At 71.0% G+C, this 191,186-nt stretch carries 170 protein-coding genes, 2 tRNA genes and 2 pseudogenes (1 of these 174 cut by a window edge); 50 read left to right on the top strand and 124 right to left on the bottom strand.

The annotated features are described in order from the left end of the window. Window positions 1-371: 371 nt before the first annotated feature. Window positions 372-2,066, bottom strand: coding sequence for a ParB-like protein (locus tag BMH31_RS04930; protein ID WP_199068314.1), 1,695 nt, complete (start codon window positions 2,064-2,066; stop codon window positions 372-374). 161 nt (window positions 2,067-2,227) lie between these two features. On the opposite strand from BMH31_RS04930, the gene tgt reads away from it, so the two are divergent. Further along, window positions 2,228-3,553, top strand: coding sequence for a tRNA guanosine(34) transglycosylase Tgt (gene tgt, locus BMH31_RS04925; RefSeq protein ID WP_099724191.1), 1,326 nt, complete (start codon window positions 2,228-2,230; stop codon window positions 3,551-3,553). Between the two features lie 7 nt (window positions 3,554-3,560). Here tgt and BMH31_RS04920 read toward each other — a convergent pair whose 3' ends face one another. From BMH31_RS04920 to BMH31_RS04900, 5 genes are read right to left on the bottom strand one after another with little or no spacing between them, the layout of a single operon-like run. Next, window positions 3,561-4,316, bottom strand: coding sequence for a queuosine precursor transporter (locus BMH31_RS04920; protein ID WP_099724192.1), 756 nt, complete (start codon window positions 4,314-4,316; stop codon window positions 3,561-3,563). Beyond that, window positions 4,309-5,310 carry an NAD(P)/FAD-dependent oxidoreductase gene (locus BMH31_RS04915; protein WP_099724193.1) on the bottom strand — a complete coding sequence of 334 codons (1,002 nt, stop codon included), beginning with the start codon at window positions 5,308-5,310 and terminating at the stop codon, window positions 4,309-4,311. The genes BMH31_RS04920 and BMH31_RS04915 overlap by 8 nt, the downstream gene beginning before the upstream one ends. A gap of 7 nt (window positions 5,311-5,317) precedes the next feature. Beyond that, complete coding sequence (gltX, locus tag BMH31_RS04910) at window positions 5,318-6,844, bottom strand: glutamate--tRNA ligase (protein WP_099724194.1); 1,527 nt, start codon at window positions 6,842-6,844, stop codon at window positions 5,318-5,320. Window positions 6,845-6,855: 11 nt separating this feature from the next. Further along, on the bottom strand, window positions 6,856-8,178 hold the full coding sequence (locus tag BMH31_RS04905; RefSeq protein ID WP_241898136.1) for an MFS transporter: 1,323 nt from the start codon (window positions 8,176-8,178) through the stop codon (window positions 6,856-6,858). Next, window positions 8,175-9,125 carry a LysR family transcriptional regulator gene (locus BMH31_RS04900; RefSeq protein ID WP_099724195.1) on the bottom strand — a complete coding sequence of 317 codons (951 nt, stop codon included), beginning with the start codon at window positions 9,123-9,125 and terminating at the stop codon, window positions 8,175-8,177. Before BMH31_RS04900 ends, BMH31_RS04905 begins: the two co-directional genes overlap by 4 nt. A gap of 82 nt (window positions 9,126-9,207) precedes the next feature. Here BMH31_RS04900 and BMH31_RS04895 point away from each other — a divergent pair, with 82 nt between their 5' ends. Further along, window positions 9,208-10,260: an aminotransferase class V-fold PLP-dependent enzyme gene (locus BMH31_RS04895; protein WP_099724196.1), complete on the top strand. Its 1,053-nt coding sequence runs from the start codon at window positions 9,208-9,210 to the stop codon at window positions 10,258-10,260. Window positions 10,261-10,293: 33 nt separating this feature from the next. Here the strand turns inward: BMH31_RS04895 and rlmN are convergent, their stop codons facing one another. The 4 genes from rlmN to BMH31_RS04875 all read right to left on the bottom strand — a co-directional run bounded on the left by rlmN (window position 10,294) and on the right by BMH31_RS04875 (window position 14,689). Further along, complete coding sequence (rlmN, locus tag BMH31_RS04890; protein ID WP_099724197.1) at window positions 10,294-11,598, bottom strand: 23S rRNA (adenine(2503)-C(2))-methyltransferase RlmN; 1,305 nt, start codon at window positions 11,596-11,598, stop codon at window positions 10,294-10,296. A gap of 67 nt (window positions 11,599-11,665) precedes the next feature. Next, on the bottom strand, window positions 11,666-12,460 hold the full coding sequence (locus BMH31_RS04885; protein ID WP_099724198.1) for a fumarylacetoacetate hydrolase family protein: 795 nt from the start codon (window positions 12,458-12,460) through the stop codon (window positions 11,666-11,668). After that, window positions 12,460-13,572, bottom strand: a complete 1,113-nt coding sequence (locus tag BMH31_RS04880; RefSeq protein ID WP_099724199.1) for a branched-chain amino acid aminotransferase — start codon at window positions 13,570-13,572, stop codon at window positions 12,460-12,462. The genes BMH31_RS04885 and BMH31_RS04880 overlap by 1 nt, the downstream gene beginning before the upstream one ends. 46 nt (window positions 13,573-13,618) lie before the next feature. Further along, on the bottom strand, window positions 13,619-14,689 hold the full coding sequence (locus tag BMH31_RS04875) for a 3-isopropylmalate dehydrogenase (RefSeq protein ID WP_099724200.1): 1,071 nt from the start codon (window positions 14,687-14,689) through the stop codon (window positions 13,619-13,621). Between the two features lie 155 nt (window positions 14,690-14,844). Between BMH31_RS04875 and BMH31_RS04870 the strand changes: the two genes are divergently transcribed. Continuing rightward, window positions 14,845-14,929 (top strand) — tRNA-Leu (locus BMH31_RS04870). Window positions 14,930-14,942: 13 nt separating this feature from the next. On the opposite strand, the gene BMH31_RS04865 is transcribed toward BMH31_RS04870, so the two are convergent. After that, a complete protein-coding gene (locus tag BMH31_RS04865; RefSeq protein WP_099724201.1) occupies window positions 14,943-15,407 on the bottom strand; it encodes a DUF523 domain-containing protein in 465 nt (154 codons plus the stop codon). A gap of 87 nt (window positions 15,408-15,494) precedes the next feature. Between BMH31_RS04865 and BMH31_RS04860 the strand changes: the two are divergent. Continuing rightward, window positions 15,495-16,205, top strand: a pseudogene (locus tag BMH31_RS04860) (DUF899 family protein). Here BMH31_RS04860 and BMH31_RS04855 read toward each other — a convergent pair. From BMH31_RS04855 to BMH31_RS04845, 3 genes are all read right to left on the bottom strand, one after another. Then, window positions 16,175-17,524, bottom strand: a complete 1,350-nt coding sequence (locus tag BMH31_RS04855; protein WP_099724202.1) for an MFS transporter — start codon at window positions 17,522-17,524, stop codon at window positions 16,175-16,177. The pseudogene BMH31_RS04860 and the gene BMH31_RS04855 overlap by 31 nt on opposite strands. Window positions 17,525-17,526: 2 nt before the next feature. Beyond that, window positions 17,527-18,138, bottom strand: coding sequence for a helix-turn-helix domain-containing protein (locus BMH31_RS04850; RefSeq protein ID WP_099724203.1), 612 nt, complete (start codon window positions 18,136-18,138; stop codon window positions 17,527-17,529). Window positions 18,139-18,203: 65 nt separating this feature from the next. Beyond that, window positions 18,204-18,794 carry a MarR family transcriptional regulator gene (locus BMH31_RS04845; protein ID WP_099724204.1) on the bottom strand — a complete coding sequence of 197 codons (591 nt, stop codon included), beginning with the start codon at window positions 18,792-18,794 and terminating at the stop codon, window positions 18,204-18,206. Window positions 18,795-18,969: 175 nt separating this feature from the next. Between BMH31_RS04845 and BMH31_RS04840 the strand changes: the two genes are divergently transcribed. Both BMH31_RS04840 and BMH31_RS04835 read left to right on the top strand, forming a co-directional pair. Further along, the gene (locus tag BMH31_RS04840; protein WP_241898140.1) at window positions 18,970-21,102 is read left to right on the top strand and encodes an MMPL family transporter; all 2,133 of its coding nucleotides are present in this window, start codon (window positions 18,970-18,972) and stop codon (window positions 21,100-21,102) included. Beyond that, complete coding sequence (locus BMH31_RS04835) at window positions 21,099-22,007, top strand: TIGR01777 family oxidoreductase (RefSeq protein WP_099724206.1); 909 nt, start codon at window positions 21,099-21,101, stop codon at window positions 22,005-22,007. The genes BMH31_RS04840 and BMH31_RS04835 overlap by 4 nt, the downstream gene beginning before the upstream one ends. A 1-nt stretch (window position 22,008) precedes the next feature. Here BMH31_RS04835 and BMH31_RS04830 read toward each other — a convergent pair whose 3' ends face one another. The 3 genes from BMH31_RS04830 to BMH31_RS04820 are packed head-to-tail and all read right to left on the bottom strand — an operon-like array spanning window position 22,009 to window position 24,570. Beyond that, window positions 22,009-23,340 (bottom strand): deoxyribodipyrimidine photo-lyase, encoded by a 1,332-nt coding sequence (locus BMH31_RS04830; protein WP_099724207.1) that lies wholly within the window; start codon window positions 23,338-23,340, stop codon window positions 22,009-22,011. Between the two features lie 4 nt (window positions 23,341-23,344). After that, window positions 23,345-23,620 carry an excalibur calcium-binding domain-containing protein gene (locus tag BMH31_RS04825; protein ID WP_099724208.1) on the bottom strand — a complete coding sequence of 92 codons (276 nt, stop codon included), beginning with the start codon at window positions 23,618-23,620 and terminating at the stop codon, window positions 23,345-23,347. Next, window positions 23,617-24,570 (bottom strand): EamA family transporter, encoded by a 954-nt coding sequence (locus BMH31_RS04820; protein WP_241898135.1) that lies wholly within the window; start codon window positions 24,568-24,570, stop codon window positions 23,617-23,619. Before BMH31_RS04820 ends, BMH31_RS04825 begins: the two co-directional genes overlap by 4 nt. Before the next feature lie 104 nt (window positions 24,571-24,674). Between BMH31_RS04820 and BMH31_RS04815 the strand changes: the two genes are divergently transcribed. Continuing rightward, window positions 24,675-25,325: a LysE family translocator gene (locus BMH31_RS04815; RefSeq protein WP_099724209.1), complete on the top strand. Its 651-nt coding sequence runs from the start codon at window positions 24,675-24,677 to the stop codon at window positions 25,323-25,325. Window positions 25,326-25,355: 30 nt separating this feature from the next. Here the strand turns inward: BMH31_RS04815 and BMH31_RS04810 are convergent, their stop codons facing one another. From BMH31_RS04810 to rplS, 7 genes are all read right to left on the bottom strand, one after another. Further along, window positions 25,356-28,373: an aminotransferase gene (locus tag BMH31_RS04810; RefSeq protein ID WP_099724210.1), complete on the bottom strand. Its 3,018-nt coding sequence runs from the start codon at window positions 28,371-28,373 to the stop codon at window positions 25,356-25,358. Beyond that, entirely contained in the window at window positions 28,373-28,978 is a 606-nt protein-coding gene (locus BMH31_RS04805; protein WP_099724211.1) for a non-canonical purine NTP pyrophosphatase, read from the bottom strand. The genes BMH31_RS04810 and BMH31_RS04805 overlap by 1 nt, the downstream gene beginning before the upstream one ends. Then, complete coding sequence (gene rph, locus BMH31_RS04800; protein ID WP_099724212.1) at window positions 28,975-29,745, bottom strand: ribonuclease PH; 771 nt, start codon at window positions 29,743-29,745, stop codon at window positions 28,975-28,977. The genes BMH31_RS04805 and rph overlap by 4 nt, the downstream gene beginning before the upstream one ends. Window positions 29,746-29,805: 60 nt before the next feature. Next, a complete protein-coding gene (gene murI / locus BMH31_RS04795) occupies window positions 29,806-30,639 on the bottom strand; it encodes a glutamate racemase (RefSeq protein WP_199068311.1) in 834 nt (277 codons plus the stop codon). 40 nt (window positions 30,640-30,679) lie between these two features. After that, window positions 30,680-31,321, bottom strand: coding sequence for a ribonuclease HII (locus BMH31_RS04790; protein WP_099724213.1), 642 nt, complete (start codon window positions 31,319-31,321; stop codon window positions 30,680-30,682). A gap of 3 nt (window positions 31,322-31,324) precedes the next feature. Then, entirely contained in the window at window positions 31,325-32,062 is a 738-nt protein-coding gene (gene lepB / locus BMH31_RS04785; RefSeq protein WP_099724214.1) for a signal peptidase I, read from the bottom strand. Window positions 32,063-32,199: 137 nt separating this feature from the next. Further along, window positions 32,200-32,547, bottom strand: a complete 348-nt coding sequence (gene rplS / locus BMH31_RS04780; RefSeq protein ID WP_046454561.1) for a 50S ribosomal protein L19 — start codon at window positions 32,545-32,547, stop codon at window positions 32,200-32,202. 267 nt (window positions 32,548-32,814) lie between these two features. Between rplS and BMH31_RS04775 the strand changes: the two genes are divergently transcribed. Further along, window positions 32,815-34,935, top strand: coding sequence for a RecQ family ATP-dependent DNA helicase (locus BMH31_RS04775; RefSeq protein WP_099724215.1), 2,121 nt, complete (start codon window positions 32,815-32,817; stop codon window positions 34,933-34,935). Between the two features lie 9 nt (window positions 34,936-34,944). On the opposite strand, the gene trmD is transcribed toward BMH31_RS04775, so the two are convergent. The 6 genes from trmD to BMH31_RS04745 form a co-directional block, all read right to left on the bottom strand. Then, window positions 34,945-35,658 (bottom strand): tRNA (guanosine(37)-N1)-methyltransferase TrmD, encoded by a 714-nt coding sequence (gene trmD, locus BMH31_RS04770; protein WP_099724216.1) that lies wholly within the window; start codon window positions 35,656-35,658, stop codon window positions 34,945-34,947. After that, window positions 35,655-36,329 (bottom strand): ribosome maturation factor RimM, encoded by a 675-nt coding sequence (gene rimM, locus BMH31_RS04765; protein ID WP_046454539.1) that lies wholly within the window; start codon window positions 36,327-36,329, stop codon window positions 35,655-35,657. The genes trmD and rimM overlap by 4 nt, the downstream gene beginning before the upstream one ends. Further along, window positions 36,326-36,622, bottom strand: a complete 297-nt coding sequence (locus BMH31_RS04760) for an RNA-binding protein (protein WP_046454538.1) — start codon at window positions 36,620-36,622, stop codon at window positions 36,326-36,328. The genes rimM and BMH31_RS04760 overlap by 4 nt, the downstream gene beginning before the upstream one ends. A gap of 2 nt (window positions 36,623-36,624) precedes the next feature. Continuing rightward, a complete protein-coding gene (gene rpsP, locus BMH31_RS04755) occupies window positions 36,625-37,047 on the bottom strand; it encodes a 30S ribosomal protein S16 (protein WP_099724217.1) in 423 nt (140 codons plus the stop codon). 182 nt (window positions 37,048-37,229) lie between these two features. Further along, window positions 37,230-38,723, bottom strand: coding sequence for an aminopeptidase P family protein (locus BMH31_RS04750; protein ID WP_241898134.1), 1,494 nt, complete (start codon window positions 38,721-38,723; stop codon window positions 37,230-37,232). Beyond that, window positions 38,720-40,018, bottom strand: a complete 1,299-nt coding sequence (locus tag BMH31_RS04745; protein ID WP_099747372.1) for an alpha/beta fold hydrolase — start codon at window positions 40,016-40,018, stop codon at window positions 38,720-38,722. Before BMH31_RS04745 ends, BMH31_RS04750 begins: the two co-directional genes overlap by 4 nt. 76 nt (window positions 40,019-40,094) lie before the next feature. Between BMH31_RS04745 and BMH31_RS04740 the strand changes: the two genes are divergently transcribed. Beyond that, complete coding sequence (locus tag BMH31_RS04740) at window positions 40,095-41,246, top strand: glutamate--cysteine ligase (RefSeq protein WP_099724219.1); 1,152 nt, start codon at window positions 40,095-40,097, stop codon at window positions 41,244-41,246. After that, window positions 41,243-42,628 carry an ABC transporter substrate-binding protein gene (locus BMH31_RS04735; RefSeq protein ID WP_099724220.1) on the top strand — a complete coding sequence of 462 codons (1,386 nt, stop codon included), beginning with the start codon at window positions 41,243-41,245 and terminating at the stop codon, window positions 42,626-42,628. The genes BMH31_RS04740 and BMH31_RS04735 overlap by 4 nt, the downstream gene beginning before the upstream one ends. A 6-nt stretch (window positions 42,629-42,634) precedes the next feature. Here BMH31_RS04735 and BMH31_RS04730 read toward each other — a convergent pair whose 3' ends face one another. Then, complete coding sequence (locus BMH31_RS04730) at window positions 42,635-43,768, bottom strand: hypothetical protein (protein ID WP_099724221.1); 1,134 nt, start codon at window positions 43,766-43,768, stop codon at window positions 42,635-42,637. A 42-nt stretch (window positions 43,769-43,810) separates the two neighbouring features. After that, window positions 43,811-45,388 carry a signal recognition particle protein gene (gene ffh, locus BMH31_RS04725; protein ID WP_099724222.1) on the bottom strand — a complete coding sequence of 526 codons (1,578 nt, stop codon included), beginning with the start codon at window positions 45,386-45,388 and terminating at the stop codon, window positions 43,811-43,813. A 44-nt stretch (window positions 45,389-45,432) separates the two neighbouring features. On the opposite strand from ffh, the gene BMH31_RS04720 reads away from it, so the two are divergent. The 3 genes from BMH31_RS04720 (at window position 45,433) to BMH31_RS04710 (ending at window position 48,494) form a co-directional block, all read left to right on the top strand. After that, entirely contained in the window at window positions 45,433-46,086 is a 654-nt protein-coding gene (locus BMH31_RS04720; RefSeq protein ID WP_099724223.1) for a hypothetical protein, read from the top strand. A 174-nt stretch (window positions 46,087-46,260) separates the two neighbouring features. After that, on the top strand, window positions 46,261-47,580 hold the full coding sequence (locus tag BMH31_RS15470; protein WP_158234951.1) for a hypothetical protein: 1,320 nt from the start codon (window positions 46,261-46,263) through the stop codon (window positions 47,578-47,580). Between the two features lie 17 nt (window positions 47,581-47,597). Then, on the top strand, window positions 47,598-48,494 hold the full coding sequence (locus BMH31_RS04710; RefSeq protein ID WP_158234950.1) for a GlcNAc-transferase family protein: 897 nt from the start codon (window positions 47,598-47,600) through the stop codon (window positions 48,492-48,494). Here BMH31_RS04710 and BMH31_RS04705 read toward each other — a convergent pair. From BMH31_RS04705 to BMH31_RS04685, 5 genes are all read right to left on the bottom strand, one after another. Then, entirely contained in the window at window positions 48,485-49,333 is an 849-nt protein-coding gene (locus BMH31_RS04705) for a 3-hydroxyacyl-CoA dehydrogenase (protein WP_099724225.1), read from the bottom strand. The two genes, BMH31_RS04710 and BMH31_RS04705, sit on opposite strands and share 10 nt — an antisense overlap. A gap of 192 nt (window positions 49,334-49,525) precedes the next feature. Further along, complete coding sequence (locus tag BMH31_RS04700; protein ID WP_099724226.1) at window positions 49,526-50,191, bottom strand: hypothetical protein; 666 nt, start codon at window positions 50,189-50,191, stop codon at window positions 49,526-49,528. Window positions 50,192-50,309: 118 nt separating this feature from the next. Beyond that, a complete protein-coding gene (locus BMH31_RS04695; protein ID WP_099724227.1) occupies window positions 50,310-53,573 on the bottom strand; it encodes a tetratricopeptide repeat protein in 3,264 nt (1,087 codons plus the stop codon). 19 nt (window positions 53,574-53,592) lie between these two features. Next, window positions 53,593-54,468, bottom strand: a complete 876-nt coding sequence (ftsY, locus tag BMH31_RS04690) for a signal recognition particle-docking protein FtsY (protein WP_099724228.1) — start codon at window positions 54,466-54,468, stop codon at window positions 53,593-53,595. A gap of 43 nt (window positions 54,469-54,511) precedes the next feature. Then, window positions 54,512-55,435: an Lrp/AsnC family transcriptional regulator gene (locus BMH31_RS04685; RefSeq protein WP_099724229.1), complete on the bottom strand. Its 924-nt coding sequence runs from the start codon at window positions 55,433-55,435 to the stop codon at window positions 54,512-54,514. A gap of 205 nt (window positions 55,436-55,640) precedes the next feature. Here BMH31_RS04685 and BMH31_RS04680 point away from each other — a divergent pair, with 205 nt between their 5' ends. From BMH31_RS04680 to BMH31_RS04670, 3 genes are all read left to right on the top strand, one after another. Then, the gene (locus BMH31_RS04680) at window positions 55,641-56,996 is read left to right on the top strand and encodes an MFS transporter (protein ID WP_099724230.1); all 1,356 of its coding nucleotides are present in this window, start codon (window positions 55,641-55,643) and stop codon (window positions 56,994-56,996) included. Window positions 56,997-57,088: 92 nt separating this feature from the next. Further along, complete coding sequence (locus BMH31_RS04675) at window positions 57,089-58,720, top strand: thiamine pyrophosphate-dependent enzyme (RefSeq protein ID WP_099769556.1); 1,632 nt, start codon at window positions 57,089-57,091, stop codon at window positions 58,718-58,720. 3 nt (window positions 58,721-58,723) lie between these two features. Then, window positions 58,724-59,725, top strand: a complete 1,002-nt coding sequence (locus tag BMH31_RS04670; protein ID WP_099724232.1) for a C-terminal binding protein — start codon at window positions 58,724-58,726, stop codon at window positions 59,723-59,725. 169 nt (window positions 59,726-59,894) lie between these two features. Here the strand turns inward: BMH31_RS04670 and BMH31_RS04665 are convergent, their stop codons facing one another. After that, the gene (locus BMH31_RS04665; RefSeq protein ID WP_099724233.1) at window positions 59,895-60,356 is read right to left on the bottom strand and encodes an Lrp/AsnC family transcriptional regulator; all 462 of its coding nucleotides are present in this window, start codon (window positions 60,354-60,356) and stop codon (window positions 59,895-59,897) included. A gap of 93 nt (window positions 60,357-60,449) precedes the next feature. Between BMH31_RS04665 and BMH31_RS04660 the strand changes: the two genes are divergently transcribed. After that, entirely contained in the window at window positions 60,450-60,893 is a 444-nt protein-coding gene (locus BMH31_RS04660) for a rhodanese-like domain-containing protein (RefSeq protein WP_099724234.1), read from the top strand. A 197-nt stretch (window positions 60,894-61,090) separates the two neighbouring features. On the opposite strand, the gene BMH31_RS04655 is transcribed toward BMH31_RS04660, so the two are convergent. The 3 genes from BMH31_RS04655 to BMH31_RS04645 form a co-directional block, all read right to left on the bottom strand. Further along, on the bottom strand, window positions 61,091-62,611 hold the full coding sequence (locus BMH31_RS04655; protein WP_099724235.1) for an HNH endonuclease signature motif containing protein: 1,521 nt from the start codon (window positions 62,609-62,611) through the stop codon (window positions 61,091-61,093). Window positions 62,612-62,811: 200 nt separating this feature from the next. Next, a complete protein-coding gene (locus BMH31_RS04650) occupies window positions 62,812-66,522 on the bottom strand; it encodes an AAA family ATPase (RefSeq protein ID WP_099724236.1) in 3,711 nt (1,236 codons plus the stop codon). A 135-nt stretch (window positions 66,523-66,657) separates the two neighbouring features. Continuing rightward, the gene (locus tag BMH31_RS04645; RefSeq protein WP_241898133.1) at window positions 66,658-67,302 is read right to left on the bottom strand and encodes a pyridoxamine 5'-phosphate oxidase family protein; all 645 of its coding nucleotides are present in this window, start codon (window positions 67,300-67,302) and stop codon (window positions 66,658-66,660) included. A gap of 142 nt (window positions 67,303-67,444) precedes the next feature. Here BMH31_RS04645 and BMH31_RS04640 point away from each other — a divergent pair, with 142 nt between their 5' ends. Continuing rightward, window positions 67,445-68,971 (top strand): PLP-dependent aminotransferase family protein, encoded by a 1,527-nt coding sequence (locus tag BMH31_RS04640; RefSeq protein ID WP_099724237.1) that lies wholly within the window; start codon window positions 67,445-67,447, stop codon window positions 68,969-68,971. Here BMH31_RS04640 and BMH31_RS04635 read toward each other — a convergent pair. Continuing rightward, window positions 68,919-69,473, bottom strand: a complete 555-nt coding sequence (locus BMH31_RS04635) for a hypothetical protein (protein WP_099724238.1) — start codon at window positions 69,471-69,473, stop codon at window positions 68,919-68,921. The genes BMH31_RS04640 and BMH31_RS04635 overlap by 53 nt on opposite strands. Before the next feature lie 128 nt (window positions 69,474-69,601). On the opposite strand from BMH31_RS04635, the gene BMH31_RS04630 reads away from it, so the two are divergent. From BMH31_RS04630 to BMH31_RS04615, 4 genes are all read left to right on the top strand, one after another. Next, the gene (locus tag BMH31_RS04630) at window positions 69,602-70,234 is read left to right on the top strand and encodes a DJ-1/PfpI family protein (protein ID WP_099724239.1); all 633 of its coding nucleotides are present in this window, start codon (window positions 69,602-69,604) and stop codon (window positions 70,232-70,234) included. After that, window positions 70,215-70,703 (top strand): MarR family transcriptional regulator, encoded by a 489-nt coding sequence (locus BMH31_RS04625; protein WP_099724240.1) that lies wholly within the window; start codon window positions 70,215-70,217, stop codon window positions 70,701-70,703. The genes BMH31_RS04630 and BMH31_RS04625 overlap by 20 nt, the downstream gene beginning before the upstream one ends. Beyond that, a complete protein-coding gene (locus BMH31_RS04620; protein ID WP_099724241.1) occupies window positions 70,696-71,226 on the top strand; it encodes a DUF1648 domain-containing protein in 531 nt (176 codons plus the stop codon). Before BMH31_RS04625 ends, BMH31_RS04620 begins: the two co-directional genes overlap by 8 nt. Window positions 71,227-71,292: 66 nt before the next feature. After that, window positions 71,293-71,922 carry a GyrI-like domain-containing protein gene (locus tag BMH31_RS04615; RefSeq protein ID WP_099747373.1) on the top strand — a complete coding sequence of 210 codons (630 nt, stop codon included), beginning with the start codon at window positions 71,293-71,295 and terminating at the stop codon, window positions 71,920-71,922. Here the strand turns inward: BMH31_RS04615 and BMH31_RS04610 are convergent. The 9 genes from BMH31_RS04610 to BMH31_RS04570 form a co-directional block, all read right to left on the bottom strand. Beyond that, entirely contained in the window at window positions 71,892-72,896 is a 1,005-nt protein-coding gene (locus tag BMH31_RS04610; RefSeq protein WP_099724243.1) for a hypothetical protein, read from the bottom strand. The two genes, BMH31_RS04615 and BMH31_RS04610, sit on opposite strands and share 31 nt — an antisense overlap. A gap of 145 nt (window positions 72,897-73,041) precedes the next feature. Continuing rightward, window positions 73,042-73,611, bottom strand: coding sequence for a cysteine hydrolase family protein (locus BMH31_RS04605; RefSeq protein WP_099724244.1), 570 nt, complete (start codon window positions 73,609-73,611; stop codon window positions 73,042-73,044). A 73-nt stretch (window positions 73,612-73,684) separates the two neighbouring features. Next, window positions 73,685-74,185: a hypothetical protein gene (locus tag BMH31_RS04600; protein WP_099724245.1), complete on the bottom strand. Its 501-nt coding sequence runs from the start codon at window positions 74,183-74,185 to the stop codon at window positions 73,685-73,687. 100 nt (window positions 74,186-74,285) lie between these two features. Then, on the bottom strand, window positions 74,286-75,248 hold the full coding sequence (mutM, locus tag BMH31_RS04595; protein ID WP_099724246.1) for a bifunctional DNA-formamidopyrimidine glycosylase/DNA-(apurinic or apyrimidinic site) lyase: 963 nt from the start codon (window positions 75,246-75,248) through the stop codon (window positions 74,286-74,288). A 14-nt stretch (window positions 75,249-75,262) separates the two neighbouring features. After that, window positions 75,263-75,961, bottom strand: coding sequence for a ribonuclease III (gene rnc / locus BMH31_RS04590; protein ID WP_099724247.1), 699 nt, complete (start codon window positions 75,959-75,961; stop codon window positions 75,263-75,265). 16 nt (window positions 75,962-75,977) lie between these two features. Then, on the bottom strand, window positions 75,978-76,181 hold the full coding sequence (gene rpmF, locus BMH31_RS04585; protein WP_046454512.1) for a 50S ribosomal protein L32: 204 nt from the start codon (window positions 76,179-76,181) through the stop codon (window positions 75,978-75,980). A gap of 11 nt (window positions 76,182-76,192) precedes the next feature. Continuing rightward, complete coding sequence (locus tag BMH31_RS04580; RefSeq protein ID WP_241898132.1) at window positions 76,193-76,747, bottom strand: YceD family protein; 555 nt, start codon at window positions 76,745-76,747, stop codon at window positions 76,193-76,195. 17 nt (window positions 76,748-76,764) lie between these two features. Beyond that, on the bottom strand, window positions 76,765-77,259 hold the full coding sequence (coaD, locus tag BMH31_RS04575) for a pantetheine-phosphate adenylyltransferase (RefSeq protein WP_046454513.1): 495 nt from the start codon (window positions 77,257-77,259) through the stop codon (window positions 76,765-76,767). A 163-nt stretch (window positions 77,260-77,422) separates the two neighbouring features. After that, the gene (locus BMH31_RS04570; protein ID WP_099724248.1) at window positions 77,423-79,609 is read right to left on the bottom strand and encodes an ATP-dependent DNA helicase RecG; all 2,187 of its coding nucleotides are present in this window, start codon (window positions 79,607-79,609) and stop codon (window positions 77,423-77,425) included. 223 nt (window positions 79,610-79,832) lie between these two features. Between BMH31_RS04570 and rsmD the strand changes: the two genes are divergently transcribed. Then, a complete protein-coding gene (gene rsmD, locus BMH31_RS04565; protein WP_099724462.1) occupies window positions 79,833-80,414 on the top strand; it encodes a 16S rRNA (guanine(966)-N(2))-methyltransferase RsmD in 582 nt (193 codons plus the stop codon). A gap of 81 nt (window positions 80,415-80,495) precedes the next feature. On the opposite strand, the gene BMH31_RS04560 is transcribed toward rsmD, so the two are convergent. Together BMH31_RS04560 and gabT are read right to left on the bottom strand one after the other, a co-directional pair. Beyond that, window positions 80,496-81,962 (bottom strand): NAD-dependent succinate-semialdehyde dehydrogenase, encoded by a 1,467-nt coding sequence (locus BMH31_RS04560; protein ID WP_046454516.1) that lies wholly within the window; start codon window positions 81,960-81,962, stop codon window positions 80,496-80,498. A gap of 103 nt (window positions 81,963-82,065) precedes the next feature. After that, window positions 82,066-83,409: a 4-aminobutyrate--2-oxoglutarate transaminase gene (gene gabT, locus BMH31_RS04555; RefSeq protein WP_099724249.1), complete on the bottom strand. Its 1,344-nt coding sequence runs from the start codon at window positions 83,407-83,409 to the stop codon at window positions 82,066-82,068. Window positions 83,410-83,566: 157 nt separating this feature from the next. Here gabT and BMH31_RS04550 point away from each other — a divergent pair, with 157 nt between their 5' ends. After that, window positions 83,567-85,144 (top strand): PucR family transcriptional regulator, encoded by a 1,578-nt coding sequence (locus tag BMH31_RS04550; protein ID WP_099724250.1) that lies wholly within the window; start codon window positions 83,567-83,569, stop codon window positions 85,142-85,144. 11 nt (window positions 85,145-85,155) lie between these two features. On the opposite strand, the gene BMH31_RS04545 is transcribed toward BMH31_RS04550, so the two are convergent. Further along, window positions 85,156-85,800 carry an SIMPL domain-containing protein gene (locus BMH31_RS04545; RefSeq protein ID WP_099724251.1) on the bottom strand — a complete coding sequence of 215 codons (645 nt, stop codon included), beginning with the start codon at window positions 85,798-85,800 and terminating at the stop codon, window positions 85,156-85,158. 86 nt (window positions 85,801-85,886) lie between these two features. After that, complete coding sequence (gene thiL / locus BMH31_RS04540) at window positions 85,887-86,921, bottom strand: thiamine-phosphate kinase (RefSeq protein ID WP_099724252.1); 1,035 nt, start codon at window positions 86,919-86,921, stop codon at window positions 85,887-85,889. A gap of 92 nt (window positions 86,922-87,013) precedes the next feature. On the opposite strand from thiL, the gene BMH31_RS04535 reads away from it, so the two are divergent. Further along, window positions 87,014-87,532: a DUF3515 domain-containing protein gene (locus BMH31_RS04535; RefSeq protein WP_241898131.1), complete on the top strand. Its 519-nt coding sequence runs from the start codon at window positions 87,014-87,016 to the stop codon at window positions 87,530-87,532. Window positions 87,533-87,880: 348 nt separating this feature from the next. Here BMH31_RS04535 and BMH31_RS04530 read toward each other — a convergent pair whose 3' ends face one another. The 8 genes from BMH31_RS04530 to BMH31_RS04495 all read right to left on the bottom strand — a co-directional run bounded on the left by BMH31_RS04530 (window position 87,881) and on the right by BMH31_RS04495 (window position 96,787). Next, the gene (locus BMH31_RS04530; RefSeq protein WP_099724254.1) at window positions 87,881-88,708 is read right to left on the bottom strand and encodes a DUF559 domain-containing protein; all 828 of its coding nucleotides are present in this window, start codon (window positions 88,706-88,708) and stop codon (window positions 87,881-87,883) included. A 285-nt stretch (window positions 88,709-88,993) separates the two neighbouring features. Beyond that, window positions 88,994-90,094 carry a D-alanine--D-alanine ligase family protein gene (locus tag BMH31_RS04525; protein WP_099724255.1) on the bottom strand — a complete coding sequence of 367 codons (1,101 nt, stop codon included), beginning with the start codon at window positions 90,092-90,094 and terminating at the stop codon, window positions 88,994-88,996. Further along, window positions 90,091-91,221 (bottom strand): NAD(P)H-dependent glycerol-3-phosphate dehydrogenase, encoded by a 1,131-nt coding sequence (locus tag BMH31_RS04520; RefSeq protein WP_099724256.1) that lies wholly within the window; start codon window positions 91,219-91,221, stop codon window positions 90,091-90,093. The genes BMH31_RS04525 and BMH31_RS04520 overlap by 4 nt, the downstream gene beginning before the upstream one ends. Then, entirely contained in the window at window positions 91,218-91,985 is a 768-nt protein-coding gene (locus BMH31_RS04515; protein ID WP_199068308.1) for a lysophospholipid acyltransferase family protein, read from the bottom strand. The genes BMH31_RS04520 and BMH31_RS04515 overlap by 4 nt, the downstream gene beginning before the upstream one ends. Window positions 91,986-92,052: 67 nt before the next feature. After that, window positions 92,053-93,423: a UDP-N-acetylglucosamine 1-carboxyvinyltransferase gene (murA, locus tag BMH31_RS04510; protein ID WP_099724464.1), complete on the bottom strand. Its 1,371-nt coding sequence runs from the start codon at window positions 93,421-93,423 to the stop codon at window positions 92,053-92,055. A gap of 38 nt (window positions 93,424-93,461) precedes the next feature. Beyond that, a complete protein-coding gene (gene leuD / locus BMH31_RS04505; protein WP_099724257.1) occupies window positions 93,462-94,064 on the bottom strand; it encodes a 3-isopropylmalate dehydratase small subunit in 603 nt (200 codons plus the stop codon). A gap of 2 nt (window positions 94,065-94,066) precedes the next feature. Then, window positions 94,067-95,542 carry a 3-isopropylmalate dehydratase large subunit gene (gene leuC / locus BMH31_RS04500; RefSeq protein ID WP_099724258.1) on the bottom strand — a complete coding sequence of 492 codons (1,476 nt, stop codon included), beginning with the start codon at window positions 95,540-95,542 and terminating at the stop codon, window positions 94,067-94,069. Between the two features lie 222 nt (window positions 95,543-95,764). Then, complete coding sequence (locus BMH31_RS04495) at window positions 95,765-96,787, bottom strand: TerC/Alx family metal homeostasis membrane protein (protein ID WP_099724259.1); 1,023 nt, start codon at window positions 96,785-96,787, stop codon at window positions 95,765-95,767. 203 nt (window positions 96,788-96,990) lie between these two features. Here BMH31_RS04495 and BMH31_RS04490 point away from each other — a divergent pair, with 203 nt between their 5' ends. Next, complete coding sequence (locus tag BMH31_RS04490) at window positions 96,991-97,821, top strand: TIGR00645 family protein (protein ID WP_099724260.1); 831 nt, start codon at window positions 96,991-96,993, stop codon at window positions 97,819-97,821. Window positions 97,822-98,087: 266 nt separating this feature from the next. Here the strand turns inward: BMH31_RS04490 and BMH31_RS04485 are convergent. Next, window positions 98,088-98,160: transfer RNA gene (locus BMH31_RS04485), tRNA-Glu, on the bottom strand. 223 nt (window positions 98,161-98,383) lie between these two features. Between BMH31_RS04485 and BMH31_RS04480 the strand changes: the two genes are divergently transcribed. Then, the gene (locus BMH31_RS04480; protein ID WP_099724261.1) at window positions 98,384-99,070 is read left to right on the top strand and encodes an MBL fold metallo-hydrolase; all 687 of its coding nucleotides are present in this window, start codon (window positions 98,384-98,386) and stop codon (window positions 99,068-99,070) included. 34 nt (window positions 99,071-99,104) lie between these two features. Here BMH31_RS04480 and BMH31_RS04475 read toward each other — a convergent pair whose 3' ends face one another. From BMH31_RS04475 to BMH31_RS04465, 3 genes are read right to left on the bottom strand one after another with little or no spacing between them, the layout of a single operon-like run. Further along, window positions 99,105-100,637, bottom strand: a complete 1,533-nt coding sequence (locus BMH31_RS04475) for a hypothetical protein (protein WP_099724262.1) — start codon at window positions 100,635-100,637, stop codon at window positions 99,105-99,107. Beyond that, window positions 100,634-101,269, bottom strand: a complete 636-nt coding sequence (locus BMH31_RS04470) for an ABC transporter ATP-binding protein (RefSeq protein ID WP_241898130.1) — start codon at window positions 101,267-101,269, stop codon at window positions 100,634-100,636. Before BMH31_RS04470 ends, BMH31_RS04475 begins: the two co-directional genes overlap by 4 nt. Then, window positions 101,266-101,688 (bottom strand): phage holin family protein, encoded by a 423-nt coding sequence (locus BMH31_RS04465; RefSeq protein WP_099724263.1) that lies wholly within the window; start codon window positions 101,686-101,688, stop codon window positions 101,266-101,268. Before BMH31_RS04465 ends, BMH31_RS04470 begins: the two co-directional genes overlap by 4 nt. Before the next feature lie 268 nt (window positions 101,689-101,956). Between BMH31_RS04465 and BMH31_RS15315 the strand changes: the two genes are divergently transcribed. Continuing rightward, the gene (locus BMH31_RS15315; RefSeq protein ID WP_143469790.1) at window positions 101,957-102,541 is read left to right on the top strand and encodes a hypothetical protein; all 585 of its coding nucleotides are present in this window, start codon (window positions 101,957-101,959) and stop codon (window positions 102,539-102,541) included. Between the two features lie 70 nt (window positions 102,542-102,611). Here the strand turns inward: BMH31_RS15315 and BMH31_RS04460 are convergent, their stop codons facing one another. The 7 genes from BMH31_RS04460 to BMH31_RS04430 form a co-directional block, all read right to left on the bottom strand. Then, window positions 102,612-103,793, bottom strand: a complete 1,182-nt coding sequence (locus BMH31_RS04460) for an AI-2E family transporter (RefSeq protein WP_099724264.1) — start codon at window positions 103,791-103,793, stop codon at window positions 102,612-102,614. Window positions 103,794-103,892: 99 nt separating this feature from the next. Next, window positions 103,893-105,320, bottom strand: coding sequence for a threonine synthase (gene thrC / locus BMH31_RS04455; RefSeq protein WP_099724265.1), 1,428 nt, complete (start codon window positions 105,318-105,320; stop codon window positions 103,893-103,895). A gap of 66 nt (window positions 105,321-105,386) precedes the next feature. After that, window positions 105,387-107,969, bottom strand: a complete 2,583-nt coding sequence (gene pepN, locus BMH31_RS04450; RefSeq protein WP_099724266.1) for an aminopeptidase N — start codon at window positions 107,967-107,969, stop codon at window positions 105,387-105,389. 32 nt (window positions 107,970-108,001) lie between these two features. Continuing rightward, window positions 108,002-109,513, bottom strand: a complete 1,512-nt coding sequence (locus BMH31_RS04445; RefSeq protein ID WP_099724267.1) for a GuaB1 family IMP dehydrogenase-related protein — start codon at window positions 109,511-109,513, stop codon at window positions 108,002-108,004. 48 nt (window positions 109,514-109,561) lie between these two features. Beyond that, a complete protein-coding gene (locus tag BMH31_RS04440; RefSeq protein ID WP_099724268.1) occupies window positions 109,562-110,500 on the bottom strand; it encodes a TAXI family TRAP transporter solute-binding subunit in 939 nt (312 codons plus the stop codon). Then, window positions 110,497-111,864, bottom strand: a complete 1,368-nt coding sequence (locus BMH31_RS04435) for a HAMP domain-containing sensor histidine kinase (protein WP_099724269.1) — start codon at window positions 111,862-111,864, stop codon at window positions 110,497-110,499. Before BMH31_RS04435 ends, BMH31_RS04440 begins: the two co-directional genes overlap by 4 nt. Further along, complete coding sequence (locus BMH31_RS04430; RefSeq protein ID WP_099724270.1) at window positions 111,861-112,514, bottom strand: response regulator transcription factor; 654 nt, start codon at window positions 112,512-112,514, stop codon at window positions 111,861-111,863. The genes BMH31_RS04435 and BMH31_RS04430 overlap by 4 nt, the downstream gene beginning before the upstream one ends. Window positions 112,515-112,704: 190 nt before the next feature. Between BMH31_RS04430 and BMH31_RS04425 the strand changes: the two genes are divergently transcribed. Further along, window positions 112,705-114,075 (top strand): MFS transporter, encoded by a 1,371-nt coding sequence (locus BMH31_RS04425; protein ID WP_099724271.1) that lies wholly within the window; start codon window positions 112,705-112,707, stop codon window positions 114,073-114,075. A gap of 294 nt (window positions 114,076-114,369) precedes the next feature. Here BMH31_RS04425 and BMH31_RS04420 read toward each other — a convergent pair whose 3' ends face one another. The 3 genes from BMH31_RS04420 to BMH31_RS15700 form a co-directional block, all read right to left on the bottom strand. Next, window positions 114,370-115,611 carry a HAMP domain-containing sensor histidine kinase gene (locus BMH31_RS04420; protein ID WP_241898129.1) on the bottom strand — a complete coding sequence of 414 codons (1,242 nt, stop codon included), beginning with the start codon at window positions 115,609-115,611 and terminating at the stop codon, window positions 114,370-114,372. Further along, a complete protein-coding gene (locus tag BMH31_RS04415) occupies window positions 115,611-116,372 on the bottom strand; it encodes a response regulator transcription factor (RefSeq protein WP_099724272.1) in 762 nt (253 codons plus the stop codon). Before BMH31_RS04415 ends, BMH31_RS04420 begins: the two co-directional genes overlap by 1 nt. A 119-nt stretch (window positions 116,373-116,491) precedes the next feature. Further along, the gene (locus BMH31_RS15700; protein ID WP_241898128.1) at window positions 116,492-116,743 is read right to left on the bottom strand and encodes a hypothetical protein; all 252 of its coding nucleotides are present in this window, start codon (window positions 116,741-116,743) and stop codon (window positions 116,492-116,494) included. Between BMH31_RS15700 and BMH31_RS15695 the strand changes: the two genes are divergently transcribed. Then, window positions 116,721-117,023: a DM13 domain-containing protein gene (locus BMH31_RS15695; RefSeq protein WP_241898127.1), complete on the top strand. Its 303-nt coding sequence runs from the start codon at window positions 116,721-116,723 to the stop codon at window positions 117,021-117,023. The genes BMH31_RS15700 and BMH31_RS15695 overlap by 23 nt on opposite strands. Further along, on the top strand, window positions 117,020-117,541 hold the full coding sequence (locus BMH31_RS04405; RefSeq protein WP_099724274.1) for a hypothetical protein: 522 nt from the start codon (window positions 117,020-117,022) through the stop codon (window positions 117,539-117,541). The genes BMH31_RS15695 and BMH31_RS04405 overlap by 4 nt, the downstream gene beginning before the upstream one ends. 50 nt (window positions 117,542-117,591) lie before the next feature. Here BMH31_RS04405 and BMH31_RS04400 read toward each other — a convergent pair whose 3' ends face one another. From BMH31_RS04400 to metG, 9 genes are all read right to left on the bottom strand, one after another. Further along, on the bottom strand, window positions 117,592-118,023 hold the full coding sequence (locus tag BMH31_RS04400; RefSeq protein WP_099724275.1) for a DoxX family protein: 432 nt from the start codon (window positions 118,021-118,023) through the stop codon (window positions 117,592-117,594). Between the two features lie 226 nt (window positions 118,024-118,249). Beyond that, window positions 118,250-118,444 carry a hypothetical protein gene (locus tag BMH31_RS04395; RefSeq protein ID WP_099724276.1) on the bottom strand — a complete coding sequence of 65 codons (195 nt, stop codon included), beginning with the start codon at window positions 118,442-118,444 and terminating at the stop codon, window positions 118,250-118,252. Beyond that, on the bottom strand, window positions 118,441-119,160 hold the full coding sequence (locus BMH31_RS04390; RefSeq protein WP_099724277.1) for a DsbA family oxidoreductase: 720 nt from the start codon (window positions 119,158-119,160) through the stop codon (window positions 118,441-118,443). Before BMH31_RS04390 ends, BMH31_RS04395 begins: the two co-directional genes overlap by 4 nt. A gap of 28 nt (window positions 119,161-119,188) precedes the next feature. Next, window positions 119,189-119,923, bottom strand: coding sequence for a DsbA family oxidoreductase (locus BMH31_RS04385; protein WP_099724278.1), 735 nt, complete (start codon window positions 119,921-119,923; stop codon window positions 119,189-119,191). A gap of 39 nt (window positions 119,924-119,962) precedes the next feature. Continuing rightward, window positions 119,963-121,366 carry a hypothetical protein gene (locus BMH31_RS04380; RefSeq protein WP_099724279.1) on the bottom strand — a complete coding sequence of 468 codons (1,404 nt, stop codon included), beginning with the start codon at window positions 121,364-121,366 and terminating at the stop codon, window positions 119,963-119,965. A gap of 38 nt (window positions 121,367-121,404) precedes the next feature. Beyond that, on the bottom strand, window positions 121,405-122,334 hold the full coding sequence (locus tag BMH31_RS04375) for a 4-(cytidine 5'-diphospho)-2-C-methyl-D-erythritol kinase (RefSeq protein WP_099724280.1): 930 nt from the start codon (window positions 122,332-122,334) through the stop codon (window positions 121,405-121,407). A gap of 9 nt (window positions 122,335-122,343) precedes the next feature. Further along, a complete protein-coding gene (gene rsmA, locus BMH31_RS04370) occupies window positions 122,344-123,255 on the bottom strand; it encodes a 16S rRNA (adenine(1518)-N(6)/adenine(1519)-N(6))-dimethyltransferase RsmA (RefSeq protein WP_099724281.1) in 912 nt (303 codons plus the stop codon). Further along, complete coding sequence (locus tag BMH31_RS04365) at window positions 123,252-124,208, bottom strand: TatD family hydrolase (protein ID WP_099724282.1); 957 nt, start codon at window positions 124,206-124,208, stop codon at window positions 123,252-123,254. Before BMH31_RS04365 ends, rsmA begins: the two co-directional genes overlap by 4 nt. Before the next feature lie 7 nt (window positions 124,209-124,215). After that, on the bottom strand, window positions 124,216-125,796 hold the full coding sequence (metG, locus tag BMH31_RS04360; protein ID WP_099724283.1) for a methionine--tRNA ligase: 1,581 nt from the start codon (window positions 125,794-125,796) through the stop codon (window positions 124,216-124,218). A gap of 69 nt (window positions 125,797-125,865) precedes the next feature. Between metG and BMH31_RS04355 the strand changes: the two genes are divergently transcribed. After that, window positions 125,866-127,170 (top strand): NAD(P)/FAD-dependent oxidoreductase, encoded by a 1,305-nt coding sequence (locus BMH31_RS04355; protein ID WP_099724284.1) that lies wholly within the window; start codon window positions 125,866-125,868, stop codon window positions 127,168-127,170. A gap of 66 nt (window positions 127,171-127,236) precedes the next feature. Beyond that, window positions 127,237-128,757: an APC family permease gene (locus BMH31_RS04350; protein ID WP_099724285.1), complete on the top strand. Its 1,521-nt coding sequence runs from the start codon at window positions 127,237-127,239 to the stop codon at window positions 128,755-128,757. Between the two features lie 9 nt (window positions 128,758-128,766). Here BMH31_RS04350 and BMH31_RS04345 read toward each other — a convergent pair whose 3' ends face one another. From BMH31_RS04345 to BMH31_RS04325, 5 genes are read right to left on the bottom strand one after another with little or no spacing between them, the layout of a single operon-like run. Then, window positions 128,767-130,191 carry a serine hydrolase domain-containing protein gene (locus BMH31_RS04345; RefSeq protein ID WP_099724286.1) on the bottom strand — a complete coding sequence of 475 codons (1,425 nt, stop codon included), beginning with the start codon at window positions 130,189-130,191 and terminating at the stop codon, window positions 128,767-128,769. Continuing rightward, on the bottom strand, window positions 130,188-131,639 hold the full coding sequence (locus BMH31_RS04340; protein WP_099724287.1) for an FGGY-family carbohydrate kinase: 1,452 nt from the start codon (window positions 131,637-131,639) through the stop codon (window positions 130,188-130,190). The genes BMH31_RS04345 and BMH31_RS04340 overlap by 4 nt, the downstream gene beginning before the upstream one ends. A 20-nt stretch (window positions 131,640-131,659) precedes the next feature. Beyond that, entirely contained in the window at window positions 131,660-133,072 is a 1,413-nt protein-coding gene (locus BMH31_RS04335; protein WP_241898126.1) for a glutamate-1-semialdehyde 2,1-aminomutase, read from the bottom strand. A 36-nt stretch (window positions 133,073-133,108) separates the two neighbouring features. Continuing rightward, a complete protein-coding gene (locus tag BMH31_RS04330) occupies window positions 133,109-134,560 on the bottom strand; it encodes a M17 family metallopeptidase (protein ID WP_099724288.1) in 1,452 nt (483 codons plus the stop codon). 3 nt (window positions 134,561-134,563) lie between these two features. Continuing rightward, window positions 134,564-136,207, bottom strand: a complete 1,644-nt coding sequence (locus BMH31_RS04325; protein ID WP_158234949.1) for an ABC transporter substrate-binding protein — start codon at window positions 136,205-136,207, stop codon at window positions 134,564-134,566. A 145-nt stretch (window positions 136,208-136,352) separates the two neighbouring features. Between BMH31_RS04325 and BMH31_RS04320 the strand changes: the two genes are divergently transcribed. From BMH31_RS04320 to BMH31_RS04310, 3 genes are read left to right on the top strand one after another with little or no spacing between them, the layout of a single operon-like run. Beyond that, window positions 136,353-137,315 carry an ABC transporter permease gene (locus BMH31_RS04320; RefSeq protein ID WP_046454603.1) on the top strand — a complete coding sequence of 321 codons (963 nt, stop codon included), beginning with the start codon at window positions 136,353-136,355 and terminating at the stop codon, window positions 137,313-137,315. Window positions 137,316-137,333: 18 nt separating this feature from the next. After that, window positions 137,334-138,356, top strand: a complete 1,023-nt coding sequence (locus BMH31_RS04315) for an ABC transporter permease (RefSeq protein WP_099724290.1) — start codon at window positions 137,334-137,336, stop codon at window positions 138,354-138,356. After that, the gene (locus BMH31_RS04310; RefSeq protein WP_099724291.1) at window positions 138,353-139,975 is read left to right on the top strand and encodes an ABC transporter ATP-binding protein; all 1,623 of its coding nucleotides are present in this window, start codon (window positions 138,353-138,355) and stop codon (window positions 139,973-139,975) included. The genes BMH31_RS04315 and BMH31_RS04310 overlap by 4 nt, the downstream gene beginning before the upstream one ends. Window positions 139,976-140,009: 34 nt before the next feature. Here the strand turns inward: BMH31_RS04310 and BMH31_RS04305 are convergent, their stop codons facing one another. After that, window positions 140,010-140,861 (bottom strand): GntR family transcriptional regulator, encoded by an 852-nt coding sequence (locus tag BMH31_RS04305; RefSeq protein WP_099724292.1) that lies wholly within the window; start codon window positions 140,859-140,861, stop codon window positions 140,010-140,012. Window positions 140,862-140,908: 47 nt separating this feature from the next. Further along, window positions 140,909-141,379, bottom strand: coding sequence for an OsmC family protein (locus BMH31_RS04300; protein WP_099724468.1), 471 nt, complete (start codon window positions 141,377-141,379; stop codon window positions 140,909-140,911). A gap of 73 nt (window positions 141,380-141,452) precedes the next feature. On the opposite strand from BMH31_RS04300, the gene BMH31_RS04295 reads away from it, so the two are divergent. After that, complete coding sequence (locus tag BMH31_RS04295; RefSeq protein WP_099724293.1) at window positions 141,453-142,784, top strand: aminotransferase class III-fold pyridoxal phosphate-dependent enzyme; 1,332 nt, start codon at window positions 141,453-141,455, stop codon at window positions 142,782-142,784. A 162-nt stretch (window positions 142,785-142,946) separates the two neighbouring features. On the opposite strand, the gene BMH31_RS04290 is transcribed toward BMH31_RS04295, so the two are convergent. The 14 genes from BMH31_RS04290 to prmC all read right to left on the bottom strand — a co-directional run bounded on the left by BMH31_RS04290 (window position 142,947) and on the right by prmC (window position 155,186). Continuing rightward, window positions 142,947-143,954, bottom strand: a complete 1,008-nt coding sequence (locus BMH31_RS04290; RefSeq protein ID WP_099724294.1) for a protein phosphatase 2C domain-containing protein — start codon at window positions 143,952-143,954, stop codon at window positions 142,947-142,949. Between the two features lie 29 nt (window positions 143,955-143,983). After that, a complete protein-coding gene (gene yaaA, locus BMH31_RS04285) occupies window positions 143,984-144,790 on the bottom strand; it encodes a peroxide stress protein YaaA (RefSeq protein WP_099724295.1) in 807 nt (268 codons plus the stop codon). A gap of 97 nt (window positions 144,791-144,887) precedes the next feature. Continuing rightward, window positions 144,888-145,151, bottom strand: coding sequence for a F0F1 ATP synthase subunit epsilon (locus BMH31_RS04280; protein ID WP_046454610.1), 264 nt, complete (start codon window positions 145,149-145,151; stop codon window positions 144,888-144,890). 2 nt (window positions 145,152-145,153) lie between these two features. Then, entirely contained in the window at window positions 145,154-146,617 is a 1,464-nt protein-coding gene (gene atpD / locus BMH31_RS04275) for a F0F1 ATP synthase subunit beta (RefSeq protein WP_099724296.1), read from the bottom strand. Between the two features lie 21 nt (window positions 146,618-146,638). Beyond that, window positions 146,639-147,529, bottom strand: coding sequence for a F0F1 ATP synthase subunit gamma (locus tag BMH31_RS04270; protein WP_099724297.1), 891 nt, complete (start codon window positions 147,527-147,529; stop codon window positions 146,639-146,641). Between the two features lie 81 nt (window positions 147,530-147,610). Beyond that, a complete protein-coding gene (gene atpA, locus BMH31_RS04265; protein ID WP_099724298.1) occupies window positions 147,611-149,236 on the bottom strand; it encodes a F0F1 ATP synthase subunit alpha in 1,626 nt (541 codons plus the stop codon). A 54-nt stretch (window positions 149,237-149,290) separates the two neighbouring features. Continuing rightward, a complete protein-coding gene (locus tag BMH31_RS04260) occupies window positions 149,291-150,067 on the bottom strand; it encodes a F0F1 ATP synthase subunit delta (protein ID WP_099724299.1) in 777 nt (258 codons plus the stop codon). Continuing rightward, on the bottom strand, window positions 150,067-150,612 hold the full coding sequence (locus BMH31_RS04255; protein WP_046454615.1) for a F0F1 ATP synthase subunit B: 546 nt from the start codon (window positions 150,610-150,612) through the stop codon (window positions 150,067-150,069). Before BMH31_RS04255 ends, BMH31_RS04260 begins: the two co-directional genes overlap by 1 nt. A 33-nt stretch (window positions 150,613-150,645) precedes the next feature. Beyond that, window positions 150,646-150,873 carry an ATP synthase F0 subunit C gene (gene atpE / locus BMH31_RS04250; RefSeq protein ID WP_046454616.1) on the bottom strand — a complete coding sequence of 76 codons (228 nt, stop codon included), beginning with the start codon at window positions 150,871-150,873 and terminating at the stop codon, window positions 150,646-150,648. Between the two features lie 54 nt (window positions 150,874-150,927). Further along, window positions 150,928-151,734 carry a F0F1 ATP synthase subunit A gene (gene atpB / locus BMH31_RS04245; RefSeq protein ID WP_099724300.1) on the bottom strand — a complete coding sequence of 269 codons (807 nt, stop codon included), beginning with the start codon at window positions 151,732-151,734 and terminating at the stop codon, window positions 150,928-150,930. 190 nt (window positions 151,735-151,924) lie between these two features. After that, on the bottom strand, window positions 151,925-152,395 hold the full coding sequence (locus BMH31_RS04240; protein ID WP_052961293.1) for a hypothetical protein: 471 nt from the start codon (window positions 152,393-152,395) through the stop codon (window positions 151,925-151,927). Beyond that, window positions 152,392-153,558 carry an MraY family glycosyltransferase gene (locus tag BMH31_RS04235; protein ID WP_099724301.1) on the bottom strand — a complete coding sequence of 389 codons (1,167 nt, stop codon included), beginning with the start codon at window positions 153,556-153,558 and terminating at the stop codon, window positions 152,392-152,394. The genes BMH31_RS04240 and BMH31_RS04235 overlap by 4 nt, the downstream gene beginning before the upstream one ends. Before the next feature lies 1 nt (window position 153,559). Further along, window positions 153,560-154,225 (bottom strand): L-threonylcarbamoyladenylate synthase, encoded by a 666-nt coding sequence (locus tag BMH31_RS04230; protein ID WP_099724302.1) that lies wholly within the window; start codon window positions 154,223-154,225, stop codon window positions 153,560-153,562. 55 nt (window positions 154,226-154,280) lie between these two features. After that, entirely contained in the window at window positions 154,281-155,186 is a 906-nt protein-coding gene (prmC, locus tag BMH31_RS04225; RefSeq protein WP_241898125.1) for a peptide chain release factor N(5)-glutamine methyltransferase, read from the bottom strand. 231 nt (window positions 155,187-155,417) lie between these two features. Between prmC and cysK the strand changes: the two genes are divergently transcribed. Then, window positions 155,418-156,353: a cysteine synthase A gene (gene cysK, locus BMH31_RS04220; protein WP_099724303.1), complete on the top strand. Its 936-nt coding sequence runs from the start codon at window positions 155,418-155,420 to the stop codon at window positions 156,351-156,353. Between the two features lie 73 nt (window positions 156,354-156,426). Further along, complete coding sequence (epsC, locus tag BMH31_RS04215) at window positions 156,427-156,993, top strand: serine O-acetyltransferase EpsC (RefSeq protein WP_099724304.1); 567 nt, start codon at window positions 156,427-156,429, stop codon at window positions 156,991-156,993. 77 nt (window positions 156,994-157,070) lie between these two features. Here the strand turns inward: epsC and BMH31_RS04210 are convergent, their stop codons facing one another. Together BMH31_RS04210 and BMH31_RS04205 are read right to left on the bottom strand one after the other, a co-directional pair. Beyond that, the gene (locus tag BMH31_RS04210) at window positions 157,071-158,462 is read right to left on the bottom strand and encodes an MFS transporter (RefSeq protein WP_099724305.1); all 1,392 of its coding nucleotides are present in this window, start codon (window positions 158,460-158,462) and stop codon (window positions 157,071-157,073) included. 81 nt (window positions 158,463-158,543) lie between these two features. Then, a complete protein-coding gene (locus tag BMH31_RS04205; protein WP_099724306.1) occupies window positions 158,544-159,083 on the bottom strand; it encodes a GNAT family protein in 540 nt (179 codons plus the stop codon). A 255-nt stretch (window positions 159,084-159,338) separates the two neighbouring features. Here BMH31_RS04205 and BMH31_RS04200 point away from each other — a divergent pair, with 255 nt between their 5' ends. The 7 genes from BMH31_RS04200 to BMH31_RS04170 all read left to right on the top strand — a co-directional run bounded on the left by BMH31_RS04200 (window position 159,339) and on the right by BMH31_RS04170 (window position 166,457). Beyond that, window positions 159,339-160,367, top strand: a complete 1,029-nt coding sequence (locus BMH31_RS04200; protein WP_099724307.1) for a hypothetical protein — start codon at window positions 159,339-159,341, stop codon at window positions 160,365-160,367. 93 nt (window positions 160,368-160,460) lie between these two features. Next, window positions 160,461-162,008 carry an ABC transporter substrate-binding protein gene (locus BMH31_RS04195; protein ID WP_099724308.1) on the top strand — a complete coding sequence of 516 codons (1,548 nt, stop codon included), beginning with the start codon at window positions 160,461-160,463 and terminating at the stop codon, window positions 162,006-162,008. A gap of 78 nt (window positions 162,009-162,086) precedes the next feature. Next, entirely contained in the window at window positions 162,087-163,007 is a 921-nt protein-coding gene (locus tag BMH31_RS04190; protein ID WP_099724309.1) for an ABC transporter permease, read from the top strand. After that, the gene (locus tag BMH31_RS04185) at window positions 163,004-163,888 is read left to right on the top strand and encodes an ABC transporter permease (RefSeq protein ID WP_099724310.1); all 885 of its coding nucleotides are present in this window, start codon (window positions 163,004-163,006) and stop codon (window positions 163,886-163,888) included. Before BMH31_RS04190 ends, BMH31_RS04185 begins: the two co-directional genes overlap by 4 nt. A 1-nt stretch (window position 163,889) precedes the next feature. Beyond that, window positions 163,890-164,918 (top strand): ABC transporter ATP-binding protein, encoded by a 1,029-nt coding sequence (locus tag BMH31_RS04180; protein WP_099724311.1) that lies wholly within the window; start codon window positions 163,890-163,892, stop codon window positions 164,916-164,918. Then, on the top strand, window positions 164,915-165,694 hold the full coding sequence (locus tag BMH31_RS04175) for an ATP-binding cassette domain-containing protein (RefSeq protein ID WP_099724312.1): 780 nt from the start codon (window positions 164,915-164,917) through the stop codon (window positions 165,692-165,694). The genes BMH31_RS04180 and BMH31_RS04175 overlap by 4 nt, the downstream gene beginning before the upstream one ends. Before the next feature lie 67 nt (window positions 165,695-165,761). Next, complete coding sequence (locus BMH31_RS04170) at window positions 165,762-166,457, top strand: GntR family transcriptional regulator (RefSeq protein ID WP_099724313.1); 696 nt, start codon at window positions 165,762-165,764, stop codon at window positions 166,455-166,457. Between the two features lie 91 nt (window positions 166,458-166,548). Here BMH31_RS04170 and prfA read toward each other — a convergent pair whose 3' ends face one another. The 12 genes and pseudogenes from prfA to BMH31_RS04110 form a co-directional block, all read right to left on the bottom strand. After that, window positions 166,549-167,622, bottom strand: a complete 1,074-nt coding sequence (gene prfA, locus BMH31_RS04165) for a peptide chain release factor 1 (RefSeq protein ID WP_099724314.1) — start codon at window positions 167,620-167,622, stop codon at window positions 166,549-166,551. Between the two features lie 2 nt (window positions 167,623-167,624). Beyond that, entirely contained in the window at window positions 167,625-169,598 is a 1,974-nt protein-coding gene (rho, locus tag BMH31_RS04160; RefSeq protein ID WP_241898124.1) for a transcription termination factor Rho, read from the bottom strand. Between the two features lie 154 nt (window positions 169,599-169,752). Beyond that, window positions 169,753-170,703 (bottom strand): homoserine kinase, encoded by a 951-nt coding sequence (gene thrB / locus BMH31_RS04155; RefSeq protein WP_099724316.1) that lies wholly within the window; start codon window positions 170,701-170,703, stop codon window positions 169,753-169,755. Then, window positions 170,703-172,010: a homoserine dehydrogenase gene (locus BMH31_RS04150; RefSeq protein ID WP_099724317.1), complete on the bottom strand. Its 1,308-nt coding sequence runs from the start codon at window positions 172,008-172,010 to the stop codon at window positions 170,703-170,705. The genes thrB and BMH31_RS04150 overlap by 1 nt, the downstream gene beginning before the upstream one ends. Then, window positions 172,007-173,440: a diaminopimelate decarboxylase gene (gene lysA, locus BMH31_RS04145; RefSeq protein ID WP_099724318.1), complete on the bottom strand. Its 1,434-nt coding sequence runs from the start codon at window positions 173,438-173,440 to the stop codon at window positions 172,007-172,009. Before lysA ends, BMH31_RS04150 begins: the two co-directional genes overlap by 4 nt. 177 nt (window positions 173,441-173,617) lie before the next feature. Further along, window positions 173,618-174,919 (bottom strand): annotated as a pseudogene (locus BMH31_RS04140) (FAD-binding oxidoreductase); the annotation flags it as partial. A gap of 22 nt (window positions 174,920-174,941) precedes the next feature. Continuing rightward, complete coding sequence (locus BMH31_RS04135; protein WP_158234947.1) at window positions 174,942-176,120, bottom strand: serine hydrolase; 1,179 nt, start codon at window positions 176,118-176,120, stop codon at window positions 174,942-174,944. Then, complete coding sequence (locus tag BMH31_RS04130; RefSeq protein ID WP_199068305.1) at window positions 176,113-177,057, bottom strand: LD-carboxypeptidase; 945 nt, start codon at window positions 177,055-177,057, stop codon at window positions 176,113-176,115. Before BMH31_RS04130 ends, BMH31_RS04135 begins: the two co-directional genes overlap by 8 nt. Then, the gene (locus tag BMH31_RS04125) at window positions 177,044-178,849 is read right to left on the bottom strand and encodes an ABC transporter ATP-binding protein (protein ID WP_099724471.1); all 1,806 of its coding nucleotides are present in this window, start codon (window positions 178,847-178,849) and stop codon (window positions 177,044-177,046) included. The genes BMH31_RS04130 and BMH31_RS04125 overlap by 14 nt, the downstream gene beginning before the upstream one ends. Continuing rightward, window positions 178,849-179,766: an ABC transporter permease gene (locus BMH31_RS04120; protein ID WP_099724321.1), complete on the bottom strand. Its 918-nt coding sequence runs from the start codon at window positions 179,764-179,766 to the stop codon at window positions 178,849-178,851. Before BMH31_RS04120 ends, BMH31_RS04125 begins: the two co-directional genes overlap by 1 nt. Next, a complete protein-coding gene (locus BMH31_RS04115; RefSeq protein WP_099724322.1) occupies window positions 179,763-180,824 on the bottom strand; it encodes an ABC transporter permease in 1,062 nt (353 codons plus the stop codon). The genes BMH31_RS04120 and BMH31_RS04115 overlap by 4 nt, the downstream gene beginning before the upstream one ends. A 4-nt stretch (window positions 180,825-180,828) precedes the next feature. After that, a complete protein-coding gene (locus tag BMH31_RS04110) occupies window positions 180,829-182,676 on the bottom strand; it encodes an ABC transporter substrate-binding protein (RefSeq protein ID WP_099724323.1) in 1,848 nt (615 codons plus the stop codon). 263 nt (window positions 182,677-182,939) lie between these two features. Between BMH31_RS04110 and BMH31_RS04105 the strand changes: the two genes are divergently transcribed. The 3 genes from BMH31_RS04105 to BMH31_RS04095 are packed head-to-tail and all read left to right on the top strand — an operon-like array spanning window position 182,940 to window position 186,382. Continuing rightward, window positions 182,940-184,274: a M20/M25/M40 family metallo-hydrolase gene (locus BMH31_RS04105; protein WP_099724324.1), complete on the top strand. Its 1,335-nt coding sequence runs from the start codon at window positions 182,940-182,942 to the stop codon at window positions 184,272-184,274. Continuing rightward, window positions 184,267-185,733, top strand: coding sequence for a serine hydrolase domain-containing protein (locus BMH31_RS04100; RefSeq protein ID WP_099724325.1), 1,467 nt, complete (start codon window positions 184,267-184,269; stop codon window positions 185,731-185,733). Before BMH31_RS04105 ends, BMH31_RS04100 begins: the two co-directional genes overlap by 8 nt. Then, a complete protein-coding gene (locus BMH31_RS04095; protein WP_158234946.1) occupies window positions 185,717-186,382 on the top strand; it encodes an SIS domain-containing protein in 666 nt (221 codons plus the stop codon). Before BMH31_RS04100 ends, BMH31_RS04095 begins: the two co-directional genes overlap by 17 nt. A 1-nt stretch (window position 186,383) precedes the next feature. Here BMH31_RS04095 and BMH31_RS04090 read toward each other — a convergent pair whose 3' ends face one another. Both BMH31_RS04090 and BMH31_RS04085 read right to left on the bottom strand, forming a co-directional pair. After that, window positions 186,384-187,811 (bottom strand): APC family permease, encoded by a 1,428-nt coding sequence (locus BMH31_RS04090; protein WP_099724326.1) that lies wholly within the window; start codon window positions 187,809-187,811, stop codon window positions 186,384-186,386. A gap of 41 nt (window positions 187,812-187,852) precedes the next feature. Next, window positions 187,853-188,956, bottom strand: coding sequence for a Zn-dependent alcohol dehydrogenase (locus BMH31_RS04085; RefSeq protein WP_046455125.1), 1,104 nt, complete (start codon window positions 188,954-188,956; stop codon window positions 187,853-187,855). A 159-nt stretch (window positions 188,957-189,115) separates the two neighbouring features. On the opposite strand from BMH31_RS04085, the gene BMH31_RS04080 reads away from it, so the two are divergent. Then, window positions 189,116-190,552 (top strand): helix-turn-helix domain-containing protein, encoded by a 1,437-nt coding sequence (locus BMH31_RS04080; RefSeq protein WP_099724327.1) that lies wholly within the window; start codon window positions 189,116-189,118, stop codon window positions 190,550-190,552. Between the two features lie 12 nt (window positions 190,553-190,564). Here the strand turns inward: BMH31_RS04080 and BMH31_RS04075 are convergent, their stop codons facing one another. After that, window positions 190,565-191,186: the 3' portion of a DUF2993 domain-containing protein gene (locus tag BMH31_RS04075; protein WP_099724328.1), read on the bottom strand. 155 nt of this gene lie beyond the right edge of the window; 622 of the gene's 777 nt are visible here — the last part of the coding sequence; its start codon lies off the right edge, out of view; the stop codon is at window positions 190,565-190,567.

Here is a 191,186-nt window from a genome sequence, read left to right as displayed (position 1 = left end):
CACCCACACCCCAAAGGGCGCAGATGGACGGGATAATAAATTGGCATTTGACAATCAAGTGCACACTATTGAGTTCTCAAGGACCAGACGCCCCCCGTACTCGCCAAAGCTTTCCGAAAGACAACCTGTCTTGCTTCGCACAGTTTCCTATGCTCGCTGCGCATGAAAAGGAACCGGCCGCTTCTGCGTCCGGCTCCGTCGCGCTGACAAGGGATTACATTACGCGGATGCCGGGGGCCCCGCAACATGGCGCAGGATCCCGGGCGTGTCACATGACCGATCCTGCCGCTCGTCCCCCACGGCCCGAACGCCGAGGGCCCCGGAATCTCGCGGATTCCCGGGCCCTCGGCGCGCACGTCCAGCGATTGAGGTCACCCCGCCCGACGGCTTCGCGCCGAGATCAGCAGCACCAGGCCGCCGAGGAACGCGATCCCGAAAGCACCCGCGACCGCCAGCCCGGTGCCGTCCGCGGCGCCCGTGACGGGAAGCGAACCGCCGGGCTTCGCCGTTCCGGCGCTCGTGCCGTTCGCCGACTGTGCGTTCGCGCCGCTGTGCGAACCGTTCGCCGAGCCGGACGCCTGAGTCGAATCCGACGCGTTCGAGCCGTCAGCCGAGCCGCCAGCGTTCGACCCACCAGCGTTCGCGGACCCTGAGGAGGTCCCATCGGCGGTACCGCTCGCATCGGCGCCCGCGGAAGATCCGGAATCGGCGTCGGCGCTCGCCCCGGTGTCCGGCTTCGCCGGCACCGAGACCGCGTCCGATGCGGGCGAGAGCGGAGAGTCCCCCACCAGGTTGTGCGCGGTCACGGTGGCGGTGTACTCCCCCGCGGGCACATCGGTGAAGCGGTGGCTCGTCGCGGGTGCCGCGACCTCGGCCACGATCGGTGCGGAGGCATCCGCGGCGACCGAGTCCGCGACCGCGGGCCGCACCGGATCCAGCCGGACGGTGTACCCGGTCACCGGGCGATCGCCGGAGGCCGGAACGTTCCAGCTCACGACCGCCTCGCCCGCCGCGGCGGTCACGGTCGGCGCAGCAGGTGCCACCGGCAGATTCGCCGCGCGGTACTCGAGCGCATACGCGATCTTGCCCGGCTTGGCGTCCGAGTAGGGCTTCGCCAGCTTGCTCCACTCGCCCTTGCCCTCGGCCTTGCCGTCGTTCCACTGCCCCAGCTTGCCCAACTGCGCCGCGGTGAAGCCGCTGTCGACGATCGCGCCGTCAGCCAGTCCGGTCTGAGCCGTGGTCAGCGCGCGCACCGTCGCCAGGTAGCTGGTGAAGTCGCCCCGATCCCACCCGGAGAGATCGACGGGCTTCGCGTCGCGCACCCAGGAGCCCCAGTAGAACTCCTGGAACGGCAGCGAACCGGAGGCGTACCCGATGTCGCGCCCGAAGTAGAGCACGCTGCGGTAGTTGTCGTTGCGGAAGTTCGCGAGTCCGACGTTCTTCGGAAGCTGCTCGGGAGTCACCGCGTCGCCCTCGGGGCCGCGCAGCCACGTCCACTTGTTCTCGATCATCTTCGCCCAGAACTGCTGCTCGTTCAGCGAGCTCAGGTTGCCCAGCACTCGGAGCCGCACGTGCAGGTCGAGCCCGCCGTCCGGCGTCTCGGCGAAGGAGGTGAGCGTGTGGTGGCCGTCGGTGAGGTAGAGCGAGCCGCCCGGGCCCACCACCACGGTCTTCATCGGTGCGATCGTATCGGCGGTCTCGGCGCCCAGCGCCACCGTGCAGGTGAAGCTCGTCGGATCGTCGAGTCGCGCACCCGGCTTCGCGCCGGCCACGTCGCCCTGGCCGTTCGCCTCGCACCAGTCGCCGAACTTCTTGTTGATGGCGTCCTTGCCCACTGTGTAACGACCGAGCTTGTAGAAGACCTCGTCGTAGCCGAGCGCCGGTTGGGTCGGCCGCACGTCGCCGATGCGCACGTCGACCAGGTCGCCGGCCTGCGCCCCCGTGTAGTCGGCGGCCTGCGCCGGCTGCGGGGGAACGGTCAGCGTCGCGACCGCTCCCAGTCCGAGCGTTCCGAGCAGCAGCGCGGCCATCAGCGTCCGCGATCGTTGCGGGAGAGTACGGGGCACGGGGTTCCTTCCGGGTCGTCGCGCAGCACAGCGCACTGCAACTCCTCGATCATGGCGAGCGAGCATGACCCCGGGATGACGCGGAGGTGAACGCGCGGGGTCGATCCGGCTCAGAGGAGACGCCGAAGCTTCCTGCGGCGGACCGGTGCTTAGATGGTCGGGTGAACGAACGCCCCGCGCAGACTCCCCCGCCCTCCCCCGCCGACTTCGGCTTCACCGTCGACCATCGGCTCGAGACCGGCGGAGCCTCGGGGTCCGACGGTCGGCCGCTCGGCCGTGCCGGCACCATCAGCACCCCGCACGGCGAGATCCAGACCCCGGCGTTCATCCCGGTCGGCACCAAGGCCACCGTCAAGGCGCTCCTGCCCGCGACCGTGAGCGAGCTCGGCGGACAGGCCGTGCTCGCCAACGCCTACCACCTGTTCCTCCAGCCGGGCAGCGACCTCGTCGACGAGGCCGGCGGGCTCGGCCGGTTCATGAACTGGGACGGACCGACCTTCACCGACTCCGGCGGGTTCCAAGTGATGTCGCTCGGCGTCGGCTTCCGCAAGGTCATCTCGATGGCCGAAGCCGAGCACGCCAGCGCCGAGGTCATCGCCGAGACCAAGGATCGGCTCGCGCACGTCGACGAGGACGGCGTCACCTTCAAGTCGTTCATCAATGGCGATACCCACCGTTTCACTCCCGAGGTGAGCATGCGGATCCAGCACCAGCTCGGCGCCGACATCATCTTCGCCTTCGACGAGTGCACGACGCTGCTGAATACGCGCCCCTACCAGGAGGATTCGGTCGCCCGCACCGAGCGCTGGGCGGTGCGCTGCCTCGACGAGCACGCGCGGCAGACCGCCGATCGCGCCCACCGGCCCTACCAGGCGCTCTTCGGCGTGGTGCAGGGCGCGCAGTACGAGGATCTGCGCCGCCAGGCCGCCGGCGGGCTGGCCCGCCTGACCGGCGCGGAGGCGACCGGGCAGCGCTTCGACGGCTACGGCATCGGCGGCGCGCTCGAGAAGTCGCAGCTCGGCACCATCGTCAGCTGGGTCTCCGACGAGCTGCCCGAGGACAAGCCGCGGCACCTGCTCGGCATCTCGGAGCCCGACGATCTCTTCGCCGGAATCGCGGCCGGCGCAGACACCTTCGACTGCGTCGCCCCCTCCCGGCAGGCGCGCGGCGGCACCATGTACTCGAGCTCGGGCCGGATCAACGCGAAAGCCGCGGCGCAGCGCCGCCGCTTCGAGCCGCTGGATCCCGAGTGCGACTGCTACACGTGCGAGAACTACACGGCCGCGTACCTCCACCACCTCTTCAAGGCGAAGGAGATGCTGGCCTCGACGCTCGCCACGATCCACAACGAGCGCTACATCGTGCGCATGGTGGAGCGGATCCGGCAGAGCATCATCGACGGCGACTTCGCCGAACTGCGCGACGAGACGCTCGGCCGTCTCTACGGGCCGGAGTTCGCCCGCACCGCCGCCGCGGCCTGGAACTGAGCGGCGGCTATTCCGCCGGACGTGCCGCCGCGCGATCCTCCGCGCGGCGCACCCAGCGGATAACCCGGGTGGTGACGGGCAGCAGCACGACCTCCGCGAGGCACTTGACCAGGTAGCCGAGCACCACGTACATCACGAAATCGAGCCCGGTGATGATGCCGGCGAAGGCGATCGTGCAGAAGAGCAGGGTGTCGGCGAACTCGCCGACGAGCGTCGAGACGATGAGCCGGGAGCGCAGGAACCGCCCCTTCGACCGCCGGTGCATGAGGTCCATGACCCAGGCGTTGAGCAACTGCCCGGCGAGGAAACCGGTGAGGCTCGCCAGCACGATGCGCGGCACGAAGCCGAGCACCGCCTCGAACGCCGTCTGGTTCTCCCAACCGGAGGCCGGCGGGGAGACCTGCGTCGCGAGGATCGTCAGCGAGGCGAGCGCCGCGAGGGCGAACGCCGTGAAGATGGTGCGTCGCGTGGCTTTGAGCCCGTAGACCTCGGCGAGCACGTCGCCCAGCACGTAGGCGAGCGGGAACAGGAACACGCCGCCGTCGAAGACCAGCGGTAGGGCGAAGTCGCCGAACGGGATCGCGCCGAAGGCGATGGGCTTCACCGCGACCACGTTCGAGATGAGCAGGATACCCGCGAAGATCGTCGAGATGGTCGCGTAGCGCGCACCCACCGCGGCACCGCGCGCACCCGGCGTCAGATACCGCGAGGAATCCTCGGATCCCGGTGCCCGCTGCTCCACCCGCTGCTCCGTCTCAGTCATCGATCTTCCCTACGCCCAGTGCGCCTCGAATGAGGTCCATGTTCAGTTTCGCAGCCACCTGCGCGCCGTTCCCGGCGGCGATGATCAGTTGTTGGGGCCCCGGCGGCACGATGTCGCCCGCGGCGTACACCCCGCGGATCGAGGTCTCGCCGCGCTCGTCGACCCGGATCAGCCCCCAGTCGTCGCGCTCGATCGCCTGCTCGCCGAGGAACTCGACGGGCGCGTGCCAGCGGGGGCGGACGAACCCGCCCACACGCGGGATCACGGTCCCGTCGGTGAGCCGGACCCCGGTCATCTCGGCCTTCTCGCCCACGATGTCGTCGATCGCGCGGCGCTCGACCCGGATCCCGACGGCGGAGAGCTGCGCCTCCTGCTCGGGCCGCACGGTATCGGCACCGTTGGTGAAGACGATCAGGTCGGAGCTGAAGCGGCTGATAAGCAGGGCCCGCGCGAAGACGTCGCTCGTCTCGCCGATGAGCGCGAGCGGCTTGTCGGTCTTCTCGAAGCCGTCGCACTCGACGCAGCTGTGCAGCGCCGTGCCGTAGTAGGCGCGGATCAGCGGGAGCGCCGGCAGATCTTCGGTGAGCCCGGCCGCGATCAGCACCCGTCGTGCGAGGAACTCGACGTCCGACGCGCCCCGAACCCCGGTGCCGCGCACGCGGAACCCGATCCCGTCGGGGAACCCGGTCGCCCGGGCCTCATCCGGAGCGAGCGGTTGCACCTCGCGGGTCATGACCTGCGCGAAACGGGCCGTCGGGTAGCGCTCGAACTCCTCGCGCCCCAGCCGCCGAAGCTCGAGCGGCGGAGCGCCGTCCCGCGTGAGGAAGCCGTGCGACTCGAGGGTCGCCGAGTGCCGGGGCCGGTTGCTGTCGAGGATCGCGATCCTGCGGTTGGCCCGCACGAGCTGCAGGCCCGCCGACAGACCGGCCGGACCGCCGCCGATGACGGCGACGCCGATCGGAGCCTCGCCCTCGGTGCGATCCGGCGCGGTCATGACTGGGTCACTCCCCCGATGCGAGGCGGTCGGCGAGTCGGCGCAGCCGCGCCAGCGACTCGTCGCGGCCGAGCAGCTCGAACGATTCGAAGAGCGGCGGCGAGATGCGGCGGCCGGAGGCGGCGACGCGGAGCGCACCGAAGGCGATGCGCGGCTTCAGACCGAGCTCGTCGACGAGGGCGGTCTGCAGCGCGGTCTGGATCCGCTCGGTCGCCCACTCGGCCTCGGGGATCGCCTCGAGGGCGGCGAGGCCCGCCGAGAGCACCTGCGGCGCATCGTCCTTGAGCGACTTGAGCGCGTCCTCCTCGTAGACGAGCGCATCGCTGGTGGTGAAGAGGAAACCCATGAGCCCGGTGACCTCGGACAGCACCGTGACGCGGCTCTGCACGAGCGGCACCGCCGCGCGTACGATCTCGAGCTGCGCCGGGCTCGGCTCGACCGGCAGCGCCCCGCCCGCGATGAGGTAGGGCAGGATCCGCTGGCCGAAGTCGTCCTCGGAGAGCAGGCGGATGTGGTCGGCGTTGATCGAGTCGGCCTTCTTCTGGTCGAAGCGGGCGGGGTTCGGGTTGACGTTCTCGACGTCGAACGCCGCCACCATCTCGTCGCGCGAGAAGACATCGCGGTCGGGCGCCAGCGACCAGCCGAGCAGCGACAGGTAGTTGAGCAGGCCCTCGGGGATGAATCCGCGGTCGCGGTGGTGCAGCAGGTTCGACTCGGGATCGCGCTTCGACAGCTTCTTGTTGCCCTCGCCCATGACGTAGGGCAGGTGGCCGAAGCGCGGGATCGCCTTCGCGACGCCGATCTCGACGAGCGCGTGGTAGAGCGCGATCTGGCGCGGCGTCGACGACAGGAGGTCTTCACCGCGCAGCACGTGGGTGATGCCCATGAGCGCGTCGTCGACCGGGTTGACGAGCGTGTAGAGCGGGGCGCCGTTGGGGCGCACGACGACGAAGTCGATGGTGGAACCCGCCGGGAAGGTGATGTCGCCGCGCACCAGGTCGGTGAACGAGAGATCGACCTCGGGGACCCGGAAGCGCAGCGCGGGCTGGCGGCCCTCGGCGCGGAACGCGGCCCGCTGCTCGTCGCTCAGATCGCGATCGAAGTTGTCGTAGCCGAGCTGCTTGGGCCGACCGGCGGCCTCGTTGCGCGCGTCGATCTCCTCTGCCGTCGAGAAGCTCTCGTAGAGGTGCCCGGCCTCGACCAGCTGCGCGATGACGCCCTGGTAGATCTCGCCGCGCTGCGACTGGCGGTAGGGGCCGTCGGGTCCGCCGGCGTCGATGCCCTCGTCCCAGTCGAGCCCGAGCCAGCGCAGGGAATCGATGATCTGGCCGTAGCTCTCCTCGCTGTCGCGAGCGGCGTCGGTGTCTTCGATGCGGAAGACGAAGGTGCCGCCGGTGTGCCGGGCGTACGCCCAGTTGAACAGCGCAGTGCGGACCATGCCCACGTGCGGGGTGCCGGTGGGCGACGGGCAGAAGCGGACGCGGACGTCGGCGCCGGTCGCAGTGGAAAACAGGGGTTCACGGGTCTCAGACATCGTCGCTCAGTCTACCGGGTGCCGCCGGGTTGCGGGGCTCGACCGGGGCCGGCCGTGCCCCGGGATCGCAGTGCCAGCGGGACCGCCGCGATGGCGCCGATCGCCAGCATGAGCGCCGAGACCACCGCGAGGAACGGGAAGTCGCCGACCGCGAAGACGAGCCCCGAGAGCGCCCCGGCGACGGCGCCCGACGCGCTCATGAAGGTGTCGGATCGGCCCTGCCAGCGCGGCCGTTCGGCCCGCGGGGTGAGCTCGGTGAGCAGCGCGGCGCCCGCGACCGTCACGGCGCTCCACCCGAGGCCCAGCAGCACGAGCGCGATCTGCACGAGCACGTGCGAAGCGCCGGCGAAGTAGGCGAGCGCCGCGGAGCCGAGCAGGATCACGAGGCCCGTCGCCACCACCGGAATGCGTCCGATGCGGCTGGCCAGCAGGCCGAACACGGGCGACAGCGCGTACATGCCGGCGATGTGCAGACTCAGCGTGATCCCGACGATCTCAGGGGTGCCCTCGTGGTGCATGAGGTGCAGCGGAGTCATCGCCATGAGCGCGACCATGACCGCCTGGGCGATGGCGATCACCACGATGGTGAGGATCTGGGCGACGCGGTCGCCGCGGGCGGACCCGCCGTCGACGCCGATCGGCCCGGTCGGATCGGCCTGCGGCAGCGCTCGGGCGGTGAGCAGAGGATCGGGGCGCAGCCCGACCGCGTTGACGATCGCCGCGAGCACCTGCGCGATGAACGCGAAGACGAACACCCCGGCGAGCGGCGCGATGCCGAGCGCGGATCCGACCACGGCGCCCGGACCGATGAGGTTCGGGCCAACGACCGCGCCGACGGTGATGGACCACACGACGAGCGACAGATCGCGGGCCCGGTTCTCGGGACGCGCCAGGTCGGCCGCGGCGAATCGCGAGAGCAGCTGCACCGCGCTGGCGACGCCGAGCGCGGCGAGGCCTGCGGCGAGCACCCACCAGACCGAGATCACCGCGCCGAAGATGGCGACCAGCGCACCGAACATGGCGACGATGCTGCCCGTGACGAGCGCACGCCTGCGCCCATGCCGCATCGCGACGCGGGCGAGCGGGATCCCCGCCGCCGCCGCACCCGCGTTGAACACCGCGGATGCGAGTCCCGAGATGGCGTCGTTGCCGCTCACCTGCGCGAGCAGCAGGGCGCCGACGGACAGCGCCGCGCCGACGCCGAGACCGCCGAGCACGGTGCCGGCGGCCAGCACCCAGAGGGTGCGCCGCTGGATCCGTGCGACCGCGCCCGGGTCCAGGATCGCGCCAGCGTCCGGTGCCGCGCTCGAAGTCTGCTGCGTCCCGCCGCTCACGCGACGGACTCCAGCCCCCAGCAGGATCCGTCGACGCCGCCGAGCATGCGCTTCGCGAGGCGGACCTGCGGGCTCTCGTTGGCGGTGTCCATCGACACGAGCCCGATGGTGCGGGTGCGCGGGGGCACGATGGGCAGCGCGCACGCGTCGTCGGGCAGGGTGCGCGCCGCCGCGAGGGCGAGATCGGGCACCATCGCGACGGCTCCGCCGGCCGCGGCCATGGCGAGCATCGCCGGGACGTTATCGGTCTCCTGGATGATGTCCGGTTCGAAGCCGTGCTCGGCCGCCGCGGTGAGCAGGTGACCCCGGCACTTCTCGCAGCCGGCGATCCAGTGCTCCGCGGCGTACTCGCCGAGGTGCGCCTCGTGCTGCTCGCCCGCGCGCTCCTGCGAGACGACGAGCTTCACCTCCTCGCGCCAGAACGGCGTGAAGACGCTGCCGGCGGGGCGCTCCGCAGCGCCCGCGTAGTCGAAGATCAGGGCGCAGTCGACCTCGCCGTCGCGCAGCATCGCGACCGCGGCGGGCGGCTCGGCCTCGCGGTACTGCAGCGAGACGTCGGGGGCCTCGGCAGCGAGTCGGCGCATGACGGCGGGCACGATGGTCGCCGAGGCCGAGGGGAAACCGACGAGCCGCAGCGTTCCGCCGCGCTCCCCGCGCAGGTCGTCGATCGCAGCGAGCGCCGCGTCGATCTCGGCCACCACGGTGCGGCCGTGGTCCGCGAGGATCTGACCGGCGGGGGTGAGCCGGATCCCGCGCCCCTGGCGTTCGATGAGCGGAACCGCGAGACGGGTCTCGACCCGCTTGATGCGCTGGCTCACCGCCGGCTGGCTGAGCCCGAGGCTCGCCGCCGCCGCCGTGAGCGAACCCGTCGTGGCGAGGGCGTGCAGGATTCGGAGTTCGGTCGAGTCGATGGAGCCGAGCGGGTCGCCGGTGCGCTGCGTGGTCATGCCCAAGAGTATAAGCCAACGGAAACAAAAAGATAAGAAGCATTCTCTTTTCTTATGAAGCGGCGGCTCCTAGCCTGGCGGCATGACCGCGACGACCGCCCGAATCCCCGCCGACGCCTTCCCCGAGGTGCGCGGATACCTCTCCGCGTGCACCGGCGGACTGCCGACGCTCGAGACCGCCCGCGCCGTGCACGACACCATCGACGCCTGGTCCGCGGGTCGCCTCGATGCCCGCGCGATCGGCGGCCTCGTCGAGCGCTGCCGCGAGCACTTCGGCCGGATCGCCGGGGTCGACGCCGACCGTGTCGCGGTCGCCGGTCAGGTGTCCCAGCTGGTGTCGGTCGTCGCGACCTCCGTGCCCGACGGGGCCGAGGTGCTGTGCGTCTCGGGCGACTTCTCGTCGCTCACGCACCCCTTCGAGCAGCTCTCCGCCCGCGGCGTGCGAGTGCGGTACGCGCCGCTCGACCGCCTCGCCGACGCGATCCGCCCCGAGACCGCGCTCGTCGCGTTCTCGCTCGTGCAGTCCGCCACGGGCGCGATCGCCGATCACGCCGCCATCGGCGCGGCCGCGGAGGCGGTCGGCGCGCGCACGCTCGTCGACTTGACGCAGTCCCTCGGCTGGCTCCCGGTCGGCGCCGCCGGCTTCGACTTCACCGTCTGCCACGCGTACAAGTGGCTCTGCGCGCCGCGCGGCGTCAGCTTCCTCACCGTGCGGGCCGGACTCGACGACGCGCTCACCCCGATCGCCGCCGGCTGGTGCTCCGCCGACGATGTCTGGGCTTCCTGCTACGCCGGGCACACCCCGCTCGCCGCGGGAGCCGGGCGCTTCGATCTCTCCCCCGCGTGGCAGGCGATCGCGGGCGCCGAGGCCGCACTGCGCTTCTTCGCCGAGCTGGAGCCCGGGATCGCGCAGGCCCACGCAGTCGGACTCGCCGATCGTGCCCGCAGCGTGCTCGGTCTGCCGGAATGCGAATCCGCGATCGTGACCTGGGCGGACCCCGAGGGATCCGACCTCGCCGCGCTCACCGCGGCCGGCATCGTCGCCTCGGGCCGCGCCGGGAACGCTCGCGTCGCGTTCCACCTCTGGAACACCGAGGCGGATGTCGAACTGCTCGCGAGCGCGCTCGGGCGCTGAGCGAGCTACGCGGTCAGCGCCTCCGGGTGGACCTCAGCTCGCGGCGTCGGCGAACGCCGCGGCGTCCGCCTTGTCCTGCTCGGTGGCGACCAGCTGGCCGCAGGCCCCGTCGATCTCCTTGCCGCGGGTATCGCGCAGGGTCGTCGGGATCCCGGCCGCGTTGAGCCGGTCGACGAACTCGCGCGTGACCTCGCGGGTGGACGAGGTCCACACCGAGCCCGGGGTCGGGTTCAGCGGGATCGGGTTGACGTGCACCCAGCCGCGGCCGCGCTCGTTGAGCTTCTGCGCCAGCAGCTCGGCGCGCCAGGCATGGTCGTTCATATCCTTGATGAGCGCGTACTCGATCGAGACGCGCCGACCGGTCTTCTCGTAGTAGCCGCGCGCGGCGTCGAGCACCTCGTCGACCTTCCACCGGCTGTTGACGGGGATCAGCTCGTCGCGCAGCTGGTCGTCGGGCGCGTGCAGCGACAGCGCGAAGGTCACCGGGATGTCCTCGTCGGCGAGCTTCTTGATGGCGGGCGCGAGGCCCACGGTCGAGACCGTGATGCCGCGCGCGCTCATGCCGAGTCCCTCGGGCGACGGCGCGACCATGCGGCGCACCGCGTTCATGACCCGCTTGTAGTTGGCCAGGGGTTCCCCCATGCCCATGAACACGATGTTGTTCACGCGCTCGGGCTCCGCACCGTTGCCCGCCTCGCGCCTGCGGCCGAGGCCGCCCTCGGCGATCACGCGGTTCGCCTGCACGATCTGGTCGAGGATCTCGGCCGTCGACATGTTGCGGGTCAGGCCGGCCTGGCCCGTGGCGCAGAACGGGCAGTTCATGCCGCAGCCGCACTGGCTCGAGACGCAGAGCGTGATGCGGCCCGGGTAGCGCATGAGTACGGATTCGACGAGCGCACCGTCGAACAGGCGCCAGAGGAACTTGATGGTGTCGCCGTCGTCGGTGACGAGGCGCTTCACCTCGGTGAGGAGCGGCGGGAAGAACGCCGCCGCGATCTCCTCGCGGCGGTCCTTCGGCAGGTCGGTCATCTGCTCGGGATCGGTGGTGCGGTGCTCGAAGTAGTGCTTCGAGACCTGCTTCGCACGGAACTTCGGCAGGCCCATCAGGGCGATCTTGGCCTCGCGCTCGGCGAGCGTCATGTCGGCCAGGTGGGTGTCGGGCTGCTTCACGCGAGGCGAGGCGAACTGCAGCGTCGGGCGACCGTCGGGCCCGGTCAGCTGCGTCCAGCCCTCGGTGCGCGGACGCGTCTGCGGGCGCGCCGCATCGCCGTCGGCACGGGGCCGCGTCTTGATCAGGCGGGGCGCGTCGGCGTCGTGGTTCAGCTTGTTGGGATCCATCGCCGTCTATTGTCGCATCCTCCGGGCCCGGTGTTCGCAGACGCGCCACCGAGCCCGGCTCGACGGATCAGCGCACGGTGTTGCGCAGCACCCCGATGCCCTGCACCTCGACCTCGACGGTGTCGCCCGGCTCGAGCCGCCCGACGCCCGCGGGAGTCCCGGTGAGGATCACGTCGCCCGGCAGCAGGGTGAACGCCTGCGAAGCGTGCGCGATGATCTTCGGGATCGAGTGGATGAGGCCCTTCGTCGAGGCGCTCTGCCGCACCTCGCCGTTGACCCGGGTCTCAACCCGCACGTCGGCGAGATCGAGATCGGTCTCGATGACCGGGCCGAGCGGGCAGAACGTGTCGAAGCCCTTGGCCCGCGCCCACTGGCCGTCGCTGATCTGCAGGTCGCGCGCGGTCACGTCGTTCGCGCACGTGAAGCCGTAGGCGTACTTGAGCGCCTCGGACTCGGGGACGTCCTTCGCGATGGCACCGATCACGACGGCGAGTTCGCCCTCGTGCTCGACGCGGTCGGAGATCGACGGGCGCACGATCGCGTCGTCGGGGCCGATCACCGAGGTGTTCGGCTTGAGGAAGAGCAGCGGTTCCTCGGGCGCCGCGCCGCCGATACCGGTGACGCCGGCCATCTCGGCCACGTGGTCCTGGTAGTTCTTGCCGACGCAGACGATCTTCGACCGCGGGATCACGGGGGCGAGCAGCTTCACCTCGTCGAGGCGGAACCGGCGACCCGTGGTCTCGTACCCGGCCACCATGGGATCGGCGACGAGCTCGACGAGCTCCTCGCCGCCGCCGTGCTCGGCCTCGTCGAAGACGCCGAAGGTGATGGCGTCGTCGGTGCGGAAGCGCGCGACCCGCATCAGGCGGCCGCCCCGGCGCTCGCGGGAACCACTTCGGTCACCCAGCCGAAGGGATCCTCGACCGTGCCGAACTGGATCCCGGTGAGCTCCTCGCGCAGCGACATGGTGAGCTCGCCCGGCGCGCCCGCACCGAAGTCGAGCAGGGTGCCCTCCTCGCCGATGAGTGCCTGGATCGGGGTGATCACCGCCGCGGTGCCGCAGGCGAAGGCCTCGGTGATGCTGCCGTCGGCGACGCCCTCGCGCCACTCGCGCACGGTCACGTCGCGCTCCTCGACCCGGTGCCCGCGCGCCTCGGCGAGACGGATCAGGCTCGACCGCGTGATGCCGTCGAGGATGTTACCGTTGGTCCGCGGGGTGATGAGCGTGCCGTCGGCGCGCACGATGAAGAGGTTCATGCCGCCGAGCTCGTCGATCGTGTCCTCGGTGGCTGAGTCGGTGAAGAGCACCTGAGCGCAGCCGTTCGCGGCGGCGATGCGGGTCGGCAGCAGCGAGGAGGCGTAGTTGCCGCCGCACTTCGCCGCCCCCGTGCCGCCGCGGCCGGCACGGGCCAGGTCCTTCGACAGCCAGATCGACACCGGCTTCACGCCACCCGTGAAGTAGGCGCCGGCCGGGCTCGCGATGATGAGGAAGCGCGCCTTCTGGGCGGCGCGCACCCCGAGGAAGCTCTCGTCCGCGATCATGAACGGGCGCAGGTAGAGGCTCTGGTCGGCGCCCGAGGGCACCCAGTCGGCGTCGACGTGCAGCAGCTCGTTCACCGCAGCCACGAACAGCTCCTCGGGGAGCTCGGGCAGGGCGAGCCGATCGGCGCTCGTGTTCAGGCGCCGCGCGTTGGCGTCGGCCCGGAACGTGACGATCGACCCGTCGGGACGGCGGTACGCCTTGAGCCCCTCGAAGATCTCCTGCCCGTAGTGCAGCACCGACGAAGCCGGATCCACCTGCAGCGGCCCGTACGGCAGGACCTCGGCATCGTGCCAGCCCGCGTCGACGCTCCACGAGATCGAGACCATGTGATCGGTGAAGTGGTTGCCGAAGCCGGGGTCGGCGAGGATCGCCTCGCGCTCGGCGTCGGGCAGTCGATCGGCTTCGGTGCGGGTGAATGCGAGAGCGGTCATGTGCGTGCTTTCTCCTGGAACGGGTGCTGAGTCGTAACCGGCGGCGCTAGGCGCGGGCCGGGAGCTGCGCGATCACCGCGTCGCCGACGGCGGTGGTCGAGCGCGGTGCGTCGCCGCGATCGGTGGCGCCGGCCAGATCGGATCGCACCGCTGCGCGGATGCGATCGCCGTCTGCGGCGAGACCGAGGTGGTCGAGCATGAGGGCTGCGGAGAGGATCGCCGCGGTCGGGTCCGCCAGCTGCTTCCCCGCGATGTCGGGAGCAGATCCGTGAACGGGCTCGAACATGCTCGGGAACGTGCCGTCGGGATTGATGTTGCCGCTGGCTGCGAGCCCGATGCCGCCGCCGATGGCGCCGGCCAGGTCCGTGAGGATGTCACCGAACAGGTTATCAGTCACGATCACGTCGAAGCGCGACGGGTTCTGCACCATGTGGATCGTCGCGGCGTCGACGTGCATGTAGTCGACCGCGATGCCCGGGTGCTCGGCCGCGACCGCCTCGACGATGCGCTGCCAGGTCGCGCCGGCGTGCACGAGCACGTTGGTCTTGTGCACCCAGGTGAGCGTCTTGCGCGGACGGCTCTCGGCCACCCGGAACGCGTAGCGGACGACGCGCTCGATGCCGTAGGCCGTGTTGACCGACACCTCGGTCGCGACCTCGGCGGTCGTACCGGGACGCAGGCGTCCGCCGTTGCCCGCGTAGGGGCCCTCGGTGCCCTCGCGCACCACGACGAAGTCGACGTCGCCCGGGTTCGCGAGCGTCGAGATCACGCCCGGCACGAGCGCGCAGGGGCGCACGTTGGCGTAGTGGTCGAAGTCGAAGCGCAGCTTGAGCAGCAGTCCGCGCTCGATGTTCGCAGCCTTCAGACGGGGGTCGCCGGGGACGCCGCCCACGGCGCCGAACAGGATCGCCTCGTGCTCGGCGATGGCCGCCTGCTCGGCCTCGGGGAGCGTGTCGCCCGTCTCGAGGAAGCGCTCGGCGCCCAGCTTGAACTCGGTGCGCTCGAGCACGACGTCGCCGCCGTCGAGCACGGCGTCGAGCACGCGGTTCGCCTGCTCGATCACCTCCGGTCCGATGCCGTCGCCGGGAATCACTGCCAGCTTGATGGTGCGGGTCACTCGGGCTCCTTCGTCTCCCTCGTCGGCGCGCGCCGAAATGCGCGGCTGCAAGTGGCATCCAGCCTACTCCCGGCGGACCCCGGCTCGCGCCGCGCGGGCACTCCAATCCTCACGGGCCGCGCTAGGCTGGGGCGGTGCCGTCCCGCGCGGCACGCGCGCGAGTGGCGGAATTGGCAGACGCGCTGGATTTAGGTTCCAGTGTCTTCGGACGTGAGGGTTCAAGTCCCTTCTTGCGCACCACCGATCGGTCGGGTTACTCCTGGCGGCGCCCGCGAACCGGCTCGATCGAGAGCCCCCGGCGTTTGAGCACGGCGGTCAGCACGCCGTCGCCGTCGACGAGCGCCCCCGAGTGGGTGCCGTCGTAGATGGTGCCGCAGCCGCAGGACGGGCTGCGCCCCTGCAGCAGCGCCCGCTCGATGCCGTGACGCTCGACGATCTCCGCGACCGCCTCGGCGCCCGCGACGAACGGCGCCGTCAGATCCTCGCCGTCGATGCTCACCACCCGTGCCGTACCGCGCAGCACGTCCTCCCCGTCGCCCCCGACGATCTCCGCGGCGGGACGGGGCGTGGGCAGATCCCCCAGCTGCTCGGCGCACGCGGGGATCGCGCGCCCCTCGCGGACCGCCTCGATCACCGCGTCGTCGGGTCGCGCGCGAGCGTCGTAGCGGCAGGGGATGCCCGCCAGGCAGGAGCTCACGAGGATCGGCGCATCGCTCATCCCCTCATGCTAGCCGGGCGGACCGAAGCGTCCCTTGACCTTCCCGCGCACCGGCGGAGAATGGTCGGAGAGCGGAAGGAGACGCCGATGTCACCCGAGACCCCGCCACCGGCCATGCCCTCGGTCGTTGACGACGAGACCTGGCGGCGCGAGCTGGCCGAGCTGCGCCTCCGCGAGAAGGCCGCGACGCGCGAGCTCGACGCCATCGCCGCGCAGCGCCGCAGGCTACCCATGGTCGAACTGCCCGACTACACCCTGCAGGGCGCCGGCGGCCCCGTGCGCCTCGTAGACCTCTTCGACGGGCGTTCCCAGCTCATCACCTACCATCACATGTGGTTCCCGGACTCCGAGTGGCAGTGCGGCGGATGCACGTCCTTCACCTCGCAGTTCACGCGCTTGGAGTTCCTGGAGCCCTAAGACGCGCGTTTCGTGATCGTGACGCAGGGCCCCATCGACGAGGCCCTCGCCTATCGCGACCGGGTCGGGAATCGGATGGAGTGGTATTCGACCGCCGGCAGTCCGTTCGGGGCGGACGTGGATGCCCCGGCGGGCGGCGGTTTCGCACTCAACGTGTTCCTCCGCGACGGCGACACGGTCTACCGGACCTGGTCGACGACGAGCCGCGGCGTCGAGCAGGTCGCCCACACCTTCCCGCTGATCGACGTGCTGCCGCTGGGGCGGCAGGAGGAGTGGCAGGACTCCCCCGCGGGGTGGCCCCAGGGGCCCACCTATGCCGGGTGGCTCGGGTCGGAGGACGTCGCCCGGCTCTACGGGCCGGGGACCGGCTCAGCATCCTGATGATCCCGCGCGGGACCGAGACCCGCGGCTCCCGTCCGATAGCCCCCGCGCTCCCTCCGGTCCCGTCCGAGCGCGGGGAGGTAGCAGAGCGCCCCCAGCAGGCTGAACGCACCGGCGACGACGGTCGCCGTCGCGGCTGAGGTGGACGCGGCGAACCCCGTGAGCACGAGCAGGCCGATGCTGTACGCGCCGCCCGAGATCATCGAGTTGAGCGAGAGCACGGTCGCGCGGGTCGTGCGGCCGGCTTCCCGGTGCAGGAGCGCCGCGTGCACCGGTCCGCCCGAGCCGTGGGCGAGATAGGTGAGACCGTAGGCGATGAGGATGCCGATCACGCCCGCCGAGAGGCCCATCCACACGACGAACGCCCCGTTGAGGAGCCGGCTGAGGATCGCCGTCCAGGCCGGGCCGAAGACCGCGGAGAGGCGCTCGGCGAGGATCGACCCCACCGCGTACAGCCCCCACGCGGCGGCCGATGCCGGGCCGAACACCGCGGCCGCATCCTGCTCGCTTCCGAGCAGCTGTTCCAGTTGCAGCGGGGTCAAGGTCTCGAACGCGATCATCGCGACCGACCAGAAGACTTCGACCAGCAGCAGTCCCGCGAGGACGCGGGATCGGAGTGCGAGCCGAGCACCCTCCGCGATCGTGCGGGGCGTGTCACGCAGAGTGCGCGTCACGGCGGCCAGCGGATGCCTGGGCGTCCGGCCCGCGGTACGCGAGCCGTCATGGCCCGGCCCCGGTGCGTCGCGCACCAGCACCAGCACCAGCACGACGTATGCGGTGTAGCAGAGGATCGCGAGCAGCAGCGGGGGCACGAGCGCTGACCCGGCGGGGATCGGATGCCATGCGATGAGTCCGCCGCCGAGGAGCGCACCGATCGCGATGGCGCCGCCGAGCGCCGCACCCGCCCGACCCAGCGGCCGGGCGAGGTTCGCGTCCGGGTCGTGCGCGTGGGCGGTGTCGACGAACCAGGATTCGAGCGCGCCGGAGTCGAGCGCCCGGAACACGCCCTGCAGCAGTAGCGACAGCGCGAACACGCCCCAGGAGTCCGCGAGCAGGAAGAGCGTGCTCGCGGCGATCGCGAGCACACCCGAGGCCACGAGCACGGGCCGGCGGCCGATCGTATCGGAAAGCGCCCCGGTCGGGAGTTCGAGGGCGAGGACGACGAAACCCTGGATCGCGAGCAGGCCGCCGATCTCGGGGACCGTCAGTCCGCGTTCCAGCGGGAGCAGCACGGTGACGCCCAGCACGAATCCGACCGGCAGCCAGCGCAGCCCGGTGAGCAGGATCAGGCGGCGCTCCGCCGCCGCGACCGGGTTCATGGTCACTCCTCGCTCGCGCTGCCGCCTTCGACGGCGACCGGCGGGCTCGGGTCGATGGGCATCGTCTGTTCGACGAAGTGGAGCCGCCGAGCGCCGGGATCGCCCTCGCCGGCCGCCCGGTACTTCTCGAGGAGCGCGTCGAGCTCCGCGCGGAAGGCGGCGAGCTGCGCGGGGGTGACGACCAGGAGCGAGTCGCCGTGCCCGAGGAGGTCGACCCATTCGGCCGGCCACTCGGGTTCGGCGTCGAGCCACTGTTCGGCGCGCACCGCGAACTGCCGCACGTAGTCGCGCCGCAGCCACCCGAGTGCGGCCTGCGCGTCGTCGTCGCCCGCGAAATCGGAGTTGGTCCAGGAGTGCGACTCGGTGCTCGCCGCCCACAGGCGTCGACGCCCGGCGCCCTCCCCCGTATCGGTGACCAGTCCGACCGTCTCGAGCGCACGCAGGTGGTAGCTCGTGGCGCCCGTGTTGGTGCCGAGCGTCTCGGCGAGCCGAGTCGCCGTCGCGGGCCCGTGCAGGCGGAGTTCGCCCAGCAGTCGGGACCGGAGCGGGTGCGCGAGGACGCGGACGGCGCGCTCGTCGAGGTGCAGGTCGCGATGGGTCTCGGGTTCGGTCATACCCCGATCCTCGCATGCACCCTTTCTATGCACAAGTATTGTGCATAGTGATCACACCTCGCCGATCACTCCCCATCCTCATCGTTCTCCGCCCAGTCCGCTCCGTCGAGCGAGAGCTCCGCCGCCATGTCGTCGAGGAAGCGGATCACCGTTTCACGCTCCTCGCTCGTGAGCCGGGCGGCAGCGTGGAATCGCTTCGACTGCTGACGCCCCACCGTCTGCATGGCCGAGGCCTCGGTCTCGCGCGTCACCTCGATGGCGAAGGCCCGTCGGTCGGCCGGGTGCACGTTGCGCACGATGTGGCCGCCCCGCTCCAGGCGGTTGAGCAGCTTGGTGGTCGAGGCCGCCGAGATGCCGAGGTGCGCGGCGAGCATACCGGGGGTCGCCACTTCGGCCCGGTTCTTGGCGACGATCAGGTAGTGCAGCGCCCGCATGTCCTGCCCGCTGAGCCGCATGTACTTCTGCGAGGCGTCAGACACCCGCTGCTCGACCTCGCGCAGAGCGGACAGCGAGGCCATGAGCCGACCGATCTGACCGATCGCCTCGGGCGGCAGACCGGATCGGTCGACCAGTTCGCTGCGCGGATCGCTCGAGTCGACCTCGTAGAGGCTGGCGGCGATCGGGTCGGACGGGACCTCGTCGCGTTCTTCGGACATGGCGTCATCCTAGTGTTGCGCTGATGAGGACATCAGATTAAATTACACCCAGGGAAACTATCAACCGAGAGATATCGATTTGACGGAGATGATCCAAGTGAAGCAGCAGCACGACCTCCGCACGGCCACCTCGGACCCCTCCGGCTCGGCGCCCCAGCGCCGAGTTCCCACCTGGCTGCGCGTCGTCCTCCCAGCGCTCATCATCCTCGTGTGGTTCGCGGGCGCCGGCATCGGCGGCCCCTACTTCGGCAAGGTGAGCGAGGTCTCCTCCAACGATCAGACGGCCTACCTGCCGTCCTCGGCGGACGCCACGCAGGTGCAGGGCATGCTCGGCGACTTCACCGATTCGAAAGCCATCCCCGCGGTCGTGGTCTTCGCATCGGATTCCGAGATCACCCCCGAGCAGCTCGAGCAGCTGTCGACCTCGGTGCAGGATCTGAGCGGGATCACCGGGGTCGCCGACGGGGTCTCGCCCGTGATCCCGTCGAAGGACGGTCTCGCCGCAGAGGCCTTCGTGCCGGTCGACACCTCGGTGAAGGTGAGCACAGTGGTCGACGAGATCTCCGCGCAGCTCTCGGCGCAGGCGCCCGACGGGATCGTGGCCCACGTGACCGGCCCCGCCGGTTTCACCGCCGACCTCGTCGAAGCGTTCTCGGGCATCGACGGGATCCTGCTCCTCGTCGCGCTCCTCGCGGTGTTCGTGATCCTCATCGTCGTCTACCGCTCGCTCCTCCTCCCCGTCGCGGTGCTCTCGACCAGCCTGTTCGCGCTCACCGTCGCGCTGCTGAGCGTCTGGTGGCTCGCGAAGAGCGGCGTGCTGCTGCTCAGCGGGCAGACCCAGGGCATTCTCTTCATCCTCGTCATCGGCGCCGCGACCGACTACTCACTGCTCTACGTATCGCGCTATCGCGAAGCGCTGCGCGTCGATCAGGACAAGGCGGCGGCGACATTCCGGGCGCTCCGCGGCTCCTGGGAACCCATCGTGGCGTCGGGCGGAACCGTGATCGCGGGCCTGCTCTGCCTCCTCCTCAGCGATCTCAAGTCCAACAGCGCCCTCGGGCCCGTCGCCTCGATCGGCATCGTGTTCGCGATGCTCTCCGCGCTCACGCTGCTCCCGGCGCTCCTCTTCGTGTTCGGCCGCGCCGCGTTCTGGCCGAAGCGGCCGCACTTCGAGCCCGATGTCGTCGCCGCGGAGGGCGGCGTGCCGACCCGGGGTGTCTGGGCGAAGCTCGGCGGGCTCATCCGCCGTAGGCCGCGGACGATCTGGATCGTCACCACCGCGCTCCTGCTGATCGGTGCCGCGGGCGTGACGCAGTTGCAGGCGCAGGGCGTCTCCCAGTCCGATCTCGTACTGACGAGCTCCGGCGCTCGCGACGGGCAGCGCGTGCTCGGCGAGCATTTCCCCGGCGGTTCCGGGAGCCCGGTCTCCGTCGTGGTGCCGACCGCGGAGCTGCGCGGGGCGGCCGACACGATGCTGGAGCAGAGCGGCATCGACGGTGTCACCGTGGTCGCTCGGGACGCCCCGTCCGGCTCCGCGACGGTCACCGGCGACGGCATCGTCGCGCAGGGTCCCCCGGGCACCCCTGCCCCCTCGCCGACCGAGGTCGAGGGGCGCGTGCTCCTGCAGGGCACGCTGACGAGCGCCGCGGATTCCGACGCGGCCGAACGCACGGTCCGGGACCTGCGAGCGGCATTCGCATCGGCGGGCACCCAGGCCCTCGTCGGGGGCGTGACCGCTACGGCGATCGACACGAACGACGCGTCCGTGCACGATCGCACCCTGATCATCCCCGTCGTCCTCGCGGTGATCCTCGTGATCCTCATGCTGCTGCTGCGGTCGATCGTCGCACCGGTGCTGCTCGTCCTCACGACCGTGCTCTCCTTCGGCACCGCCCTCGGCGTCTCGGCCCTGATGTTCAACGGCGTCTTCCGTTTCCCGGGGGCCGACCCCGCGGTGCCGCTCTACGGCTTCGTGTTCCTCGTCGCCCTGGGCATCGACTACAACATCTTCCTCGCCACCCGGGTCCGCGAGGAGTCCCGCATGCACGGCACTCGGGACGGCGTGATCCGAGGCCTGTCGGCCACCGGCGGCGTGATCACCTCTGCCGGGCTCGTGCTCGCCGCCACCTTCGCCGCGCTCTCGGTGATCCCGATCCTGTTCCTCGTGCAGATCGCCTTCATCGTGGCGTTCGGGGTGCTGCTCGACACCTTCCTCGTGCGGGCCTTCCTCGTCCCCGCGCTCCTGTTCGACATCGGGCGCCCGGTATGGTGGCCGTCCCGGCTCGCACGAAAGGACCCCTCGCGATGAACGAACCACGCGTCATCATCTCCGGCGCATCCGGCCTCATCGGCCGGGCGCTCGCCGACTCCTTCGCGACGGACGGCATCCCCGTCGTCCGGCTCGTGCGGCGGCCGGTCCGCTCGGGCGACGAGATCGAGTGGCGGCCCGGGTCCGCCCCCCTCGACCCCGCCGTGCTCGAGGGGGCCCGGGCGGTCGTCTCGCTCAACGGCGCGAGCATCGGACGCCTCCCCTGGACGGCGCGCCGGAAGCAGGAGCTCCTGACCTCCCGGGTCGAGCCGACCCGCACGATCGCGCGCGCAATCCGGCAGCTCGGCCGCGCCGCCCCGCAGTTCGTGTCAGCGTCCGCGGTCGGCATCTACGGTTCGGCTCCCGGGGCGCGTCTGACCGAGCAGAGCCCCACCGGCGGGACGTTCCTGGCGGAGCTCACTGCGCAGTGGGAGCAGACCGCCCTCGAAGCCGGTCCCGATGCGCGCGTCGCCCTGCTCCGCACCGCTCCCCTGCTCCACCCCGCCGGCGTGCTGAAGCCCATGATCGCGCTGACTCGGTTCGGGCTCGGCGGCCCGCTCGGCGGCGGACGGCAGATCTGGCCCTGGATCTCGTTGCAGGACGAGGTTGCGGCGATCCGCCACGTCATCGCGACGGGGCTCACGGGCCCGGTGAACCTCTCAGGCCCCGGGATCGCGAGCGCCAACGACATCGGCCGTGCCCTCGCGTCGGCGATGCACCGCCCGTTCCTGCTGCCCGCGCCCGCGTGGGCGCTCCGGCTCGGGCTCGGACGCGACGCGGCGGACTCCCTCCTGCTCGCGGACGCGGCGGTGCGCCCGGAGGCGCTCGAGCGCTCGGGCTTCGCGTTCGTTCATCGCACCGCGGCCGAGGCGATCGACGCGGCGATCGGCGACCGCGCGCGATGATTCACTTGATCGCGTCGTAGGCGGCGAGCGCGCGGATCCGGCTCTCGCGCAGGTCGACGATCTCGGGGACGATCAGGCTGTCGGGCGCCCACCGGTCGACGTACCGGCCGTCGGAATCGAAGCGCCGCTGCTGGGTCTGCGGATTAAAGATGCGGAAGTACGGCGCCGCGTCGAGCCCGCACCCCGCGACCCACTGCCAGTTGAACGGGTTGCTCGCGGCATCGGCGTCGACGAGCGTGTCCCAGAACCAGCGCTCGCCCTCCCGCCAGTCGATGAGCAGGTTCTTGGTGAGGAACGACGCCGCGGCCATGCGCACACGGTTGTGCATGAAGCCGGTCGTCCAGAGCTCGCGCATGCCGGCGTCGACGAGCGGGAAGCCGGTGCGGCCCCGCTGCCAGGCAGCGAGGTCGTCGGCGGATTCCGCGGACGAGCGCCAGGGGAAGGCGTCGAAGCGCGCGTCGATGCCGCGCTCGTGCATGCCGCCCGCATGGAACAGGGTGTGCCAGGCGAACTCCCGCCAGCCGAGCTCGGAGAGGAAGGTGCCCGCGTCCGCCCCGGACGCGATGGACCGGTGCCAGACCGTGCGCGGGCTGATCTCGCCCCAGCGCAGGTGGGGCGAGAGCTCCGAGGTCGCGGGTCTCGCCGGGTAGTCGCGCCCGTCGGCATAGCCGGCCGCCCGCTCGTCGAGGAATCGCTCGAGCGCGTCATGCGCGGCGCGCTCGCCGGGTTCCCAGCGGGCGGCGAGTCCGCCGGCCCAGTCGGGTTCCGTCGGGCGGAGATTCCAGTCGTCGAGCGCATCGCCCTGCGGCACGTGCGGCCCGGGAATCCAGCGAGCGGGAGGGCCGAGCGGTGCCGCGGGCTCGGGGGCCGCCGCGCAGGCGCGCCAGAAGGCCGAGTAGACGCGATAGGGCCGCCCCTCACCGTTCAGGATGGTGCCGGGCTCGTGCAGCACTCCCCCGACGAAGGATCGCGCGTCGATCCCCGCGCGGCGGAGCGTCGCTTTCAGTTCGGCGTCCGCGTGGCGCTCGTCGCCGTACCTCCGGTTCCAGACGACCCGGGTGATCCCGCACTCGGCCACGATCTCGGGGATCACCGCGGAGGCCGCGCCTCGGCGCAGCACGAGCGGCACGCCGCGGTCGGCGAGCTCGCGCTGCAGCGCCGCGAGCGATCCGTGCAGCCACCAGCGGGCGGCGCCGCCGAGCGGCCGCGATCCGGGGCTCTCCTCGTCGAGCACGAAGAGCGGGATCATGCCCTCCGGGTCCTCCGCCGCTGCCGAGAGCGCCGGGTGATCGGCGATGCGGAGGTCGTCCCGGAACCAGACGAGCGTGGTCACGGGCCTACTTCTTCTCGCAGGATACGCCGTCCTTATCGCCGTCGAGGTGCCGGTTGGCGGTGTAGAGCGCGGTGTCGATCTTGAAGGTCGTGACGGGCTTGGTCTTGCCCCGCACCCGGTCCTTCGCGCCCTTCTTGCCCACACCGTGCTTGTACACCTTGTTGAGCGCGGTGCAGTTCTTGTACCGCGCCGGAGCGGCTTCGGCCGGTGCGGCGGCCAGCGGCGTCAGCGAAACGGCGAGCGCGCCGGCGGCGACCACGGCGAGGAGGCGATGCTTCATGCGTCAACCATATCGGGATCCGTCTTGCGTTCGCGCACGACTTCGCCGATCTTGACCCCGATGACGCCGAGCACGATCAGCGCCGCCCCGAGCCACTGCATGGGCGACGGGATCACTGCGAGCAGCACGATGGTCCAGAAGATACCGAAGAGCGCCTCGGAGTAACCGGTGAAGCTCGCGACCGTCGCGCCGAGCCTGCGGGAGGCGGCGACCCCGAGGATGTACGAGAGCACCGTCGAGATGAGCACCATCCCCGCGACCGCTGCCCAGGGCGGCAGGCCGACCCCGCCGATCACCGCGGGTTCGGAGGTGACCGCGAACGGCAGCAGCCCGACCGAGCTGACGACGATGAGCACGATCGACCCGACCCCGAGCCCCAGACCGACGAACGGCAGGGGCGGGATCCCGTGATCCGCCGACGCCCCGGTCGCGTAGTAGGCGGCGTTGCCGACCGCGGCGATCAGCGCGAACAGGATCCCGAGCGGGTTCAGAGAGCCGCCGGTCACGACGCCCGAGATCGCGACGAGCCCGAGCACCGCGACCCCGGCACCGGCGAGCGTGATCCCGCTCGGTGCCACCCGGGTCCGCGCCCAGCTCCAGAGCATGAGCACCACCGGGCCGAGGAACTCGATCAGCAGCGCGAGGCTCGGCGGGATGAACTGCACCGCCAGGAAGAACGCCAGCTGACAACCGGCCACCGCGAGCAGTCCGAAGAGCAGGAGCGGACGCCACGCGGCGCGCACGAGGCTCCAGCGGCCGCGCAGCACGAACACCGTCGGCACTGCGAGCACGAGCGCGGCGAGCGTGATCCGCGCGGTCACGGCGGCTCCGGCCGACCACCCGGCGGAGAGCAGTGCGCTCGCGAAGATGCCCGAGAGCGCGAAGCTCGCCGCCGACGCGATCGCGAGCAGGAACCCCGCCGCGGGAAGACCCCGTCCCGCACCAGTCACCGCTGCCTCCCGCCGCATCATCGCGCCGGTCGTGCGGCGTCGCCTGCTCCGAGCCTATCGCCGCGAAGGCACGGCACGCGATTCCGGCCTGGCAGGATGGATGGATGCCCGCAACCGCCCTGACCGCAGCCGACTGGCTCGCCCTCGCGGCTGCGTGGATCGCGGCCATCGCGATGCCCGGCCCCGACCTCTTCCTGCTGCTGCGCATCGGCATCCGGGACCGCTCGGCCGCGCTCCGGGCGGCGATCGGGATCATGCTCGGCAATCTCGCCTGGATCCTGGTCTCCGTGCTGGGTCTCTCGGCGCTGCTCCGCGCGATCCCCTGGGCGCTCCCCGCCCTGCAGTTCGCCGGATCGGCGGTGCTGATCTGGATCGGCGCGCAGAGCATCCGCGCCGGCATGCGCAGCCTCCGGGATCCGGCCGCGGCGCAGACGGCGGGCGCCCCGAGCACCCGGCCGCTCCGCCTGGGCCTCATCACCAATCTCTCGAACCCCAAGGCCCTGCTGTTCTTCACCGCCCTGTTCTCGCAGATGCTGCCGCCCGAGGCGAGCTGGTGGGATCGCGGCGCCATCGTCGCACTGCTCGTACTGATCGGGCTCGCCTGGTTCTGCGGGTTCGCCATCGCGGCATCCGCACGGCGCTTCCAGAACTGGTTCCAGCGGGCTTCGCCGTGGATCGACATCGTCGCGGGCACCGTGTTCGTGCTCGTCGCACTCGCGATCCTCACCGAGACGGCGCTGGGGCTGCTGCGCTGACGCGGCGCGGTCGCGCAGCAGCCCCGCCGGCTACCAGCCCTCGGTGAGCACCCGGTCGAGCGCGGCGACGACGAAGTCGGCGCTCTCGGCGGTGAGGCACAGCGGCGGCTTCACCTTGAGCACGTTCGAGCGCTCCGAGGTGGTCAGCACGACCACGCCCAGTTCACGCAGGCGCTCGCAGATCGCGACGGCCTCCTCCTTCGCGGGCTCCAGCGTCTCGCGGTCGCGCACGAGCTCGACGCCCAGGTAGAGGCCGGTGCCGTGCACCGGACCGATCAGCGTGTGACGCGCGGCGAGCGCCTCGAAACCGAGTCGCAGCCGTTCGCCGACCACGGCCGCGTTCTGCTGCAGTCCCTCGTCGCGCATCGCGTCGAGCACGGCGATGCCGACCCGGCACGACAGCGGGTTGCCCCCGGCCGACGAGAAGAACTGCCCCTGCGAGGCCAGCGCATCGGCGATCCGCTGCGAGGTGATGACCCCGCCGATCGGGAACCCGTTGCCCATCGGCTTCGCGATGGTCACGATGTCGGGCACGACGCCCGACTGCTCGAAGCCCCAGAACGTGGATCCCATGCGCCCGAAACCCACCTGCACCTCGTCGGCGATGCAGAGGCCGCCGGCGGCGCGCACGCGCGCGTACGCGTCGGCGAGGTAGCCCTCGGGCAGCCGGACCCCGCCGGCGTTGCCCAGCACCGACTCGCAGATGAACCCGGCGGCGTCGCGACCCTCGGCCGCGAGCGCGGCGAGGTCGGCGCCGAGAGCCGCCGCGTACCTCGGCCCCGTGCCCGGCCCGCGGTACGTGCCGCGGTACTCGTTGGGCACGTCGGCCACGTGCACCCAGTCGGGGCGGGACTCGAGCGCGTGCGGGTTGTCGTACGCCGAGGTCGTCACGGCATCGGACGCCATGGTCCAGCCGTGGTAGGCCTCGCGCAGCGACACGATGGTACGCCGCCCGGTGGCCGCCTGCGCGAGGCGCAGGGCCAGGTCGACCGCCTCGGATCCGCTGTTGACGAGCAGCACGGTGTCGAGCCCGGTGCCCTGGGGCAGCAGTCCGAGCAGCCGCTCGCTGTACTCCGCGAGCTCGCGGTAGAGGAACCGCGAATTGGTGTTGAGGATCCGGATCTGCCGGTTCACCGCGTCGGCGACGCCCGGGTGCCCGTGACCGAGCCCGGTCACGTTGTTGACCATGTCGACGTATGCGCGGCCGGTCGTGTCGATGAGGTGGTGCCGCCAGCCCCGCTCGATCTGCATCGGACGCTCGTAGTAGCGTTCCTGCGCGCTCGCGAAGATGCGCGAGCGGCGGTCCTGCTCGTCGCTCGATTCGTCCCGCTGCCCCAGTTCGGGGAGCGCGAGGAGCCCGGCCGGATCCGGCGCGAGGCGCCGCCACGCGGGCACGCGCTCGGGCGCGATGAGCTGCGCCGAGGCGAAGTGGTCCTCGGTCAGCGGGAGCGCATCGGGCCGGCGCAGGCCGACGGTCACCGTGCGCGGTACCCCGCTGCCGGCGTCGCTCGCCGCGACCGCCCCGATCACGGTCCCCGCGGCCACGGCTTCGCCGCCGACCACGGTCGGCACGATGCCGCTGATCCCGAGCAGCCATCCGTCCGCGAGCGCGAAGAGGAGCGCGTCCGGCCCTACCGCCAGCACGGTGCCCGCGGCGGGTGCGATCGCGCGCTGCGCGTCGCCCGCGGCGATGCGGATCTCGGTGTTCGCGGGCCAGGTGCGCGCCCCGTCGACCGTGTCGATCGCCGTGCGCGTCAGTCGGTAGACGCCGTGCGGCAGCACGGCCGCCGCGGCGCCCGCTCTCAGAGCCGACGCCGCGAGCGAGTCCTCCGCGTCGGCCGCCAACCAGGCCCCGGCGTCGAGCGATTCCGATTCGACCCCGGGGTCGAGGATCGCGACCTCGCCGAGGAGATCGGGCAGCAGCGAACGCAGCGGGAGCGTCCCCGCCGCCGCGGGCGCGGGCGTCGCCAGCAGGCGCAGTTCGGTGCCGTGCGGGGCGCCCAGCAGACCGACCTCGGCGAGCACCAGCTCGGTGGCCTCGACGAGCGGGATCAGGGTCGCGGCGTCGAAGATCGCCTGCTCGCCCGCCACGCGCTCGCGAGCGTACTCGTTGCCGCCGTCGATCTCGAGCTGACGCCAGCCGCTCGCGACGAGCAGCGCGGCGCGCAGCACGACGAGCGGCCACACCGCGCGGGCCTCCGCCGCGGACAGCTCGGCCCCGCGGTGGAACGCCGCGACGGTGCCGAGCACGCGCTCGGGCCTGGCCGGCTCGTGGTGGAGCATGGAGGACGCTGTGACGGCGAGCTCGGCGACCCGCCACCCGAGCGAGAGATCGCCCAGATCCAGCACGGTGCCGGGGTGCACCCGGGCGTCGTCGCCCCGGATCCCCATCACGTTGTCGTCGGTCAGGTCTCCGTGGATCGCCTGCACCGGCAGCGCGTCCGCGACCGCGGCGAGCGCCTCGTGCGCCGCCTGCGCGGCGAGGATCACGCGATCGCGGAGCACGGGATCGGTGATCGCCGGAGCGAGCCGCACGGTCTCGTCGTATGCGACCCGCATGTCCCACATGTGCGGGCGGTCGAGACCCGGGTGGTCGAGAGCCTCCAGCGCACGCACCGACGCCGCGGCGAGCGCGCCGAACTCCTCGAGCACGACGGGTGCGAGGTAGCCGGCGTCGACGAGCGGGACCCCGTCGACGAATTCGCTGCGCCGCACGGCGTAGCCGCCCCAGGTCTGCGTGAGCGCGCCGTCGAGTCCGGCGAGCACCGCGGGCACCCGGACGCCCGCCGCCCGGTAGGCGTCGAGCGCGGCGTGCTGGGCGTCGCGGGCCTCCTGCCCGAAGATCGGATTGTCGATCCGCAGCACGCTGCGGGATCCATCGGGGTGGGTGAGCAGGTAGTTGCGGTCCTGGTTGCTGCCGAGCTCGACAGCCGCGGCCTCGATGCCGTAGAGCTCGCCCGAGATCCGTGCTGCGTCCTCCGCGCTCACCGCGGGGCGCACCAGTCCGCCGGCCTCGTCGCCGACGGGCGTCGTGGGGTCCTGCGTCATCAGTCGGCTCCCGCCACTCGGCTCAGGATCTCGGGCACGAGCGCCGAGAAGGCGCGGGTGCGGTGCGAAGCGGCGTCCTTCTCGGCCGGCGTGAGCTCCGCGGCCGAGCGGGTCTCGCCCTCGGGACGGAACACCGGATCGTAGCCGAAGCCGCCCGCGCCGGCGGGGGCCCGGAGCACGCTCCCGGGCCAGTTGCCGATCTGCACGGCCTCCTCGCCCGAGGGCAGCGCGAGCGCCGCGGCGCAGACGAACGCCGCGGAGCGGTGCTCGTCCGCCAGGTCGTTGAGCTGCCAGAGCAGCAGGTCGACGTTCGCCGTATCGCTGCGGGCGGGACCGCCCCAGCGCGCCGAGAAGATGCCCGGGCACCCGCCGAGCACCTCGACCGAGATGCCCGAGTCGTCGGCGATGGCGGGGAGCCCGGTGTGCGCGGCCGCCGCGCGCGCTTTGATGAGCGCGTTCTCGGCGAAGGTGACCCCGCTCTCGACGGGCTCGGGCCCGTCGTAGCCGATCAGCTCGATGCCCGGAATCAGGGGCTCCATGAGCCGCCGCAGCTCCTGCAGCTTGTGCGCGTTGTGGCTCGCCAGCACGACCTGCGCGGGACTCATGCGCGGCGGCCGATCAGCTCGTCGATCCCGTCGATGTCCGCGAGCGCCGCGCGCTGGATCGCACCCAGCTCGGTGGTCGAGACGAGCGCGAGGTCGAGCAGCGCATCGAGCTCGGCGCGCTTGAACGGCGCGCCCTCGGCGGTGCCCTGCACCTCGACGAAGTCGCCCGAGCCCGTGACGACCACGTTCATGTCGGTCTCGGCCTTCGAATCCTCGACGTAGGCGAGGTCGCTGAGCGGCACCCCGCCCACGATGCCGACCGAGATCGCCGCGACGCTGTCGGTGAGCGGCTTCGCCTTGCGGGCGATGTGGCCCTGCGCGCGGCCCCAGGCGAGCGCCTCGGCCAGCGCGACGTAGGCGCCCGTGATCGACGCGGTGCGCGTGCCTCCGTCGGCCTGCAGCACGTCGCAGTCGATCACGAGGGTGTTCTCGCCGAGGGCTTTCGTATCGACCACGGCACGGAGGCTCCGTCCGATGAGCCGCGAGATCTCGTGCGTGCGCCCGCCGATCTTGCCCTTGACCGATTCGCGCTGCATGCGCTCGTTCGTGGAGCGCGGCAGCATCGCGTACTCGGCCGTGACCCAGCCGGTCCCCTTGCCCATGAGCCAGCGCGGCACGCCGGGGGTGAACGACGCGGTGCACAGCACACGGGTGTCACCGAAGGAGATGAGGGCGCTGCCCTCGGCCTGGGCGCTCCACCCGCGCTCGATGGTCACGGGGCGCGTCTGCGCCGGGGTACGTCCGTCGAACCTGATGGTGTCGGTCATGGTGCTCCTTCGGGTGAGGATTCCGGGGGGCTCCCGGGAAATCTGCGGGGTCTGGGCCGGCTAGGGCAGGCGGATCGCGCCCGTGGGCATGCGGTCGACGGCGTCGATGCCGATCCCGATCATGCGGCGCGCCAGCTCGACGAATCCGGCCGTATCGGCGCCGGTGGCCTCGTAGCGGACGAGCGGTTCGCCGGCGTCCTCAGAGCGGAGCAGACCGCGATCGGTCAGCGTGCGGTAGACCTCCACCGCGGTTTCGACGTCGCTCGACACGAGGGCGACATCGGGCCCCACGACCTGGCGGATCGCACCGCGGAGGAACGGATAGTGCGTGCACCCGAGCACGAGCGTGTCGATCTCGCGATCGAGCAGCGGGGCGAGGTAGCGCTCCGCCACCTCGAGCACCTCGGGCCCGCTCGTGCGTCCGGCCTCGACCAGCGGGACGAACTCGGGGCACGCCTGCCCCGTCAGCTCGATGTCGGGACGCATGCTGAACAGGTCGTCGTACACGCGGGACTGGATGGTGCCCTGCGTTCCGATGAGGCCGACCCGGCCGTTGCGGGTGATGGAGACGGCGCTGCGCACCGTCGGCCCGATCACTTCGACCACCGGGACGTCGTAGCGCTCGTGCGCGTCGCGCAGCATGGCCGCGCTCGCGGTGTTGCAGGCGATCACGAGCATCTTCACCCCCTGCGCGACGAGGTCGTCGAGGATCTCGAGCGAGAACCTGCGCACCTCGGCGATGGGACGCGGGCCGTACGGCGTATTCGCCGTATCGCCCACGTAGATCATCGACTCGTTCGGCAGCTGGTCGCGGATCGCCCGCGCCACGGTGAGCCCGCCGACGCCCGAGTCGAACACGCCGATGGGAGCGTCGTTCTGCAGCACGGAAGTCACGGATCCAGCCTACCGCGCGGGGTGCACGGGATGCTGGGGCTCAGCGCTTGATCCAGCTCGCCCGGTGCAGCTCGGTGAGGCCGTGGGCCGCGATGCCGTCGTAGTGCGCTTTCGCCCCGTAGCCCTTGTTGGAGGCCCAGGCGTAGTGCGGATGCGCCTCGTGCGCCTCCAGCATCAGCGCGTCCCGCGCGACTTTCGCCCGCACGGACGCCGCCGACACCGAGGCGCAGTCCCGATCGGCGCCCACGCGGGTGCGGACGTCGAGCGGCGCGCGCAGCGCCGGGGTGAGCCAGTCGTGCGAGCCGTCGAGCAGGATCACCGCGTCCGTGACATCGATGCCGCTCTCGTGCAGCGCCAGCAGCGCCCGTCGAGCGGCGGCGCCGAGCATCGCCGTGATGCCGTGCTCGTCGATCTCGAGCGCGGTCGAGAAGCCGACGGCGCCGGGGCCGAAGTCGTCGATCCCTGCGGCGATCGCCTCGCGCTTCTTCTGGCTGATGAGTTTGGAGTCCCGGAGCCCCTCGGGAAAGCTCCCGGTACCCACACGGACCGCGTGGACGCCGACCGCGACCGGGCCGGCGATCGCGCCGCGGCCGACCTCGTCGACGCCGATCACGAGCCGCGACCCGGCGGCGAACCACTCGTGCTCGAGCTCGAGGGTCGGTTCCTTCGAGACCCCGGCCATCGGCTACTGCTTCTGCTTCTGGCGCTCGGTCTCGGCGACGACGCCGGCGAAGGTGTCGGGGTAGTCCCCCAGCCAGGTGAAGCGGTTCAGCGGCCAGTTCAGCACGAACGCGCGGCCGACGACCTCGCTCTCCTTCACGAACCCCTTGCCCGGATCATCCTGGTGGTAGCGGGAATCCCGGCTGCCGTAGCGGTTGTCGCCCATCACCCAGATGGATCCCTCGGGCACCGTCACCTTGAAGTCCATGCCGGAGGCGCGGGTGTTGCCGTCGCTCAGGAACACGTAGGGCTCCTTGATCGGCACGCCGTTGATCTTCATGCGGCCGTTCGCGTCGCAGCACTCGACCGTGTCGCCGCCGATGCCGATGACGCGCTTCACCAGGTACTGGTTGCTCGTGTCGGCCGCGAGGCCGACCGTCTGCAGCACCTGCTCGAACGGGGTCGGGTCCTTCGCCCCGGTCGGGGTGAGCCACCCGCCAGGATCCTTGAACACCACCACGTCGCCGCGTTTCAGCGGCACCACGTTCGGCACGAGCTGATTCACGAGCACCCGGTCGTTGACCTCGAGCGTGTGCATCATCGACCCCGAGGGGATGTAGAAGCTGCGCACCAGGAAGGTCTTGAGCAGGAACGAGATGAGGAAGGCGACCAGGAGGATGATCACCAGGTCTCGCAGGAAGCCGAAGAGTCCGCCGCGCCGCTGCTTCGCGGCCGTTGCGTCGTGGGTGGCGGCTTCGCTCATGTCAGGCGGCTCCGGAGGTCGGGGTGGATCGGGATGCGTGCACGGTTCTGGCACAGACACTACAGGCTCCCATCCGTTGCCGGAGGGAGCCTGTGAGCGGGGTGTCGGGCGCGGCGCGCGCCCGACAGAGTCGCGGCTTAGAAGTCGCGCTTCTCCTTGACCTTGGCCTTCTTGCCGGTGAGGCCGCGCAGGTAGTAGAGCTTCGCACGACGGACGTCACCGCGGGTGACGACCTCGATCTTGTCGATCGCGGGCGAGTGCACGGGGAACTTGCGCTCCACGCCCACCTGGAAGCTGATCTTGCGGACGGTGAAGGTCTCGCGGACGCCCTCGCCGTGGCGGGAGATCACGATGCCCTGGAACACCTGGACACGCGAGCGGTTGCCCTCGACGATGTTGACGTGCACCTTGACGGTGTCGCCGGCGCGGAACTCGGGGATGTCGCTCCGGAGCGACGCGGCATCGACGTGATCGAGCTTCTGCATGATGGTCTCTCTCTGCGGCCGCCGCAAGTCGGGGCGCGGATTCTGAAGATTTGAAAAGATGATGAGTGCTGCACGGTGTGTGCGGACCCTTGCGGCAGTACCGCACCGTGGCACGAGGATCTATTATGCCACAGATCCGAGTGCCGTGTCGCCGGTCGCCGGCTTCGGGCCTCTTGCCGGGTTCCCCGACCCGCCCGGGTTCCCGGGTTCGAGCGCGCCTGCGCGCGATCCGGGACCGATGTCGGCGGCGACTGACATGATCGAGGCATGAGCCCCGAACCGCAGAGCACCCCCGCCGCGTCCACGCACGACGACGCCCTCGCGCTGCTCCGGCGGCTCACCGGCCGCCCCGACGCGGTGTTCCACGACGGCCAGTTCGAGGCCATCAGCGCGCTCGTCGACGAGCACCGGCGCGCGCTCGTGGTGCAGCGCACCGGCTGGGGCAAGTCCGCGGTCTACTTCGTCGCCACGGCGCTGCTGCGGGCTCGCGGCGCGGGTCCGACCCTGCTCGTCTCCCCCCTGCTCGCGCTCATGCGCGACCAGGTCTCCGCGGCCGAACGCGCGGGCGTGCGCGCCGCCGCGATCAACTCGGCCACCGCCGACGAGTGGAACGAGATCGAGGCGAAGCTCGCGGCCGACGAGCTCGACGTGCTGCTCGTCTCTCCCGAGCGTCTCAACAACCCGCGGTTCCGAGAGCAGCAACTGCCCGCGCTGCTCGCGCGCATGGGACTGATGGTCATCGACGAGGCGCACTGCATCTCCGACTGGGGGCACGACTTCCGCCCCGATTACCGCCGCATCGCCGCTCTGCTGGCCGAGCTCGATCGCAGCGTCCCCGTGCTCGCCACCACCGCCACCGCCAACGCACGCGTGGTCGCCGACGTCGTCGAGCAGCTCGGCGACGACGTGCTCACGCTGCGCGGATCCCTGGCGCGCGCATCGCTCCGGCTCGGGTGCCTGCGCCTCCCTTCCTCGCGCGAGCGGCTCGCGTGGCTCGTCGCGCACCTCGCCGAGCTGCCGGGCAGCGGCATCGTCTACGCCCTCACCGTCTCGGCCGCCGAAGACACTGCGCAACTGCTGCGCGACGCGGGCCACGCGGTCGCCGCCTACACCGGCCGCACCGACCCCGAGGAACGCGAGCAGCTCGAGGCCGCGCTCAAGCGCAACGAGGTGAAGGCGCTCATCGCCACGAGCGCGCTCGGCATGGGCTTCGACAAGCCGGACCTCGGCTTCGTCGTCCACCTGGGTGCGCCGTCCTCCCCCGTCGCCTACTACCAGCAGGTCGGCCGCGCGGGCCGCGCCACGGACCACGCCGACGTGCTGCTCCTGCCCGGCACCGAGGACGCCGAGATCTGGCGCTACTTCGCCACGGCTTCCATGCCCGACCCGGAACGCGCAGCCGCGGTCATCGCTGCGCTCGGCGACGAACCGCTCTCGACGCCAGCGCTCGAGGCCCGCGTCGACATCCGCCGCACCCAGCTCGAACTGCTCCTCAAGGTGCTCGACGTCGATGGTGCCGTGCGCCGGGTGTCCGGCGGCTGGATCGCGACGGGCGCGCCGTGGCACTACGACGCCGAGCGCTACGCCCGCATCGCGGCCGCGCGCGAGGCCGAGCAGCGTTCGATGCTCGAATACGAGCGCGGCGCGGTCTGCCGCATGGAGCTGCTGCAGCGCGACCTCGACGACCCGAACGCCGCGCAGTGCGGCCGCTGCGATGTCTGCGCCGGCGCCTGGTACCCGAGCGACGTGCCGAGCGCCGCCGCCGAGCAGGCATCCGGTCGACTCGCGCTCGTCGGGGTCCCGGTCGAGCCGCGTGGGCAGTGGCCCACCGGTGCCGACCGTCGTGGGCTGCCGGTGCGCGGACGCATCGCCGTCGAGGAGCGCCCCGAGCCGGGCCGCACCATCGCACGGCTCACCGATCTCGGGTGGGGCGGCGCCCTGCGCGAGATCTTCGCCGCGGGGGCAGCCGACCGCCCGATCGACGAACGCCTGCTGAGCGGCGCGCTCACCGCGCTGCGCGACTGGCCGTGGCAGCAGCGCCCCGTCGGCGTCGTCGCGATGCCGTCGCTGGGGCGACCGCAGCTGGTCTCGAGCACCGCCGCGGCGATCGCCGAACGCGGCCGTCTGCCGAACCTCGGCGCGCTCGACGTCGACCCCTCGATCCCGGTCACGGGCCCGGGCGGCAACAGCGCGTTCCGCCTGGCCTCGGTCTGGAACCGCTTCGACGTCTCCCCCGAACTCGCGCAGACGGTCGCGCAGGCCCCCGGCCCGCTGCTCCTCGTCGACGACCTCATCGACAGTCGCTGGACCATCACGGTCGGCGCCCGACTGCTCCGCGCAGCGGGTGCCCCCGCGGTACTCCCGTTCGCGCTCGCCTCGGTCGGCTGAGAACGGGGACTACGCCTCGCGCAGCTCCTCGGGAAGCAGCTCGGGGCGCACGCGGCGGGTGCGCTCGACGCGCTGCTCTCGACGCCAGCGCTCGACGGCGGCGTGGTTGCCGCTCAGCAGCACGGGCGGCACCTCGCGGCCGCGCCACTCGGCGGGCTTCGTGTAGCTCGGGTACTCGAGCAGGCCGTCCTCCTCGTGGGATTCCTCAACCAGGCTCTCGGGATTGCCCACGACGCCGGGCAGCAGGCGACCGATCGCCTCGATCATCGCGATCGTCGCGACCTCACCGCCGTTCAGCACGTAGTCGCCGATGCTCACGAGGCGCACGCGACCGCGCTCGGCGTACTCGTCGAACACGCGCTGGTCGATGCCCTCGTAGCGGCCGCAGCCAAACACCAGGTGGCGCTCCTCCGCGAGCTCGCGCGCCATGCGCTGGGTGAACACGTCGCCGGCGGGCGACGGGAAGATGATGAGCGGCTCGGTGCCGGAATCCTCATCCGCGAGGATGCCGTCGAGCATCTCGCCCCACGGTTCCGGCTTCATGACCATGCCGGCGCCGCCGCCCGCGGGAGTGTCGTCGACGGTGCGGTGCTTGTCGTGCGCGGCCTCGCGCAGATCGTGCACGCGCAGGTCGATGAGCCCGCGGCTCTTGGCCTTGCCGAGCAGCGAGAGCTCGAGCGCGTCGAAGTAGCCGGGGAAGATCGAGACGACGTCGATCCTCATGCGGTCGGCCCCGACTCCCCCTCGGCGGGCGACTCGTCGGCGTTCGCGGAACCGCCCGAAGCGGGTCCGCCGGCCTCGATCGCGGCGCTCTCGTCGAAGAGTCCGGGCGGCGGGGTCACGATGACGACGCCGGCCTCGGGGTCGACGCTCGGCACGATCGCCTCGACGAACGGGACGAGGACGGTGCCGCCGGGAGTGTGCACCGAAAGCAGGTCCTGCGCCGGGAAGTGCTGCACCTCGGCGACGGTGCCGAGCTCGACGGTGCCAAGCTCGGGATCCTCGCGACGCACCGAGAGGCCGACGAGCTGGTGGTCGTACCAGGCGTTCTCCTCGGCGCCGGCGGCGACGGCGTCCTCGTCGATCCAGAGGATCGCGCGAACGCCGCTCTCGACCGCGGTCCGGTCCGGCAGCTCCTCGAAGAAGGCGACGGGCGTCTCGTTGAACCAGCGGAGCTCGCGCAGCGTGAGCGTGCGGCCGAACCACTGCGAGTCCTCGGGGACCTGCAGTTGGAACACGGCGCCCGGCACGAAGCGCAGCTCGGGGTTGTCGGTGTAGAGCTCGACCTTGACGCCGCCCTTGAGCCCGTGAGGCTTGGTGAGCCGACCAACGCGGAGGCTCCCCGCACCCTGAGCGGGTCGGGGAGCCTTCGCGCGGCCTGATGCTGCGCTCACGCGCGAGCCTCGACGTTCGGGGCGTCCGACGTGTCGGATCCGCCCTCGGCATCGGTGTCGACCACGTCGACGCGAACCCGATGGCCGTCGGCCAGCGAGCCGATCACGGTGCGCAGCGACTGCGCCGTGCGACCACCGCGTCCGATGACGCGGCCCAGGTCGCGCGGGTTCACGCGCACCTCGAGCAGCTCACCCCGCGGAGTCTCGCGCGCATCGACGCGCACCTGCTCGGGGTGATCGACTATCCCCTTGACCAGGTGTTCGAGTGCTTCGGCGAGCGCGGGGGCGGCCATTCTTAGGCCTCTGCCGTCTCAGCCGCGGCCTCGTCGGCAGCGGGAGCCTCGTCGGCTGCGGGTGCAGCGGGCTTCTCGGCCTTGGGACGCAGGACCGGCTTCTTGGCCGAGTCGGCCTCGAAGGCGACCTTGGCCTCGGGAGCGAGGATCTTCGACTCGGTCTCGCCCTCGCCGGTGAACTTGCCCCAATCGCCGCTCAGCTTGAGGATGGCTGCGACCTGCTCGGTCGGCTGCGCGCCGACGCTCAGCCAGTACTGCGCACGATCCGAGTTGACCTCGATGAACGAGGGGTGCTCGGTCGGGTGGTACTTGCCGATCTCCTCGATGACGCGACCGTCGCGCTTGGTGCGCGAGTCGGCGACGACGATGCGGTAGTAGGGGGCCCGGATCTTGCCGAGACGCTTCAGGCGGATCTTGACTGCCATGATGCTCCTTCAGTGATGAGTTCGGGCGCTCGGCCCGATGATGAAAAACGCCGCGACTCGACCAGCGATGCCGGCGCGGCGCGAAGCTGACGCGCGGATCGCGCGAACCCGTCAATCCTGCCACGAACCGACAAGAAATGCAATTTTTGTCAGGATCAGGGATTTTTCGGATCCGCTATGGATCAGGCCGTCTCCGCCATCCAGCGTTCGATCCCCGCGGCGTCGATCGGGAGCCCGTCGCTGAGCACCTCGGTACCGGTCTCGGTGACGATCAGATCGTCCTCGAGTCGGACGCCGATACCCCTCAGCTCGGGCGGGATCGTCTCGTCCCAGGCGTGGAAGTACAGGCCCGGCTCGACCGTGAGCGACATTCCGGGTTCGATCGTGCCGCCGAGGTAGGCCTCGTAGCTCGAGGCGTCGCAGTCGTGCACGTCGAGTCCGAGGTGGTGCCCTACCCCGCACACGATGAACCGGCGGTGCTGCTGCCCGGTCTCCGAGAGCGCCTCGTCGACCGACACTGGGAGCACGCCCCAGTCCGAGAGGCCCTGCGCCAGCACCTCCATCGATGCCGCGTGGAAGTCCGCCCAGGGCTTGCCCGGCTGCACCGCGGCGAGCCCCGCCCGGTGCGAGCGCTCGACGAGGTCGTGCACCTGCCGCTGCACGTCGCTGAACCGTCCGCTCGCCGGTATGGTTCGGGTCACATCGGCCGTGTAGCCGCTTCGGTTCTCCACGCCCATGTCGAGCAGCAGCAGCGCTTCCGGATCGATCTCGCCGTCGGCCCGCACCCAGTGCAGGATCGGCGCGTGCGCGCCGGATCCGACGATCGTCGCGTAGCCGGGCGCCTGCCCCACCGTGCGCGCGTGGCGATCGAAGGTGCCCTGCAGCCAGCGCTCCCCGCCGCGCTCGATCGCGCGCGGGATCTCACGCCGCACCTCGACGAAGCCGTCGATCGTGTTCGCGACCGCGCTGCGCAGTTCGGCGATCTCCCACGCGTCCTTGATCCGACGCAGCTCGGAGAGCACGCGTGCGAGCTCCGCCGAGCGCCGTCGTCCGTCGAGCTGGGCACCGGCGCCGCGCGCGACGACGGCCGCGCCCGCGATCAGCGCGTCGTCGACGACGTCCAGCTCGGCGATCGGACGCACGCGGATCCCGAGCGCGGCCTCGAGCTCGGCGGCGCCGGGCTGCGGTCCGACCCACAGTTCGCCGTGCGCCGCGTCGGCGTGGAACGCCGCGTCGCCGGGACGCGCGGGCGGCGTGATGTAGAGCGTCGCGTCGTGCCCGCCCGCGACGGGCCGCAGCACGAGCACGCCGTCCTCGACGGCGTAGCCGACGAGCCAGAGGAAGTCGCTGTCGGCGCGGAAGTCGAAGAACGTGTCGTTCATGCGCAGCTGCGCGCGCCCGGCGGTGACCACCAGGGTCCGCCCGGGCAGCGCCCCGGACAGCCGACGGCGGTGCGCCTCGGCGGCCGGGATCGCGCCGGACTCCACCCGCGGGGTGCGATCCGCGTCGCCCCACCCCGTCTGGATCCACTCGGTGAACCCGGGCGTGGTCGCGAGCAGCGGCATGCGGGGGTCGCGGCGCTGCGAGCGGGAGTTCGCCGTGCTCGACTCCCAGTCGACGGCGCGGACCGCCGCCCCCAGGCCGTTCAATTCGATTCCGTGATCGTGCGCGCTCATCGCTTCCTCTCGCTGACCGTGCCGCCGAGCCGGTGCTCGAGGGCGGTGAACAGGCGCTCCGCGACTCCGTCATGGTGCACACCGTCGTGCTCGTACTCGTTGGTGACCCAGGCGTTCACGCCCGCGACGCGGGAGGCTGTGTCGAGCGACAGCCCCGAATCGACGTAGAGGTCGTCGAAGTACACGGCGGCCTCGACCGGGACCTCGTTCGCGGCGAGCCGCTCGGGGTCGTACATCTCGATCGGCCAGGCTCGCTCCGCCAGCAGCTCGACGCCGGCGCGGAACCCGCGCAGCGCGCGGATCTCGTCGAACATCCAGGGGAAGACCGTCTCGCCGGTGAACAGCAGCGGGCGCGCGGACTCCGCGAACTCGGGGCGTCGATCGCGCTCGCGCTGGGCGGCCCAGGCCGAGGGGCCGGGGCCGTAGATGGCCTCCTGCAGCGCCATGTAGAGCGGATCCGCGGTGAACGCGGATCCCGCACCGACGGCGTCAACGAAGGTGTCGCTCAGGCGCGTCTCGGCCTCGTCCGCGAACGCCTCGTCGAGCACCCAGTGGACGCGGTCGTAGCCGGGCCCCATGCCGAAGCCCATGCCGAGGGTCTGGAAACGGCGCACCGTGAGGCGATCACCGTCGGCCAGGCGCACGTCCTCCGCTTCGAGGAGGTCGGCGATGCGGGCGACCCGATCCGTGAGGTGCGGGGTGCGCTCGCGGAAGATGCGGTTCTTCTCGACCATGCGCGGGAAGGTGCGCCGGTAGACCTCGTCGGGATCCGGCTCCAGCGCGGCGAGGCCGCCGGTGACGGCGGAGCCGACGATGGCCTCGGGAACGGTCGACAGGTAGTGCATGGTGAGGAACCCGCCGTAGCTCTGCCCCAGGGTCCACCACTGGCGGCCGCCGTAGTGCCGCGCCCGGATCGCCTCGAAGTCCCGGACGATCGAGTCGGCGCGGTGCAGCGAGAGCCGCCGAGCGGCCTCCTCTGCCGGCAGTTCGGCGAACTCGCGGCCCGAGAGCGGCGTCGACCGGCCGGTCCCCCGCTGGTCGGGGATCACGAGACGGAACCGCTTCAGCGCGGCGCCCACCCACGAAGAACGACCGAGCGGGCGCGTGCCCTTGCCGCCGGGACCGCCCTGCAGATGCACCATGAGCGGCAGATCGTCGTTGCGGCGCTCGGCCGCGACGAGTTCGCGCGCGTAGACCCGGATCGTCTCACCCTCCGGGTCGTCCCAGTCGAGCGGCACGGTGGTCCACACGTCCCGCGCGACGATATCGGTCCCGATCAGATAGTCAGCACTCATGTGTGCAATAGTACTGTTCACCGACCGGCCGATCCGACCCGGTAGCATTTTGCTACGCGTCCGGGAGGAGCCCCAGATGACCATCGATTTCGCGCGGTCCCCCCGCTCGACGCTCGGCATCGAGTGGGAGCTCGCCCTCGTCGATCCCGTCAGCCGTTCCCTCGCGAACGTCGCCCCGCCGATCCTCGCCGAGCTCGAACGGCGCTGGCCCCCGAGCCCGGGCGCTCCGCAGGCGACCAGCGAGCTGCTGCAGAACACCGTCGAACTCGTCTCGGCCCCGCACCGTCGCGTGGGCGAAGCCATCGGCGAGCTCCGCCTGCTCGCTTCGGACCTGCTCGACCAGGCGCGCGCCCACGGGGTTCGCGTGATCGGCACCGGCAGCCACCCGTTCTCGCGCTGGGAGGACCAGCTCATCACCCCCGGCGATCGCTACGGGCGGTTCGTCGACCGCACCCAGTGGTGGGGCCGCAACATGCTCATCTGGGGCGTGCACGTGCACGTCGGCATCGACCACCGGGAGCGCGTGATCCCGACCCTGCACACGCTCCTCACCTATCAGCCGGTGTTCCAGGCGCTCTCGGCGTCGAGCCCGTTCTGGGCGGGCGAGGCGACCGGCTACCGCTCCAACCGCACCCTCATGTTCCAGCAGCTGCCCTCGGCCGGACTCCCGGCGCACGTCGAGAGCTGGGAGGACTTCGAGCGGGTCATCGAGGACCTGACCCGCACCGGGGTCATCGCCGAGCCGACCGAGGCCCGCTGGGACGTGCGACCGGCACCCCGCTGGGGCACGATCGAGGTCCGCTTCTGCGACGGCTCGTCGTCGCTCGAAACGCTGGGGGCCCTCGCCGCGCTCACCCAGTGCCTCGTCGAGGACTGCGCCCGGCGGCTCGACCGCGGCGAGACGCTGCCGCTGCTGCCGCCCTGGTTCGCCCGCGAGAACAAGTGGCGCGCGGCGCGCTTCGGCCTCGACGCCGAGGTCATCTACGATGCTGCGGGCTCGCAGGCCCGACTGCGCGACCGCGTGTCGGTGCTGCTCGACCGGCTCGCTCCGGTCGCCGTGGATCTCGGCTGCGTCGACGAGCTCGAACAGGTCGCCCGGATCGCCGAGACCGGCACGAGCGCCGACCGCCAGCTCGAGACCTACTCGCGGCTCGGCGGCACCCGCGACGCGCTCCGCGCCGTCGTCGACTCCGAGGCGGACGCGTTCGAGCGGAGCGTACGCGGATGATCCGGCCCCCTCGCCAGACCCGTCGAGCGCGCCTTCGGCGCATCGGGACGCTGGGCATCGCTGCAGCGCTCGGCCTCGGCGCGCTCGGCCTCGGCGGTTGCGCCTCCGCGGACGCGAACCCATCCGCGGACGCGAACCCCTCCGCGGTCCGGTCCGGCGCGGAAGGCGATGACGAGGCGCTCCCGCGTCTGGACGGCCAGCGCATCACCCTGCTCACCGGGTGGTCGAAGCGGGAGCGGGAGGCCTTCGCCCCGGTCATCGCCCGGTTCGAACAGCGCACCGGGGCCCGGGTGAAGCTGACCGACGCGGATGAGCGGATCACCGCGAAGGTGTACCACGCGGTCGATGCGTCGAACCTGCCCGACGTCGCCCTGATCCGGCAGCCCGGGCTGCTCGGGGAGCTCGTGGCGAACCAAGCGCTGACCCCGCTCGACGACAAGACCCGCGACCGGGTCGCCCGGCACACCGCGCCATCATGGCGCGCACTCGCGACGGTGGACGGCACCGAGTACGGAGTCTGGTTCGCGGGCAGCACCTCCTCGCAGCTCTGGTACCCCGATGCGGGGGGCGCGGCGCCCGGGACCGGCGACTGGTCAGCATTCCTGCGCGCACTCCGCGACCGGCCCGCCTCGGACGCCCCCGCGATATCGGTGGGCGCGAAGTCCGGCTGGCCCGTCGGCGATTGGTTCGAGAACCTCTATCTCGGTGAGGCCGGCGCCGAGCAGTACGAGCGTTTGAGCCGGCACGAGATCCCCTGGACCGACCCGTCGGTCGCCCGCGCGCTCGACCGGCTCGCCGAGCTGCGCCGGACCCCGGGTGCGCTGCAGCCGGACACCGCCGACGAATCGTTCGGGGACTCGCTCGACGCAGTGTTCGGCTCGCCGCGGCTCGCGGAGCGCGTGCTCTCCGGCGGCTCCGCGGTCCCCGAGTCCGCGGCCGCCGCACCGTTCCCCTCCCCCGCGACCGAGCCCGGGGCGTCCATCATCGGCGGCACCGTCGCCGTGCAGCTCAAGCCCTCGGACGGCGGAGCCGTTCTCCTGCGCTATCTCGCGGGAGCCGAGGCGGCGGAGCTCTGGATCGCCGTCGGCGGGATCTCCCCTCACAACGACGCCGATCTTTCGAGCGCCCCGAACGAGGCGGCACGAGCGGCGAACGAGCTGGTGCGCCCCGGACCGGGCGGAACCGGGTCGAACGCCCGCCGGTTCGACCTCTCGGATCTCGCGCCGAGCGGGTTCGGCGCGTACCCCGACAGCGGTGCTCAGCAGATCCTGCGCGAGTTCTTCGCGCACCCCGCTGACGTGCACCTGACGCAGCAGCGTCTCGAGCGCGCCGCGGAAGCGGCTTGGAGCACCGCGCCCCAGCTCGCCCCCAGTGGTCGGTAGCACGCGTCAGTTCAGGTCGAGCAGCCAGTTCAGCACGAGCGGATACCCGAGCCAGACCACGAGCACCGCGAGCCCGATCGCGGTCGCCCAGACCGCGGGGACGCGCCGCAATCGGCGTCCCGGCGGAGCCACCTCGGTCCGGGGCCGGTCGGCGCGAGGATCCGAGTAGGTGCGGGTCTGGTGCGCGAACGCCTCGGCGACCGTCTCCGAGAACCGCAGCAGTGCCGTGGTCTCGTCGCGGTCCGAGCCGCGGCGGAACCGGTTCGAGACCACGATCAGCAGGTCGTCGACGACCTCGATGTCCCAGTGCCGTCCGTAGTCGATGAGCCCGGCCATCACATCGGGGGTGAGGATCTCGAGCGCGTCCCGCTCGTAGCCACCCGGCGCGTGCGCGACGAACCAACGGTCGAAGTCGCCCTCGAGCGAGATCCGCTGCGAACCCGAGAGCGTCCCGCGGATCCTCCCGTTGGAACGGGAATCGAGCAGCAGGTGCGGCAGGGTGCGCGGGAGCCGGAGCTGGAGGAAGCGGAAGGCGATCCGGGGTCCCTTCGGGTCGCTCTTGCCTCCGCGGTAGCGGGCCACCGCGATCTGCAGGTCGGGCTCCCATCCCGAGGTCGCGCGCCAGAGTGCGAACCGCGTGCCGAACAAGCGCGGTCGCGTATCTCCGGCGCCCGTCGGCCTGCCGCGCGCGCCGCTCCGGAGCCGTGCGGTCGCGCGTTGCGTCTCGCTCGGCTCGGCGAAGAACACGCCCCGGGAGACCGGAGCCAGGCCTTCGAGCGAGCAGCTCAGATCCCGTTCGCGCGCGAACCGCCGGAACGCGATCAGCCGTCGGAGTTCGAACGGGCGGGCGAGGGCCACGAGCCCGATCACCGCGAGCGCCATCGTGACCAGGATGAGCAGGAACGCCACGAACGGGAGCGTCCCGTCGAGCGCCTCGGGAATCTGCCAGGACGCCGGGATTCCGACGCTGAGCGCGGAGAACGCCAGCGCACCCGTGAGCGCCGCCAGCAGGAGCAGCGCGGCACCGCCGAGCGCGCGCCGGAATACCCCGGCGTCGGCCTCGCCGACCTCGCGCCAGGTCACGCGTCGCGGCCACTCCGCGCGGAACTGCGCCAGGCGATCGTCGACGGGGACGCTCATAGCGGGTGCTCGGTCGCGGTCAGCGGCACTGCGGATGCGGGATCAGCGGCGCCCGCGCCCGAGCATCTGCTGCAGCTGCTCCATGTCGGCCTCGGTCGGCATCGCTGCGCCTGCACCTGCGCCTGCGCCGCCGCCGAGACCGAAGCCCGATCCGCCGCTCGACTCGGCACGCGCGGCGACGCCCGTCGCCTCCTGCGCGCGCTTGGCTGGGTTGCCCGAGCGCTTCGCGCCCTTGCCCTTGCCCTGCGGCTGCTTCTTCTTGCCGTACCCGCCCATGCCGGGCACCGGGCCCATGCCGGGGATCTGCGGCACGCCGCCCTTGGCGACGGTCCGCATCATCTTGGCGGCCTGCTCGAAGCGCTGCACGAGCTGGTTCACGTCGGTCACGGTCATGCCCGAGCCCTTCGCGATGCGCAGGCGGCGCGAGCCGTTGAGGATCTTGGGATTCTGCCGCTCGGCCTTCGTCATCGACTGGATGATGGCCTCGGTGCGGACGATCTCGCGCTCGTCGAAGTTGTCGAGCTGATCCTTCATCTTGCCCATGCCGGGCAGCATGCCCATCATCTTCTTGATGGATCCGGCGCCGCGCAGCTGCTGCATCTGCTTGAGGAAGTCGTCGAGCGTGAACGAGTCGCTCGCGATCTTCTCGGCGACCTTGCGCGCCTCCTCCTCGTCGAAGGCGCTCTGCGCCTGCTCGATGAGGGTGAGGATGTCGCCGAGGTCGAGGATCCGGCTGGCCATGCGGTCGGGGTGGAAGGGCTCGAACTCGTCGAGGCCCTCGCCCGTGGACGCGAAGAGGATCGGCTTGCCCGTGACCCCGCGGATCGAGAGCGCGGCACCGCCGCGCGCGTCGCCGTCGAGCTTGGTGAGCACGACGCCCGTGAAGTCGACGCCCTCCTGGAAGGCCTTCGCGGTCGCGACCGCGTCCTGGCCGATCATGGCGTCGATGACGAAGAGCACCTCATCGGGATCGACGGCCTTGCGGATGTCGGCGGCCTGCTTCATGAGCTCGGCGTCCACGCCGAGACGACCGGCCGTATCGACGATCACGAAGTCGTGGTAGGTGCGCTTCGCCTCGGCCACGCCGTTCTTGGCGACCTTCACCGGATCGCCGACGCCGTTGCCCGGCTCGGGAGCGTAGATGTCGACGCCGGCCTGCTCGGCGACGACGCCGAGCTGGGTGACGGCGTTGGGGCGCTGGAGGTCGCAGGCGACGAGCATCGGGGTGTGGCCCTGGCCCTTGAGCCACTTGGCCAGCTTGCCCGCGAGCGTGGTCTTGCCCGCGCCCTGGAGGCCGGCGAGCATGATGACGGTCGGCGGGTTCTTCGCGAACTCCAGGCGGCGCTGCTCGCCGCCGAGGATACCGATCAGCTCCTCGTTGACGATCTGCACGACCTGCTGCGCCGGGTTCAGCGCCTTGTTGACCTCGTCGCCGAGGGCGCGCTCGCGCACCTTGCCGGTGAAGTCCTTGACCACGTCGAGCGCGACGTCGGCCTCGAGCAGGGCACGACGGATCTCGCGCACCGTGCCGTCGACGTCGGCCGCCGAGAGCTTGCCCTTCGACCGCAGGTTCTTGAAGGTGTCGGTGAGGCGCGTCGAGAGATTTCCGAAAGTAGCCATAGCAGGCCCATCCTACCCGGCCGCGGGAGGCGTATGGTGAGGGCATGGTCGTGGAGGAGCCGGGAGCGGATGCCCGCGGCTCGGCACAGCTCCCCCGGTGGCCGGGACGGCTCGCACTGGCGGTGGCGATCGCCTCGCTCGTCGAGCTGCTGGCGTTGATCGCCGCGGACGGCTGGCTCCCCGACGGGCTCGTGCTCCTGCTCGTGAACCTCGTCGTGCTCGGCGCGCTCGTCTCGGGCGCGCGGCGCGGGGCTCGGGAACCGGTCCCCGACACCGATCCGGCGCGCGCGCCGATCGGTACCCGATTCGCGACCGCGGTGCTCGGCTGGTGCCTCGGCGCGCTCGTGGTGCTGCTCGCGGCCGCCCCCGACGCGCGTGCCGCGCAGCTCGCGTTCGCGGCGCCGCTGCTCCTGCTCGCGATCCCCGCGCCCTGGGAATTCTGCTTCCCTCGGGCCGGTGCCCGCTGGGGACGGCGGCACTGGATCGCGCTCGGGATCGCGGATGTCTCCGTGCTCGTCGCGGCGGCGCTGGTGCCGCACTCGGACGGCGCCGCGGCTCCGCTCGCGCTCGGACTCGGCGTCGCCGCCACGCTGCCGCTCATCGCGGTCGCGTTCCTCCGCCCCCTTGGCGAGGCGGGATCGGAGCCGGACCCCGAGACGGGGTCCGGCTCCGATCCCGGCCCCACCGCCGGGGCGTGAATCGGGCCCGAAGCGGTTCCGGAGCAGCTGCGAACTCGGATTCGGATCCGGCACCCGGACTGATACTGTTCTCTCCCGGTACCGAAGCCGGACGCGGCCGGGCACCGCCTCCGCTCGCACCCGATGCCGCCCGAGATCAGGCGGCATCGCACGACGAACGAGTGGGGGAAGCTCTTGGCTTCGAAGAAGATCCAGACGACGGCCGCGACCGGAGCGGCGGCGATCGTCGGCGCGCTGCTGCTGCCGACGGGCACGGCGACCGCGACCGCTGCAGGGACCGAGTACACCGCGATCGGGCGCGCGACCTCCGTCTACGGAGCGGAGATGCGGGCGGAGCTCTCGGTGAGCTCCCGCACCGTCACGGCTGCCGGCGAACGGATCGTCTACCGCCTCCGCGTGCCCTTCTCGGAGTTCACCCGGCCGGGGCTCTACCCGCTGACCGCGATGCGCGCGACCGTGGACCTCTCGGCGATCGCCGACGACGTCGCGGACCTCGATTCCGTGTTCGACGATCTCGAGACCTCGCCGCTGCCGGATCTGCTGGTGCGGCGCGACGGCGCCTCCATCGTCTTCGAGGCGGAGCACACCGCGGATGTGCGGGAGTTCGTCGCGACCTTCGCGATCGACTTCGCCCGCGGCGGCGACGGGGACCTCGGCGTCGACGCGACCGTCGCGATGCGCGGCGGCGAGAACCGCTGGGACTACGGCGCGAGCGTCGCGGTCGGCGTTCCCGTGATCGCCGCGCAGCCCGCGCCGATCATCCGCAAGACGGTCGACCGCACGCGCGTGACCACGGCGGACCCGGCGGTGCGCTACACGATCGAGGTGACCCGCCCGAAGGGATCCACCGCGACCACGTTCTCGCTCTCCGACGACCTCGCCGACACGATCGCTGAGGCCGGCGGGGCGATCCCCGCGGACTTCCGCGTCGAGCGCGGGTCGGCGGCCCCCGCGCAGGACGGTCTGCCGGCCGGCGCGTTCACCGTCGAGAACGGCGTGCTGAACGGACGCGGCGCCTACGACTCCGAGGGGCGCTTCGCGCTCTCGTTCTCGACCGTCCATCTCGGGTCGGCCGACGGCGTACTGCGGAACACCGCCTGCGCGGAGGCTCCGGCACGGACCATCGGAGCAGCGGGGACGCCGGACTTCGTCGAGGTTCCGGGCGGCCGGGCGTGCGCCGCCGCGCCCGAGGTGACCATCGACCGGGTCCCGCCGAAGCCTGACCCGAGGCCCGAGCCGGAACCGAAGCCCGACCCGAGGCCCGAACCCGAACCGAAGCCGGACCCGGATCCCCGGCCGAAGCCCGCCCCGCACCCCGCTCCCGACTCCGCGAAGCCTGCGACGCCCGCCGTGGACGGCGCCGGGCGGTCCGAATCCCTCGCGACCACCGGCGGGGCGGCCGCCGGCGCCGCGACCGTCATCGCGGGCGCGCTCGCGCTGACCGGTGCCGGCGCGCTGCTGCTCCGCCGTGCGCGTTCCCGACGCGGCGCCTGAGACGACGAGGGAGCCCCGTGTCCGCGTCGACCATCCTCGTCCGGGTCGTGAGCTATCGCGATCCGGAGCTGCTGCGCACCGTCGCATCGGCCTGGGAGCAGGCCGATCGACCCGAGCGGATTCGCTTCGCGATCGTGCAGCAGTTCGGCCCCGAGACCGCCGAGCAGCTGGAGCCGCTGCGCGGCGACCCGCGTGTGCGGGTGTTCCGCACCGAGTGGTCGAGCGCGCGCGGACTCGGCTGGGCTCGGCGCATGACCGACCGCATGCGCGTCGACGAGTCCTTCGCGCTGCAAATCGACGCGCACACCCGCTTCGCACCCGGCTGGGACACGGCGCTGATCGACCGGTGGGAGTCGCTCGACGATCCGCGCGCGGTGCTGAGCTGCTACCCGGGCGCCTTCACCCCGCTGGACGAGCACCGCGTCGAGCTGCGGGAGGCCGGGCCGCACCTGATCGTTCCCGCCGGAACCGATCAGTACGGTCTGCCGCGGCAGGACGGGGGCCCGGCCGCATCGGCCGGTGCCACCGGACTGCTCGTGTCCGGCGGGTTCCAGTTCTCGGCGGGCGCGCTCTGCAGCGAGCTCGAGCAGGTGCGCGACGTGATGATCGCCGACGAGTATGTGCAGGCCCTGCGTCTGTTCACGCACGGATGGAACGTGCGCGCACCGGGATCGGTGCCGCTGTTCCACCTCTATCGGAGGGATCGCCCGCACGACGCGCACGGCTTCGCCCGGGACTTCGCATCCACGCCCGATACGGCTGCCGCCGCCGAACGCCTGATCGCCCGCAGCCTGGCGACGGCGCGGGCGATCATCTCGGGCGACGGAGCCGGCGCCCTCGGCGCGGTACGTTCCCGCCAGGAGTTCGAGGAGCGGCTCCGCGGGCTGACCGCGAACCCGTCCGATTACTCGTAGTCGTAGAAGCCGTGCCCCGAGCCCTTGCCGAGGCGACCCCGGTCGATGTAGTCCCGCTTGAGGATCTCGGCGAACTCGCGCTTCACCGGATCCGTGCTGTCCTTGCCGAGGTAGTACGGGGTCATCATGCCGACGACGTCGAAGATCTCGAAGGGGCCGGACGGCGAACCGGTCGCGATCTTCCAGGTCTTGTCGATGTCGGCGGGAGTCGCCACGCCCTTCACGAAGAGCGCCGCACCGGCGTCGAGGAACGGGACGAGCAGCGAGTTGAGCACGTAGCCGGGCTGCTCCTTCATGATCCGGATCGGCACCATGCCGATCTCCTCGGCGAACCGCGCCACCTGCTCGAAGACCTCGGAATCGGTGCCCGGGTGCCCCATGACCTCGCCCGTGTTGAACTTCCACACCTCGTTCGCGAAGTGGAGCGCCAGGAACTTCGCCGGCCGGTCGACGAACGGCGCGATGGCGCTCGGCAGCAGGGTAGACGAGTTCGTGGCGAAGATCGTCTTCTCGGGTGCGAGCTCGCTGACCTTCTCCCAGGTCTGCTGCTTGATCTCGAGCGACTCGGGCACCGCCTCGATCACGATGTCGGCGTCGCTCAGCGCGTCCGCCAGGTCGGAGGTCGCCCGGATCCGCGAGACGGCGGCGTCGAGCTTCTCGGCGGTCGCGTCGGGCAGATCCCGGAGGTAGGCGGCCCGCAGGTAGTCCCACCGCTCCGGCAGCTTCGCCAGGATCTCGTCGCTGAGGTCGTAGGCCACGACGTCCTTGCCGGCGTAGGCCGATTGGAAGATGATCTGGGAGCCGAGCACGCCGGTCCCGAGCACGGTGAGGTTCTGCATGGTGCGCCTTTCTCGAACGTCGCCGCGCGGGTGGCGGCGATCCGGTCCGGCGGCCGCTGATCGAGCCGACCGTCAGGCCATGCTTCTGGTCTACTCCTCTTCGGCGAAGCCCACCCTGCGGTTTCGCGATTCGCGATCAGATCGAGAATTCTCCGCAGATTCTGCGGTCAAATATGGATCTTTCGCGGAAAGCTACACCGCACCCATCGGCCAGTAGTTGCCGTACTTCACGAGGACGGCCTCCAGCGTGCGGTGGTCGGGGGTGCGATCCCGCTCGAAGTCGAGCTGGGACCGGCCGTTGTGCACGCGGATGGCGGCTTCGCGCCCCGCGACCCTGCAGTCCGCCCACGCGGCGTCCCACACGAGCGAGCCGTCGGCGGCGAGCACGCGCACGCCCGCGCCGTCGAGCTCGACCCGCGCGATACCGCGACCGCCCGCGGGGAGCGCCATCGGGAACTCGGACTGCTCGTAGGGGGCGAAGTAGGCGACGAATCCGACGCGCGCGTTCGGATAGCCCTCGCGGACCTCGCGGGCCACTCGGGACACCCGGAGCGCGCCCCGCTCGACGGGGAGCTCCTTGCCGCCGGGATCGCCGAGCGGCAGCCCGGGCACCTCCGTCCCGGGAACGAAGCGTTGCTGGAAGATCTCCCACTGGCGCTTGCCCTCGTAGGCGTTCATCGACGAGGTCGCCAGCAGGGGCTGACCCGCGTCCCACTGCACTGCGAGCTCGTAAGACGGCTCGATCGCGCGGTTCTTGCGACGGCTGCTGCGCACGCCGAGCACGACGATGAGCACGAGCACCAGCGCGCCGATGGCGAGGAAGATGAGGATGGGCAGATCTTCTTCTTGTGCGGGCACGAGGGTCCTTCCGGGATCCGGGGCGCAGGGGCTCCGACGCCGGGCCGCGCATTACGCGACAGAGTACCGGAAATTGCCGACGCCGCGAAACCGCTCCGATGCCGCGGCGGCACCCGGATCAGTGCGGCAGATTGAGGATCGCCACGACGATGATCGTGGCGGCCGCCACCACGCCGATGGTGATGCTGACGGGGCGGCTCGCACGCTTCGCGGCGGCGTCGCGGCTCGCGATGGCCCGCTTCACCGGCTTCGCGTTCGCCCCGAGCTCCTTCATCATGCGCGGCAGATTGCGGCGGTAGACGCGCAGCGCTTCCCGATCCTGCCCGGTCGCGATCAGCGCCTCGGCGACGTCGTCGAAGAGGTCGAGCGTGAGCCGGTGCCGCTCCCCGAGCAGCGCCTCGGAGCGCGCAGCGGCGGCACGGTACACCTCGAGGGCGAGCCCGTGCTGCCCGCGCCCAGAGAGCCGTCGGCCCAGCCAGGTCCGGTACTTGATCTCCTGCTCCGGCCGATCGCCCTGGCGCTCGGCGATCGCGATCGCCCGCTCCTGCGGCGGCACCAGCTCGTCCACCCGGTTCAGCTGCGCGAGCGCGAAGCTCTGCTGGTCGAGCGCATCCGCGAGCGCCCAGGGCTCCTGCGGGAGCAGGCGTTCGATCTGCGGCACGAGCCGCGCATAGCTGTCGGCCGCCTCGCGGTAGGCCTGCATCCGGCGGTGGCAATCCGCGATGCCGCGCTCGGCGGCCAGCCAGTCGAGCCCGGGATCCCCCGCGAGCCCGTCGCGGGCGCGGGTGTACTCGACGAGCGCGTCGGCCACGCGATCCATGCTCCGCAGGTGATCCGCGTAGCGGAGCACCCGGACCCCGACCGCGTGCGCGTCGGCGGGATCCGCGTCCGCGGCATCCGCGGCGAGCGCGGCCGTGACCCCCTCGGCCAGTTCGCGACGCTCCGCTGCGAGCGCCTCCGCTCCCGCGGGGCCGTCCGCCGAACGTCCGATCTCCTCGAGCACGCGGTCCAGCTCTCTGATGCGGCCGAGCGTCTCGGGGTGGGCTTCGCCCAGCACCTCGCGCGACTCGGCGACGACGTGTTCCGAGAGCTGCTTCCCGCGGACGAGATCGCCCGAGAGACGGACCGCGCGTGCGAGGTTCGCGAGCGCGCCGAGCGTCTCGGGCGAGCGCGGACCGAGCGCCTCGGTGCGCTGCTCGACGACGCGTTCGAATCGGTGCGCCGATGCGGCGTACCGTCCGAGGTGGAGTTCTTCGAGGGCGCGGTTGTTGAGGGTCTTGAGCGTGTCCCGGTTCAGAGCGCCGAGCACGCGGACCTGCAGCTCGTACAGGCGATCCCACTGGGCGATCGCCTCGGCGTGGCGGTCGAGCTGGCAGACCGCGAGCGCGAGGTTGCCCAGTACGCTGAGCCCGGTAGGGGTCTCGAGCCGCCCCTCCTGCTCCAGGCGGGCGCGCACGGGGTTCAAGAGGGTCTCGACCTCGCGGGGCCGGTCCGCGTTCAGGTAGACGACGGCGAGGTCGATCGCCCGGCGGGGGTCGCCGCTACGTTCGGCGATCTCGCGCAGCTCGGCCGCGGCCTCGTCGAAGCGGTCGAGCTCCTGCAGGGCGAGCGCGTGCAGCGTGCGGAGGTCGTCCAGCGCTCCGGGCGACGCCCCCGCCGCGACGGCCTCGGCGATCCCACTGCGCAGGCGCGGCTCGGCTTCGATCGCGCGTCCCATGCGGCGCAACGCGATCCCCACGTTCTCGAGGGACTGCGCGATCCGCGTGGCGCTGCCCCGGAGCTCGACCTCCCCCGCGGGATCCGGGTCGCCCGCGGCGAGCCGCGCATACTCGTCCTGCTCGAGCCGCAGCGAGCGTTCCGCAGGCGGCAGCGCGTCCGCCGGCCGCTCGATCGAGATGAGCAGGCCGGCCAGCCGGTCGTAGAGGCGGATCGCGTCGACTCGGAACGGGATGCCGAGCGCGTCGATGCGCGCGGCGCCCGCCTCGAAGAGGTCGGCAGCCTCCTGCGAGCCCTCGGGGAACCAGTCGGCTCGGATGATCCAGGCCTCCGCGAGCGCCCGCCCGCGGATCCGCAGCTCATCGCGCGCGGCGGAGCGCTGCACCGCTTCCCGGCAGGCGTCCTCGGCGGCGTCGCAGAGTTCCTCGGCCAGCAGCACCGCGCGGTCCCGGGCCTCGCCGGAGGCGGTGGGCTCGGTTGTCTCGGTGCTCCCGGTGGGCTCGGCTCCGGCTCCGGCACCGGCTCCGTCGAGATGCGTCCGCAGCAGGCGTTGCTCGCGCAGGCCCGCTTCCACGGAGAGTACGGAGGTGCGGCCGAGTGCGCGGACGGCGTCCTCCCGAACCGCGGTCGCGGCGGTCAGCGCGTCCTCCGTCTGGCCGTTCTCGCGCAGCAGCTCGATGATCTCGAAGCGGGTGCGCAGCGGCGTCTCGGCATCCGGCCCGGCGAGCACGGTCTCGCGGCCCAGGATCTCGCGCAGGAGCCCCAGCAGGTGCTCCGCACTGCTCCGCGGGTCGTCGCCGTCGTCCGCGAGCCGCCGCAGGACGCGGACGCGGAACCGCATCGCCTCGAGCGTGTCGTCGGCATCGCGCCCCAGCGCCCGTTCCATCGCCGGGACCAGGCGGTCGAGCTCGTCCGCCGCCTCGACGGCGTCCTCGGACCAGGCCAGGGTCCGGGCCAGCCAGAACCAGGCGTCGAGGGTGTCGGGATCCTCGAGCCCGAGCTCGATGCGGCGGCCCTCGAGCACGCGGCGCCAGAGCTGCGCGGACTCCGCGTCGAAGTCGAGCCGGGACAGCGCCGTCGCCTTGTCGGCGATCGCGCGCAGGTGGAGCAGGGAGCCGTCGCCGTGCGCGAGCGCCCGGGCGATCAGCATGTCGAACGCCTCGAGCCCGTCGGCCCCGTCGAATCGGGCGCGCTGCTGAGCGCGCAGCGACAGCATCCAGAGCGTGAGCGGGTGCGACGGCCCGAGCCGCCGTTCGGCCTGCCCGGCGAGGGTCTCGAGCGCGTCGAGGTCGCGGCTCGCCGTCTCCGCGCTCGCGCCGACCACCGCTGCGAGCCCGTGCGCGCTCAGGTACTCCTCGAACGCGCCCTCGTCGAGCGTCTCGGGATCCCCGCCGACCTCTCGGATCGCGTCGTTGACCAGTTCGCCGAGCGCTTCGAACAGCTCGCGCGAACGCTCGGTCTCGTCGATGCGGTTGAGCCCCGTCGCGAGCGACGAGATCGCCGAACGGTGCGCCTCGCTCGCGGCGCCGAACACCGCGACGACGCGGGGCAGCAGGATGCGGAGCTCGTCGATCGCCCGCTTCGTGCGCTCCAGGTCCCCGCGCTCCGCGCCGGCTTGGGCCTCGGCCAGGTCGTCGGCCAGCCGCTCGCGCTCCTCGTCGCTCATTCCGTCGCCCGGGCCGGGATCAGCCGATGAGCTGCTGGGCGAACACGTGCGGGGTGAAACCGGTGAGGTCGCCGATGCCCTCGCCCTGTCCGACGAGCTTGATGGGCAGACCGGTCTTCTGCTGCACCGATAGGACGAAGCCGCCCTTCGCGGAACCGTCGAGCTTGGTGAGCACCAGGCCGGTCACCCCGGCGTGCTCGATGAACGCCTCCGCCTGCGCGAGCCCGTTCTGCCCGGTCGTCGCGTCCAGCACCAGCAGCACCTCGGCGATGGGCGCCTGCTTCTCGACCACGCGCCGCACCTTCGAGAGCTCGTCCATCAGACCGCCCTTGGTCTGCAGACGACCGGCGGTGTCGATGATCGCGATGTCGAAGTCGTCGTTCTTGGCGCGCTCGACCGTCTGGAACGCGACCGACGCCGGATCCTGCCCCTGCTGCTGCGGACGCACGATGTCGACGCCCGCGCGGTCGGCCCAAGTGGCGAGCTGCTCGACAGCGGCGGCGCGGAACGTGTCTGCCGCGCCGACGACGATCTTCTTGTCGAAGGTCTTGAGGTACCGGGCGAACTTGCCGATGGTGGTGGTCTTGCCGACCCCGTTGACGCCGACCACGAGGATCACCGCGGGGCGTTCCGAGAGGTGGAGCGTCGGGTCGAACGCGGCGAGCCGCTCCTCGATCGATTCGCGCAGCATGCGCCGCAGCTCCTTGACCTCGGTGACCCGGTGCCGATCGACCTGCGCGCGCAGCTCGCCGAGGATCGCCTCGGTGATGTCGGGACCGAAGTCCGCCGAGATGAGTGCGGTCTCGAGATCGTCCCAGGTGTCCTCGGTGATCTGCTCGGCACCGCGGAACATGCTCTGGAAGACGTTCGAGAAGGACCAGGAGCGCTCTGCCATGGCACGAGTCTATCGGCGGCGGACCCGCCGGCGCGTCCCGCGCTCAGGCCCCGCGCAGGCGGGCCAGGCGCTCGATCCCCCACTCGTAGCGCTCGCACCACAGCGCGGCGTGCACCCACGAGTCGGCGAGCACGACCCCGGGGTGTGCGCGCACCGTGCGGATGATCTCGGTGCACTGGGCGATGGTGCGCGCCGCGATGGTCGCGACCATCTCGTAGCGCCCGGTGGTGCGCGCCGCGAACTCGATCGTGGGGATGTCGAGCAGCATCTCCTCGACGGCCTCCTGCGCGCCCTGCTCGCCGACGAGCACGATCCCGATCCCGGCGAGCACCGCGCCCGTCTCGACCCGGCGGCCGCGAACCGCGCCGATGCGCACCATCTGCGCGTCGAGGAGGCGCAGCACGCGCGCGCGGCAGGCCGAGGCTGATCGTCCCGTGTGCCGCGCCAGCTCACCAAACGTCGAGCGCCCGTCGACCTGCAGTCGCGCGAGCAGGGCGATGTCGAAGTCGTCGAACACGATCTCGCCGAGCTCGGGATCCTCACCGAGGCGCAGGCGGCGCAGCACGCGGTCGTAGAGCCCGAACTGCACTTCGACGATCCCGTCGATGGAGCGGATCGCGCGCACCGTGCGTCCGACCTCCTCGTGATCGGGCGCCCAGATCTCGACCACCGCCTGGTACTGGCCGATGGTCTCGGTGAGGAACACCACGCTGCCGTGCTCGAGCAGCTGCTCGAAGACCGGCTGGGTCGGTCCGGCGATCCGGAGCATGAGGTGCACCTGCAGCGGCAGCCCGAGGGCTCGCGGGGGCACCGCCGCGATGATCCGGATCTCGTCGGATTCCAGGAGCTCGTGCACCCGCTGCGCGACGACCGTGCGATGCACCCCGAGCTGCTTGGCCAGGGCCGAGAACGGGGCGCGCCCGTCGAACTGCAGGGCGCGGATGAGGTCCTCGTCGAACGCGTTCATGGTCCGTATTGTGGCAGATCGCTCGCCGTCGATGGCGACAGAAACACCGCCGAAGCCGTGTTTGACGCACCGGTTTCAACCGAAATGGCAGAACAGGCCGACAGATCAGCAATATCGAGTCCCCGAGAGCGTAATTCCGTCTTGCGGCACCGCGGATCGCGATTACGCTCGTACCGAATTCGCTGCCCAGCAAAGGAGCTCGCACGTGTCAGCATCAGCCCCCACAGTCCCCGAGAACACGCACCGTCGTGCGCTGCGGGGCGGCTTCGCCGCCCTCGTCGGCACCTCGATCGAGTGGTACGACTTCTACGTCTACGCCACCGCGGCGGCCATCATCTTCCCGCACGTGTTCTTCCCCGAGGACCTCGATCCCGGGCTCGCCACGCTCGCATCGTTCGGCACCTACGCCGTCGCCTTCTTCATGCGGCCCCTCGGCGGCATCATCTTCGGCCACGTCGGCGACAAGCTGGGCCGCAAGCCCGCGCTCACCATCACCCTCATCCTGATGGGCGTCGCGACCACTCTGGTCGGCGTCCTGCCCGGCTACGCCCAGATCGGCATCTGGGGCCCGATCCTTCTCATCCTGTGCCGCATGGCGCAGGGCCTCGCCGTCGGCGGCGAGTGGGGCGGCGCCAGCCTCATGGCCGTCGAGAGCGCGCCCAGCAAGTGGAAGAACTTCTACGGCGGCTTCACGCAGGTCGGCAACCCCCTCGGCGCGCTCATGGCGACCGGCGCCTTCTGGGCGCTCTCCTCCCTCGGTCAGGACGCGCTCCTGAGCTGGGGCTGGCGCCTGCCGTTCCTCTTCAGCATCGTGCTCATCGCCGTCGGCTTCTGGGTGCGCTTCAAGGTCGAGGAGACCCCGGTCTTCGAGGCGAAGGTCGAGGGCAAGGAGCAGTCCACGCCGCTCCTGTTCGCACTGAAGAACAACTGGTCCCCGATCCTGCTCGGCTTCTGCATCATCGCCATGTCGTCCGGCGGCTACGTGATCGCCACGACCTTCGTGCAGAACTACGCGGACACCCCCGAGATCGGCCTCGACCCGACCATCATCCTGGGCGCCCTCACCATCGCGTCGCTCATCGAGATGCTCGTCACGCTGCCCCTCGCCGCCCTCGGCGACAAGATCGGCCCGAAGGCCGTCATGTACTTCGGCATCCTGGCCTCGTTCGTCGTGATCATCCCGCTCGTGCTCTCGATCCAGTCGAAGAACGTCGCACTCATCTGGATCTTCGTGATCCTGATCCGCGTCACCCTGAGCGGCGCCTGGGCCCCGCTGTCGACGCTCATGGCGCAGATGTTCCGCCCGCAGTCGCGCTACACCTCGATGTCACTCTCGTACGGCATCGGCGCCGCGGTCTGGGGCGGCCTGTCGCCCGCCATCGCGTCGGCGCTGCTCCTCGCCACCGGCGGCAACTTCTGGTCCGTGGTCGCCTTCTTCGGCCTGCTGACCGTCGTCGCCTGGATCGGCGTGCGCTTCGCCCCGCAGCACTCCGACATCGCCCCGGTCACCGGATCCTTCAACGCCCGCACGGACACGACCGCGATCCGCACCGACGGATGACCCGCACCGACGGCTGACCCCGAGCGGGTTCCGCGCGCCGCGCGGAACCTGCTCCCTTCCCCGAACGCACCACCACGAACGCGAGGAAACGCATGGAAACCACCCGCAAGCGCACGACCGGTTGGGTCGTCATGGAGGCCCTCCGGGCCTACGGCATCGACACCGTCTTCGGCATTCCCGGCACGCACAACCTCGAGTTCTACCGCCCGCTCGGAGCGCTCGGGATCCGCCCCGTCACCACCCGGCACGAGCAGGGCGCCGGCTACGGCGCCGACGGCTGGTCGCTGCAGACCGGCAAGCCCGGCGTCGTGATCACGACGAGCGGCCCCGGCCTGCTCAACGCGCTGTCGGCGGCGGGCACCGCCTACTGCGAATCCCGCCCCATGATCCTGCTCTCGCCCGGCCCCGCGATCGGCGCCGAGTTCGCCGACATCGGCACGCTGCACGAGACCAAGGATCAGCTCGGCGCCGCCTCCGCGATCGTCGAGTGGGGCCGCCGCGTGCGCACCGCGGAGGAGGCCGTGCAGGCCGTCCACGACGCCTTCGAGCTCTTCGCGACGACGCGCCCCCGCCCCGTCTACATCGAGGTCCCGCTCGACGTGCTCGAACAGGAGACCGAGCTGTCCGACTCGGCGCTCGCCCCCCGCGAGTTCGCCGCCCCAGCGGCCCCCGACGCGGCGTCCGTGGCCGCCGCCGCCGAACTGCTCGCCGCGGCCCAGTCCCCCGCGATCCTCGCCGGCGGCGGATCCCGCGCCGCCGCCGTGGAGCTGCGCGCCCTCGCCGAGCGCTTCGGCTCCCCCGTCGTGACCACGCTCAACGCCAAGGGCGTGCTCGACGAGTCGCACCCGCTCGCCGCCGGATCCAACCTGCGACTCGCCGCAGGCCGGCGCGTCGCGCAGGACGCGGACGTCCTGCTCGTCGTCGGCTCCAAGCTCGGCGAGGCCGAGCTCTGGGCCCCGAAGCTCAACGCCCGCGGCAGCGTGATCCGCATCGACCTGCTCGAGAGCCAGATCCAGAAGAACCAGCGCACCGACGTCGGCCTCGTGGGCGACGCCTCGGCGGCGCTCACCGCGCTCCTCGAGGCGCTCGGCTCGGGCACGCCCCGCGATGCCGCCGGCGCCGAAGCCCGCGTCGCCGAGACCCTCGCCGCGGTGCGCACCGAATCCGCCGAGCTCTCGGCCGAGAACACCGCGCTCGCCCGGAGCATCGCGGCGGCCCTGCCCGAGAGCGCGATCGTCGCGACCGACTCCTCGCAGATCGCCTACTGGGGCCTGCTGAACACCCTGCGCGTCGCCGAACCGAACTCCACCCCCTACATGGCGACCTACGCGACCCTCGGCTACGGCCTGCCCGCCGCGCTCGGCGCGCGCATCGCGTCGCCGCAGCGGCCCTCCTTCGTCGTCGTCGGCGACGGCGCCCTCATGTTCTCCATGAACGAGTTCATCACCGTCGTCGAGCAGGGCGAGGACGTGACCGTCATCGTCGTCGACAACGGCGGCTACGCGGAGATCAAGCAGAACGAGGTCGACGCTGGCATCGCACCCGTCGCCGTCGACCTCGTGCAGCCCGACTGGGCCGCCGTCGCGACCGCGTTCGGCGGCACCGGCCGCCGCGCCGCGACCGGCGCCGAACTGTCGGAGGCGGTCGCGGCCGCCGTCGCCGCCGGCGGACTCCAGCTGATCCACATCGACCAGGCCGCGTTCGCGGCCGGCCAGGAGGCGTGAGCCATGACCGACGCACCCCGCCCCGTCGCCGTCTACACCGACGTCGACGACACCGACCCCACGCCGGGCATCCGGCTCCTCGAAGAGCACGGTTTCGAGGTGCGCGTGCTCGGCACGCGCGACCCCGAGCGGATCATCGCCGAGGCGCGGGACGCGACCGTGCTGCTGCCCGGCTACGCCGCGATCTCGCGCGAGGTCATCGACGCGCTGCCTAGGCTGCGGCTCATCTCGCTGATGTCGATGGGCTTCGACTACGTCGACATCGACGCAGCGACCGAACGCGGCATCTGGGTCACCAACGTGCCCGGCGCCGCGACCGAAGAGGTCGCGACCCACGCGCTCGCGATCCTCCTGTCGGCCGTGCGCCAGCTCGGCTTCTACCGCGCGTCCGCGACGCCCGAACGCTGGAACGATCGCGCCGCCGAAGCGCCGCCGCGCCTCAGCGAGACGACGCTCGGCATCATCGGCCTCGGCCGCATCGGCCGAGAGCTCGTGCGCCTCGCCGGCCCCCTGTTCGGATCGATCGTCGGATACGACCCCATGCTTCCCGACACCCCCGAGGTGCGCGCCGAACTGGAGCGGCTCGGTGTACGCCGGGCCGACCTCGACGAAGTGCGCGGCGCAGCGGACGTGCTCTCGCTGCACCTACCCCTCACCCCCGAGACCGAGCGGATGGTCGACGCCGAATTCCTCGCGGCGATGCCCGCAGGAGCGGTGCTCGTCAACGTCTCCCGCGGAGCGCTCGTCGACCACGCGGCACTCGCCGCCTCGCTCGATGCCGGACACCTCTCGAGCGCCGCGCTCGACGTGCTCGAGCAGGAACCGCCTACCGCGGACCACCCGATGCTCGGCCGCGACGACGTCGTGCTGACCCCGCACATCGCCTACTTTTCGGCGCGCACCGAGATCGAATACGTGCGGATCCAAGCGCAGAACGCAGTCGCCCTGCACGAGACCGGCGCGCCCGAATCGCCCGTCAACCATCCCGCGGAGCGGCTCGGCTGAGCGGCTCGTCTGAGCTCATCGGCTGAGTGGCTCGGCTGCGCTGGTCGTCAGGGCTGCTCGTGTGAGCGGCTCTTCTGCGCTGCTCGTGCGAGCTGCTCGCCTGAACTGCTGCTCAGAGAGATCACCCGGGCCGGACGAGCCGGCCGCTCGGCCCAGCCCGGCCCGGGGCTCACGACGGCGGGAGCAGGGGGCGCCGCGGCAGCGGCGAGGAATACACGACGCTCGTGGTGACGCTGCCGAGGGTTCCGACCCTCCCGCTGATCTGCTCGAGGTGCTTCATGTTCGTCGCGACGACCTTCATGATGAAGCAGTCGTCTCCGGTGACGTGGTGCGCCTCGACGACCTCCGGGAGCCCGGCGAGCAGGGCATGCAACGGCTCGTAGGTGCTGCTGGGGTAGCGCAGACGCAAATAGGCGAGGATCGCGAACCCCAACCGCTCGGGATCGACCTGAGCGCAGTAGCCGCTGATCACCCCGGCCTCCTCGAGTCGCCGCACGCGCTCGGCGGCGGCGCTGTGACTCATACTGATGCGACGAGCCAGATCGGCGATGCTCAGACGGCCGTTGCTCTGGAGGACGTTCAGGATCGCCGAATCGACCTGATCCGGCTCGAATACACTATTCGCGGCCATGTGCAGATACTGCCACGAAATTGCCGGCAACCCGCACCGAACACCGTGAAGCACGTCTTCAGATCACCGAACGACGCGAATAGCGTTTCAGACATGACGACTCCCCCGCTTTCGCACGAACTCCTCGTATCCCACTTCGCGCAGAAACTCGCGTTCGAAACCGATGCATCCGACGTGCACGCCGACCAGGAACGGGGCACACGGTTCGCGCTGATCGACTCGCGCGGAACCGCGGCGTGGGTGCAGGGCCGCATCTCGGGCGCGATGCACATGCCGACCGCGGAGATCGCCGACCGGGCACCCGCCGAGCTCCCCATCGGCATGCCCATCGTGACCTACTGCTGGGGCCCCGGCTGCAACGGCGCAACCCGCGCCGCCCTCGAATTCGCGCGGCTGGGCTACCAGGTCAGAGAGATGATCGGCGGCTTCGAGTATTGGGCCCGCGAAGGCTATCCCGTCGAGAACGATCACGGCCCGATCGTGCGTGCCAAAGACCCGCTCACCGCGCCGATGGACTCCGTCTCCTGCGCGTGCTGAGGAGGACGAGGCACCGGACGCCGGACGGGCGAGGGGCTTGACTGCAGGAGGAACCACCAGGGCCTGCAGGCCCCCGCAGGCCCCTGCAGGCCCCCGCAGGCAGGCAGGCAGGCAGGCGCGGAGAGTGGCCGTCGCCGTCGGGGACTAACCGAGACCGCCCGGGGACAGCCCGGGACCGCCTCCCCCGAACCGCACCGTCACGCTGCGCGGCGCGGTTCCCCGGGCTCCGAGCGCTGCAGTTCTTCGGCTCGACCCGAGCTCGCAGCGAGGTCGGGCTGAGTCGCACGGCGCATCGCCGAGCGACGATTCCCTTCCGCAGAGCTCGACCCCGAAGCGTCTTCGGGGGATGCTGGCGCAGTGCCGTGAGCTGCCCCTTCGGCCCGCCCCAGCAGCGCAGGAGCCTGCTCCCTGCGCCGACGCCCTAGCCGTGACGTCCACTCGATCTCTCCGTCCGGCCGCTGCACCATTCCGATGCCGGCATGATGCTTCATCATGTGGTGCCGACGGCACAGCACTGAGAGGTTCGCCACCGTGGTCGGTCCGCCGCGGGCCGCGTCGATCGTGTGGTCCTGATCCGCTCGATGCGGGACGATGTTGCACCCGGGAAATCTGCATCGCTGATCCCTCGCACTCAGGAAGCGCCTCATCTCCGCCGACGGACGGTATCGATCGACTCCCAGGACGGCTCCTGTCTGCGGATGGCAGGCGATCCGGTCGAGCCCCGCTGAGAGACCCGCGAGCATCCTCGCAGAGGCGCCGTCGATCGGGCCGTATCCGGCGAGGACCGCTGCGCCGACCAGTCCCGCGGCAGCGACCGGCTCTCTCGCGCTCCCGGATGCCGGGTGCCCAGCGGCGGCGTCTTCCTGAAGCGGGTCGGCGGGTTGCGCGCGCGACGGCAGCAGCGAAAGCACCGGGACGGTCACCTGCACGCGGGCCTTCACCGCGCCCAGCTCGATGGCGCCGCGTTCGTTCGCGGGTGTACCGTTCAGCAGCAGATCGCCCAGCAGGTCGGCGCGGATCTGCCCGAGGAGCCGCCGCTCTTCTGGGTTCTCTTCCCCCTGCACATGGCGGGCCTGCCGGGTGAGCCGATCGAACAGGGCGTGCGCAATCGGCGCGCTGAGGACCGCATGCAATTCGGCGAGACCGTCGTCGAGCTCGGATACCCACACTCGGCGTTCCGCCAGGGCACGTGCGCACCGCCGTTCGAAGCTTCGCTCGGCGTACCGGACTGCGAGCACCTTCGCCTGGCGGCGTGTGCGGTTCGGCGTCTGCTGCTCCGCATACGCGAGCACCGCGGCGGCGTACTCGCCTCTGGCACTCGGATTGACCGCGAGAATCTCCGCATCGATCGCGTGCCCCGCCTCCACGATCGCCGAGGTGTGCGCCAGGGCGATCCGGCCGTCGGCGAGCGCCGCGTGCGCCGCTGGGTACTGTGAGCAGAGGGCGGCCGCGTGCTCGATCAGGCGCTCCGCGGTCCGGTCGGCGATCCCCAGCGCGAAGCCGACCTCCGCCGCGACGGTGCGGTGCGCCATCTCGCCCGCGCCGCCGATGCCGGGCAGCCGTTCCTGCTCGGCCCGGGCGAGGCGATCCGCCTCCGCGAGCAGCTCAGCCTTGCGCGCGTCGAGGGCACGCAGCCGGCCCTCGACCTCTTCCAGTTCGCGCACCACTTCGGACAGCAGCCGGTGCTGCTCGCTGTCCGTCGGGAAGGGAATGCTCATGGGTCAACTCTGGTGCGGACCTCCGACATTTCTGGCCCTGATCCGGCCGTTTCTGTTCCAGAGTTCTGTGCAGATCGTTGTTGAGGAGTCGACAACTCACCGGCCGCACAGGCCAGGCCAGGCCGCACCGGCCAGACCGGCCGCACCGGCCAGGCCGCACCGGCCAGACCGGCCAAACCACCCAGGCCGCTCCCCCGCGGTCAGTCCTCGCGGGCGATGCGCTGGCCGACGACGGCCGAGATGCCGTCCTGCCGCATCGAGACGCCGTAGAGGGCGTCAGCGATCTCCATCGTCCGCTTCTGGTGCGTGATGATGATGAGCTGCGAATTCTCGCGCAGACGCTCGAACACCTGCAGCAGCCGGCCCAGGTTGGCGTCGTCGAGCGCCGCCTCGACCTCGTCGACGATGTAGAACGGGCTCGGTCGGGCCTGGAAGATCGCCATCAGCCACGCGACGGCCGCGAGCGAACGCTCCCCGCCCGAGAGCAGCGATAGCCGCTCGACCTTCTTGCCCGCGGGCTTCACCGTCATCTCGATGCCGGTCGTCAGGAGTTCCTCCGGGTTGCTCAGCACGACCTCGCCCGATCCGCCGGGGAACAGGATCGGGAACACCTCGGCGAACGCGGCCTGCGTGTCGGCGAAGGCGTCGGCGAAGATTCCCTGCATCTTCGCGTCGAGCTCCTCGATGATCTTCAGCAGGTCGGCCCGGGTCTTGGCCAGGTCGGTCAGCTGCTCCGAGAGGAAGCGGTGCCGCTGCTCGAGCGCCGCGAACTCCTCGAGCGCGAGCGGGTTGATCCGGCCGAGCTGGGCCAGCTGCTTCTCGGCCTTCGCGAGTCGGCGCTCCTGCTCGGCGCGCACGAACGGCCGCCCCGCGGGGGCTTCCGCTTCGGCGGTCGCGCGGGGCACGGGCTCCGCCCGCTCACGCTCGCGTTCGCGCTTCTGGCGCAGCTCCGCCTCCAGCTCGCGTTCGAGCGCGGTCATGGGCACGTCCTCGTCAGGATCGTCCTCGGCGTTCGCGTCGTCCCGGTCGCCTGCGGTGCCCCCCGCAGCCCCCGCCCCCGCGGGATCCGGCAGCTCCGGGATCGGCTGGTCCGGCCCGTACTCGGCGATCAGCACGTCCTCGACGAGCCCGAGCTCGGTGCCTGAGCGCTCCAGCAGCGACGACAGCTGGAGCTTCCGTTCGTAGCTCTTCAGTTCGGCTCCGTGCACCCGCTCGGTGAGCGATTGCAGTCGTTGCCGCAGCTCCGACTCCTCGGATCGCAGCAGTGTCAGCTCCTGGCTGTGCCGCGCGCGCTCCTGCTCGGCGGCCTGCTGAGCGAGCCTGGCCTCGGCGAGCGAGCGGTCGCAGGCGTCGATCACGGCGGGCAGCGCCCCGGCGACGCGCTCGGCGCGGGCGACCTGCCGGGCCCGCAGCACGGACCGGCGGGCCGCTTCCGCGGCCGCGCGCTGCTCGGCCGCGTACTGTTCGGCGAGCATGCGCTCCTGCGCGCGCCCGGCGCGGGCGCGCTCGCGCGCGGTCTCGAGGGCGAGCCGCAGTTCCAGTTCGGCGCTGCGGGCCTGCTCGACCTCGGCGAAGGCGCCGTCGCGCGAACTCGCGTCGAGGATGGGGCGGGGTCTCGCCTCGGCGAGTTCGAGCGCGTTCTCGACTTCGGCGACCGCGGCGCCCGCCTCGTGCTCGGATCCTGCGACGGCGGCGAGCGCCTGGCGCGCGCGCTCAGCCTCGGCGGCCCCCGCCTCGGCGCGGGTGGAGAGGCGGTTGCGCTCCTTCGCGGTCTCGGCCAGACGGGCATCGGCGGCGCGCAGCTCGGTATAGGCGAGTTCGGCGTCGCGCTTGGCGCGGGCAGCCCGGTCCCGCAGTTCGGCGAGCTCGACGCTCGCGGAGTCGAGCTCGGTCTGCAGGGCCGTGCGGCGTTCGACGGCCTGGTCGCGGTCGGCTGTCAGCTCGATGCGCGAGGGCGCGAGTCCGGATCCGCCCGCGGTCGTGTACCGGGTGGCGACGTCGCCGGACTCGGTGACGACGGTGGCGCTCTCGGCGGGCCAGTGCTCGGCGAGTTCGAGGGCCGCGGCCGTCGCGGCGACGAGGTCGGGCGCGATGTAGCTGCGGGCGAGCAGGGCGATGACGCCCTCGGGAGCGGACTCGACGGCGTCGAGCGCGCGACTCGCCCCGGTCGGCCGAGGTGCGTCGGTGTCCGGTGCGGGGCGCACGTCCAGTTCCCCCGCGACGACGACGCGCAGGCGTCCGAGGTCGCGCTCGTGGGCTGCGGAGACCGCGGCGCGGGCGGCAGCGGCGTCGCTGGCGAGCACGGCGTCTGCGAAGAGGCCGAGGGCGGCGCCGACCGCCGCTTCGGATCCCTCGCGCACGCGCACGTGGTCGGAGACGCGGCCGAGGATCCCCGCGGGCTGCTGCCCGAGCAGTTCGGCCGACGCGTCCCGCTGGTCGAGGGATCGCGCGAGCGCGCTGATGCGGGCGTCGAGGCCGGCGAGCTCCTGCTCCATGCCGTGCACGCGCTCGCGCGCCTCGTCGCGCCGCTGCTCCGCCGCGGTCCCGGCCTCCTGCGCGGCGCGATAGGCATCATCGAGTCCGCCCTCGGCGGGCTCGGATCCGCCTGACTCGGCCTCGAACTCCGCGAAGCGCTGCGCGGCCTCCTCGGCCCGGGCCTCGGCCTGCTCGACCGCGAGCTCGCGGCGCCGCAGCTCCTGCTCCACCGCGCTGCGCTTCTGCTGCGCCGCGTCGACGCGTCCACGCAGCTGCGACAGCTCCAGATCGTGCTTCGAGACGAGCGCGCTCTGAGCCGCGAGGTGCTCGTCGATCGCGTCGAGGCCGCGCTGGGCTCGGGCCGTTGCGGCGGTCGCGTTCTCCCAGGACGCCTCCGCCTCGGGGATCAGCGATTCGAGGCGGCCTGCCTCGGCGCCGGCCTCCTCCACGCTCGCGCGCGTCAATCTGCCGATCTGCTCGGGATCCTCCGCCTGCGTGGCCAGGAACGTCAGCCGCTGCTGCGCCTGCGCGTAGAGACCGCGCAGGCGCGACTGCGACGATTCGAGGGCGATCGTCACGCGGCGTGCGGCGTCGAGCTCCTCGCTCTGCTGGTCCTGCTCGAGCTTCTGGATCCGCAGCTGCTTCTGCTCGATCTGCTCCTGCAGCACGATCCGCTCCGCATGCCGCTCGGATTCGTCCTTCGCGAGCGCTTCCAGCTCGTTCCGCAGGCGGAACACGTCGTCGGCGAGCAGCCGCGCCTTCGCGTCCCGCACCTCGGCGGCGATGCCCTGCGCCTGGCGGGCCACCTCGGCCTGCCGGCCCAGCGGCTTCAGCTGACGGCGGATCTCTCCGGCGAGATCGTTCAGGCGAGTGAGGTTCGTCTCCATCGCGTCGAGCTTGCGCAGGGTGCGCTCCTTGCGACGGCGGTGCTTCAGGATCCCGGCGGCCTCCTCGATGAAGCCGCGGCGGTCCTCTGGCGTCGCGCGCAGCACCGCGTCGAGCTGCCCCTGGCCGACGATCACGTGCATCTCGCGGCCGAGACCGGAATCGCTCAGCAGCTCCTGCACATCGAGCAGGCGGCAGTTCTCGCCGTTGATCGCGTACTCGCTCGAACCGTTGCGGAACAGGGTGCGGCTGATCGTGACCTCGGAGTATTCGATCGGCAGCGCACCGTCGGAGTTGTCGATGGTGAGCCGCACCTCGGCGCGGCCGAGCGGCCCGCGGGTGGAGGTGCCCGCGAAGATGACGTCCTCCATCTTGCCGCCGCGCAGCGACTTCGCGCCCTGCTCGCCCATGACCCAGGCGAGGGCGTCGACCACGTTCGACTTGCCAGAGCCGTTGGGGCCGACGATCGCGGTGACCCCGGGCTCGAACTGGAAGGTGGTGGGCTGGGCGAACGACTTGAAGCCCTTGAGCGTGAGGCTCTTGAGGTGCATGCGCCCCGTCCTTCCGCTCGTCGCCGCCTGCCGCGCCGCGCAACCCCTCGGGATCGCGCGGACGCACTGGGGAAACGGTACCGGATCGGCGCGGAATCGGCATGATCCCGCGCCGATCCGGACCTCCGGGAGGAGCTAGACGATCCGCTCGGGGTGCGCGAGCAGCTCGTGCACCGACGCGGGCGGCTCGATGCCGTCGCGCAGATCGGGAGCCGCCTCGGCGATCGCACTGGGTGCGCCGAACCGCACGAATCCGGCCCAGGCGTCGCCCGCGATGTCGGACTCCTCGTCCTCGGGCCAATCGGCCGAGACGCGCAGCGACCAACGGTCGATCGGCAGGGCGAGCGCGACCGTCGCCGCGAGCTCTTTCTTGCTCGACGACCGCACCTCGGCGCTGCGGTTCGGGATGAAGCGGTCGGAGAGCGCGTCGAGCACGGCCGGCTTGTCGGCCGGATCGATCGCTTCGAACCGGCCGAAGAGCATGGCGCTGCGGTAGAGCATCGACGATTCGAAGGTGCTGCGCGCGACGACCACGCCGTCCACCTTCGTGACCGTGACGCTGACCTCCTGTTCCGCGATCGCGCGCATCCAGCGGGATCCCGTCGAGCCGTGGATCACCAGCCGGTCGTCGATCACGGCGAAGCCGGTCGGGAACACGACCGCTCGCCCGTCGACGACGAGGCCGACGTGTGCGAGCACGGTCGAGCCGAGCAGCTCGTCGAGCGCCGCGCGTTCCGTCGACATCTTCTCGGGCATGCGTTGCGAGACGAGACTGGGCATTCCGGGATCCTCCTGGGGTCGTTCGGCGTGAGCGCCGGTTCCAGGATCGCCCCGGAAGCGGTCCTCGAAGAAGTCCGATTCGCTACGATTCGAGAGGACCGATCCTGGCAATACGGGATCACGATGCGCCCGGGAGGCCGCCATGCTCGATGCATCGATCTGGATCGCGCTCGACCGCGGGACCGGCGAATCGCTCGCGGCGCAGCTCGTCCGCCGGCTCCGCGACCGGATCCTCTCGGGCGACCTCGCCGAGGGCGAGGCGCTCCCCTCGTCCCGGGCGCTCGCCGAATCGCTCGGCGTCGCCCGGTCGGTCGTCGTGCGCGCCTACGAGCAGCTCGGGGGCGAGGGCTACCTCGACGCCCGGCTCGGATCCGCGACGCGGATCGCCGCCGGCATCGTTCCGGCGGCAGTTCCGGCGGCGGCGGCGGAAATTGCGCCGGCCGGTACGGAAGGGTCACCCGGCGCTCCGGTCGGCAGGGATCCCCGACGCGCAGGCGAGGGATCGCGGCCGGCACCGCCCGATTCCGACGCCCGCGGCCCGATCGACCTCCGCACGGGGCACCCCTACGCTCCGCCGCTCCCTCCCGAGGAGTGGCGGCGTGCCCTCGCCGTCGCGGCCCGCGAGCCGCTGCGCTCGTACGCGCCGCCGCCCCTCGGCGAGCAGCGCCTGCGCGAGCAGATCGCGCTGCACGTCCGACGCTCGCGCGGCGTGCCCTGCGCGACCGAGGACGTGATCGTGACCTCCGGTACCTCCGACGCGCTGCTGCTCGTCTCGCTCGCGCTGGGCGCCGGTGCGCGCATCGCGACCGAGGATCCCGGATACCCCGAGGCGTCCGCCGTGTTCGAGACCGCCGGCCTGCGCGTCGAACCGGTTCCCGTCGGCGACCGCGGCCTGCGGCCGGAACTGCTGAGCGCCGTGCGCCCGCGAGCCGACGCGGTACTCGTCACGCCCAGCCACCAGTTCCCGCTCGGCGGCCGGATGACCGCGGCCGAGCGCACCTCCCTCGTCGCGCACGCCGCGCGCGCCGGGACACTGATCATCGAGGACGACTACGACAGCGAGTTTCGCCACCTCGGCGCCGCGCTGCCCGCGATCGCCGCGCTCGACCCGGGCGGGGTCGTGGTCCACATCGGCAGCCTGAACAAGACGCTGTCCCCGTCACTGCGCTGCGGATACCTCGTCGCCACCGCGGGGAGCCCGATCCACGAGCGGCTGACGCGCACCCGCAGCGCGCTCGGTCCCACCGTGCCGCTCGTCACCCAGTCGGCGCTCGCGGCGTTCTTCGCCTCGGGCGGGCTGCGCCGCTACGTGGCCCGCACCCGCCGCGAATACCGGCACCGCCGCGCGCTGCTGCTCGAACGGTTCGCCGAATACGGCCTGGCCGACCGCCTCTCGGGGCTCGACGGCGGCCTGCACGCGGTGCTCGCCCTGCCCGATGGGATCGGCGGCGCCGAGGCGGCTGCGACACTGGAGTCGCGCGGGGTGCTCGTCGAGACCGTCGCCCAGTTCGCACGGCTTCCCCGGGCCGACGACGCGCTGGCCCTCGGATACGGGGCGGAGACCGCGATCCGGCTCGACCGGGGCCTCCGCACCGTCCTCGAGGTCGTGACCGAGTTCACGAGGACAGGCCGTCCACGACATCGGGGGCGTCGAACGCCCCGCCGATGACGAGAAGCGATACCGCGGCATAGAACAGCGCGGCCACGCCGGCCACCGGCCAGCAGACACGGGATCCCGTCTGCGTGGTGCTCCAGATCGCCAGCGGGAGCGCGACCGCGCAGGCGACGAACGCCGGCGGGCAGTAGACGAGGAACACGGCGCCCCAGCTGTCGAACGCGCTGGCGCCCAGGGCGATGAGGGCGACCACCGCGGCGACCGTGAGCCCGAGCAGGAACCCTTGGGTGATCGCCGAGTATCGACGCAGGCGCGGACCCAGTGCGAAGACGATCACACCGGCGAGCAGTGGAATGAACACGAGGGGATGTGTTGCGGTTCCCGAGAGTCCGGAGAATCCACCCAGCCCTCCATCAGGCCCGAGCAGGAGCAGCAGACCGGCCATGGTCGCGGTGAGCACCCCGAGCCAGGTGCGCCAGGCCATCCCCCAGCGTGAGCGCCGCATCCACGGATGGTCGAGGCGAATGCCGGGCTCGACCGGGTGCAGGTCCACCATGAGGCCAGGCTAGCAGTACGGTTTCACCCCGCGCAGCCCGGGCACGCCGCGCGGATCGCGGTCGCATTCACCGTTGCGCATTTGACAGCATGCTGTCAAAATGAACGCACAAGCCAGAGGAGGCCCCCATGCACCCCGCCAAGATCGCCCTCTACGCGACCGACACCATGGCCGACTGGGAGTACGCGTACCTGACCACGCAGCTCTCCGACGCCGAACAGGTGAAACCGGGCCGGTTCTCGCTCGTCATCGTCGGCGACGGCCTCACCCCCGTCACCTCGATGGGCGGCCTGCCGATCGCGCCGTCCGTCGACCTGGACGACATCGTCGACGACGAATCCCTCGCCGCGCTCGTGATCCCCGGCAGCGACCGCTACGAGTCCGGCCACGAGCGGCTCGCCGAGACCACGCGCGCGCTGCTCGACCGGGAGGTGCCGGTCGCGGCGATCTGCGGCGCCACCTTCCTGCTCGCCCGCACCGGCCTGCTCGACGAACGCGATCACACCTCCAACGCCGCCGAGTACCTGCAGATGACGGGTTACGCCGGCGGCGAGCGCTACCGGGACGCGCCCGTCGTCACCGACGGCGGTATCACCACCGCGAGCGGGATCCGCCCCGTCCCGTTCACCGCGGAGGTGATGCGGCGCGTCGGCCTGTTCCCCGACGACGTGATCGACGCGTGGGAGCAGCTCAACCTGACGGCCGATCCGCGGTACTTCCAGGCCTGGATGGAGGCCGCCGATGCCTGGCAGAAGTCCTGAGGGCGACGCGCTCACCGCGCTCGTCCTACCGGCGTTCGAACTGAACGGCGAGTTCCTGAGCGCGGCCGCGATGATCAGCGCACCGCATCAGCTCACCCCGGCGCAGTGGCAGGTGCTCGGCGCCGTGCTCGAGGAACCGATCCCGGTCGCCGAGATCGCGCGCCGGATCGGCCTCGGCCTCACGCGGCAGAGCGTCCAGCGCGTCGCCAACGACGTGGTGGAGGCCGGCTGGGCGGAGTGGCTCGACAACCCGCAGCACCAGCGCGCCAAGCTGCTGGAACCGACTTCCTCTGGCCGCTCGGCGGTCGCCGCGATGGCGGCCGAGCAGCACGCGTGGGCGGACCACGTCGGCGCCGCGGTCGGCCGCTCCGAGCTGGCCGAGCTGAGCCGCCTGATCCCGCGGGTGATCGCCGCGTCGCGGGAGTACCGCGAGTCCCGCGATTCGGTGTCCGACAGGCACCATGCCTGACGGCGCGGGGCCCGGGCGCGCCGGGAGCCGTTCGCGCCGTGCGTTCGGCGCGCACCGTGCGTTCGGCGCGCTCCGCGTCGCGACCCTGGTCTGGATCGTCGGCGTGACGCTCGCGATCCTGATCGCGTTCCCCGGCCTCCCCGGGACCGTGCCCGTGCATTTCGGGTTGTCGGGTACGGCCGACGATTGCGGGCCGCGGGCGACGGTGTTCGCACCGCTCGCGATCCTCGTGGTGCTCGGCTGCGCGCTGTTCTGGGCTTCGGGAGACCCGAAGCGGGTCCTGAAGCCGGACGAGCGGTCTCCCGAGCGCGCCGAGCGGCGGGCGCGGGTCGCCTGCCAGACGCTCGTTCTGACGAACGCGGGGGTCGCGGTGCTCCTCGGCGGTCTGCTGCTCTCGATGACGTTCGGCTGGACCGCGGCGCCGCTGCTCCTGGCCGGAGCATCCCTGCTCCTCATCGCGGTCGGATCCGGCATCTGGCGCACCCTGCGCGCCTCCATGCCCCATCGAACGGACTCAAATTGACCATTCACGGCACCGAAAGGTCAATTTGAGTCCGTTCGATGTCGGGGGGGGAACTACCATGACGCCATGGCAGAGAAGATCGACTTCAAGCGCACCCTCGCGTCCTACCGCGTCCCGCGCGGCCGGTTCGAGATCGTCGACGTCCCCGAGCGCTGGTACCTCATGATCGACGGCCACGGCGACCCGAATTCCGAGGTCGCCGCCGATGCGATCGCCGCTCTCTATCCTGTGGCCTACGCGATGAAGTTCGCGAGCGCGCGCGAACTCGACCGCGACTACGTCGTACCGCCGCTCGAGGCGCTCTGGTGGGCGGACGACATGGATTCCTTCACTTCGGCCCGCGACAAGTCGCGGTGGGACTGGACCATGATGCTGCTGATACCCGACTGGATCGACGAACAGCGATTCGTCGCGGCGGTCTCAGCGGCGAGCGCCAAGAAGGACGCGGCCGCCCGCATCGGCGACGTCCGGCGCGAGTCCCTCACCGAGGGCCGCTGCGTGCAAACCCTGCACATCGGCTCCTACGACGAGGAGACCGACACGCTCGCAGAGCTGCACGAGCGGTTCATCCCCGGGCAGGGGCTCCGCATGACGGGCCGGCATCATGAGGTCTACCTCGGGGATCCGCGCCGCACGGCCCCCGAGAAGCTGCGCACGATCCTGCGTCAGCCGGTGGCGGACGCCGGCACGGCCTGACGCCGGTAGCGGGTCAGCCCCGACCGGACCTCGCGCGCGCTCGAGACGTCCTCGAGCCCGGCGGCTTCGAGCAGCCGCTTCGTCCGGCGCGGCAGCTCGGGCAGGTTCGGTGCGACCTCCGGCGGCTGCTTCGCGACTCCGACGATGAGGGATCGCTGTTCTCCGCGCGCGCTGAGCTCGATCCGCGCATACTCGGATCCCCGCCGCCAGAGGAGTTCGTCGAGCTGCGCATAGCCGCACTCGAACACGTCGTCTCCGACCTCGAGTCGCAGGCGCCGGTCTCCGAAGAGGATCGAGCAGCGGCGGCTGCGGGCGCGGAACATCGCACTGATGATCGCGTAGAGCGGCAGCCCGATCACCAGCGCGAACGCGATGATCACCACCATCGGGCCCACGTTCATGACCGCCGGGAATGCGAGCATGAGTCCCGCTCCCAGCAGGCTCGCCACGATGACCGTGCCGACGATCACGCCGGTGAGCGCGCCGAACCGCATCGGCGCAGCGGAGAACCGCACGATCGCGCCGTCGCTCTCGGCGGCCTCCCACTCGGGCAGGCGGCGCTCGACCGGCTTGCTGCCGACTTTGACGAGCGCCGTGACCGTGTGGAGCAGTGCGAGCGCCAACCAGGCGACGGTGACGAGCCCGGCCATCTGGAGCGCGAAGAACACGCCCCAGCCCGAATCCGGCAGGATCCCGGTCTGCGCGAGCGGCTTCGTCCAGAGGAACATCGCCCAGATCGTGAGCGCGATCGCGGCGGTCGCGCCGACGTGGAGCATGATCCGGATACGGAACGGCTCGACCCGGTTCAGCCCGTCGAGGATCGCGTTGCCCGCGAACCATCCGCCGAGCAGGGTGAGCAGGAACGGCACGATCCAGTCATCGCTGAGCCCGAAGCTCCCGGTCGCGAAGAGCACGGATGCCGCGGCGATGAGCAGGGCCGCCCAGACGACCGGTTTCCCGAAGATCCTGCGCACCGCTCAGCCCGCTCCACCGTGTTCGCCCATGGTCCGCAAGTCTATTCCGCGATTCGAGTCCGGGTTCTCGAACCGAAGCCCGAGACCCGCGACCCCACCGGCCGCCGGATGGTAGCGAGCGAGGAGACGGCGCGCGTCCCGCCGCTCACTCTGCCGCGGCGATGATCTCGCGGGTGCGCAGCACCGTCGCGAATTCGCCGTGCAGGTTCGTCGCGGTCGTCTCCGACAGCGCGGCCGCGTCGATCAGGTTCCCGTCCGGCGAGCGGCGGTCGAAGGTGTGCGTGGCGTCGATCGCGAAGACCGTGTCGTAGCCGAGGTTGCCGGCCATGCGCGCGGTGGTCTCGCAGCAGTGGTTCGTCGTGATCCCGCAGATCACGAGCTGCGAGATGCGCTCCTGGCGCAGCCAGGCGTCGAGATCGGGGGTTCCATAGAAACTGGAGTTGACCTGCTTCCGCACCAGCAGGTCGGGATCGCCGGTGACGCAGTCCTTGAAGTCGTGGCCGGGCTGACCCGGGCGCAGCGGGGAATCGGGGTTCGCGGAGTCGTGCTGCACGAACACGAGCGGCCACTCCTGCGCCCGCCAGTGCTCGATGAGCGCGGCGATGTTCGCCTCGCACGCGGGGTTGTCGCGTCTCCCCCAGAACGCGTCGTCGTCGAAACCGCGCTGCACGTCGATCACGATGAGGGCGGGTCGTTCCGCGGGGCTCCAGGGCATGCCTGCACGATAGCGCAGCTCCGAGCCGGCGCACGACGATCTCCTCCCGGATCCCGCTCGCACGGCGCGTGCGCTACGGCGCGAAGAGCAGCTGCTCCACCAGAGGGTGAGTGTCGGGAGTCCGGTCGGCCAGCGAACCGAGCAGTTCCCCCAGGTTCGCCGCGACGACCGTTGATTCCTCGAACTCGGGCTCCGACCCGTGGACGATCGCACCGTCGGAGCGCTCCGCCAGATAGGCGTAGTGGTCGCGCACGCTGAGCAGGACCGGGCGGTGCGCTCTCCAGTACTCGGAGATCTCGGCCGCTTCTCGGGCGGTGCCGGCGGCCTCCAGGCTGAGCGTTTCGAAGGCGTTCCAGGCGAACCCGTCCTCCGGCTGCGCCGCATAGTCGTTACGGCTCAGGAACCAGACCGCGTCATCCGAACTCGAGAGGGCGGAGAACGAGGACGCCCAGGCGGTCAGCGCTTCCGAGGCACCCGCGAGCGCGCTCGGCAACTCGGTTCCGGGCGGCGGCGGATCGACCGACCACCCCGCTCGTTCGAGCCTCGCGATCGCGTCGACGGCAGCATTCCCCATGGCATCAGGATAGAGCGGGTGGTGAATCGGGTCGGCTCCACCTCCGTCTCCGCAGCGCACCGAGCGACACGGAATGCATCAGCGCGCCCGAGCGAGCGAGCTACACCCGCTTCCGCTGGCACCGCGGACAGAAGTGCGATCCGCGATTCATGAACGCCATGCGCGTGATCGGGCCGCCGCAGCGCGGGCACGCCTCCCCCGTGCGGCCGTAGGCGTTGAGGGAGTGGGCGAAGTACCCCGCCTGCCCGTTCACGTTGACGTATTGCGCGTCGAAGCTCGTGCCGCCCTCCGCGAGGGCCTTCGCGAACACCTCGCGCACGTGCGCGAGCAGCTCGGCCGCCTTGGCCGCGCCGATGCGCGTGCCCGCGGTCTCGGGGTGGATCCGCGCGCGCCACAGCGCCTCGTCGGCGTAGATGTTGCCGACGCCGCTGATGAGCGCCTGGTCGAGCAGTTGGCGCTTCACCGCGACCGGGCGGGCGCGCAGTCGCGCGATGAACAGCGCGTCGTCGAAGGCCGGATCGAGCGGGTCGCGCGCGATGTGCGCCGCCTGCCCCGGGATCAGCGGCTCCGCCGCACCGCGACCGGCGGCGAAACCGTCGTCGGTCGCCACGAGCCCGTCGATGGCGAGGGATCCGAACAGTCGCTGGTCGGAGAAGTCGAGGCGCAGCTCACCGTGCTCGGGGTGCTCGATCCAGAGCCGCACGCGCACGTGCGCGTCGTCCGGGGCGTCGTGAGCGCGCAGCAGCATCTGTCCGCTCATGCCGAGATGGGCGAGCAGCGCGACCGGAGAGCCGCCGGCGATCGGAACCCACAGGAATTTGCCGCGCCGGGCCGGCGCGGCGAACGAGGCGCCGACGATGCGGCGTTCGAAGTCCGCGGCGCGCGCCGACGTCGCGGCGGCGTCGAGGCTCACGCCCACTCCGCCGACCCCGGCTTCGACCGAGAGCGGCACGTGGCGCTTCAGCGCCCGCGCATCGCGCACCTCGGCGGCGACGACGCTCGCGCCGTTCAACGCGGGCGCGAGGCCCGCGCGAACGACCTCGACTTCGGGAAGCTCGGGCATCGAGAACGCCTCGGCTACTTGCTCTTGCGCAGCTGCGCGACGGCGTCGCGGGCGGCCGCGAGCTCGGCGGCCTTCTTGCTGGTGCCCCGGCCGGTGCCGACGGCACCCGCGAGCTCGACGCGCGCGGTGAAGCGGCGATCGTGGTCGGGTCCCTCGCCGGTGACGTCATACGCGGGATGCGGCAGGCCGCGGGCGGCCGCCTCCTCCTGCAGCGAGGTCTTGGGGTCGAGCGCGACCGTGAAACGGTCGGGATCCTCGAGCAGCGGCGCGACGAGCTGGCGCACGAACTGCGCGGCCGTCTCGGGATCGGTCGACAGATATACGGCCCCGATGGTCGCCTCGACGGTGTCGGCGAGGATCGAGTCCTTATCGCGACCGCCCGTCAGCTCCTCGCCCTTGCCGAGACGCAGCTCGGCGCCGAGGCCGAGACCGCGGGCGACCTCGGCGAGCGCGACCGTCGACACGAGCGCGGCGCGCCGCTTGGCGAGCTCACCCTCCGACAGGTCGGGGTAGTCGCGGTACAGCTTGACCGTGACCGCCTGGCCGAGAATCGAGTCGCCGAGGAACTCGAGACGCTCGTTGTGCGGCGCGCCCCCGTGCTCGTATGCCCAGGAGCGGTGCGTCAGCGCGAGCTGCAGCAGCTCGGGATCGATCGCGACGCCGAACGATGAAAGAAAGCCGCCGGGCTCCCCCGAAGGGGATCCCGGCGGCATCTCAGGTGCCTGCACCTTAAACGTCGGCGACCTTGCGGCCCTTGTACTCGAGGAACAGGGGGGTGCCCTGCGAATCCTCGACCACGCGAGCGCGGTGCGGGAGGCTGTAGACGGTCTTACCGTTCTCGACGGTCTTGACCAGCTTCGGGGCCTCGGCCTTCCACGCCGAACGGCGGTGACGGGTGTTCGAACGCGACAACTTCCGCTTGGGAACAGCCATGATGTTCTCTCCTACTTGCTATCCGGCGCGGGCTGTTCGCCCTCGCCACGGTCTGGGTCGGCCACAAAATCGGCCAGCATCGCCCAACGCGGATCAACATCCACGCTGGACACGGCTGCAGCTCCGGCCTCGCGCAGCTCACCGGACTCGGGATCGAGCCCCGGGCAGTCCGGGCGACACACAGGCTGGAACGGTAGTGCGAGCACTACCGCGTCTCGGAGCGGAGGTTCAAGATCCACGTGATCACCGTGAACCTCATACTCGTCGGCCTCCGAAGGAGTATACGCGAAAAGCTCTTGAAAATCGACTTCGAACGGTTCGGCGAACTGCGTGAGGCAGCGACCGCACTCTGCATGCATGGTCGTGCGGGCGGTTGCGGAGACGAGGATGCCCTCGTGGACCGATTCCAGACGCACCGCGAGGTCGAGCTGCTCGCCCGCCGGAATGCGGGCCAGGGCCTCGCCGAGCTGGTCGGGGACCTCGAGGGTGCGCTCCCGCTCCCGCATCTCGCCGGGGCGATTGATGAGGTCGCGGATGTTCTCCTGATAGACGCGGGGGTGATTCACCGATCCAGGGTACCGGATCAGGCTGGGCGCGTCTTCTCGAGGTAGCGGCCGACGGCGGGAGGCACGTAGGACGCGACGTCGCCGCCGAGCGCGGCGACCTGGCGCACGAGCGAGCTCGACACGTGGGCGTGACCGGGATCCGGCAGCAGGAACACGGTCTCGACGTTCGCGAGACTGCGGTTCATCAGCACCATCGGGGTCTCGTAGGCCACGTCGATCTGCGAGCGGATTCCCTTCACGAGGACCGACGCCCCTACCTCGACGCAGTAGTCGACCAGCAGGCCGACCGACCACGAGGCGACGACCACGTTGCTCGGGATCGTCTCGTCCTCGTCGATGGAGCGCTGCAGCAGGTTGACCCGCTCGGCGATGGGGAGCATGGCGTGCTTGTCGGGGTTGTGCACGACGAGCACGTGGACCTGGTCGAAGATCGCGGCGGCCCGGCGGATCACGTCGAGGTGTCCGAGGGTCACCGGATCGAAGGAACCGGGAACGACGGCGATTCTGGTCATGCGGCCAGCCTAGAGGCTCCGATATCGACGCCACGGCATTTTGCGGCTTCGCGCAGAATTCGTTCAGCGGTTCCGGATCGAGATGCACGATTGCTCGCAGATCCTGCGACGCGACGGCGTGTCGCGCCCGTCCGGAGCACGCCGACGGACCAGCCCCGGCCCGTCAGGACTTCGCGAGGTTGTCGAGGTGGTCCTGATCCCCCGCGATGAGCGCGGCGAGCAGCGGGGCGCCGCGGAGCTCGGGATCCGCGTCGAGCAGCGCGGCGGCGACGTCGCGCGCGTGCGCGATCAGTTCGCCGTGCTCGACCACGCGCAGGAGGCGCAGCGTCGAGCGTCCGCCCGACTGCTCGGTTCCGAGGATGTCGCCCTCGCGCCGCAGTTCGAGGTCGACCTCGGCGAGCACGAAGCCGTCGCGGGTGCCCGCGACCGCGTCGAGGCGCTCGCGCGCCACCGTGCCGTCGGCCGCGGTGGTGAGCAGCAGGCAGAGCCCCGGATGCTCGCCCCGGCCGACGCGGCCGCGCAACTGGTGCAGCTGCGAGATGCCGAAGCGGTCGGCGTCGCGCACGACCATCATCGACGCGTTCGGCACGTTGACCCCGACCTCGATGACGGTGGTGGCGACGAGGAGCTGGATCTCGCCGGCGGAGAAGGCGCGCATGACGGCGTCCTTCTCGTCGGGTTTCATCGCGCCGGTGAGGCCCGCGGTCGTGATCCCGGCGAAGTCGGCGCGCGCCCGGAGCTCCGCCAGCGTGTCCTCGACGTTGGAGATCTGCGGCGCGGCTCCCCCGCCGCCGGCCTCCGGCTCGACCGGCCCCGGATCCTCGACGCCCTCCTCCTTCGCGCCCGCAGCGATCGCGGGGCACACGACGTAGACCTGCCGCCCCGCCGCGACCTCCTCGAGGGACCGGAGCCAGGCGCGGTCGGCCCACTTCGGCCGCTCGAACACGGGGACCACGAAGGTCTCGATGCCCTGACGCCCGGCGGGGAGATCGCGGATCGCGGTCACCTCGAGGTCGCCGAAGGCCGTGAGCGCCACGGTGCGCGGGATCGGGGTCGCGGTCATGGCGAGCACGTGCGGCTCGTCGCCCTTGCGGCGGAGCGTCTCGCGCTGCTCGACCCCGAAGCGGTGCTGCTCGTCGATGACGACGAGGCCGAGATCCGCGAAGGTCACGTTCTCGCTGAGCAGCGCGTGCGTGCCGACGACGATGCGCGCGGAGCCCGCGGCCGTCGACAGCAGCGCGCGCTTGCGCTCGGCGGTCGGCATCTTGCTGGTCAGCAGGACGGGGTTCAGCAGCGGCGCCAGTTCGGGGCCCAATGATTCGACGATCGACCGCAGGTGCTGCGCGGCGAGCACCTCGGTCGGCGCGAGCAGGGCGCTCTGCCCGCCGCCCTCGGCGACCTGCAGCATGGCTCGCAGCGCGACCAGGGTCTTGCCCGAGCCCACCTCGCCCTGCAGCAGGCGGTGCATGGGATGCGGCTGCGAGAGCTCCTCGGTGATCGTGGATCCGGCCGCCCGCTGCCCTGCCGTCAGCTCGAACGGCAGCGCCGCGTCGAAGCGGTCGAGCAGCCCGCCGGCTTTCGGTGGACGCGGGGCGCTCGGAGCGATACCTGCGCGGCGCCTGCGATCGAGCAGCGCCAGTTGGAGTTCGAACGCTTCGCGGAACCGCAGGCTCTGCTGCGCCCGCTGCCAGTCGTTGGTGCGCTGCGGTCGGTGCACGAGCACGAACGCCTCGCGCAGGTCCAGGATCCCCTCGGCGTCGCGGATCGACCGCGGCACCGGATCCTCGAGGGGACCGAGCGCGTCGAGCGCGAGACCCACCGCTCGCTGGATGGTCCAGCTGGGCAGCTGCCCGGTCGCGGGGTAGATGGGGATCGGCGTCTCGGACCAGGCCTTCGCCGCCGCCTCGTCGAGTTCGGCGCCGTTCGTCACCGCGTCGTCGTCGAGCAGCTCGTAGTCGGGATGCTGCAGCTGCAGCTGGCCGCGGTACTCGCTGACCTTGCCCGCGAAGATGGCGCGCTTGCCCGGCAGCAGCTCGTTCGCCCGCCAGGCCTGGTTGAAGAAGGTGAGTGAGAGGAAGCCGGTGCCGTCGGTGATGCGCACCTCGAGCAGCTTGCCGTTGCGGCGTTGCATGCTGCGCTCGCGCACGTCGAGCACCTGCGCGACGACGGTGATCTGCTCGCCCACCGGCAGACCGGTGAGCGCGGTGAGCTCGCCCCGACGGGAGTACCGCCGCGGCACGTGCAGCAGCAGCTCGCCCACCGTGCGCATCTCGAACGCGCGCTGGAGGGCCTGGGCCGTGCGGCCGCCCACGACTCCCTCGAGTCGGGTCTCCAGGCTCGTGTCGTTCACGTCTCCAGGCTATCGGGCACCTCCGACACCGGAGTCGATCTTGATCCGTCCCCCGGGGGCTCCCTGCCTTCCCTGCCTTCCTGCTCTCCCCGCCTCACCGCCTCGGAGATCCGCACTGATTCGGACGTGTCGAGCAGGAGCGATCCGAATCCGTGCAGATATCCGAATGCATGACGGGGAACCGCCCGGGAAGCGATCGAGCCCGACCGGGTACGCTCATCCGGTGACCAGAATCATTGCGGGCAGTGCGGGATCGCTGCGACTCGAAGTCCCCAAGGCGGGCACGCGCCCGACGAGCGACCGGGTGCGCGAGGCGATCTTCTCGGCGCTCGACTCCTGGGGACTCATCGAGGGCGCGCGCGTGCTCGACCTCTACGCGGGATCCGGCGCGCTCGGCCTCGAGGCCATCAGCCGCGGCGCGGCTCGCGCGACCCTGGTCGAGAAGCATCCGCAGGCGGCGCAGGTCGCGGGCCGCAACGCCCGCACCGTGCTCGGCGCATTCCGCACGGCGAGCGCCTCCCCAGAGGTCGACGTCGCGCGGCAGTCGGTGCAGCACTTCCTCGACGAGCAGGCGCCCGTCGCCGCCTGGGACGCGATCCTGCTCGATCCCCCCTACGACCTGGGCGAGGAAGAGCTCGCGGCGAACATCGCGGCGCTCCCGCCCCTGCTGGATCCCGACGGCGTGGTGCTCGTCGAGCGGTCGAGCCGCAGCCCTGAACCGAGCTGGCCCGAGGGCCTCGTCCGGATCCGCGAGAAGCGCTACGGCGAGACCGTGCTGTGGTGGTCGGAGCTCGCCGCGCGCTGAGCCCGCGCTGCCGCAACGCCCCGGAAACGACGAACGGGCGCCGGAACCCGGAGGTTCCGACGCCCGCTGCGCTCCCGGGACTTAGCGCGGGATGAGGGTGTACTTGGTCGAGAGGAACTCGTGGATGCCCTCGGCACCGCCCTCGCGTCCGAGACCCGACTGCTTGACGCCGCCGAACGGAGCCGCCGCGTTCGACACGATGCCCGTGTTGAGGCCCATCATGCCGCTCTCGAGCTTCTCGATCATGCGGTGACCGCGCGCGATGTTCTCGGTGAACACGTAGCTCACGAGACCGTACTCGGTGTTGTTGGCGATCTCGACGGCCTCGTCCTCGGTCGAGAAGCGGATGATGCCGAGCACCGGTCCGAAGATCTCCTCGCGCATGATCGCGGCCTGGGGGCTGAGCTTGTCGATGACCGTGGGCTGGAAGAAGTTGCCCGGGCCGTCGATGATCTCGCCGCCGGTGACGACGGTGGCGCCGTTCTCGACCGCGTCGGCGACGAGTCGAGCGGAGTTGGCCACGGCCTTGTCGTCGATGAGGGCGCCGATCTGCACGTCCTCTTCGGCGCCGCGGCCGATCTTGAACGCCGCGACCTTCTCGGCGACCTTCTTCGCGAACTCGTCGGCGACCGACTCGTGCACGATGATGCGGTTGGCGGCCGTGCAGGCCTGGCCGATGTTGCGGAACTTCGCGAGCATCGCGCCTTCGACGGCCTTATCGAGATCGGCGTCCTCGAAGACGACGAACGGGGCGTTGCCGCCGAGCTCCATCGAGGTGCGGAGCACGTTCTGCGCAGCGGCCTCGAGCAGCTTGACGCCCACGGGGGTCGAGCCGGTGAAGCTGAGCTTGCGCAGGCGGGTGTCGCTGAGCAGCGCGCTGGACTGGGCGCTGGCCTTCGACGTGGGGACCACGTTGACGACGCCCGCGGGCAGGCCGACCTCTTCGAGCAGCTGCACGAAGAAGATGGTGGTCAGCGGGGTGAGCGCCGCGGGCTTGATGACCACGGTGCAGCCGGCCGCGAGCGCGGGGGCGATCTTGCGGGTCGCCATCGCGAGGGGGAAGTTCCACGGGGTGATGAAGTAGCACGGGCCGACGGGCAGGTGCGAGACCATCATGGTGCCGGTGCCCTCGGGGTTCTGACGGTAGTCGCCGTGCACGCGCACTGCTTCCTCCGAGAACCAGCGGAGGAACTCGCCGCCGTAGTTGACCTCGCCGCGGGCCTCGCTGATGGGCTTGCCCATCTCGATGCTCATGAGGAGCGCGAACTCCTCCTTGCGCTCCATGAGGAGGTCGAAGGCGCGGCGCAGGATGTTGGAGCGCTCGCGGGTGGGGGTCGCGGCCCAGGCGTCCTGAGCGGCGACGGCGGCGTCGAGCGCGCGCACGGCGTCCTCGACGCTGGCGTCGGCGATCGACTTGATGACCTCGCCGGTGGCGGGATCCTTGACGTCGAAGGTCGCGTTCGACGAGGAGGGCTGCCAGGTGCCGGCGATGCCGAGGCCCGACTGGACGCGGTCGAGCAGGTCCTGCTCGTTCTGCTTCAGTGCCATGAGGGGTGTCCTTTCGGTGTTCTGAACTGCGGGTCGAGCGGGCGGTGCGGATCCGGGATCGGTGTTCGAGCCCGGATCCGCGCCGCCCGCTCGGTGCGCGTCGTTAGTTGGCGGCCAGCGCGTCGGCGACGATCTGGAGGCCCTCGCGGAGCAGCTCGTCGGAGATCGACAGCGGCGGGAGGAAGCGGATCACGTTGCCGTAGGTGCCGCAGGTGAGGAGGATGACGCCCTGCTCGCCCGCGTACTTGGCGATCGCGCCGGTGAGCGCGGCGGCCGGGGTCTTCGAGCCCGACTCGACGAGCTCGATGGCCTGCATGGCGCCGCGGCCGCGGATGTCGCCGATGCGGTCGTCGGACTTCGCGAGCTCGGTGAAGAACTCCTCGATGATCGCGCCGATCTCGCGGGCGCGCTCGACGAGGTTCTCCTCCTGGTAGGTCTCGATCGTGGCGAGCGCCGCGGCGACCGCGGTCGGGTTGCCGGTGTAGGTGCCGCCGAGGCCGCCCGCGTGCGCCGAGTTCATGATGTCGGTGCGACCGGTGACCGCCGAGAGCGGCATACCGCCGGCGATGCCCTTCGCGGTGGTGACGAGGTCGGGGATGACGCCCTCGTGGTCGGCGGCGAACATGTCGCCGGTGCGCGCGAAGCCGGTCTGCACCTCGTCGAGGATGAAGACGACGCCGTTGGCGGTCGCCCACTCCTGGATCGCGGGGAGGAAGCCCTCGGCGGGGGCGATGAAGCCGCCCTCGCCCTGGATGGGCTCGATGATGACGGCGGCGGTGTTGGCCGCGCCGACCTGCTTCTCGATCTGGAGGATCGCCTGGGCGGCTGCCTCGGCGCCGGTCAGACCGTCGCGGTAGGGGTACGACGCGGGGGCGCGGTAGACCTCGGGGGCGAACGGGCCGAAGCCGTCCTTGTAGGGCATGTTCTTCGCGGTCATGCCCATGGTGAGGTTGGTGCGGCCGTGGTACGCGTGGTCGAACACGACGACCGCGTTGCGCTTGGTGAAGTGGCGAGCGATCTTGATCGCGTTCTCGACGGCCTCGGCGCCCGAGTTGAACAGCGCCGAACGCTTGTCGTGATCGCCGGGGGTCAGCTCGTTGAGCTTCTCGGCGACCTCGACGTAGCCGTCGTAGGGGGTCACGGTGAAGCAGGTGTGGGTGAAGCGCTCGACCTGCGCCTTGACGGCCTCGACGACCTTGGGGGCCGAGTTGCCGACACCGGTCACGGCGATGCCCGAGCCGAGGTCGATCAGCGAGTTGCCGTCGACGTCGACGAGCACGCCGCCGCCCGCGGCGACGGTGAAGACGGGGAGCGCGACGCCGACGCCCGAGGCCACGGCCGCGTTCTTGCGAGCGAGCAGCTCCTGCGACTTCGGACCGGGGATCGCGGTCACGAGCTTGCGCTCCTGCGGGAGCGAGGGTCCGCCGATGATGGTGGCGTCGGTCATTGAGTTCCTCCTTGACTCAGTTGGCGTCGCGACGGATCGTCGCGCGTACTGCAGTCAGCTTAGGACCGGCGACTACGCCACTGGCGTGCCAGAATGGTGAACAGGGCGAGAATCTTTCGCCACTCTGTCGAGACTCGCCGGACGCCAGGAGGAACCCGTGCCGATCCCCGCATCCGCGGTCGCCCAGACGGTCCACGCGACCATCGAACTGGGCGAACTGCTGCGCCAGTATCAGCTCGGTCTCGTGCTCATCGCCGGTACCGCCGACGACGCCGGGGAACGCCCCGTGCAGTGGGTCCACGGCAGCGACCTCGCAGACCCTTCCCCCTTCCTCACGCCGAGGACCGTGCTGCTCACCACCGGGGCGCAATTCCCGGCGCCCCCGACGCAGGCGCAGGCCGACGACTACGTCGACCGCCTCATCGCGGCCGGTGCGACCGCGCTCGGCGTCGCGGCCGGCGTGGTCTGGGAGCGGACGCCCGCGACGCTCGTCGCGGCCTGCGATCGGCGCGGCTTCCCGCTGATCCGCGTCCCCTACGACACCCCGTTCATCGCGATCGTGCAGACCGCGGCCCAGCTGCTCGAGGCGCAGGCCCGCGCCCGCGACGTCTGGGCGCTGGACTCGCAGCGGGCGGTCTCGACCGCAGCCCTCCAGGAGGACGGGCTCGCGGCTGCGATCCGCGAGGCTGCGAGCCGTCTCGGCCGCGGCGTCGCGCTCACCGACCGCTCCGGGCGGATCATCGAGGCGGCGCCCGCTTCGGCCCGCACCCGATTGAGCGCCGAGTGGATCCGGTCCGAGGCGCGCGAGCTCGTGGAGCGTGGAATCCGATCCGGGCGTTCCCGCGACCGGGACGGCGTCGGCGTGCAGCTGCAGACCCTCGGGCGCGCGCAGCGCCTCATGGGCGTGCTGCTGGTCGAGGGTTCCGGCGTGCCCGACACCGCGGAACGCACACTCATCGGGCTCGTGGCCGCGCTCGCGACGGTGCAGCTCGAGCATCGCATCGGCGTCGACGCCGCCGAGACCGCGCTGCGCGGCTCCGTCGTGCGCCTGCTGCTCGCGGGCCGCGGCGAGCTCGCCGCCGAGATCTCGACGGGGATCCTGCCCCGGCTCCCGCGCGGTCAGATCGCGGTGATCCTCACCGACTCGTTCGAGCGGTCCTCGGTGCCCGCCGGCACTCCGATCGACGATCTGAGATCGATCGCCGCCGGACGCGCGGGCGTGCTGACGGCTCCGCACGGCGGCGGCGCGATCGTGATCTGCGAGGCCGCCGAGCTCTCGCCCGTGCTGCGCGTCGTGCGTGAGCACGGCATCGCATCGGGCGTCTCCGAACGCGGCGCGATGGCCGACCTCGACCGCCTCATCGAGCAGGCGGACCAGGCGCTCGAGCGCGCGCGGGTCGCCGACGACGGCCAGACCGTCGAGTACCGCCCGTCGATGCAGGCAGGGGTGCTGCGACTGCTCGACGCCGACCCCGAAGCCCGGCGTGCGGCGGAAGGGCTGCTCGCGCCCGTGCGGCAGCACGACGCCAAGCACGGCGACTCCATCGGTTCGAGCCTGCGGGTGTGGCTCGCCCACCACGGCCAGACGAGCCCCGCCGCCGCCGCGCTCGGCGTGCACCGCCACACGCTGCGCGCGCGAATCCAGACCGCCGAGAGCCTGCTGCAGCGCAGCCTCGACGACCCGGACACCCGAGCCGAGCTCTGGGCCGCCCTGCGCGTGGCCGGTGACGGCTGAGGCCGCGCCGCTCAGGCTGAACGGAAGACGAGCGTGACGCTCGCCGACACCTCCAGCTGCCCCTCCGTCACGACGACCGCGGGCGCCGCCGCACGGGCGAAGCGCGCATCGGCGAAGGCCGCTCCCCCGCTGCCGCCCGCGGATCCCGGCTCGCGCACCTCGAGCACCGCGCCCAGCGTCGTTCCGATCGCCGCCGCATAGTCCTCCGCGCGGGCCCGCGCATCGGCGACGGCCTCGCCGCGCAGCTCGCTCTCGACACTGCGGCGGACCTCGTCGCTCAGCCGCCACTCGACGCTCGGGTCGACCCCGGTCGTCGCGAGCTCCGCGGTGAGTTCGCCCACGAGGTCGAGGCGGAGCAGCAGCGCCCGCACGTTCGCGCCGGCGTAGTGCTCGGTGCGTCGCGACCCGTCCTGCTCCCACGAGCTGCTGGAGGTCGTGAGCGGATCCGCCTCGAAGCGCTCCGCGTCCCCGACTTCGACGAGCGCCTCGGCACGACGCACGAGCGCGGCGTGCAGTTCGGCCGCACGCCGAACGGCGTCCTCGCGGTTCGCGTCGGTCACCGAGACGCGCAGGTGCAGCGTCGCCCGGTCGGCCGCGAGCGTGCGATCCGCGGTCCCGGTGGTGATGATCTCGGTGGTCGTCGGCTCGATGGTCATGGCGCCTCCCGCGAAGATTCGCGCCCGCCGGCGGCGGGCCGCCCGTCCATTGTGCCGCAGTCGGCTCCGCACGAGCCGGCCTAGCGCTAGCCGTCCCCGGGCCAGCGGACCAGGTAGGGATCCCAGCCGCGCGGTTCGTGCGGGCGTCCACCGACCAGCAGTGCCGCCGAACGCGGACGCACCCGACCGATCGCCGAGAACCCGGCCGGCAAACGCACGAGCGCCGGGAACACCGTCAGCAGGCCGTGGTCCTCGCCGCCGCTGAGCATCGCGTCGAGCGGGATCCGTTCGTCGTCCCGCTCCCCGAACGCGGACTCGAGCCGGCGCGGATCCAGGTCGATCGTGACGCCGCTCGCCTCCCCCAGGCGGGCCGCGTCGAGCGCGAGCCCGTCCGAGACGTCCATCATCGCCGTCGCACCGCGCTTCGCGGCCTCGATTCCGAGCCCGATCGGCGGCGACGGCGCCAACTGCGCGGCGAGCGCTTCGGGATGCTCGGCCCACAGCTCGCCCAGCGTGCGGCCGTGCGCCTCGCCCCGGGTGGTCGCGGCCCGGTCGAAGAGCAGGGAGAGCCCGAGACCCGCGAGCCCCAGGTCGCCCGCGTACGCCACCACGTCGCCCGCGTGCGCGCCCGAACGCAGCACCGGACGGCGGCCGCCGAGATCCCCCAGCGCGGTGACGGCGGCGGTGAGCACGGGAGCACGGCCCAGGTCCCCGCCGACCACGCCGCAGCCGGGCGCCAACGTGCGGCACGCCGCGTCGAGGCCCTCGGCGAGCCGTTCCAGGTACGCGACGGGCAGGTCGGCCGGGCAGGCGATCGAGACGGTGAGACCGATGGGTCGCGCCCCCATCGCGGCGACGTCCGACAGGTTGGTGGCCGCGAGCTTCCACCCGAGTTCGAACCCGCTGTGCCAGGCGCGCCGGAAGTCCGGCCCCTCGACCATCGTGTCGCTCGTGACCACGATCTCGCCGCGCGGACGCAGCACCGCCGCATCGTCGCCGGGCCCGACCGTCGCGGTCGCAGCCGGAGACAGCCGCGCGAGGATCCGTGCGAGCAGCCCCGATTCGCCGAGCTCCTCGACCGTGGGGCCGGTCTCGGAGCGGTCGGCTGACGGATTCTGCATGGGATCAATCTATCGGGGCGGTCGTCGGGTTCCGCTGTCCGGTCACCCGGCACGCTCAGGCTCGGTCCCCGCGGGGAGGCTACGCTGGACGGGTGCGATCCTTTTCCTTCCCCGCAGGACCTCGGCGCGCGTTCGCGCTTTCGGCAACGGCCGTCGTGGCGGTGGGGTTGAGCTTCGGGCTCACGGGATGCGCGGGCGAGGTGCCGATGGATCCGGCGAAGGACGCGAACAACCCGCGCTGCGCCGACGTGACCGTGCGCCTTCCCGCCACCATCGGCGATTTCGAGAAGCGCACCACCAACGCCCAGTCGACCGGCGCGTGGGGCGATCCCGCCACCGTGCTGCTGCGCTGCGGGATCGAATCGACGGGACCGACCACGCAGGAGTGCGTCGCGGTCGACGGCGTCGACTGGATCATCGATCGGTCGCGCGCTCCCCTCTATCGTTTCGAGGCGTACGGGCGCAGCCCCGGCCTCGAGGTGATCGTCGACTCCAAGAAGGCCTCGGGCACCGAGGCCGTGCAGGAGCTGGGTGCGGTCGCCAAGCTGCTCCCCCAGACCCGCAAGTGCTCCAGCGTCTCCGACACGCTCGACCTGTCGAAGCTGCAGTAGACGCACCCCGAAGATGAGGCGCCAGGATCGCGCTTCGCCCTGCCCTTTGGCCTGGCCCTTCGCACAGGCATTCCCGCTGCCTGGCTGACTCCTGTTCGGCTCCTCTCGCTGCCCGGCTTCGGCCTCGCCGCCTGATTGAGGTCTCTCTACCTGCTTCCTGCCTCACCGCCCGACTTCGACTCTTCTTGCGTTCCGCCCTGTTCACTCAGCCGGATTTGAACGCTCAGCCGGTTCCTCGGTGCGAATTCGTCCGGCTGAGTGTTCAAATCCGGCTGAGTGCGCAGGGCGGAGCCTCTCAACAGCAGCTCTCCGGCGCCGATCCCGACTCCGGCGCCGCCCCCTCCACCGCTATCGTGCAAGATGCTCGCCCCGTGCGATCGCACCGACGATGAGTTGCTGCACGGCCTCCCACTCGCGCATCACCTGGAAGTAGCTCACTCTGATGACCCGATACCCGCGCAGCGCCAACTGCGCGTCATGGGCGATGTCGGCATCCCGCTGTGCACCGGTGTGATGAGCACCGTCGATCTGCACCACGAGCCGGCTCCCGATCAGCAGGTCGACGCGACGCCCGTGCACCCAGCTCTGCTCGTGGATCGGCACACCCAGCCAGCGCAGTCGGTGTTTGACCTTGGTCTCGAGTCCCGAATCGGAGAAGGGCGTACACGCCTCGAGAACGCTTCGGGCGCGACCGTTGAGCGGTAGCGCAGCCATCGCGGAATGGTCGGTCAAGCCCCGGTTGAGCGCCGATTCCCAGACCACCAGCGCCTCTTCTCGAGGCTGGCAGTGAGCGACCAGGGCGAGCACGTTCTCCACCGAATCTTCGAGAACGAACGCGCGCCTCGGAACGAGCGGCCGGTGCCAGTGCACCACCGGAGACGGACCGCGGATCTTGGCGTTCCGGCGCGGTACCGCCACATGGTGGACCGGATGAGGATCCGTCACCCAGAGTCCCATTCGCTTCGCCTGAGTGACGCAGCTGAGCACGACATGATGCTCGGCGGCGAACAGCAGATCGGTATCCGTCTCGCGGAGCGCGATCCATCCCCGCTGCGGGCGAATGCATCGCCCCGAAGCGAGACGGTCCGCGAGTTCGCGGCGCGAGCAGCCGAGTTCGATCAGGCGACTGATTCGCGCGATTCCGCCGGTGGATCTGAGGAGGTGTTCGAGATGCATCGTCCCAGGCTGCCCGCGGCGCACGATTCATGCCTCGGATCAGTGAGATCTGTGGACGGCTTCCTCGTGTTCCCGCGTTGTGGACGGCGAAAGCTGCTGGCAGGCGCCGAGGCGGCGCGCGCATTCAGCCGGATTTGAACGCTCAGCCGGATCGCGGGAACGAAATCGTCCGGCTGAGTGCTCAAATCCGGCTGAACGCACGGCGGTCGCACAGCCAGAGACGCAGCAACGCCCGGACGCGCGAGCGTCCGGGCGTTGCGTTCTCTCCCGAGGAGCGGGCTCCGCCTACCGGTGCGTCTCGATCGCGAGCTCCACGAGCTCGGTGATGAGGTCCGTATAGCTGAGGCCCGATTCCTCCCACAGCCGGGGATACATCGACACGGGCGTGAAGCCCGGGAGCGTGTTGATCTCGTTCAGCACGGGGCCGTCGGCGGTGAGGAAGAAGTCGATGCGCGAGAGCCCGGCGAGCTGGGCGACCTCGAACGCGCGCACGGCGGCGTCGCGGATCGCCTCGAACTCGGCATCGGTCACCTCTGCGGGCAGCGCGAGCTCGACGCCGGCCGCACCGAGGTACTTCGCCTCGAAGTCGTAGAACTCACGTCCGGTGAAGACGATCTCGCCGATGACGCTGCTGGTGCGCGGGGCCGCACCGCCGCGTCCCTGCAGCACGGCGATCTCGACCTCGCGGCCGACCACGCCGGACTCGATGAGCACCACCGAGTCCTCGGCGAAGGCCAGGTCGAGCGCCGCGGGGATGCCCGCTCGCTCCGACACCTTGCTGACGCCGACCGAGGATCCGGCTCGGGCGGGCTTGACGAACAGGGGGTAGCTGAGGCCATCGTCGAGGCGCTCGGCCAGGTAGGGATCGCGTTCGAGCTCGAACCGGGTCACGGTGCGCCAGGGCGCGACCGCGATGCCCGCGTCGGCGAGCACCGTCTTGGCCACGTGCTTGTCCATGGCCAGCGCAGAACCGAGCACGCCGCTGCCGACGTAGGGCAGGTCGACGAGTTCGAGCATGCCCTGCACGGTGCCGTCCTCGCCGAACGGGCCGTGCATCATCGGGATCACGGCGTCGACGTGACCGAGCGAGCGGAGTCCGCCCTCCTGCTCGATCACCGTGAGACTGCGCGTATCGATCGACGCCGGCCACAGCACCCGGGTGCCGTTGTCGGCGACGGTGGGCAGCGCGCCCGCCTCGAGACGGAACGAGAGCAGCTCCGTCTCGGGGACGAGCACGGTCGCACCGCGCTTCGTGATCCCGACAGGGATCACGTCGAACAGCTCGCGGTCGATCGCGCGCAGCACGCCCGCCGCAGTGACGCAGCTGATCTCGTGCTCGCTCGAACGGCCTCCGAAGAGGAGGACGACGGTACGACGGGCGCTCATGGGCGCTCCCCCTTCACTCGGTCGATGAATCGTTTCCAGGCTCCGCGGCGATCGCCGCCGAGCGACAGTTCGGGCTGCGGCACGCCGTCCTCGGTGGCGAGGTGCGGGCCGAGGTCGCGCGGCGCCATGCGGCCGTCGAGCACCATCTGGACCTGCTCCACGATGGGCATCGAGATCCCGCGCTCGCGCGCGAGTTCGAGCACCGGGCGCACCGAGGTGATGCCCTCGGCAGTCTGCTGCATCTGCTCCTTGGTCTCGGCCTGGCTGTACCCCTGACCGATGAGACGCCCCGCGGTATTGTTACGCGACAGCGGCGACTGGCAGGTGGCGATGAGATCGCCGAGCCCGGCGAGACCGGACATGGTGGTGGGGTCGCCGCCCGAGGCCACCGCGAACTCGGTCATCTCGGCGAGCCCGCGCGTGATGATCGCGGCCTTCGTGTTCTCGCCGTACCCGACACCGTCGACGATTCCGATGGCGAGGGCGATGAGGTTCTTGAGCACCCCGCCGAGCTCGGTCCCGGTGACGTCGGTGTTGACATAGCCGCGGAAGTAGGAGGTCGAGAAGGCCGTGGCGATCTCCTGGGCGACCTCGAGCGAGGCGCAGGAGGCGACCGCACCGGTCGGCTGCTCCTTGGCGATCTCGAGGGCGAGGTTCGGGCCGGAGACGACGGCGATGCGCTCGGGCTCGAGATCGAGCACGTCGGCGATGACCTCGCTCATGCGCATGGTCGTGGTGCGCTCGACGCCCTTGACCAGGCTGACGAGCACGCTGCGCCGCTCGAGGTAGGGCTCCAGGTCCTCGAGGTTCTGGCGCATGGTCTGGCTCGGCACCGCGAGGAACACGAGCGAGGCCCCCGAGAGCGCCTCGGCGAGCGACTCGGTCGCATTGAGCCCCTTGGGCAGGTTGATGCCCGGTAGGTACTGGCTGTTGCGGCGGGCGACCGAGATCTCGTGCACGACCTCGGGGCGGCGCGCCCAGATGGTGACATCGCAGTCGGCGTCCGCGAGCACCTTGGCGAAGGTGGTCCCCCAGCTGCCTGCACCGATGACGGCGACCTTGCGGCCCCGGTTGGGGTTCGGTCGCTTGGATCCGGACCCCGCTGCGGGGGTGGACTTGGTGCTCAAAAACGCCCCGTCTCGCTCTGCTGGTGCTTGCTCGGATCCCAGCGCTCCGGCGGCGCCTGCTCGCCCCGCAGCTCGGCGAGCAGCGCGGTGATGGCCTGCATGAGCACCTCGGTCGCCTCGGTGACGACGCGCTGGTCAATCGGCCCCGTGCGGAACCGGCTCAGGTCGAGCGGCTCACCGACCGAGACCCGGATGGTCTTGCGCGGGAACGGGTGGATGCGCTTCGCGTACCGCGGCATCAGCTCCTGCGTGCCCCAGTGCGCCACGGGGATCAGCGGGATCCCGGTCTCGAGCGCCAGCCGCACGGCCCCGCTCTTGCCGCGCATGGGCCAGAGCTCGGGGTCGCGGGTCAGCGTGCCCTCGGGGTACACGATGACCCCCGCCTCGCGCTGGATCAGTCCGCCGGCGTCGCCCATGGGGTTGTTGCCCCCGCGCGAGGCGCCGGCACGCTCCACCGGGATCTGCCCCGAGGACCGGAGCAGCCAGCCCAGCACCGGCACCTTGAACAGGCTGGCCTTGGCCATGAACCGCGGCAGGCGTCCGAGGTGCCAGACCGCGGCGCCCATGGCGACCGGATCGATCTCGCTGTAGTGGTTCGGCGCGAGGATGAAGGGCCCGGTCTGCGGCAGACGGGACTCCCGAGTGAACCGGTAGCGCACCATCAGGGACCACAGCGGCAGGATCAGGGAAGCGAGCACCCAGAACATGGATGGCCGCCGCTTCTCGGCCGAGGAGCGGCTCCTCAGCTTCACCGTTTCACGCATGCATCAATTATCGCCGATGCCGCATGCCTCCGCTGACAGCGCGCGGAGAACTGTGGATACCGCGGGTTCAGCCCTCGTACACGAAATCCGCACCGAGCAGCCGCAGCTTCTCGATGAAGTTCTCGTATCCGCGCGAGATGATGCCGAGGTTCGTCACCTTGGTCTGCCCCTCGGCGGTGAGGCCCGCGATGAGGTAGCTGAAGCCGCCGCGCAGATCCGGGACCTCGATCTCGGCACCGCTCAGCGGCGACGGACCGGTGATGACGGCGGCCTGCTCGAACTCGCGACGTTTCACGCGTCGGGCGTCGTCGTGGAGGCCGTCCTTGTAGACCTCGATATCGGCGCCCATCTGGTTCAGCGCATCGGTGAACCCGAAGCGGTTCTCGTAGACGGTCTCGTGGATGGTCGAGGTGCCCTCGGCCTGCGTGAGCGCCACGACGAGCGGTTGCTGCCAATCGGTCATGAAGCCGGGATGCACATCGGTCTCGATGGTGACGGGCTTGAGCTCGCCGCCGGGGTGCCAGAAGCGGATCCCGTCGTCGTGCACGTCGAAGTCGCCGCCGACCTTGCGGAAGACGTTCAGGAAGGTCATCATCTCCTCCTGCTTGGCACCCCCGACGAATACGTCGCCGCGGGTCGCCAGCGCGGCCGAAGCCCAGCTCGCGGCTTCGTTGCGGTCGAAGATCGCGCGGTGGTCGTACCCGCGGAGCTCCTCCACGCCCTCGATGAAGATCACGCGGTTCGGCTCGACCGTGATGATCGCGCCCATCTTCTGCAGGATGCAGATGAGGTCGATGATCTCGGGCTCGATGGCCGCGTTGCGCAGCTCGGTCTGCCCCTTGGCGAGCACGCTCGTGAGCAGCACCTGCTCGGTCGCGCCGACCGAGGGGTAGGGCAGCTCGATGTTCGCGCCGTGCAGGCCGTCGGGCGCGCTCAGGCTGATCCCGCTCGGGAGCTTCTCGACGACCGCGCCGAACTTGCGGAGCGCCTCCAGGTGGAAGTCGATCGGACGATCGCCGATGCGGCAGCCGCCGAGATCGGGGATGAACGCCTCGCCGAGGCGGTGCAGCAGCGGACCGCAGAAGAGGATCGGGATCCGCGAGGAGCCCGCGTGCGCGTCGATGTCGGCGTGATGCGCCTGCTCGACGTTCGAGGGATCGAGGTGCCACTCGCCCGGGTCGTCACTGCGCGTGATCTGCACGCCGTGCAGCGCGAGGAGCCCCGCGACGATCCGGATGTCGGAGACGTTGGGCACGTTGCGCAGGACGCTCGGCGTCTTGCCGAGCAGCGCCGCGACCATCGCCTTGGGCGCGAGGTTCTTCGCGCCGCGCACCTCGATGCGCCCCCGGAGCGGACGTCCGCCGTTGATCAGGATCTCGTCGGAGGTGAGTCCGACGCGGGCACCCGCTTTCTGGGCGTCCTGCTTCAGACCGTCGATGGCGTCGGTCGTGCTCTGGGGGGTCTCGGTCTTCTGGCTCACGCGTTCCTCACGGGAAGAGTGGTCGGCATCCACGAGGGACGCTTGGCTTCGAAATCGGTGATGGACTGCTCGTCGCGGAGCGTCAACGAGATATCGTCGAGCCCCTCCAGCAGCCGCCACCGAGTGTAATCATCAATCTCGAACGGGACTGAGATATTCCCGGCAACGACGGTGCGGTTCTCGAGGTCGACCGTGATCTCGGCGCCCGGCTGCTCGTCGAGCACCGCCCAGATGCGCTCCACGTCGGCCTCGGCGACCTGCGCGGCGAGCAGTCCCTGCTTGCCGGAGTTGCCGCGGAAGATGTCGGCGAAGCGCGCCGAGATGACGACCTTGAACCCGAAATCGCGCAGCGCCCAGACGGCGTGCTCGCGCGAGGAGCCGGTGCCGAAGTCGGGGCCGGCCACGAGGATCTGAGCTCCCCGGTACTGCGGCTGGTTGAGCACGAACTCGGGATCCTGGCGCCAGTGATGGAACAGTGCGTCGTCGAAGCCGGTCTTGGTGACGCGCTTGAGGAACACCGCGGGGATGATCTGATCGGTGTCGACGTTGGATCGCTTCAGCGGAGCCGCGATCCCGGTCAGGGTGGTGAACTTGTCCATGATCAGGCCTCCACCTGCTCGTGCGCGATGCCCTTCGCGGCGTCTTCCTGCAGGTCCCACGGGCTCGACAGCGTGCCCCGAATAGCGGTCGCCGCCGCGACGAGCGGCGAGACCAGGTGGGTGCGGCCGCCCTTGCCCTGACGACCCTCGAAGTTGCGGTTCGAGGTCGATGCGCAGCGCTCCCCCGGAGCCAGCTGGTCGGGGTTCATGCCGAGGCACATCGAGCAGCCCGCGAAGCGCCACTCGCCGCCGAACTCCTCGACGATCTTGTCGATCCCCTCGGCCTCGGCCTCGAGGCGCACGCGCGCCGAGCCGGGCACGACCATGAGGCGCACGCCGTCGGCCTTCTTGCGGCCCTTGATGATGCTCGCGAAGTCGCGCAGGTCGTCGAGACGTGCGTTGGTGCAGGAACCCATGAACACCGCGTCGACCGCGATCTCCTTCATCGGGGTCCCTGCTTCGAGATCCATGTACTCGAGGGCTCGCTCGGCGGCGGCACGCTCGTTCGGGTCGGCGATATCGGCGGGCACCGGTACGGTGTCGCTCAGCAGCACGCCCTGGCCGGGGTTGGTGCCCCAGGTGACGAACGGCTCGAGCGCGCTCGCGTCGATGAAGACCTCCCGATCGAAGGTCGCTCCTTCGTCGGTCGGCAGCGACTTCCAGTACTCGACTGCGGCGTCCCAATCGGCGCCCTGCGGGGCGTGGTCGCGGCCCTTGACGTAGGCGAAGGTCGTCTCGTCGGGCGCGACCATGCCGGCACGCGCGCCGGCCTCGATCGACATGTTGCAGATGGTCATGCGCCCGTCCATCGACAGGTTGCGGATCGCCGAACCGCGGTACTCGAGCACGTAGCCCTGTCCGCCGCCTGTGCCGATCTCGGCGATGACGGCCAGGATGATGTCCTTCGCGGTGACGCCGGGACGCAGCTCGCCCTCGACGTTGATCGCCATGGTCTTGAAGGGCTTGAGCGGCAGCGTCTGCGTCGCCATCACGTGCTCGACCTCGCTGGTGCCGATGCCGAAGGCGAGTGCCCCGAAGGCGCCGTGGGTCGACGTGTGGCTGTCGCCGCACACCACCGTGATGCCGGGCATACTCAGGCCGAGCTGCGGGCCGACCACGTGGACGATGCCCTGCTCCTTGTCGCCGAGCGGGTGGGCGCGGACGCCGAACTCCTCGACGTTGCGACGCAGGGTCTCGATCTGCGTACGGCTCGTCGGGTCCTCGATCTGCTTCGAGATGTTGAGCGTCGGGGTGTTGTGATCCTCGGTCGCGATCATCAGGTCGACCCGGCGCAGCGGCCGGTCGGCCATACGCAGACCGTCGAAGGCCTGCGGGCTGGTGACCTCGTGGATCAGGTGCAGGTCGATGTAGATGAGATCCGGGTTGCCGTCTTCGCCCTTGACGACCACGTGGTCGTCCCAGAGCTTCTCGGCCAGGGTACGGGGGCGCCGTGCGGACGGCGTGGACTGCTCGGTCATATGTCTGCTTCTCCGCTTCGATTGCGCTGACATGCGGTGCTGCTGCGCGGGGTTCGGTGTTTCGGCCATGCCAGAACTCCGCGACGGGGATGACCGATGGTTAGGCCCCGTCGCGGCACGGAAGAAGCAGCTGCCGTGAACGCATGCCGGTCAGCTTACCACTCGGGAGCCCGCGCGGTGGTCAGCGCGGGCTCCCGAGAGCCGGGTGCCGTCGCTCGCCGGTTACGGCTTCTCGTGCGGTTCCGCAGCGCCGAGGTGGAGCTTCTCTCCGCCCGCCGCCGCTTCGCGCCGCACCTTGACGACGCTCGCGATCGTCGCGATCGCCATCGCCGCGACGATGAAGCCGAGCGAGGTCCACGTGTCGATGTCGGGCACCGGCACGTGCTCGCCGCCGTTGATGAACGGCAGTTCGTTCTCGTGCAGCGCGTGCAGGATCAGCTTCACGCCGATGAACGCGAGGATCGCGGCGATACCGTACTTGAGGTACTCGAGGCGCTCGAGCAGGCCGCCGAGCAGGAAGTAGAGCTGGCGCAGGCCCATCAGGGCGAACACGTTCGCCGTGAACGCGATGAACGGGCTCTGCGTGATGCCGAAGATCGCGGGGATCGAGTCGAGGGCGAAGAGCAGGTCGGTCGCGCCGAGCGAGATCAGCACCAGCAGGAACGGGGTGAACATGCGCTTGCCGTCGACCGTGGTGCGCAGCTTGCCGCCGTCGTAGTGGTCGCTGAACGGCATCACCTTCTTCACCTGGCGGATGATCCAGCTGTCGCCCTCCTCCTCATGGGCTCCCGGCTTGACCTGCTGCCAGGCCGTCCAGATGAGCCACAGACCGAAGATGAAGAACACCGCGATGAAGCGCTCGATGATCGCCGCGCCCGCGAGGATGAACAGTCCTCGGAAGATGAGCGCGAGCACGATGCCGATCATGAGCGCGCGCTGCTGGTAGGCGTGCGGCACCGCGAAGCGGCCGAGGATCAGCACGAACACGAACAGATTATCGATCGAGAGGCTGTACTCGGTCAGCCAGCCGGCGAGGAACTCGCTGCCGTGCTGGGCGTCGCCCAGCAGGAACAGGGATCCGGCGAACAGCAGCGCCAGCAGCACGTAGACGCCGACCCAGATGCTGGCCTCGCGCATCGAGGGGACGTGCGGGCGCTTGATGATCATCAGGAGGTCGACGAGCAGGATCGCGACGAGGACGACCATGGAGCCGATCTCGAACCAGAGCGGAAGTGCGGTGGTCAATGAATTCCCTTCGGGCGTGCGCGGGTGCGCGGAACGGCCGAAAGTCTCTTCCCGGTGCGACCCTGTCGGATCGCATCGCGCCCGTACCGGCCGGGCGACGGCGCCCGGCGTATTGACGATACGAGCGAAACGGAATACTCCCCTTCGCTGCGCACCAGTGTAGCGGGTCCGCACGCAGGCGGCTCCGATACGATATGCCGCGCATGTCCAGACCCGACGAGAGGATCCCCGTGAGCTCCCGCCCCGTTCAGACCCCGATCGAGCGCTCCGGTGCGCGCGGCCCCGGGGCCGCCTCCCGTACGCTCGCGGGCTTCATCTTCGCGAGCCGCTGGCTCCAGGCTCCGCTCTACCTGGGCCTCATCATCGCCCAGGCGGTGTACGTGGTGCTGTTCTTCGTCGAGCTGTGGCACCTCATCGAGAAGTCGGTGATCAAGGGCAAGTTCACCGAGACCGAGGTCATGCTGAGCGTGCTCGCGCTCATCGACATCGTCATGATCGCGAACCTGCTCATCATGGTGATCATCGGCGGCTACGAGACCTTCGTGTCGAAGATCCGCGTCGACGGCCACCACGATGAGCCCGACTGGCTGTCGCACGTCAACGCGAACCTGCTCAAGGTCAAGCTCGCCATCTCGATCATCTCGATCTCGTCGATCCACCTGCTCAAGACCTTCATCGAGGTCGGACGCATGGACGGTGGTCTCGTGAAGAACGGCAAGAACGTCATCTACTCGAACGACGGCGTGATGTGGGAGGTCATCATCCACCTCGCCTTCATCGTGTCGGCGCTCGCGCTCGCCTGGATCGACAAGATGAGCCACCACGCCGAGCCCGCGAAGGCGCACGCCCCCGCGCACGCGCCCGCGCCGGTCCTCGCATACGCGGTCGCACCCGCGGGACTCGCCGATGCAGCGGCTGCCCCGGCTCCGGCCGGCGCCGCTGTGGCCGCGGACGCAGTCGACGCCGACGGATACGTGACGGTGCGCGTGCCGGCGGGCACCGTGCTGCCCGAGGGCGCGCAGCGCATCGGCTAGCTGCGGGATCGAATCACACCGCAGGGGACGTCCGTTCGGACGTCCCCTGCGGTGTTTCCGGGGGGGGGCTCGGCTTCGGCCTCGGCTTCGAAAGGGGGACGCAACCGAGCACCGCCCGACCGGGGCAGCGCCGCACAGCGGCAGACACCAGGGCCGGGCCCCACAGCAGGGGCAGGCTCAGGCCCCGATGAATGCCGCACCCCCGAACACGAGCACACGCAGAAACAACGAAAGCCTCGCCCGAAGGCGAGGCTTTCGTTTCTCGGTGACCCCAGCGGGATTCGAACCCGCGTTACCGCCGTGAGAGGGCGGCGTACTAGGCCGCTATACGATGGGGCCGAGCTGGTTGCGCTTCCCGGGGCTTCCCCCGTGCCGCGGCAACTCGTATATTCTGACACACGGATTCAAAGCGCCACAAATCGGGCCGTGTTCCACGGCGCGTCGCCCGTGATTCCGCCATTTTTGCGAGCCCGGCCGCGCCCGGTCGTGCCCGGCTGCATGACCCGCCCGAAGCCCGACGGGCCCTTGGCTCACACGCATCCCCCGGGTCTAGGATCACGGCATGCGCGGATTCCGTCTCTCCCATGCCGGCCTGGTGCTCGAGCACGAGGGTCACGCCCTCTTCATCGATCCCGGGTCCTTCACGACCGAGGCCGAGCTCGCTGCGGCGATCGACGCGGTTTCAGCCGAGTCGACCATCGCGGGCGTCGTGATCACCCACGAGCACGGCGATCACTGGTCCGCGCCGAACCTGGCCGCGATCCGTACCGCCGCACCCGGCGCTGGCGTCTTCACGACCCGTGCGACCGCCGAGGCGCTGCGGGCCGCGGGGATCCCCGACGCCGTGGTGGTGCACGAGGGCGATTCGGCAACCGCAGGCCGTTTCGAGCTCGACTTCTACGGGCATCGGCACGAAGTGCTGCACGCGAGCATCCCCGTCATCGACAACATCGGGGTTCGGGTGAACGGCTCGCTCGCCTACGGCGGCGACTCGCTCGCGCGACCGCCCTTCCGCGCGGACGTGCTCGGCGTGCCGATCGGCTCGCCCTGGTCGACGATCGGCGACGTGATGGACTTCGTGCTGGCGAACGCGCCGCGCCGTGTGTTCCTGACCCACGACGGCATGCTGTCCGGCCCCGGCCTGGCCCTGTTCGAGCAGCGGGTGCGCGAGGCGCTCGCGACCACCGGGGGCGAACTCCTGGCGTTCCCCCGGCTCGGTGACGCCGGAGCCGCGCGCCTGGAGCTCTAGCGCCGCCGGCCGGAACCGGCCGGCCGCACCGGGACTAGCGCCCTCGCGCGGTGCGGTACCGGGCCCGGATCCAGAACCCGAGCCCGAGCAGGATCGGGAGCGACACCGGGAGGAGCGCCTGCGGGGCGCCCACCGTCAACGCGGCCAGCAGTGCGCCGATCACGGCCGCGCAGACGGGGCCGTCGAAGGTCCACACGAGCACGTTCAGCGCCGAGAGGTCGCCTGCCGGGGTCGGGATCGGCGCCAGCAGGCGCTGAGGCAGCGGCCCCTTCAGCACCGCGAGGATCCGCAGCTGCTGCCCCATCGCAGCCAGTGCGACGACGGCGAGAAGGATCGGCCCGGCGATGCCGACCGCGCCTTCGGCACCGACCGCACCGCCGGCACCGCTCCAGCCCGCGGCACCGACGATGATCGCACCGAGCACGGGCAGCAGGATCGCGAGCGCGCTCGGAAGGATCGCGTGCGCGGCCAGCAGGCGGCCCGGGGGCAGCGGGAGCAGCCCGGGCCCTCCGATCCCCTCGGCGGCGGCTCCGAGGCCGCGGCAGAGCGGCCCCAGTGCGGCGTAGAGCCCCGCGCCCAGCCCCGCACCGGCGAGCGCCGCCGACTCCGCGTCGGGGACCGCGCCCAGGGGTGCTCCCGGCCCGCCCGTCACGAGCGCGAGTCCGGCGCCCGCGCCGATCAGCGCGACCACCCCGAGAACGCTCCGCGCCGGAGCGCGCAGCGCACCCCGGAGATCGCGGAGCAGGATCGCGGGAACCGCGCGACGCGGAACCCGCCAGCGCCAGCGCCGCCCGACTCTCACGGGAGCCCCGAGCCGGGCCGCGGCGATCGCCGGGTCGCCCGAGAGCGCGAGCATCGAGACGTCCTCCCAGCGAGCAGCCTGATCCCGCAGCGTCCGCAGCGGGATCCGCGCGGCGAACGCCGGCGCAGCAGCCACCGACGCGAACCCGAGCGCGGCGGCTGCCACTGCGAGCGTGGAGATCCAAGCGTTCGGCAGCAGCGCGACTCCCGCCCCGAGCAGCACCAGGCCCGTCGCGAGCGCGGCGCGGACCCCGCGGCCGGCCTGCCCGGCGAGCAGCACCGCCGCGGCGCACAGGCCGAGCCCGCCCCCGACCGCGATGGCGGGCGCCCACGCGGCGGGAGGCGCGGTCGCGATGCCGAACATGCCGCCGCAGATGGCCCCCAGCGCGGCCGACACGGCGCACGCGCGGAGCACCGTCGGGGCGAGCAATCGGGCCCGCGACCCGGGTCCCGACAGCACCAGGTCGATCTCGGGCAGCGACGCGGAGGCGGGTCCCCGCTGCGCGCCGAGCAGCGCGCAAGCGACGAGCACCGCGCAGACCGCGACGCCGGCGACGCCCGCCCCCGCGCTGCCGAGCCTCGGCCACGCGTCCGCGAGCGCGAGCGTCGCGGCGCGCAGTACGGGCGCTACGACCACCAGCAGAGTCATCACGACGAGGTAGGCGCGGTACACGGCGCCGTCGTCCGAGGATCGCGTCGCGCGGCGAGCGAGGATCGCGCGCGCACGCGCACGGGACCCTCCGCCCGGAACGGAGCGCGGGCTCATCCTCCGACCCGCACCCGGCGGTCGGCGACGCGCTCCACGAGCGCCGGATCGTGGCTGGCGCAGGCCACCGCCGTGCCGCGTTCGCGGGCCTCGAGGATCGCGGCTGCGAGCAGCCCCCGGCGGTCCGCATCGAGGCGCTGCTCGGGTTCGTCGAGCAGCAGGATCTCCGCCGGCCGCGCGAACACCAGCGCCAGGTGCACGAGCTGCCGCTGCCCGCTCGACAGCTCGTGCGGGAAGCGGTCGCGGAGCGCACCGAGCTCGAACCGCGCGAGCGCGTCCTCGACCGGCCCCGCATCGTCCCAGAGCGCCGTCACCAGGGCGAGGTGGTCGGAGATCGTGAGGTCCGGGTAGAGCGCGGGCGGCTCGATCAGCATCGCCATCGCCCGCCGGGTCGCGGCCTCGCGCTCGTCGATCGGCCTGCCGCGCAGCAGCACGCGCCCGCTGCTCGGACGCACCCGGCCCGAGAACAGCCGCAGCAGCGTCGTCTTGCCCGCACCGTTCGGTCCGAGCAGGGCGACGCACTCCCCCGCGTCGATCGCGACCGAGGTCTCGGGCAGCAGCGTCGCGCCGTCGACGACGAGCGACGCGCGCTCCGCGACGAGCAGCGCGCTGCCCAGGCCGGCGGAGATCACCGGCGCTTCGCCTCCCGGCGATCGAGCAGCCGGTCCTCTTCGCGGCGCTTCAGCCACCGCTCGACGATCACGCCCATGATGACCCAGCCGCCGAGCGCGGTCACCACCCAGACGATGATGGGTGCGGCGATCCACGCGGTCACGCCGTCGATCGTGATCCCGCCGCGGAACAGCGTCGCGATCCAGAGGGCGAGGAACGTCGAGACGATCCCGATGCCGCCGAGCACCGCGGAGGCATAGCGCCGGGCCAGGTTGAACACGAACGGCGCGAGGATCGCCTGAGCGAGCGCGAGCACGCCGACCGCGACGAGGAAGCCGCCGAGATGCAGGTGCACGCCGTCGACGACCAGCGAGGCGACGATGAGCGCCACCGCGGCGAGCACCAGGTTCGATGCCAGTCCCAGCAGGAATCGGATCATGGACGCGTCTCCTTCGAAGTGTCTGCGGGCGTGGCCGCGGTCCTGGGCTCAGCGTATCGGAACCGGCGACGCGCCGGCCCGACCGGTCGACCGGGGTTCCTCAGCGCGTGTTCGGCCGCGCCCAGCGCGCCGGGAGGGACGGGCCGTCCCACACCTGGATGATGCCCCAGGCGACCGCCGCGATGAAGAGACACCATTAATTCTGGACTGAACTAGTCGCCCTCGTGGTCCGGTCTTGTCGGATCAGAAAACCAAATACAATATGAGCATGTGGATACGCCGTGTTTTTCTAATATCAGCACTATTAGCAACGACTCTGCTAGGTTTTTTCGCTGGTCACGTTTGGAGCAACGGGTTCTCCGTTCAGACATTGTCCCTTTTTGCCGCAGCAGTAACTGCTCTGGCGACCGCTGCAGCTGCCCTGTTCTCATGGCGCGCTTCTTCAAGCAGTGAAACTGCTGCCAGAGAGGCTACCAAAGCGCTCTCTTTCGCCACCAAGCCAAGCATCTATGTCGATGCTGAATCACGATCAGACCCGGATGGTTCGCCCTTTGTTCTTGTTCAACTTGCGAACACATCGGACTTTACGGCAAGCGATGTCCACTTGACTTGGAAGCTTCGCGACGGAACTGTTGGAAGCAGGAGCCTTGGCACGGTCCTAGCCAAGGATAATCTCTATGACCCAGAGAATCTTCGTCTTCCTCTTTCGCAAACTGACGGCGTGGACGAGTACATCGCGACGTACCGCGGTCCACAAACCACTAGAAGATGGAAAACGATCAGCCAGTGGACTTTTTCCGCAAGCGGCTACGCGTCAAAGGTGATCTTTGACGGAGAAGAATCAACGCACTGACGGCGGCGCCAGGCTTACCTACTCGTTGCAGGCAGAACTCCTCACGTTCAGCTCATTCAGGCTGATCCACTCACTCGGTGTTCGGCCGCGCCCAGCGCGCCGGGAGGGACGGGCCGTCCCACACCTGGATGATGCCCCAGGCGACCGCCGCGATCGGCACCGCGAGCACCGCGCCGAGCACCCCGCTCAGCACCGTTCCGATGGTCAGCGCGAGCAGGATCACGAGCGCGTGCAGCTTCAGCGTGCGGCCCATGAGCACGGGCTGCAGCAGGTTCCCCTCGAGCTGGTTCACGAGCACCACCACGCCGACGACGATCACGGCCGAGATCGGACCGTTCGCCACGAGGGCGACGAGCGCCGCCAGGGTACCGCCGAGCGTCGCCCCGATGAACGGGATGAACGACAGCAGGAAGGTGAGCACCGCGAGCGGCAGCGCGAGCGGGACGTGCAGGATCACGAGGCCGATGCCGATGCCGATGGCATCGACCGCGGCCACCGCCGCCGTGCCGCGGACGTAGGAGCCGAGGGTCACGACGGCCTTGTCGCCGATGCGCTCGGCGCGCGCGAGCGCCTCGCCGCGGAAGGGGCGCAGCAGGAAGCGCCAGATGACCGCGCCGTCCTTGAGGAAGAAGAACAGCACGACGACCATGAGGATGAGCCCCGTCACGAAGCTCGCGACAGCGCCCACACCCGCGAGCGCGCCCGAACCGAACTCGGCGCTGGTCGCGAAGTGCACGAGCGCGTCGCGCCACTCGAGCAGCTGCTCGGAGCTGGGGGCGAACGGCAGGGTCTGCACCCAGGCCGCGGCCTGGGCGTAACCCTCGATGGCCTGGTCCGAGAGGTCGTCCCACTGGTCGATGACCGCCCAGGTGATCATCCAGCCGATCCCGGTGAGGATCAGGACGATGCCGAGCAGCACGATGACGGTCGCGAGCGCGGGCGGCAGATTTCGTCCCCGCAGCCAGCGCATCACGGGCGCGAAGGTGCTCGCGAAGATGAGCGCGAGCAGGATCGGGATCACGACCGTGCTGAGCACGCGCAGGCCGAGCACGACCCCGGCGGTGAGCACGAGCACGATGATGATCTGCAGCGCACGCGTGGCGAGCAGACCGAAGCCGTCGCCCCAGGCGGCCCGCGCTGCGGCCGCAGCACCGCTCCGCGATGGCCGCCCCGATGCCTCGGGCTCCGGCAGCCTCGATTCGAGGTCGGCGATGCGCCCCTCGAGTTCCCGTCGTTCACGGCGGCCGAACATCACCTTGCCCTTCGTCGGTGGACCTGTGGTCCCCCAGCGTAGGCGGCACCGCCGACACCGCGGCGGCGCCTCGCCCGGCCGCCGCGGATCGGTCGCGGATCAGGCGGTGGCGCGCTCCGCGATGAAGGCGCGCAGCGCCTCGGCGTCGTCGGCCATCTCGGTGACGTGCTGCGGCAGTTCGAGCATCGCCGCGAGGTCGTCGGGCAGCGGTGCCGCCGCGCCGATCGCTTCGACCACGATCTCGGGGAACTTCGCGGGCTTCGCGGTCTCGAGCACGAGCATCGGCACGCCGGCCTCCTGGTGCTCGCGCGCCACCTTCACACCGTCGGCGGTGTGCGGATCGATGGTGATGCCGGTCGCGTCGTGCACGGCGCGGATCGTCGCGACCCGGTCGGCGTGCGTGCTCGTGCCGCTCGCGAAGCCGAACTCGTCGGCGAATCGGGCCTGCTCGTGCGAGAGGTCGAACTCGCCGCGCTCGGACAGCTCGGCCCAGAGCCCGCGCAGGCGGTCGGCGTCGCGCCCGACGAGCTCGAAGATGAAGCGCTCGAGGTTCGACGCCTTCGAGATGTCCATCGACGGGCTCGAGGTCGCGTGCGTGTTCGCCGCGCTGCGAGGACGGTAGACGCCGGTCCGGAAGAAGTCGTCGAGCACGTTGTTCTCGTTCGCGGCGAGTACGAGGCGGCGCAGCGGCACACCGAGCTGCTTCGCGTACCAGCCCGAGAGGATGTTGCCGAAGTTGCCCGACGGCACCGTGACCGAGACCTCGAAGCCGGCGCGCTGCTCGGGAGCGACCGCGTCGCTCGCGCGCAGCCACGACCACACGTAGTAGACGGTCTGGGCCGTGATACGGCCGAGGTTGATGGAGTTGACCGTGCCGAGCTGGTGCTGCTGCTTGAACGCGAGGTCGCCCGAGAGCTCCTTGACGAGATTCTGGCAGTCGTCGAAGACGCCCTCCACCGCGATGTTGTGGATGTTGTCGTCGGTCAGCGAGTACATCTGCGCGCGCTGGAACGCGCTCATGCGCCCCTGCGGCGACAGCATGAAGACCGCGACGCGGTCCTTGCCGCGCAGCGCGTACTCGGCCGCCGAGCCCGTGTCGCCCGAGGTCGCACCGAGCACGTTGAGCGACCGGCCGGTGCGCGCGAGCACGTACTCGAGCGACTGGCCGAGGAACTGCATCGCCATGTCCTTGAACGCGAAGGTCGGTCCCTCGGACAGGCCGACGAGCGTGACGCCGCCGTCGAGCTCGGTGAGCGGGACGACGCCCTCGGTCGGGAAGTTCTCGGCCGAGTAGGCCGCACGGCACATGGCCGCGAGGTCGTCGCGCGGGATGTCGGTCGCGAAGCGCGAGATCACCTCGGTCGCGAGGCCTGCGTAGTCGAGGTTCCGCCACGACTCGAGCGTCGCGGCGTCGACGCGCGGCAGCTCCGCCGGCACGACGAGGCCGCCGTCGGGCGCGAGGCCCTCGAGCAGGATCGCGCTGAACTCCGACGGCTCGAGGCCGCCGCGGGTCGAAATGAACTGCACGTTCGCTCCTTGCTTCGGGTCCCCGACTGGGGATCGCCTTCTATTGTTCCAGACGGTCGGCCGAGGTCACGCCGACTGGGCGGCGCGCACGCGGATGCGGCGGGCCAGGCGGTCGCGCTGCTCGATCACGAGCCGGCGCAGCGAGCCGGGCGCATCCGCGTTGGCGTCGAGCCAGGCGTCGACCGCGTCCGTGTTCGGGGCTTCCGGGAACAGTCCCAGCACGAGCCGCTTCGCGATCTCGATGCTGCGGGTCTCCCAGGCGGGCAGGATCCGCGCGAAGTAGCCGTTCTCGGGGTCGGACGGCAGCTCGCCGAGCAGTTCGTCGCGGCCGCCGGCCCGGGCGCCCGCGATGGTCGCGTCGAGGTGCTCGTTGCTGAGCTCCAGGTCGTTCCAGGCGCGCTCCCACGCCGCGAGGCGCACCTCGGCGTCGGACACGGAGGCCCGGGCCCGCACCGCCCAGGCGCGACCGCTGCCCGTGTCGTCGCTCGCCAGCTGGGTCGCGATCTCGGACTCCCCCGCGTGGCCCGTCGCGACGAGCGCGGTGAGCAGCCGCCACCGCAGATCGGCGTCGAGCGCGAGACCGAGCGGCACCGCGTCCTCGTCCCCGCGCATGATGTCGGCGACCCGCTCGAACTCCGAACCGTCGCGCTCGGCGGCCGCGGCGAACGCCCGAGCCCAGGCGAGCTGGGATCCGCTGCCGTGCTCGGCCGCGTCGAGCTGCTGCAGCGCGAGCTCCAGCTGCGCCCACTGGGCGTCGACCCGATGCTCGGCGCGCACGTAGCTGCGCACGGCGAGCGCGGCGTTGCCGAGCACCGTCTCGAGCAACCCGACATTGCGCTCGGCGCCCGCGTGCTTCGCCACGACGGCGAGGAACTCGCGGGCCGGCAGCTCGCCGTCCCGCGTCGCGTTCCAGAGCGCCGCCCAGACGAGACCGCGCGCGAGCGGGTCGTCGATGGCCGAGAGGTGGCCGGTGACCGCCGCGCGCGCGGGTGCGTCGAGGCGGACCTTCGCGTAGCTCAGGTCCTCGTCGTTCAGGATCCAGAGGTCGTACGCCCGGAGCAGCTTCGGGTCGACCGGCAGCGGGGTCTCGGCATCGACCAGGTCGAGCTCGACGCGCTCGCGGCGGATCATGGCGCCCGAGTTCGGGGCGAGCGCGTAGCCGCCGACCGCGATGCGGTGCGGGCGCGGGTCGCTCATCAGGATCCGCGCGCCCGGCTCCTCCGCCGCATCGGATCCGCGATCCAGCTCGAGCGTCGACAGACCGGTGGTCTCGAGCCAGGCGGCCGACCAGGCGCGGAGGTCGCGGCCGGAGGCCTCTTCGAGCGCGACGAGCAGGTCGTTCAGTTCGGTGTTGCCGTAGGCGTGATCCGCGAAGTAGCGGCGGGCCCCGGCGAAGAAGGCGTCCTCCCCCACGAAGGCCACGAGCTGCTTCAGCACCGCCGCGCCCTTGGCGTAGGTGATGCCGTCGAAGTTCAGCTTCGCGGCCTCCAGATCGGGGATATCGGCGACGATGGGGTGCGTGGTCGGCATCTGATCCTGCTCGACGGCCCACGCCTTGCGGCGGTTCGCGAAGGTCACGAACGCGTCGGTGAAGCGCGTGGCGCGCGACGCGGCGAACGCGCCCATGAAGTCGGCGAACGACTCCTTGAGCCACAGGTCGTCCCACCAGCGCATCGTCACGAGATCGCCGAACCACATGTGCGCCATCTCGTGCAGGATCGTGTTCGCACGGCCTTCGCGCTGCGACTCGGTCGCGGCGCCGCGGAACACGTAGGACTCGGTGAAGGTCACGAGTCCCGGGTTCTCCATCGCGCCGAGGTTGTACTCGGGCACGAAGATCTGGTCGTAGACGCCCCACGGGTAGTCGAAGCCGAAGCGCTCGTGGAAGAAGTCGAGGCCCTGCTTCGTGACCTCGAGGATCTCGTCGGCGTCGAGGTGCTCGGCGAGCGAGGCTCGGCAGTAGACGCCGAGCGGGATCTCGAGGGAGCCGTCGCCCTTGGTCCAGGAATCGCGGACGCCGAAGTACGGCCCGGCGGCGACGGCCGTGATGTAGCTCGAGATCGGCTTCGTCGGCGCGAACTCGACCGGGGCGTCGGCCACCCGCTCCCCTGTCGGGACCGTGTTCGAGAGCACGGTCCAGGCCTCGGGTGCTCGCACCGAGAACGCGATCTCGGCCTTCAGATCGGGCTGCTCGAAGCAGGCCATCACCCGGCGGGCGTCCGCCGGCTCGTACTGGGTGTAGAGATAGGTCTCGCCGTCGGCCGGGTCGACGTAGCGGTGCAGGCCCTCGCCGCTGCGGCTGTAGACGCCGAGCGCTTCGACGCGCACCACCGCGGCGGCGGCAGCTTCGGCGGTACCGCCGAGGCCGTCGATGCGGATGCGGGCTCCGTCGTAGCGGACCGGCTGCTCGTCGCCGTTCACCTCGACCCGGCCCACCGAATCGCCGATGAAGTCGATCCAGGTGGCGTCGGTGCGCGCGTCGAACTCGAGGGTGGTGACGGTCGGGAACACGGCGACGGCGGGGTCCGGCGCGGCCGTGACATCGAGCTCGACGCGGATCCGGTGCAGGTCGATCACCGCGGCGCGCTCGGCGGTCTCGGTGCGACCGAGATTCGCCGACGCGCTCGCGGAACGGAGTTCGGAAGTCATACCCCCATCGTGTCATGCCGCGAGGACGGCGCTCACCACGAGACCGGAAGCGCCTTGCCCTCCTCGTACCCCGCGGCCGACTGCAGGCCCACGTGCGCGCGCTCGTGGAACTCCGCGACGCTGCCCGCGCCCGCGTAGGTGAACGACGATCGGACGCCCGAGGTGATCATGTCGACCAGGTCCTCGACGCTCGGACGCTGCGGGTCGAGGTAGATCTTGGACGACGAGATGCCCTCGGCGAACAGCTCCTTGCGGGCGCGCTCGTAGGGGTCGAGACCGCCGAAGCGCGCCTGCACCGCCTTGGTCGAGGCCATGCCCCAGGATTCCTTGTAGAGGCGTCCGCTCGGGTCGGCGACCAGCTCTCCCGGCGCTTCGATCGTGCCCGCGAACCACGAGCCGATCATGATCGACGCGGCGCCTGCGGCGAGCGCGAGCGCGACGTCGCGCGGGTAGCGGACGCCGCCGTCGGCCCAGACGTGCGCACCGAGCTCGCTCGCGGCCTCGGCGGTCTCGAGCACGGCCGAGAACTGCGGGCGTCCGACTGCGGTCATCATGCGGGTCGTGCACATGGCACCGGGGCCGACGCCGACCTTGAGGATCGTGGCGCCGGCGTTCACGAGGTCGTGCACGCCGTCGGCGGTGACGATGTTGCCCGCTGCGACGGGGAGTCCGAGGTCGAGGTCGGCGATGGTGCGCAGCGCGCGGATCATGCCCTCCTGATGCCCGTGAGCGGTGTCGACGACGAGCACGTCGGCACCGGCCGCGGCGAGCGCCGAGGCCTTGCCCGCGACGTCGCCGTTGATACCGACGGCCGCGGCGACGGCGAGGCGTCCGTCGTGGTCGACGGCAGGAGCGTAGAGCGCGTTGCGCAGTGCGCTGCGCGAGGTGATCGTGCCGACGACGCGGTCGCCGTCGAGCACGCAGAGGATCGGCGCGCCGAGCGCCTCCTCGGCCGCGAGCACGGCATCGAACGCCGCGCGGCCCTCGCCGAGGTCGGCGACCGGGATGCTGGGGAGCTCGCCGCGTACGAGGTCGCCGAGTCGGGCGTCCTCGGGGACGCTGGCGAGGCGGTGCGCGGGGAGGACGCCGAGCACCTCGGCGACGGGGATCCCGACGGCCGATGCACCGCTCGCGCCCGCGGTGCCGTCGGCGTAGCGCCCGGCATCGCCGCGGACGACGACCAGGCCGTGCTGCTCGCTCGGCGGCACGCGACGCAGCGCGTCGGCCGCGGTGTCGCCGGCGCCGGCGACGATCGGGGCGTCGCAGGAGGCGGGGCGCTCCTTGACCCAGCGGATTGCCTCTTCGACGACGGGCAGCGGCGGATCCTGCGGGAGCACCGCGAGGCCGCCCCGGCGGGCGAGGGTCGCCGCGAGGCGCGGGCCCGAGACGGAGTTCATGTTGGCGGCGACGAGCGGGATCGTCGCCGGGGTGCCGTCACCCGGCGCCAGGTCGACGGCGAAGCGGGACCCCACCGCGGAGCGACGGGGAATGAGGAAGACGTCGGAGTAGGTGAGGTCGCCCGTCGGCTGGCCGGAGATCTGCATGGCTCCACGCTACCCCGCCGGACCCCGGGGCGTCGGTGGGAATCCGGATCAGCCCGCGCGTTCGCGGTAGCGGCGCTTCGCCGCCGGGTGGAGCGGCAGGGTCCCGGTGTCGATGAGGCTCGCACCGGTGAGGAACTGCACCCCGACGCTGCCCGCGGGGACGAGCGACGGCGCGTCGTCGATCAGGGCGTCGACGACGCCCTGCGCCGTCGCGTCGGCGAGTTCGGGCCGCGCGAGCAGGAGGTTGGGGATCCCGATGGTCGAGGTCGGAACCGGGATCCCGTAGACGCCCGCGGGCACCCGGGCCGGGAGGTACTGGTCCGGATCGCCGGACGAGAGCCGTGCCAGCGCCGGAGCGAGGTCGACGAGGGCGAGCGGCGTTCGTGCACCGAGCTCGGCGATCTTCGGGGTCGGGATCCCGCCAGACCAGAAGAAGGCATCGATCCTGCCCGTTTCGAGCGCGCGCAGCGCATCCTCCAGCGGGTGCTGACCGAGCTCGGGCGGTTCGGGGCCGTCGAGCAGCCCCGCGGCGCGGAGCACGCGGCGGGTCGTGAGCGAGCTGCCGGAGCCGGGGGCACCGATGGAGACCCGTCGACCCGCGAGATCGGCGAGGTCGGTGATCCGACGCGCGCCTCCGTCGGCGCGCACGACGCACTGCAGATAGTTCTGGTAGACCTGACCGATGGCGGTGAGTCCCGCACCCTGCTGCTCGGCGGAATCGGCGAGCGCGAGCGCGAGGTCGGCGTCCCCTCGCCTGAGCAGGGCCAGGTTGTCGGCGCTGCCGTTGCTCGCGAGGACGTCCAGCGCGATCCCGCGCCGCTCGAGCACGTCGCGCAGCAGTTCCCCGAACTGCAGGTAGAGCCCTCCGGGCTCTCCGCAGGCCATCCGTACCCGCGCCCCGGACGACGGGTTCGCGCAGGCCACCAGCGGGAGCGCGAGACCGGCCGCGAGCCCGAGCAGTGCAGCGCGTCTCGACACGGCGGTCATGCGTCGCCCATCCGCACGCGGGTGAGCAGTCCGCCCTCCGGAGCCCGGGAGACCTCGACGCCCGCTCCGTTGGACCGGGCCAACTGCTCGACGATGGCGTACCCGAGGCCCGTGCCCGGCAGCGCGCGGTGGATCTCGGAGCGCCAGAACCGGGTGCCGACGCGAGCCAGCTCCGCCTCGGCGAGGCCCGAGCCGGAGTCGGCGACGACCAGCTCCGCGGGCGACCCGCGCACCTCCACCCGAATCCGGGCTCCGGACCCCGCGTACTTGCGGGCGTTGTCGACCAGGATCTCGACGATCTCCTCGAGATCGCCGCGCCGGAACGGCAGCTCGGCTTCGGCGCTGCTCGCGAGCACGTCGATGCCGGAGCCGGCGAGGGCCGCGCGGTAGGGATCGACGAGCGACGCGGCTGAGACCGTGCAGCGGACCCGGACCGGCGAACGGCTCGGCTCCGAATTCGCCCGATGCTCCGCTTCGGCGAGCACGAGCATCCGGTCGACCGTGCGCTCGAGCCGGTCCAGGTCGTTCTCCACCGCCTCGGCCTCGGAGCGCGACTCCGGATCGTCGCGCGGCAGCCCATCGACCCGGAGCCTGATCGCCGCGAGCGGGTTGCGCAGCTGATGCGAGGCGTCGGCGACGAGCCCACGCTGCTGCGCCAACGCGTCCTCGACCTCGCCCGCCATCCGTTCGAACGAGGCCGCGAGGCGACGCAGTTCCGGCGGGCCCGTGACCGCGGCCGCATCGAAGCCCCGGTGTTCCGAGACGGCCCGCGTCGCGGCGTCGAGCGCCAGCACCGGTCGGATCACCCAGCGGGTCCAGAGGTTCGAGGCGAGCAGCAGCGCGACGAGCAGCGCGGCACCGACGACACCGACGAGGATCCATCCGGACAGCACGTCCCGTTTCGCCGAAGCCTGGTCGACCCGCAGCACGACGGCGCCCTCGGCAGCACTGCTGGCGGTCGCGATCGGCTGGGCGACGAGCGCCGAGTCCGGGCTCCACGGCAGGACCGTGGGCAGCGTCCACTGCGGCAGACCGCGGAGGGCCGCGGTGGCCGCGCGCTCGGTCGCAGCGTTCCCGGGGATCCCGCCTGCTTCGGCGAGCCGCTCCCCCGAGCCGTCGACCACGAGCACCGCCTCTCCGTAGGTCGAGTGGAAGCGCTCCAAGTAGCGCTGCAGGGTCGCGGGCGACCCGGATCCGCCGAGCACGGCCCGGGCCCGCTGCACCACCTGCTCGACGGCGCCCGTGCGCTGCAGCTGCAGCTGCTGCGTGCGCGCATCCGCGATCGCCGAGCAGGTCGGCACGAGGATCGCGCAGACCGCGACGAGACCGAGCACGAGCAGCGGGATCAGGACCCGACGCCTCATGAGCCGGTTTCGAGTCGGAAGCCGATCCCTCGGATCGTCGTGATCGTGAGCATCGGCAGCTTCTGCCGCAGCTGCGCGAGGTGGACGTCGAAGGCTCGCGAGGTCGACACGTACCCGTCGCCCCACACCCGGTCGAGCAGGCTCTGCCGTTCGACCACCGTTCCGGCGTCGCGGGCCAGCTCCGTCAGCAGGGCGAACTCGGTCGGCGTCAGCGGGATCTCGGTGCCGTCCCAGGTGGCACGGTGCGCGGCCGCGTCCACGACGATCCCGTCCACCTCGATCCGTTCGGGAGCGGATCGCGCGTAGCGCCGGGTCACCGCGCCGAGACGCGCGAGCAGTTCGTGCAGCCGCACGGGCTTCACCAGGTAGTCGTCGGCGCCGAGACGCAGAGCCTGCACCGTGGATCGCTCGTCGCCGCGCGCGGTCACGACGATCACCGGTACCGGGCTGAGCTCCCGGAGGCGCCGGAGCGCCTCGAGTCCGTCCATGTCCTCCAGCCCGAGATCGAGCATGACGGCGTCGGCGACCGCGTACTGATCGAGCAGGTCGGCTCCCCGGGCCACCTGGTCGCAGCGGTGCCCAGCGCGGGTGAGCGCGGCCGCGAGGGCGGCCGACACCGAGGGGTCGTCCTCGGCGACGAGAATACGCATGCTCCCCAGTATGCCCGGGCCGCCCGCCGCTCGGCGGGGCGCCGTCGGCACCGCGGGGAGAACCGCGCGATCCCGCGGCGCACGAGTGTAAAGGCCGCGTTAAGGAATCCCGCGGACCGCCGCTTCCGCGCCCAGAATGACCGAGTGCCCCTCCGGGCGCGCACCCCGATTGATGACGATTGGACTGTCAATGTCAACGACGACGGCGACCTCGCCGACCATCAGGCGCTCCATCTCGAACACGCTCAAGGGCTCGGCGGGTAACCTCGTCGAGTGGTACGACGTCTACGTCTACTCCGTCTTCGCGAGCTATTTCGAGATGCAGTTCTTCCCCGCCGACGAGAAGAACTCGACGGTCTACGTGTGGGCGATCTTCGCCGTCACGTTCCTCATGCGTCCCCTCGGGTCCTGGTTCTTCGGCCGCTTCGCCGACCGGCACGGGCGCCGATTGTCGCTCACCGTGTCGGTCTCGATGATGGCCGCCTGCTCCATGCTGATCGCGCTCTCCCCGACCGCGGGATCCGTCGGTGTCTGGGCGGTCGTGATCCTCGTGTTCGCGCGACTCCTGCAGGGCTTCGCCACCGGTGGCGAGTACGGGACGAGCGCGACCTACATGTCGGAGACGGCGATCGCGGGCCACCGCGGCTTCCTCTCCTCGTTCCACTACGTCACCCTCGTCGGCGGCCACGTGCTCGCCCAGCTCACCCTCATGATCATGGTCGTCACCATGCCCCCCGAGGAGATCGCGGCGTGGGGTTGGCGGGTGGCCTTCGCCATCGGCGGCGTCGGCGCACTCGTCGTCCTGTGGCTGCGGCGCACCATGGACGAGACGCTCGAGACGTCGACGCTCGAGGCGGTCCGCACCGGCCAGTCGCAGCGCTCCGGCTCGATGCGGGAGCTCCTGCTGCACCAGTGGCGTCCGCTGCTGCTCTGCTTCCTCGTGACCGCGGGCGGCACGGTCGCCTTCTACACCTACTCGGTCACCGGCCCGAGCATCGTCAAGAAGGCCTTCGCCGGAGACGACGTGCTCTCCGGAACGATCATCAACCTCGTCGCGCTCACCATTCTCATGGTGCTGCAACCGCTCGGCGGCTGGATCTCGGACCGCGTCGGACGCAAGACGCTCCTCGTGTTCTTCGGCGTCGGCGGCGTGCTCTACACCTGGTTCCTGCTCACCGCCCTGCCCGCGCAGAGCGACCCGGTGCTCGCGTTCGCGATCCTCGTCATCGGGTTCGTGATCCTCACCGGCTACACCTCGATCAACGCGGTCGTGAAGGCGGAGCTCTTCCCCACCCACATCCGCGCGCTCGGCGTCGGGTTCGGCTACGCGCTCGCGAACTCCGTGTTCGGCGGCACCGCTCCCCTGCTCTACCAGGCAGCGGGAGAGACCGGACACGTACCGCAGTTCATCATGTACGTCACCGGAGTGATCGCCGTCTCCCTCGTCGTGTACGTGTTCTTCCTCCGCAACAAGGGAGCGAACTGGCTGGACGACGAGCGCGGCATGCGCGAGCGGGCCTCGGCCGAGCCGAGCCCCGCCCCGGTCGGGGTGGATCGCTGAGACCTCGCGGCCGGCGCCGTCGTTCCCCCGGCGCCGGCCGCGACGGGCACGGCGCAGTGCACCGCCATGAGGTTCGTTTCACCCTTGCGCGTTCGCTCGGCCGGATTTGAACGCTCAGCCGGACAAATCTGCCAGAACTCATCCGGCTGAGCGTTCAAATCCGGCTGAGCGGATACGCGATCGGGTCGGCAGCGCAGGGAGATCCACCTGCGCCCACAAAAGGACTATTTGCCCGACCCCAAGAGGAAGCGGCGAGCGCATCGAACACTTCGATCCGTCTACTCGATTGTCCCCTCACCCGGCCCGCACCGGCAGTTCCACGCTCACCCGGAACCCGGCATCCGTGTGCTCCGCGGTCACGTCGCCCCCGTGCGCACGCGCGAGCCCGCGCGCGATCGCGAGGCCGAGCCCGGATCCGGGAGCGATCGCGGCGCTCGCCGCATCGCCCGATCCGCCGCGCGACGCGCTCGCCCGCCATCCGACGTCGAACATGCGGTCCAGGTCCTCGACGGCGACGCCTCCGCCCTGGTCGAGCACGCCGAGCACGACCCGTTCCCCGGGCAGCGCCGACACGGAGATCAGCACCGCCGTGCCCTGCGGCGCGTGCCGTACCGCGTTCGTGAGCAGGTTCGTGACGACCCTTCCGAGCTGATGCGGATCGGCCCAGACCGCCTGCCCGGCGATCTCGCGTGCGACGATCCGCACCCCTCGCTGCGCGGCCGCGACCCGTACCTCGGCCACCGCGTCGGAGACGACGTCGAGCAGATCGATCTGCTCGGTCTGCAGGCGGAGGGTGCCCGCCCCGAGCCGCGACAGCTCGAACAGGTCGTCGACGAGTCTCGACATCGAGACGGCCTGCTCCCCGACGCGCTCCGCGAATCGGCGGTACTCAGCGGACGCCCCGGTCGAGGCCGCCGCCTCCGACATCGCGCGCAGCGCGGTGAGCGGGGTGCGCAGGTCGTGCGAGATCCACGCGAAGAACCGTCGCCGCGCCGAATCGAGGCGTTCGAGCTCCGCCCGCGCATCGCGCACGCGCGCGGAGACCTCCGCGAGCTCCCGGGTCAGTTCGGCGAACTCCGCGGCCTCGGCCGCCCCCGCACGAACCGCACTCGGCTCGCCGCCCGGCATGAGCCCGGATCCGGCCGGAGCCTCTGAGGGAGCCGAGAACCCACCGCCCATCGGCGGGTCGCCGATGGCGCGGGCCGATTCGGTCGCCCGCGAGAACCCCCGCTTCACCAACCGCGCCAGCGCCCACGCGAGCCCCGCGCCGAACACGGTCGACACCCCGAGCACCCAGACCAGCACGGTGAGGTCGTGCGGCGACAGGTACATCTCGACGGAGATCGCGAGCACCGACGCGGTCGTCGCGAGCAACGCGGCGCAGGGCACGATCAGGAAGTGGACGAACAGCGGTCGGCCGCGGAGCAGTCGGAGCACGATGAGTGCGAGCGCCCCGACCGCGACCGCGCAGCCGAGCGCGGTGCCCGCGATCACGAGCACATCCGTGAGTCCGAGCGGCATCATCCCGGCGCCCATCAGACCGCCGCCTCGGGCTCGCGTCCCGTCGCCGAGAAGCGGTACCCGGCACCCCACTCGGTGCGGAGGTAGCGAGGATCCGCCGGATCGTGCTCGATCTTCTCGCGGAGTCTGCGCACGTGCACCGTCACCGTCGAGGGGTCGCCGAAGCTCCAGCCCCAGACCTCCGAGATCAGCAGATCCCGACCGAGGGTCCGGTCGGGATGCCGCACGAGAAAGCGCAGCAGGTCGTACTCGCGGGAGGTCAGCAGCACTTCCGTGCCGCGGACCCAAGCCCGGCGCTGCCCCGAGTCGATCTCGAAGTCGCCGACCGCGAATCGATCGACCGCTGCCGCCGCTGTTCGCGAGCGCCGCGCGAGCGATCCGATGCGCAGGGTCAGCTCGCGCAGCGAGAAGGGCTTCGCCAGGTAGTCGTCCGCGCCGAGCTCGAGCCCCTCGACCCGGTCCTCCGTCTCGGCGAGCGCGGTCAGCATGAGGATCGGGACCTGGCTGCGCGCACGCACCTCGCGGACGAGCTCGTCGCCGCTCAGGCCGGGGAGCATCCGGTCGATCACGAGCACGTCGGCCCGCTCGCCAGCCGGCGCGGAGAGGATCGACGTCCGGGCGGCGATCCCGTTCGCGTGGGCTCGCACCCGGTACCCGTGCGCCCCGAGGTACTGCTCGACCGCTCCGCGCACCGTGGGATCGTCCTCGACCAGCTCGACGCGCACCTCTTCCGGGCCCGCGCCGCGCTGCGGTTCGTGCTGCGACGGTTCGCTCATGGGCGTCGCCTCCCTCCGGATCCTGCGGCCTCCATGGCCCGACCCTACCTCCGCCGGGTGAGCGCCGACCCGGTTCCTTACGGCTCGGAAACATCCGGCCACGCGAGCGAATCCGCTGCCTAGCGTCGAAGGCGTCCGTCGGCACCGGCGGACTCGTCGAACAGATGGGAGCGCATCATGCGCAGGATCGTCACCGCCTCACTCACCGTCCTCTCGGCCGCGGCACTCGCCGTTTCGCTGAGCGCCTGCAGCAGCGGGTCGAAGGACTCCATGTCGTCCGGCGACGCGAAGCCGAGCACGAGCTCCAGCCAATCGAGCACGCCGAGCGCCTCGAGCGATTCCGCGACGATGCGGAAGTCCGGCTCGTTCACCGGCCTGAACGGCAAGCAGGTCGCGGGCACGGTCGAAGTCACCGGCACCGAGCTCGCCCTCAGCGGGTTCTCCTCGGACGAAGGACCCGATCTGCACGTCTATCTGACCCGCGGCACCGACGAGGCCGCCGTCGAAGCCGGCATGCGGATCGATGCCATCAAGTTCGACGCGGCCGCGCAGAAGTTCACCCTCTCGGGCGTCGACCTGTCCGAGTACACCGACGTCGTGATCCACTGCGACAAGGCGAAGGCCGTGTTCGGAGCGGCGAAGCTCGCATGATCGGGGCCGCCGCCTCCGCGCGGAGGCCGACCGTGCTCGCGTCCGCCGGCCGGGCGGCGGCCGTCGTAATCGCGGGCGTCCTCGCAGTGCTCTGGACGATCGAGGGCGTCGTCAAGGTGCGCGCCGGATTCGGGACGTCCGACATCCTGCTCGTCGCCGATGGCGCGGAGCGCAACACCCGGGTGCCGGAATGGTTCGCCCCGATCTGGGCGCTGATGCGCGGGATCCCCGCGGTGTTCGGGATCGGGATCCCGATGCTCGAACTGCTGCTGGGAGCCGCGTTCGCGATGCTCGCGGTCGGCGGACTCCTCGGTCTGCTCCGCGTTCGAGGCGTCGCACCCCGGTCGTCGCGCCGGGTCACGGCCGTCGCGGCCGTGGTTTCGGGCGGCACGCTCGCGCTCTACTGGACCTCGGATCAGCTGATCGCCCAGTATCCCGCGATGCTCGTGCTCTCGCTGCTGCTGCTCGCGGTCGAGGCACTGACGCCCTCGGCGGTCGTGACGACCGTCGAGGGCTGATCCCGGCCGGCGTTCGAGGCCCCCATCGAGCGCCGGCCGGGATCCTCGGATCAGGCGAAGACCGCGGCCTTGCCGCGCAGCACCGCCGGGTCGAGCGCGAAACGGCCGGCCCCGGTGAGGGCGAGCGCGAGCGCCGCGGCGCCCAGCACGGCGACGAACTCGTAACCGCCCTCGCCGACCCAGAGGCCGGCCGACAGGTGCACGAGCACCAGCGCGCCGAGCATATCGAGCGCCAGCAGCAGCGCGACCGGCCGGGTGAGCAGGCCGAGGATCAGCAGTACGCCGCCGATCAGTTCGAGGAAGGCGATGAGCGGCGCGATGAGCGCCGGCAGCGGAGCCCCCATGCCGGCGAACGCGTCGACGGTTCCGGGGATGGTGTATTCGAAGATCTTCTGCGCGCCGTGGGCGGCGAAGACACCGCCGGCGACGATGCGCAGTACGAGGAGTCCGGCGTCTGCGGTGGGTCGTTTGGTGTTCGTCATGAGAGGAGTGGTTCCTTCGTGGCAGGACACCGCGGTGGCCGCGGCGCGGGACGTTCGCCCCGTGCCGAGAACGCTAGGAACCGGACCTTGGGAAGCACTGAACAGCGTTCGAAGAAGTCGTGTTATGACGCGCGCCCGGTCGCCGCGGGCCCCGTCCCGAGTCGCGGGCACACCTGATCGACGGACGGCGGAACCGCCCGCGTGTCGAACAGGTGCGTGTCGCGCCTCAGACGGAGCAGCAGGACCCGCCGCAGCAGGACCCGCCCGCCGCGGCGTCGTCACCGAGCAGGTTCAGGATCTCCCGCGATTCGGCATCGGCGAATCCGGCCGCGCCGAAACCGCTCTCGAACACCGCGTCCGCCGCGATCACGGCCGAGGCCGCCTCGTCGCTCAGTGCCGTCTCCTTGGTGGTGTCGCTCATCGCGCTTCCCCTTCGTCCGTCGAACCATCGGAACCGTTCTCGCCCGCACCGTCGCCGCTGCGGCCCAGCTGCAGGACCTGTCCCAGCACATCGGTGAAGACCTCGGCGCCCTGCGCGCCGGGAACCGCGTACTTCTGGTCGAACAGGAAGAAGGGTACTCCGGTCACGCCCAGCATGCGAGCGCGGGTGATGTCGCTGTCGACGGCGTCGCCGTAGGCGGGATCGTCGAGCGCAGCCCGCGCCTCGGCGCGATCGAGCCCGGCCTCGGCGGCGAGGTCGGCGAGGCGATCGGGATCCGAGAGGTCGAGCCCCTCGGAGAAGTAGGCGCGGAAGAGCCGCTCGAGCACGTCGGACTGCACGCCGCGATCCTTCGCGAGGTGCAGGATCCGGTGCGCGCGCCGGGTGTTCACGTGCTGCAGGCGGTCGAAGTCGAAAGTCAGCCCCTCGCTCGCCGCCAGCTTGGTCATCTCGCCGAGCATCTCCTCGACCCGCGGCATCGGCATGCCCTTGTGCTTCGCGAGGAAGTCGTACTCGCTGCCCGAGAAGTCCTCGGGGGTGTCCGGGGCGAGCTCGTAGCTGTGGTGCTCCACGTCGACCCGTACTCCCGGGTTCGCCTCGGCGAAGGCTTCGAGCCCTCGGGCGAACCGGTGCTTGCCGAGGAAGCACCACGGACAGGCGATATCGGACCAGACGTCGACGCGGATCGTTTCATTCACGACGGGTACAGCATGCCCCGGCGCTCGACTATTCCCGCGAAGCCGACGAATCCGGGAGTCCCGGCGCGATCTTCGCGAGCACCGTCTCGAGGGCGCTCCGGAACTCGGGCTCGCCCGTCGCCCCGGGGATCGCGAACCGGGCGTTCAGCAAGTAGTAGGGCGTGCCCTGGATCCCGAGCATTCCTGCCCGGCGCTGCTCGAGATCGACCACGGCGTCCCACTCGGGATCGTCCGCGGCCGCGCGCGCATCGGCCGCGTCGAGCCCGGCCTCCGCGGCGAGCGCCCCGAGCGTGCCGGGGTCCGCAAGGTCACGGTGTTCGGTGAAGTAGCCGACGAAGAGGCGGTCGAGCACCTCCTCGCCGATGCCGCGGGCGGCGCCGAGCTGGAACACCCGGTGCGCCCTGCGGGTGTTGACGAGGGGCAGGCCGTCGAAGCGCATCTCGATCCCGGCGTCGGCCGCGAACCGCTCGAGCTCGGGCAGCATGCGCGCCGAGTGGTGGTCGGGTACCCCCTCGTACTGGCGCAGATAGTCGCTCTCGGTCCCGGAGTAGCGGTCGGCGATGCCGGGCGCGAGTTCGAAGCTGCGGTGCCGCACGGCGACGGGCACGTCGGGGTGGTCCGCGCGGAAACCCGCGACCGCGCGTTCGAAGCGGCGCTTGCCGATGAAGCACCAGGGGCATCGGGTGTCGAACCACACGTCCGCCGTGATCCCCGGGGCCGCTGCGGCGGAGCGGGGACCCGAATCAGGCTGCGACGCGGTCATACCGTGTGGAACACCGCCGGGATCCCGGGCATTCCCCGGCTACTCCGCAGTGGGGGCGGTCCCGAGCGACGGAGCCGCATTCCAGCGGGCGAGGAAATCCTCCGCCTGAGACCGATAGGCCTCCTCGACATCGCTCATCGAGATGCGCTCCGCCGCGGTGACGCACAGCGTGCGCACCGCGGGTTCCCCGCCTTTCACGCACACCCAGTCCGCCGGCTGAGCGAAGGACTTGAGCACCGGAGCGAGCGCGGCGCGTTCCTTTGGTCCCGCATTCTCGAGGAGCATCACGTCGATGCGCTTCCGCGCGGTATCGGTGCCCGCGACGGTCCCTGTGGCCAGCAGTCGGTCGACACCGGTGGCGCGCGGCACGAGATCGGCAGGTTCGGCGAAGACCCCGATCGGCGCCCCGGAGCCGCCGGAACCGAGATCGCGACCGTCGATCATCAGCGCGAGCGTCCGGAAGCCGGAGGCCTCGGGCACCGCGAGGAGCGCCGTGGCGACGGGAGCGAGCGCGGTGCCCGGTTTCAGATGCAGCTGGAGCACCGCATCGTCGGTCCAGACGAAGTCGATGACCTTCCGCGTCTCGGCGGGCAGTTTCGCGAGCGTCACCCGGGTGGTGTCCCCGCTCGCCCCGTCTCGGAGCTGCAGGGATCGGCTCTCGACGGTGAGCGCCATCGGTCGGTGTCCGAGCGCCGCCTCCGCGGCCGCACGCGCCGCGGCCACGTCCGCTTCCTCGGCCACCTGCAGGTCCAGGGCCTCGGGGGTTGCCTCCAGCACGGTGACACGAGCCCGCAGGCCGACCGTCGCCCACACCCGCTGGGCGTCGGCGATCCAGGTCCCGCCCTGGTCGCCTTCGAGCGATACGCCGTCGACCGAGGAGACATCGAGCTCGACCGGGGTCTCGCTCGCGCGCTCCCGGAGCGGGCCCGGCGTCTCCATGGCGAGCGCGAATGCACGCTCGGCGGTCGAGGTACGTGCGGTGAGCTTCGATCCGTCGCCGGACCGCACTTCGAGCTCCGCCGACACGATCCCCGTGTCGGTCCGCAGCTCGTTCGCCGCGGCGACGAACCGTGCGTTCCGAGCCCGATCCGGGAGCACGCGCAGCGTCACGGTATCGGCCGCGACCTTCAGGCTCACGCTCGCGCCGCCGCGCTTCTCGCTCTCGAACGCGCCGATGCGGTCCACGAGCGCGGAGAGTTCGTCGTCGCTCAGACCGGGCTTGGCGGTGACCGTGCCGTCGACGGACCCGATCCAGGGCAGGGTGTTCAGGCTCGTGAGATCAACGGACTCGACCGCGGGATCGCTCCGGAACTCGCGCTCGGTCGCCTGCCGGCCCGCGGTTCCGGCGTCCACCGAGCCGCACCCTGCGAGCGAGACGGCGGCGAGGATCGCGGCCGCGGACGCGAGGATCCGCCGTGTCCGGATACCGGTGGTCGATCGCATGGTGGGCTTCGTCTCTCGCCGGTCCGGTTCCGGACCGCTCAGTCGATCCGGCGCGCGCCGGGCACCGGGCCGGTCGCGGTGAGGGTGCGGACACCGGCTCGCGCGAGCACCGCCTGGAGCTCGGCCGACGCGACCGCGTCGGAGACGAGGAACGCGACGGTCGGCCCCGATCCCGAGACGATGCCGGCGAGCGCGCCGCGCGACTCCCCCAGTTCGAGCAGCTCGGAGAGCTCGGGTGCCAGCCGGAACGCCGCGGCCTGCAGGTCGTTGTGCATCGCGTCGGCGAGCGATCCGGCGTCGCCGGATCGCACGGCCTGCAGCACGGCGGTATCGACGCGCACCTGCTCGGGCGTCGGCACGATGTCGGCCGAGTGCTCGTCGCGGTGCTGGTCGAGGGTGCGGTAGACGAGCGGGGTCGAGAGCCCGCCGTCGGACAGTGCGAGCACCCAGTGGAAGGAGCCCTTGGCGAGGGCCGCGCTCAGCTCATCGCCCCGGCCGGTGCCGACCGCGGTCCCGCCCTCGAGCGCGAACGGCACGTCGGCGCCGAGCGACGCCGCGAGCGGCAGCAGGCCGGCGCGGCCGAGGCCGGTCCCCCAGAGCTCGTCGCAGGCGAGCAGCGTGGCCGCCGCATCGGCGGATCCGCCGCCCATGCCGCCCGCGATCGGTACGCGCTTGTGCACGGTCAGCGAAACACCCCGGCCAGCGCCCGTGCGCTCGGCGAGCAGCTTCGCCGCGCGGATCGCGAGGTTGGAGTCATCGGTGCGCAGGCCGCTCGTGTCGATGGGCCCGGTGAACCGCACCGAGAAGTCGTCCGCGGGCGCCGCGGTGACCTCCTCGTAGAGCGACACCGCCTGGTAGAGCGACGCGACGTCGTGGTATCCGTCGTCCTGCAGAGCCCCGACGCGGAAGAAGACGTTGATCTTGCCAGGCGCCCGGACCGTTACCGTCTGCGTCTGCGTCGTCCCCATGTGATTACGCTAGCGCACCTCGGATGCGGCATGCACTCGGGCGATGCGGTGGAAGTCATCGATCGACACCTGCTCTGCCCGGGCCATCGGATCAACGCCCGCGGCCTCGAGCACTTCGACCGCGCGCTCGAGCGGACCGAGCACCGGCTGCATCGACTGGCGCAGCATCTTGCGACGCTGAGCGAAGGCCGAGTTGACGAGCGAGAAGGTCAGCACGCGTTCCGATTCGGAGCCGCGCGGCTCGTCGGATCGGACGTACGACACGAGCACGGAGTCCACGTTCGGCACGGGCCAGAAGATCCGGCGGCTCACGGTGCCCGCGATCCCCCACTCACCGTACCAGGCGGCCTTCGCGCTCGGCGCGCCGTATTCCTTCGATCCCGGCCCGGCCGCGATGCGATAGCCGACCTCGGCCTGCACCATTACGAGCCCTGCGCGCAGCGACGGCATGAGCTCGAGGAACTGCATGAGGATCGGCACCGACACGTTGTAGGGCAGGTTGGCGACGAGCACCTCAGGTGCCGCCGGCAGCTCGGCGATGTGCTCCGCCGTGAGTTCGAGCGCATCGCTGCGGATCACCCGGAACCGCGGTGCATCGGGATCGGCGAAGACCCCCGGCTGCATCGCGCGGACCGTGCTCGGCAGCTCGGCCGCGAGCCGGTGGTCGATCTCGACCGCGGTCACGTCGGCGCCGGCCTCGGTGATGCCGAGGGTGAGCGAGCCGAGGCCCGGCCCGACCTCGATGACCCGGTCGCCGGGTTCGACGCCGGCGAGGCGCACGATCTTGCGCACCGTGTTGGGGTCGATCACGAAGTTCTGACCGAGCTTCTTGGTCGGCGAGACGCCGAGCCGCTCGGCGAGCTCGCGCACCTCGATGGGTCCCAGGAGCGCCGGTGCGGTGGGTGCTGCGTCGTCGCTCATCGGGTCTCCGGTTCCATCTGCCACGAGCCGTAGACCCGCTCCGTGTTCTCGGCCAGCAGAGCGCAGACCTCGTCGAGCGGCTGCTCGAGCGTCTCGGCCATGCGTCGCACGGTGTGCGGCAGCAGGTACGGCGCGTTGGGGCGTCCGCGGAACGGCTCGGGGGTGAGGAACGGCGCGTCCGTCTCGACCAGGATCCGGCTCGACGGCGCGACGCGCATCGCCTCGCGCAGCGCGGGGGCGTTCTTGAACGTCGAGGTGCCGGCGAACGACAGGTACCAGCCGTGCTCGGCGCAGATCTTCGCCAGTTCGACGTCCCCCGAGAAGCAGTGGAACACCGTGCGCTCCGGTGCGCCGACGCGGAGCAGCGTCGCCACGACGTCGTCATGGGCGTCGCGGTCGTGGATCTGCAGCGCGATCCCGTTCGCCTTGGCGATGTCGATGTGCGCCTCGAACGATTCGAGCTGCGCCTCGCGCCCGTCCTCGCCCGTGCGGAAGAAATCGAGCCCGGTCTCGCCGACCGCCCGCACGCGCGGCTGCGCGGCGAGGCGGGAGATCTCGGAGAGGTGCTCGCACAGCAGCCCGCGCTCGGCGAGGCGGGGCGCCTCGTTCGGGTGCAGCGCGACGGCGGCGAGCACGCGCGGATCGGCCGCCGCCATCTGGGCGCTCCAGCGGCTCGTCTCGAGGTCGGTGCCGACCTGCACGACGCCGCGCACGCCGACGGCCTCGGCTCGGGCGAGCGACTCGGCGGGATCGAGCTGCTCGAATCCGTCCTCGAACTCGAGGTGGGTGTGATTGTCGTAGACCGGGATCGGCAGCGGTTCCGGGTCGGCCGGACGCTGCAGGTCGCGCTTCTGCGCGCCCGGAAGGGAGCCGTCGGTGGAGCGCTTGCGCAGCCCCCCGGCCGGCGGCTGCGGCGCTGCCGCGTCGGGCTCCGCTGAGGAGTGGTCGCTCATGCGGCGCCTACTTCCCGTCGGTCTCGATGCGCGGGAACAGCACGTCGAGCTTCTGCTGCGGGGTGCCCGCGGGCAGACGGCCCCACGTGCCGGCCTCGCGGATCGGCTGCGCGCTCAGCGCGCCCAGGGCCTCGTCGGCGCCGAGCGCGGTCCACAGCTTCGCCGTCGCGACCGGGACGACCGGAGCGAGCAGCTGCGCGAGGGCGCGCAGGCCCTCGGTCGCGGTCGCGAGCACGGTCGCGAGACGGTCGCGCTGATCGGGATCCTTGGCGAGGGCCCAGGGCTCCTGCTCGGTGATGTAGCCGTTGAGCGCGTCGACGAGCTCCCAGATCGCGGCGATCGCCTCGTGCACCGCGAACGCGCTGATCCGCTCGTCGGCGCGGGACGCGACCGAGGCCGCGAGCTCGCGGATCGCGGCGTCGGCCGCGGTCTCGTCGGCGGCCTGCGGCATGACGCCCTCGAAGTACTTCGCGTTCATCGCGAGCACGCGGCTCGCGAGGTTGCCGAAGCCGTTGGCGAGCTCCGCCTGGTAGCGCGCGGCCAGATCCTCCCAGCTGAAGGAGCCGTCCTGGCCGAACGAGATGGCGCGCATGAAGTAGTAGCGGAACGCGTCGGAGCCGAAGGTGTCGGTGATCTCGTTCGGCGCGATGCCGGTGAGCTTCGACTTCGACATCTTCTCGCCGCCGACGAGCAGCCAGCCGTGCGCGAACACGTGATCCGGCACCTCGAGCCCGGCCGCCATGAGCATGGCCGGCCAGATGACGGCGTGGAAGCGCAGGATGTCCTTGCCCACGAGGTGGTTCGCGGGCCAGCGGCGCTGGAACTGCTCGTCGTCCGCGCCGTAGCCGATGGCCGTGACGTAGTTGAGCAGCGCGTCGAACCAGACGTAGGTGACGTGCGAGGAGTCCCACGGAATCGGGATGCCCCAGTCGAACGAGGTGCGCGAGATCGAGAGGTCCTCGAGCCCCTGCTGCACGAACGCGATGACCTCGTTGCGCGCGCTCGCCGGATGCACGAAGTCGGGACGCTCCTCGTAGAGCGCGAGTAGGCGGTCCTGGAACGCGCTCATCTTGAAGAAGTAGTTCTTCTCCTGCAGCAGCTCGAGCGGCTTCGAGTGGATCGCGCAGACCTTCTGGCCCTCGAACTCGCCCGTGCCGTCGACGATCTCGCTCTTCGGCTTGAACTCCTCGCAGCCGACGCAGTACAGCGCCTCGAACTCGCCCGCGTAGATGTGGCCGTCGTCGTGGAGCTTCTGCAAGAACTTCGCGACGCCCGCCTCGTGCCGCGCGTCGGTCGTGCGGATGAAGTCGTCGTTCGAGATGTCGATCAGATCGAGCAGCGGCTTCCACGAGGACTCGACCAGACGGTCGGCCCACTCCTTGGGGGCGACGCCGTTCGCGGTCGCGGTGCGCAGGATCTTCTGGCCGTGCTCGTCGGTGCCGGTGAGGAACCACGTGTCGTCGCCCGCCTGGCGGTGCCAGCGGGCGAGCACGTCCGCGGCGACCTCGGTGTACGCGTGCCCGATGTGCGGGGCGTCGTTGACGTAGAAGATCGGCGTCGTGATGAAGAACGGGGAGGGCTTGGCCATGGTCTCCATCCTAAGAGATCGGACCGCCCCCGATCCGCAGTGTTACCGAGGCGCACTAGGCTCACGGGCATGAGCACCCACCACGACACCATCGTCATCGGCGCAGGCATCTCAGGACTCTCGGCGGCCGCGGAGCTGCTGCGGGCGGGGCGGAGCGTCGTCGTGCTCGAGGCGCGCGACCGCATCGGCGGCCGGGTGCACACCGAGCGCGAGGACGGGCGCGTCACCGATCTCGGCGCGTCGTGGATCCACGGGATCGACGGCAGCGAGGTCTACGCCGAGACGGAGGCGGCCGGTATGCCGACCGTCGAGTTCACGATGGGCAGCTACCAGGCCGGCGGCCGCCCCGTGGCATACTACGGCCCCGACGGCGCGCGCCTGAGCGATGCGGCCGCCGATGCGTTCATCGCGGACGTCGCGGAGTTCGATCGCGTGCTCGGCGGCGTCATCGCCGCCGCGGCCCCGGCGACCTCCTACGCGACGGCCGTCGACACGGCGCTCGAGTTCCTGACCTGGGACGCGGATCGCGCGGCTCGGGTGCGCGAGTACCTGCACCACCGCAGCGAGGAGCAGTACGGCGCGGACGCGGCCGATCTCGACGCGCACGGGCTCGACGACGACGCGGTCGACGGCGACGAGGTCGTGTTCCCCCGCGGCTACGACGAGCTCGCGACCCGCCTGGCGCAGGGGCTCGACGTGCGCCTCGAGCACCCGGTCGCGCGCGTCGATTGGAGCGAGGACGGCGTCGTGGTCACGACCGTCGACGGCGCGGAGTTCGCGGCGGCAACGGCCGTCCTCACCGTTCCGGTCGGCGTGCTGCGCTCCGACGAGCTCCGGATCGAGCCCCCGCTGCCCGCTGAGAACGCCGATGCGCTCGCTGGGCTCACCATGAACGCGTTCGAGAAGGTGTTCCTGCGTTTCGACCGGAAGTTCTGGGACGACGGCGTCTACGCGGTTCGACGTCAGGGTCCGGCCGGCGCCTGGTGGCATTCCTGGTACGACCTCACCGCGCTGCACGGCACGCCGACGCTGCTCACCTTCGCGGCCGGATCCTGCGCGCGCGCGATCCGCGACTGGAGCGACGAGCGCATCACCGAGTCCGTGCTGGCATCCCTGGGCGAGATCTTCGGCGACGCGGTCCCCGCACCGCAGCACGTCCGGATCACCCGGTGGCAGGACGACCCTTACTCCCGCGGGTCCTACGCCTACATGACCGTCGGTTCGACGCCCGAGGATCACGAGCGTCTGGCCGCACCGATCGGCGGTGTGCTGCACATCGCCGGCGAGACCACCTGGCAGGAGGATCCGGCGACGGTCACCGCGGCGATGGCTTCGGGGCGGCGCGCCGCCGAGCGGATCCTCCGAGCGGGGTGATCGAGGCCCCTCCGGCTGTGTAGACTTCCGGGGTTTGCGTTCGAAGGCGAAAGAAACGATAAGCACATGGCGAAGACGACATTGAGCAACGCGACCGACACGGGGCACATCCACGTCGGCAAGGGCCTCAACGAGGGCACCCTCGGCGTGGTCGGCTCCACGATCATCGGTCTGTCCTCGACCGCTCCCCTCTACTCCCTCGCCGCGACCCTCGGCTACGTCATCGTCGCCGTCGGCGCGCAGGCCCCGCTCGTCTTCGTCGTGGCCTGCATCCCGATGGTCTTCGCGGCGTTCGCCTACCAGGAGCTGAACCGCGAGGCGCCCGACTGCGGCACCACCTTCGTCTGGGGCGCCAAGGCCTTCGGCCCGAAGACCGGCTGGATCGGCGGTTGGGCGGTGGCCGTGGCGGGCGTCATGGTCATGGCGAACGTCGGCGAGATCACCGGCCGCTACTTCTGGTACCTGCTCGGGAACGAGGAGTTCGCGAACAACCAGACGATCGTCGTGATCACCTCGGTCGTGTTCATCGCGCTCATGGTCGGCATCAGCATGCTCGGCGTGCAGATCGGCGACCGCATGCAGATGGTGCTCATGGTCGTCCAGATGGGCGCACTGCTGCTCTTCGGCGTCCTCGCGCTCGTGAACGCGCTGAACGGCAGCAACCCCGACTCCATCGCATTCGACTGGAACTGGTTCAACCCGGCGGAGCTCACCAACTGGCACGGATTCATGCAGGCCGTGCTGCTCGCACTCTTCATCTACTGGGGCTGGGACACCTGCCTGGCGCTCAACGAGGAGACGAAGAACCCGCGCAAGACCCCCGGGCGCGCGGCGATCTCGAGCATCGTCGTGCTCATCTTCGTCTACGTCGGCGTCTCGATCGCGGTCATGATGTTCGCGGGCTTCGGCGACACCGGTTTCGGCCTCACCAACGAGTCCAACCTCGACGACGTCTTCACCGTGCTCCGCGACGTGCTCTTCGGGCCGTGGGGCTGGTTCCTGATCCTCGCCGTCATGGTCTCAGCCGCGTCGTCGACGCAGACCACGATCCTCCCGACCGCGCGCGGCACCCTCTCGATGGCGGTCTACCGGGCGCTCCCCGCGAAGTTCGCGGAGGTGCACCCGAAGCTCAAGACCCCGTGGTTCTCGACGCTCATGATGGGCATCGCCTCGATCGTCTACTACGTCGTCATGTCGATCGTGTCGACCGACATGCTCGCCGATTCGCTCAGCTCGATGGGCCTCGCGATCGCGCTCTACTACGCGATCACGTCGTTCGCCTGCGTCTGGTACTTCCGCAGCACGCTGAAGGAGAGCGCCCGCAACCTCTGGATGCGCGGCATCTTCCCCCTGCTCGGCGGCCTCATGCTCGCCTACGCGCTGGTGCAGTCGGCCATCGACATGTGGGACGTCGACTACGGGTACACCGTGCTGTTCGGTGTGGGCGGCGCCTTCGTGATCGGCGTCGGCTCGATCGTGCTCGGGTTCATCCTCATGGGGCTGTGGGCGCTGCGGCCCGGCTCGAAGCCGTACTTCCGCGGCGAGAGCCTCAACCGCGACACCCCGATCCTCGTCCCCGACGAGTAGGCCGGTAACTCAGCGGTCGGCGACCCTCGCGAACCGACCGCCGTCGCGCACGAGCACCTGGGCGACACCGTCGATCACCCCCTCGAACCGGATCCGCTCGGGCAGCCTCGGGTCCGAGCCGACCCGGAACGACCGCGCGCCCTCACCCTGGAGCGCCACGAGCGGCACGTCCTCGGTCGGGGCCTCGACTCCGGCATAGGCCCGCAGCACGAGACGCCCTCCGTCGTCCCGGCCGACCTCGAGGTGCGGCACCCAGGGGCTGTAGCTCCGGTAGGTACCGGCGACGCCGTCCGTGCTCGCGGGGTCGAGGTCGAGCGGCGCGCGGGGCGCATGCAGGGCCCCGATCGGATCCGCGCCGCCAGGCGCGGCATCCGCACCCGCCGCCGCCGCGTGGCATTCGCGCGCCAGCAGTTCGGCGTACGGACGCTCCCCCGGCCCGCTCAGCAGCACCGCGACCGAGATGCCGGCTTCCGGGTGGGCGACGAGGAACGCGCCGTAACCGACCATGCCGCCGCCGTGGGTGAGGACCGTTCCACGAGCGGTCGGCTCCGCGTTGATCCCGAAGCCGTAGCGATCCCCCGGCGCGGGCAGGTGCGGACCGACGTCGAGCACGCCCTCGCCGCTCGGCGCCGACGGTGCGGCGGCGACGGCGACGGCCTCGGGCAGCCAGGGCGCGGAGGCCGCGAACGATCCGGGATCCGTGAGCGCCCGAGCGAATCGCAGCAGTTCGTCGGCCGTAGCGACGACGTTGCCGTCGGCTCCCGCCGGCTCGAGCCACGGCGCCTCGGCGATCCCGTCGGCCGGGCTCCAGGGCGCGTCGTCCCGGAGCGGCACGGTTCCCCGGCAGAGCTCGCCGCGCCGGGCTCCGGTGAGGTTCGTCACCGCTCCGTCGATACCGAGCGGTTCGAGCACGAGCCGCTGCGCGATCTCGGGGTAGGGCAGCCCGCAGGCGGCCTCGAGCGCCAGACCGAGCACGACGTACCCGATGTTGCTGTAGTGGAAGAACGCGCCGGGCCGGCTGCCGGCGACGGTCTCGCCGAGCGCCAGGGCCTGCGCCCGGTCGCCGGGCAGCGCGTCGCTCCCGGCGATCCAGCCGGCGGTGTGGCCGAGCAGGTGCCGCAGGCTCGGTTCGCCGGCGCCGACCGGCAGCTCCAGCCACGGCAGGAGCGCGCGCACCGGCGCGTCGAGGTCGATCCGTCCCTCGACCGCCAGCCGGGCCGCGGCGAGCCCGGCGACGCTCTTCGAGATCGATCCGATCTCGAGGCGGGCGTCGAGCGGCATCGGGGACCCGCCGGGGCCCGCCGTGCCGAACGCCGCCGCGCACTGCGCCTCCGGGGTCCGGAGCGCGATCGTTCCACCGGCGACGGGGGCGCGGAGCAGCAGCTCCTCCCCCCGGGCGAGCGCCGCTTCGAGTCCTCGCTCGAGGCCGTTCATCGACCCGCTCCCGCCACGCGCTCCCGCTCACGCAGGATCGCGCGCTCCTGCCGGGCCGCCAACCCTCGCCAGAGCTCCCCGCGCTCGGGCCGCGGTTCGAACCGGCGGAGATCGCCGTGGCCGCGGGAAGCGGGGTCGAAGCCGCAGGTCGACGCGACGAGATCCGCCGCTCCGAGCGCCGAGTGGTCGGTTTCGATCAGGTCGGCTTCGACGGCTCGACCGCAGGCGTCCGCGAGGTCCTGCAGCAGCACCGGCGACCGCGCCGAACCCCCGGCGACGAGGAGCCTGCCGTCGGCGGGCGGATCGATCACCGCGATGCAGCGGCGGGCTTCGAGCACGATCCCCGTCAGGAGTCCGCGCATGAGCTGACCGCGGGTGCTGCCCAGCGTGAGGCCGGCGAAGCCGCCGAAGAGCCCCGGCTCCCAGAGCGCTCCCTGCTCCCCCGGACCGAGGTACGGCAGGACCTCGGGCGCTTCGGCGGGATGCACCGATCCGGCTTCCGCGAGCAGCGCCTCCACCGACGACGCGCCCGTGAGGCCGGCGAGCCAGGCGAACGCGGACCCCGTCGCCACGAGATCCATCTCCCAGCCGAATCCGCCGTCGGCGAGCGGGGTCACGAGCGAGCGCCCGCCGGGATCCGCCTCGGGGCCCGTCCGGGTTCCCAGGATCACGGTGCTCGTACCCGAGATGATCGCGACGTCGCGCCCCGGTCGCGCTCCGAGCGCGACGGCGCCGAGCACCGAATCGGCGGCGCCGAGCGCGACCGGGATCCCGCTCGGCGCCCCGACGAGCCGGGCGACCCCTTCGACGAGCCCCCGCGTCTCGGTCGCCGGACGCACCTCCGGCAGCTCCGGCCAATCGCCCGAGGCGTGCGCGCCGTCCGCGACGGCGCTCACGCCCGAGCCCACCGCGGTGCTCGGGTCGGTGAGGAGGTGCCCGGTGAGGCGCGCGAACACGTAATCCTTCGCTCCGGCGATCCGCGAGATGCGGCGGGCCGCCTCGGGGTCGCGCCGCACGATGCGGCGGTACATCGGCACCAGGTAGCGGGCGTCCAGGTGCTGCCCGGTGCGGGCGTAGGCTGCGGCCTCGGGATGGCGCTCCGCGAGCTCGCACGCATCGGCTTCCGCGCGGATGTCCTCCCAGACGACCGCCGGCCCGACGGGCTCCCCCGCGTCGTCGAGGCAGACGAGCGTCGGCAGCATGGCCGACAGTCCGATCCCGATCCACTCCTGCGCGGACGTCGACTGCGCGAGCTCGCCGAGCGCCCCGACCACCGCGGCCATCCAGTCGCCCGGGGCCTGCTCGGCCGCTCCGGGTTCCGGCCGCGATGTGGGGTACGGCCGGCGCACGCGGGCGAGCACGCGCCCGGTCGCCACCTCGACCGCGAGCGCCTTCGCGCTCGACGTGCCGAGATCGAGGCCGATCGCGATCGGCCGTTCGTGCGCCATGCCGTCTGCTCCCCGTCGTCTCACGCCTTCGCGAACTCCCGAGCGAGCACGCGCATGGCGCCGGAGGCGGCCTCGAGCGTGTCGTCGATGTCACGATCATCATGCACCAGCGAGACGAACAGGTTCTCGAACTGCAGCGGGTGGAACAGCACGCCGCGCACGATCATCTCCTCGTACCAGCGGGTGAATACGCCCTCGCGGGTGTGCGCGACCGCGTCTCGCCAGTTCTTGATGGGCCCGTCGGCGAACCACAGCTGGAACACGGTGCCGAGACCCGTCACGTAGGCATCGATGCCGTTGTCGTCGGCGATCGATTCGAGGCCTCGCGCGAGGCGCTCGCCGAGCGCGCGCTGGCGCTCGTACAGGCCGGGCTGGGCGATGACGTCCATCGTCGCCGACACCGCCGCGCACTGCACGACATTGGCGTTGTAGGTGCCCGAGTGCGAGTAGGTGCCGTCGGCGATGAGGCGCATGGCCTCCTTCGTTCCGCCGATCGCCGCGACGGGGAAGCCGCCGCCGATGCCCTTCGCGTAGGTGGTGAGGTCGGGGATCACCCCGTAGTACTCGTGAGCGCCACCACGGGCGATGCGGAAGCCGGTGATGACCTCGTCGAAGATGAGCATCGCGCCGTACTTCTGCGTCTCGGAACGCAGCAGTTCGAGATAGCCGGGCTCCGGCAGGATGCAGCCGGTGTTGAGCACTGCGGGCTCGGTGATGACGGCCGCGATCTCCTCGCCACGCTCCGCCATGAGCTTGACGAAGCTCTCCGCATCGTTCCAGGTGAGCACGACGAGCGTGCTCTCGAGCTCCGCGGGCACGCCGAGGCCCATCGCCACGGGGCGCGGATGGTCGGCGGGACCCGCCTGATCGAGGTCGACGTGGTTCGACCAGTACACGCTGTCCTGCCAGCCGTGGTAGAGCCCCTCGAAGCGCACGATGATGCGGCGGCCGGTGGTCGCGCGGGCGATGCGCACCGCTTGGCCCACGGCTTCGGAGCCCGAGTTCGCGAAACGGACCTGCTCGACGCCGGGCACGGTCGCGACGACCTTCTCGGAGGCCTCGATCTCGAGCTCGTACGGCAGGCCGAAGCTGGTGCCGTACTCGGTGATGGCCCGGGTCACGGCTTCGGTGACGTCGGGGTGGCGGTGCCCGAGGATGTCGGGGCCGAGCCCGAGCAGGTAGTCCACGTACTCGTTGCCGTCGACGTCGGTGATGCGCGAACCGAGCCCCTGCTCCATGAACAGCGGGTAGGGGTTCCACCCGTTGCGCGGCAGCCGCGCGGTGCTGCCCGCGCCGCCCGGGATGGTGAGCTTGGCCCGTTCGAAGAGCTCGCGGGAGCGCGGGGTTCGGTCGGAGAACGCCGAAGCGAAGGTGAGGTCCATGTCGATGCCTTTCACGGGGAGGGACGAGTCGTCGGTTCCGGACGCGATCAACTTATCATACTAAGTATGCTTTGGCGAGGAAGCGGGTCATCTCCGATGCGCGACGCCGTCGTGAGCGAGCAGCTCCGCGAGCATCAGCACGCCGGTCCCGGTCGGCCCCTCACCGAAACCCGCGATCGGGAACTCCAGGTAGGCGGTACCGCCGATGTCGAGGTGCGCCCACGGGCGCGCGCCCGCGAACCGTGCGAGATAGGCCGCCGCGTGCCGCCCCGTATCGGGACGGTCGAGCGGGGCGTTCCGCGAATCGGCCACCCGAGATTCCAGCGCCTGATCCTCCCCGTAGGGCAGCGGCAGGATCCAGGCCGGATCCGCGGCCCGCTCGCCCGCGGCGACCACGCGCGCCGCGAATTCGTCGTCGTTCGACCAGATCCCGGTCCGCCGCAGCCCCGCGCCGCCGTCGGTCAGCGTACCCACGTCGACGAGGGAGTCGTACCCGGCCTCCCGCAACCAGGAGAGGCCGTCCGCCAGCACGAGCCTGCCCTCGCAATCGGTGTCGACGATCTCGGTCGTCTCCCCGCCCGGATGACGCACGACATCGCCCGGACGGGCCGAGGTACCCGAAACCGCGTTGTCGCACAGCGGAAGGATCGCTTCGATCGTCGGACCGGAACCCGCTCCGCGCTCGTCCGCCGCGAGCCGGATCGCGGCGGCGACGGTCGCCGCCGCGGCCATGTCCGACTTCATCCACGACATCTCGCCGGCGTCCCGCTTGAGGTTGAGTCCGCCGGAGTCGAACGCGATGCCCTTGCCGACGAGGCCTATGGACGGGAGCCCGGGATCCCCCGGCACCTTCAGGTGCGCGACCAGGGGCGGCCGGGAGCTGCCGCCGCCCACGGCCAGCACCGCGCCGAAGTCGCCCCTGCCGAGCCGCACCGCGTCCCAGACCTCCACCTCGACCGCGGCGTTCTCGCCGCAGTACTCGGTGATCCGCTGCGCCAGTTCGGCGGGGCCCAGCAGGTTCGGCGGGAGTTCGACGAGCTCGCGGACCCAGCGGATCGCATCGGCCCGGCGCCTCCAGTCGTTCGGCACCGGCTCGCCGGCAGCGAAGACCGGCTCGGGTGCGACGCGCTCGGGTGATCCCGGACGCTGCTCGCCGATCCGGACCCCTCGCCAGAGCGCTTCGTCGAGCACGGGATCTCCGCACTCCCACCAGATGCGGGCGGGCGATCCATCGGCGACCTCGGCCGCCAACCCGCCGAGCGCCAGCCCCGAGGCCCACGCGCGGGAGGCGACCGACGGGGCGCCCGGCCCCCGTTGCGGCGATTCGGCGCGGACCCCGATCACGAGATGCGGGCCATCGGGACCGGGCACGACCGCTCGGGCGTGCTCGGCCTCGCCCTTCGCCGCGGAGAGCCAGTCGGTGATGCTCGCGGGCTCCGCGCCGAGCGCGGCGGCGAGCGCGTCGAGGCCGGCCGCCGCCGGTTCGTTCAGGGGGTCGGTCCGCTCGGGATCCGGGAGGACGACGAGTTCGATCTGCACGGTTCAGCCTTCCGTCCGGTGCACCTGGATGAGCGTCCGAGTCGACAGGTTGTTGATCGAGCCGACGAGGGGCGAGAGCACGAAGCCCGTCCATGCCGGGTCGTGCGCCTCGATCACCTTGGGATAGGTGAGCACCACGTAGGGACGGTCGTCGAACAGGATCCGCTGCATGCGGTCGATCGTCGCACGTCGGGCCGCGGGATCGATCTGCGTGCCCTGCAGCGCGTACAGCCGGTCGTACTCGGGGTTGCAGTAGCCGCTGTCGGAGTTGTGCCCGCGAGAGGCGCAGGTGAGCGTGCTGAGCAGGAAGTCGGGGTCGACGGGCGGGGTCCAGTTCCACATCGCGAAGTCGTAGTCGAGGTACTCGTTGTCGGGCCCGTTGATGGCGTCGGTCGCGGCGTCGGGATCCATCTTGCGCTGCACGAGACGGATCCCGATGTCCTCGAAACCGCGCTGGATCGTCTGGAACGCGCGATCCCCGGATCCGTTCTCCTCCGTGGGGAACACGAGCTCGTAGTCCATGCGCGAGCCGTTCGCGACGCGGATCCCGTCGGAACCCTTCGCGTATCCGAGGCCGTCGAGGATCGCATTGGCCTTCGCGGTGTCGTAGGGCAGGCCCGTGATCGCGGGGTCGTGGTACCCGGAGGCCGGCGACAGCACGGTGGATCCGGGCTGCGCGTAGCCGAGCCAGGTCTGGTCGACGATCTCGGTGCGGTCGATCGCGTACTCGAGCGCCTTGCGCACCTCGGGGTCCAGGAGCTCGCGGTGCTTCGGCTTCTTCGGGTTGGTGTTGATGATGAGGTTCTTGATCGTGACGCTCGGTCCGATCTCGACGGTCATGCCGGCGCGCTTCAGGGTCTTGACGGCCGTCGGCGGCGTCATCTGGCCGATCATGTCGAGCTGGTGGCTCTTCAGCGCGGTCACCATGGCGTCGTCGTTCGCGAAGAACTGGAATCCGAAGCCGTCGATCCTGGGCTTCTCGCCCCACCATTCCGGGTTCCGCGAGAACAGCATGATCTGGTCCTTGCGGTAGGTGTCGAGCATGAAGGGCCCGCCCGAGACGAGCGGCGCGGCGTTCTCGTACGAGGTGATGCGCATGCCGTCCCCCGTCGCGAGCGGCTCCCAGATGTGCTTGGGCAGGATGTGCAGGGCCTGCATCTGCGTGAGCACGTTGCCCACGGGCGAGGCGTAGTGGAGCACCACGGTGTTGGCATCTGGGGCCTCGGCACGCTCGAGGTGCGCGACCCAGCCCGAGAGGATGCCGGTGGGGCCGTCCTTGTAGCGCAGGATCATGTTGGCGGTGAAGGCGACGTCCTCGGCCGTCAGCGGCTTCCCGTCGGACCACTTCGCATCGGGCACCGTGCGGAAGGTCCAGGTCCTGCCGTCGGCCGAGGTCTCCCAGCTGCGGGCGAAGGACGGCACGATCCGCAGCTGCTCGTCGTACTCGGTGAGGTGCGGGTAGATGTACTGGAACAGCACGCTCGAGTAGTCGGAGTCGGCGACGAACGGGTTGAGCGAATCGACGAGCGAGGTGGTGCCGACTCGCAGCACGTTGCGGCTCGCGCTGTTCCCGGTGCATCCCGTCAGCGCCAGAGCAGCGGCGACCAGCACCGCGCCGATCGCCAGCAGACGTCTTCTCAGATTCATGGTTCCCCTGCTTCTCATCGTCGAGGGAGGTGGCAACACGGAAGAAATTGCAACTTCACTTATCTTAGTAGACTGAGCATACTAGGTGACAAGACTTCGCGATCGGATTCTCGATCGCACAGCCCCCTCGAGGAAGAGAGGCGAGATGCACCGCAGGAGATACGTCTGGCGGCGAACGATCTTCGCGATCGTGACCGTGTTCGTGGCCGTGACCCTCAACTTCGTGCTGTTCCGCGTGCTGCCCGGTTCCGCGGTGACCCGCATCTCGCGCGTCCCGAACGCCTCGCCCGAGCTGAAGCAGGCGCTGACCCGCGAGTTCGGTCTCGACCGGCCGATGTGGGAGCAGTACCTGCTCTACCTCAAGGGGCTCTTCACCGGGAACCTCGGGGTCTCGTACGCGAATCGGCAGCCCGTGACCGCGAACCTCGCCGACGCCTTCGCCAACACGCTCCCCCTCGTGCTCACCGGCACGGTGATCGCGCTCGCCATCGGGATCCTGCTCGGAATCCTGAGCGCGGTGCGGCGCGGCAGCCCGTTCGACCACGTCATGACCAACGTGTCGGTCGCGTTCTACGCGTTCCCCACCCAGTTCCTCGGCATGATGCTGCTCATCGCCTTCGCCGGGCTGCTGCCCTCCGCCGGCATGAGCGACCCGTTCGCCGAACTCGCGACCCCGTGGGAGCAGTTCGTCGACCGCGGTGCGCACCTCGTGCTCCCCGTCGCGACGCTCGCGCTCACGCTCTACGCCGAGAACCTGCTCATCATGCGTTCCTCGGTGCTCGAGACCCTCGGCGAGGACTACATCCTCACCGCGCGGGCGAAGGGGCTCTCCCGCGGCCGGATCATCCGCGCCTACGCGGTGCGCAACGCGATGCTGCCCACGGTGACGATGATCGCGCTCGCGCTCGGCAGCGTCGTGAGCGGCGCGATCCTCATCGAGGTCATCTTCTCCTGGCCCGGCATCGGACGCGCGCTCTACGAAGCCGTGCTCCACCGCGACTACCCGATGCTCCAGGGCGGCTTCCTCGTCATCACGATCACGGTCGTGGTCTTCAACTACCTCGCCGACCTCGCCTACGCGTGGCTCGATCCGCGAGTCTCGGACTAGAAGGGCCAGGGCATCACCATGACGCATCCGGGAACCACCCTCGTCTCGCTCCCCCGGGGGCGACGCCCCAGGAACCGCCGCAGGGGCGCGTTCGGGCGCGCGATCCGCGAACCGGGCGCCATCATCGGCCTCGCCGTGATCCTCGCCTTCCTGCTCCTGTCGATCTTCGCGCCGCTCCTCACGCCGTACTCGAGCCGCGAGGTCAGCTGCGGAGTCTTCGAAGCACCCAGCGCGGCGCACTGGTTCGGCTGCGACGACGGCGGCGTCGACGTGCTGAGCCTCGTGCTCGAGGGCGGCCGCATCTCGATGTTCGTCGGGTTCGCGGCAGCCGCGATCTCGATCCTCATCGGGGCGACGGTCGGCATCCTCTCGGGCTACTTCGGCGGCTGGGTCGACACCGTGCTCATGCGCATCACCGACTACTTCCTCGTGATCCCGCAGATCGTGCTCATGATCGTCGTCGCGGCGGTCTGGGGGCCGAGCCTCGACCACGTGATCATCGTGATCGGCGCGCTGATGTGGACGAGCACCGCCCGCATCGTGCGCTCCCAGGTCAAGAGTCTGCGCGAACGCACCTACGTGCGGCGGGTCGAGGCCATCGGCGCCGGGCACCTCCGCATCGTGCTCCGGCACATCCTGCCCCAGCTCGGCCCGCTGCTCGCGGCGAGCGCCGTGCTCGCCGTCACCGTCGCGATCTTCAACGAGACCGCCCTCGCGTTCCTCGGCCTCTCCGATCCGAACGCGATCACCTGGGGCACGATCATGGAGCGCGCGTTCAACCGCGCGGCCGTCTCGACCGGCGCGTGGTGGGCGATCGTGCCGGCCGGCGTCGCCGTCGCCCTGCTCATCGTCGGCTGCTATCTGCTGGGCCGAGCGATCGAGGACGCGCTCAACCCCCGCCTGCGCGTCTCCCACCTCGGGCTGCGCACCTGGGCGCTGCGGCAGGGCGCCCAGGACGATCTCGAACGCGCCGCCGCACCGGCGCCGCGGAAGCGAAGCGCGGGCGAGGATCCCGCCGCCGGAACTGAGGAGCGACGATGACCCCCACCCCGACGGACGCGGCACGGCCCGCGCTCGAGATCCGCGACCTCCGGATCTGGTTCCGGACCGACGACGGTGCCGAGAACGAGACGGTCAAGGGGCTCTCGCTGAGCCTCGCCCCCGGTGAGCGCCTGGGGCTCGTCGGCGAATCCGGGTGCGGCAAGACGACGACCATCCTCGCCGCGCTCGGCCTGCTGCCCGCGAACGCGACCGTCTCGGGGCACGTGCTGCTCGACGGCGTCGACATCATCGCCGGCGGCGACCGCACCGTCCGTCCGCACCGATGGACCGATATCGCGATGGTGTTCCAGGGAGCGATGAGCGCGTTCAACCCCGTGCACACCGTCGGGTGGCAGATCCTCGAAGCGCTCCGCGTGCATCGTCGCTCCGTCGGCACCGAGGACGCCCGGGTGCGCGAACTGCTGAACCTCGTCGGCCTCCCCGAAGGCACCGAGCGCCGCTTCCCCCACGAGCTCTCGGGCGGCATGAAGCAGCGCGCGGTGATCGCGATGGCGCTCGCCTGCGAGCCGAAGGTGCTGCTCGCCGACGAGCCGACGACGGCGCTCGACGTCGTGGTGCAGGACCAGATCCTGCGATTGCTGGTGGAGCTCTCCGAACGCCTCGGGCTCGCGCTGATCCTCGTGACCCACGACCTCGGGGTGGTCGCGCAGAGCTGCACCCGAGCCGCCGTCATGCGCGACGGCGAGATCCTCGAAGAGGGAACGGTCGAACAGCTCTATCGCGCGCCCGCGCACCCCTACACGCGCACGCTCTTCGAATCGACGCCCGATATCGCCCAGGTGACGGCGAAGCCGATCCCCGATCCCGCGCCCGTACTGCTCGCCGTCGAGAACCTCTCGGTCGAGTACTCGGGTCGGGGCGGGACGCGGCGGGCGGTGTCCGACGTGTCGTTCGAGGTCGCCGAGGGCGAGCTCGTCGCGCTCGTCGGCCAGTCCGGCTGCGGCAAGACGACGACCCTGCAGGCGATCATGGGCATGCTGCCCGGCGCGACCGGCTCGGTCTCGGTCGACGGCGCTCCGGCGCTCGGGATCCGCCGCGCGGAACGGCGGCGCCTTCGCGAACGCGTGCAGATGATCTTCCAGGACCCGTACGAGTCGCTCGACGTGCGCTTCACCGTCGCCGACACCATCGAGGAACCGCTGCTCGTGTTCCGCGTGTGCCGCGACCGCGCCGAACGCCGGGAACGGGCGCTCGCAGCGCTCGAAGCGGTCGGGCTCTCCCCCGCCGAACAGTTCATCGACCGGTACCCGCACCAGCTGTCCGGCGGCCAGCGGCAGCGCGTGGCGATCGCAGCCGGACTGGTGCTGCGGCCCGCCCTGCTGCTCGCCGACGAGCCGGTGAGCATGCTCGACGTGTCGGTGCGCACCGGAGTGCTGCGGCTGCTCGCGGAGCTGAAGGAGCGGGAGCGGATGGGGATCCTGATGATCACCCACGACCTCTCGACCGCGGCCGAGTACGCCGACCGGATCATCGTGATGCGCGACGGCGGGATCGTCGAATCGGGGACCCCCGACGAGGTCGTGCACCGACCGCGGGACCCCTACACACGACTGCTCATCGACAGCATTCCGAGCCCCGATCCCGCCCGGGCGGCCTGAGACGGGCGGCGAGCGCCGGGTGTCGGGTTGCGGTTCAGTCGGCGCTCGGCGCGCCGAACGGGCGCACGTCCCAGCGACCGGCTCCGGTCGGAGGCGGCAGCAGGCGCGGCCCGCGCTTGCCCGAGACGTAGAAGACGAAATCGTCGGCCCGGTAGGTCTGCAGGTAGGAGTCGAACGGCACGTCGTCGTCGGAGTAGCTCACACCGCGCACCCGCATGACCGTATCGTCGGCTCCGATGCCCAGCTGCTCGCGCTCCCACGCGGTCGGCCGGTCCACCTGGAAGAACTGCTCGGCGTAGGCCTCGGTGATCCCCGCACGCTCCTCGATGAGGCCGTAGAGGGACTCGCCCGCCGCGAGCCGATCCTCGTCGAGCGCGGGCGCCAGACTGAGCGGGATCGTGGCGAGCTCGGCGACCGCGCGCACCCCGCCGCGGGAGCGCACGCGCGCGATCTCCCACACCGGCTGTCCGCTCTCGATGCCGAGCGCGCGTACATGGTCCGGACCGGGGAGCCCGACCGCGATCCCGACCAGCTCGGTGCTGAACTCGACGGGCGAGATGCCGTCCGAGATCGTGCCGAGCAGTGTGCCCGGCGACCCGGGCTGGCTCACCAGCCGCCGCTGCGCGACGAAGGTGCCGACGCCCTGATGCCGGACGATGATGCCGTCGTGCGCGAGCTCGTCGAGCGCGCGGCGCACCGAGATCACGCTGACCTCGGCCATCGCCGACAGCTCCGCGGTGCTGGGCAGCTTCGCGCCCGCCTCGAGCCCCTGGTCGGCGATCAGTCCCGTCACCAGATCGTAGACGCGCTGATAGCGCAGTTCGCGCCCCGCTCGGGGCGCCCCGTCCTGGTTCACCGGCACCGCGTGCATCCTCTCGCTTGACATGATCAGTATGTCTGCTGCCGCGAGAGTAGCATGCTCATCCGGTTCGCTCAGCCGGCCACCCGGATCACGGGCTCGTGCCGCACCGGGAAGTTCACCGAGGCGGCGATGAAGCAGTTGCGGCTCGCCTCCGCGTGCGCGGTCAGTGCCGCATCCACCATCGACGCGTCCGCCACCGTCACCTCCGGATGCAGCACCACCTCGACGAAGCTGCCGCCCTCACCCTGCTGGCGCATCGAGCCGGTGGCACGATCCACGTAGTCGGTCACCACGACCCCCGCGCGCACCGCCGAGTGCAGGTACGACAGCAGGTGGCACTGCGCGAGCGCGGCCACGAGCAGTTCCTCGGGGTTCCAGCGATCGACGTCGCCGTGGAAGGTCGGATCCGCCGAACCTTCGAGCGGCGGCTTGTCGGTGCCGTACAGCAGCACCTGCCGGCCGTACTCGCGATACCCGCTGGTGCCGGTCCCCCGGTTGCCCGTCCATTCGACGCCGACCGCGTACTCGTGGTTCCCCATCATGCAGCGAGCGTACCGTGCGGCGCGGCCGCCCAAGTAGGTCGACGTCGAGAGACCCGGGAGTAGGATCGACACCATGAGCAATGACACCATCGTCCAGGAACGCCGCGTCGTAACCTCGATCCCCGGGCCCCGCTCGCAGGAGCTGCACGAGCGCCGCCGGGCGGTCGTCCCGCCGGGCGTGCACAGCGTGCTGCCGGTGTACATCGACCGCGCGCACGACTCGATCCTGGTCGACGTCGACGGCAACCAGTTCATCGATTGCGGCGGCGGGATCGGTGTCACCACGATCGGTCACACCGACGACGCCGTGGTCGCTGCGGCGACCGCCGCGCTGCAGAGCGTCACGCACACGCTCTTCACGGTGACGCCCTACGAGAGCTACGTGCGCGTCGCCGAGCACCTCGCGGCCGCCGTGCCCGGCACCGGCGAGAAGCGCACCGTCCTCGTCAACTCGGGCGCCGAAGCCGTCGAGAACGGCGTCAAGATCGCGCGCAAGTTCACCGGCCGCCCCGGTGTCGCCGTGCTCGAGCACGCATATCATGGCCGCACCATGCTCACCGCGACCATGAACCACAAGGCGGCTCCGTACGCCGCGGGCTACGGTCCCCGCGCCGGCGACGTCTACAAGGCGCCCAACTCGTACCCGCTGCGCGACGGCCTGTCCGGCGCCGAGGCGGCGGCGCGCACCATCACCTACCTCGAGAAGGTGGCGGGCGCCGAGGACCTCGCGTGCCTCGTCGTCGAGCCGATCCAGGGCGAGGGCGGCTTCGTCGTTCCCGCCGACGGCTACCTGCCCGCGCTCGCCGAGTGGTGCCGCGCGAACGGCATCGTGTTCATCGCCGACGAGGTGCAGTCGGGCATCGCCCGCACCGGCACCGTGTTCGCGATCGAGCAGTTCGGCGTCGAGCCCGACCTCGTGCTCTCGGCCAAGGGCATCGCCGGCGGCCTGCCCCTCGCCGCGGTCACGGGCCGCGCCGAGATCATGGATCAGTCGCAGCCGGGCGGCCTGGGCGGCACCTTCGGCGGCAACCCCGTCTCGTGCGCCGCGGCGACCGCCGTGTTCGAGCAGATCCAGTCCGCCGACCTGCTCGCCGAGGCGAAGCGCATCGAGCGCGTGCTCGGCGACGGCCTCCGCGCCCTCGCCGCGAAGTACGACGTGATCGCCGAGGTGCGCGGCAAGGGTGCCATGCTGGCGATCGAGATCGTGAAGCCCGGCACGCTCGAGGTCGACCCCGAGCTCGTCTCGCGCGTCATCGCCCGCGCGGCGCAGGCCGGCGTGCTGCTGCTCAACGCCGGCATCTTCGGCAACGTGATCCGCTTCCTCCCGTCGCTGAAGCTCACCGATGCGCTGGCCGCCGACGTCCTGGCCGTACTCGACGAGGCGTTCGCCGCCGAGCTCGCGTAGGTCAGCGTCTCGACTCGAGAGCGGGCGTCACTCCTCCGGAGGACGCCCGCTCTCGGCGTTTGCGTCCCGTTCCCGTCATCGAACGGGCCGGGATCATCCTTACCTCCGCGAGAGTGGATGATTCGGGCCCGTTCGAGGGCCGGGTGAGGCGAAGGGGAATGCTCAGCCGAGCGGGACGCGCACGGGCACCGTGTCGGGGCCCTCGTCGTCCGAGGCGTCCGTGACGGTACCGGCGTCCTCGGCTTCGGATTCGATCTCCATGACCTCGACGGGCTCGCTCACAGCGGTCTCAGTATCGGCGTCGGTCCGGGCCTCTGCGGGGTTCTCGCCGCCGACCGAGTCGAGCGAGACCCCGGCGATCGCGAGATCGCTCGTGTCCCGTGCTTCACCCACGGCGTGCACGTCGATCACGACGACGGTGACGTTGTCGCGTCCCGCGTTCTCGATGGCGTGGTGCACGAGTTGCTTCGCCGCTTCCTCCGCGGTGTCGGTCGTGGCGAGGAAGTGCTGGATCCCGATCTCGGTGAGCTCCTTGGTGAGCCCGTCGGAGCAGATGAGGATCCGTTGCCCGGGAATCAACGCGAGCGCAGTGTAGTCGGGCGAGGGTGCCTCGTTGAAGCCGACGGCCCGGGTGATCACGTTCGCGTGCGGATGGAACTCCGCCTCCTCGGGGGTGATCGCGCCGGTGTCGATGAGGTGCTGCACGACCGAGTGATCGACGGTGATCTGGCTGAGCGCGCCCTTGAAGTACTGGTAGACGCGGGAGTCGCCGATGTTGAAGACGGTCCAGGTGGGCTCTTCGGCGCAGGACCCCAGGGTCACGCCGGTGACCGTGGTGCCGGCGCCCAGATCGGTCCCGCCCGCGTCGAGCTCGATGTCCTCGACCGCGTCCTCGAGGGCGCCGTCGATGTCACGCTCGCTGACGGCGCGGTTCCCTCCGAGCTCGGCGAGCCTGCGCACGACCGCAGCCGACGCGACTTCCCCCGCGGAGTGCCCGCCCATGCCGTCGGCGACGGCGAAGATCGGCGGGATCACGACGTAGCTGTCCTGGTTCACCTCGCGTCGGCGCCCGACGTCGGTGATGGCGTGCCACGAGAGCTCGATCTCGAGATCCGAGCCCGGGCGATAGCCGATGCGACGCCGAACGGCGTTCTCCCCACGTCCGGTCAACGTCTCTCCTCGGCAATCACTCGAACATCCTACCGTGCGGCCCGCTTGGAGCCCGCCCCGCCCGTCACCCCGGCGGGTGCGCCGAGCTCGGTCACGAGGGTCGCGCTGCCCGGCCGGTCACCGAGCTGCACTTCGAGCCCCTGCGTCTGCGCCCATCGGCCGAACGCCTCCGGGCCGTCCAGTTCGGCACCGGATCGCGCCAGGCGCCGCACGAGGTCGCCCTTGGCGGTCTTGTTGAAGTGGTTGAGCGCTCGGACCGCTCCGTCCGCGCTGCGCTGGGCCACCTCGAGCTTGGTTCCGACGCCCTCCGGCAGCGGTGCGAGCGCCGCGTAGTCGTTGGATCGCAGATCGAGGATCCACCCGTGAGCCGCCCAGTCCATGTCGGCGTGAGCCCGGATCCAGCTTCGCTTGAGCGGCGCCTCGAGCGCGGCCAGACGGCTTCCCGCCGACAGACGGTAGGCGGGAATCCGGTCCCCCGCGCGCACCAGCCCGAAGAGCGCGGACTGCACCGCCACGTGCTCGCGCATCCAGTCCCGCGCGTCGGCATCGAGCGAGATCGCGTCGAGGGCGTCGTAGAGAACGCCCGTGTACCGATCCATCGCCTCCAGCGCGCCCGAGGATTCGAGCACGCGGTTGTGTTCGAGCTCACCCCGAGCCTTCACACCGAGGCCGAGAGCCTTCGCCGCGAGCTCCTCGTTGCGGGAGAGCTCCTCGAGCGCGGTGCGTACGGCGGCGCGAGTGCTCGCGAGCTGCGCGTCGTGCGCCAGGTCCTCGGCCCGGTAGGGCGCGTCTCCGCCGGTGCGCTTCGTCTCGGAGGGCGGGAGCAGGATCAGCATGGTGCGACTTTCTGGTGGTGGGGAAACGGCGGGGCCGGCCGCTGCTTCGAGTGAAGCTGCGGCCGGCCCCGGCGTTGGAAGGTGCGAACGGTCGGAATCAGGCGACCAGTTCGGCGCGACCCGCCACGATCGTGATCGTGTCGTGGTCGACGGAGAGGAACCCGTCCTCGGCGTTGACGGTGATCTTCTCACCGTCGGTGCCGGCGACGCGGACCGCACCCTCGGCGAGCAGAGCCAGAAGCGGCTCGTGCCCACCGTAGATGCCGATCTCGCCCTCGACCGTCTTCGCGCTGACGTTGGAGGCGGTTCCGCTCCAGATCTCGCGCTCAGCCGAAACGACGCTCACGTTGAGCGTGGCCATGATTACGCGTTCTCCTTCTGGATCTGCGCCCACTTCTCTTCGACGTCGGAGATGCCGCCGACGTTGAAGAATGCCTGCTCGGCGACGTGGTCGAACTCGCCCTTGGTGATCGCATCGAACGATTCGATGGTCTCCTTCAGCGGCACCGTCGAGCCCTCCACACCGGTGAACTTCTTCGCCATGTAGGTGTTCTGCGACAGGAACTGCTGGATGCGGCGTGCGCGCGCCACGGTGATCTTGTCCTCTTCGGAGAGCTCGTCGACACCGAGGATCGCGATGATCTCCTGGAGCTCCTTGTTCTTCTGGAGGATCTGCTTCACCGAGGTGGCGACGCGGTAGTGGTCCGCGCCCAAGTAGCGGGGATCCATGATGCGCGAGCTCGAGGTGAGCGGGTCGATCGCCGGGTACAGACCCTTCGAGGCGATCTCTCGCGAGAGCTCGGTGGTCGCGTCGAGGTGGGCGAAGGTGGTCGCCGGAGCCGGGTCGGTGTAATCGTCGGCGGGCACGTAGATGGCCTGCAGCGAGGTGATCGAGTGACCGCGGGTCGAGGTGATGCGCTCCTGGAGGAGACCCATCTCGTCGGCGAGGTTCGGCTGGTAGCCCACAGCGGAGGGCATGCGGCCGAGCAGCGTCGAGACCTCGGACCCGGCCTGCGTGAAGCGGAAGATGTTGTCGATGAAGAGCAGCACGTCCTGCTTCTGCACGTCGCGGAAGTACTCGGCCATGGTGAGGGCCGAGAGCGCGACGCGGAGACGGGTCCCCGGCGGCTCGTCCATCTGGCCGAACACGAGGGCGGTCTTGTCGAAGACGCCGGCCTCTTCCATCTCGTGGATGAGGTCGTTGCCCTCACGGGTGCGCTCGCCGACGCCGGCGAACACGGACACGCCGCCGTGATCCTGAGCCACGCGCTGGATCATCTCCTGGATGAGGACGGTCTTGCCGACGCCCGCACCGCCGAAGAGGCCGATCTTGCCGCCCTGCACGTAGGGGGTGAGGAGGTCGATCGACTTGATGCCGGTCTCGAAGAGCTGCGTCTTCGACTCGAGCTGGTCGAAGGCCGGGGGCTCGCGGTGGATGCTCCAGCGCTCGCTGACCTCGATGGTCTCGCCCTCGGGGAGGTTGAGCACGTCGCCGGTCACGTTGAAGACCTTGCCCTTGGTCACGTCGCCCACGGGGACGGTGATCGAGGTGCCGGTGTCGAAGACCTCCTGGCCGCGGACCAGGCCGTCGGTGGGCTTCAGCGCGATGGCGCGGACGACGTTGTCGCCGAGGTGCTGGGCGACCTCGAGGACGAGCTTGAACGGCTCCGAGCCCTCACCGAAGTCGATGGTGGTCTCGAGCGCGTTGTAGACGGCCGGGATCGCGTCGTGCGGGAACTCGATGTCGACGACGGGGCCGGTCACGCGAGCGATGCGCCCGGCGACCTTCGTGGTGGCCTCAGTCGCCACAGCGGCGGTTTCGGTCATGATTCTCTCTCTTCGCGTTTGCTAATCGGACAGCGCGTCAGCGCCGCCAACAATCTCGGAAATCTGCTGGGTGATCTCCGCCTGACGCGCGTTGTTCGCGAGGCGGGTGTAATCGCGGATCAGCGCATCGGCGTTGTCGCTCGCCGACTTCATCGCCTTCTGCGTCGCAGCGTGCTTCGCAGCGGCCGACTCGAGCAGCGCGTTGAACAGGCGCGACTCGATGTAGGCCGGAAGCAGCTTGTCGAGCACGGTGTCGGCGTCGGGCTCGAACTCGTACAGCGGGTTCGCGCCAGCGCTCGCCTCGGCCACGCCCTCGACGACCTCGAGCGGCAGCAGACGGTGCACCTCGGGGGTCTGCGAGACCATGCTGATGAAGCGGTTGTAGACGAGGTGGATCTCGTCGACGCCGCCCTCAGCGGTCTCGGTGTTGAAGGCCTCGAGCAGCGCTTCGCTGATCTCCTGAGCCGTCTCGAACGCGGGGCTGTCGGTGCCGCCGGCCCACACGCGCTCGGAGGCGCGGGCGCGGAAGGTGAAGTAGCCCTGAGCCTTACGGCCGACCAGGTAGTACTTCACATCCTTGCCCTCGGCGCGCAGCAGCTCGCTGAGCTCCTCGGCTTCGCGCAGCACCTGCGAGTTGAAGGCGCCTGCGAGACCGCGGTCCGAGGTGAAGATGACCACTGCGGCGCGCTCGACGCGCTCCGGCTCGGTCAGCAGCGGGTGGTCCGTGTTCGAGTGCACCGCGACGGCGGACACCGCGCGGGTGATCGCCGTGGTGTAGGGCTCGGACGCCGCGACGCGGGCACGAGCCTTCTGGATGCGAGATGCCGCGATCAGCTCCATCGCACGGGTGATCTTCTTGGTCGTCTGGGCAGAACGGATCTTCTGCCGGTAGACCCGAAGTTGCGCTCCCATGTCTCTCCTGTGTCTGGTTGGGGCGGGCTGGTCGAAGTGGAGGAGGGCCGGCGGGGACGTGCGTCCCCGCCGGAACCTCGACTACTTCTTGACGACCAGCTGCTCCTGCTTGATCTCGTCCTTGCCGAGCGACGCGAACTGCTCGGCCAGCGTGACGCCGGCCGAGGTGCGGAACTCGAGCTTGAACTCGGCGATCTTGGCCTCGAGCTCTGCGACGGTGTCGTCGTCGAGCACGTTGGTCTCGCGCAGCGTGGTGAGGACCTCGGAGTTGCGCTCGAGCGACTCCAGGAACTCGCTCTCGAAGCGGAGGATGTCCTCGACCGGGACCTGATCCATGTGACCCTTGGTGCCGGCCCAGATCGAAACGGTCTGCTTCTCGACGGGGTACGGCGAGTACTGCGGCTGCTTGAGCAGCTCGGTGAGGCGTGCGCCGCGCTCGAGCTGACGACGGCTGGCCGCGTCGAGGTCGGACGCGAACATCGCGAAGGCCTCGAGGGCGCGGTACTGGGCAAGCTCGAGCTTGAGCGTGCCGGAGACCTTCTTGATCGACTTCACCTGAGCGTCGCCGCCCACGCGGGAGACCGAGATGCCCACGTCGACCGCGGGACGCTGGTTCGCGTTGAACAGGTCGGACTGGAGGAAGATCTGGCCGTCGGTGATCGAGATCACGTTGGTCGGGATGTAGGCCGAGACGTCGTTCGCCTTGGTCTCGATGATCGGGAGACCCGTCATCGAACCGGCGCCGAGCTCGTCGGACAGCTTCGCGCAACGCTCCAGCAGGCGGGAGTGCAGGTAGAAGACGTCACCCGGGTAGGCCTCGCGCCCCGGCGGGCGACGGAGCAGCAGCGACACGGCGCGGTACGCCTCGGCCTGCTTCGACAGATCGTCGAAGATGACCAGGACGTGCTTGCCCGCGTACATCCAGTGCTGGCCGATGGCCGAGCCGGTGTAGGGAGCCAGGTACTTGAAGCCGGCGGGGTCGGATGCCGGAGACGCGACGATGGTGGTGTACTCCATCGCGCCCGCGTCCTCGAGCGCGCCCTTCACCGAAGCGATGGTCGAGCCCTTCTGGCCGATGGCGACGTAGATGCAACGCACCTGCTTGGTGGCGTCGCCCGACTCCCAGTTGGCCTTCTGGTTGATGATCGTGTCGATCGCGATGGCCGTCTTGCCGGTCTGGCGGTCGCCGATGATCAGCTGGCGCTGACCGCGGCCGACGGGGATCATGGCGTCGATCGCCTTGATGCCGGTCTGCAGCGGCTCGTGCACCGACTTGCGCTGCATGACGCCGGGAGCCTGGAGCTCGAGCGCACGGCGGCCCTCGACGCCGGCGATCTCGCCGAGGCCGTCGATCGGGTTGCCGAGCGGGTCGACCACGCGGCCGAGGTAGCCCTCGCCCACGGGAACCGAGAGCACCTCGCCGGTGCGAGTGACCTGCTGGCCCTCCTCGATGCCGGTGAACTCACCGAGCACCACGACACCGATCTCGTCCTCTTCGAGGTTCTGCGCCAGGCCGAGCGTGCCATCCGCGAAGCGGACGAGCTCGTTGGCCATCACACCGGGCAGGCCCGCGACGTGCGCGATGCCATCGGCTGCGTCGGTGACGGTGCCGACCTCGGTCTTCTCTGCCTGAGCCGGCTCGTACGACGACGCGAAGTCCTTGAGAGCGTCGCGAATCTCGTCCGGGCTGATTGAGAGTTCTGCCATTTCGTTTCCTCTGTCTGGTCCGGAAGCGCCGCCCCCGGGGTGAAAAGTTGAGCCCTAACCCGCGAGTCGCAGGCGGAGGTCCTCGAGGCGAGCGCGGACGCTGCCGTCGATCACGTTGTCGCCGAGCTGGACGCGCACGCCACCGACGAGCTCGGGATCGAGCACGGTGGTGATGCGGACCGGACGGCCGGCGCTCTGTTCGAGCAGAACCGCGAGGCGCTCCTGCTGGGCGGGGGCGAGCGGCGCGGCGACGGTGACCGTCGCGAGTGCGTTGCCGCCCTGGTCGGCTGCGACGTCGGCCGCGGCGCGGAGCGCTGCGTTGACGCGACGCCCGCGGGGGTTCGCGACCAGGTGGGTGACGATGCCCAGGGCGGCAGCCGAGAGCTTGCCGCCGAACAGGCGCGTCGCGAGCGCGACCTTGGCCGCGGGATCGCCGAGCTTGTCACCGAGCTTCAGCTCCAGCTCGTGGCTGCTCTCGACGACCGAGGCGGCCGCGAGGAGCTCGTCGGAGAGCGAGGAGCTGGCGTTGGCCTCGGCACGGATGCCGAGCTCCTCGACACCCTCGACGAACTCGCCGGAGTCGGACCAGGTGCCCGCCGCAGCGGCGCGGAGCACGCCGCGCGCGCCGCCCGAGACGCTGGCGAACACGCGATCCACCAGCTGCCCCTTCGCGGCAGCCGAAGCGGACGCATCGCCGAGCGCCTTGAGCAGCGCCGGGGTGCGGTCGAGTTCGGCCGCTGCACCCAGCAGCTCGGCCCCGACCCCGGCGCCGAGCACGGGGCTCAGCTCACCGCGGGCCGCGGCGAGTGCCGCACGAGACGCGCTGCCCATTACTTGGCCGCCTTCTCGGATGCTTCGAGATCGGCGAGGAAGCGGTCGACCAGGGCCGAGGCCTTCTGGTCGTCGCTGAGCGACTCGCCGACGACGCCCGAGGCGAGGTCGATCGCGAGGGTGCCGACCTCCTTGCGGAGCGAGACGGCAGCGCTCTGGCGCTCGGCCTCGATCTGCGCCTGAGCAGCCTGCGCGATGCGGGTCTGCTCGGTCGTGGCGTCTTCCTTGGCCTTCGCGACGATCTTCGCGGCGTCGGCACGTGCCACGTCGCGGATCTCGCCGGCCTCCTGGCGGGCGCCCGCCAGCTGAGCGGTGTACTCCTGCAGCGCGGCCTCGGCCTTCGCCTGAGCCTCATCGGCCTTGGCGATGTTGCCTTCGATGGCCTCCGCGCGAGCGTCGAGCATCGTCTGCATCTTCGGAAGGAAGACCTTCCAGAATGCGATGAGGATGATGAGGAACGCGAGCCCAGACCAGACGATGTCGTAGGTCTCCGGGATCAGCGGATTCCGGGCTCCCTCGGCAGCTGCGATAACTGCGTTATGCATCAGTGCCTCCCTTCCGAGACGTAGGGAAGCGAATTAGTTGGTGAAGATGAAGTAGGTCGCGATACCGATGAAGGCGAGCGCCTCGGTGAACGCGATACCGATCCACATCAGGACCTGGAGGCGGCCGGCCAGCTCGGGCTGACGAGCAACACCCTCGATGGTCTTGCCGACGACGATACCCACGCCGATGGCGGGGCCGATGGCGGCGAGGCCGTAGCCGACGGTTGCGATGTTGCCCGAGATATCAGCGAGAACAGACACAGTATGTGTTTCCTTCCGTGTGTTGAGCGCGGCGGTTGCCGAACCCGGTTGGTTTTAGTGCTCTTCAGCCAGCGCGAGCTGGATGTAGACAGCGGTGAGAAGCGTGAAGACGTAGGCCTGCAGAACGGCGACGAGGATCTCGAAGAGCGTGAACGCGAAGCCGAACGCGAGGGTGCCGATGCCGAAGAGCTTCATGAGCCCCGGTGCCTCGATGAGGAAGAACCAGGAGGCGCTGAAGAAGAGCACCAGCAGGAGGTGACCGACCACCATGTTCATGAGGAGTCGGAGCGTCAGCGTGACCGGACGGATGATGAAGGTCGAGATGAGCTCGATCGGGGTCACGATGAGGTAGACCGGCCAGGGCACGCCTGCCGGGAACAGGGAGTTCTTGAAGAAGTTCTTCGGGCTCTTCTTGATGCCGGCGTAGATGAAGGTCACGTACGACACGAGCGCGAGCACGAGCGGCAGGCCCACCACGGCCGAAGCGCCGATGTTGAAGCCCGGGATGATGCCCGTGAAGTTGAACGCGAGGATCAGGAAGAACATCGAGGTCAGGATCGGCAGGAAGCGCTTGCCGTCGACCTTGCCGAGCAGATCCTCGGCGATGTTGACCCGGACGAAGTCGAGGCCCATCTCGATGAGGGACTGACCGCGGGTCGGGATGACCCGCATCTTGCGAGTGCCCAGCCAGAAGACCACGAGGAGAAGCACGAGCATGATCACGCGGATGATCATGATGCGGTTCATCTCGAACGGAGTGCCGACGAAGAGCACGCCCTCCGGGAAGAACTCCTCGATCGACGGCGGGTGGAACCCGCCGCCCTCCTGAGTTGCGAAAAGACTGGGGGCCACGAGTTGCATAGCGTTAGCGGACAGCGCCATTCTCCTGATTCGGGGTGCGAGCTCGGCTCACACAGCGTCGAACGATGATCGTGCCCCCGTCGCTCACGCGGCAGCCAGAAGCATGCCGCGGCAAGGGAACACTAGGATCCTATCAAAAATTCGGCCTCTGGCGAAACCGATCAGGCGCAGGATCCTGCCGGATTCAACCCTATCGTGGATCCGAGATGTACGGGATACGCGACTTGGCGATCACGAGCACGTCGATGACGAGCGAGACGAGCACCGATGCCACGACACCGAAGAAAAGCACGGTGGTGTCGAGCCAGGGCTGTCCCTTGAGCATGACCGTCGCGACGATGAAGATCAGGAACTTCAGCACCCAGCTGCCGAGCACCACGACGAAGAAGAGGATCACGTAGTTGGGGCTCTCGATGAACCGGTTGGCGAAGGCGATGCTGCCGACGGTCAGCAGCAGGAAGACGCCGCCCATCGCGGTTCCGATGATTCCGCCGATGAGGCCGGGCGCGCCCGCCACCAGGAACCCGATACCGCCGAACAGCACGATGAGCACCACCGTCGCCAGGATCCCCCACTTCAGCGCGGTCAGGAGCACGGGCTGGGAGGCCGGCATCTGCGGCGCGGCGTCTGCCGTCGCGTCGTGGTCGGCGGTGCTGTTCACTCGGGGGTCCTTTCGTCGGCGGGGGTCTTCCCCGCCCTCAACGGTAGCAAGCCGCGCCGGGCCAGACCTGCGCGCAATCGCGAGGCCGGGACCAGGGTCACCACGAGGCAGAGCGCGGTACCCGCGAAGAGCACCGCGAAGGGCAGCGCGAAGCTCCGCATGGTGAACACGAGCAGACAGGCCAGCGAGATCACCGCGGTCCAGAGGTAGAAGATCGAGACCGCCTGCACCTGCGAGTGCCCCATGTCGAGGAGTCGGTGGTGGAGGTGCTTGCGGTCGGCCGCGAAGGGGCTCTGCCCCGCCCGCAGGCGGCGCAGCACGGCGAGTGAGAAGTCCGCGAGCGGGAGCGCCAGCACGGCCACGGGCAGGATGATCGGGATATAGCTCGCGAGCACGAGCTTCTGGTCGAGCACCGCCGGGTTGAGCTGTCCCGTGACCGACACGGTCGAGGTCGCCATCAGCAGACCGACCAGCAGAGCGCCGGTGTCGCCCATGAACATCTTGGCGCGGTGCCAGTTGAACGGCAGGAATCCGACGCACACGCCGACCACGATGGCTGCGATGAGCCCGGCGAGCGTCACCGCCGGCGTCTCCCCCGAGCGATCGGTGAGCAGCTGCGTATAGAGGAAGAACGCCGAGTTCGAGATGATCGCGAAGCCCGCGACGAGACCGTCGAGGCCGTCGATGAAGTTGACCGCGTTCATGACCAGGGTCATGAGGAAGACCGTGAGCGCGAAGTTCATGGTCGCGGACGCCACGATCTGCGTATCGCCGAACGGCAGCGACACGATCTGGATGCCCTGCCAGGCGAGCAGCCCCGACGCCGCGAGCTGTCCCGCCAGCTTGATCATCCAGTCGAGATCGAAGAGGTCGTCGAGCACGCCGACCGCCGCGATCAGCGTGCACGCCCCCAGGATCGCCCAGACCTGGGTCGAGAGCGCGAAGAGCGTCGAGAAGTCGTCCTGCGTCGTCGCGAAGAGGCAGCCCACGATGATGCCGACGAACATCGCGATGCCGCCGAGCCGCGGCGTGGGCGTGCGATGCACGTCCCGCTCGCGCACCTCGGGCGCCAGACGGAATCGTCGGCTGAGGCGCAGCAGAGCGGCCGAGGCGACCGCGGTCACCGCGGCGGCGGCGAGCGCGACCAGCAGGAAGGAGAGCATCTCAGTCCTCGATGGTCACCTGCGGGAGCAGCTCCGCGATGGCCTCGCGGCCGACACCGCCCTGGCGCAGGATCCGCAGGGTGCCGCCCTCGTCGTCGAGACGCGTGGCGTCGACGATGGTGGACGCGGTGCCGTCGCCATCCACCGGACCGGCCTCGAGGTAGATCGCGACCGAGTCGCCGAGCATGCCCTGCGCTTCGGCGGCCGTCGTCGCCGCCGGATCCCCCGTGGTGTTCGCCGAGGACACGGCCAGCGGGCCCGTCTCCTGCAGCAGCTCGATGGTGAGCGGCTGGTCCGGGATGCGGAGCGCCACGGTTCCCGCGGTCTCCCCCAGGTCCCAGCTCAGCGACGGCTGGGACGGCAGCACGATGGTGAGCGGCCCGGGCCAGAAGGCCTCCGCGAGGGCCAGCACGGGCTGCGGGACCGCCGCTGCCAGGGCGTGCAGCGTGTCGGTGCCGGGGATCAGCACGGGCGGGGGCGACTGGCGCGTGCGCCCCTTCGCGTCGAGCAGGCGCTGCACCGCGGCCGGGTTGAACGCGTCGGCGGCGACGCCGTAGACGGTGTCGGTGGGGAGCACCACGAGCTTGCCGAGCCCCAGTGCCTGTCGGGCGCTGCGCGTCCCCGAGAGGAGCTGTGCGCTGTCGCTGCAATCGAAGACGTCGGCCATGAGGAACGATTCTAGTCCTCGGGCCGGACTTCCCGCCCCGGCGCTCCGCGGGTTCTCAGCGGATCGCGGTGGTCGCGCGATCGCGCAGCGTCAGGTCCTGGTGCGTGGCGGCGGCCCGCCACCCGTCCGCCGCCAGCAGTTCGCGGATCGCGCGCCCCTGCCCCTCGGCGTGCTCGAGCACCAGCAGCCCGCCGGGCACCACGAGTCGACGCGCGGCCCGGCTGATGACGCGGATCAGGTCGAGGCCGTCGGTCCCGCTGTAGAGCGCGAGTTCGGGATCGTGGTCCCGCACCTCGGGATCCCGCGGCACCATGCCGCTGGGGACGTAGGGCGGGTTCGACACGAGCACGTGCACGCGGCCGAGCAACGGGTCGAACGCCGTCGAGAGCGGCCCCGATACCGGTTCGCCGGCTTCCGGATCGAGGTCCGAGACGTCGCCGAGCAGCAGCTCGACGCGGTCGTCGCCGAGACGCGCGACGTTGCGCGCGGCCCAGGCGTGCGCCTCGGGGCTCTTCTCGACGGCGCGCACGCGGGCGGTCGGCACCTCGTTCGCGAGCGCCAGAGCGATGGCGCCGCTGCCGGTGCAGAGGTCCACCGCGAGCGGTTCGGGATCCGGCACGGCGCGGAGCGCGTCGATGGCGAACTGCGCGACGGTCTCGGTCTCGGGCCTCGGCACGAATACGCCGGGGCCGACCTCGAGCTCGATCCCGCGGAACGGCGCCCGACCGGTGAGGTGCTGGAGCGGGACCCGGCGTGCCCGCTCGTCGGCGAGGTCCCGGATCCGCGCGAGCGCGGCGTCCCCGATCTCGGTGCCCAGGATCGCGAGCGCCTGGACCCGGCCGCGGGCGACGTCGAGCACGTGCGCGACGATGAGCTCGACGTCCGCGCCCGGATCCTCGATCCCTGCGGCTTCGAGCTGCGCACGCAGCTCGCTCAGAACCGCTGCGACGGGTGCGCCCACGGGGACCTCCTGGGTTCGGATCGGATCGGACCCGACCGGATCCGGACCGAACCACTCTGGCACAGGATTCCGAGGTCGGGATCGCCCCCTCCCTGGCTCGCCTGAGCGCCTCGTCACAATTCATAAGCAAGGATGACATCTCAGATAATGCTTGGATATGCTTCGGTGGGGCGCCGGAGGCGCCGCGCAACATTCGGGCCCGCATGGCCCGCACGCTGAGAGAGGGAGCCCATGGCACGCACCTACGAGAACATCACCCAGGCCTTCGGCAACACTCCCCTGGTGCGCCTCAACCGCGTCACCGACGGGGCCGGTGCCGAGGTCTTCGCGAAGCTCGAGTTCTACAACCCGGCCGGCAGCGTCAAGGACCGCATCGGCATCGCGATCATCGACGCGGCCGAGGAGTCGGGCGCCCTGCAGCCCGGCGGCACCATCGTCGAAGGCACGAGCGGCAACACCGGCATCGCGCTCGCGTTCGTGGGCGCCGCCCGCGGCTACCGCGTGATCCTCACGATGCCCGAGACCATGAGCATCGAGCGCCGCAAACTGCTCGCCGCATACGGCGCCGAGATCGTGCTCACCGAGGGTCCCCTCGGCATGAAGGGTGCGGTCGCGAAGGCCGAGGAGATCGTCGCGAGCACCCCGGGCGCGATCCTCGCGAACCAGTTCGGCAACCCCGCGAACCCCGCGATCCACCGGGCGACCACCGGCCCGGAGATCTGGAACGACACCGACGGCCAGGTCGACATCTTCGTGGCGGGCATCGGCACGGGCGGCACCATCTCGGGCGCGGGCGGCTACCTCAAGGAGCAGAACCCGGGCGTGCGGGTCGTGGCCGTCGAGCCCGTCGACTCGCCCCTCCTCACCGAGGGCAAGGCCGGCCCCCACAAGATCCAGGGCCTCGGCGCGAACTTCGTTCCCGAGATCCTCGACCGCGAGATCTACGACGAGGTCGTCGACGTCGCGCTGCCCGATGCCATCGCGAAGGCCCGTGCGCTCGGCACCGACGAGGGCATCCTCGCCGGCATCTCGGGCGGCGCGGCCGTCTGGGCCGCGACCCAGGTCGCGCAGCGACCCGAGAACGCGGGCAAGAAGATCGTGGTCATCGTGCCCGACTTCGGCGAGCGCTACTTCTCGACCGTGCTCTACGAGGACCTGAGCGTCTGAGACGCTCCGACCGGCGGGTCGGCGGCTCCCCGGCACGGGGAATCGTCGGCCCGCCGATCGGGTTGCACCGAACATGGCACCCTTCTCACGCGTCCGCGAGGACATCGCCGCGGCGCGCGCGCACGACCCGGCCGCGCGCGGGCCGATCGAGGTGTTCCTCATCTATTCGGGCTTGCACGCGGTCTGGTGGCACCGCGCGGCGAACGCCCTGTGGCGGCGAGGATTCCGGTTCCTCCCCCGCGCGCTCTCGCAGTTCGCGCGATTCCTCACGGGCGTCGAGATCCATCCCGGGGCGACCATCGGCAGGCGCCTCTTCATCGACCACGGCATGGGCGTCGTGATCGGCGAGACCGCCGTCGTCGGCGATGACGTCCACCTCTACCACGGGGTCACTCTCGGCGGCACCGGTCACGACCGCGGCAAGCGGCACCCGACGATCGGCGACCGCGTGGTCGTCGGCGCCGGAGCCCAGGTGCTCGGCGACATCGAGATCGCCCACGACAGCGCGGTCGGCGCGAACGCCGTCGTCGTGCGCTCGGCCGGCCCCTGGACCACGCTCACCGGGATCCCCGCCACCGGTCGTCCGCGCCGCGGGGCGCCGCTCGAGGTGCCCGACGAGGCCGACTTCTACGTGATCTGAGGGTTGCGGCGGCACGCGGTCGCCGCTGCGGGTCAGCGTCGGCGCGACACAGGCCGGGCCTCAGCGCCGAACCTGCCTCAGCGCAGCCGCCGCCCCTGCTCGTCCATCCAGCGCTTCGTCTTGCGGTACTCGATTCCCATGAACACGAGCCCGAGCACCCAGAACGGCAGCTGCACCGCGAAGGCTACCCGGAACGCGTCCAGCGAGTAGTTCTCGGGCGAACCCGCGCCCTGGACGTCGAGCACGAGGCCGATCAGCAGGATCACGAGCAGCGTGGCGGTGAAACCGGCGGTGTTGACGAGTCCGGTTCCGAACCCCGAGAAGCTGCGCGGGGTGTGGGACCGCCCCACCTCGAACGAGATCATCGACGCGGGTCCGCCGATCGGCATCACGACCATCAGCAGCACGAGCAGCCAGGTCGGCGGGGTCCCTGGCCAGAGCAGCACCGCGATCCAGACGAGGGCGATCGCGACCGTGATGCTCGCGGCGATGCCGACGCGGCGTTCGAGGAAGCGCGAGGTCACCGGACCGAGCAGGAACCCGGCCGCCATCGACGACAGGATCGTGAGGCTCAGCAGACCCGCGGCGGTGCCCGGTGAGAGTCCGACGCCGCCGACCAGGAACGGCGTGCCCCAGAGCAGGATGAAGGTGTTCGACGCGAACGGCGACGTGAAGTGCACCCAGTACGCGAGCCGCACGCCGGGCAGCCGCAGCAGCCGGCGGGCGCGCTGCCAGAACCCGAGACCCCGGCGGACCCGGCCCTGCGGCATCTCGATGAGCCCCGTCGCGGGCGGCGCGATCTCGACGGATGAAGCGCTGCCCTGCGGCCGGTAGGCGGCGGAACGGCGCGTGATCCCGCCGGTGCGCCCGATCATCCGTTCGAACGCGGTGCCCGTGCCCGGACTGTCGCGCAGCACGAGCGCCGCGAGCAGCGTCACCAGGAAGCCGACCGCGGCGACGGAGAGGAACCCGGAGGCCCAGCCGAAGCCTGACACCATGAGGGCGAGCGGCGTCACCGAGACGAGCTGGCCCGCCTGGCCGACGAGACCGGTGAGCTGGCTGACCGTCGGCAGCTGGCGCGCCGGGAACCACTCTGGCAGCATCCGCATGACGCTGATGAAGCTGCAGGCGTCGCCCGCGCCCACCAGGACGCGCGCGAGGATCGCGAGCCCGACGTCCGGCACGGTCGCCATGGTCACCTGGCCCACGATCATCAGCGCGCCGCCGATCAGGATCATGGTCGTCGCACCCACGCGGTCGAGCAGGATCCCGACGGGGATCTGCAGGCCTGCGTAGACGATCAGCTGGATCACGGGGAACGCCGACAGCGTGGTCGCGTCGATGCCGAAGTGATCCTGCGCAGCAGGGCCGAGGGCCGCGAGCGAGGACCGATTGATGATCGCGACCGCGTAGGAGAGCGCTGCGACCGTCCACACCGCCCAGGGAAGCAGGGAACGGGCACGAGTCATGGGCGCAATGCTACTCCTGCCCGAGGGACGCTCCGGGCGTGTCCCGATCCGTCCCGGGCGGCCGCGGGCACGGTCCCTCCGCTACGCGCGCGGCGGCAGCGGCGGCCCGTCGGGGAAGTCGCTGCGGGTCAGATCCATGAAGAGCGCGGCCTCGAGGTGGCCGCCGGGACGCACCTGGTAGTCGCGCAGCACGCCGATGCGCTGGAAGCCGAGGCGTTCGTAGCTGCGGATCGCGCCCTCGTTGTTGATGTTGGGGTCGAGCGTGATCCGGGTGATGCCGTCCGCGAACTCCGCGCGGATCGCGAGGGCGAGGGCCTCTTCGCCGATGCGGCGGCCGCGGAACTGGGTCCCGATGAAGATGTGGATCACCGTGGTCGGATACTCGGGATCCTCGCCGCGCAGCACGTACATGGCGCCGGCGCACTCCCCCTCGACCTCGATGATGCGCGCTGTTCCGGGAGCCTCGACGAACTCCTCGCGCACGCGCTCGAGCGAGTAGCCGACCCACCACTCCGAGACCTCGGGCTGCTGCAGGATCGCGAGCAGCGGTTCGGCGTCGGCCGCGCGCGGGAGGCGGAGGGTGACGAGGGGGCCTACGAGGGGCAGTGCGGCATCGGACATGGATCCAGAGTATCGGGCGTCGCATCGCGATGCAGTCGCTCTCGAGAGCCCAAGGGCCGCCTCAGGCATGCCATTTCGACGAACCCCGAAGCCAATACGTCACAGGAGAAAGGAATCGAAGAACGGTTGCGAGGCCTTCAACGGCAGTGCCATACTACATATGGCATACCAAACAGACTGCACCGACGCGGTACTCCGAAGGGCCCTGACGGGACGAGGATCGCCGGCCGGGCACCCGACACCGGAGGACAGACCTTGACCCGCAGCATTCCCGGCACCGGCGATGGCACGATCTTCGTCGTCACCGAGAGCCACTCCGACCGGATCGCGTTCGTCGATCTGGCCACCGAGGCCGACCCGGTGCAGACCGAGACCGTCGTCGGCGCGGCCCCCTGGGCCATCGCCGTCCACGAACCCTCGCATCGCGCCTACGTCACGACCGCCGAAGGCCTCGCCGTCGTCGATCTCCGCTCCCGCGAACGGATCGCCCTCGTCCCCTACCTCGACCAGCCGACCGAGATCGCGACCGGCGAGTACCGCCCGGGCGGCACCGGCGTCGTCGTGCTCCCCGACGGATCAGCGGTCTACGCCGGCGTCCACCGCGACGGGCGCACCTCGACCGTCGAGCGCTTCGACACCGCGGCGGGCGCGTTCACCGACTCCTTCGAGGTCGGGCTGCGCCCCTTCGATGTGCAGCTCTCGCCGAGCGGCCACGAGGTCTACACGATCGACCACGACTCGTTCACGCTGCACACCATCACCGTGCCCGGCCACGAAGTCATCCGCACCGAGGTCGCTCCGTTCGGCACGGAGGGCGGCCTCATGTCGCACTACAAGCCGCACTACGCCGCCGTCGCAGAGGACGGAACCCTGTATCTCCCCTACCAGGGCAAAGGTCTCGTCACCTACTCGCCGGAGACCCGGAGCTACACGACCGCCCCGATGACGGGCGACTCGCACCAGCACGGCGTCGGGCTCACCGCCGACGGCCGTCTGCTCGTCGTCGGCGTCGGCCCGATCGGCGGTGCCACCCTCGGCCCGAGCCTCACCATCCGCGACCTCGCTTCCGGCGCCGAGGTCCTCGTCCCGCTCGAGAAGGGGCACGAGAACCCTGTCGAATGGCTCGGCTCCCCCGACGGGCGTCCCAAGGCCGTCCTCACCGGCGGATCGACGAGCCGCGGCCCCTGGGACGGGATCGCGGTCATCGATCTCGAGACGCACGAGCGCACCGAGATCCCGGTTCCGGGCCTCCCGCAGATGGGCGTCTTCATCTCGGCGGCCTGAGCCGCCCCGCCGAACAGCTCCACCAGTCCCCCCTCCACCCACCCCGAGCGCGCGGAACGGACCGCGCGCCGCACGAGAGGAACCACCCCCACCATGTCAACGAAGACACGACAGCTCAGGCGCCTCCTCGGCGCGGGAGCGGCGTTCGCCATCAGCGCGGCGCTGCTCACCGGCTGCATGGGCAATGCCGCGAAGACCGAGAGCGGCGGCGCCGCGGCGTCCGGCGGCGCGGCAACCCTCGCGATGCCGACGGAACCCGGCAACATCGACCCGATCATGATGCGCTCGCTCTCGGCGTGGAACATGTACTACGCCGTGTTCGACGGCCTCACCCGGATCGCTTCCGACGGGTCGATCACGCCCGGCCTCGCGGAGTCCTGGTCCTCGGACGACAGCAAGAAGGTCTGGGAGTTCAAGATCCGCAACGGGGTCAAGTTCCACGACGGTACCGACCTCACGGTGTCCGACATCGTCTACACCTACGAGAAGATCCTCGCCAGCGAGACCTCGACCAACCGCGTCGCCATCGCGATGATCGACTCGGTCGAGGCCGTCGGCGACGACACCGTCAAGTTCACCCTCAAGAATCCCTTCAGCGCCTGGCTGAACCAGGTCGCCACGATCGGGATCGTGCCCGAGGCCGACTACGAGAAGAAGGGGGCGAAATTCGCCGACGCCCCCGTCGGCACCGGCCCCTTCCAGTTCGTCGCGTGGAACCACGGCGTCGACTACCAGGTGAAGCGGTTCGATGGTTACTGGGGCGACAAGGCGAAGCTCGACACCGTGACCTTCTCCTTCGTCGGAGCCGCCGACGCCCGGACCACCGGCGTGGAGTCCGGCACCCTCGACGCCGCCCTCATCCCGGCCAGCCAGGTGCCCGTGCTCAAGGGGGCGAGCGATGCGCAGGTCATCGATGCCCGCTCGAACAAGGTCGCCCTGGTCGGAGTCAACACGACCGCCGGAGCGCTGAAGAACGAGAAGCTCCGCCAGGCGCTCCCGCTCGCGATCGACCGCTCGAAGATCATCGAGCAGCTGCTCGAGGGCTACGGCACCCCGACGGGACAGCCCGTCGCGAAGGGAGTCACGGGCCACGTCGACGGGTACCCGACCCCGAAATTCGACCCGGCGGCAGCGAAGCAGCTCATCGCCGAGTCCGGCTACGCAGGCGAACCGATCACCTTCCAGTACGCGAGCTCGGGCGGCGACCCGACCGACCCGGACGTCGCGCAGGCGATCGCGGGCAACCTCAAGGACGTCGGCCTCAACATCAAACTGGTCGGCTCGGAGCAGCAGAGTCTCAGCCTGACGATCGCGAACCATCAGATCACGGGCCTGTACCTGAACTTCTGGTCCCCCTCGAGCATGGACGGAGACGTGGTCGTGAGCCAGCTGCTCGCGGGCGGACCCGAGGACTACGCGCGCAGCCCCGAGATGGCGAAGCTCTACACCGCTCAGCAGGCGGCCGGCGACAAGGATCGCGACCAGGTGTTCACGCAGATCTGGGAGTGGAACACCGAGCACGTCTCGAGCATCCCCCTCTGGGAGATCAAGAACGCCTACGCCTCGTCCAAGGCGCTGAAGTGGACTCCCGCGGTCGACGGGATCTACCGAGCGGCCGAGATCTCGCGAGCCGACGGCTGAGCCGGTGGTGGGGCCGCGCGGACGCGCGGCCCCACCACCCTTCCCTTCCACCCCCACCGCTTCAGACGGAAAGCGCCCATGGCCACATATCTCCTCCGCAGAATCCTGCAGGCGGTCGCGACCCTCTTCATCGCGGTCACCATCGCGTTCCTGCTCGGCCGCGCGACGGGCAAGCCCGCGGCCCTCATCCTCACCGAGGGCGCGACCGAGCAGCAGATCCACGATCTCAACGGAAAGCTCGGGTTCAACGACCCGATCGGCGTCCAGTACCTGAACTACCTCGGCGGCCTGCTCCGCGGCGACTTCGGAGTCTCCTACAAGAATCCCGGACAGTCCGCCATCGAGATCATCGCCGAGCGCCTCCCCGCGACCATGACCCTCGCCATCACCTCGTTCGCGATCGGTCTCGTCCTGGCCGTGGCCGCCGCGGCGCTGATCCACATCCGCGGCAGCCGCACGCTGCGCGCGCTCTTCGTCTGGAGCGGATCGCTCCGCCAGTCGGTCCCGGACTTCTTCTTCGGCGTGCTGCTCGTGCTCCTGTTCTCGGTCGCGCTGGGCTGGCTCCCGAGCCTCGGCTACAGCGGCACCCCGTCGCTCGTGCTCCCGGTCGCCACGATCGCCACCGCCCAGTTCGTGCTCTACGTGCGCCTCCTCGATGCCGCGCTGAGCGAGCAGACGACGGCGGAGTACGTGCGCACCGCCTATGCCCGAGGCAAGAGCCACACCGCGGTGGTGCTCACCGAGATGCTCCCCAACGCCTTCCTCCCGATTCTGACCGTCGCGGGCCTCAATCTCGCAGGTCTGCTCGGCGGCACCATCATCGTGGAGCAGGTATTCGCCTGGCCCGGTGTCGGAAGCGCACTCATCGGCGCCGTCGGGCAGCGCGACTTCGCGGTGGTCCAGGCCGGACTCCTCGTCGTCTCGCTCATCTTCGTCGTCGTCAACGTCGCGGTCGACATCCTCTACTCGCTCATCGACCCCAGGGTGAAGCTCTCATGACACACACCGTGACCCTCGCACAGGTGGACCCCGTAGCACCGCGACGCCGCCGGAGCCGCGGGAGCGGCCGGACGCTCTCCGCGATCGGCGGCGGCATCGTCGTCGCGACGGTGATCGCCGTCGTCGCCGCACATTTCTGGCCGGGGTTCGATCCCTACACGCAGAACCTCGACGCCGTGCGCCTCTCGCCGTTCGCCGATCCCGGGCACCCGCTCGGCACCGACGCGGTCGGCCGCGATCTGCTCAGCCGGCTCGCCGCGGGCGGGACCACGACGCTCTGGATCACCCTCGCGATCGTGCTGCTGAACATGCTGGTCGGCACGGTGCTCGGGCTGCTGGCCGGGTTCTTCGGCGGCTGGCTCGACAGCGCGATCGCGCTCGTGACCGATGTCAGCCTCGCCCTCCCGGCCGTGCTGCTGCTCATCGCGCTCTCCGCGATCTTCGGGCCGAGCGCGCTGCTCATGATCCTGGTGCTCGGGCTGACCCACTGGATGAGCTTCGCCCGGCTCGCGCGGGCCACGGCACTGTCGCTCCGGCACCGGGACTTCGTCGTCGCACCGCAGATGCTCGGCGCATCGGCCGGACGGGTGATCCGCACGCACATCCTGCCGCACGTCGTGCCGCAGATGTTCATCCTCGCGGTCACGAGCATCGGCACGGTGATCATCCTGCAGGCGGGGCTCGACTATCTCGGCCTCGGCATCCAGCCGCCGGACCCGACCTGGGGCGGCCTCGTCCTCGAGGGCCAGAAGTACCTGCGCCTCTCCCCCTGGCAGACGATCATCCCCGGCCTCGCCATCTTCCTGGTGGTGGGCGGCACCCAGTTCTTCAGCCAGCGCTACACCGCAGAGAACACCCAGCCCCTCCGGAAGGTGCGTTGACATGCACGAGCACATCCCGCTGCTGCAGGTTCAGAACCTCGTCATCACGACCACGGGGCCCGACGGCGAGACCGTCCGCCTCATCGACGACGTCTCGTTCACCGTCGAAGAGGGCGAGGTCCTCGGCATCGTCGGCGAGTCCGGATCGGGCAAGAGCCTGACCGTCCTCGCCGTCATGGGCCTGCTCCCCGTCGGGCTCGAGATCGCGCAGGGATCGATCCGCTGGCGCGGACGCGACCTCATCGGCCTGCGCGACCGCGAGATGCGACGAATGCGCGGTCGCGACTTCGGCATGGTCTTCCAGGACCCGATGACCGCGCTCAATCCGCTGCGCCGAGTCGGACCCCAGCTCGCCGAGGCGCTGCGTCTGCACCAGGACATCTCCCGGTCCGACGCGCGGGAACGCGTGCACGAGCTGCTGCGCACGGTCGGGGTCCCCGAACCCGAGAAGCGCGCCAGAGCCTATCCGCACGAATGGTCGGGCGGCATGCGGCAGCGCGCCGTCATCGCCATGGCCATGGCGAACGGCCCGGCGCTGCTGATCGCCGACGAGCCCACCACCGCTCTCGACGTCACGGTGCAGGCGCAGGTCATGCGCACACTGGCGCAGGCCCGCGAGGAACTCTCCTCGGCCCTGATCCTCATCACCCACGACCTCGCGCTCGCCGCGCAGAACGCCTCGCGCATGATCATCATGTACTCGGGCCGGATCGTGGAGACCGGGACCACGCGCGAGATCTTCCTCCGCCCCACCCACCCCTACACGCAGGGGCTGCTGCGGAGCCTCATCTCGGAGGGCGACGAGCGCGCCTACGCGATCCCGGGTAACCCGCCCTCACCGAGACTCCGCCCCGCCGGATGCCCGTTCGCGCCGCGCTGCGAGATCGCGCGCGGCCGCGATGTCTGCACCGACGCGCGACCGATGCTCGAACTCAGACCGAGCGGATCGCGTTCCGCCTGCCACTTCGCCGACGAGCTCGCGCCGAGCGGTGCCCCGGGCACTCCGGCCGGAGAGGACGCAGCACGATGACCGAACCGTTGATCGAGGTCGAGGACCTCGAGATCACCTACGGCCGACCCGGCGCAGTGCGCCGCGGCAGGGGCGTGCAGGCGGTGCGCGGTGTGAGCCTGCGCCTCGTCGCCGGCCGGACGCTCGGACTCGTCGGGGAGTCCGGCTGCGGCAAGTCGACCCTCATCCGATCCTTCTTCGGGCTCAGCCCGATCGTGGGCGGCAGCATCCGCGCCTTCGGCGAGGACATCACCCGCCTGCCCGCGCGGAAGCGGCGGCAGCTCGGCGGTCGCATGCAGATGGTCTTCCAGGACCCCTACTCGGCGCTCGACCCGCGCATGACCGTGCACGAGATCGTCGCCGAGCCGCTCCGGATCACCGGCCGCTACGTCCGCTCCGAGGTCGACGAGCTCCTCGACCGGGTCGGCGTGAGCGCCGAGATGGCCGCGCGCAAGCCCGGCGAGTTCTCGGGCGGACAGCGCCAGCGGGTCGGCATCGCCCGGGCGCTCGCTCTCGAGCCCGAGGTGCTCGTGCTCGACGAGCCCGTCTCGGCGCTCGACGTCTCGATCCAGGCGCAGATCCTGAACCTGCTCGACGACCTGCAGCGCGAGCTCGACCTCGCCTACCTCTTCGTTTCGCACGACCTCTCGGTGGTGCGGCACGTCGCGGACGACGTGGTCGTGATGAACGCCGGCCGCTTCGTCGAGGAGGGAACCATCGACGAGGTGTTCGACGCCCCGAAGCACCCGTATACGCAGACCCTCCTGGCGTCGATCCCCCGGGTCGACATCCGCTAGGCCGAATCTCAAGCCCGCCGGACGACGCGATCGTTCCGCAGCGTCCGGCGGGCTACGCTTGGACTCCATGAAGCAGGAACACAGCTCCGCAGCCCCCACGGGAGCGGCGACGCCGGACGACGCGAGCACCCGGCACCACCAGGTCGCCGCAGTGCTCAGGGAGCGCATCCTGCAGGGCGACTTCGTGCCGGGTCAGCGTCTCGTCGAACGCACCCTCGCAGCCGAGCTCGGGGTCTCGCGGATCCCCGTCCGTGACGCGCTGAACATCCTGCGCGGCGAGGGGTTCGTGTCGGCATTCCCCAATCGCGGGATGGTCGTCACTCCCCTCACCCAGCAGGACGTCGAGGAGCTCTTCGAGGTGCGGACCGCGCTCGAGGTGCTCGCCGCACGACGCGCCACCGAGCGCGCGACGCCGGAGGAGCTGAACGGCCTGGCCCGGGCGATCGCCGACTCGGAGGACGCGGCGGCCCGTTCGGACGCACAGGCGGTCGGACGCTGCAACCAGAGCTTCCACGACCTGCTCACCGCGAGCGCGCACAACTCGCTGCTGACCTCGCTCATGGAGCCGCTCGAGGGCCGGCTCCACTGGCTCCTCCGGCAGAACGACGACCCGCAGCCGCTGCACACCGAGCACGTCGCCCTGCTCGAGGCGATCCGCAGCGGCGACCCCGACCTCGCCGCCGAGCGGGCCCTCGCTCACGTGCGGACCAGCCGCCGGATCTGGCTGGAGACCGAGGCCCGCAAGAGCGTCGCGCAGGCCTGAGGGAGCGCACGAACGCGAGAACCCCGCGCAACGGATCGCCTCGGCGATGCACTGCGCGGGGTTTTCTCGTTCGCGTGATCCTCCGCGGGAGCTACTGGCCGAGATCGGCCAGTCGGCTCTCCTCGTCCATGCGGATGCAGGACTCGATGACCGCGTCGAGCGCGCCGTTCATGACGGCGTCGAGGTTGTAGGCCTTGAACCCCGTGCGGTGATCCGCGATGCGGTTCTCCGGGAAGTTGTAGGTCCGGATCCGCTCGGAGCGATCCATGGTGCGGATCTGGCTCGAGCGGTGCGCGCTGGCCTCCGCAGCGGCCTCCTCCTGCTGCCGCGCGAGCAGGCGCGCCCGCAGCACGCGCATGGCCGCCTCGCGGTTCTGCAGCTGCGACTTCTCGTTCTGCATGGCGACCACGATGCCGGTCGGCAGGTGCGTGATGCGCACGGCGGAGTCGGTCGTGTTCACCGACTGGCCGCCGGGGCCGCTCGAACGATAGACGTCGATCTTGAGGTCGTTCTGGTTGATCGCGACCTCTTCGGGCTCGTCCACCTCGGGGTACACGAGCACGCCCGTGGTCGAGGTGTGGATGCGTCCCTGCGACTCCGTGACGGGAACGCGCTGCACCCGGTGCACCCCGCCCTCGTACTTGAGGTGCGCCCAGACGCCCTGGGACGGATCGCTGGCGTTCGACTTGATCGCGACCTGCACGTTCTTGTAGCCGCCGAGGTCGCTCTCGTCCTTCTCGAGGATCTCGGTCTTCCAGCCCTTCGATTCCGCGAAGTGCATGTACATGCGCAGCAGATCGGCTCCGAACAGGGCCGACTCGGCCCCGCCCTCGCCGCCCTTGATCTCGAGGATCACGTCGCGGGCGTCGTCGGGATCGCGCGGGATCAGCAGTCGACGGACCTTCTCCTGGGACTCGGCCAGGTGCTCCTCGAGCGCCGGGATCTCCTCGGCGAACGCGTCGTCCTCCTTCGCGAGCTCCCGAGCCGCCTCGAGGTCCTCTCCGGCCTGGACCCACTGCTCGTGCGCTGCCTTGATCTTGCTCAGCTCGGCGTAGCGCCGGTTGACCTTCTTGGCGCGTGCGGGGTCGGCGTGCAGTTCGGGATCGGCGAGCTGCTCCTGCAGATCGGCGTGCTCGACGAGCAGCCCCTCGACCTGTTCGAACATGCTCAGGACAGCCCCTGCGACTTCTGCATGAGCAGCAGGAACTCGGCGTTCGACGAGGTCTCGCCCAGCTTCCGCAGCACGCTCTCGAGCGCCTGCTCGCGACCGGTGTCGCCGAGCGCGCGACGCAGCTTCCAGGTGGCCTGGAGCTCGTCGACGCCCAGCAGCACCTCTTCGCGGTGGGTCGACGACGCGTTCAGGTCGACCGCCGGGAAGATCCGCTTGTCGGCGAGCTCGCGCACGAGGCGCAGCTCCATGTTGGCCGCGCCGGCGAACTCCTCGAGGACGACCTCGTCGGCCTTCGCACCGGTCTCCACGAGCGCGGTCGCGATGATGGTCAGCGAGCCGCCGTTCTCGATGTTGCGTGCGGCACCGAAGAACTTCTTCGCCGGTGCGAGCGCGGCCGCGTCCAGCACGCCGCCGAACGAGCGGCCCGAGGCGGGCGAGGCCGCGCCGTAGGCCCGTCCGAGGCGGGTCAGCGAGTCGAGCAGCACGACGACGTCGTGGCCGAGCTCGACGAGGCGCTTCGCGCGCTCGATCGCGAGCTCGGCGACCGTGGTGTGGTCCTCCGCCGGGCGGTCGAAGGTCGAGGCGATGACCTCGCCGTTGACCGAGCGCTGCAGTTCGGTGACCTCTTCGGGACGCTCGTCGACGAGCACGACCATGAGGTGGGCCTCGGGCGCGTTCTTCGAGATCGCATCGGCGATCTGCTGCAGCACGACCGTCTTGCCCGACTTCGGCGGCGCGACGATGAGGCCGCGCTGGCCCTTGCCGATCGGCGCGACGAGGTCGATGACGCGCTGCGTCAGCTGTTCTGCGCCGGTCTCGAGCCGCAGGCGCTCCTGCGGCGGGAGCGGGGTCAGGTCGGCGAACTCGACGCGGTTCTCGTTCTCTTCGAGCGTGCGCCCGTTGACGGAGTCGATCTTGACGATCGCGTTGTACTTCTGGCGGCCGCCGCCCTCGCCGTCGCGCGGCTGGCGGATCGCACCGACGATCGCGTCGCCCTTGCGCAGGTGGTACTTCTTGACCTGGCCGAGCGAGACGTAGACGTCGCCGGTGCCGGGCAGGTAGCCGGTGGTGCGCACGAACGCGTAGTTGTCGAGCACGTCGAGCACGCCGGCGATCGGCAGCAGGACGTCGTCCTCGGTCAGCTCGGGCTCGAGGTCGTCGCCCTGGCCGCGACGCTTGCGCTCGCGCTGGCGGGTGCGGCTCGAACGGGCGTTGTTGTCGGTGCCCGCACCGTCGTTGCCGTTGCGGTTGCCGCCGCGTCCGTTGCCGCGACCGTTCGACTTCTCGGCGTCGTCGGAGGACTCGGTCTCGGCGTCGGCGCTCTGGGCGTCGTTCTTCGCCGCGTCGGCGTTCTGCTTGTTGCGGTTGCGACGGTTGCGGCTGCGGGTGCTTCCGCCCTCGCCCTCGCCGGTCTTGGCCTCGCCGGCGTCCGCCTGATCGTTCTTGGGAGCCTCGGCCTGAACGGGCTCGGCGACCTCGGCCGGCTTCGCTTCGGCGGCGGGCGCCTCGGCGGCGGGCGCCTCGGCCGGAGCCTCGGTGTCCGCGACCTTCTTGCGGCTGCGCGTGGCGCGCTTCTTCGGCGCCTCCTCGGCGGGAGCGGCCTCGGCGGCAGGAGCCTCGGCAGCCGGAGCCTCGGCGGCGGCAGCGGCCTTGGTGGTCCGGGTGCGACGGGTCTTGGCCGGTGCGGCCTCCGCGGCGGGCGCCTCGGCAGCGGCGGTCTCGGCGGCGGGCGCCTCGGCCGGAGCCTCGGTGTCCGCGACCTTCTTGCGGCTGCGCGTGGCGCGCTTCTTCGGCGCCTCCTCGGCGGGAGCGGCCTCGGCAGCGGGCGCCGCCTCGACGGGCGCCTCGACCGGAGCACCGGCCGCTGCGCTCACGCGCCGCGAGGTGCGGCGCCGTGCGGGTGCCGTCGCCTCAGCGGGCGCGGCGTCGGCTGCGGTCGCAGCCGTGGTCTCTTCGGAGTTCTGCTCCACGGGTTTTCCTTTCGGGAACGTGATGCGGGGGCCGCTGGGCGAGCCCAGTTCCTCCCGCGAAATACGCACGAGTGTGCGTCAAGGACACCGGACCGTGGTCTCGGTGGGGAAAACGATCCTCGGTTCGCGATGCGAACCTCGTAGTTCTGCGTGGCTATGCCGCCGCTGGAACCGCCGGGATCCCTTCAACTGTAGCACCCTTGATATCGACGGCCAGGAGCAGCCGCCGCCATTCGGGTCCGTGCTGCGCGGCGAGCTCGGCCGCGGCGAGGCGCTCGGCGGGGCCGGGCGAGAGCACGAGGATCGAGGGGCCGGCGCCCGAGACGACCGCCGCGTGCCCCGCCGCGCGCAGGGCGCGGATCAGGTCGCGGGTCTGCGGCATGGCCTCGCCGCGGTAGTCCTGGTGCAGGCGATCCTCGGTCGCTGCGAAGAGCAGCTCGGGGCTCTGCGTGAGCGCCGCGACGAGCAGCGCCGAACGCGACACGTTGAACACGGCGTCGGCGTAGGGCACCTCCTTCGGCTGCAGGCTGCGGGCGAGCTCCGTCGACATGGTGAAGGTGGGCACGAGCACGAGCGGGGCGACGCCCCGGTGCACGAGCAGCCGCTTGAAACGCGGACCCTCGTCGGTGGTCCAGGCGATGGTCAGGCCGCCGAAGAGCGCGGGGGCGACGTTGTCGGGGTGCCCCTCGAGCTCGGTCGCGAAGGCGAGCAGCTCGTCCTCGCTCAGTTCGACGGGCGACTCCGGATCGCTCGCGAGCAGTCCCGCGGCGATCATGACGCCGGCGACGATCGCCGAGCCCGATGAACCCATGCCCCGCCCGTGCGGGATCCGGTTGTGCGCGACGATGTCGAGGCCCGGCAGCTCGCGACCGAGGCGCGAGTAGACATGGGCGGCCGAACGGGCGACCAGGTTGGATGCGTCGGTCGGGACCTCGCCCTCCCCCACGCCCGAGACGGCGACGCGGATCGCGCCGTCGGGGCGGGTCGTCGCGGTCAGCTCGTCGCCGTGCGCCAGCGCGAGCCCGAGCGTGTCGAAGCCGGGGCCGAGATTGGCGCTCGTGGCGGGGACGCGCACGCGGACGGCGCGCGGAGCAGCAGCGGTCATCAGTTTCCCTCGAGTCGGAGCACGCTCGTCACGGCCGTCACCACGTCGCTGTCGCGGAGCGCGTCGACGGTCGCCGCGAGATCCGCCTCGCGCGCCGTGTGCGTGCCGATCACCAGGGTAGCCGTGCCCGCGGCGTCCTCGGGCACGGACTGCTCGACGCTCGCCGCCGAGACGCCGTGATCGGCGAGGATCCCTGCGATCGCGGCGAGCACGCCGGGCTCGTCGCGCACGTCGAGCATGACCTGGTAGCGCGTACGCACCTCGCCGACGGACAGGATCGGCAGATCGGCGTGCGCCGATCCCGGGATGCCGGGGCCGCCGACCACGTGCCGGCGCGCGGCCGAGACGAGGTCGCCGAGCACGGCGGACGCGGTCTCGACGCCACCGGCGCCCGCACCGTAGAACATGAGCTCGCCCGCCGCTTCGGCCTCGACGAATACGGCGTTCTTGCCGCCGTGCACGGCCGCGAGGGGGTGGTCGCGGTCGATCAGCGCCGGGTAGACCCGGGCCGAGACGCCCTGGGTCCCATCGGTCGCGGTGACCCGCTCGGCGATCGCGAGGAGCTTGATGACGGCGCCCGCGTTGCGGGCCGCCTGGATCTGCTCGGAGGTGATCGAGGTGATGCCCTCGCGGTGCACCGCGTCGACCGGAACCTCGGTGTGGAATGCGATGCTCGCGAGGATGGTCGCCTTCTGCGCCGCGTCGTAGCCCTCGACGTCCAGGGTCGGATCGGCCTCGAGGTAGCCGAGCTCGCTCGCCACGCGCATCGCGTCCTCGGCGCTGTCGCCGAAGCGATCCATGCGGTCGAGGATGTAGTTCGTGGAGCCGTTGACGATGCCGAGGACCCGCGTGATGTGATCGCCGGCGAGACTCTCGCGCAGCGGGCGGATGATCGGGATCGCGCCGGCGACGGCGGCCTCGTAGGAGAGCTGCGCGCCGACCTGTTCGGCGGCGTCCGCCAGCTCGGGGCCGTGCGCCGCGATGAGCGCCTTGTTCGCCGTGACCACGTCGGCCCCGGCCTCGAGCGCCTGCAGGATCAGCGTGCGCGCGGGCTCGACGCCGCCCATGAGCTCGACCACCACGTCGGCGCCGAGCACGAGCTGCTCCGCGTCCGTGGTGAAGAGCTCCTGCGGCAGCTCGACGTCGCGCTTGGCATCGAGGCTGCGCACGGCGATGCCGGCGAGCTGCAGGCGTGCCCCGACCCGAGCGGCGAGCTCGTCGCCCTGTTCGAGGATCAGCCTGGCCACCTGCGCCCCGACCGAGCCGCAGCCCAGCAGTGCGACGCGGAGATCGCGGTATCCGTTCACTTGCTTCCTCCGTTCGGGAGCGGCTCGAACACGCTTCGCGCGAGCAGCTCGTCCTCCGTCTCGCCGCGCACGATCGTGCGGGCATCGCCTTCGCGCACCGCGACCACGGGTGGCCTGGGCACGTAGTTGTAGTTGCTCGACAGCGACCAGCAGTAGGCGCCGGTCGCGGCGACCGCGAGCAGGTCGCCCGGGGCCACATCGCCCGGCAGCAGGTCGCGCTGCACGACGATGTCGCCGGACTCGCAGTGCTTGCCCACGACGCGCACGAGCGCGGCCCCCGCCTCGCTCCGCCGATTGGCGAGGCGCACGTGGTAGTCGGCGCCGTAGAGCGCGGGCCTCGCGTTGTCGCTCATGCCGCCGTCGACGCTGACGTAGAGCCGCTCGGCGTGCCCGAGATCGGCCGGATCCGCGTCGGCGTCGCTGCCGCGCAGAGAAACCGGCTTGGTCGTGCCGACCGTGTAGAGCGTCACGCCGGCCTGACCGATCACACTGCGCCCGGGCTCGAACGCGACCCTGGGGATCGGGATCCCCGCCTCGGCGCAGCTCGCGGCGACGATGTCGGCGAGCTCGCGCGCGATCGCCGCGACCTCGGGCTCCTCCTCGGCCTGGGCCGGGGTGTAGGCGATGCCGAAGCCACCGCCGAGGTTCAGCTCGGGCACGGGGGCGCCGAGCACCTCGGCCAGCGCACCGTAGACGCCGACGAGGCGGCGGGCCGATTCGCGGAACCCGTCGGTGGCGAAGATCTGGGATCCGATGTGGCAGTGCAGTCCGGCGAAGTCGAGGGCCGGTTCAGCCGCGATGAGGGCGACGACCTCGACCGCGCGATCGAGCGGCAGCCCGAACTTCTGGTCCTCGTGCGAGGTCGCGAGGAAATCGTGGGTGGAGGCGTGCACGCCGCTGTTGACGCGCAGGCGGACCCGCTGGCGGATCCCGGCCTCGGTCGCCGCGGCGGAGACCCGGGCGATCTCCTGCACCGAGTCGAGGATCAGCGTGCCGACGCCGGCCGCGACCGCGCGCGCGATCTCGTGTTCCGACTTGTTGTTGCCGTGGAACCCGATGCGCGCGGGGTCGACTCCGGCCGCGAGCGCGACGGCGAGCTCGCCGCCGCTGGCGACGTCGATGTTGAGGCCCTCTTCGCTCATCCAGCGGGCGACCTCGACGCAGAGGAACGCCTTGCCCGCGTAGTAGACGGTGGCCTCGGTGCCGATCCGGGCGAACTCGCGCTGCAGCGCCCCTCGGATCTCGCGCGCTCGGGCGCGGGCGGCGTCCTCGTCCACCACGTAGAGCGGCGAGCCGAAGCGCTCAACGAGCTCGGTGGCGCGGATGCCGCCGAGCTTGAGCTGGCCGCACTCGCTGCCGCGCCGGGCGGCGGGCGGGAACACGCGCTGGTCGATGGCGTTCAGGTCGTCCGATCGCATCGCATCGGTCATCGTTCGCTCCTGGGGGTGGATCTGGATGGTGCTCGTCGGCGCTCGCTCACCAGCGTCTTCTGGTGGTGGCGAGCGGACCCGGATTGGCCCCTGAAGCCGTGCGAACGGAGAGCATCTCTCAGAACGAACTCGTCCAGCCTAGCGGGCCGCGCCGGGGTGTGGCGGCATGTGACGCGATCAGCGTCGAACGCGGAACGGCGCGAGGTCGAGGGGCGCACCGTCCGCGGTCGGCTCGCGTCCGGCCACGAGGTCGGCGACGACCTCGCCCGTGACCGGACCGAGCGAGAGCCCGTGCATGTTGTGCCCCGCGGCCACGATGACCTCGGGCCGGTCGGGCACCGCGCCGAGCAGCGGCATGCCGTCCGCGGTCATGGGTCTGGCCCCGACCCATTCGTCGGTCCGGTGCTCCCAGTCGGCGCCCGCGATCAGGCCGCGGGCGGCTCGCGTGAGCACGTCCAGGCGGTCGCGGTGCAACCGTTCCGGATGCCCGTCGAACTCCATCATGCCGACGATGCGGAGCCGGTCGTGCATGGGGATCGCGACGCAGTGCCGGTCGATCGAGTGCACGAGCGTCGCGGGCATCCGTGCGACCGGCACGGTGTAGCTGTAGCCCTTGCCCGAGACGATGCTCGCCGACCGGATCCCGGATCGGCGCAGGATCGGCGTGGTCCAGGCGCCCGCTGCGATCACGACCCGGTCGCCCGAGACGCGGGTCTCGGTGCCCTCGCGGTCGACGCAGACGATCTCGGCGCCGTCGCCGAGCCGGCGGGCCTCGAGCCCGGACCGGACCTCGGCACCGGCCTCGATCACGTGCGCGGCGAGGCTCGCCACGAAGGTCACCGGATCGAGCGAGAACTCCTCGGGCAGCAGGAACCCCGCTTCGGTGCCGGGCGCGAGAGCCGGCTCCCGCTCGCGCAGCGCTCCACCCCGCAGGATCGGACCGGGTGCGACGCCCCAGCCGCGCTCGGCGCGGATGCGGTACTTCCCGTGCGCCGCGATCAGTTCGCCGCCGTCCGCGCAGGTCATGAGGTATCCGCTGCCGCCGCCCGAGAGATCGACGCCGTCCGCGCCGAGCCGGTGCAGCGAGGGCAGGATCGCCCGCGAGAACTGCGCGAGCGCCTCGGCGCCCCGCGCGGCGCGCTTCCGCCCGGACGCGCGGAGGAACCCCAGCCCGAACCCCGCGAGCGCGGGCAGCCTGGGGATCGCGATCGACAGATAGGAGGATCGGGTCAGCACCCCGGCGACGACGTCTCGGGCGGTGTTCGGCGAGGCCAGGGGCGCGACCTGCTGCGGGGTCAGCTCCCCCGCGTTGCCCGTGGCCGCGCCGGCTCCCAGGCGGTCGCGTTCGACGATGGTCACCCGATGCCCGTCGCGGAGCAGTGCGTGCGCCGTGCAGAGGCCGATCAGGCCCCCGCCGACGACCACCGCGTGCTGGGTCTGCTGCATGTTTCTCGTGTTCTCCGTTTCGTGTGCGATGTCGTGTCGGTGGGCGGCGCCCGGATCAGCGACCGCTGCCGAGCAGGGTTCCGGCGTCCCGCGATGCGCGGAGGATGCGGTGCTCCACCGCGGATCCGACCGCGCGGATGGTCTCGAGCGCCGCCGAGGTCTCGAGACCCGCGGTGCAGACGGCCAGCACGCTCGGGCGCTGCTGGCCACGGTGCCGGAACCAGGCGACGTCGTGCCGGATCCCGGTCACCCAGCCGCTCTTCGATCCCCAGTCGTCGCACTCGTCCAGCCCGTCGGCGATGACCGGGAAGCGCTGCCGCGCGAGGTGCGCCGCCAGGAGGGCGGCGGACTCCGCCGACAGTGCATCGCCCGCGACGATCGCCCGCATCACTGCGGCGAGGTCCGACGCGCTCGCCTCGTGGGTCTCCCCGGCATCGCGGGCGGCGTAGTCGCCGATGAGCCGGGTCATGCGGGCGGTGCGGGCGCCCGTCACGGCGAACGCCTCGGCCACCGCGGGGAGCCCGAGCCGTCGGACCAGCAGGTTGGTCCCCTCGTTCGACGAGACCTCGATCATGCGGGCGAGGCATTCGCCCAGGGTGACCGGAGCGCCGTCGGCCGGGAACCCGGCATCGATTTCATCGGGGGTGAACCCGAAGTCCCCCGCTCCGGGGATCGCGCTCGGGAACCGGTGCCGGCTCACGACGGTCTCGGAGAGGTCCAGCTCGCCGCGATCCGCCGCGAGCAGCGCCGCCACGGCGACGCCGAGCTTGATCGTGCTCGCCGCGTAGCGGACGAGCTCGGGACCGCGCTCGGCGAGGATCCCGCCGTCGGCGTCCAGCGCGCGGAAGGTGACCGCGGGTTCGCCCGGTTCGGCGCCGACCGGCGATCCGAACAGCGCATCCGAGATCGCCCGCGCGGCCTCGACGGCGTCCGCGGCCGAGAACGCGCGGGCGATCACCGCAAGCCGGAGCTCCTGACCATCGACGACGGCGCGGGATGCGTGGAAGCGCACCCCGCCGTCGCCCCCGTCGCTCGGCTCGGCCCCGCTTCCGAGTCCCGAGGCCAACGCCCGAGCGGTGAGCGTCTCGCCCGGTCTCCCCCGGGCTCCGCCGTCGAAGGGGTGATCGACGCCGCGCCCGAACGCCCGGCCGTCGGCCCCGATGCCGCACCAGCTCAGCACCGGCACCCCGTCCGAGTAGGGTCCGTGCACGCCGGAGTCCGGCCGCTCACTCAACAACGTCGATCCTCGGGTTCGCGCCCTCGGCGACGAGTCGCCCCCGCAGGCCGAGCGGCACGCAGTCCACTCCGAAGCCGTGCCCGAACGGCAGCCCCCAGAGCAGCGGGATCCCGAGCGGCGCGAGCATCTCCTCCGCGATCGCTCGGATCTCGGGCAGCGGCCCGCACTTCACCCAGGTGCCGAGCGCGATCCCACGGGCGCCTTCGAAGTACCCGGAGCGCAGGAGCGTGAGCAGGAACCCGTCGATCCGGTAGGGATCCTCGGTGACGTCCTCGAGCAGCACGATCCGCCCGTCGGCACGCACCCGGTCGGCGGGGTGCGCCCCGGCGGTCATGACGAGCAGGCTGAGATTGCCGCCCGCGAGCCGCCCCTCGGCGGTGCCCGGAACGATGGGATCCGCGCCCGGAGCGGTCAGCACGCGGCCCCGGGTCGGGGTGAACAGCGCCCGCTTCAGCGCGGCGACGTTGCCAGGATCGTCCATCAGGTCGCCGGTCGCGAGCATCGGGGCGAACAGGGTCGGCGTGCCGATCTCGTGCTCCCAGTACTCGTGCAGCGCGGTGATGTCGGAGGACCCGATCAGCAGCTTGGGCCGCGCCGCACGCAGTTCCTCGGGGTCGAGCAGGTCGAGCACGCGCGCGGCGCCGTAGCCGCCGCGCATGCAGAACACGGCGGCGAGCGAGTCGTCGGTCCACGCCCGGCGCAGGTCCTCGGCCCGGTCGCGGTCCTCGCCCGCGAGATAGCTGCCCGCGCGCGGGTGCTTATCGAGGGCGTGCTCGCCGACGACGGGCACGAGGCCCCAGCTCTCGAGCAGGGCCACGGCCTCGCGCAGGCGCCGCTTGGGCACCGCGCTCGAGGGCGAGACGAGCCCGACCCGGTCTCCCGGACGCAGCGGTTCGAGCGGTGCGGCCGTCTCAGCGGTCTCAGCGGTCTGCACGTGCGGTCTCCTTCGGTCGTTCGGTGTCGGCGGGTTCGGTGTCGGCCGGTGCGGTGCCGACCCGGTCCGGATCCGGGTCCTCGGTCTCGCGCAGCTGCCGGGACGGCACCACCGAGAGCAGCCGACGCGTGTACTCGTGCTGCGGATCGAGCAGCACCTGCTCGACGGTGCCGTGCTCGACGATCTCGCCGCGGTACATGACCGCGACGCGGTCGGCGATGTTCCAGGCCAGGCCGAGGTCGTGCGTGATCACCAGTGCGCCCAGTCCCAGCTCGCAGCGCAGCCGGAGCATGAGCGCGAGCACGCCCGCCCGCACCGAGGCGTCGAGGCTCGCGACCGGTTCGTCGGCGACCAGGAATTCCGGGCCGAGCGCGAGGGCGCCGGCGATCACGACGCGCTGCCGCTGGCCGCCCGAGAGCTCCTGCGGGATCGCTTCGAGGTACCGCTCGGGAGGAGTGAGCTCCGCGTCCGCCAGCGCGCGGGCGACGAGCTCCCGCTCGTCTCCCGGCATGCGGTGCAACCGGGGCCCTTCGGCGACCGCTTCGTAGACCGTCTGCTTGGGGTTCAGCGCGGCCGACGGATCCTGCAGCACGAACTGCACCCGCCTGCGGTACTCCTTCAGATCGCGGCGACGGGTCGGCAGCGGATCACCTCGATAGAGCAGCTCGCCCGAGCTGGGGTGCTGCAGCCCGAGCACGGTGCGGGCGAGCGTGGTCTTGCCCGAACCCGACTGGCCGACGAGGGCGATGATCTCGCCCGGGCGGCAAGTGAGGTCGACGTCCCGCACCGCGGTGTGGGCCCGCGCGCCGCGACCGAACACCACGTTCAGCCCGCGGGCCGCGATCACGGCGTCCTCGAGCGGCAGCACGCGGGTCGGCGTCGCCAAGGCACCGCTGGGCTGCGGTCGGGGACGGGATCCGGGGCCGCCGGGCCCGGGCGCGTCCGGCGCGGTGAAGCCGGGCAGGGAGAGCCGCGACGACCAGTCGCCGATGGTGGGGAACGCGGCGGCGAGCGCCCGCGTGTGCGGGTGCCGGGGATTCGCCATCACCTCGGCCGAGGGCCCCTCCTCCACGATCTCGCCGTGCTGCATCACCGCGATGCGTTCGCAGGTCGACGCGAGCACCGAGAGGTCGTGGCTGATCATGAGGAGCGAGAGCCCGCGCTCGCGCACCATGCGGCGCAGCAGCTGCAGGATCTGGTCCTGCACGATCACGTCGAGCGCCGTCGTGGGCTCGTCGGCGATGACGATCTCGGGTTCGCAGGCGAGCGCCATCGCGATCATGACGCGCTGCTTCTGCCCGCCCGAGAGCTCGTGCGGGTACGACGCGGCCTTCGCCGCGGACAGGTCCACCTGGCCGAGCAGCTCGGCGACGCGAGCGCGCCGGCGGTCGGCGTCGCGGTACGCGGCGCGGTCGCCGCTCGCGTGCAACCGCAGCGCCTCGCCGATCTGGTCGCCGACGCGCTGCACGGGGTTGAGCGAGTGCATCGCTCCCTGGAACACGATCGCCGCCTCGGTCCAGCGCACCGCGCGCAGTCGGCCCCAGCGCATGTCGGCGACGGACTCGTCGCCGATCAGGATGCGCCCCTCGATGCGGGCGTTGGCCGGCAGCAGGCGCAGGACGCTCATGGCGAGCGTCGACTTGCCGCAGCCGGACTCCCCGGCGAGGCCGACGGTGGATCCGGGCTCGAGCACGAGGCTCACGCCGCGCACGGCCTCCACCGTGCCGCGACCGCCGCGGTCGTCGTGGGTCGTGTAGCTGATCCGGACGTCTTCGAATACGAGCTGGGGCATCATCGACCTCGCAGGGTGGGATTGATCACGGACTCGAACGCGCGGCCGACCAGTGTGAAGGCGAGCACCACGACGGCGATCGCGATGCCGGGCGGCAGCACGTACCACCAGTAGCCGCCGGTCGCGGCCCCGGTGTCGAGCGAGAGCTTGAGCATGGAGCCCCACGAGATCGTGCTGGGATCGCCGAGACCCAGGAACGACAGCGTCGACTCCGAGATGATCGCCGAACCGACCGTGAGGGTCGTGTTCGCGAGCACGAGCGGCAGCACGGCGGGCAGCACGTGCCGGCGGAGCACGTGCCCGTCGCCGGCGCCGAGCGCCCAGGCCCGCTCGATGTAGCCGCGCGACTCGACGGTGAGGGTCTGCGCGCGCACGAGCCGGGAGGTGGCCGCCCACGAGGTGACGCCGATCGCGACGATGATCGTGACGACGCCCGGCCCGAGCACGCTCGACAGCACGATCGCGAGCACGAGCGAGGGCACGACCAGGAAGAAGTCGATCACGCGCATGAGGACCGCCTGGGTCGCGCCGCCGAAGTGCCCGGCGGCCATGCCCATCGCCGTGCCGATGACCATCGAGACGAGGGTCGCAGCGAAGCCGACGAGGAGCGAGGCGCGAGCGCCCCAGACGAGCAGGGCGAGCACGCTGCGGCCGAGCGGGTCGGTGCCGAGCGGCAGCGCCCAGGTGGGCGGCTGGTTCGGCGCGGTCGAGATCCGGGTGACGTCGAGCGTCTCGGCGGGGAACAGCAGCGGTGCCGCGAGCGCGAACGCGATCACGACGATCAGGACGACGAGCCCGAAGAGGCCTGAGCGCTGGGCGCGGAACTCGCGCCAGACCTCGGCGGCGCGGGCGCGCCTGCGGGATGCGGCGACGCCGCGGGCGGTGAGCGGCGTGGAGAGCCGTGGTGATGCGGTCATGCGGTGCGCAGCCTCGGGTCGAGCGACCGGTACAGCAGGTCGGCGATGAAGTTCATCAGGATGACGATCGCGGAGAAGACCACGAAGGTGCCCTGCAGAACGGGGAAGTCCGGCGCGCGGAGCGCCTGGAAGGTCAGGTATCCGAGGCCGGGCCACGAGTAGACGGCCTCGACCGTCACCGCGCCGCCGATCAGCCCGCCGAGCGCGAGGAAGATGAGGGTCACGGTCGGCAGCAGGGCGTTCGGCACCGCGTGGCGCCGGCGCACCCCGTCCTCGTTGAGCCCCTTGGCCCGGGCGGTCACGAGGTAGTCCGAGGTCATCTCCTCGAGCAGCGAGGTGCGCATCACCAGCAGGTACTGCGCGTAGACCACCGCGGCGAGCGTGAGCACGGGGAGCACCATGTGGTGCGCGACGTCGAGCACCAGTGCGAGGCCCGTCGCGCCGGATCCGACCGAGACCATGCCGCCCGTCGGGAACCAGTGCAGCGTACCCGCGAAGACGAGCAGCAGCAGGAGCCCGAGCCAGAAGGTCGGCACCGACCAGAGGGTCAGCGCGGTGCCCGTCTGCGCCCGGTCGAAGAACGAGCCGCGCCGCCAGGCGGCGCGCTGCCCGAGCCACAGCCCGAGCAGCACCGAGATCGCGAACGCGGTACCGGTGAGCAGCAGCGTCGGCAGCAGACGCTCCCCGATGAGCTCGGAGACGGGCTGGTTGTAGGTGTACGAGTATCCGAGGTCCCCCCGGAAGAGGTCGGTCAGGTAGCGCCAGAACTGCGCCATGAGCGGCTGGTCGAGTCCCATCTCGATGCGCATCGCATCGAGCTGTTCGGGGCTGACCCGGCGGCCGCGAGCGAGCGAGCGGACGGGATCGCCGGGCAGGATCCGGAACGCGAAGAAGCCGAGCACCACGACCATCACGAGCGAGACCAGGGCTCCCCCGGCCTTCATCGCGGCGAAGCGCAGCCAGCTGCCGCCGCGGTGCGGCTCATCGATGTCCGGCGCGGGCGCGGGTTCCCCGGCGGGGCCCGTGCGGGCCCCGCCGGTCAGGACGACGTCGGTCATGGTCCTACTCCCGATCGTCCGTGGTCGTCGAGCGTCGGCGCAGCACGAGGAAGCCGCCCGCGGCGAGGACCACGACCGCCCCGCCGACGATCCACCAGACGGCTCCGCCGCCGGAACCCGCTCCATCGCCCGCGTCGGCCGACACCGGAGTCGCCGAGTACAGCCCCCACGGGCCGTTCTGCGCCAGGATCACGCCCGTCCTCGCCGGCTGCTTCTGGATACCGGTGAAACGGTCCGAGCGGTACGCCTGGAACGCGTCGCCGTAGTACATGACGTTGTTGACAGCGGCCCCGTAGATCATCTGCTGCAGTTCGATCACCATCGCGGCGCGCTTGGAGGGGTCGAGCTCCGAGTGCTGCTTCGCGTAGAGGGCGTCGAACTCGGGCGAGCACCAGTTCGACTCGCTCGTCGCACCCGACCCGTCGGCGTTCGGTCGCGACTTGCAGGTGTTGAGCGACATCATGAAATCGGGGTCCGGCCCCATCGTCCACCCGGTGAAGTACAGGTCGTAGCGCCCCATCACCGACTCGTCGTTGACCTGCGCGGCCGAGAGCATGGTGGTCGCGATGTCGATGCCGATGTCCTTCATCCAGGGCTTCAGGAAGTCGGCGACCTGCTGGTGGCTCGCGCTCGAGGCGTCCCCCATCAGCCGGAGCTTGATCGGCTTGCCGGTCTTGTCGAGCCGGATGCCGTCGGCCCCCTTCCGGTACCCGGCCTCGTCGAGCATGCGGTTGGCCTCCGCCTGGTCGAAGGCCAGCGGCAGCTTCTCGGGGGCGACGTCCCAGTGGTACTTCGGATAGATCGGGGGCACTTCGCCCGAACCCGGGGACCCGTGCCCCTGGAACACCTTCTTGCGCAGCGTCTCGTTGTCGATCCCCCGCACGATGGCCTGGCGCACCACGGGATCATGCAGCACCGGGTTGCCGTCACCGAGAGGCTTGCCGTCGATGTCCTTCGCACCGGGGTTGATCGCGATCGAGGAGTAGCCGCGCCCCGCGCCCGAGACCGTGGTGATGCCCGAGGCGCCCTTGAGCGCGTCGAACTGGGCGACGGTGAGGTCGCTCATCATGTCGATCTCGCCGGTCTTGAGCGCCTGCACCGCGGCGTCCGAGTTCTTGTACGGCACCCACGCGACGCCGCCCGACTTCGCCTCGCCGCGGCGGTAGTGCGGGTTCGGGATCATCTCGACCCCGTTGGTCTTCGACGACGCGGAGACCGTGAACGGCCCCGAGCCGACGACGTCCTTGTCGTTGGCGAAGCCCGCGGGGTCGGAGACCTTCGACCAGACGTGCTTCGGGACGATCGGCAGATCGGTACCCGGGTTCGCCGCCTGCGGAGAGCGCATGCGCATCACGACGGTCGTGGCATCGGGCGCCTCGATCGACGCGATGTTCTCGACGAGCGATCCGTTCGCCATCTTGAGCGCATTGTTCTTCTGGATCGCCTGCACGGTCCAGACGACGTCGTCCGCGACGATCGGCTGCCCGTCCGACCACTTCGCGTCCTTCGGCAGGTGGAAGGTCCACTCGGTGGCGTCGGCGCTCGACTCCCACTTCTCGGCCATGCCCGGCGCCTCGGTGTTGTCGTCGGCGCTCCATTCGACCAGCGGCTCGTACTGCAGCCGCATGATCTCGAGGCTCGTCCAGAGCACCGAGAGGAACGGGTTGAGGGTGTCGACGTCGCCCAGCAGCGCGACCCGGATGACCGGGGGCTTCGCCGCGGCCCCCGCTTGGGCGGCTCCCGTGCCCGCGGCCACTCCGCCGAGGGCGAGCGCGCAGGCTCCTGTCAGGGCGAGCGCGCGCCTCCGCCAGGCGACCGTCGGCCGCGTCTTCTGCTCCCGTTGTGCCCGCATCGAACCACTCCTTCGTGTTTACGTTTCTCAAATGTGAGAACTGGCATCGGATCTATTGCGGTTCGAACAAGGTCAGATCCTCATTGATCCGCAGAATCAAGCCGAAACTCACTCCGTTTCGCACTTGCCACCGTCAAGCTATCCGTGAATGATAGGAATCGCAAGATGCATTTTCGGTACGGATTGCGCTGCGCCCGGTGCGCGGATCGCCCCGCGTCGGAAACAATGGAGGCCGGACCTCCGTGAGCCAGAGCAGGAGCAAGATGTCCAGACCGGAAACCGCCTCGAAGATGAGCGCCGCCGAGCTGTGCGCCCGGTTGATCCGCTTCGACACGTCCAACTACGGAGAAGGCCGCAGCGCGGGCGAAGCCGACCTCGCGGCGTGGATCCTGGCCTCGCTCGAACGGGCGGGCTACGCGCCGCAGCTGGTCGGGCCCTCGCCCGCGCGAGCCTCGGTGGTGCTCCGCGTGCCGGGCACCGACCCCACGCTCCCCGCGATGCTCGTGCACGCCCACACCGACGTGGTGCCCGTCGAGCCCTCGCAGTGGACCGTGCCCGCCTTCGCCGGCCGCATCTCCGACGGCTACGTGTGGGGCCGTGGCGCGACCGATATGAAGGACATGGTCGCGATGACCCTCGCGACGCTGCTGAACTGGGCGAGGACCGGCACCCGCCCGCGGCGCGACATCGTGGTGCTGTTCGTCGCGGATGAGGAATCGGGCGGCGAGCACGGCGCGCTCTGGCTCGTGCGGAACCGGCCCGAACTGTTCTCGGGGGTCCGGTTCGCGATCGGCGAGTCCGGCGGCGACGCGACGGAGCTCGTCGCCTCCGACGGCCGCACCGTGCGCTGCTACCCCATCGCGACGGGCGAACGCGGCACCCTGCACCTGCGGCTGCGCGCGAGCGGCGACCCCGGGCACGCGTCGCGCCCGCACCCCGGGCACGCGCTCGAGCGCCTGATCGCGGCGTGCCACCGCATCAACACCCACGAGTGGCCGCTTCGGCTCACCGACACCGTTCGCGGCTACATCGAGACGATCGACCGAGCGCTCGGCAACGAGCCCGAGCTCGAGACCGAGGCCGGCGTGCTCGCCGCGATCGATCGGCTGGGCCCGGCCGGAGACGTCGCCGCCGCGACGATCCGCTGCACCGCGACCACGACGGTCATGAACGCCGGCATGACCGTGAACGTGATCCCCGGCAACGCCGAGGCCCTGGTCGACGTGCGCTGTCTGCCCGGCACGGAGGACGAGGCCGTCGAGACGCTGCGCGGACTCATCGGCGACGGCATCGACTGGGAGTTCGTCGATCGGCAGTCCCCCGTCAGCGCCCCGCATCCGTCGCCCTGGTTCGATGCGATGCGCGACGCGATCATCGCCCACGACCCCGACGCGGTCGTGCCTCCCGTCTGCATGGGCGGCGGGACCGATGCGAAGGCGTTCGCCGCGCTCGGCATCGCGGGGTACGGCTTCGCGCCGCTCACCGCGGATCCCGAGGGGCGCAGACCCGCGGGCACGCACGGTGCCGACGAGCGCACACCGGTCGCCTCGATCGACGGCGGGCAGCGGATCCTCGAGGAGTTCCTGACCCGTGTCTGATGCCCTGACGCTCCACGAGCACTCCGGCGCCGGAACCGGCGCGGCGGACCCCGACGACCTGATCGCCGAGCTCGCGGCCTCCCGCGTCCGATCCGGCTCGACGCCGGCGATCGCGCTCGCGGCTCGCGTCGGCGCCCGGAACGCGTTCGCCGGGTCCGGCGACCGCGGAGACGGGCTCCCTCCCGACGCCGGCACGGTCTTCCGCATCGCCTCGGTCACCAAGTCGTTCACCGCGGCTCGTGCGCTGCAGCTGCGCGATGCCGGCGCGCTCGATCTCGATCGCCCGGTCGTCGATCTGCTGCCCGATGCGGTGTTCCGCCCGGCCGGACCCGGCGCGCGGATCACCCCGCGCATGCTCCTCACCATGTCGGCGGGCCTGCCCACCGACGACGCCTGGGCCGACCGGCTCGAATCCATGCCGCCGCCGGAGTTCGACGAGCTGCTCGCCACGGGGATCCGGCTCGTGCGCGAGCCGGGCACCGGCTTCGAGTACGCGAACCTCGGGTGGGCGATGCTCGGCCGGATCCTGGAGCGTCTCGACGGACGGCCGCTGCCGCAGCAGGTCGAGGCCGAGCTGCTCGACCCGCTGGGTCTCACGGGAGTGCGCTTCACCGTGCCGGCGGGCAGGCCGTTCGCGACCGGTCATGCGCGGCGGGCCGCCGGGTGGGAGCCGCAGCCGCTGACCGGGCCGGGCGCCTTCTCGGCCATCGGCGGGATCTTCGCGTCGACCGCCGATCTGCTCGACTGGGCCGCCTGGCTGGCGAGCGCGTTCTCGCGCCCCGACGACGATCGCGTTCTCGCCGCCGCGAGCCGCCGCGAGATGCAGCAGCTGCACCGGACGCTCCCGCCCGAGCCGTCCGCCCCGTCGACCGCCGTCGTCGGCTACGGCTACGGCCTATTCGTCGAGCTTACGCCCGAGCTCGGCCGCGTCGTCTCGCACTCCGGCGGGTACCCCGGCTTCTCGGCGCACTTGCGCTGGGGGCTCGATCGCGAGGTCATCGTGTGCGGCCTCGAGAACGGCGGCTACTCGGGAGCCTGGGAGCCGACCGGCGAGGCCTTCTCCCGCTCGGCGGCGCAGCTCCCCGATCCGAGCCCGCGGCCGTGGGCCGAGACCGAGGCCGCCGTAACGCTGACCCGGCTCCTCGCCGAACGACCAGACGACGACGCGCGCTGGTCGAACGCGGAACGGGACGCCTTCGCTCCGTGCGTCGCCCTCGATCTGCCGATCGGCGATCGCCGCGCCGCGCTCCTCCGGGTGCGCGACGAGCTCGGCTCCGAGGCGCGCCTCGCCCCCGAGGGGATCCGCCACCCGACCGCGGCGAGCGCCCGCTGGCGTATGATCGGGCGCGATCGGCAGTGCGAATTCGTGCTGGAACTGACACCGACGGATCCGCCGCTGATCCAGCGATTCGATGCGAGGCCCGCGGGCCGTGAGGAGGACCATGCCGAAGCCCGCTGAGCACGCACCGCAGCCCAGGCGCCGGTCCTCCGCGCTGAAGTCGCGGATCCTGCAGGCGGAGCGCGCGGCGCTCGAGCGCGCGGTCGAGGCCTTCGAATCCGATCCCTCGTTCGAGCGGGCCTCCGCGCTCATCGCAGGCAGTCGTCGGCGCTTCGTGCTCGGACGGGGCGCCTCGCAGGGCTACGCGGCGAAGCTCGCGAGCGCGCTCGGCGCGAGCTTCAGCCAGGTGATGCTGGCGGCTCCGCCCAGCCTGGAGGCGCTCGATCTGCTGTCCGATGTGCGCACGGGAGACGCGCTCATCGCGGTGTGCACGCGCCCCTACCGGCGGGACACGGTCGAGATCGCGCGGCAGTACGTCGCAGCCGGAGGGACCGTCGTGCTGCTGACGGACAGCTCCGACTCGCCGCTCAGCGCCTTCGCCGCCGAACAGGTGGTCGTCGATACCGAGGACCGGGAGCTCGGCGATACCTCGTCGGGCATCCTGCTCGCGATCCGTCTGCTCGTCGACCTGGCGGCCGCGAGTTCCAAGGGAGCCGCGCGGCGCGCCCAGGAGCGGGAACGCCTCGGCGCGGTCCTCGACCTGTACGCCCCCGAGCAGCGCTGGGACGGACGGGTCGCGGATCCGCGCCTCGGCGGCAGCGTGGTCTGACTCAGCCCACACCCTCCAGCATGTCGGTCTCGGTGTTGCCGATGCGGTCGAGCACCTGCGGATCCCGCTTCCGCAGGCGGAGGAACCAGGCGAGCGCCGCGATCATCGTCACGAGGAAGATGTACGGGATCACGTTGAGCGGGAACGCGGGCACGGGGAACACGTTCGCGAGGAACACGTAGACCATGGCGATCACGGCGATCGCCGCGCACAGCGTGACGAGTGCGCTGCGCATCCGCTCGCGGCGCACGTAGGCGACGCAGGCGATCGCGACGAGCGCGTACGCGACCATGTACCCGTAGGTGCCGTAGGTGTCGACCCACACGGTGATGTCCATCGGCTGCACGCCGCAGGCGAGCAGGATCACGTCGAGCACGATCGCGGCGGGGCCCGCGATGAGCAGCACGCGGTGCGGGGTGAGGTGCGTGTCGTGGGTGCGACCGAAGCGCTCGGGCACCACGCCCTCCTTGCCCATCACATAGACGATGCGGCCGACCACGTTGAGCGGGGCGACGACCACGGCGAAGAACGAGGCCGCGACGCCGAAGGTGAGCAGCGGGGTGAACCAGCCGGGCATCCCGATCTTCTCGGAGATGGCCTGCAGCGGGCTCGCCGCGGTGGCGAGGTCGTCGCCGAGGACGGCGATCTGCGTGTACGCGGCGAACACGTAGAGCACGCCGACCACGACCGCGCTCCACATGATCGCGCGCGGGATCGCGGTGTAGGGATTCTTCGCCTCGCGCCCCAGCGCGTCGGCCGACGAGAAGCCGACGAAGCCGAGGATGCCGAGCACCATGCCGGCCGCGACGCCCTGGAAGGGAACGCCCTCGAAGCTGAACTGGGCGGGGTCCCAGGCGTCGGGACCGAGCACGACGAGCGCCGTGATGAGCAGGATCAGGATGATCGCGACCGACACGAGCTCGAGCACGAGCGAGACGCGCGCCGAGATGCGGATGCCGCGGATCGTGAAGAAGGTGGCGAGGCCGCCGATCACGATCGCGAGCACCACGAGCCAGACGACGCCCGAAGCCGGGACGCCCAGCAGGCGGAGCAGATCGGACATGTACGAGACGGCACCGCCGAGCGAGCCGGCCGCTATGCCCCAGCAGCCGATGATCAGCGCGACGCCGGCGGTGTAGGCGCCGGTCGGGCCGAGGCCCTTCGCGACGTAGGTGTAGAGGGACCCCGCCGAGGCGTTCTTCTTCGCGAAGACGGCGACGCAGTAGCCGACGCAGACGATCACGATGGTGGCGAGCAGGAACGACAGCATCGTGCCGTTCCCGGCCCCGATGAAGATCGAGGCGGCGGTGAACGCGATCACCGCGCTCGGGGCGATGTTGGCGATGGCCTGAGCGGCGAGCTCGGGCCCCGACATCACTCCGTGGCGCAGGCCGGCGTCGACCGGCTGCTGGGAGGTGGTGGTGGACATGGTGGTGGACTCTCCTTCGAGTGGCTTCGGTGACGCGGGGATCAGGGGATCAGCAGGGTGCGCAGCACGCCGCCGGCCTCCAGATCGTCGAGCGCCTCGGCGGCCTCGGCGAGCGGGCGTCGGCCCGAGATGAGCGGATCGAGCTTCAGCTGCCCGTCCATGTAGCGGTCGACCAGGGCGGGGATGTCGATCGAGGGGCGCACCGATCCGTAGTTCGACCCGAGGATCCGCTGGTCGGCCTCCGCGAGCACGAGCGGCTCGAACGAGGCCTTGGCGCCGGTCGGGGGCAGGCCGACGATCACGGCGGCGCCGCCGAGCCCGAGCATGCGGATCGACTGCTCGGTGGTGGAGGTGCGGCCGATCGCGTCGAAGGCGTAGTCGACGCCGTCGGGCACGAGTTCGAAGAGCTGCTCGACGGCGTCGCGCTGCGAGGCGTCGATGCGGTCGGTCGCGCCGAACTGCAGCGCCATGGCGGTCTTCTCGGGCACGACGTCGATCGCGATGATGCGCTCGGCCCCGGCGAGCTTCGCGCCCTGGACCACGTTGAGGCCGACACCGCCGCAGCCGATCACCGCGACCGTGGATCCGGGCTCGACGGCGGCCGTGTTGAGCACGGCGCCGACGCCCGTGGCCACGGCGCAGCCGACCACGGCGATGACGTCGAGCGGCGCGTCGTCGCGCACCTTGATCGCGCCCGAGACGGGGACCACGACCTCCTCCGCGAACGAGGACACGCTCAGGTAGTGGTGCAGCGGCTCGCCGGTCTCGGCGTTGCTCAGGCGCGAGGTCCCGTCGAACAGCGAACCGTGCGCGTTGTTGACCTCGACGACCTTCTGGCAGCGCGCCTCGTGGCCCTGCAGGCAGTAGCGGCACTCGCCGCACGGCGGCACCCAGCTGAGCACCACGTGGTCGCCGACCGCGAGCGAGGTGACGCCCTCGCCGAGCTCGGTCACGACACCGGAGCCCTCGTGCCCCATCACCATGGGAGCGGGGGCGTCCCACTCGCCGCGCTTCACGTGCAGGTCGGAGTGGCAGACGCCCGCTGCGGCGATCTTCACGCGCACCTCCCCCGCCTTCGGCGCGGCCAGGTCGGCATCGACCACTTCCACGCGGGTATCGGTATCTCGGAACACCACGGCCTGCATCTTGCACTCCTTCGTCGGCGGCTGCACTGGGTCTGTCTCGCTGTCGCGGCCGGAGCCGGACGGGCGACTGAGGAGATGCTACGGAGGGTTCGAGAGCCGTGTCACTGCGCCGAATGATGATTTCTGGATCGAGGACCAGGCGTTTGGTACATTCGACGTGTGCCGCTCACCCTGTCAGCCGTCGCCCGCGCGGTCGCCGGCAGCTGCGTCCCGCAGCGCTTGTCCGAGCGCACCCCGGTCGACGGGGTCGCGCGGTTCGACGAGGTCGTCGTGGTCGGACATCCCGCCTACGCGACGCTCGTGACGGGCGACGCGGCGGCGCTCCTCGAACGCCTGGACGCCGGCGGCACGGAGGCCGATGCCCTCTCGCGGGCCGTCCTCGTGACCGATGCCGACGACCCGGCCCTGCGCGAACGGCTCGCCGCGCACGGCACCACCGCGATCCTGGGCTGCGCGCTCGGCGGCGTCGCCCTGCACGCGACGCTCACGGCCCTGCTCGCCGACGATCTCGCCGCGTCGGACCGGCTCGTGGCCGCCGGCATGAAGGTGCTCACCCAGGCGGCCCGGCGAGGAGGCGCGACCGCGGCGATCGCCGAGCTCGCGCACCGCATCGACGGCTGGGCCGTGCTGCTCGACGCGCAGGGCCAGCTGATCACGAGCGCCGGCGCGGGCCGCCTGCACGTCTCCGACGCGACCGCGGTCGCGCTCGGTCGCCCCGTCCGAGTGCGGCACGAGGGCCTGCAGCTGCACCAGGTCGGCTCGGATCGGGACCTCGCCGGGTACCTCGTGATCTCGACCCGCTCGGGAACGGTCAGCCGCTCGCGCGACCTCGCCTCGCTCGCCGCGGCCCTCTTCGACCTCCTGCTCCGCTCCCACGATCCCTCGGTCACCGAGCACCTCGGCCGCGAATCGCTCATGCGCACGATCCTCGACGGCGGCGCGCCCGCGCTCGAACTGCTGCGCCGCTGGGGCGTGCATGACCGCAGCCTCACCGCCTTCGCGCTCGGTGCCCGCACCCGCACGATCGACGCCGAACGCCTGCTGCGCCGATGGTTCGACGAGCTCGGGGCCGAGCACGTGTTCGCCGCATCGCAGGGCCGCGTGCTCGGCTTCGTGCGCGACGACCTCGTCGACGAGCTCGCGAAGCGGGTCGACGAGCTCACCCCGGTCTCGGGTCAGCGCCTGCACCTCGGCCTCGGGACCCCGTCCCCCGCCGACGCGCTCGCCCGCGGCGCCGCGCAGGCGGGCCAGGCGCTCGACACCGCGCTCGACGAATCGCGCACGGTCGTGCACTACGCCCGGCTCGCCTCGGTGGAGCTGGTGCTCGGCTCCCTCGCCGCCGAACCGCGGGCGGAACTCGCCCGTGCGCTCGATCCCCTGCGTGATGCGAGCGGAGCGCACGGCGCGCTCACCGAGACGCTGCGAGTGTTCCTCGCCGAGAACGGCAGGCACCGGGCGAGCGCGGAGCTGCTGGGGATCCACCGGCAGACCCTCGTCTCGCGCCTGCGCCGGGTCGAGGAGCTGACCGGACTCTCGATGGAGCACGCCGACGATCGCGCGACCGCCTGGATCGCGCTGCGCGCGCTCGACCGCTGAGCGGACCTCGGGTCAGCCGCAGCTGCCCTTCTCGCGCTGCTTCGGATCGCTGACGAGAGTCGGTGAGATCTTCGCGTCGACGCGCACCGCCCCCGTCGACGACAGCTGGATGCCGGTGAGCTCGATCCCCCGCGGCAACTGGTCGCGCACGCAGACCGTCTGCGGCTGGGTCAGCGCCCGCACGGCGGGTCCGCCGAACGAGTCGATCTGCTTCGCCGTGAGGTCGAATCCGGCGGCCTTGACACCCTCGGGAGTGATCTTCACATCGCCCTGCTCGACCCCGAGCTTCAGCGTCGCCGAGAGCGATACCTTCTGCCCGAAGATCTCCATGCTGCGGCCGACGTCGATCGCGCCCTCGCGCACCGTCCCCGTCTGCGCGATGCCCCTCGTGAGCAGCGAGATGGTCTGGTCGATCTTGTCCTTGGGCACCGTGATCGACGCCGTAGCGCCCCGCACTTCTCCGGAGCCGGAGATGAGGCTGAACGGTGCCGAATCCGCGTGCACCGTGAGGTCGCCCTGGAGGCCCTCGACGAGCGGGGCGTCCGGCACGGTGACGGTGACGTCGCCCAGCTTGCCCGTGATCGTGTGCAGCAGCACCGAACCGTCGAGCCGCACGTCGACCGGGTGATCGCTC

This window comes from Leucobacter sp. OLIS6 (assembly GCF_002752355.1).
Classification (GTDB): domain Bacteria; phylum Actinomycetota; class Actinomycetes; order Actinomycetales; family Microbacteriaceae; genus Leucobacter.
This window is presented reverse-complemented; position numbering and strand designations above follow the sequence as displayed.

What these genes read in the sequence shown, in the direction of transcription:
- ffh (WP_099724222.1), bottom strand. Translation starts at nt 45,388, where the DNA reads ATGGCTACTTTCGGAAATCTCTCGACGCGCCTCACCGACACCTTCAAG.
- BMH31_RS04695 (WP_099724227.1), bottom strand. Translation starts at nt 53,573, where the DNA reads ATGAGCGACGAGGAGCGCGAGCGGCTGGCCGACGACCTGGCCGAGGCC.
- BMH31_RS04650 (WP_099724236.1), bottom strand. Translation starts at nt 66,522, where the DNA reads ATGCACCTCAAGAGCCTCACGCTCAAGGGCTTCAAGTCGTTCGCCCAG.
- BMH31_RS04825 (WP_099724208.1), bottom strand. Translation starts at nt 23,620, where the DNA reads ATGAAGCATCGCCTCCTCGCCGTGGTCGCCGCCGGCGCGCTCGCCGTT.
- BMH31_RS04425 (WP_099724271.1), top strand. Translation starts at nt 112,705, where the DNA reads ATGTCAACGACGACGGCGACCTCGCCGACCATCAGGCGCTCCATCTCG.
- BMH31_RS04280 (WP_046454610.1), bottom strand. Translation starts at nt 145,151, where the DNA reads ATGGCCACGCTCAACGTGAGCGTCGTTTCGGCTGAGCGCGAGATCTGG.
- BMH31_RS04195 (WP_099724308.1), top strand. Translation starts at nt 160,461, where the DNA reads ATGTCAACGAAGACACGACAGCTCAGGCGCCTCCTCGGCGCGGGAGCG.
- atpB (WP_099724300.1), bottom strand. Translation starts at nt 151,734, where the DNA reads ATGCAACTCGTGGCCCCCAGTCTTTTCGCAACTCAGGAGGGCGGCGGG.
- BMH31_RS04750 (WP_241898134.1), bottom strand. Translation starts at nt 38,723, where the DNA reads ATGAGCGCGCACGATCACGGAATCGAATTGAACGGCCTGGGGGCGGCG.
- BMH31_RS04125 (WP_099724471.1), bottom strand. Translation starts at nt 178,849, where the DNA reads ATGCCCCAGCTCGTATTCGAAGACGTCCGGATCAGCTACACGACCCAC.
- prfA (WP_099724314.1), bottom strand. Translation starts at nt 167,622, where the DNA reads ATGTTCGAACAGGTCGAGGGGCTGCTCGTCGAGCACGCCGATCTGCAG.
- BMH31_RS04525 (WP_099724255.1), bottom strand. Translation starts at nt 90,094, where the DNA reads ATGAGCGCCCGTCGTACCGTCGTCCTCCTCTTCGGAGGCCGTTCGAGC.
- BMH31_RS04545 (WP_099724251.1), bottom strand. Translation starts at nt 85,800, where the DNA reads ATGACCATCGAGCCGACGACCACCGAGATCATCACCACCGGGACCGCG.
- BMH31_RS04625 (WP_099724240.1), top strand. Translation starts at nt 70,215, where the DNA reads ATGCCTGGCAGAAGTCCTGAGGGCGACGCGCTCACCGCGCTCGTCCTA.
- BMH31_RS04775 (WP_099724215.1), top strand. Translation starts at nt 32,815, where the DNA reads ATGAGCCCCGAACCGCAGAGCACCCCCGCCGCGTCCACGCACGACGAC.
- BMH31_RS04110 (WP_099724323.1), bottom strand. Translation starts at nt 182,676, where the DNA reads ATGCGGGCACAACGGGAGCAGAAGACGCGGCCGACGGTCGCCTGGCGG.
- BMH31_RS04740 (WP_099724219.1), top strand. Translation starts at nt 40,095, where the DNA reads ATGACCATCGATTTCGCGCGGTCCCCCCGCTCGACGCTCGGCATCGAG.
- BMH31_RS04235 (WP_099724301.1), bottom strand. Translation starts at nt 153,558, where the DNA reads ATGCTCTCCTTCCTGCTGGTCGCGCTCGCCGCCGCCGCGGTGACCGCG.
- BMH31_RS04090 (WP_099724326.1), bottom strand. Translation starts at nt 187,811, where the DNA reads ATGTCCACCACCACCTCCCAGCAGCCGGTCGACGCCGGCCTGCGCCAC.
- BMH31_RS04475 (WP_099724262.1), bottom strand. Translation starts at nt 100,637, where the DNA reads ATGAGCCCGCGCTCCGTTCCGGGCGGAGGGTCCCGTGCGCGTGCGCGC.
- BMH31_RS04895 (WP_099724196.1), top strand. Translation starts at nt 9,208, where the DNA reads ATGACCGCGACGACCGCCCGAATCCCCGCCGACGCCTTCCCCGAGGTG.
- BMH31_RS04345 (WP_099724286.1), bottom strand. Translation starts at nt 130,191, where the DNA reads ATGAACGGCCTCGAGCGAGGACTCGAAGCGGCGCTCGCCCGGGGGGAG.
- gltX (WP_099724194.1), bottom strand. Translation starts at nt 6,844, where the DNA reads ATGTCTGAGACCCGTGAACCCCTGTTTTCCACTGCGACCGGCGCCGAC.
- BMH31_RS04730 (WP_099724221.1), bottom strand. Translation starts at nt 43,768, where the DNA reads ATGAGCGTCCCCGTCGACGATCGCCTGGCGCAGTTCCGCGCGGAGTGG.
- BMH31_RS04205 (WP_099724306.1), bottom strand. Translation starts at nt 159,083, where the DNA reads ATGTCCGATGCCGCACTGCCCCTCGTAGGCCCCCTCGTCACCCTCCGC.
- BMH31_RS04605 (WP_099724244.1), bottom strand. Translation starts at nt 73,611, where the DNA reads ATGCCCTGGAGCCCCGCGGAACGACCCGCCCTCATCGTGATCGACGTG.
- BMH31_RS04675 (WP_099769556.1), top strand. Translation starts at nt 57,089, where the DNA reads ATGGAAACCACCCGCAAGCGCACGACCGGTTGGGTCGTCATGGAGGCC.
- BMH31_RS04670 (WP_099724232.1), top strand. Translation starts at nt 58,724, where the DNA reads ATGACCGACGCACCCCGCCCCGTCGCCGTCTACACCGACGTCGACGAC.
- BMH31_RS04340 (WP_099724287.1), bottom strand. Translation starts at nt 131,639, where the DNA reads ATGGCGCACGAACGGCCGATCGCGATCGGCCTCGATCTCGGCACGTCG.
- BMH31_RS04445 (WP_099724267.1), bottom strand. Translation starts at nt 109,513, where the DNA reads ATGCAGATCTCCGGCCAGCCGACGGGCGACCTCACCTACTCCGACGTC.
- rlmN (WP_099724197.1), bottom strand. Translation starts at nt 11,598, where the DNA reads ATGGATCCCAACAAGCTGAACCACGACGCCGACGCGCCCCGCCTGATC.
- BMH31_RS04255 (WP_046454615.1), bottom strand. Translation starts at nt 150,612, where the DNA reads ATGCATAACGCAGTTATCGCAGCTGCCGAGGGAGCCCGGAATCCGCTG.
- BMH31_RS04560 (WP_046454516.1), bottom strand. Translation starts at nt 81,962, where the DNA reads ATGGCACTGAAGCAGAACGAGCAGGACCTGCTCGACCGCGTCCAGTCG.
- BMH31_RS04230 (WP_099724302.1), bottom strand. Translation starts at nt 154,225, where the DNA reads ATGGCCGACGTCTTCGATTGCAGCGACAGCGCACAGCTCCTCTCGGGG.
- BMH31_RS04315 (WP_099724290.1), top strand. Translation starts at nt 137,334, where the DNA reads ATGACGCATCCGGGAACCACCCTCGTCTCGCTCCCCCGGGGGCGACGC.
- BMH31_RS04885 (WP_099724198.1), bottom strand. Translation starts at nt 12,460, where the DNA reads ATGCGGGTCGCGCGCTTCCGCACCGACGACGCCATCACCTTCGGCGTC.
- rpmF (WP_046454512.1), bottom strand. Translation starts at nt 76,181, where the DNA reads ATGGCTGTTCCCAAGCGGAAGTTGTCGCGTTCGAACACCCGTCACCGC.
- BMH31_RS04600 (WP_099724245.1), bottom strand. Translation starts at nt 74,185, where the DNA reads ATGGGGAATGCTGCCGTCGACGCGATCGCGAGGCTCGAACGAGCGGGG.
- BMH31_RS04185 (WP_099724310.1), top strand. Translation starts at nt 163,004, where the DNA reads ATGACACACACCGTGACCCTCGCACAGGTGGACCCCGTAGCACCGCGA.
- BMH31_RS04720 (WP_099724223.1), top strand. Translation starts at nt 45,433, where the DNA reads ATGGTCGTGGAGGAGCCGGGAGCGGATGCCCGCGGCTCGGCACAGCTC.
- BMH31_RS04735 (WP_099724220.1), top strand. Translation starts at nt 41,243, where the DNA reads ATGATCCGGCCCCCTCGCCAGACCCGTCGAGCGCGCCTTCGGCGCATC.
- BMH31_RS04665 (WP_099724233.1), bottom strand. Translation starts at nt 60,356, where the DNA reads ATGGCCGCGAATAGTGTATTCGAGCCGGATCAGGTCGATTCGGCGATC.
- BMH31_RS04095 (WP_158234946.1), top strand. Translation starts at nt 185,717, where the DNA reads ATGCCGAAGCCCGCTGAGCACGCACCGCAGCCCAGGCGCCGGTCCTCC.
- BMH31_RS04810 (WP_099724210.1), bottom strand. Translation starts at nt 28,373, where the DNA reads ATGACGCAGGACCCCACGACGCCCGTCGGCGACGAGGCCGGCGGACTG.
- rnc (WP_099724247.1), bottom strand. Translation starts at nt 75,961, where the DNA reads ATGCCGCCGGGATCCCCTTCGGGGGAGCCCGGCGGCTTTCTTTCATCG.
- BMH31_RS04705 (WP_099724225.1), bottom strand. Translation starts at nt 49,333, where the DNA reads ATGCAGAACCTCACCGTGCTCGGGACCGGCGTGCTCGGCTCCCAGATC.
- BMH31_RS04120 (WP_099724321.1), bottom strand. Translation starts at nt 179,766, where the DNA reads ATGACCGCATCACCACGGCTCTCCACGCCGCTCACCGCCCGCGGCGTC.
- BMH31_RS04365 (WP_099724282.1), bottom strand. Translation starts at nt 124,208, where the DNA reads ATGAGCGACCACTCCTCAGCGGAGCCCGACGCGGCAGCGCCGCAGCCG.
- metG (WP_099724283.1), bottom strand. Translation starts at nt 125,796, where the DNA reads ATGGCCAAGCCCTCCCCGTTCTTCATCACGACGCCGATCTTCTACGTC.
- rsmA (WP_099724281.1), bottom strand. Translation starts at nt 123,255, where the DNA reads ATGAGCGACGACGCAGCACCCACCGCACCGGCGCTCCTGGGACCCATC.
- BMH31_RS04645 (WP_241898133.1), bottom strand. Translation starts at nt 67,302, where the DNA reads ATGCCCAGTCTCGTCTCGCAACGCATGCCCGAGAAGATGTCGACGGAA.
- BMH31_RS04915 (WP_099724193.1), bottom strand. Translation starts at nt 5,310, where the DNA reads ATGACCGCGCCGGATCGCACCGAGGGCGAGGCTCCGATCGGCGTCGCC.
- BMH31_RS04620 (WP_099724241.1), top strand. Translation starts at nt 70,696, where the DNA reads ATGCCTGACGGCGCGGGGCCCGGGCGCGCCGGGAGCCGTTCGCGCCGT.
- BMH31_RS04170 (WP_099724313.1), top strand. Translation starts at nt 165,762, where the DNA reads ATGAAGCAGGAACACAGCTCCGCAGCCCCCACGGGAGCGGCGACGCCG.
- BMH31_RS04350 (WP_099724285.1), top strand. Translation starts at nt 127,237, where the DNA reads ATGGCGAAGACGACATTGAGCAACGCGACCGACACGGGGCACATCCAC.
- BMH31_RS04900 (WP_099724195.1), bottom strand. Translation starts at nt 9,125, where the DNA reads ATGACCACGCAGCGCACCGGCGACCCGCTCGGCTCCATCGACTCGACC.
- BMH31_RS04180 (WP_099724311.1), top strand. Translation starts at nt 163,890, where the DNA reads ATGCACGAGCACATCCCGCTGCTGCAGGTTCAGAACCTCGTCATCACG.
- BMH31_RS04175 (WP_099724312.1), top strand. Translation starts at nt 164,915, where the DNA reads ATGACCGAACCGTTGATCGAGGTCGAGGACCTCGAGATCACCTACGGC.
- BMH31_RS04460 (WP_099724264.1), bottom strand. Translation starts at nt 103,793, where the DNA reads ATGTTCGGCCGCCGTGAACGACGGGAACTCGAGGGGCGCATCGCCGAC.
- BMH31_RS04190 (WP_099724309.1), top strand. Translation starts at nt 162,087, where the DNA reads ATGGCCACATATCTCCTCCGCAGAATCCTGCAGGCGGTCGCGACCCTC.
- BMH31_RS04325 (WP_158234949.1), bottom strand. Translation starts at nt 136,207, where the DNA reads ATGAATCTGAGAAGACGTCTGCTGGCGATCGGCGCGGTGCTGGTCGCC.
- leuD (WP_099724257.1), bottom strand. Translation starts at nt 94,064, where the DNA reads ATGGACAAGTTCACCACCCTGACCGGGATCGCGGCTCCGCTGAAGCGA.
- BMH31_RS04685 (WP_099724229.1), bottom strand. Translation starts at nt 55,435, where the DNA reads ATGAACGCGTTCGACGAGGACCTCATCCGCGCCCTGCAGTTCGACGGG.
- leuC (WP_099724258.1), bottom strand. Translation starts at nt 95,542, where the DNA reads ATGACCGAGCAGTCCACGCCGTCCGCACGGCGCCCCCGTACCCTGGCC.
- BMH31_RS04530 (WP_099724254.1), bottom strand. Translation starts at nt 88,708, where the DNA reads ATGCATCTCGAACACCTCCTCAGATCCACCGGCGGAATCGCGCGAATC.
- BMH31_RS04490 (WP_099724260.1), top strand. Translation starts at nt 96,991, where the DNA reads ATGTCCAGACCCGACGAGAGGATCCCCGTGAGCTCCCGCCCCGTTCAG.
- cysK (WP_099724303.1), top strand. Translation starts at nt 155,418, where the DNA reads ATGGCACGCACCTACGAGAACATCACCCAGGCCTTCGGCAACACTCCC.
- BMH31_RS04850 (WP_099724203.1), bottom strand. Translation starts at nt 18,138, where the DNA reads ATGACCGAACCCGAGACCCATCGCGACCTGCACCTCGACGAGCGCGCC.
- BMH31_RS04615 (WP_099747373.1), top strand. Translation starts at nt 71,293, where the DNA reads ATGGCAGAGAAGATCGACTTCAAGCGCACCCTCGCGTCCTACCGCGTC.
- BMH31_RS04660 (WP_099724234.1), top strand. Translation starts at nt 60,450, where the DNA reads ATGACGACTCCCCCGCTTTCGCACGAACTCCTCGTATCCCACTTCGCG.
- BMH31_RS04375 (WP_099724280.1), bottom strand. Translation starts at nt 122,334, where the DNA reads ATGGGGACGACGCAGACGCAGACGGTAACGGTCCGGGCGCCTGGCAAG.
- BMH31_RS04385 (WP_099724278.1), bottom strand. Translation starts at nt 119,923, where the DNA reads ATGACCGCGTCGCAGCCTGATTCGGGTCCCCGCTCCGCCGCAGCGGCC.
- BMH31_RS04790 (WP_099724213.1), bottom strand. Translation starts at nt 31,321, where the DNA reads ATGGCCGGGGTCTCGAAGGAACCGACCCTCGAGCTCGAGCACGAGTGG.
- BMH31_RS04845 (WP_099724204.1), bottom strand. Translation starts at nt 18,794, where the DNA reads ATGTCCGAAGAACGCGACGAGGTCCCGTCCGACCCGATCGCCGCCAGC.
- BMH31_RS04260 (WP_099724299.1), bottom strand. Translation starts at nt 150,067, where the DNA reads ATGGGCAGCGCGTCTCGTGCGGCACTCGCCGCGGCCCGCGGTGAGCTG.
- BMH31_RS04435 (WP_099724269.1), bottom strand. Translation starts at nt 111,864, where the DNA reads ATGAGGCGTCGGGTCCTGATCCCGCTGCTCGTGCTCGGTCTCGTCGCG.
- BMH31_RS04420 (WP_241898129.1), bottom strand. Translation starts at nt 115,611, where the DNA reads ATGGGCGCCGGGATGATGCCGCTCGGACTCACGGATGTGCTCGTGATC.
- gabT (WP_099724249.1), bottom strand. Translation starts at nt 83,409, where the DNA reads ATGACCGACGCCACCATCATCGGCGGACCCTCGCTCCCGCAGGAGCGC.
- BMH31_RS04270 (WP_099724297.1), bottom strand. Translation starts at nt 147,529, where the DNA reads ATGGGAGCGCAACTTCGGGTCTACCGGCAGAAGATCCGTTCTGCCCAG.
- epsC (WP_099724304.1), top strand. Translation starts at nt 156,427, where the DNA reads ATGGCACCCTTCTCACGCGTCCGCGAGGACATCGCCGCGGCGCGCGCG.
- BMH31_RS04085 (WP_046455125.1), bottom strand. Translation starts at nt 188,956, where the DNA reads ATGCAGGCCGTGGTGTTCCGAGATACCGATACCCGCGTGGAAGTGGTC.
- BMH31_RS04405 (WP_099724274.1), top strand. Translation starts at nt 117,020, where the DNA reads ATGATCGGGGCCGCCGCCTCCGCGCGGAGGCCGACCGTGCTCGCGTCC.
- thrB (WP_099724316.1), bottom strand. Translation starts at nt 170,703, where the DNA reads ATGACCGCTGCTGCTCCGCGCGCCGTCCGCGTGCGCGTCCCCGCCACG.
- BMH31_RS04920 (WP_099724192.1), bottom strand. Translation starts at nt 4,316, where the DNA reads ATGACTGAGACGGAGCAGCGGGTGGAGCAGCGGGCACCGGGATCCGAG.
- BMH31_RS04655 (WP_099724235.1), bottom strand. Translation starts at nt 62,611, where the DNA reads ATGAGCATTCCCTTCCCGACGGACAGCGAGCAGCACCGGCTGCTGTCC.
- BMH31_RS04300 (WP_099724468.1), bottom strand. Translation starts at nt 141,379, where the DNA reads ATGATGGGGAACCACGAGTACGCGGTCGGCGTCGAATGGACGGGCAAC.
- mutM (WP_099724246.1), bottom strand. Translation starts at nt 75,248, where the DNA reads ATGCCCGAGCTTCCCGAAGTCGAGGTCGTTCGCGCGGGCCTCGCGCCC.
- BMH31_RS04760 (WP_046454538.1), bottom strand. Translation starts at nt 36,622, where the DNA reads ATGGCCGCCCCCGCGCTCGCCGAAGCACTCGAACACCTGGTCAAGGGG.
- pepN (WP_099724266.1), bottom strand. Translation starts at nt 107,969, where the DNA reads ATGACTTCCGAACTCCGTTCCGCGAGCGCGTCGGCGAATCTCGGTCGC.
- BMH31_RS04465 (WP_099724263.1), bottom strand. Translation starts at nt 101,688, where the DNA reads ATGATCCGATTCCTGCTGGGACTGGCATCGAACCTGGTGCTCGCCGCG.
- BMH31_RS04745 (WP_099747372.1), bottom strand. Translation starts at nt 40,018, where the DNA reads ATGAGTGCTGACTATCTGATCGGGACCGATATCGTCGCGCGGGACGTG.
- lysA (WP_099724318.1), bottom strand. Translation starts at nt 173,440, where the DNA reads ATGACCGATGCGATGCGATCGGACGACCTGAACGCCATCGACCAGCGC.
- BMH31_RS04355 (WP_099724284.1), top strand. Translation starts at nt 125,866, where the DNA reads ATGAGCACCCACCACGACACCATCGTCATCGGCGCAGGCATCTCAGGA.
- BMH31_RS04815 (WP_099724209.1), top strand. Translation starts at nt 24,675, where the DNA reads ATGCCCGCAACCGCCCTGACCGCAGCCGACTGGCTCGCCCTCGCGGCT.
- trmD (WP_099724216.1), bottom strand. Translation starts at nt 35,658, where the DNA reads ATGAGGATCGACGTCGTCTCGATCTTCCCCGGCTACTTCGACGCGCTC.
- atpD (WP_099724296.1), bottom strand. Translation starts at nt 146,617, where the DNA reads ATGACCGAAACCGCCGCTGTGGCGACTGAGGCCACCACGAAGGTCGCC.
- BMH31_RS04115 (WP_099724322.1), bottom strand. Translation starts at nt 180,824, where the DNA reads ATGACCGACGTCGTCCTGACCGGCGGGGCCCGCACGGGCCCCGCCGGG.
- BMH31_RS04515 (WP_199068308.1), bottom strand. Translation starts at nt 91,985, where the DNA reads ATGCGTGAAACGGTGAAGCTGAGGAGCCGCTCCTCGGCCGAGAAGCGG.
- BMH31_RS04630 (WP_099724239.1), top strand. Translation starts at nt 69,602, where the DNA reads ATGCACCCCGCCAAGATCGCCCTCTACGCGACCGACACCATGGCCGAC.
- BMH31_RS04210 (WP_099724305.1), bottom strand. Translation starts at nt 158,462, where the DNA reads ATGACTCGTGCCCGTTCCCTGCTTCCCTGGGCGGTGTGGACGGTCGCA.
- BMH31_RS04635 (WP_099724238.1), bottom strand. Translation starts at nt 69,473, where the DNA reads ATGGTGGACCTGCACCCGGTCGAGCCCGGCATTCGCCTCGACCATCCG.
- BMH31_RS04310 (WP_099724291.1), top strand. Translation starts at nt 138,353, where the DNA reads ATGACCCCCACCCCGACGGACGCGGCACGGCCCGCGCTCGAGATCCGC.
- BMH31_RS04295 (WP_099724293.1), top strand. Translation starts at nt 141,453, where the DNA reads ATGAGCAATGACACCATCGTCCAGGAACGCCGCGTCGTAACCTCGATC.
- BMH31_RS04380 (WP_099724279.1), bottom strand. Translation starts at nt 121,366, where the DNA reads ATGCGATCGACCACCGGTATCCGGACACGGCGGATCCTCGCGTCCGCG.
- BMH31_RS15695 (WP_241898127.1), top strand. Translation starts at nt 116,721, where the DNA reads ATGCGGAAGTCCGGCTCGTTCACCGGCCTGAACGGCAAGCAGGTCGCG.
- BMH31_RS04835 (WP_099724206.1), top strand. Translation starts at nt 21,099, where the DNA reads ATGAACGAACCACGCGTCATCATCTCCGGCGCATCCGGCCTCATCGGC.
- lepB (WP_099724214.1), bottom strand. Translation starts at nt 32,062, where the DNA reads ATGAGCGAAGCCGCCACCCACGACGCAACGGCCGCGAAGCAGCGGCGC.
- BMH31_RS04640 (WP_099724237.1), top strand. Translation starts at nt 67,445, where the DNA reads ATGCTCGATGCATCGATCTGGATCGCGCTCGACCGCGGGACCGGCGAA.
- BMH31_RS04480 (WP_099724261.1), top strand. Translation starts at nt 98,384, where the DNA reads ATGCGCGGATTCCGTCTCTCCCATGCCGGCCTGGTGCTCGAGCACGAG.
- yaaA (WP_099724295.1), bottom strand. Translation starts at nt 144,790, where the DNA reads ATGCTGATCCTGCTCCCGCCCTCCGAGACGAAGCGCACCGGCGGAGAC.
- atpA (WP_099724298.1), bottom strand. Translation starts at nt 149,236, where the DNA reads ATGGCAGAACTCTCAATCAGCCCGGACGAGATTCGCGACGCTCTCAAG.
- BMH31_RS04395 (WP_099724276.1), bottom strand. Translation starts at nt 118,444, where the DNA reads ATGAGCGACACCACCAAGGAGACGGCACTGAGCGACGAGGCGGCCTCG.
- BMH31_RS04855 (WP_099724202.1), bottom strand. Translation starts at nt 17,524, where the DNA reads ATGAACCCGGTCGCGGCGGCGGAGCGCCGCCTGATCCTGCTCACCGGG.
- rph (WP_099724212.1), bottom strand. Translation starts at nt 29,745, where the DNA reads ATGACCGACACCATCAGGTTCGACGGACGTACCCCGGCGCAGACGCGC.
- BMH31_RS04805 (WP_099724211.1), bottom strand. Translation starts at nt 28,978, where the DNA reads ATGAGTCCCGCGCAGGTCGTGCTGGCGAGCCACAACGCGCACAAGCTG.
- coaD (WP_046454513.1), bottom strand. Translation starts at nt 77,259, where the DNA reads ATGACCAGAATCGCCGTCGTTCCCGGTTCCTTCGATCCGGTGACCCTC.
- BMH31_RS04400 (WP_099724275.1), bottom strand. Translation starts at nt 118,023, where the DNA reads ATGACGAACACCAAACGACCCACCGCAGACGCCGGACTCCTCGTACTG.
- BMH31_RS04440 (WP_099724268.1), bottom strand. Translation starts at nt 110,500, where the DNA reads ATGACCGCCGTGTCGAGACGCGCTGCACTGCTCGGGCTCGCGGCCGGT.
- thiL (WP_099724252.1), bottom strand. Translation starts at nt 86,921, where the DNA reads ATGCAGAATCCGTCAGCCGACCGCTCCGAGACCGGCCCCACGGTCGAG.
- BMH31_RS04430 (WP_099724270.1), bottom strand. Translation starts at nt 112,514, where the DNA reads ATGCGTATTCTCGTCGCCGAGGACGACCCCTCGGTGTCGGCCGCCCTC.
- BMH31_RS04105 (WP_099724324.1), top strand. Translation starts at nt 182,940, where the DNA reads ATGTCCAGACCGGAAACCGCCTCGAAGATGAGCGCCGCCGAGCTGTGC.
- BMH31_RS04865 (WP_099724201.1), bottom strand. Translation starts at nt 15,407, where the DNA reads ATGAGCGATGCGCCGATCCTCGTGAGCTCCTGCCTGGCGGGCATCCCC.
- BMH31_RS04415 (WP_099724272.1), bottom strand. Translation starts at nt 116,372, where the DNA reads ATGAGCGAACCGTCGCAGCACGAACCGCAGCGCGGCGCGGGCCCGGAA.
- ftsY (WP_099724228.1), bottom strand. Translation starts at nt 54,468, where the DNA reads ATGGCAGAGCGCTCCTGGTCCTTCTCGAACGTCTTCCAGAGCATGTTC.
- BMH31_RS04880 (WP_099724199.1), bottom strand. Translation starts at nt 13,572, where the DNA reads ATGACCGCTCTCGCATTCACCCGCACCGAAGCCGATCGACTGCCCGAC.
- rplS (WP_046454561.1), bottom strand. Translation starts at nt 32,547, where the DNA reads ATGCAGAAGCTCGATCACGTCGATGCCGCGTCGCTCCGGAGCGACATC.
- BMH31_RS15315 (WP_143469790.1), top strand. Translation starts at nt 101,957, where the DNA reads ATGTGGATACGCCGTGTTTTTCTAATATCAGCACTATTAGCAACGACT.
- BMH31_RS04305 (WP_099724292.1), bottom strand. Translation starts at nt 140,861, where the DNA reads ATGTCAAGCGAGAGGATGCACGCGGTGCCGGTGAACCAGGACGGGGCG.
- rpsP (WP_099724217.1), bottom strand. Translation starts at nt 37,047, where the DNA reads ATGGCAGTCAAGATCCGCCTGAAGCGTCTCGGCAAGATCCGGGCCCCC.
- BMH31_RS04320 (WP_046454603.1), top strand. Translation starts at nt 136,353, where the DNA reads ATGCACCGCAGGAGATACGTCTGGCGGCGAACGATCTTCGCGATCGTG.